Genomic DNA, 177,666 nt, shown 5'->3' with positions numbered 1-177,666 from the left:
GCGGTACGCAGCTGTTCCTGGGCCGCTTTAGGGCCAATGGTGACCGCAACGACTTCGGTGGCCACGCCCTTCTCTTTCAGGCGCACGGCTTCTTCCACGGCGATTTCGCAGAAGGGGTTCATGGCCATTTTGACGTTGGTCAGGTCAACGTCGGAGTGATCCGCCTTGACGCGAATCTTGACGTTGTAATCGATGACGCGTTTAACCGCGACGAGTACTTTCATACGAGTATCTCCTGCTGGTGGTTGTTAAGTGCTGATTCCATCTCATCGAACTGACGCGCGACAGAAGCCAGCGGGGCCGCCGTGCTCAATGAGGCACCCACTATCGCGACAAGCGAGAACACGAAGCCAGGAACAATTTCATACAGATCGAATAGCCCGCCCGATAGCCGAGACCAGACAATAACGGTGATACCACCTACCACAATACCGGCAAGCGCGCCCCACTGGTTCATGCGCTTCCAGAACAGACTTAAAATGAGTGTGGGGCCAAAGCAGGCACCAAACCCCGCCCAAGCATAAGAGACCAGCCCGAGCACTTCAGAACCCGGTGCCAGCGCGAGCAATAGCGCGATAAGAGAAACGCCCAGCACGGCCAACCGGCCCACCCTCAACAGCTCTTTTTGCGTTGCGTTCTTACGAAAGACCGACTTGTAGATATCATCGGCAATAGTGGATGAGCATATAAGCAGCTGTGAATCCGCGGTCGACATGACGGCTGCCAGAATAGCGGTGAGCAGTACTCCGGATACAATTGGGTTAAACAATACATCGACCATAAACATGAAGATGCGCTCCTGATCATCAAGTCCAGCCGGGAAGAAACCATGACCAAGCACGCCGATTAGCAAGGCGCAGACCAGTCCGATAGCAGTCCAGGAAACCGCCACGCGCCGCGCAAAGGGAATATTGCGGTGGTCGTTAATCCCGGCAAAGCGTGCCAAAGAGTGTGGCTGGCCGAAGTAGCCCAGACCCCAGGCAAGCGAGCTTGCTATGGCGATCCAGGTCAGGCTTTCGCCGCTGGCCGCATCGGTCAGCCACTGCAGGACCTGGGGCGAGGCCTCCTGTACGGAGGCCATAGAGGCGTTGATACCACCAAGTTCCGTGACTGCGGCCACTGGAACGGCAATCAGAGCGAAAATCATCATGATGCCCTGTAAAACGTCGGTCCAGGAGACGGCCAGATAGCCGCCAAAGAAGGTGTAAGAAATGATTGCCAGTACGCCCAATAAAACCGCCAGCTCGTAGCTCATGCCAAAGACAGTGTTTAGCAGCTTACCGCCCGCCACCAGCCCCGAGCTGGTATAAAATAGGTAAAATACGATAATGAACAGCGAGGCTACCAGCCGTAGGCCATTGGTATGCAGCTGGAAACGTTCGGAGAGAAAGTCTGGAATGGTCAGGGCGTTGTTGGCGACAAAGCTGTAGACCCGAAGCCGTTGGGCCACGATCAGCCAGTTTAAGATAGTTCCTACTAGCAAGCCGCCAGCCACCCAGAATGACGATAGCCCTGACAAGTAAGCAGCACCTGGCATCGCCACCATTAGCCAGCCCGACATCTCCGAGGCACCGGATGAAATCGCCGTTGCAAACGGCCCTAGTGTGCGTCCGCCCAGAGCGTAGTCCGAAAAATCTGACGAGCGTTTCCAAGCGACAACACCAATGACAAACATTACGACAAAATAAAGGGCAAACGTCGTAATCACGACTGCGTTATTGTTATCCAGCATGGAACTGTCTCCTTTTAAACATCAAGCAGGTCCGGCAGCACGCGATAGCGCTGCGGTTTATTATTCATAAGGGGGGCGTTATCCAGTCAGAGTCTTTATTAACCCCATCGTCGTCTAGCCAACTGCTCCGAAGGAGCCCCCACTGCTTGGTGTTTATTGTTGCCAAGGTTCATACCCTCTCCTTTTTTATAATGTGTTGAATGCGTTGTATGGCTGGGCGTTTGCCAAAGCGTTTATTGTTGTAAGCGTCATTCGGTCAGGTCTTGACGGCACCGTAGGCGGCCTCAATCCCCTGCTGTACCGCCTCCCGAAAACCATGCTGCAGCATGGCATTTAAGCCTTCGGTGGTGGTTCCGCCGTAATCCAGAAAGCGGGTAACCATCTCCATTGGGGTCGCGTTTTCTTCCAACATCAGTTGGCTAGCGCCTGACAACGTGTGCAGTACGCCGCGCTGGGCCACCGCCGGAGAAATTCCTTGTGTTATTGCATGATGAATTAGCGCATCAGCCAACAGCGCAGGAAACGCAGGGCCACTGCCCGTTAGCGCAGTCAGATAATCGATTTGCGATTCGTTTTCTACTTCATCGCTTACACCACAGGCTGAAAACAGGCGCTGAACGAAGTCGCGATCATCCGCGCTCAAACGTGGCGTTGCACACCAAGGGGTATAGGAGCGCCCTACCGCTGCAGCTGCGTTTGGCATGGCACGTACGATTCGATCACTCCTCGTTGCCGAGGCCAGCGCTACCATTGGCACCTTGGCCATTAACGAAATCACCAGCCGGTTTTCAAGCGAAAGCGTTAGTTGGGCAAACTGCTCAGGCCGAACAGACAACACAATGATCTCAGCAACCTCCAGCAGTGCATCAGAACTCTCGACACAAGTTACGCCTGGCCAATCCTGATAGCGGTTATGCTTTCGACTGGCCGTTACCACCAGCTGGTTTGGCGCGATAAGCCCACTAGCCAACACGCAACGACCCAGCGCACTACCCAGCCAGCCATTACCCCCGATAATGCCGAGCGTTAATGTCGGTTTCATCTGTCATCTCCTGTTGAGCCGCCATCTCTTCGGGCGTAAACCGCGCTCTATGCCGCGCAGCAAACCGCTCAAGATCAGCATGGGTGCACATCTGCCCAGTAAAAATATTGATGTACTGAGCCACTCGGGCGATCCGCGTATCTTGGGTCTCTTGGGTATGCATTGAGATGTAGCCGATCTGAATCAAATACACCGTGCGTGCACGGGTATCAGCTTCCAGCACGTCATAGCCATAGCGAATAAACATGTCTTGCAGCGCTTGTAGCCGCACGCTATCGGCTTGGCTAACGCGCTCAGCAACCGCTTGATCTTGCAGGCTCCAGCTTCTAACGGCGTACTCGAATTCAGAATCAAATACCGCCGGGTCAAACCAACAATCAAAGATATTGAGCGTGGCTTCCACGATGGAAGATGCATATTTCTCCGATTGTTCAATTAAGGCCTGGGTATTTTGTCGCTCCCACCGCTCCAGCAGTGCAGTAAGCACCTCTTCACGATCTTTAAATAGCCAGTAAAAACTGGTGCGTGATGTTTTTAACTTCTTTGCTAACGGTACGATCTTGACGGCACTGACTCCCGAGGCAATTAGTAGCTCGTAAGCAGCATCAATCCAAGCAGTTTGGTTAATCGTGGCGCGTCCGTTTTTCACGTATTTCTCTCTTTGCCATGGCGATGCAATCGATCATACAGGAAGGCTGTCATCTTCGTGTACATAACTGTCATCCATATTGACAAGTATGTACAGTGAAGGCTAGCTTGTGTCAACCATCAAAACAACAAGGGAAGATGACCGTGAAAAACGACCCTTTGCTACAGCCGTTACAATTAAAACATTTAACTCTGAAAAATCGGGTAATGCTGACTTCTCACGAACCGGCTTACCCCGAAGATGGCATGCCTAAAGAGCTATACCGGGCTTATCATGTTGAACGTGCCAAGGCAGGTATTGCCCTGACCATGACTGCCGGGTCGGCGGCGGTTTCTCGAGACAGCCCGCCGGTGTTTAACAATATTCTGGCTTATAAAGATGAAGTGGTGCCGTGGATGCGCGACCTTACCGAGGCGTGCCACGAACACGGTACGGCAGTAATGATTCAGCTAACACACTTAGGTCGCCGCACCCGGTGGGACAAAGGCGATTGGCTGCCTGCGGTATCAGCCTCCAATCATCGCGAAGCATCCCACCGTGCCTATCCGAAAAAAGCCGAGCTTTGGGATATTGAGCGATTAATCAAGGATTACACCGACGCCGCCGAACGCATGTACGCAGCAGGCCTGGACGGCATGGAAATCCAGGCGTACGGCCACTTGATGGATCAGTTCTGGTCACCGTTGACCAACGAGCTTGATGCGCCGTATGGAGGCAGCCTGGACAACCGGCTACGGTTCACCTTTGAAGTGCTTCAGAGCATCCGTGAGCGTGTGGGTGAGAAATTCTTACTAGGCGTGCGCTATACCGGAGACGAGTGCTTACCCGGCGGGTTCGATGCTCGGGATGGCATGGCCATTTCCCACCGATTGAAAGACAGCGGTTTGGTAGACTTCCTCAATGTCGTCAAAGGGCACATTGATACCGACCCAGGCCTGACGGACGTGATTCCTATCCAAGGCATGCCTAGCGCGCCACACCTGGATTTTGCGGGCGATATTAAGCGCGAGGTCGACTTCCCTACCTTCCATGGAGCCAAAATTCAGGATGTTGCGACGGCTCGCCATGCGATTGCATCCGGCAAGGTCGATATGATCGGCATGACCCGTGCCCATATGGCCGACCCGCATCTGATGAAGAAAGTCATCGAAGGCCGTGAAGAAGAGATCCGTCCCTGCGTGGGCGCCAACTACTGCCTGGACCGCATTTACCAAGGCGGCGCTGCGTACTGTATTCACAACGCCGCGACCGGCCGCGAAACCACCATGCCCCATACCATTTCCCCCGCCGATACCAAACGCAAGGTGGTGGTCGTTGGCACAGGCCCTGGCGGGCTGGAAGCCGCCCGCGTGGCTGCCGAACGCGGACACGAAGTCGTCGTATTTGAAGCAGCAGATGCCCCCGGCGGGCAAATTCGTTTAACGGCGCAGAGCGAGCGTCGTCGAGAAATGATGGGCATTATCGACTGGCGCTTTGATCGCTGCCAAGCCATGGGCGTAACGTTCCACTTCAATGTCTTTGCCGAACAGGATGAAGTGCTCGCCGAATCGCCGGACGTGGTCATTGTGGCAACGGGCGGACAGCCTAACGAAGAGGCGCTTCAAGAGGGCAACGAGCTGGCCATCACCGGCTGGGATTTGCTCTCTGGCCATGTGACGCCAGGCAGAAACGTGCTGGTGTATGACGATGCAGGCGACCATACCGCCCTACAAGCAGCTGAGATTATTGCCAAAGCGGGCGGTAAAGTCGAATACATGACAGCCGACCGCGCCTTGGCGCCGGAAGTCATGGCTATGAACTTGGTGCCCTACATGCGCACGTTACAAATGCTAGATACCACGTTCACTCCGACGTTCCGCCTGACCGGCATTAAGCGTGACGGCAGTGAACTTGTCGCTTCGATCAGCAGCGATTACACCAATGTCGTTAAGGAGCGGTGCGTGGACCAAGTCGTTGTTAACTTTGGCACTTTACCCATGGCCGACCTTTACGAAGAGCTAAAGCTGCTGTCGAGCAACCAAGGAGCCATCAACTATGACAATCTGATTGTAGGCACACCACAGCCTGCCGCAACCGAAGGAAAATTCCAGCTGTTCAGAATTGGGGACGCCATTTCGCACCGCAATACCCATGCTGCGATTTACGATGCCCTACGCATCGTTAAAGACCTGTAGGGTTCTGTCATTTGAGTGAGCCGACCTAAAACCGGCTCACTTTTAGGGGAACGCAGCAGCCAGTCACAAAGGATCATGGCCCAGCCAGAAGATTTTGAGTTAATTCTTATATAGAAATCGAGAGGCGATAGGATGCTTTCTGGCACCAGCCTTACCAGTTTTTCACTCTTCACTAATTGGCGGTTAAACTCTCCCAGCCTAAAATAGCGCCCATTCCATCCTGCGGGGCCTGTAGCACAATCTCATAATTATTAACGCTAACTCCCTGTGGACGGGGTTGGGAAAGCGCCTGGGTATCGCTCCGCTCTTTCCAGCCCGCCCAGCCTGTTTCTTCCGTCTCAAGGTAGAGTAACGGAACACTCAGAAGGCCTTCAGCACCATAAATCTGACACTTTTCCTTAAACTCAGAGCTGCCCAAGACCACAAGTCGATCTTGGAACAGTGCGCGGCATTCCATACTCTCTTCAGTGATATCGTCATACTTGGTGCTTAAGCCCACTGTGATTCAGGAACATCTCTGTCGCTAACAATCTAGGCAATTAATTTGATAGGTCTTGAAGCGCCTGATTAAGTCGCTAAAAAAGCGGAAGCGAGTTTGACAGGGTGGATATTCTCGTCAATAACACAGGGATTATGTTTGAGCAGTCACAAGGGCCAATTTGGATCGATAGCACCTTATACACGAGCATTCCTGTTTCGGCCAGAAAAAGACATCAATTCCCGAACGTGTAGGCCCGAGATAAAGCCACTCAGCGTGAAGTCGGTTATCATCTAGCCAATAGTTTTCAAGATTTGTATGATACCGACAGACGCTTATCTCCGTTATTGTGGCTGGCGGCCCTCTGCCCCGCTTCCACGATTCGCAGCAGGATGGTTGTTTTTTCCCTCTATCCACTGCTGCAGTTCAGCGAAGGGCATCGGACGAGCAAACAGATAGCCCTGGCCTGCTTCAACATCGAGGCTAACCAGGCATTGGCACTGTTCTTCCGTCTCGATGCCTTCGGCGACCAGATTAAGATGAAAATTTTTGGCCAGCGATACGATGGTCTGAGTAACCGCTGCGTCCGAGGTATCGGTAACGATATTGTCTATGAAGCACTTGTCGATTTTGAGTGTGGTAATGGGCAATTTGTGAATGTAGCTTAACGAGCAGTAGCCGGTACCGAAATCGTCAAGCGCAATGCTCACGCCCATGTTTCGCAATGCTCGAAGTTTATCGAGATTCTTTTGGCCCAGGTCCGCCAGAGCGGTTTCGGTAAGCTCCAATTCAAGGGCTGTAGGTGAGATGCCGAAGCGTAATAGGGCTTGTTCGACGGTCGTAACGAATTCATCCTGTGCCAAGTGCTGAGCAGAAATATTGACCGCCACCTGGGCCGGGCCGCCATGAGCCTGCCAAATCCGCATGGACTCGCAGGCTTTCGCGAGTACCCATTGGTCAATCTGTATAATCATACCGTTGCGCTCGGCAACCGAAATAAAGTTATTTGGCGGTACCAAGCCACCGCTTGGCAGGCGCCACCGAATCAGCGCCTCAACGCCGCTCAGCGAACGGTCCTTCAAACTCACCTTTGGTTGGTACCAGAGTTCAAATTGGTCAAGCGCGAGGGCTTCGTGTAGCCCTGCCTCGGTTCGTATCTGTGCCAGTGCTTGGCGCTGCACGTTAGTCGAATAAAACGTAGGATGTTGCACCCGTTCAGTACGAGCCAAGGCCGCTCCCGCGCAATCCAGAAGAGAGGGGGCATTTGATGCATCATCAGGGTAGACGGCAATGCCCACGGTGGGGGAGATATGGACGCGCTCTCCCCTAACATCGAGGGGGATAGATGAAAGTTGTTGAACGCTGCGAAACACCTCAAGCGCATTGTTCGTGGAGGCACCGGCACGCAGCATCAGGGCCCACTCTTCTGTAGACAGCCGTGCTAGCGAGTACTTATCGCCCAGCAGTGCCTTTAAACGCTCGCAGCAAACGAGGCCGGCCTTTTCCAATGCCCGGTTACCTAAAGATTTTAAAATCGGCGCCAGTGAAATGTGAATGGCCATGACGTAAACCTGACGACCCAGAACCGTTCCATCTTGGATGGCTTGGCTCAAACGATCCAAGAATAGTGTCTTGTTGGGCAGTCCCGATCCCTGATCATGGCTAGTGAGGTAGGCAAGTCGAGTACTCTGGGTGAGTGCCTGGCGTCTCGCACGTAGCAGCATGGCGATACGCTGTGTCAGCTCACTTGGATCAATCGGGGTGAGCAGGAATTCATCGATGAGCGAATCACAGGCATGCAATGCTCGGGGAAGATCTTTCCTTGAGGCAATCAACATGGCTGGCAGAAAAACAGGCTGTGCATGTCTTCTCGCCTCAGATAGTACTTTTCGCCAGCGTATCGCGCCCGCGAGATCGACAATGGCGAGGTCGAACGAAGCTCTCATTGGACTGTTCGACCTTATGTCTTCGACGGAGCCAGACTTGTCAGGTATAAGAACGTCGTAGCGCGGCCTCAGATGTTCTATCAACTGTTTGCAGTTTCCACTGGCACCCACCAGCATCAAAATCCGCTCCCGTTGGGAGACAGACGGGATCGAGCTGCTGTCTTCCCCTGCGATGCCTCGCCAGAAGACATCCTGATTGCTATTGTCTTTTTTCATGCGTCCGTTCCAGACTGACTGCATCGCTGTGGATCCCCGGCCAGGTCCGAAAGCAGCCCGAGGAGTATAGGCTTCTTCACTGGCTTCTGTAGAAAACTGGCCGCACCGTAGAGTAACGCCTGTCCTCCTCGGCGGATTTCATGCGCGGCGCAGAGCACGATAAAGCGCACCTTATGACTTTGCAGTGTCTGGCACATCCGCCAATCAGCCGGGCCAAAGTCCGAGATATCCACGAGCGCGATGATGCAGTCGCTAGACTGCATCATCGCCGCAGTGAGAGCCTCATGATCGGAAGCGCTGATCGCAGTGTGACCTGTCGCCTCCAGTACGTCTGCCATCACGCGCGCATTGCCCGGTCGTTTCATCACCAGTAGGACGGTTGCCATCGTTCCCGCTCCGGTCAACCAATCTCTTGGGATGGCATGCCCGACATCACACTGTGCAATCCTTCAATCGGGTCGTGTACGAGTAGCCCTCCTTCGCCGATATCGTAGGTGTGCAGGTTAGTGTCGAAGCCGCTTAACCGCTTTTTGAGCACCCCCAGGGCTTTTTTTAACTCCCCGTCGGTTTCCATATAGCGTAGAAAGAGCAGGTTATCGGAAAGGTAACTGAAGCCCTTCTCAGTCGCCTGAAACTCCGGACCAGTGACGGCCTGGGTTTCATTGATCAAGATCACGGTCACGCCCATTCTCGCCAGCGTCTTGGCGAACGTATGCAGGCGTTCTTCAATTTCTTCACCGCCCAGCGTCAGTCCAAAACCAGCAACACTATCGAGAATAACTAGTTCAACGCCTCTGCTAGAGACCTGCTGGAGAACTTCAGAGGTAAATTCGTCTGCCAGATAGCGCATGGGCTCGACCGGCTCAATGGCCACGGCCCCCTCGCGAACCGCCTGGAGCAGCCCCAGCCCTAGGCTCTGAGTGCGGCGAAGGAAAATAGTGGCGTCTTCCTCAAACAGGAACAAGGCGCTGGCCGCTCCTTTGCGCGCAGCGGCGGCCGCAAACTGAGCGGCCAATGTCGACTTACCTACGCCGGCCGGCCCGGTAATCATCGAAATGGTTCCTGCTTCGAATCCCCCATGCAGAATGGCGTCGATCCTCGAAGAACCGCTGCTCCAGAGTTTGGTTTCATCATTGGGGCTTCTGGTCAGAGGAGGAACCAACCTGGGGAAGACTTGTACCCCCGTCGCCCCTAGGCGCATATGGTGCCGGCCATGGATAAACCCCGACCCCCGAAGCTTCGTCACTCGGACGCTGGAGCCAGTCTGGCCAGCTTCGAAATTAAGTACGCCATCGGCCATGAACTGTAGATCATCGTCGGGCATGTTGGGGCTGCTCTCGGACGAGAAAAGTACGGTAGCACCGCGTTGAGTTAGAAAGCGCAGAAAGGACATGACTTGCTTGCGGTACTGGTAGGCGTCCGCAGAAAGATAGCGCAGTTGGGTCAAGGAATCGACAAATACCCGTTTGGGGGCAAGCTCATTTATCGCTTGAACAACGGCGTCCACCAGCGGTTCCTGCTCGACATCCGCCGAGGAAAAAATGTCATAGCCCTGCTGATCAGTGAAGAAGTGCTCATCGGGGGTCAGGCTCAGGAATTTGACTTGAGCGACATTCAGGCCCACTGCCATGGCATTCGCTTCGATCTGTGCTTCGGGCTCCTGAAAACCAATAAACAGCACCGGCTCGTCTTTATTTGCGGCGGTCAGGAAATGCAAGCCGAGCGTCGTTTTACCTGCCCCCGGGCCGCCGCGAACCAGATAGCTCCGGTTTTTGATAAGACCTCCTCCAAGAATGTTATCGACGCCCCGGACGCCGGTCGATAACCGCTGATCAAGACTAGGTTGTGCCATGCCTACTCACTCTTCGTATGAATCTTAAGTACTTTTCTTAGCATTAGTCATACCATGTTTTCCAATTATCCGATACGGCTGAGTATGTCTAGCAGAGGAGCTGAAAAACATGCTCTATGTTACGAGCCAGTAGCGAAGACTGCCTCATAATTCACGCTTTCATCAGATTTTGCGCGAGATACCCCGCACTTTTAGTGCGGGGTATCTCGCGCAAAATCTGATGAAAAGGCCAGGTTTGAACCAGTCTGACCTAGCAACACCATTGAGCCTTGAGGCTAAAGAAATATAAGGAGCAGCCGATAGTGAAAATTCAAGGCAGATTGGCTTCATGCGAGAAGGTCTTGTCTAGACCACTTATATACAGAAGGCCGGACATGAGAAACATCACATTAAAAACTTTGCTAATGACACTTCTGTTGGCCATGGCCAGTATGACAGCCATCATCGGCGCTGTATCTATTCTCGGCGAACAAAAAGCTGAAAGCAATATCAATGAATTAGCTGAGATAAGTGTCGATCAAGCCAACACCGCAAACCGCATAGAGTCAAATCTTCTGGAGATGCGGTTGCGCATGGCGCGTTATGAGGATTTTTCTCGGCGCGGCGACGAGGAGATGGCCGCCACCGCACTCAATCAGGCGCAAGAGAGCCTGGAGCGTAGCCGGGCCAGGTTCGGAGATTTTCGTAATGTCGACATTGATGACTCCCAGCGTCGTTTCCCCTACTTCGAGGCCGTGATTGAGGCCTTCGAAGGGCTGGTCACTCCCGAGCTAATCGAGGCCATCGAAGCTGGTGATGTCGCAGCAATACGACAAGAGAGGCAACGACTCAATACTCTCGGTCCAGGATTCTCGGACAGCGTGCGTGCGTTCGCAGGTTACGCTGAGGAGCGTGCCGACGAAATTCGGGCAGATGCCAATCGCAGCGTACAGAAAACCATAATCCTAACTGCAGTGGTCTTGCTGATAGCGGCTCTGCTGACCTTCGGCGCTTATGTCAGCATACAAAAACTTCTAGTGGCGCCACTCCAGCGCGCTGGCAAAATCTGCGCCCAGATCGCCAAAGGGGATCTCACCAACCATATCAAGGTGAGTGGCCGAAACGAGATCAGCACTCTGAACCAGGCGCTTCAAGAGATGCAAACTCGCCTCATCGATATCATCGGCATGCTGCGTCAAAGCGGCGATCAGGTAGCGTACAGCTCTCGTGAAATAGCGGCTGGTAGTGAGGACCTGGCAAACCGCACCGAAGAGCAGGCCTCGGCGTTGCAGGAAACAGCCACCAGCATGGAGGAGATGAACTCCACGGTGCGCCAGACCAGTGAATCCGCCACCTCGGCCAGTCAGCTCAGCGAGGAGGCGGTCGATAAGGCGAAGGAGTCCCGCGAATCCGTTATCCGCACCTCGCAGCTGATGGAAACCATGGAAGCCAGCTCACGTCGTGTGCAGGATATCATCGGTGCCATTGAGGATATTGCCTTCCAGACCAACATCCTGGCTCTAAATGCATCTGTTGAAGCAGCCCGAGCCGGCGAGCATGGCCGTGGCTTCGCGGTTGTTGCGGACGAAGTACGCAAGCTGGCGGCCAATTCTGCCGAGTCCTCCAAAGAGATACGCATCATCATCAAGGAAATCACCCAGAACATTGCCGCCGGTGCCGAGCAGTCTGTCCAGACACAAGATGAAATGGAAGCCACCATGAAGGCAATCCAACAGGCTTCAGCTATGATGCAGGAGATCCTGAACGCCGTGCAGGAGCAGGAGAGCGGTATTAGCCAGGTGGCGACGGCCGTCAATCAGATGGACAGTGCGACCCAGCAGAACGTCTCCTTGGTGGAGCAGACCAGTACGGCTGCAGCCTCACTGCAAGATGAGTCTGCCCGTCTGGCAGAGCTAGTGGCTACCTTCCAGCTCCGTGAGGATCCCGCATCACCGATGATGCGTCGCCCTCCCTCAGGCAAAGTGAAAGAGAGTCCTGCCGGAGATGGGTATACTCCCCTTAACACAATACCGCAGCCATGCCGCACCCCTGTCAGTACCAGCGCCAATAAGGCGCCGCAGAAGGACGAAAGATCTCAAAACCAGGTTGAGGCGTGGGAGTCCTTCTGAACCTACCAGCACCTATGCTCGGGGGTGCCATTCTGGCGTCCCCGAGCATAAGGTATCTGAAGAGCTTTGCCAGCCATCGAGTAATACCGCTTTTATCTCCGATCGTTACCGCCTGGCTGACCTGATGCTTCGCAAACAAACCTAGGTTTCCTGTACGTAGAAAGGTTTATGAGATTTCTTTACGGAAAACCAGCGAAAAACGCCATCCTGGGCGACAGGGCGGCGCATGCAAAGAAAACGACCGAATTGTATTCCTGAGATAACGGCCAAGAGCGGACTTTAATACGACTCTGATATAAAGTTATTTTTCAGCCGACACACTGTCTTCGGGCGTGATCGGCTGCAACGGTTTGTTGGGCAATGGCTCTTCGCGAGCAGGGGCGGATGAAGCCCCACGGTTCGACGTATTATCTTGAGCAATAGATGACTTCTCAACTGCCGCCCTAAGTTGATCCTGTTCGCTCTGTAACTCGATCAACTGACCACGAAGATTCTCAAGCTGGCTGGCACTGTCCGCCGGTTTCTTCAGGGCGAACACTGAAACAGCGATGGCAGCAATCGAAATACCTATTGGAGCCCATAACCGGAAGTTATCGAGAAACTCACTCCGGGATCGATTTCGAAGGTACTTTGCAAAGCCACCTTTTCTGCTTATATCGATCGCATCGTGTCCCAGCCGGAAATAGTGAATATTGTCCTTTCCGAACCCACAGTCTTCCAATAGGCCTTTGTCCGTTTTCGCTATCCAAACAAACATTCTTTTGACCGAATCATCATCTGTGGGAACGCCATCGCGTCCGCAAATATTTCCCGTATAGAAATATGGGTCATGATGCTTAGTGTATTCGATACACGCTTTGAGTAAGTTGTCGAGATCCTCGGTCGGGAAAGGAGATTTCATGCAATTTTCCTTATAGTCAGCACCTGAAAGCCCAACGCCACTCAGCACGCGCGGTTATGGAATAGAATCGAAGCTGCAACGATAAAATTTTCGCCCTGTTTGGCCTTCTCAGCCCCTCAAACCCCGAAAAAAACGAACCTACTAAGCCACTCAGTACGGCCTTTAAGCAGGTTTAATTAACACTGTGAATCATCACCGCTGGCCTGGTAAAAGTATTTACAACCGTTTTCGAGTATTACTTGTCTTTGTAGTCTAGCCCGTCGTTCTGATAATTCTCTTTGTGCTTTAGGAATATAAACGATTCACTTTTTGCTAAACCAATCGCTTTTTTCAGCTATCTGAAATTCTACAACTAACTCACATTTGAAAATTTTCCTTTCTATTCCTCTCGGGAACAATTTGATAGAGCTAATCAAGTAGCTCTGATTCGCCACCAGCATCTAAAATATTTCGCTGATAGCTATTGGGTTTGAAATGCTTAGGTTGGATGATCGAGCCAGCATGATTCCCGCTTTGGGTCCTGGCCGTGTGAAAACAGGAAATATGCCCTGACCCACGACATCCCCCTCCTTTATCGCAGTGGGGCCCTACTGATCCGCTGTTTCAATAATTGATTCTGAAGAAACCTCCTTGCGTTATGAAGCCAGTATAATGTGCCTACTTGGCTTTTAAGGCTTCTTAAAATGCAGGAAAAAGGGCCCGTTACGCCCTTGCAGCCCTTATTAAACCATCCACACCCAAGATCGTTATGACTCGCTTCAAGTTGTAGGCCAACACATGAAGGCTCATTTCCGTACTCACATTTTCAAGTCGTTTGGTCATGAAATGTGTCGCCCCCATCCAAGCTTTCAACGTGCCAAATGGATGCTCCACCGTTTGGCGCCTTAACCGCATCATTGCAGGGTTCCAATCCAGTCGGGATTGCGCGGCTTCAAGTACATCTTCGTGTTCCCAACGCTTTATCCGCCTCTGCTTTCCCGTCGTGCATTTCTCCCTTATGGAGCAACTTGCACATGACGAACTCTAATAAGCATGCAGCTTTTGTCCTTTCTCTTCAGATTCAAACCGCCAAGTAAGCCGTTGCCCTGCTGGGCAAGAATATTCATTGCGCTCGGGTAGATAACGAAATGCCGACCTGGGGAAAAGCCCCTTTGCCTGACTTGGCGATGTCAGTGGCTTAGGGAGATAAGTCGTAATACCTTCCTTGTGACAGGCCAGGATCTCTTCGCCTTTGAAGTAGCCTCTATCAGCCACAACCTTAAGCTTTTTATTACCGGTGGCTTCCCGAGCGTGCTTAGCCATTTTGAACAGCTGGCCTCGGTCATGGCCGACGTTGGTAATTTCATGAGCGACAATCAGATGGTGCTGGCTATCGACCGCTGTTTGCACGTTGTATCCCACCGTTCCGGTACCTCTGCCACTCGTGGCCATAGCTCTGGCGTCCGGATCCGTTAAGGAGACCTGTTGGTCGGGTGACTGTAAGCGCTTCTCTTCAACCGCTTGTAATCTTGACGTCTTTTCTCTCAGCTTCCTGATTTTATCCTTTAGGTGAGCGGTCTTTGCCTCTGCCAATGCAGGCTCTTCGCGATCAGCCGCGTCAAGTTGGCCCAAGTACCGCTCAAAGCTTTCTTCAATTTGCTCAAGGCGACGCTTCATCTTGGTCGCCGTGAAATTACGATTACGGTTATTGACGGCTTTAAACTTGCTGCCATCGATCGCCACAATAGCTTTTGAGAACAGGTTTAAGCGTCGACAAAGCACGATGAACTCTCGACAGACACGGCGAATGGCCTCGCCATTATTCTTTCGGAAATCGGCAATCGTCTTGAAATCGGGTGTTAAACGCTCAGTCAGCCACATTAGCTCGACATTACGCTGGGTCTCGCGCTCTAACCGGCGGCTTGACTGAATACGATTGAGATAACCATAGATGTAGAGCTTCAGAAGAACAGCCGGATGATAAGCCGGTCTCCCGGTAGCGTGCGGATCAACACCTTTGAAGCCCATATCTTTAAGGTCAAGCCCCTCAACAAATGCCTCAATGGCACGAACGGGGTTATCTTCGGCGATGAAGTCGTCCAAAAGCGTAGGAAAGAGCGTGCTTTGATCTCGGGCCTCGCCTCCCACGAATCGCTTCATCACCATTTCCTCTGGGGACCTTGGCAAAGTATAGCGGCCACTTCGTTTTCACACAGCCTCGGTCGTGAGCTGCCCTAAGAAACCTACTCCACGCCTTTGGTCATGAAGCGAGTACCTATCGCGCATTGCCATTTTTATCACGAAAATAATCGTCTCTGGCCACTAGCCCCAAGCGGTCGTTAGCATTCAATGCATCAGCACAACCATCCTCACTGAATAAGTTTTGCACTCGCCTCTCTTGTTTGAAGTAAGCCAACGTGCCGAAAAAGCAGCTTCCGCACAGGTGCACTTCATAGCGTTCGCCATCGTGTTGAGCGCCGTACCCCCAGTTCGCTTGAAGTGTAGCGAACTCAAGCCCTTCACCTGCTACGCAGGTTGAAGTTAAGCATACATCGCATATCACATCCGTGACCGTATCGACTTTCACTTTTTTAGTAATCTTCATCCTTATATCCCTCACCAGACAATTGTTTTCGCACGCTTAGATGGTATGAGCAATGTGCTTCTAGGTAGGCTTTGCTTGGTCATTATCTCTATGGGTGTCCGGAGTAGGTTCTTCCAGCAGCATGGTATCCCAGTCGTCAGCACCGGCTGGTTCAAGTGGCAACTCATATTTGCCGCCAGAGACCATGAGCCGCTGCATAGGGTTGACGCTTGCTTTACATCATCAGGGGGGTGGATTTTGCCGTCTATGTGTCTCCCGCAATGCGTGCGAACTCATGTACCTAATTTATCATTAGAATCATCAACCTTAATCCACTCCCAGCACTTTGACCACTGCGTCGATCGGTTCGACATAAAAACTGGTCTGGAACTTGGTGAAGAGCTCACCAGGGATGGTAGGTACATCATGGCGTGAACCTAAAAAGGTTACCGCGTGTGCCAATGATGTCGAAGGCAACCTACCGGCACTCTACAAGGCTTCGAATGGGTTTTAGGCTTACTGCCCAAGCGCATATCGCTCAGCAACGCTATTATGATGCGTTCTTAAAAGGTTATCCTGCCAGTAACTCATTCACCGCTTGCTCGCCAATAGCCAACCCAAACGCCATTGTTGCTGCTCTATCTCAGCCCATACCAAGCTGGGTCTGCTATCTTTTCTGTTATCACATTAATAAGGAAATTCCCATGGTATCGGCAACCGACTGTAGACGTGATCTTGAGAAAAAAGCAGCTGCGCTTCTCGGTGCGAGTGACAACATCAGCTTAGATTTACTGATCCGTCGGGGTATCCCTCTGTCTGCTATCGACAGAGTCGATGCCTATGGCGTGAATGCTGTAGAGCTTAGCATCATCAGTAAAAAGGCTCTCAAACATAGATTGAATCAGGGAAAACCCCTCAACCCCTGCGAGGGTGACAAACTTTATCGGGCTATTCTGGCGACACTCTTTGCGACATCAATTTTTGGTAACAAACAAAAAACAGATACTTGGCTACATAAGCCGCGAAAAGCGTTCGGCGGGCAAAATGCTTTGCAGGCTAGTGCCACCACGCCAGGTTACAACTGCGTGGTGACGCTACTTGAGCGACTTCGTCATGGATTTGCTGCTTGAATACAGGTTTACAAAAAATCGCTATGTCATCAGAGAAATATTAACAGTACATGGCGGTCCCTTAGCAAATTGGGCTTTTATTTCGCATTTGCTTTTATTCAATCGCCCACATTAACGATGTGGTGAGTGACATAGCGGCTAGCTCAAAACTGCATCAACGAGGCTGGGGTTGAACACAAGCCACCGCTCTTATATTAGCGAGGGTCTTCTTTTGGGTAGCTAGCGAGGACGGCGTTAGCGTAACGCTCAGCATCAGCCTGCGCCCGATGCGGTATCGGTTGGCTTTTTAGAGCGTGTTGGAGCGACAACATGTGCTGCTTGCTGAGCAATTTGTGCACTTGATGGAAATCAGCCAATTCGAACGAAGGCGCGACGCTTGCCGCCTCGTAGAGCCTATTTAGCCAGAATTGATCTGAATCCAGCCCATCACAAAAGACGACTTCACACCCAAGCATATCGTTGAGCCGCTCGGCCGCTTCATCGACGGGTAAACCCTTTTCGAATAGCTCCTTTCGCTTGATACCGTGTATTGACTCTGCAGTTGGACTCCAATGCGTCCAATCTTCAAGGGGACAAATGAGAAACCCATCGCTATTACCTAGCGTATCAGCCCAGCCAACTTCTATTGGATAGCTATCAGGCTGATCAAGCCCAGACGCCTCAATATCAATGAAAGTTATCAGAGGAAAATCACTTGTGGCTAAAATATCCACTGGGTTGCTACACTCCGCTTTCTGTTACGGGATGTTTTTCGGACGTTCTTAGCGACACAATCACAGCAACCTCTCCCTGTGCGATAAGGCACTTAGCGCTTTAACCTGCTCTGAAAAGCATATTCAATCAAGCACTTCGTGCAAATAATTATTAAAATAATATTTAGCTCAAAATACTCATTAATTCACTGTCTGAGTCAGACTGCAGGCTTTATCGAAGCCCAAGCCTAAAATTAACCTACACCAGTGAATAGGAAGATTTAAGCTTCTTTATTCATAATAAATCAATTTATCTAATCTTGGCTGTATTGCTATTACCTAAACACATTACATCAGTTATTTTTTTCATTTTTTCGACACCGAAGAACATACTCCGCTGCAATTAGCGTCCCGAACATAATGATCAAAATGGGTGAGACGCCAATTAAAAACCGTGACAATTCGCTCATACTCACCCACCTCTCCGAGATAATTATATAAAATTAATTAGCATACAACATCCTACTGACTATAAAAATTATAACAATCATCTAAACTCACTAAGATCCGCTCAAAAAACTACTAATAAAGCCCAAATATTCACCAGCAAAGAATACCACTTGGAAAAAAGTTTGAGGGCTCATACTTTGGTCACTGTGAATCGCCCCATCGACGTATTACCACCACGAGGCACTTGAGGCTGATCCTAAACCGCGAGCAGACTGATATCGGCAGGATACGTTTGTTACGGCTGCAATTCATCGGGTATAGGAGGAGAACTTCTGCGTCTACGGCGCGCGTAAGGTCTGGCGGCAACTCCGCCATGAAGGCGTTAATGTTGCTCATTCCAATGTAGAACAGTTCATGCGCCGCCTGGAAGTTCGCGGCGTGGTGCAAGGTCAACGCCCTTTCACGACCTTCATTGATCCAGCCTAGGAACGAGCACCTGATTTATTGAAGCGTGACTTTTACGTCCATGCGTGCTAAGCAGTTTCGGATGGCCGATTTTACCTATGTCGCTACCTGATCTTGTCTTGTCTACGTACCGTTCCTTATCGATATTTATGCACACTGTATCGTGGGTTGGCGTGTAGCAACGTCGATGAAAACAGCACTGTTACTGGATGCTCTGGAGCAAGCTCTATGGGCACGAAAGCACAGACAAGGATTGATCCACAATAGTGACCGGGGAAGCCAATATCTCTCGATCCGATACACAGAACGTATGGCTGACGTCGGGGTATCAATGCCTCAGTCGGCACCACTGGCGACTCCTACGACAACACGTTAACAGAGACATAATCGCCTTGTTCAAAACGGAGGAGATTACCATCAAGGTTCATAGAGAGGGCTGGATGCTGTTGGGTATGCCAGTCCGGAATAGGTTGACTGATTCAACAATCGCCGACTACTGAAACCCATTAGAAACGTTCAACCAGCAGAACGAGAAAGGACGAATAATCGTCCACTGAAGGAGTCGGGTGAAATAAACCGATCTCAGGAATAACCGGGGCGGTTCATGGATTTTGGAAGTAGCAAACCAGCCAATCGACCTTTTAGTCTGCCATTGGATTCCCATCGTTCACCCAACCTCCCCCACTAACGATTTTGCATGCTCGCCAGCTCTTGAGTAATCCTCTCGAAAATTTCCTCAATATCTAAATTATCTTTGAGCGAATAGCACTCTGTTAGCAAGGTTAAAGGGTGGATACCCATTGTCGTAGCTAGCTCTTGGATCTTTTCGAGCGTCGGATTTTTAAGCCCTCGCTCCAACTCGCTTAGATACGTTCTGCTACTCACGCTTGAAAATGCTTCCTGAGATAATTTTTTTTCTCTTCTCTGATGCCTGAGAGCTTTCGCGAATGCCATATGCAGCTCCATGACGCCTCCTTAAGTCAAAGGCGCATGACACAGGATTGCATGCTATAGCACTACAAACTATAGTGTTCATTTTTGAGGTTAAACTATGTTCATGACTCATAGTAAGGCTGAGCAGCTTTTTGGGCGTCCATTCAGTCAGGAGCAGTTTTGGAGCCATGTCGAACTTTCTACAGATGATCTTTGGTACTACGTATGTACCGCCCATACGCGTGCTGAAGGCCCAGGTCGGCGATATTTTCTGCTTACAAAAATTGCAGATCTTATGGCACTTATGGAAGAAGACAACGATTTTTTCTGGATTGAGCACGTAATGGTGATGACGCCACCCCACATTAACGGCACTGATTGCTGGAATATGCATCGATTAAATGAACTGATTGCTATCGCCGATAGCAAAAATCTTACATCTGTGAAATATATGTACCTCTTGGATGACAGTTTGCTTTATGAAACAGGGGCTATTTCAGAGTCTAACGATCAAACAGAGCCGCAAATTCTATTTTCTGAAGAACGTGACACTTATCAAGTTAGTAAAAATTAGTAACTAGGCTTGATATATGGATAATGAGGTGGCTCAGCAGAGGCACGTATCGAACAAGTTATAACTATTTTTTTATATATTGAAGATGAAAATTACTATCACTATTGATGATGTCTTGTATGCCGAAGCGTTAAGAATTGCTGAGCTAGATGAACCCTCAAAACTATTTGAGGAAGCATTAAAGACCTATCTGCGAGTACAGGCAGCTCGGCGTCTCGCTGTCATGGGCGGCACGGCTCCTGACATGCCAGACATATCCCGCTGTCGGGATGCCTCAAGAAAGGATAAGCCTTGAATTACCTTAGGTTTAGTAGAGACCTAGGACGGTTTACTTTGCCAATAGTTTGAGGGCTCAAACTCTAGCAGTCGGTTTTTGCTCAGCATACATCGATAACAGGAAACTGCTTTAACAAATGTTTTATATTTGCAACGCAAATATTCACACGAGCTATAGCAAGACCAATATAGCTGGCAGCGAGAAGCTAAAAATCAGAAATGGAGTGAAGCCAGCCGTATCGAATCTTGCGACGCCACCCAGATGCTACCAGTTTAAGCGCCTTTCCTTAATTCTAACCGCACTCACAACCTGTCTAGTGACCCAAAAGGTTATAGGGCTTGCTAAATATGTAGCTATTATTCCTTAGTTCCAGCATAAAGTTCCAAGTAACGGTTTTTGGAAGGTAGCAAATGCTGACGACATAGGTCAGTCAGGCGTTCGCGGTCTTCGTCGCGAATGGCTTCAATCATCAACTGGTGTTCATTCCTGGCTTGAGCTAGAGCATCGCGATCCGTAATCGCGATGAAGCGGATACCATGCGCCTTCTGAGCGAGGTCATTAATAGTAGCGTACAGATACTCATTTCCGCAGGCCCTAAATAAGGTGCGGTGAAAAGCAATATTCATATGAAATACTTGCCTCAGGTCATGAGCGTTCACGGCTTCGCTGTGACGCTGATGAACTTCTTCAAGCTCAGTAAGCCATTCCTGTGGAGCCGGCAGCGTTAGCCTGCTCACTGCCGCTAATTCGAGAATCTCACGCATAGCGTAAATATCCTCGACCTCTTCCGGCGGATAGCTCCTGACGAAAGCACCTCTGTTTTTGATGCGCTCAGTTAAACCGATGCTATCAAGTTGGAAGAGAGCCTGGCGAACAACGTGTCGCTTGCAATCGAAGCGCTCCATCATGGTCTCTTCGACCAGCCGCTCACGCGGGTGCAGACGACCGAGAACGATGTCCTCTTCTATAGCGGCCACAATGTCATCGACACCGTATGTGGAACTAGAGGTTAGAGTCTCGGTGCCGCTCGTAGAGAGCGGCTGGGCGGTTCGGTTCATGATCGCTTTCTCAGCAGCATTCATTGCAGCGCATAGGGATAATAAGTGTATCAAACTCGCTTTCAAGCTTCATGCTGTCTCGGTATCCGGCATGTAGGCTCAGGTCGACAGGCGCGAAAATCGCAGCCCTCCTCTGCTTGAAGAATTTGCTCCATAAACAGGCGCCGATAACCCAATAGCGGTTCCGCGTCCTCCTCTCCCTTAAAGGCTTGCCGCCGAGCATCTAGCTCAGCCTCGTCCACTTCTAGGTTCAACTGATTATTAGCAACATCCAGCGATATGAAATCACCATCGCGGACCAGCCCAAGCGGGCCGCCCTCAGCGGATTCAGGAGAGACGTGAAGCACGATAGTGCCTGCCGCGGTGCCACTCATGCGTCCATCGGATATGCGAACCATATCTTTGATACCTTGAGCGGCGAGCTTTTTGGGAATAGGGATGTATCCAGCTTCGGGCATACCCGGTGCGCCCTTAGGTCCAATATTCTGCAGTACTAGCACGTCGTCAGCTTGTACATCCAGATCCGGATCATCGATACGGTTAGCCAAGTCCTCTAGCCCCGTGAACACCACAGCGCGACCTCGGTGTGTCATAAGTTCGGAAGAAGCGGCCGACTGCTTGATAATGGCGCCGGACGGTGCCAAGTTGCCACGCAATACGGCTATGCCACCCTGAGCATAGACCGGGCTGTTCATTGAACGCACGACCTTTTGGTCGATGAGATGGACGGCGGCATCGATGTTTTCACCCAGGGTATGACCATTGATGGTCATGGCGTTCAAGTGTAACAAGGGTTTTAACTCACGTAGCAAGGTGGGCAGGCCGCCTGCCCGATGCAAATCTTCCATGTACCCTTCTCCTGATGGCTTGAGATCCATCAGTACAGGGGTTTCCTGGCTCATTCGGTCAAATGCCTCAAGATCAATGTCGATGCCCAAGCGCCCTGCGATAGCGGTCAGATGAATCAAGGCATTAGTGGAGCCGCCTAAGGAGAGCAGTACGCGCAGGGCATTTTCGAAAGCTTCAGGAGTAAGAATTTGATCTGGCGTAACGCCAGAGTGGGCAAGTGCAACGGCCTGCGCGCCTGACTGTTCGGCGATGCGTTGCCGATCAGCATAGACAGCCGGCGCGGTAGCGCTATTGGGTAGCATTATGCCCAGTGTTTCGGCGAGACAGGCCATGGTGCTGGCGGTGCCCATTACCGAACAAGTGCCCACAGTGGGAACCAGCTTGTCGTTAACTTCGTTAATTTCCGCTTCGTCGATGTCCTTACCGCGGTAGGAAGCCCAGTAACGTCGGCAGTCGGTGCATGCACCAACGCGCGTACCGCGATGTGAGCCAGCGAGCATGGGGCCGGTGACGACTTGAACTGTCGGAACACCGGCACTTGCGGCAGCCATTAACTGTGCGGGGACAGTCTTATCACAACCGCCGATCAGTACCACGGCATCCATCGGCTGGGCACGAATCATCTCCTCCGTATCCAATGCCATCAGGTTACGCAGGTACATGCTGGTGGGGTTAGCAAAAGATTCATGAAGAGTAATGGTGGGAAAGTCTACCGGTAAGCCGCCAGCGAGCATGACGCCACGCTTAACGCTTTCAACCAATCCAGGCACATTGCCATGACAGGCATTGTAGCCACTGTAAGTATTGGCGATCCCAATGACCGGACGCGAGAGCGCATCATCCGTATAACCCATGCCCTTGATGAAGGCCTTGCGCAGAAAAAGCGAAAATTTCGCATCGCCATAGTTGGTTAGTCGATTGGACATGCCCAAGGTGGGGGCTTCAGATGTCGATTCATGACGACCATTGCCGTTGCTATTGTTTTTAAAGTTCTGGCTCATTGCGGTTTCCTCTATTTTGTTCGCGGCTTCTCGGTGGGGTCCGTAAACACGTCCTTGATCATCAGGCTAGGCGGTATAAATGTAGCTGGCAAGATTATTAATAATATTATTGACAATATTATTGATGTGCAACTACGTTGGATATTGCAAGCACGCCTTGCGCAACCATGTGCATCACAACGACAAACAGCACTTGAGGAAATAACAATGCAAATCCGTAGCATTTACACAGCGTCCCTACTATCCGCCCTGATGCTTTCAGGAGCCGCTCAGGCGGAGTATTCAGCAGCCGATGAAATCAAGGTGCTTCAAGGATTCAAGGCAGGTGGAGGTAGCGATACCTTGGCTCAATTGACTCAACCCTTCTTGCGGGAGTTGCTGGGCGTAGAATTCATTAATGAATATATTCCCGGCGCTACAGGTGCGATTGCCTGGACCCGGCTAACCCAACAATCACCTAATGATGGTAGCGTCGTCAGCATTACTAATACTCCTATGTTGATGACCAACTACATCATGAATGACGCCATTAACTATTCGATAGATGAACTGACGCCGATCGCTAACGTAGTCACTGATCCGGGCATCATCGTTGTGCCGGAAGACAGTCCCTATCAAACAGTGGAAGATTTGCTGGCTGCTGCAGAGGAACGCCCCGGCCAGATTACGGTGGCAAACTCAGGGGTCGGTGGAGATGACTTTTTCTCAACCATCATGATTGAGAAAGCGACTGGTCTATCCTTTCAAAAAGTGCCTTTCCAAGGAGATGGTCCCTCCGCTACAGCCGCCCTGGGTAGTAAGGTCGATGCCAGTTTCAATAACCTCGGCAATGTCTTTGGTCATATCCAATCAGGTAGCTTGCGCCCGCTAGCAGTATTTACCCGTGAACGTCTGGATATTCTGCCTGATGTTCCCACCATGCTGGAAAAAGATATCGATGTGGTGGCTGGCTCTTCACGCGGCTATAGCGCACCAGCAGATATTCCCGATGAAGCTCGCGATGAGCTGATTGCTGCCTTTGAAGCCCTCAAAGAAAATGACGAGTTTCAGAAGACAGCTGAAGAACGCGCCATGGTTCTCGACATTCAGACAGGTGACGACTACGGCCAAATGATGCAGGAAATGGAAGGCCAATTCGAAGAAATCTGGGCAGATGTCAAGGATGAAGTCAACGAGTAGTAAGGCGCTGCATCCGCAGAGGAATATGGCGGATCGACAAGGGGGTGTGAGATGAACATAAGTCGTCTGGTCTTGGGATTTTTTGCCATTGGCATAGCAGCGACCTTTTATATCACTGCGATGGGCTATCCCGCTAAGGCGGCGAACATGCCCCTTATCTATTCGGCTGTCGTAGCCTTATTAGGAGCGGCGATGGTAGGCCAGGAGGTATTTAGTATCCAGCGGCGTCGCCAGCTGTCAGCCGCTGGAGCAGCAAGCTCCACCAATGATGCCGCCCCAGAGGAAGAAACCATCAGTGGTCAGGCTAGGAATCGTAAGCCATGGAAGGCCATGCTGGCTTTCCTAATGGCCGCGGTCTACCTCTACAGTATTTCGATACTGGGCTACTTAATCGCCACTGTTGGTTTCATGGTAGTGGCGTTAGCGATGATCGGGCATGTCTCGTGGCGCTTTGCCGCCATAGGCATCGTGCTGCTGGTAGCGGTGGTATGTGCGGTTTTCATCGGCTTTCTGGGCCTGCCTGTCCCCCTACTGCCGCCCCAGTTTTCCTCATAACGACAATAAGCGCATCTCGTATTCCCGGCTCGCATTGCTTAGCAAGACATTGCAGCGATCTGGGGATGGGTGCCTGACGCAGGCTTCTGGAGTCTAGTCATATGGATAATCTTGTTCTGGTGGGCCTGACCAACGTCATGTCGTTCACCAACATTGCCCTGATCCTGGGCGGTACCCTGCTGGGGCTGTTTGTGGGTGCCATGCCAGGGCTCTCAGCGACCATGGCGCTGGCGCTGCTATTACCCCTCACCTTTGGCATGGACCCCGCGTCGGGTCTTAGCATGTTGGCCTCACTCTATGTGGGGGCCTCCTACGGTGGCTCAATCGCCGCCATTTTGTTGAAGACGCCCGGCACCCCCTCGGCCGCAGCGACAGTTCTCGATGGATTCCCGCTATCGCAACAGGGCCAGGCCGGGAGAGCGTTAGGTGTATCGCTCTTCGCTTCTTTTATCGGTGGCCTGCTGAGCGGCATCGCATTGCTCACTGCAGCACCGTTGCTTGGTGTATTGGTGCTCAAGTTTGGCCCTATCGAGCTGTTTGCGATCGCCGTATTGGGCATCACCATCATTGGATCTTTATCACAAGGTTCGGTAATCAGTGGTCTGCTCTCGGGCACCTTGGGTCTACTGTTGAGCACGGTAGGCATGGATCTGATCACCGGCACGCCACGGATGACTTTCGATGTCATTAACTTGTTCTCGGGTATCGAGTTTACCGTAGCGCTTATCGGTCTGTTCTCGATCCCACAGGCGTTGATATTGATCGAGAATGCCCATGGTGCCCAGAAGGTGGCAAGCAAAATCACCGATAGGTTGATTCCGCCTCTCACTGAGATTCGCCGCTTGTTACCCAATATCTTCCGTTCCAGTGGCATCGGCATCATCACCGGCCTAATTCCGGGTACCGGCGGTGATACAGCCAGTTGGTTCGCTTACAACGAAGCCAAACGCTTTGCCAAAGATAAGAGCCGCTTTGGCAAGGGGGACATTGCTGGGGTGGCAGCACCTGAAGCGGCTAATAATGCGGTGGTGGGCGGTGCATTGATTCCCACTATTGCTCTGGGTATCCCTGGCAGTTCCTCTACCGCCATCCTGCTTGGCGCGCTAATGGTACAGGGCATTCTGCCCGGACCTAACCTGCTTACGGACTATGGGGATGTTACCTATACCCTGATTTGGGCAGTGATTTTTGCCAATATTGGACTACTGCTAGTGGGGCTGCTGTTTACTCGCCTCTGCGTAAGTGTGACACGTGTACCAGACAGCTTTGTGGCTTGCTCGATCATTACGCTGTGCGTGATTGGCGCCTTTGCTATCAACAACAGCTTGTTTGAGGTTGGGTTGATGTTGGGCTTCGGTCTGTTTGGCTATTGGATGAATAAAGCAGGTGTGTCACCGGCACCGATGGTAATCGGTTTGATTCTCGGCCCAGTCATGGAGACCAGCTATCAGCAATCGATGCTAATCGGGCAAGGCAACTTGAGCATCTTTTTGACCAGCCCTATCGCTGTCGTGCTTCTATGCATTGCCGCCCTCTCAGTACTCCAAGCGACACCCTTCTTCCGCTGGGTGCGGGCTGCAATGCGCCCACGTACTCAGACAGAATAATCCTACTCTTAATTCGAGGCTTCATCATGACAACGATAACCGAAGTGCGTGCTCGAACGGTCAATGTACCGCTGGATAATCCCACTAGCTTTTCCAATCGTCAGGTACTCAAGCGCGATTACGTGCTCGTCGAAGTAGTGGGCGATGATGGCCATATAGGTATTGGATTTTGCTACGGCGGCAATAATGCTGGCTCGCTTGTGGCCAATGCGGTAAGGGAATTGCTGTCGCCAGTGCTGTTGGGGGCTGACGCTCATGCAACTGAAGCACTGTGGCAGGCAATGTACCAGGAATCGCTGCTGCATGGTCGCAGCGGTTCGGTAATGCGCGCCATCAGTATTTTGGATACCGCGCTGTGGGATCGTAACGCACGTGCCGCAAAGCTTCCGCTCTATAAATATTTGGGCGCTAGTGACTCACACAGCGTGCCGGCTTACGCCAGTGGCGGCTACTACCTGGACGGCAAGACTCCTGCGATGCTTGGTGAAGAAATGGCCAGCTACGTAGCAAAGGGCTTCACCGCAGTGAAGATGAAAGTGGGCCGAGAAGATTTGGCCGGAGAGGAGGCACGACTAGCGGCAGTGCGCGAAGCGGTGGGCCCACATGTTCAAGTAATGCTTGATGCCAACAATGCCTGGCGGGACCTGCCGTCGGCGCTAGCTTTTATGCGCATGGCAGAACCTTATAATCCGTTCTGGATTGAGGAGCCTTTCAGTCCTGATGACATCGACAATCATCGCCGATTGGCGGAGCGCACCCCAGTTCCGGTGGCCACCGGCGAAATTGAAGCAGGTCGCTGGCGCTTTAAGGAACTGTTAGAGAAGGAAGCCGCCATGATTTTGCAGACCGATGCAGCCGTTTGTGGAGGCATCACCGAGTTTCGGCGCATCGCCGCAACGGCTGCCAGCTATGGGGTGGATATTTATCCGCACTGGTTCCACGACTTGCATATCCACTTGGTGGCATCAGCGCCAAACGTGAAGATGGTCGAGTTCTTTGCCGACGATCAGGTGCTTAACTTCAGGAAGCTTGTGGATACACAGTTGGAGTTTGCCGACGGACAACTATTGCTACCTACCGCTCCCGGCCTTGGGTTCGGATTTGATCAGGCTGCTCTTGAGCGCTACGCCATTGAGCCCTGGCACTAATGACCTTACAACAACAAGGAGAATGTCATGTCCCAAACAAGTGGAGACGTCTGGTCACCGGTAATTACTCCCTTCGGCGCAGATCTAGCGCCGGATAGGCAGCGTTTTGTGGCGCATTGCCAATGGCTAACTTCAAATGGCGTTGGCTTGGCCGTGTTCGGCACCAATTCCGAGGCCAACTCGATGACAGTGGCTGAAAAGCAGACGCTGCTAAAAGCGCTGGTGGATGGCGGTGTCGACCCCACTAGGATTATGCCCGGCACCGGGAGCTGTACAATTGATGATTGCGTGGCGCTGACACGCGAGGCAGTGGACGCTGGCTGTGCCGGCGTGCTGATGCTACCGCCCTTCTACTATAAAGGTGTTAGCGACGAAGGCTTGTTTCGCTATTACAGTGAGGTGATCAATCGCGTCGCAAATTCGCGCCTACGGATCTACCTCTACCATATCCCGCCGGTCACTCATGTCCCGCTCTCGTTTGAACTGATCGAGCGTTTACGTGACGCCTTCCCGGGCATTATTGCTGGCATCAAGGACAGCGGCGGAGACTGGGCACACACCAAAGGGTTAACCGAACGCTTTGCTGGGCAGGATTTTGCCGTATATGCGGGCAGCGAGCGGTTCTTGCTGGATACCCTGCGGGCAGGCGGCGCTGGCTGTATCAGTGCCACGGCCAACGTCAATCCAGCGGCCATCGTTGAGTTGGCCCGGCATTGGCAGGCGAACGATGCTGATGATCGTCAGCAGAACCTCAATGTTGTACGCGACCTGTTTGAAAAGTACCCACTGATCCCTGCCATGAAGGCGGCAACAGCTTACTTCTCAGGAAAAGACGCTTGGCGGCGTGTGCGACCGCCCTTAGTAGAGCTGGAGGAGCAGCATGTGTCTGAACTCGTGTCTTCGCTTAAAACGACAGGATTCCAGATGGAAGGCGTAGGCGAGGCGAGCCATGGCTGAGCAAACAAAAAAATGGCGTATCGTTGCCGTACGGCGGCTCAGTGAGGCTCAGCTTGAGGCGCTTTCAGAGGTTGCCGAGGTCGATTACTTCGAAGACGTGGACGAATCAAATCATGCTGATTTCATGACAGCGCTTTCCAAGGCCCATGGACTGATCGGCGGCAAGCTGGAGCTCAACGAGGCAATGTTGGCCGAAGCACCAGCGCTACAAGTGGTTTCCACTATTTCAGTGGGTTATGACCACCTGCCTCTTGGGGCACTTAACCGGCGCGGCATTCTTCTCTGCAATACGCCCGATGTGCTGACTGAAACCACAGCCGATACGGCATTTGCGTTAATTATGGCGACCCAGCGTCGGCTAGTCGAACTAGCCAACATGGTTCGTGAGGGTGGCTGGCGTGCACATATCGGTGCCGAGCACTTTGGAGTGGACGTACATAGCAAAACCCTGGGCATTGTGGGTGCAGGTCGTATTGGTGCAGCGATTGCCCGGCGTGGGGCATTGGGTTTCGGCATGCCCATCCTCTACACAGCATCTTCCTCTAAGCCTGCGCTTGAACAGCACTTAGGGGCGCAAAGGCGTGAGCTGAATGACTTGTTAGACGAAGCGGATATCGTCTGCATTAGCGTGCCCTACAACGATGATACACATCACTTAATTGACGCTCATGCTCTAGCACGGATGAAACCGACGGCAGCACTCATCAATATTGCGAGAGGTAAGGTGGTCGATGAACCAGCGCTGATCGAGGCACTCCGCTCCGGCGGGATTCGTGCAGCTGGGCTTGACGTTTTCGTAGAGGAACCGCTTCCATCCAATTCGCCACTGACAGCCATGGATAATGTAGTGACGACGCCACACATCGGCTCAGCGACCCATGAAACACGTGAGGCCATGGCTCAGTTGGCAGTCGATAACCTACTGGGTGCGCTAATCGGTTGCGAACCGATCAACGCCGTCAATGTGAATGTCTGGCGACGGTCTGCTTCTGACGATAAGGAGACATGATGCCCCGTCATCTAGAACGTATTTTATGCCTAGATGATTTTGAGCGGGAAGCACGGCGGCGTTTACCACGACCGCTATTCGGATACGTGGCTAGCGTGGCTGAAGATGGCATTACCGCCCGGTCTAGCCATGAAGCCTTCGATAACTACGCATTTCTTCCACGGGCGTTGATCAATGTCTCTAGTGTATCGACTGAAACCGAACTCTTTGGTCGCCGCTATGCCTACCCTTTCGGTATTGCCCCCATGGGCATCAGTGCGCTCACAGCCTATCGGGGAGACCAAGTGCTGGCGCAAGCAGCATCAGACAGCGGCATCCCCATGATTGTCAGCGGTACATCGTTGATACCCATGGAAGAGCTTTCAGGAGCAAAAGGCTCGGATTGGTTCCAGGCTTATCTTCCCGGAACCCCGGAGGAAATCGACGCCTTGCTGGCGCGTGTTGAGCAAGCAGGATTTAACAATCTGGTGGTCACCGTGGACTACGCCGTGCCGCCCAATCCCGAAAATCATCGTCGCGCTGGCTTCTCTTCGCCGCTGCGCCCTAGTCTACGGCTAGCTTGGGATGGGGTGGTACGGCCGCGATGGCTATTCGGACTTTTCTGAAGACATTGTGGCATCACGGTATTCCGCATTTCGAAAATAATGCGGCGACCCGCGGCGTGCCAGTACTGGCTAAGAACGTCAACCGTGATTTTTCGGGCCGTCGGCATCTTGATTGGTCGACGCTCGCTCAGGTTCGGACAAGGTGGAAAGGAAATCTAGTGGTCAAAGGTATTCTGCACCCAGACGATGCACGGCGTGCTGTTAGCGCGGGTGCCGATGGTTTAATAGTTTCCAATCATGGCGGCCGACAGCTCGATTGCACCGTAGCCCCGCTGACTATGCTGCCGGAAGTGCTGGAGGCGGTTGCTGGGGCAGTGCCCGTCATGATCGACGGTAGCTTTCGACGCGGCAGCCAGGTACTCAAAGCTCTGTCGTTGGGGGCAAGCTTCGTGTTCCTCGGGCGCCCTTTTAACTATGCGGCAAGCGTCGCTGGCGAAGCTGGTGTGAAAAAAACTGTCATGCTGCTGGGTAGCGAAATAGATCGCAATATGGCGCTGCTTGGTGTAACAAGCGTGGAGGAACTGACCCCCGATTTGTTACGGCGACATTGACATAGCCTACCAAGGAAATATTAGTAAAAGATGCTCAGACGCAGGTCAGTTCCAGGTAACATCGAAACAAGTATCTAGATGAATCAGTCTTACCACGCTAGTTGGCAAAGCTTGTTTTAACAACTGCTTTTGGTAGCCTTTAGAAGGCTACCAATTGGATTCCAAAACCTCATCAAACACTGAGTGGAGGACTGCCTTGGAGTACAGTACGGCTAAGACTGCTTGCCGAATCTTAAACAGCCTCGTTATAATTAAACTTAGTAAGTGGCAGTATAGCAGTTACACGAACCACATATTAGCTTACTCAACCCTTAAGTATGCACTACTCTCTTTGACTTTTGTTGCAGAAAATTCATGAAAAATAATACATTAAATTAATCATATTATTGGGATATTATTTTTCATTTTTCGGCACAGGCAAACCGTTAACAAAAGACTGAAAGTCTTCACTGTATTCGCGAGCATTATTCTCCCACCATCCATATAAGTAAGTTTTTTCACGGTAGGCTTGAATAAGATTACACCAGTCAGCCCAGGCATCGTTTTCCACTAATTTGTATTTTTTATGGTGTCGAAACGCGAGTTCGAATATATTAAAAACCATAAACAAAATAGTCGAAAGAACTTCCTGAGAAGTTCCTTGTAACTCAGTATCATAAGATGTCTCTAATTCTTTCCAAATACCAGGGTGTGCGATCCACAGTTTATTAATTTCATCAAACTTTGAGAGAAGCGCCAAGTCATTGGCTGCACGAACATGGCGTGTTTGCACGGACATCTGCCAGATTGCAACCAGCAGAGTGACGATGATGCCCAGACTTTGGATAATATCCACTAGTTTAATGGAAGTTGTCACAGTGCACTCTCCGAATAGTGAATATGATTTCACTTTTGAGCATACCGTCAGTTAATCCTTTGATGATCTAGTGCGAATCCCGACCTAAAAACTACTGTTATCATATTACGCTAGAGAACTAGGAGCTATTTTGGCATTTCTAGCTTAAGACGTTTTGAAAACGATTCCTGTTTTCCTCGTAAGAACGCGGTCATGTAGACCCAGGGCAGCTGTATCAAAGTGTATATACAATTTAAAATATCGCACATGGTTAATTATGTATATTACATAAATACCCTTACATGACCTGACTGAACATCAGATGCAACCATTTGATTGTAAACACACGTGATTCATCTGTTTTGTTTCGGCAACTGGCGACGCTCAGCAGTGAATGGTTTCGGAGGACAGCCCTGTTTCTCAGCAAGTTTCCAGAGCTGCTTAAGCGCGTAGTAGTGCGCTTCTCGGGTGCGATCACTGAGTTCTGCCATAGGCTCACTACGATAGTATCGGATCACATGTTTACCTCCCACCTGCCCCAGCGAATGAGCCCCTTGCGCAATACAAAACTCACCGAAAGCTAACATCCGCCTTTGCTGTTGTGCGCGGTTATCTTTACCACCCTTTCTTGCATAGCCATTGGTAATCCTATGTATTTCAAGTAATAACGGTTTCATAAAAGCCCCCAATATAACTTGACACAACACTGATACGATTATGTCCAAGTTCCCGCGAGATCACTTCTCTTGAAAGCGATCCTGTTCCTTATTAACAATTTTTCCGCAGATAACCGGCGCTGGATAACCTGTTAGCTCTTGGTAGCGACGACAAGCGTAGGCTGCGCGTAGATCGTGAAACTTGATAATGCCACCGCTTTTTAGTGTTTTACGTGCTCTGTACAGCTCAGACTGTCGGAAAGATCGCCAATCGATTTCCGCGGGAATTACTGAGCTGCCCTGGCTTTGTACCTTCGATGCAGCTTCTAACGCATCGAACTGATGAGAATGATAAAGTTTGATAACACGTTTACGCCCACCCTTTGTACCAAGTGTGACCGCGATAAAGCCCTTTTTAAGTGCCTGAACTAATGCTTTATTAGCGTTCAGAAGCGCCGCTTCTTTTAAGCGCAAACCAAAACTCCAACAAAGCATCACCACTGCAGCTGCAACGACCAGGCTGGAAGTCGTTAGGTTCTGAACTACCTGCTGGATCTCCGTAGCGTCTATTCCAGTAGGTGCATGCTTTCGTACAGCGACTCGTCGGGCAACGCCGCAATCACTCACAGCTTTGACACTCCGCCACTCTGGTTTCGCCAGTCGCATCACGGTGTTGACGGCGCTGATCAAACGCTGAGCATAGCCTGCGGTATATATTTTCTCTTCTACTTGTTTGGCCAGTTCCTTACCGTATTGAACTAGGAGTTCGAACGTCACATGTTCGAGTCTGCGTACCCCTAAATTTCGGGCATAGTCCGCAAATTTAGACCATGCTTTGTCAACTGAGTCGACTGACAGGTAAGACAGATTTTTTCGTAACACTTCTCCGTTTAGCAGGATTCGCCCTGCTGATGCCATATTCCTGGTCCCCACCCCGACGTTGCGACACATATTGTTACTCTCAAATGTAAAAATATAATGGGGATGCCTCCGTACAGTTTATAGCCGATCTGAATGGCACCCCCGTTTTCGCTCATAGCCAAAAAACTGCACGGTAAGTTCTAGTTGCACTCGTAACGTAAGAGGCAAACGTGAGCGAGCGACGTTTGGTGAAGGTGTCGCTGACCTTTTATTTATGATTGCCATTTTTCTTTCTCCTAGTAGGTGCTGGCCGGGCTGCGCTGCATCCCCGTACTGGGATGAGCAACCTACTCCGCGGATTAACATTTATTGGGCGTTTAAAAGAGGCTTATCACGCGTTTTCACGCGCCAAGCGATTATTGAAAGTCCCGAATGACGTGGCCTTCATGGTATTTATTCAATCCGTTACTTTTAGAACATGATTTTTTAACGGACAGTGCCTAACACACAGCCACTTGGTTACGATCGCAGGATCGGGGAGTGTGTGTTGGCTGGAAGGGGAGTAACAAAGTTAATTTTAATCAATCGCTGGTCAGTGCCAGCTTTAGAAAGTGAGACATGGTCTCGTTTGTGAGTATTTGCGTTCGTACTGGCATGACCAGTTTTAAAAGCTGATTTTTTCTATTGCCCAGCTAGCAAATTGACCGGCCTAGCTTAACCAGTGATATCCATATCAGCATCAGGTCTAAATCATTGTTTTCTGTAATTAGACCAAGCACTGGAGTGAGGGCTGAAAAATCATTTATTTGTCACAATGCTTAAAAGTACTCTCAGTGTACTTTTAACGACCTTTTTAAGCTTTTTTTCACAAGCCGTAAGGAAAAAAGAAATGGCGAGTACGCTGTGTGTACCTACAAAGCATTGAAAAGTACACTGAGCGTACTTTTAAAGCCCTTTTTCAAGTTTTTATCACAAGTCGTAATAAAACAAAAAATGGCGAGTACGCTGAAGGCATCTACAAAACGAAATTGAAGAATAGGCTAGAAGTGTCCTGAGAACACAGGGCAGTCCACGCGAAGACCACACCATCACAGCACAGCCCGACCTCTCGATCCAAACGCATATCTGGTTGAAAGCAGGTGGCCATAATCATCTACGCATTACGCGTATGATCCGTTCGTTAGCGTTGTGCCATGCGCCAGAGCTTGCTCGGGCTTTTCAGCAGGCCGTAATAGATATTGGCACTCAGCACGGCGTAGTCTCCGAAGCGTCGCTGCAGTTTTGGCGGAATGCGTGGTAAAGCAATTTGGCATATTTGCCATATCAAATGATTTATAGCTGCGGGCACTGAAGCGATAGGTTCGACCACAGCTCGAAACAGATAGACCTTTCTCAAGCGTGAATCAAAATAGAAACCGTATATTTTATTTTAAATCAATAAGTTATAACCATTTTGATAGCTATAACTAAGCCAATTCGTATCTAAAACACTTAACATCCATCGTCCGCCAGCGTTAGAGATAACGCTTAAAATGACTAAAAAATATTTTAATAAAATAAAATCATATATTTACGTGTAATTTAAAAAATAATCGAAAGCTATTCATACACTGGATCTGCGTGATTTAAGATAGAAAATCATTAAATCCAGCAGTGATACGCTCAATCCACCAAGCTCACTTATGGCCAGTAAAGGGCCAATCCACTTTTCATCTACGAAGCCACGCCGTAAGCGACATGCTGAACTATAGGCACGCTCTGCCAAGCGCTCTCACCAGCTAGCTCATAAAAAGCAACGAAAAAAGCAGGGCTGGTCTTGTTAGAAAAGGTACGGAGAAGAAGACAGGGTGGAAAGCCTCAGAAGCATCAAAAGGTTTTCACCATACTTTCATGAGTAGCTTACCTGAAGCCTTCATGTCGAAAATAATTCGAATTTTCGACATGAAGTAAAACTAGTCAAGTCAAATCATAAAGAAACGATTAATCCCTTATTCACTACTGAGATTAAGCGAAGCTTCCAGGCTTTGTTTCGCCATGAAAGCTTCTGCTGTTGAGCGCTGCGGATCTACTTTAGACAGCCAAGCTAAAACATCAGAGAGTCGGTACCTGACATTACGTCCACGACGCACGAACCGTGGACCGGGCTCTCCTAACAGCAATCCAGTCACCCTACTTTTACGTGCAGTCGAAGGGGCCGCAGGAATCAAGGAGGGAAAGACGGCGCTTTCAGGCAACTCAATCAGCTCCGGACTGTAGCCTTGATGGTAAAGGCGAAATGCGTTATCCAATATGTCTTCACTTTTCTTTTTGGTCATGACGGGAGCTCCTAGTAATTTACCCTTGTCATGTTGCCCAATCGAACTCTCAGCTTGTTTGGTGTAATCTACCCTTTTTCGAAATTGAACAGCTGTACTTTTCGTACTGTTTCAGGGGCATTTCAGAACTCGATAGAAAAGACCTCCGCTAACGATTTCGGACACGTGTCAACTATATGTCACCTTTTGACCAGCAATAACCATCTGCTAATGCTGCATTCCTTGCTTCTGAAAGTCGTCTGGGTGGTTACGTCGCATTTCGAAATCCTCTGGATCAGCCCCGTTATAAATAAGCTAAGCCTCTTCACAGGTTAAAATATCAACAAAGCACCAAATGGATAGCGTCATATTTTATTTATCTCAAAAAAGTTGGCTAACTGCGTTGCCTGAATTTCGGGTGACTACCTTTAATCCATCAAGATGGATGGAGGTAACGCATAGCAGAACCATCTGAACCGAAGTTTCCTTATTTTATATGGAGTGGTTTTTTGGTTCTGGTGAGAGATACGGTGTGGTGAGAAAGATGAATCATTGTTGCCAGCTGCGCCTTCTTGTTTCCGACGCGTGCTACCTATTTGCTACCTAAAATCTAACAAAACAAAAACGGCCACTGTAGCAATTAGCTAAGTGACCGTTTTATATGTCTTTTTTGGTCGGAGTGACAGGATTCGAACCTGCGACCTTTGCAACCCCATTGCAACGCGCTACCAAGCTGCGCCACACTCCGATATCTTGTAGGGCTTTTGCCTCAAGACGGTGCGTATACTAGCGTTTTATTGATCAAATGAAAAGCCCTTTTTGCGCTTTCTTTTCAAGTATTTGCCATAATACGCCTATCCTCTAGCAATAGCAGGCTTCTAGCCCTAGTGGGCATTCAATAATAGCTTTCTCATCGCTTCATAAACGCCTGGAGCCGTAACCAGTAATTCTTTAGGATAAAGATCGGCTGGCACGCCTTCGGGCACGGCCGTCAAGTGCCCCACTTTAGCTCCAGCCTCACGTGCAATTACCCAGCCGGCCACAAAATCCCAAGGGGAAACAGTTTCGTAATAAGCACCGAGTCGACCGCATGCTACATCACAAAGATCAAGCGCTGCAGCACCGTTGCGTCGTACGTCTCGACACTTGGCCAAGACTGCTCCTAAACGGAGCATTAGTTGCTGGCGTGCTTCCTTTTGATAGGGGAAACCTGTACCTACCAGAGTTTCACCTAGTATGGCGACATTACTGGCAGCGATCCTCTCTTGATTGCAATAAGCCCCCAACCCTTCGGCCGCACTAAATGTTTCTTGCAAAAAAGGCGCATGCACCACGCCTACCTTGGCAATACCGCCTTCCATCCAACCGATGGATACAGCAACGTGCCGTAAGCCTTGTGCAAAGTTAACCGTTCCATCGATAGGATCTACCACCCATAGATGAGATGTATCAGGATTCAGAGCTAGTTCAGGCGAAAGCTCTTCGCTCAAGTGCGCCTCGCCGGGGAAATGGGAATTTAACCGTTGACGTATTAATTCATCGACGGCCACGTCCACATCAGTCACCAGCTCATCATCTACTTTCAACCGCTGAGAGAATGACTGATCCGCACGTGCCTGACGAATCAACTCACCTGCCTCTTCTGCGATGAAGATAGCCAGGGACAGACGCTCTTGCAATGTAGGCATGCTAATTTCCTTCTCATACTGCGCTTAAACCAGCAAGCATAATCCCATATTATGACTTTTTAAGTCACGAGCAGCCGCCCAGCCAGAATTTGTCAGCAACCTAACGTCGCAGAGCATTTACAAGGATATCGACAACTACGCGTGTTGCTGCTTCAACCAGTACGACATCGGCACCGACACGCTCCCACTCATAACCAGGGTAGCGAGGCAGTTGAGAAGTCAATGAGTCATCAAAGCGTTTTGCAATTCCTGGGGGCAAAGGTTTACCGCGTTCGATTTGCCTCTGAATACCGGGTGGCAATGGCTCGGCGGCTGGCGCATTATATTGGCGCAGGATTTGCAGGAGTTCTCGCTCATTCAACCGCGGTAGATCTACTTGTTGTTGGTCACGCTCATCTCGTGAATAGCGCGAGCCTCCATGATGATGCTTATCATGACCATGATGCCCCCGTGCTCCATGAGCAGGCGCATGTGCTGGCTGGGCAGAAGCGGTATTGATCGCTAGGACCGCTCCCAAGATCCCGACCAGAACCAACGTATTTATCTGTTTCACTGTCTACTCCCCTCTCTGATACTAAGCTTTCAGTCTAGCGAGCAAATACGGAGGGAGTGTGGAAATAAAATGGTTATCAGGCAATACGACTGGCTACCGCAATGCATCATAAAGAGTCCGCTGGCATTATGCTGCCCGCCACAATCTTGATACTACCAGCGTTAGTGCGTTTCGTACTGATAGCGTCAACATCGCCACTGTCATAAAACGCCTGGGCTAGCTCTAACTGGCGATCTCCATCATCAAGTTCACATGCCTGGAAATTAAAACCCTTAGGAACAGAGATAGCTGATGACTGTGTTAATGAGTTGCTCGTTAATACCATGCTTCGATAGGAGGCTAACTCCCCCTCGCAAGCTCTTACAGAGGCCTTATCCAGATAGTTTCCATACTGGGGCACAGCCACTGCCATCAAGACACCGATTATAGCAATCACTACCATTAACTCAATGAGTGTAAAACCCTCTTGTAGGTTATTGATTTTAATGCTTTTCATACTGTATCTCATAATCATTCTCTTCATTTCAAAGAAATGGCAAACTCAGCAACACTGGTTCAGTTTTTAGACGCTGTAGGTGCTTCTCTTACTAATACATATTTAATTTTACTTAATCAACTACTTTATTTAGAATCTGATGCATATTTGTCTTTATAAAACATAAGGGCATCATCCAAAAATGAATAATATAACTATGAATAAATTAAAATTAGCATCTTATAACACCGCCTTTAATTCAAGAAAGCGAACCGGGCAATGAACACCCAAGGGCTGGCTACTCGTTTTGTTAAGCTAGATCTGTTAACCCCGGAACAGGTAAGTGACGCACAGGCCGCGGCTAAAAATTTAAATATATCGCTATTGCATTACGTGGTTGAACATCAATGGGTAAGCACTATATCGGCGGCTTCTGCTGCCGCGAAAGAATATGGTTTGCCTCTGATTGACCTGGAAGCCATTGCACTGGACGCATTGCCTCCCGCTTCCCAGTTTCCAGCTAGGCTTCTCAAGTCATTAAATGTACTGCCATTGTCATATAACGGCCAGCACCTAACGGTCGCTATTACCTGCCCATCCCTATTGGCTCAGTTTCAAGAGTTAAAGTTTGCGGTCGATGCCACGCGGATTGAAGGCGTACTGGCCCCAATGGATCAACTCACCACAACGCTAAACAGTTACCTTGCTCATGGCAAATATGCTTCTCTCGATCATATTCAAGATATAACCGTTAGCGCTACAGCCATTGATAGTGACGATTTGCCGCTTGAGGAGAACATGCAAAATGTCGAGGACGGCCCTGTTGTTGAGTTTGTAAATAAAGTTTTAATGGATGCTATTGATCGCAGCGCTTCAGACATCCACTTCGAGCCCTATGAGCATCAATATAGGATTCGCTTTCGAATTGATGGCGTTCTTATTGAAATTGCGCAGCCTCCTCTATCGATGCGCAATCAGATTGCCGCACGATTAAAAATAATGGCGCGGCTGGATATATCTGAGCGTCGCGTCCCTCAGGATGGTGCCATCAAGCTTAAACTGTCCCACGATCGTTCGCTGGATATACGCATAAACTCACTCCCTACGGTTTATGGTGAAAAAATAGTGCTTCGCCTACTTGATCCTGCCGCCATTCAGTTAAGTATTGATCAGCTAGGCCTCACAAATACTCAGCAAGCACTCTACGAACAAGCCCTTAAACAGCCACAAGGTATGATCCTGGTAACAGGACCAACCGGTAGCGGCAAAACTGTTTCACTGTATACGGGCATTACATTACTCAATAAGGTAGAGCGAAATATCTGTACTGCAGAGGATCCTGTTGAGATCAAGGTTTCGGGTATTAACCAGGTAAATGTACTGCCTAAAATTGGACTGGATTTTGCCAATGCCCTGCGCGCCTTTCTGCGCCAGGATCCGGATGTCATCATGGTGGGTGAAATACGGGATTTAGAAACGGCAGAAATTGCGGTAAAAGCCGCCCAGACCGGCCATCTTGTACTGTCTACCGTACATACCAACTCAGCGGCTCAAACTTTGACTCGCCTTTCCAACATAGGCGTATCCCCTTTTAATATTGCAAGCTCAGTAAGTCTGATTATCGCACAGCGCCTTGCCCGTAAATTATGCAATTACTGTAAGACAACAGCTGACATCCCTTTTGAAGCATTGCTCAACGAAGGCTTCTCAGAGCATGAAATTGAGCAGGCCACTTTGTATCGTCCCGTTGGCTGTAGAAAGTGCACACATGGCTATCAAGGTCGTGTCGGCATCTATGAAGTTGTGCCCATTTCTGAGGCGATGCGACAGCGTATTATGCATAACGAATCAGCTATCGAGATCGAACAGCAAGCGAGAAATGAGGACCACCACAGCCTTCGACGAAGCGGTTTGCATTACGTGTTGCAAGGCGCGACCAGCCTGGAGGAAATTAATCGGGTCATTAAGGAGTAACCCATGGCTCGGCAGACGAATAAGTCCAAGGTTCGCCCACGTCATTTGTACCGCTGGAAGTGGATAGGCATAGGACCTCAAGCACGATCAATAACCGGTGAAAGCATTGGCCATAGCAAGTCAGATATTATTGTTGAGCTAAGCAAACAAAATATTCATGTACGCCGTATTCATAGAAAAGGCGGCACATACTCTTCGGGCGGCATAAAACCAGCTGATATCATGATCTTCTCTCGTCAAATGGCCACCATGGTCAAAGCAGGAATTCCTCTTTTACAAGCGCTTAACGTTGTAGCAGAAAGCTTTAATAAGCCCTCCATGGTAGCCCTTATCAAGCGGCTAGCCGACGAGGTGGCATCAGGTACGAGTTTTACTGATGCACTGGGGAATCATCCTCAACATTTTGATCAGCTATTTATTCACTTAGTAGAGGCTGGTGAGCAAGCGGGAACCCTTTCAGCCATGCTAGATCGCAACGCTATTTATAAAGAAAAAGTAGAATCACTCAAGGCGCGCGTAAAAAAGGCGCTTTGGTACCCTGCTACCGTATTGATCACAGGGTGGGGAATCACGCTGCTTTTACTGGTTAAAGTGGTACCTCAATTTGAAGGAATGTTTCAAAGTTTTGGTGCGGAACTGCCTGCCCTTACGCAGCTAACCGTTAATCTATCGGCATTGGCGCAACAGCTATGGCTGCCTCTGCTAGGCATTTTAATGATGACGGTGTTGGTATTTAAACGGCTAGCACGGGGCTCATCCGCATTTGCTTACCGACAGGATCAAGCCCTGTTACGGCTTCCGGTTATTGGCAGTATTGTTAATAAAGCGGCGGTTGCACGCTTTGCCCGTACGCTGGCCACAACATCTGCATCAGGTGTTCCATTAGTGGACGGCCTAGACACAGCAGCCGGGTCAACCGGTAATAAAGTTTATGAGCAGGCGGTACGCCAAGCTCGGCAAGACGTGGCGACAGGTCAGCAGCTCCACTTCTCAATGCGGATGACCAACTGCTTTCCCGCCTTGACCGTGCAAATGATAAGCATTGGTGAAGAGGCAGGCGCCCTTGTCCCCATGTTACACCGCATTGCTGAGTACTATGAGGAAGAAGTTGATAATGCCGTTGACGCACTCACCTCTTTGATGGAGCCTCTGATCATCATCATATTAGGTATCCTAGTGGGTGGCATCGTTGTCTCCATGTATCTTCCAATTTTTGATCTAGGCACCGTTATCTAGGTGTATCAAGGAGTGTTATGAAGTTGCCACCATGGGACATGCTTATCATCGTCTTTATTTTCGGTAGTTGTCTCGGCAGTTTTTTAAACGTTGTCATTACCCGTCTGCCGGTAATACTGATGAATCAATGGCGCCTGGAAGCGCGTACCGCATTGGAACTTCCTGTTGAGTCAACGCCTCGATTCAATCTGGCGGTGCCGAGTTCGCTATGCCCTCGTTGTGAAAGCTCCATTGCCTGGCATGACAACCTACCCCTTATCGGGTGGTTTAAACGCTGTGGCCGCTGCGCTGTCTGCAAAGGCATCATAAGTCTGCAATACCCGCTTATTGAACTAAGCGGTGGCATACTTGCTTTAGCCATTACATTTCTCCATGGCATCAGTCCAGCCAGCCTCTTTATCTATGCGGCCTGTTTAACGCTTCTCGCTTTGGCTGTTATCGATTTTCGAACCTATCTTTTGCCTGACATTCTCACCCTTCCCTTATTATGGGCTGGCCTTCTCTACCAGCTATTATTTCAACCCTACATGCTTTCAAGTGCCGTTATCGGCGCGATGGGCGGCTACCTACTGCTTTGGAGCGTTTTTTGGCTGTTTAAATTACTGACAGGTAAAGAAGGAATGGGCTATGGAGACTTCAAGCTTCTAGCCGCCTTGGGTGCCTGGCTTGGCTGGAGCTTTCTGCCCTTGCTTTTACTAATATCAGCGGGCCTGGGTGCCATAATCGGCATTCTTGCGCAGGTGTTGTTGCCTCGCTTGCGTGGAGCCCCCCTCCCTTTTGGGCCATTTCTATCAATCGCGGGCTGGGTATGCCTGCTCATCGGCAATGAGCTTGTGGCTTTCTACCTTTCACTCGTGTGATATGTGACTGAAGCGTACTAATTAAACGCATTTACTTAACCTTTATAAAGCAGGAAAAGGACCGACTTTTGAATTAAAAGCGCGTAAAATGACGTACTAAAGCAAGTAATGAAGGGCTACTATGATCATTGGCTTAACAGGTGGTATTGGCTCAGGCAAATCAACCGTTGCGCATGCTTTTGAAACGTTAGGGGCCAGCTGGGTAGATGCTGATATTGTTGCCCGTGAGATAGTTGAGCCTGGCGAGCCTGCGTTAAAGGCTATTACCGATTACTTTGGCGATGGCGTTACGAAAACTGACGGCACGCTTGATAGAGCAGCACTTCGTGCACTTGTTTTTGCAGACCCGGCGAAACGTCTATGGCTTGAATCCGTTACTCACCCGAAAATTAGAGAGCGGATAATAGAGCAGCTAGCGCACCTATCGCAGTGTTCACCTTATGTTTTACTCGTTTCCCCGCTTCTTTTTGAATCAGGACAGGATGCTCTGGTCGACAGATCTCTAGTGGTCGATGTACCAACCCATATTCAGCTATCCCGAACACTTGCCCGTGACAATGTGAGTACCGAACAGGTACACGCTATCCTGGCTGCCCAACTCTCACGTGAGCAGCGTTTGGCTAAAGCCGACGATGTGATTGATAACAGTGGCGATCATGCCTATATGCTGCGTCAGGTTGAGTGCCTGAATAGCTATTATCGAACATGTTGAGCTTTCTTATTTTACCTAGGAATTTTTTATGTCTCGCTCTGCCAACGATGCACCACTCGAAGTCAACTGCCCTCAGTGCGGCAATACGGTTATCTGGGGACCTGAAAGTACGTACCGGCCATTTTGCAGTAAGCGCTGCCAATTAATTGATTTTGGCGCTTGGGCAGAAGAGTCACACCGTATTGCTGGCGAATCGGCCATGGATGAAGCTGATCTAGAAACACTGCTGGCACAAGCTGATAAAGATGCGCCACTCTCATAAAATGAGGGATAAACGATAATTATGTCTGACACCGACGTAACTGCTTACCGCTTGCTACACGAGCTTGATGATCGTTTTGATCATCTGATTAATACTATCGAAGCTGCGCTTACTCTTTACGAGCAACAAGTGCCACCCACATGGGTTTTCCATCAGCCGATTGTTGACACGGGCTGGTTAAGAAAAGCGCTGCTCGATATGTGGCATCAAGAAGGGCAAGATGGACGAGAAACGCGCAATTACGTAGGAATTATCGCAACCGATGAAGCGCTGATTGAATCGATTGACACTATCAACCAGGCGAAAACGCGCATTAGTGAGCTAATTCAAAAAATAAAGAATCTATCGCCTAAAGCGCTTGGCGATATCAAGCAACGCCTTCCCAAACGTCATCCTTATGTGGATAACGTATTGCGCCAAAGCGGATTTGCAAGGCTTCATTTAAAGCAGTGCTGGCGACACATACCCATTGCCGAGGCTCCTGTGTCACGTATACGGCTCGCCTGGTACAGCAGTGGCCGCTCCATCAAGCGGCTTAGTGTCCAAGAAGCAGAACACAAACTGATGCAGCTTAATACGGAGGCCCCGCATGTACGTATCCAGCTACGTAAACTTGCGGGCCTACCTAGCAGTGAAACTCTGGCGCAAGTACAGGCGCAAGCCCCGTTAATGCGCGCCAATCTGTTTTTTACCGAACCATTAGAGGGTGGCCATACCCGGCGCGCGCTTAATATTGCCATGCCGCTATTTGTTCCTGCACCCGAGCAGCGACTTCCGCATGTTAACCTGCCGCCGTTACATCCTCCTACAGAACGAACGCGAGCAAGAAGGCGCGATGAAAAGCTTGAGCAAGACCCATTCCTACCCAGCCTGCGTATTTACCGTTACAAAGACAAATAGAGGGATTTAGGACACAGTTATAGAGGGCGGCTCATCTTCCGGCCATAGATCATAGGATAATAGCGTTGCAATCAGCTCACGCACTGCCTGACCCGATTGGCCATATTCACGCATCAGTTCTTTCAACTGGGTTTCGAACAAACGCTCTCTGGCCTGCAAACGCTCTGTGGCATCTTCTTCTTCTAACGCGGCTAATGAACGTACAGGCGGCCCTGTGGGAATATCAAAATCGCTATTAGGGTCTTCCAACTGGCGTAATGCTTGTGCAAACGCATCATCTAGTTCACGAAACTTACGCAGTTTTTCACGCTCATCCAACTGTTTTGGAGCTTTGTGATATTTCATCGATGTTTCATTTACACCTTACTTGAAATGGTCGAAGCACCTGAGAACATCAGGTATTTTTTCCACAAACTGTATCCAAACGCGTAAAACGCACTAACCAATTTTTCATAGGTATATTACCACTAACAAACATGCTGTCTCAGCGACCACATAAGAGACCAAACACTATAAAAAAGAAATACCTATTCCGCCTATAGGGTATTTTTAATACAACTTTCAATATTGCCAACCTGACCAGTCGCTCGAAATACTCAACGTTATAAGCACAGAGTGCCGCAGACTGCCTTACTACGTGAGAAAGAGACATATTGCTTCTAGGCGCTTCACGGCGAATGGTAGCTCAGCTATCAGGTTGGAGTATGCATATCTACTCATAGCGTAGCATACAAATCTGATATGCCTTATTTTCTATGAAAAAAGCCGCTCAGTGCAAGCAGTGGAGCTTCTACCAAAGCGAACCCAAAAGAACTGCATTTAGCCTCAAAGCGCTCTACAACAAACTACACCCACCGTGCAGTAAGCCGTAAAAGCCTCTCTACTAAAAAAATTCACTCTCTGGCCACATATTGATGGTAATTTTCAATCCAGCGATTACTGCGAAGAAACATTTACGAGTAGTTTCAATTCGACATTAGCTATTTGATCTTGTCCATGAAAACTATGGTTTTTCAAAGCCTAGAAAACTATCACTACCTGAAATGATTCTCAAACATATCGCTTGCGACGTCTAATAGAGCAAGCAATTTGGATAAATTAAATTATATTAAAGAAATCGGCATTTCAAAATGAAATGCCGATGGACACTACTTAATCTTCCATGCTTTCCAACCATGACTCAACAGCTTCATCACCGTGTTCGTCTTTCCAGCTGCGCAAGCCTTTATGATTTCCACCGCGGGTTTCAATGACTTCGCCTGTATGCGGGTTTTTGTAAATCTTGAGCCGCCGCTTACGGCGATTAGCATTACTGCTAACAGTTGGTTTAATGCTGCGCTGATCGTTAGCGGGATCCAGCAGTGCAATAACGTCTGCAGCACGCTTTCCGAATTCATTCATCAAGGCTTCAAGTTTCGCCTTGAACTCTAACTCGCTTTTTAAACGCTGATCGCCTTCAAGTCGCTGCAGATCTTCTTGCAACTGCTTAAGTTGCTGCTCTTTTTGAATATATTCATTTAGAAGTGACATAGAGGAGTCCTTATACTTCAAATTTACCTACTAGATACTGCATTGACAAGCACAATACCCATTAGTTCAGGATGCGTGGCTATTATTACTTTAAAAGCACTCATTGACAATAGTCTAGTGAACTTTCATTTAATTACTAATATTTTTTTAACTGTTTAACCAGTATTTAAAATTTCAATTCGGGGTTAACATAAGATTTATATCGCTCCCATAATAAGACCATCTAATTTAAAAGCAAAAAAAACGCCGCCCCTAAGGGCGGCGTTTTATAGAACCTGCGACTAAAAAATTAGTCTTGGCCCATCTGCTGTTTAATCAAGTCACCGATAGTGGTCGGACCACCACTTGCTGCTTCAGGCTCTTGATCGCGCAGTTTCTTCAGATTCTGACGAGTATCGTCTTGCTCTTTCGCTTTAATGGAAAGGCTAATCTGACGGCTCTTACGGTCAACGCTTACAATACGCGCTTCAACGCTATCGCCTTCGTTCAGTACGTTACGTGCGTCTTCAACACGGTCAGCACTGATTTCTGACGCTTTAAGAATAGCGATAACGTCAGTTGCCAGTTCGACTTGAGCTTCTTTTGCGTCAACTTCAACAACACGACCTGTAACGATACTACCCTTGTCATTTACAGACAGGTATTCAGCAACCGGGTCGGAATCCATCTGCTTGATGCCCAGTGAGATACGCTCACGCTCGGGATCAATAGAGAGGATAACCGCTTCCGCTTCGTCGCCTTTCTTGAAGTTACGAACGGCTTCTTCACCGGTTTCTGTCCAGGAAATATCGGACAGGTGAACCAGACCATCAATGCCACCTTCAAGGCCGATAAAGATACCGAAGTCAGTGATTGACTTGATGGTACCTGATACGCGATCGCCCTTATTGTACTCAGCGTTGAATGTTTCCCACGGGTTAGCAGTACACTGCTTGATACCCAGAGAAATACGACGACGCTCTTCGTCGATATCCAGCACCATGACGTCGACATCGTCGCCCACTTGGACAACTTTAGACGGGTGGATATTTTTGTTGGTCCAGTCCATTTCAGAAACGTGAACCAGGCCTTCAACGCCTTCCTCCAGCTCAGCAAAGCAGCCGTAGTCAGTCAGATTAGTGACGACTGCGTGTACTTTCATGCCTTCCGGGTAACGCTCTTTGATGTTGACCCACGGATCTTCGCCCAGCTGCTTGAGACCCAGTGATACGCGATTGCGCTCACGGTCGAACTTCAGCACCTTGACGTTGATTTCGTCGCCAACAGCAACGATTTCAGAGGGGTGTTTGATGCGCTTCCACGCCATGTCAGTGATGTGAAGCAGGCCGTCAACACCGCCCAGGTCTACGAAAGCGCCGTAGTCTGTCAGGTTCTTAACGATACCTTTGATCTGCTGGCCTTCTTGCAGAGTAGCCAGCAGCGCTTCGCGCTCGGCACTGTTCTCTGCTTCCAGAACCGCACGACGTGAAACAACCACGTTGTTGCGCTTCGGATCAAGCTTGATGACTTTAAAGTCCAGCTCTTTGTTTTCTAGGTGCGCGGTATCGCGAACTGGACGAACGTCAACCAAAGAACCTGGCAAGAAGGCACGGATAGAGTCAACTTCGACTGTGAAGCCGCCTTTAACCTTACCGTTGATAACACCCTTGATGATTTCGTCTTTCTCGAAGGCTGCTTCCAGAATCTTCCAAGCTTCAGCACGCTTGGCTTTTTCACGGGACAGACGAGTTTCACCGAAACCATCCTCAACCGCTTCAAGCGCAACGTGAACATCATCGCCAATGGCAATGTTAAGTTCGCCGTTCTCGTCACGGAATTGAGAGGCTGGAATTTGACCTTCAGATTTCAGGCCAGCATTAACGGTAACCCAGTCACCGTCAATATCGACAACTTGAGCCGCAACAATAGCGCCCGGCTCCATGTTGATGTCGTTAAGGGACTGTTCAAACAGCTCAGCAAAGCTTTCGCTCATGGTGTTCCTACGTAATTACGTTGTTGAGGCATAAATGCCTTCTCCGCACCACCAGCAAGTGCGGGCCTAATGTAACTCTGCCTTTGAGGGCGTTAGCGCTGGTTTAACCTGACCGGGCTCACTGATGTGAGAAAATGCCCTGCCACGTTGTGACGCCGCATCAAAAGCGCCGCAAGGGAGAATCAGGTATCAGAAGTAAGCCCTTTCTGGGCAAGCAGTTCCGACAGCCGTTCAACCACTTCCGGTATGCTCAGGCGCGTGGTATCAAGCGTAATAGCATCATTTGCTGGCTTGAGAGGAGCCACACTGCGCTGCGTGTCGCGTGCATCGCGTGCCTGAATCTCCTTTAAAAGACTCGAAAGACTAGCATTCATACCCGCTTCCTGCAACTGAAGATGGCGACGACGCGCACGCTCTTCGGCACTCGCAGTCAAAAACACCTTCAGCGGGGCATCGGTAAACACGACGGTGCCCATATCGCGCCCATCAGCAACCAACCCGGGTGCATGACGGAAGTCACGCTGGCGTTGGAGCAAGGCGGTACGTACTGCAGGCAGCGCAGCTATCTGGGAAGCCTGCTCACCCATCTGCTCGGTCCGAATCAACCGGCTGACCTCTTCACCCTCAAGGAGGGTACGTGTCTTACCGTCTTCAACGGGAAAGGCTACATCCAATGATCCAGCAAGTGCGGCCACAGCAGACTCGTCATTCAAAGCAACGCCATGCTTGATGGCCGCAGCGGCCGTTAACCGATAAAGAGCACCACTGTCGAGCAAATGCCAGCCCAAGCGCCCGGCCAGTAAGCCGCTAATCGTACCCTTCCCAGCGCCGCCAGGCCCATCAATCGTCAAGACAGGGATGCGGTCAGTCATGCCTGCTCTCCACTCTTATGTGCATACCGATTTTATTAGCAAGATCGACAAAGCTTGGGAACGAAGTAGCTACGTTGGCACAGTCGTCAATGACGATATCGTCACTGGCGCGCAGCGAAGCAATGGTAAACGCCATGGCAATCCGGTGATCACCCAGACTATCAACGCGCCCACCGCCGTAGCTAGGCGCATCAGCATTACCGTTACCCACAATGTCGACACCATCTTCAACCACAGTATGCTCAACGCCCAGTACGGCAAGCCCATCAGCCATGGCCTGAATGCGATCAGACTCTTTTACACGCAGTTCTTCGGCACCACGCAGACGCGTTGTGCCTGACGCATTAGCAGCAGCAATAAATAGCGCGGGAAATTCATCAATTGCCAGGGGCACCTGATCAACAGGGATATCGATTCCTTTAAGCGGCGCATAACGGATACGGATATCAGCAACCGGTTCGCCGCCTACTTCACGCTCGTTTTCAAGTATCAGATCAGCACCCATCAGTGTCAGAATATTGATGACTCCAATGCGGGTTGGATTAATACCCACGTGCTCCAGCATAATATCGGCGCCTGGTGTGATGGCAGCAGCCACCAGGAAAAAGGTTGCCGAGGAGATATCTGAAGGCACATCGATAGGGCCAGCCGTCAACTTGCCACCGCCCTGCAGCCAGCAAGTATCACCTTCACGCGAAACCGTATAGCCAAACCCATTGAGCATGCGTTCGGTATGATCTCGGGTCGGCGCCGGTTCACGCACACGTGTCTCGCCCTGCGCGTAGAGGCCTGCCAGCAGCAGGCAGGACTTGACTTGGGCGCTGGCCATGGGCATATCGTAAAAAATGCCCTTAAGCGCGGCGCCACCCTTGATTTTCAAAGGCGGGCGCCCGCCTTCCGCGGTCTCAATCGTTGCCCCCATCAGGCGAAGCGGGTCTGCCACTCGCGCCATGGGGCGCTTGGTCAGCGACTCATCACCAGTGAGCTCGCTATCAAATGCCTGCCCGGCCAGTAGTCCTGCAAAAAGACGCATGGCGGTGCCGGAGTTACCCACATAGAGCGGCCCTGCCGGCGCCTTCAAACCCTGCATTCCTACCCCATGGATAGTGACACGGCCTTGATGCGGCCCCTCAATGGCAACACCCATTTCACGGAACGCTTGCAACGTAGCCAGACTGTCTTCACCTTCCAGGAAGCCCTTTACCTCAGTGACACCTTCGGCAAGCGCGCCCAGCATGATAGAGCGGTGCGACATGGATTTATCGCCCGGCACACGTATGCGTCCTTTCGCTTGGCCGCCTGAATGTACTCGATAGGTCACCTTACCCTGTGGTTGCATATTGTATTCCGCTTGGTAGCTGGTTTTATTCAATAACGTATCAAAGTAATGCCGCGCATGGCTTGCACGGTCAAAGGTGGCAATAAGCGTATCGCTGTCACCACTTTCAACAGCTTGCCGTAACCGGGCAAGCCCTGCCTCAAAGTCATCTAGCGACGCCAAAACAGCATGGCGATTGGCAATAAAGATATCTCGCCACATCACCGGATCACTGCCTGCGATGCGTGTAAAATCACGAAACCCACCTGCAGCATAACGGAAAATCTCAAGACGCTCGTCCTGGCGGGCTAACGTATCCACTAGCGAAAAGGCCAGTAGATGAGGCAAATGGCTGGTACGCGCAAGCACTTGGTCATGGCGTTCAACGTCCATTTCGAGTACGTCAGCGCCACAGACTTGCCACAATGCGCGTACGCGCGCCAGAGCGTCAGGGTTGACATTCGGCTCGGGCGTCAAAATAACGCGATGATGGACATAAAGTTCGGGATTAGCGGCTGCAACGCCACTTTTTTCCGACCCGGCAATTGGATGTCCCAGCACCATATTGGGCGGTACTTCCCCAAACACACGTACCGCGCATGAACGAATAGTGGCTTTAGTACTGCCTACATCGGTTAGGACGACATGACTCGCCGCACGCGGAAGCGCCTCTGCCAGCGCCGCCATTACGGGCTCCATGGCCAGCACGGGTACCGCGAGCACTACCATGGAGGCATCTACCAATTGAGTAGCAATGTCCTTGCCGCCTTCATCAATCAGGCCCATTTCAATGCCGCGGTTGATTTCATCCTGATCAAGATCACAGGCAGCAATGACGCCCTTGAACCCCGATGCGCGCAGCGCTGCCGCTAACGAGCCACCGATCAAGCCCAACCCGATAATTACCAGCCGCTGCTCAGCACATGAAAAAGATCTACCTGCCGATAAATGCATAGCCTTCACAGCACGCCTTGCGGGTAAGAACCCAAGACGCGTAGCTCGGATGCCCGTAATCTGACTTCATCAAGTACAGCAGCTACCCGCGGCTCATCCACATGCCCTTTAAAATCAATAAAGAACACATAGTTCCATACACCAGTACGCGATGGCCGCGTTTCAATACGAGTCAGATCAATCTTGTGGCGATGAAAGGGCTCTAATAAATCGTGCAGAGCGCCTGGCTGGTTGCGCATGGCCACGACGATAGAGGTCTTATCCTCACCGGCCATAGGCACCTGATGACTCCCGATGATCAAAAATCGGGTCGAATTATCCGGCCGGTCCTCAATCTTGTCAGCTACACGTTCAAGACCATAAAGCTTGGCCGCCATATCGCCCGCGATGGCAGCACTGTGCCACTCAGTTTTAACCAGCTTGGCAGCTTCGGCATTCGACGATACGGGTACCCGCTCAGCGTGAGGATAATGAGCATCCAACCATTTGCGGCACTGCCCAAAAGATTGGGGGTGCGAATAGATACGGGATATCTTGTCACGCCGCGTCGTATCACTAATCAGCAAATGGTGATGAATGCGCAAAACGACTTCACCGCAGATATGGATAGACGAGTCCATAAAGGTGTCGAGGGTGTGATTGACAACGCCCTCCGTTGAGTTCTCAACCGGCACCACACCATAGTTGACGGCACCAGCCTCTACTTCACGGAAGACCTCGTCAATAGCCGCCATCGGCAGGCTGATGGCGCTTTCACCAAAGTGCTTCAATGCGGCCTGCTGGGTAAAGGTACCTTCTGGCCCCAGGTAAGCCACTTTGATCGGCTGCTCAAGTGCCAGGCAGGCTGACATGATTTCACGGAAAAGCCGTGCCATCTCTTCAGAGTCCAGCGGCCCCTCATTTAATGACATGATACGCCGCAACACCTGCGCTTCACGCTCAGGCCGGTAAAATACCGCATCCTTATCGTGGGCAAGTTTTACGTGAGCCACTTTCTGCGCGCAGGCGGCACGTTCACTAATCAGGCGAAGAATATCACCATCGAGTTGATCGATACGCTGGCGCAGCTCGTCCAGATTGATTGACGAGTCGGACATGAGAGTTAGCCTCTTCGTTGTTCAAAATCTGCCATGAAAGCTACCAAGGCTTCTACCGCCTCTTCGGGCACGGCGTTGTACAAACTGGCACGCATGCCGCCAACACTTCGGTGCCCTTTCAAGTTTAGAAGACCCGCCTGCTCGGCTTCCTGCAAAAACGCTTTATCAAGCGCCGAATCAGCCAACACAAAAGGCACGTTCATGCGCGAACGGTTAGCCATCGCGATAGGATTGCTGTAGAAATCGCTTGCATCAATTGCGCGATAAAGTATTTCCGCCTTACGCTGATTGATAGCATCCATCGCCGTCAGGCCGCCGATATCATCGCGCAGCCACTGAAAAACAAGTCCTGCCAGGTACCAGGCATAGGTTGGCGGCGTGTTGACCATGGAACCGGCCTCGGCCAGCAGCTGATAATCAAACAGCGAGGGAATATTCGGCTTGCCATGCCCTAGCAGGTCATCGCGCACTACCACCAGTGTCAAACCTGCAGGTCCAATATTCTTCTGCGCGCCCGCATAAATAATGCCAAAATCGGCAACATCGATAGGCTTGGAGAGAATATTGGAGGACATGTCGCACACCAAGGGTACACTCACACCGTCTGAGCGCTCCTTATGCGGCGTATAGTCAAACTCCAGACCGCCAATCGTCTCGTTCGAGGTGTAGTGCAAATAAGCGGCGTCGCTACTGATCTCTAACGAATCCTGCCCGGGTACGGCTGTATGCCCATTGGGCTCGCTGCTACCGGCCACATGGCATGCATAACCGAGCCGCTTGGCTTCGCTCAAGGCTTTTTTGCCCCAAATACCCGTTTGGATAAAGTTGGCACTACCACCCTGGCCAAGCAGGTTCATGGGCAGCATGGCAAACTGCATGCTGGCCCCGCCTTGCAAAAACAGTACTCGATAGTTGTCAGGAACGCCCAGCAGCTTGCGAAAATCCGCTTCAGCCTGCTCGGCAATCGCCACAAACTCATCGCTTCTGTGGCTCATCTCCATGACAGATAAGCCACGCCCCTGATAATCCACCAGCTCGTTGCGGGCCCTTTCGAGCACCGCAACGGGCAGGGCCGCAGGCCCTGCACAAAAGTTATAGTGACGCGTCATCAGCCCCAGTATCCTGTGCATTATCGCTTGTGTTACCGGCCTCGCCCGGCTCATCCAGTGCATCCAACTCACTGTCGGCAGGCTCGTCCACACGAACAGTTTTAACCAGTTTTTCTTCTTTACCCAGACGGATCAGCATGACGCCCTGGGTATTACGGGAAGTTGTTGATACTTCCTCAACGCGTGTACGTACCAACGTGCCCCGATCGGTAATCAGCATCATTTCATCGCTGTCGTAGACCTGCATGGCAGCTACTAGCGAACCATTACGCTCGCTGGTTTGCATGGCAATAACACCCTGACCACCCCGCCCACGCAGCGGGAACTCTTCCAGGCGCGTACGCTTGCCATACCCATTTTCGCTAGCGGTAAGAATGTAAATCTGCCCTTCGGACTGGGTACTTTCGGCGATATTTTCTTCGACGCCTTCAACATCTACATCGGCTTCAGCATCAATCTGCTGGCTCTTGGGAATGATCAGGCTGATGACTTCACAGTCGTCCGCCAGACGCATACCCCGCACACCACGGGCAGTTCGGCCCATGGCCCGTACATTGGCCTCTTCAAAGCGGATCGCCTTGCCATTTGAAGAAAGCAGCATGGCATGATCAGACCCGGAGGTAATCGCCGCGCCCACCAGGCGGTCGCCCTCTTCCAGGTCGATAGCGATAAGACCCACGCTACGCGGCCGCGAGAACTGCTCAAGGCTGGTACGCTTCACCGTACCGTTAGCAGTGGCAAAGAAGATGTAATGCTCGGGATCGTAATCGCGCACCGGCAAGATGGCGTTAACCGACTCGCCCTCTTCAAGCGGCAACATATTCACAAGCGGCTTGCCACGTGAACCACGGCTAGCCGCCGGCATCTCATAAACCTTCAGCCAATACACTTTGCCGCGGTTGGAGAACAGCAACACGGTGTCATGGGTTGAAGCCACCAGCAAATGCTCAATCACATCTTCATCTTTCATGGACGTAGCTGACTTGCCACGACCACCACGTCGCTGAGCCTGGTAATCAGAGAGCGGCTGGGTTTTCGCATAGCCAGAGCGCGATACGGTAACCACCATATCCTCTTCGGCGATCAGATCTTCAATGGAAAGATCCAGATGGCTTGCCTGAATTTCCGTGCGACGATCATTACCAAACTGATCACGTACCGCGTGCAGTTCTTCGCGGATTACTTCCATCAGCCGGTCAGCCGAGGCAAGAATTTCGGTCAGCTCAGCGATTTTTTCAAGAATCGCCAGGTATTCGTTAAGCAGCTTTTCCGTTTCAAGGCCGGTCAGGCGATGCAGGCGAAGCTCAAGAATCGCCTGGGCTTGAGCAGGCGACAGGCGATATTCGGTGGCAGAAGGATTCAGGCCGAAGTGCTCATCAAGCTCTTCTGGCTTGCAGGATGTCGCGCCCGCTCTTTCGAGCATGGCAGTTACCTGACCAGGCTGCCATGTTTTCGCCAGCAACTTTTCTTTGGCTTCCGCGGCGCTCGGTGAGGCCTTGATCAACTCAATGATGTCATCAATATTCGAGATAGCGACCGCCAAGCCTTCTAGAAGGTGGCCACGCTCACGGGCTTTCTTGAGCTCGAACAGCGTCCGCCGCGTCACCACCTCACGGCGGTGACGAATGAAGGCCTCAAGCATCTCCTTGAGATTCAACGTGCGTGGCTGGCCATTTTCCAGCGCCACCATGTTGATACCAAACACGTTTTGCAGCTGCGTCTGGGCAAACAGGTTATTAACGACTACCTCACCCGACTCGCCACGCTTAATCTCGATCACGATACGCAAGCCGTCTTTATCGGATTCGTCGCGCAGCTCGGCGATGCCTTCGATTTTCTTCTCTTTGACCAGCTCAGCAATTTTCTCAATCAGGCGCGCCTTGTTCACCTGATAAGGCAGCTCAGTAATGATGATATGGTCACGACCGGTCTTGTCATGATGCTCAATGGTATGCCTGGCGCGCACATAGATGCGTCCACGCCCAGTGCGGTAAGCATCTAAAATGCCCGCACGGCCATTAATGATGCCGGCGGTAGGAAAATCAGGCCCGGGGATGTAATGCATCAAATCATCCACCGTCAGCGTGTAGTCATCGATCAGCGCTAAACAGCCGTCGATAACTTCGCGCATATTGTGCGGCGGAATGTTGGTTGCCATACCCACAGCAATACCCGACGAGCCATTGATCAGCAGGTTGGGCACTTTAGTCGGCAATACGGCAGGGATGCGTTCGGTGCCGTCGTAGTTATCGACCCAATCCACGGTATCCTTTTCAAGATCCGCGAGCAGCTCATGCGCCAGGCGCGACATGCGCACCTCGGTGTAACGCATGGCGGCAGCATTATCGCCGTCGATAGAACCAAAGTTCCCCTGGCCGTCGACCAGAACGTGGCGCATCGAGAAATGCTGCGCCATCCGTACGATAGTGTCATAAACCGCGCTATCACCATGCGGGTGATATTTACCGATGACATCGCCGACAACACGCGCCGATTTCTTGTACGGTTTATTCCAGTCATTACCCAGTTCATGCATGGCAAACAGCACACGCCGGTGAACAGGTTTCAAACCGTCACGCACATCGGGTAGCGCGCGGCCGATAATGACACTCATCGCATAGTCGAGGTACGACTGCTTAAGCTCGTCTTCAATATTGACGGGCAAGATTTCTCTGGCGATGTCACCCATGAAAGTCAGATCCTTTGCACTGCATTGGCACTGCGAGAGTTGAAAGCGCTTAAAATACCGCCTTTTAGTAGAACCACAAGGCGGTGCGCAGATACTGCTACATCATACCACTGCATCAGCAGCAAGGGCAGCCAGGTACACCACCATTGATCATTAAGCCGCAAATTGCTCTCTGGTAACGACCAGACGGCCAAGCGTCTCTTTAAGCTCCCCTTCGATCGCCATGGCCTTGTTGGCCTTCATATCAAGTAGCACAAAGGTAAGATCTGCCTGCGCAATCAATACGCCATCGCTTCGATATATTCTGTGGTGGCAAAGTGCGCTGCGCTCACCAACGTCTACCATGCCGGTGAGTACGTAAAGATCATCGCCGTGCCCGGCGGCGGCGCAGTAGTCGATATTGAGGTTGACGACCACAAACGCGCGACCTGCCTGATGAAGCTCATTCATTAACCTAGGGTGATCATCAAAAAATGCCCAGCGCCCCTCCTCCATAAACTCAAGGTAGCGAGCGTTATTGACGTGGCGGTAGCCATCCAAATGATAACCACGAACGCGTAATTCAACACGGGAAAGCGATGCTGACATATCATCTCCTTTTAAATAGAAAAGCCTGACTGACGATAGCGGACCAGCCTGCCTCACACCAAATCAAACACAAGTTTAAAACACATGCAATAAACTCATACCCGGTAAGGAGCTGGCAGGAATGCCACGCTTTCGACATAATGTGCCACCTTTTTAATAGGACTGGTGACATGTGGTTTAAGCACCTGCATTTATATCGCCTTCATGGCGCCCCCGAGCTTGACAGCACAATGCTCGCCGATGCCCTCGAGACACATGCAGCCAAACCGCTGGGCACGGCGGATGCTCGTCGCTTGGGCTGGACCGCCCCCGCTGGTCGTCTGGGCGGCGGCCAACTGCTGCATGAGATTCAAGGCCACCGGCTTCTTTCGGTGCTGCGCCAGGAGCGCCTGCTGCCAGCCTCGGTCGTCAAAGAAGAGGTTGATGAACAGGTTGCCGATATCGAGGCCCGCGAAGGCCGCAAGGTAACGCGCAAAGAGAAAACCGCGTTAAAAGAGCAGATAACCGAAGAGCTGCTTCCTCGCGCGTTTGTTCGCAGTCAGAAAATCGATCTCTGGTGGGACACGCGGCGTCATCTGATTGGTATTAACGCAAGCTCGCGCACTCGCGCTGAAGACGTGTTGGATCTATTGCGCGAAACCCTGGGCAGCCTGAAAGCCACGCCCTTGTCATCACAGACACTACCCATTCGTGCCATGACGACCTGGCTTGGCGACCCTGCCAGCCGCCCTGCCGATCTACAGCTGGGCGACCAGGTAGAGCTCAAGGCCAAGGGCGACGATGGCGTACTTCGCGCCCGCCAGGTGGATCTTGATAGCGATGAAATCCAACAGTTGCTGGAAAGCGGACGCCAGGCGAGCAAACTCGCCATGAGTCTTGAAGGACGGCTAAGCTTTGTACTGCATGACGATCTCGCGCTCAAATCGCTGCGTTTTGGCGATGCCCTGATTGAAGAGGCGGACCATGCCGATGATGGTGATGACGCACTGGCTCGGCTTGAAACCGACTTTATTTTAATGGCTCAAGCGCTATCTGATGATATTGTCCGCCTGATAGAGTGGCTGGACGGTGAAAACACGCAAGCGCCTGCGGAAACGTAAGGCAACCGACATTTTGATCTCGCTGCTATGAATCGCTTTTTACTTATCATCCAACGGATCGCATGACTCATCACAACGAAGCACCCAACGCTCTCAATACCACTGACCCATGGGCGGACATCCGCCCTTATATGGATAGCGAAGTGGCTGATGTTCTTGCACATCTTGCTCGCGATAGCGAGCTACTGGATGCGCTTACCCGTTTTCGCCTGCCCCGCATGGCCCGCTGGGCGCCATCGCTTGCCCGCAAACTGGCAAGTCATGCCGTACAGCGCGAAGTAAAAGGGGTTACCTCGGTGCGCGATTTCCAAATGCGTATCGCCACTTACATGGAGCGCATGATTCGCACTACGACAGATGCGTTTGAGGTGTCGGGACTTGATAAGCTCGACCCTAACAGCGCCTACCTGTTTATTGGCAACCATCGGGATATATCCCTTGATCCGGCATTTGTGAACTACGCGCTTTATCAGGCTGGGCGCGATACGGTCCGTATTGCCATCGGTGATAACCTACTTAAAAAGCCCTACGTTACTGACCTGATGCGGCTAAATAAAAGCTTTATTGTACCAAGAAGCGCGCGTGGCAAGCGTGCCATGCTGGCCGCCTATCAGCAGCTTTCTTCCTATATTCGTCACTCGATTACTGAAGATAAGCACTCTATCTGGATGGCTCAGCGCGAAGGTCGCGCCAAAAACGGTATCGACCGTACTGATCCTGCCATTATCAAGATGCTGACTATGGCCAAGCGTAACGCCGAGCGCGATATGGTGTTTGGCGACGCAGTGGCTGAGCTTCAACTCGTGCCAGTATCCGTTAGCTATGAATACGACCCCTGCGACGTGCAAAAAGCCCAGGAGCTACACGATCTGGCGACACAAGGCAGCTACGCTAAAAGTGAGTTTGAAGATATTCGCTCGATTGTAGCAGGCATTACCGGCGACAAGGGCCGTGTTCAACTGCGTTTTGGTGCCCCCGTTGGCGCGGACATGGCAACCCCTGATGAAGTGGCTGGCGAAATCGACCGACAGGTCATTGGCGGTTACCGCTTGTATCCAAGCCACTACTTAGCATTAGAAGCGCTAGGTGAGGCACCTGAGCTGGTAGCGCGTAAAACTATTACCCGCCAGGATCGAGAGCGCTTTCAGGCACGCCTTGCGAACGTACCCGAAGCTTTGCGGCCTTACTGGCTATTGCAATATGCCAACCCCGTTAAGCACAAGGCGGGCCGGTTAACGCTTAAATGATATCAACTACCCATATTGGTTGTACGAGCACTCGGTGAGCGAAGATCAAGCAAGGCAAGAATCGGCGAAAAGCGGAGCTTACGGATTCTAAGCGAATGTTTTTAGCCGATTTTTAACACAGCATGGCCGGGCGTAAGCAGTTTTCGTGCAAAATCTAGCGATGCATGCTGGCATTAGACGAGCCATGCCCGCCGCACGAAAAAATGCTATGGTCAATACATTGCCAGGCTACGCTTGCGCCTGTCCGCTTGCGTGGCGTTAAGGAGAATTTTATGTCCGCATCAGAAATTCAAAAATCTCGCGTTATTAATGAACTGCGAGGCTTTATACGCAAGCTGCTCCAAGACCCCAATATTCTTGAGCAGTCGCTGGTTATCGCCCGTCAGCAGTTGAGTGAAGGCAGCAGCCCTGCAGCCATGGCTCGAATAGCCAACGAGATATCAGACACTACCAGCGTGCATATCCCTGAAGACCCTGCCGAGCATTCAGAAGCTGACAAGCTGTTTCTGGAGCTTTTAAAAGAAGTCGTTCAGGAAGAACAAGCGCTCTATTAGTCACGGCTGAAAATCTAGCGAATGCAACGCCGACGCCCCGCTCTTGCGCTCGTTACTGATTATATCATCCCTAACTATATCATCGGCCAGAGGCCGGATAACTTCGCCATTTAACTGTTATCGATCAATTGGAATTAGCATTCACCATGTCCAACTCTGCCACGCGCAAAATTCTTGTGACCAGCGCGCTCCCTTACGCCAATGGAGCTATTCACCTCGGTCACTTGCTTGAATATATCCAAACCGATATCTGGGTACGTTTTCAGAAAAGCCGTGGCCAACAGTGCTACTACGTGTGTGCCGATGACGCCCATGGCACGGCAATCATGCTACGTGCCGAACAGGAAGGTATTACACCAGAAGCCTTGATTGATCGAGTATCGCATGACCATCAGCAGGATTTCGCCCATTTTGGCGTGGGATTTGATAACTATCACTCCACCCATTCAGAAGAAAACCGTCATCTTAGCGAGCTGATTTACAAGCGCCTGCGCGATAAAGGGCATATTGCCACCCGCGACATTGAACAAATGTACGACCCGCAAAAGGGTCTTTTCCTGGCAGACCGTTTCATCAAGGGCACTTGTCCAAAGTGTGGTACCGGCGACCAGTACGGTGATAACTGCGAGAAATGCGGCGCTACCTATACGCCTGCTGATCTTATCAATCCGGTTTCGGCCATTTCCGGTGCAACACCGGAAGTCCGCAGCTCGACCCACTACTTCTTCAAATTGCCTGACTTTGCCGAATTTCTACAGGCATGGATCAACGACGGTCACGTTCAGCCCCAAATCCGCAATAAGCTGATGGAGTGGTTTGAATCCGGTTTCAACGAGTGGGACATTTCCCGGGATGCGCCCTACTTCGGGTTTGAAATCCCCGATGCGCCGGGCAAGTATTTCTACGTCTGGCTGGATGCTCCTATCGGCTACCTGGCCAGCTTCAAGAATTTGTGTGACCGTGAAGGTATTGATTTCGATAGCTACTGGCGCAAGGATTCAAGTGCTGAGGTCTATCACTTCATTGGTAAGGACATTGTTTATTTCCACGCACTTTTCTGGCCAGCCATGCTGCATGGTGCCGATTTGCGCACACCCACTGCGGTTAACTGCCACGGGTTTCTGACCGTGGACGGCGCTAAGATGTCGAAGTCCCGCGGCACCTTTATCAAGGCCGCTACCTATGCCGATTACCTTAACCCTGAATACCTGCGTTATTACTTTGCCGCCAAGCTCACCTCGAAGGTGGATGACCTGGACCTCAATCTGGACGACTTTGCCGCACGGGTTAATTCAGACTTGGTCGGTAAAGTGGTCAATATTGCCAGCCGCTGTGCCGGGTTTGTTAAAAAACTAGGTGGCGGCACGCTTTCCGCCCACTGCGCCGAACCTCAAATGGTTGCTCGGTTTATCGCCGCTGGTGATGATATTGCCGAGGACTTCGAAGCCCGTGAGTTTAGCCGGGCCATGCGTAAGATCATGGAGTTGGCTGACGAAGCGAACACCTATATCGCTGATAAAGAACCCTGGGCGCTTGCCAAGCTTGATGGGCACGACGAAGAGGTACTAGAGATCTGCTCGGTGGGTATTAACCTTTTCCGCCAGCTAATGGTCTATTTGGCGCCTGTGGTTCCTGCCATGGCAGAACAGGCACGAATCTTCCTGAACCTCGACTCGCTTGATTGGGAAAGTCGCCACAACGTGCTGTTCAATCACGAAGTTGAAAAATTCAAACCGCTGATGACCCGTGTCGAGCGCGACAAGATCGATGCCATGATCGAAGCGTCAAAGGAAGACCTAGTGGAAGAGCAGAAGCTTAAAGAAGTGCCTAAAGGCCCATTGGTGGAAGAACCCATTGCCGATGAAATCAGCTTTGATGATTTTGCCAAAGTAGACCTGCGTATTGCTCGCATTACCAAGGCACAGTACGTGGAAGGCGCCGACAAGCTGCTCCAGCTGACGCTGGATATCGGCGGTGAAACCCGTAACGTTTTCTCCGGCATTCGCAGCTCTTACGCACCTGAGGCACTGGAAGGACGTCTTACGGTCATGGTCGCTAACCTAGCACCGCGTAAAATGCGCTTTGGTCTCTCAGAAGGCATGGTACTTGCCTCGGCCAATAAGGACGGCATTTACCTGCTTTCATCCGATGCTGGTGCCGAACCTGGTCAACGTGTAATGTAGCCAGCGCTTTCAGCACGGCCAGGGGGTAGAGTTGGTTAGACTCTGCCCCCTTTTTCTATGCTTTTCCAAGCAAAACGCCCCTCTAAAGATTACCCGTTCAGGCTCGCTTATGCTCCGGCACTTAACTCGATCACTGCGTTTTCAATTTCTAGTAGCGTTAAGTGGCGTACTATTCCTCGCCCTATGTTCCTTGGGTGCTATGAGCAAATGGTTTATTTTCCCCGCGCTGCATAAAGAGGAGCGGGGTATTATCAACCAGGAACTGCAGCGTATCGAACGCAGCATTTCTCTGGCGCAGCAAGAGCTGCTGGCTCAGGCACGAGACTGGGCAAACTGGGACGATACCTATGCGTTCGTTCAGGATCGTTACCCACGCTATGCCGAGGCCAATTTTAGCCCGGAAATGATGAAAGAAATGCGCTACCAGCTCATTGCCTTTTTCGATGCCAGCGGTGATGTCTACTTCCTTTCAGGCCTTGCGCCCGATAGCGGCGCTTACGCCACTTGCACGCGCGCGGTGGATGACTGCGCCTGGATGGTCCCTTATGTTGATAGTATTCAAGTTCCCATAAAAAGCACTGATCAACATCAGAGCTTTCTCATGCCCAGTGTCAGCGCGCCCGCCATGGTAGTAATAACGCCTATCGTGCGCACCGACGGCAGCGGCCCAAGCGTAGGCTGGCTTGCCAAGGTTCGTTTAATGGATACAAAGTGGATGGCCCAAATGGAGGAAGTGACCGGCCTTCCGATCACCATTGACCGGCAGTTTACTGCTCAAGCCACACCGTCAACCACTATCAAAGGCGACACCATTTATGCTCAGCACATACTGCCTACAAATGTCCCCGCTATCAGCATTACCGTAGGTACACAGCTTAACCGCACCCATTACCTAGCAAGCCTTAATACCATTCGCTATGTATTGATCTGGACCGCCTGCCTTATGCTGTTTGTGATTGGCTTTGTACTCTGGCTGATGGAACGGATTATCTTGAAACCGCTTAAAGCGCTATCCATTTTTGCAAAGCATGCCTCGGAAGAAGATACTCGCCTCGATTCAGCACTGCTTTGTCAGCGTAATGATGAGATCGGCATGTTGGCACGCAGCTTTGAACAGCAGCTAACTCGCCAGCGGAAACTTAATGCTGAACTTCTAAACCTCTCTACGCATGATTCATTGACCGGCCTGCCCAACCGGCGACTATTCGACCAACGCCTACAAGCAGCTATTCATGAAATGGAGGCGTCTTCTCAGCCGTTAGCTGTAATGATGCTGGATATCGATCATTTCAAACTGTTTAATGATCATTACGGGCATCAAAAAGGCGATGAGTGCTTACGACAGGTCGCCCAGGCGTTACAAAGCGTTGCTACCGCGCATGATTTTTTAATTGCCCGAACCGGTGGTGAAGAATTCAGTGCATTGCTTCCCGATACCTCCGCACAACATGCAAAACATATTGGTCAATTGCTGCATGAAACAGTGTATGCCTTAGCATTTCCTCACTTGGCCTCCCCGGTCGCGCCCTATGTTACAATTAGCGTAGGTATCGGTTCGCTTGATGAAGGCATTGATATTTCGCCTTCGACTTTGATGAGCACTGCCGACCAGGCTCTGTACAGCGCCAAGGCGGCGGGGCGTCATCAGGTAATTGCCTTTACACCCTCCATTGCCAACACTTCAGTTCACACGCACGATACACCGCTATGAGCGAATTATTTATCATTTTGATCAGCACAGCGCTGGTCAATAATTTTGTATTAGTACAGTTTTTAGGTCTGTGCCCTTTTATGGGGGTATCCAATAAGCTGGAATCGGCGATGGGCATGTCACTAGCGACTACCTTCGTTCTTACCCTCGCGTCAGCAGCAAGCTACGTGGTGTATTACGGCCTGCTGGTTCCGCTGGACGTCACCTACTTGCGTACCATCAGCTTTATTGTCGTGATTGCAGCGGTCGTCCAGTTTACAGAAATCATGGTGCGCCATTTAAGCCCGCTTTTGCATCAGGTACTGGGTATTTTCCTGCCCTTGATTACCACTAACTGTGCAGTGCTTGGAGTAGCGCTACTTTCACTCAACCGTGAGCTGAGTTTTTTTCATACCACGCTTTATGGCCTAGGAGCCGCCTTGGGGTTTTCACTGATTCTGATCCTCTTTGCCGCTATGCGTGAGCGCCTGGCCGGTGCAAATGTGCCTAAACCCTTTAAGGGTGCCGCCATAGCCATGGTAACGGCCAGTTTGATGTCGCTCGCTTTTCTCGGTTTTTCCGGCTTAACCCAGGGGTGATTCAATACCATGAGTGATGCTGTTTCCCTCTGGGGCATTGCCAGTGCCGTTGGTATTCTTACCGGTTTGGGCGTTGGTTTTGGTGCCTTGTTAGGCGCGGTGAGTGAACGTTTCAAAAGTGATGAGCATCCTCTGGTTGAACAGATTGATGCGCTGCTTCCGCAAACCCAATGCGGCCAATGCGGCTACCCCGGCTGCCGCCCTTATGCCGAGGCAATTAACGAAGGTGGTGCACTCAACAAGTGCCCGCCCGGCGGTGAAGCAACCATACAGGCACTGGCCGATTTGCTGGGCCGCGAACCTGCGCCTCTCGATGGCAAAGCGCCAGAGGCACTCCAGGTGGCCTTTATTCGCGAGGCTGAGTGCATTGGCTGTACCAAATGCATTCAGGCGTGCCCGGTTGATGCGATTATCGGCGCCGCCAAGCAGATGCATACCGTTATTGAGGATGAATGCACGGGCTGTGATCTATGCATTGAGCCCTGCCCGGTGGACTGTATTGATATGTTACCCAGAAGCACTCCGCTTACCCACTGGCAGCCGGTGATATCGCCTGCGGCCAGCGTGTTTGCCAGCGATCGCACCCCGGCTAATCAGGGGGCTGAATGACACTCTCTTTTGATTTTCCGGGCGGTATCTATCCTCCAGAGAGAAAAGTACGCTCAAGCCAAGCGTCTTTACAACGAGCGCCATTACCAGAGCGGGTAAGCCTGCCTTTACGTCAGCATAGCGGGCGCCCGGCCGTTGCTTGTGTAAGCCCAGGCGACAGCGTTCAGGTGGGTAGCTTGATTGCCAAGCGTAATGGACTTATATCCGCTCACGTCCACGCCAGCATCAGCGGCACCGTTACGCATATAAGCGGCAATGATATCCAGATTGAAAGCGACAGACAGGACACCTGGCACACGCTTGCCCCGCTTAACTGGCGCGATACGGACGCGGGCACCTTGCTGGCGCGCCTGGATGAAAGCGGCGTTGTCGGTCTTGGCGGGGCTGGCTTTCCCACGCCGGTGAAAGCACGCGTTATCGCGCGCCACGCTATTGATACTCTTATCGTCAATGCCGCCGAATGCGAGCCCTATATCACCGCTGATGATATCACTCTACAACGCTACCCAGATGACGTCCTCGAAGGCGCTCAGCTAATTGCCTCTTTGTGCGGCGCCGAACAGATCATCATTGGCATCGAGGACAACAAACCCGAAGCCATTGCGGCGCTTACGCAGGCGGTTGGCAGAAGCCAGCCGGTTAGCGTAACGCTTACCGTCATCCCTACCCGATACCCAAGCGGCAGCGAGAAACTGCTGATTAAAACGCTTCTAAACCGGACAGTGCCGAGCCAAGGACTGCCGGCGGATGTGGGGGCGCTGTGTCATAACCCTGGTACGCTATTGGCAGCATTGAATGCCGTGCGGGCCGGCCAGCCGCTGGTTGAGCGGATAGTGACGTTAACAGGCGACGCCATTGCGCGCCCAGGCAACTACTGGGTGCGACTGGGAACATCTATTGAAACGCTTCTAACGCATGCTGGCCTTGATACCGACAGACTAAGCAGTGTTATTCAAGGTGGCCCAATGATGGGCGAGACGCTGGATACGCTCAAAAGGCCGGTTGTTAAAACCACAAACTGCCTGATTGCCGCGACTCACGCAGAGCTTCCGTCTGGGCCACAAGAGGCGCCCTGCATTCGCTGCGGTGCATGTGAAAGCGTATGCCCTGTGCAGTTACTCCCACAGCAGTTGCACTGGTATGCCCGCGCTCAGGAAGATGACAAGTTGGAGCGTTATCATCTTTTTGATTGTATTGAGTGCGGTGCCTGCAGCTACGTTTGTCCAAGCCATATTCCTTTGGTCGAGGATTACCGTGAAGCCAAAAGCCGTCTGCGCTACCAGCAAATAGAGACGGCCAAGGCAGAACATGCCAAACACCGTTTTGAGTTTCGTCAGGCGCGCCTGGCCAGAGAAGAGGCGGAAAAGCAGGCGCGTCGTCATGCCAGACTCGCCCAGACAAAACCGTCCATATCCAATAACCGGGCGGACGCGGCGGCTCACCCAGCACCAAGTACCATGCCATCAGCCAATCCCCAGGCCGATCTGCGTAGCCTGCGCATTGCGCAATCGGCGGCCAAGGCAGCGGTTAGAAAAGCGGAAAAAGTGCTCGCCCGCGAGGCGCAGCAGGCACCCCATGAGTCTCATGAAGATCTGGAAACGCAGCTGGCGACCGCCCGGGAAAACCTTAAAGTGGCCGATTTACAGCTTGCGCAGGCGCGTGAAAATGCACAGATATCGACCGAGGACTCTCCATGAGCATGCTGCACGCCTCACATGTCAACGACGCCCCTTCGGCTGGCACTACTGCGCCACCCACCGCTTCGTTAATGCGCTGGGTAATAGTAGCCACGCTGCCCGGCATAATCGCAATGACCTACTGCTTTGGCCTGGGCGTGCTGAGCAATATTGTCCTGGCAGCCGCGTTTGGAGTGTTGCTTGAAAGCGGCGTGCTTTACCTTCGAAAGCATCCCATTGTGCCTGCCTTGAATGACTCAAGCGCCCTGCTCACCGGCGTGCTATTGGGCGCCTCGTTGCCGCCAGCGAGCCCCTGGTGGCTCATCGGCGTGGGAATGATTGCCGCCGTAGTGATTGCCAAGCAGCTTTATGGCGGCCTTGGGCATAATCCCTTTAATCCCGCCATGGTGGGCTATGCCCTTTTACTCGTCTCGTTTCCCACCTACATGACACTTTGGGCACCGCCCCAACCTTTGATAAGCGATACGCTCTGGCCGCAAATCATGGGCGCCTTGCCTATAGCAGATATCGATACACTAAGCGGGGCAACGCCGCTGGATGCCTTTAAACAAAAAGCGCAGGGCTTATCTGCCTATCAGTTCTGGGCAAGCGGCACGCTTGCTGATGGCACGCTGGAAGCCTGGCGTTTTATCAGCCTTGCCTGGCTGGCCGGGGGCGTTCTGCTTCTGTTTAAACGTATCATTAGTTGGCATATCCCTGCGGCGCTGCTGGGTAGCCTGCTGATAATGGCCACGCTGTTTTACATGGCTGACGCCGATGAGTTTGCATCGCCCGTTTTTCATCTATTAACCGGCGCTACGCTGTTTGGGGCTTTCTTCATTGCGACCGACCCCGTGTCCGCCGCAACCAGTCGGCGAGGCAAACTGCTTTATGGAGTAGGCATTGGCGTATTGATTATCGTGATCCGCAACCTGGGTGGGTACCCGGATGCCGTAGCCTTTGCTGTACTGTTGATGAATCTGTGCGTACCGCTGATTGATTTGTATACGGTGCCCCGCCCGGTCGGCCATTCCAAAGGCACGGCTGGAGCACCACGATGACAGCCATGAGCGCCATGCGGCGCGGAGCGCTAACGTTAGGGGTCTTTGCATTGATAACGGCGGGCAGTGTTGCGCTGACCCGCGCGTTTACGGCAGAGCGTATCAATGAGCACCGCGAAGCTTACCAGCACCGTCAGCTACAGGCGGTGCTGCCGCCCGCATTAGCTAACATCCCCATTTCCCAACTGCTGGATAGCACCTTTGAGCTACCGGAGCCTACAGCCCTCGGCCACCGTGGAAACGCCATCGGCTGGCGCATTAGCAGCGACAAGCATCGCGCCGTCATCCTGCCGGTCATTACCCACCAGGGCTACAGCGGTGAGATAGATTTACTCGTCGGCATTGATGAGCAGCAGCGCATTAGCGGCGTACGCGTTACTTATCACCAGGAGACCCCTGGGCTTGGTGACAAGATTGAAGCCCGGCGCAGCGACTGGATTACCCGCTTTAATGGACTACGCCTAGAGGAGCTGCCACCCGGCGCCTGGGGCGTCAAGAAAGATGGCGGCCAGTTTGACGGTTTTACCGGCGCCACGATTACCCCGCGCGCGGTTATTAATGCCATTCATGACGCCTTGGAGTACGCCGCGCAGACTCCGCTTCTTTTCAACGCAGAGGAGCCATCCCCATGAGCCAGTGGCATACGCTAACCCGACAAGGCCTATGGAGTAACAACCCAGCGCTAGTGCAGCTGCTGGGCCTGTGCCCTCTGCTCGCGGTGAGCACCACCGTAGTGAACTCCCTGGGCCTTGCCATTGCCACGTTGTTTGTCATGGTTGGCTCAAGCACCGCCGTATCGCTGGTACGTCATCAGGTTTCCAGCGCCGTACGGCTCCCTGCCTTTGTCATGATCATCGCTGCCTTTGTAACCTGTGCCGAGCTATTGATGGCCGCCTATGCTTACCCTCTTTATCAACTCCTGGGCATTTTTATTCCGCTAATTGTGACCAACTGCGCCATTCTAGGCCGCGCCGATGCGTTTGCCTCTCGTCAACCGGTAGGGCTTGCCGCGCTCGATGGCCTGATGATGGGTATTGGCTTTGGTAGCGTGCTGGTCGTTCTTGGCGGGATACGTGAGCTACTTGGACAAGGCACGCTGTTCAGCGATATGGCGCTGCTGTTTGGCCCTATTGCGGCCAATTGGCAGCTTACCCTGGTAGAGAATTATCAGTTTCTGTTTTTTGTTCTTCCACCCGGGGCCTTTTTCGTTGCCGGTATGCTGATTGCACTAAAAAACGTGATGGATCAGCGCAGCGCCACGCGCACCCTGCCTGCGGCGGCTGCACCGCGTACAGATCGTCGCGTCCGGGTCACCGGTATTATCAAGTAACCGTAGAGACACGCTATGAATGCCCAAAAGCGCCATGAAATTTTTGCTCGCCTGCAGGCAGCGGATCCTCACCCTACCACTGAACTCAACTGGAGCACGCCTTTCGAGCTGCTGGCAGCGGTTTTACTCTCCGCACAAGCAACCGACGTGGGTGTCAACAAGGCTACCGCGCGGCTCTATCCCGTTGCCAATACGCCCCAGGCAATTATCGATCTGGGTATAGATGGTCTTAAAGCGCATATCAAAACGATCGGCCTCTATAATACCAAGGCTGAAAATCTGATGAAGACCTGCCATATTCTGGTTAATCAGCATGCAGGCGAGGTTCCGAAAACGCGTAGCGCGTTAGAAGCCCTACCCGGTGTTGGGCGTAAAACCGCCAACGTGATTCTTAATACGGCGTTCGGTCAGCCGACTATTGCGGTAGACACGCATATCTTTCGCGTTTCAAACCGTACTGGCATTGCCAAGGGTAAGAATGTCGTCGAGGTAGAGCAAAAGCTGATACGCCATGTACCCAAGGGCTTCAGGCAGGACGCCCATCACTGGTTGATACTTCACGGCCGGTATACGTGTATCGCGCGCAAGCCCCGTTGCGGAAGCTGTATAATCGAAGACCTGTGTGAGTTCCCCGATAAAACCGAACTTGCGTAGTCTGCTTTTCAATTAGGATGCCCCCATGCCGATGCCTGCTACTCTGCTGCACAACCAGCCCATTGAGCAGCGCATTGATGCATTGTTAGCGCTATCACGTCAGCATGCCGAACACTTTTGCAGTCCCGGCGCCTGGCTTTCGCGTCAGCGTTACCTGGCGCAGCACCCAACGTCCATTGTGGTCATGAAGTGCATGGATGGGCGTATCCATATCCCCTATGCTACCCGCACACCTTTGGGCATTATCACGCCGTTTCGTAATTTGGGCGGAATTTTCGATTTGGGCTGGCCGTATCTGGGAGAGCTGTTAACTGACACGGTGATGAGCGCCACGAATGCCGGGCGGGGCACGTTACTGCTGATTACCTATCACTTCTCCCAAGGCAACCCGGCGCGGGGGTGTGCCGGCTTCGCCTGTGATACCCAGGCTGCCAAGGCGCATGCCCATGCCATTGCCCTGCAGGCCGGTGAGCTATTTGGCGAAGACCATCAGCAGGTATATCCGCTGGTTTGCGGGTTTGAAACAGACAGCGATGCACTGATACTTCATGGCCAGAACGACGCGTTATTGGATATACGCCAATGGGTGGGAAAGCCCTCGGACTCGCTGAGCGCGCAATTACAAACCGTCTGCTCCGACATGCCCGCAGATATGCGCCGCGACTTGCTTCCCTTGCTGGAAGGCAACCTGGCGCACGTGAGTGAATTGCAAGGCGTCAAACGAACACTGGATATCGAGCATCGCGAGTGGGCAATCTGTATTGGCCGCGGATTCGACTTCCTTCACGTACCTAATACTGCACTGATTATCGGCCCCTACGGCCCTGATCTAGCCGAGCCTATCGGGACCGCTGCAGCAATTATCGAGGCTAATATGCAGGCCGGGCGCATACCTGATGATGGCTTTATGCTACTTGCCTCCACGCCTTACCATCACAGCGGCGTTGACCGGGCTCGAGCAGTGCTGAAATCGCGCTTCTTATCTGAGTTTGCCGAAGGCGTCATACGCCGTGAGCACCCGGCCCTTTCACAAAAAATGCGTTGCCACACGGCCGTGGTGCACTGGCCTACTCGGCGTCTGGACGCTATTTCCACACGCTGAGTAAACTCACCACGGGTCAGCCGTGAGTGAAAAGGCCTTGATAGGCTGTCCGCCAAGCGGGCCACTCCCAATCGGCCGTATCCAGCCGGCTTGGGCGTGATTCAGGGGCATTCAGCCATGCATATAAGCGTTGATAAAGTCCTTCCGGGGTACCGTTAAAGCGGTATTCAGCGGGATAAAGCTCCGGAAAGCAGAGCCTGTCCGGCACCAATGGCAAGGCGCCCCGTTGGGCGGCTTCCATAATCGCCAAGCCCTGAAACTCGTGCCAAGTGGTCGATACCACGATACCGGCAGTGGCCAGCAGTTCACGATACTCAGTTTCTGGCTGTGGGCCCCAGGCCACGATGTGCGCGGCCAGCTTCTCCTGGGCTATCTCAAAAATGGCCGGTACCTTGCGAAAACGCTGCCCGAGCACGGCCAGCTCAAACTCCACGCCCTGCTCACTCAGATCGATCAAAACGTTAAAAAAGTCTTCTGGGTTTTTGTCATACTCCCATCGGTGGTTCCATACAATACGCCGCGGATTGGGCCGGCTAACAAACGCACGATTTAAAGGGCCAAGCGGTACCGGCAATACGTGAGCACGCTCGCGCAGCACTTCAAGCGGTTTTGCCACCGGCAGGTTCTCCGGCATCTTTTTCAGGAATGTCCGTACCCCGTCAAAAAACGAATCGCGATTATAGGCAGTATTGAAGACCAGGGTATCGGCGGCAAGCGCTGCGTATATATTGACCATCTTGGCCTCTACTTGAGGCATCTGGTCGCTTGATTCCGGATAGGCAAACTGGTTTTCGTGAAAATAGACGATCTTTTTTGCTCGGCCCAAATGAGGGAAAAGCCCGATCAAGGTCGCTAAATCCACCATAGAGGTTGCCAGCAACACATCATAGGACTGGCTGAGCGTCTCATGTTCTTTTAGCCACCAGCTAAGCGGGTTACCGCGAATTCGCCAGGCAAAATGGCGTGGCGGCAGGCTTAACGCCTGCCAGCTTACCCCTTGCATATTGGTCATCAGGCTATCTGCCCAGTAACGGTGGCTAACCGCTTCATACGCTGAAAGTAATAAAACGTGCATTAAAACCCTTGTATTAAAAACCCTGGTGTTCCAGCTTATCAGCCAGCGATTCTAGCACGTCGATCCCTTGCACATCGGTCGCCAGCCAAGGCAACGTGGGCCGGGGAAGGTGTTTGAACAGCGTATCAATACGTTCAAGATAGGTGGCCTCCTGCGCGCGTCGTGCCTGCATGAAGGCACCATCCGCTTCCTTGGGTATCACCCGGTTAATCAGCACTCCCGCCACGTTAATATTGACGTCTTCCAAGGCGCTGACGGCCCGCTGTGTCTCGAGTATGGGCAGCCGCTCTGGAGTCATGACAAATAAAAAGCTGCACGCCTTGGCATCCTCTATACGACGCCGAGCCTGATGAAATAGCCGCCGACGGTTGATGAGTGTTTCGGCTATCTCGCGGGTACGCTCATCCAGACCGGAAAGCGCATCTTCCGTGGGGTTATCAAAGGGAGTGGCGACATCCTGCCCTCGCGATGGAGTGAGATGCTTAAGCACACCGCTTAATTCAGCCGATTTTCGGTTGTGTGCCAGCAGGCCATCAGTCCAGGCCGCCATGGCTTCGGGTAGGGTTAGAAGACGCAACGTATGCCCGGTGGGTGCCGTATCGATAATCACCAGGTCATACGGTGCATCGTCATCCAGAATCAGCCGAGCCAGCCTCTCAAGCAGCGCTGCCTCCTGAGTGCCGGGGGATTGACGCGTCAGACGCATTTGCCGCTCTAGCTCCTGCATCATTTCAGGCGCGGCGAAGCGGCGCATTTGCTGGGTCACCCGGCTTAAATGGGTTTCGACCTCCTCATCGGGATCAATTTCCATGGCATCCAGGTTCGGCAGCAAGCGGCGCGGCGTATCCCCCAGCGTACGGTCAAACACATCGCCCAAGCTGTGTGCGGGGTCGGTTGAAACGACCAGTACGCGCATATTTCTCTTGGCCGCGAGAATCGCTAAAGAGGCCGCGACAGTTGTTTTACCCACGCCGCCCTTGCCGCCTACCCATAGTAGGCGGCGGTTGAGAACTGATTGCATAGGCTACCTATGAGCTTATTTATCTTGGAGTTTATAGGCCTGGAAATGACACATTAGCAGCAACGGAAATGGTCCAGTGGCGAATGTTCCATGCCCATTCGCGTATGCCAATCGTGAAAACGCTCAAGCAGCAGTGGCTGAAGCTCCAGCGTATAATAGGCTGCGGGGTTAGGTATCCCCATCATTTCTGAAAAGACCAACAGCATGAACAAGTCATCTTCATCACGGCGCGCCCGTGCAATGGCCCCACGGTAACGCGCGCTGTAGACCTCTTCAGTGAAAAAACGGGCCTGCCTCAGCCAGGCCCGTAACGGATCGCGCTTGGATGACGGCGCTTTAGTCGAGTCATCGCGCATTCTGATGCCCTCTTGTTTAGTCGCCCTGGGCCGCCATTTCGGCGCGCGAACGCTTAAGTGCTGCGGCACATTCCATTGCGACCAAAATGGCCGCCATCAGCACCACGATATCCAGCACTAACAAGAACATATTGCCCTGATTCCAGAAGGTGCGCAGCTGGATAAGAAGCGCCAGGATGGTCATGACCAATAAGAAGCACAGAGGCGCCAAGGTGTACCACATGGGACGCCGCAGGCGTACCAGCATAACGGTAATGACCAAGAGCGTTAATCCGGCAAGCAGCTGGTTGGTGGTGCCAAACAGCGGCCAGATAATCAAGCCACCGGAGCCATTCGCACCACCTGCCCCAAACGCCAGTAAAAGGCAGGTACCGACCGCCAGTGCGGTTGCAAGTGATGGCTTTTTCATCCATTGCTGGTTATAGATATCCCCCCATTCCTGGAAGATATAGCGCTGCAAACGAAGCCCGGTATCCATGGTAGTACCCGCAAACAGCGCGGCCATTACGGTTAGGAGCGTCGCTGCAGTGGCTTCGGGTAGACCAAGGCCGTTATGAATAATAAACGCCCCGCCTTCCACAAACGCGTTAACCCCACCCTGGCCAAAGGCGCTGTACATGGTCTGCCAATCGCCAAATGTTGCAAACCCTGCCGTCGCGGCCAAAATAGCCGCTAGCGCCAGCATGCCTTCGCCTACCGCGCCAAAGTAGCCCACAAACCGCGCGTCGGTTTCTTTATTAAGCTGTTTGGAAGTGGTGCCTGAAGATACCAGCCCGTGGAAGCCTGATATTGCCCCGCAGGCAATGGTTACAAAAAGCAGTGGAATCATGGAGGGCGTGCCGGCAGGAACGTTGCTGTTAAAGGCAGGCGCGACCAGCGTTGGGTTAAGCAGTACCAACGCCCCATAGAGAATGAGCAGGCCGATAAATAGCTGTAAACCATTTATGTAGTCTCGCGGCTGTAGCAGCATCCATACCGGTAAAAGTGAAGCAATAGCCGCATAGCCAAAGAGAATCAGGATCCAGATAGCGTTACCGGACATCCCGGCAACTTCGGCAGGCATTTGAATGGGCACCATGGGACCAATGCCAATCAATGCATAGAGGGCGATAACGCCCAGGACAGATACCATCGGCAAGCTAAGCACTCGCCGATAAATCATCTGGCCAATGATGAGCGCCACAAAAATTGCTCCCCAAACAGGCACCACCGCACTGGGGAAATTCATCATCAACCCGGCAATCACCACGGCAAATACGGCATTGACCATGAGCAGCACAAGGAAGATCACGATCATAAAGATACTGCGTGCTCGCTTGCCCACCACATCGCCCGTTAAGGCGCCTACCGATTTGGCCTTATTGCGTACGCTGGCCCAAATAGCGCCAAAATCGTGTACCCCGGCAAAAAAAATGGTGCCGAATACAACCCATAAAAATGCAGGCGCCCAGCCCCATATCACAGCAATGGCCGGCCCTACTATGGGTGCTGCCCCGGCAACCGAGGTGAAGTGATGCCCCCATAGCACAAAGCGGTTGGTAGGCACATAATCGATACCGTCTTCAAATTCATGAGCAGGGGTTTTGAAATCAGGGTCCAACTGATAGATCTTTTGAGCAATAAATTTCGAATACAAAAAGTATCCTAAAGCCATTGCCCCAAGTCCGATTAATAGCAGGATAACAGCACTCATATGCGCGGCTCCTTTGGTAATGATTGTTGTTGTTTATTAAAACCAAGGCACGTATAGGCGTTTCTGTGTATATGTTGGTACGGCTTCGCCCTTACGTCTATGTCTAAATCTCTTTAAACCCTGCCCTTCACCCAAAAGTCGTAAGCTGGCATCTCCACCCGTTTTCTATTCGGCCAAGGTCGTCTTGGCCCGTCCGGCTTGGCTATCTACACTCCTAGATATGTAGGCTTTTTAAATAACAACCCATTAGGTGGGCTCGATGGCAAACGTGCTGGTAGTCGATGATGAACCGAATATTGTGCTATCGATTGAGTTTCTGATGGAGCAGGCGGGCTTTAGCGTCACTAGCGCTGCCAATGGCGAACAGGCACTTGAGAGTGTGGCGGCCCATGCGCCTGATATCCTATTACTGGATATCAGCCTGCCCGGCATAAGCGGATTTGACGTGTTGGAGGCCCTGCGCAACCGACCTTCGACCGCGCATTTGCCCGTCATTATGCTGACCGCCCATGGCCGAGAGGTTGAGCGCGAAAAAGGCGCAGCCCTCGGCGCGGATGCCTATATTACCAAGCCTTTTTCCACCCAGGCACTTGTCGATCAAGTGCATGCCCTTTTGGGTGAGAAAGCCTCATGAGCCCTAAAGGGTTGCCCAAGCGACAGCGCCTGATCGGTGCCTGGCTGCTGTTGAGCGGCATAAGCCTCTTAGGCGGGGCCCTGTTTGCTGTATGGCTTGAGAGTCAGCTTGCCATAGCCGGCAGCTACCGGGCGCTGCTTTGGCTGGGTTGCTTTTCGGGTGGCGTTACCCTGTTTTGCATGGGCCTGCTGTTTGAGCGCATGCTGTTCACCCCCCTGCGCCAGCTACAGGCGCAGCTTGCCAGGCTGGTGGCTAACCCCGAAGCGGAAAACACCTCTCCCCCGCAAGGTTGGCTCAAGGGCTTGGGCCCGGATTTGCGCCGTGTTGAAGATAGTTGGCGAACTGATCGTCGTCGTTTACAGAAGGCTCATGCCGACGGCGCCAGAAGTGCAACACGGATTCGTCGAGAGCTTGAAGCACTGCTTCAGGTGCTTGAAGTACCGCTGCTGCTCTACGATAAACATCGCCGTTTAATGCTCTTTAATCAGGCAGCTGAGCAGTTTTTTTCGGGCACGCCGAGCTTGGGCCTGGGTAAGCGGCTGGAAGCGCTATTTCCGCTTGCGAGCTTGCAGCAACCCCTTAGCAAGCTACCCGCTGATGGCACCCATCGTGAGCTGTTGATACCTTGTGATAATCGTTGGTTAAAAGTCATCATCCGCCGTGTGCCTGAAAGCCATGACGAAACGCTGATTACCTGTAGCGATGCAACAGCTGCCTGGTCAAACGAAAGAGGAGTTCGCGCAGAGCTTGCTCAAATGCTCACCCCGCTGCGCCAGCATACGGCAAGCCTGGTAACCGCTACGGATGCATTGGGAAAGTTGCGCCAACACGATTACGAAAGTGGCTCGCTGGGCCACCGTTTGGAACAGGTAGCCCGTGAAGAAAGTATCGCGCTGAGCGAGGCAGTGGCCCGGATTGGCGAACTGATTGAAACGGTACAGCAGCAAGGTGAGCGACTTACTTCTATCTGGTCCAATGACTTTTGGCATACGCTGGACGATCACCTAGACCCGGCCCATCGTCTGATTACCCCCATTGGAATGCCTGTCTGGTTCAAGGGCGATGCCCCGGCGCTCATGGCCCTGTTCAGTTCGCTGGTTAAACACCTGAGCCACTATATGGCAGGCAGTCTATTTGAGGGCGAAGCCTCCCTTGGCCATAAGCATGTCTATCTTGATCTGATCTGGAAAGGCAAGCCGATACCCGAGCGCGAGCTTGCCGTCTGGCGTCATCAGCCGCTGACCACATTGCCACTAAGCCCAATCGTTGCAGACGTGTTACGCCAGCATGCCAGTGACGTTTGGAGCATTCAGGACGCTGATGATCAGCACGCTCGCCTGCGCTTGCCCCTGCCTTTTGCTGAGCAGTTTGATGCGCCCCGAACAGTCACCCCACGGCCTGAATTCCATGATTTTGGCATAGCAGATCTGCCCTCACCGGACACGGCCTTGGCTAACTGCCCTTTACGTAGCCTTGAGCTGGTGATTTTTGATACGGAAACGACTGGCCTGGAGCTACGTAAAGGCGATAGCGTCATCAGCATTGGCGCATGTCGCATCGTCAATGCCCGTCTATTGGCAAGCGATGTCTTCGATGAGTACGTCAATCCGCATAAGCCCATATCCCCCGCCAGTACGGCTATTCATGGGATTACTGATAAGGATGTTGCTGACGCCCCTGCCCTGAAACCTGTCCTGAAGAGCTTTCGTGAGTATATTGGAGATGCCGTTTTACTCGCTCATAATGCCGCCTTTGATATGCTCGCGATCAGCCAGAAAGGCGTTACATTCGACATGCCCATTCTGGATACCCTGCTGATTTCCAGGGCGCTTGACGAAGCACTCGATGGTCACGATCTTGATAGCCTGGTGAAGCGCTACTGCCTGAACCTCCCCTCCGGAATGCGACATACCGCCCTGGGAGACGCTCGCGTTACCGCTGAGCTGTGGCTGGCACTACTGCCACGTCTTGAAGCGCGGGGCATTACCAGCCTTGAGCAGCTATTGAGCTTTCAAGCCAACGCTTTTGACCGTGAGGATGCCAGCGCCTCATGACGCCTTTAAACCCGCGCTATCGTGAAAGACTACTGGCGCTGGTGATTCTAGCACTGGTGCTTTTCTGCCCGCCGGTGCTGTTGATCATTGATCGCTTGCCTTCTTCCAATATTGGCTGGCTGCCAGGCTATCTTTTTGGCGCATGGACCGTGATCATCGGCCTGACAGCCTGGCTAATGGAACACCCTAAAAGGCGATGACCATGCGAACCGATGTATTGCTACTCGGTGCCGTGTTTGGCTACCTGGGCCTGCTATTTCTGGTTGCCGCCTGGGGAGACCGACGGGCCGAACAAGGCCGTTCCATTATTGGCTCACCAACAGTTTACGCGCTGTCCATTGCCGTTTACTGCACGGCCTGGACCTTTTATGGCAGTGTGGGCCGAGCAGCTCAGTTTGGCCCCAGCTTCCTGCTTATCTACCTGGGACCAACAGTTGCGATGCTGCTGTCGCCGTTTATTATTCGCAAGATGGTGCGTATCGCCGCACGCCAGCGCATCACTTCCATCGCCGATTTTATAAGTGCCCGCTATGGTAAAAGCACCGGCCTTGGTGCGTTGGTCGCGTTGATTTCACTGATTACCATTACCCCGTATATTGCACTGCAATTAAAAGCCATTACCGTAAGCCACGCGGTACTTATCAGCTATCCACAAAGCGCTGAGTCGATCTTATATAACGAACGTTTCTGGATGGACCGATCACTTTGGGTCGCACTGGTACTGGCTGTATTTATCATTCTATTCGGCACGCGCTACCTGGATGCCAGCGAACGCCATGAAGGAATGGTTGCAGCCATTGCCCTTGAATCATTGGTCAAACTGGTGGCGTTCCTGGCCGTGGGTATCTTTGTCGTTTTTAGTCTGTTTGAGGGCCCAGGCGCGCTGTTTGCCCAGGTCGCTGAAACGCCAGCTTTAAGTAAACTAATGCATCTGGAGAGCGTGCCGGGCGGCGTTACTGGCTGGGTAGGAATGTTCATTCTTGCCTTTTTGGCTTTTTTAACCCTACCCCGCCAATTTCAGGTACTTGTGGTAGAGAACGTGGATGAACAGCATTTGGCCCGTGCCAGCTGGCTGTTCCCGCTTTACCTGCTGTTAATCAACTTGTTTGTCATTCCCATTGCGCTGGCAGGTTTACTACTGGATGCAGGCGACCCCGATAGCTTTGTGCTTATCCTACCGCTTTCTGCAGGGCTTGAAGGCCTGCCTTTACTGGTTTTTATCGGCGGGCTCTCGGCTGCCACCGGTATGGTGATTGTCGAAACCATCGCGCTTTCCACCATGGTCAGTAATCAGCTGGTCATGCCACTTTTGTTGCGCTTCAAAAAACTTCATGTGGGAAGCACTGGTGAGCTTGCCCACTGGCTGTTGAGAATACGCCGCGTGGCGATCGTGCTCATTCTGCTGCTGGGCTATCTCTACCATGCCCTTATTGGTGACACCTACAGTCTGGTGACTATCGGATTGGTATCGTTTGTAGGCGCTGCCCAGTTTGCGCCTGCCCTGCTTATTGGCCTTTACTGGCGGGGTGCCACACAACGCGGTGCCATGGTCGGTTTGATCGCCGGGTTTCTTACTTGGGGCTATACCCTACTACTGCCTGGCTTTGCTCAATCCGGTTGGCTGGATACGGCTCTACTGACAGATGGCCCCTGGGGAGTTAGCTGGCTTACGCCCTACGCGCTGCTTGGACTTGATGGCTGGGATATCTATAGCCACTCGCTGCTTTGGAGCATGCTCATCAATGCAAGCCTGCTTGTGGGTATTTCTCTGTTTACGCGCCCTACGCCCCTCGAGCAGACTCAGGCTGCTCTATTTACTGAAGCGCTGCACCCCAATTTGCCGACTACGGCACTTCAACGTGGGCAAACTACCCAAGGCGCCCTGCACGAGTTGCTGGTTCGCTATCTGGGCCTTAATGCAGCCCAGAGGGTTTTTAAAAAGCATTCGAATCATTTTGAGTTAGACCAACAGGATCGACCAGCGTCTGATGATTTGATCATGCGCGCTGAACAGGCCCTGGCGGGTTCCTTAGGCAATGCATCGGCTCGCGTACTCATCAACTCGGTGGTTCGAGGAGAAGCACTGGATATCGAATCCTTATTGAGCATGCTGGATACCACTACCCAAACTCTGGAGTACAACCGAAGGTTAAAACAGAAATCCGATGAGCTGGCGCGCATTGGAAATGACTTGCAAAGTGCCAACAATCGACTGCGCGAACTTGATCGTTTAAAGGACGAATTTGTGGCCATGGTGAGTCATGAGCTGCGTACGCCTCTAACGTCAATCCGCGCGTTCGCAGAAATTCTGGCAAGCCAACCCGGCATTGCCGAGCCAAAGCGACAGCATTTCCTAAGTGTTATGGTGCTTGAAAGCCAGCGCCTTTCAAGACTGATTGACGAAATACTGGATCTTGCCCAGCTGGAAAGTGGTCGTATGTCACTGCATGCGATGCCTCTGGATCTAGCGGCACTGGCGGATCATAGCGTGGAGACAGTGGCCAGACTTCATGAGGATCGCAATATTCGTCTTGACGTTTCCATCGACGAACGCCCGGCCCAGGTAGTAGGCGACGCCGACCGCCTGGAGCAAATCATTCTCAATTTGCTGGATAACGCCAGTAAGTTTGCTAACCCCACAGACCCGCGAATTCTTCTGCGGCTTTATAAAAAGGAGCAGCATGTCTACCTGTGCGTTGAAGATAATGGAGTAGGTATAGCAGAGAATGCACGCGAACTGGTTTTCGAGAAATTTCACCAGTTGCAAGCGAATGATCAATTAACCAGCCAACGCCCTAAAGGTAGCGGGTTGGGGCTACCCATCAGCCGGGCAATTGCCACTCACCTTGGCGGCAAGCTCTGGGTGGAAGACCCGCAAGTACTCAAGGGGGCCTGTTTTATTCTTGAGCTTCCTGAAGCCTCAATCGACTAAAAAAGCTTGATTGGCGAGCGTTATGTTAATGTCTAGCGCTATTGGATGCCTTTTACTGGCGTCGGATCCCCACCTGCTTGACGAGGGTCGGGTTCAAACATTGCCTCGCCCACTTCATCAATATAGCGCTGCGCTTTGGTAACCATCATCGCATCACAAGCCTCACGGCTTGGCAGCATATCCGAGCGCTCAAATCGATGTTCGCGGGGTTCACCGCTCATATTTGCCTGGCTGATGTAGCCGCTGACACGGTATTGGCCGCTCTGCTGATCAGGCTTTGACACGATTGAATAACCTTTATATTCAACCGGCTCAGCGGCTTTCACGTTGGCCTTGGGAGTTTTTTCACGCTCCCCGCCAAAAAGTCCTGATAACAGCTTTTTTAACATACCGGCTCCTACCGTGTTAAAAAGCGGCAGAGAAGCCCTGCCGCTTTTATTGGGATCAGCTCTGTTGGCGACCTTTACCTGCCGCAATGCGCAAACGCAGCGCGTTCAGCTTGATAAAGCCTTCCGCGTCTTTCTGGTTGTAAGCACCCGCGTCGTCTTCAAACGTGGCAATAGACTCATCGAAGAGTGATTGCTCGGACTTGCGCCCTACGACGGTGGCATTGCCCTTATAGAGTTTCATGCGCACAACGCCCGAAACGTTCTTCTGGGTTTCATCAATGGCCGCTTGCAGCATACGGCGCTCAGGACTCCACCAATAACCGTTGTAGATCACTTCTGCGTATTTTGGCATTAGCTGATCTTTCAGGTGAGCCTCTTCGCGGTCAAGCGTCAGTGACTCGATTGCCCGGTGAGCGCGCAGCATGATGGTGCCCCCCGGGGTTTCGTAGCAACCGCGCGACTTCATGCCCACGTAGCGGTTCTCGACAATATCCAGACGGCCGATGCCGTTGTCACCGCCCACCTTGTTAAGCTTTTCAAGCACTTCGTGAGCCTTGAGAGCTTCGCCGTCGATCGCCACGATATCGCCTTTCTCAAACGTCAGCTCGACGTAGGTAGGCTGATCGGGTGCCGCTTCTGGAGAAACGCTCCAGCGCCACATATCGTCTTCAGCTTCGGCCCACGGGTCTTCCAGAATGCCGCCTTCATAAGAGATATGCAGCAGGTTGGCATCCATTGAATAGGGAGATTTTTTCTTTTTGTTGGAAAAATCGACCGGGATATTGTGCTCTTCGCAATAAGCCATCAGCTTTTCACGCGAGGTCAGATCCCATTCACGCCATGGTGCAATGACTTTAACGCCGGGCTTGAGCGCGTAGCCGCCCAGTTCAAAGCGCACCTGGTCGTTACCTTTACCGGTGGCACCGTGGGAAATGGCGTCCGCGCCGGTTTCATTGGCGATTTCGATCAAGCGCTTGGCGATCAGCGGACGAGCAATCGAGGTACCCAGCAGGTACTCACCTTCGTAGATCGTGTTGGCACGGAACATCGGGTAGACGTAGTCGCGAACAAACTCTTCACGCAGGTCTTCAATATAAATCTCTTTAACACCCAGCGCCTGTGCCTTCGCGCGTGCCGGCTCGACTTCTTCGCCTTGACCGATGTCGGCAGTAAAGGTCACCACCTCGCAGTTGTAAGTTTCTTGCAACCACTTAACGATTACAGATGTGTCCAGGCCGCCTGAATATGCCAGCACAACCTTTTTGACATCGGACATTCTTTGCTCCTTTTTATAAAAGCAATTTCACCAGAAAATGCAGCGCCAGCCATCGCACCGCATGTCGATATAAACTCCGAGTATAGCGTTCTCTATGCTCAGCGAATACCGTCAACGACGCCTTAAGGAGAAAGCTGCTAGAATCACACCATCGAAGAGGTGGCTTGCCGCCCATTTTTGACCGATTACTCGCTTTACTAAGGAGAGCTGCATGAGCGAGGCAATTGCCCGCGAATTAATGGCCCAACGTTTTCGCAGTTATCTTCCGGTTGTCATTGATTTAGAAACGGGTGGCTTTAATGCCCAAAGTGATGCCGTGCTTGAGATTGCAGCCGTCACGCTCACCATGGACCCGGAAGGAAATCTGCTGCCTGATGCGACCTATGCCTACCATATTCAGCCTTTTGAAGGCGCCAATGTTGAGCAGTCCGCGCTTGATTTTACCGGCATCAATCTTGATGACCCGCTGCGTCGCCAGGTAGCGCTTAGCGAATCTGAGGCGTTGGGTGAAATCTTTCGTCCAATACGCAAATCGATAAAAGCCCATGGCTGTTCAAGGGCCATTCTGGTTGGCCACAACGCCGCCTTTGATCAGGGCTTTCTCAACGCAGCCGCCAACCGCTGTAACGTTAAACGCAACCCGTTCCATCCCTTTTCCAGTTTTGACACCGCAACCCTTGCCGGCCTGGTTTACGGTCAGACGGTGCTGGCCCGGGCCTGCCGCGCGGCGGGCATCGAGTTTGATAATAAAGCGGCCCATTCCGCGCGTTACGATACAGAGCGCACCGCCGAGCTTTTTTGTGCCATGGTTAACCGTTACAAGGACCTAGGCGGCTGGCGTTTAGCCCAACGCGAACAGGATTTGGACGAGAGAGAATAAGCCGTTAGTTGGATGCAGCTATTATCGCTTTACGCTAAACTTCGCCACTTTGAGGCACCGGTAGTGAACGTGTTTAACACTTTCTGCGTGCTCCACTTTTTCGCTTTCAAGAGATGAGACGTTTCAATGGCTCAGCATAATGCTTTTTACGCCCAGTCAGGCGGCGTTACCGCCGTTATTAACGCCAGCGCCTGTGGCGTTATCGAAGCTTGCCGTCAGGCGCCCGAGCAGATTGGCAAGGTATATGCCGGTCACAACGGTATTATTGGCGCGTTGACTGAAGATCTTATCGATGTAAGCCAGGAAAGCGATGAAGCTATTGCCGCATTACGCCATACGCCCGGCGGTGCGTTTGGCTCTTGTCGCTATAAGTTAAAAGATATAGATACACATCGTGCCCAGTACGAACGCCTGATTGAAGTATTCAAAGCTCACGATATCCGTTACTTCTTCTATAACGGTGGCGGCGACAGCGCTGACACCTGCCTTAAGATTTCTCAGCTTTCTGAAAAACTCGGCTATCCGCTGACCGCTATCCATGTTCCTAAAACCGTGGATAACGACCTGCCTATTACGGATAACAGTCCGGGCTTCGGTAGCGTCGCCAAATATATTGCCACCTCTACTCGCGAGGCATCGCTGGATATCGCCTCGATGTGCGCTACGTCCACCAAGGTATTTGTGCTTGAAGTCATGGGGCGTCATGCAGGCTGGATTGCTGCAGCAGGCGGCCTCGCCGGAGAAGGTGAAGGCGAGCCGCCCCATTTGATTATTTTCCCTGAAGTTGCCTTTAATCGAAAAGCGGTTATGGCACGTGTTGAGGAAAGCGTTAAACAGTACGGCTACTGCGTAATTGTTGTATCCGAAGGGGCACGCTATGAAGATGGCACATTCCTGGCCGACGCGGGCAATACCGATGCCTTTGGCCATCGCCAGCTAGGCGGTGTCGCGCCAACGCTTGCGGGCATGATCAAGCAGGACCTGGGCTATAAGTACCACTGGGCGGTGGCCGACTACCTGCAGCGGGCAGCCCGTCATTTGGCTTCCAAAACCGACGTTGAACAGGCTTACGCCGTCGGCCGTGAAGCCGTGGCGCTGGCGCTGGCAGGTAAAAACTCGATGATGCCAGCGATTCGGCGTGTTTCTCAGTCGCCCTATCAGTGGGACGTGATTTCCGCGCCATTAGCGCAAATTGCCAACCAGGAAAAGTTTATGCCGCGGGACTTTATCAGCGAAAGCGGCTTTGCGATTACCCAAGCCTGCCGCGAGTATCTCTCGCCGCTGATTCAAGGCGAAGACTTCCCTCCGTTTGAGAATGGTTTGCCAAAAGTGGCAAAGCTCAAACTTGCCAAGGTTGAGCAAAAACTTCCCACGTTCACGCTGTAATATCACACTGGCCATTTAGGCCAAGTGTAGCGGTAATTAAAACGGGCGATGAGTTATCTCATGCCCGTTTTGTATTATCGGCATTTTCCATGCGCCTCAACGCAGTAGCCAAGAAAGCACCAACAAAAGCAATAAAACGCCCGCTACGCCCTGCCAGAAATGACGTCTAGGCTCCTGGAGGCTGGCTTCACGTTGGCCTGAGCGGCCCAGCGGCCGCCGCAAGGCATGAAGAAACTCTGACAAACGCCTAAAACGCAGTGCTCGCTGCGGATCCAGCGCGCGGCGCAAGGCATCATCCAGCTCAGGAGGTATTTCCGGATTATGATTGCGCGAGCTTCGATAGTTAAGTTCTTCAAGGTCCGTATGGCTGCGCAGCTTATTCGGGGTCAGTTGGTAAGGCAGTGCTCCCGTTAACAGCCAATACACGGTCGAAGCCAGGGAGTACTGATCGCTGCGGCGCCCGGTACTGTCACCTAAGGCGTACTCAGGGGCGGTGTGCTCATTAAAACCAATTTGTCGCAGCAGCTCGCCCGAGTGTCGGTGGCCATCCACCTCGCGCATATGACAGGCGCTAAAGTCGTTCAGTATCAGCTGGCCGTGGGTATCGATCAAAATATTATCCGGGGTAATCTGCTGATGAATAATATCCCGGTGGTGGAGCGCCTGCACGGCTTTGCCTAGCTGGTTAGCAATATCCAGCCGCTGGACCAGACTGGCCTGTGGGTGCCGCTCGGCCCATTGGCGAAGCGTCTCGCCTTCCACATGCTGCATCAGGTAGTAAAGATAGCGGCGCGGCCTTGACGGCTTCACCACTTTCACAACGAAGGGCGAATTGACCCTCTCTACCACCCACTGCTGAAGTAAAAAGTGCTCCAGGTAGGCGTTACGCAGTGAAAGCTCGGGGCTTGGCGCCTTCATGACCATCTCGCGTTCGGTATACACGTCCCGCACGCGATACACCCGAGACTGAGCATTGCGCGACAACACATCAATGATTTCCAAACCATCCAGGCGCTCGCCGGGCGCCAACTCCGGCGGAATCGGCAGGTCACCGTAAATCAAGCCGGGGTCGTCCGGAGACTCTTCGGGAAGCTCATCAATACGCACCAGTTGAAAACAGAACTGGTCGCCACCGTACCCACGCTCCTGAGCGCGCTGCTTGGCCTCACTGGCTAGGCGTTCGCAGGCGGCATCCAGGTCGCTGACATCCTGGCGAATCAGGCGCACATAATCCGAGGGTAAAAGCGTGCCGCGTACAGCTCGTGTGGTGAACAGGAAGATATCGCCCTGCTTGAGTCCCAGGTGGGTGTAGTCAATGTCCACACTGCCATCCATCCCCAGCGCCCGGGAAGGATAGTGGTAACCGCCTATATCCGTTGTGTGATCACGGGTCAGCTGCTCGAATTCAGCCCCGCGCAGGCGAAACACCAGCGTATCGCCCATATGAAACAAATGGGCTTCGCGCTTGCGAAACACGATGACCGACATCGAGGAAACAAACCCACCCTCTTTGACATGCTGGCTCTGGCTGTAGCACCAGCTGTTGAGGGCACGCAATACCCGCGTTGCCGATGTCTTGGTATCCCAATGGTCGGGCGTGGAAAAGTAGTCTGCCAAAAAGCCGCGCACGCTCAAGTCGCCGGCCTGCTTGGCCAGCGTATTGCGTGAAACGGAGTCGCTGATAACCGCACACCCTCCTTTTACTTTCAACAGCGGTGCATCAGGAAATCGCACCGACATGGAGCTGCGATGCAAACGCCTGTCGGGAGCAACAAACGCCTGACCATAACTGATTAGCAACTGGGCATGCCCCACTCATCCTCCTTGGCTAATCGCTCTAAAGACTTTCAAAGCCGTTATGATACACGCAACGGCGCACTTAGGATGCCCACCAAACGTCGCTATCCCTGCTATAAAAGCAAATTACCGCTACTCTTAATCAGCAACGCGCCCCTGCACCTATATTGCATTGGTAATCTGTTGCATTGGTAATCGTACAGCCATCTTCGTATAATTCCTGAATATTCGTGCAACGCATCAATTGCTTAGCCACTGCAACACCCAAGGACCCTTAAGGACTCAACGATGAACTTCGATAACATCCCTGCTGGAAAGGATTTGCCGAACGATATTTATGTGGCGATCGAGATTCCTGCGAACCATGCTCCTATCAAGTACGAAATTGATAAAGACATGGGCGCCCTGCTGGTTGACCGTTTCATGGCAACCCCGATGTTCTATCCCGCCAACTATGGATTTATTCCTCATACGCTGGCCGATGATGGCGATGCGTTAGATGCACTGGTCGTCACTCCGCATCCGGTAGCGCCAGGTAGCATTATCCGTGCGCGTCCCATCGGCATTCTGAACATGACTGATGAAGCCGGTGAGGATGCCAAGCTGGTATGCGTGCCGCACCCTAAACTCAGCACGTTGTATGACGACGTCCAAGAAGTTACCGACCTGCCTGAGCTGCTGCGTCAGCAAATTGCGCACTTCTTCGAGAACTACAAGGATCTTGAGAAAGGCAAGTGGGTCAAGGTTGAGTCTTGGGAAGGCGTTGAAGCCGCTCGCAAGGCTATCGAGAAAGCAGCTGCGGCGTACCAAAAAGCGTAAGTGAACTAAACGCCGCTGTTTGTCTCTTAAGAAGGCCGCCTTTTAGGTGGCCTTCTTATATATGCGGCAGAGGTTGCGCGGCTTAGTTATTTGACCGCCCTTGAAGCGGGGCGATTTAAATACCCGCCTTCTCATACGCCACCTTATTATGGTCACTCTTCAGTTACATCGCCGTTAAGGATATTTCGTGTTATCCATGAAACGCCTCGGTTTATTTCTGCTGCTTTGCTGGTTACCGCTACTGGCCCACGCGCAATGGTTTACATCTAGCCAAAATGACCAATTCCTGCCGGTCATGGAGGCCTTTCAGCCTACTGCCTGGCACGACGGCAAAACGCTTTATATTGGTGTGGATAGTGCCGAAGGCTACTACCTTTATCGACACCAGTTTGCGATTGAAAGCCAAACACCTCCCGTAAGCCTGGGCGAACCGGTTCTTCCAGAAGGCACGTTTACTACAGATGAATTTCTGGGTGATGTATATATCTTTCGTGATCAATTGGTGTTTGAGACACCGCTTGTTGATGTCTACTCAGGCCCAATTGATGTGGAACTCACCTTCCAAGGCTGTGCCGATGCCGGCCTTTGCTACCCTCCCGAACGCGTAACCCTGCAAGCCGCTGAATCAGAGCCGCCGGCTGAGTACGCCGCATGGCTGGATGCAAATGCAGAGACCAATATTGACAAGGCGCCTGATAATAATCCTTCAGCGCGCCCATCATTAAACACACCACAAAGCGCCGATAGCCGTTTTAGCACCTTATTGAGCGAAGCAAGCTTGCCCTTGGCACTAGGGCTCTTTTTCATTGCTGGGCTAGGGCTTACGTTTACGCCCTGCGTTTTGCCCATGCTGCCAATTTTGTCCTCGGTTATCGTCGGCCAGAATCCTACTCGGCCGCGCGCCTTCGTGCTCTCGGCCAGTTATGTGCTGGGCATGGCAGTTACCTATGCGCTGGTTGGCGTATTAATGGGGCTATTTGGAGCTGGCCTCAATTTGCAGGCCCGCCTTCAGTCAGCGCCGGTGTTGATTACGTTTGCTCTTTTATTCACGCTGTTTGCACTGGCCATGTTTGGCGCCTTCGAATTGCGCTTTTCGCCGCGGCTCACTAACCGTATTGATGCCTGGCAGGCGCGTGCTCAAAAAAGCGGCCCTGGCGGGCTAGCTCTGGCAGGCGCGCTTTCCGTATTAGTGGTCTCGCCCTGCGTAACCGCCCCTTTGGCGGGTGCCCTGGTATTTATTTCTTCAACAGGTGATGCACTCATCGGGGGCGCCGTACTGTTTGCATTAGGCCTGGGCATGGGCCTACCGTTACTGCTGGTTGGCACTCTAGGCGTCACGCTACTGCCCCGCACCGGTGCGTGGATGAACGGGGTCAAGATCGCATTTGGGCTATTGTTATTGGGCGTTGCTATCTGGATGATTGAGCGCTTAGTGGCCGGCCCAGTCAGCCTGCTGCTTTGGGCCGGCCTGACTATTGGCAGTGCACTTGCTCTAGGCGCTCTGAATTTCAACTATCCGTTGGGTTGGTCACGCGCCCGACAAACGCTGGGGTTAATACTGCTGGCCTGGGGGTTCGCACTAGTTCTGGGTGCCGCTCAGGGAAACAGCAACCCCCTGCGCCCCTTAAGCTTTTCAGGCAATGTCCAGCAAGCGCCAAACACCGCGCCTGAGTTTGTCAGCGTAGATAGCCTGGACAAACTTTCTGCAGCGCTTGACCAAGCCAAAAGCATTAATCAGCCCGCTTTTGTGCATATCACAGCTGACTGGTGCATTTCATGCAAGATCATGGAACGCGATGTCTACCCGGACCCACGCGTAGTAGCGGCGCTAAAGGGCTTTACGCTTATTTCAGTTGATGTGACCGACACCACTGAAGAAAGCCGAACACTGCTTAGCCAGTTTCAGCTCTTCGGCCCCCCCAGCCTGCTTTTTTTTGATCAGGGCCAAGAAATTCGCGAGGCACGCATCCAAGGAGAGGCTACGGCCAATGAGCTTGCTGAGCATCTAACATCGCTAAAACAGTGGCTATCAAGCTAGCAACATGCTGGTCGCGCCGCAGGAACGATTAAAGCGCTATAACTTGCAAACTTTGCGAACCTCGCGCTTAGCATTAGTTGTGTACGCGTCACAGGCTGGACATGGTCCTACTTTTTCGGCAAACTCCGCTTCCATCTTAGTTAAATCCGCAATTTTGAGCTGTAAGAGAGGTAACGTTCGCTAACATGCAGCGTTCTCTTCTTTTTTTAAAATGGTTTACTGCACACTCAACCATTGCTTTTTCGGTACACGTCACGCGTACTAGGCAACAACATTCACACATTAATGGGGCGACACCATGGATATTCGCAAAGTTAAAAAACTGATTGAGCTGCTCGAAGAATCGAATATTAGCGAGATTGAAATTCAGGAAGGCGAAGAATCAGTACGTATTAGCCGCCATCCAAATGGCGCTACCTGGCAGCCCCAGCCGATGCCCCAATACGCGCAGCCCTATGCAGCGCCTGCACCTGCCGCCGCCACACCGGCACCAGGTGTTGATGTAGAGCCAGCAGGTGCAAGCTTCCGTGGCGAGGCCGTTAATTCACCTATGGTAGGTACGTTCTATCGCAGCCCGGCGCCCGGTGCGAAATCCTTTGTGGAAGTAGGTGATACCGTTAAACAGGGTGACACCGTGTGCATCGTGGAAGCGATGAAAATGATGAACCAGATTGAAGCCGACCGTGACGGCGTGGTTGAAGCCATCCTGGTGGAAGATGGTGAGCCGGTGGAATTCGATCAGCCCATGATCGTCATCGCTTAATCTTTCTTATCAACACGGGTGGACGCTCTCATGCTGGAAAAGGTACTTATCGCGAACCGCGGCGAGATAGCCCTACGTATTCTACGGGCCTGTAAAGAACTGGGCATCAAGACCGTGGCGGTTCACTCCAAGGCTGACCGCGAACTGATGCATGTTCGTCTGGCGGATGAAGCAGTTTGTATTGGCCCGGCCTCCTCGGCCCAATCCTACTTGAATATCCCCGCGCTGATCAGCGCCGCTGAAGTCACCGACTCAAGCGCCATTCACCCAGGCTATGGCTTTTTATCTGAGAACGCCAACTTTGCCGAACAGGTTGAACGCTCGGGTTTTGCTTTCATTGGCCCACGCGCCGAAACCATTCGTTTAATGGGCGATAAAGTCAGTGCCATTGAGGCCATGAAGAAAGCCGGCGTGCCAACCGTTCCAGGCTCCGATGGGCCGCTGGGTGATGATGACGCCGCTACCCTGGCAACCGGTAAGCGCATTGGCTACCCGGTAATCATCAAAGCCGCCGCTGGCGGTGGTGGCCGGGGCATGCGGGTTGTGCATTCAGAAGCTCACTTGCTGTCTTCGATCAGCGTTACACGCACCGAAGCCCAAGCCGCGTTTGGCGATGGCACGGTTTACATGGAAAAATTCCTTGAGAAACCGCGTCACGTGGAAGTACAAGTACTGGCTGACGGCCAGGGCAACGCCATTCACCTATATGATCGCGACTGCTCACTGCAGCGCCGCCATCAGAAAGTACTGGAAGAAGCCCCGGCGCCCGGTATCGATCCCAAGGCACGAGCTGACGTACTAGAAGCCTGCCGCCAGGCCTGTCTGGAAATCAACTACCGCGGCGCCGGTACGTTTGAGTTTTTGTACGAAGATGGCAAGTTCTTCTTTATCGAGATGAACACCCGCGTACAGGTCGAGCATCCAGTTACCGAAATGGTTACTGGCGTCGATATCGTTAAAGAGCAGCTGCGCATCGCTTCTGGCCTGCCGTTGTCGATACGCCAGGAAGACGTCAAACTTAACGGCCACGCTTTCGAATGCCGGATCAATGCTGAAGACTCCCGCACGTTCATGCCATCACCGGGTAAAGTGACGTTGTTCCACGCACCGGGCGGTTTAGGCGTGCGTATGGACTCTCACCTGTATACAGGCTATACCGTTCCACCCCACTATGATTCGCTGATCGGAAAACTGATTACCTGGGGTGCGGATCGTGAAACCGCGTTAACGCGTATGCGCAATGCGCTGGATGAGCTGCTAGTTGAAGGCATCAAGACCAATATCGATCTGCAAAAAGATCTGGTACGCGATAGCAACTTCCGCCAGGGTGGTGTCAACATTCACTACCTGGAAAAGAAACTTGCCAACTAAGCTTATATTACATAAAGCAAGCGTCTGACAGTGTTGCAAAGTGATACCCAACGGGGTGGCTAAGCCCACCCCGTTATCGTTTTATGCCTACCGCGGAGACTCCCCATGCCCTGGCTTCAACTTAAAGCCCACGTAGCGCCTGAGCAGGCTGAACTTCTGGAAGAGCTGCTGCTTGAAGAGGGAGCTACCGCTATTGGGCTTCAGGATGCCCACGATGATCCGGTGTTCGAGCCTGAGCGCGGCACCACACCGCTTTGGCAGGATACCATTTTAACCGGCCTCTACGATGACCTTGAAGGCGTGGAGAGTATGCTGGCGCGCATTGAAGGCGCTTGGGCCGAACAGATGCCGGGTGAACCGTGCCCCACTATCGAATACGAGCTGTTAGCCGACCGGGACTGGGAGCGCGAGTGGATGGACGACTTTACGCCACTGCAAATGGGCCAACGGCTATGGATCGTTCCTAGCTGGCTTACGCCGCCTGAAGCGGGCGCGGTCAACCTGATTCTGGATCCCGGCCTTGCCTTTGGTACCGGCACTCATCCTACCACCGCACTTTGCCTTGAATGGCTTGATCAGCTAGCCGTTGACGGCAAGCTGGATGGTAAGCACGTACTAGATATAGGCTGCGGCTCGGGTATTCTGGCCATTGCAGCACTCAAGCTTGGTGCGCAGCATGCCGATGGTACCGATATCGACCCCCAGGCGCTTCAGGCCAGCCGTGATAATGCAGAGCGCAACCAGATCCCCGAGCAGGATTTTGCGCTTTACTACCCCGAGCAACTCGCGGGCGGCCCCTACCCCATTGTAACGGCCAATATTCTGGCGGGTCCGCTAGTTGAGTTGGCCCCGACCATTGCCAGCCATGTGGCACCTAGTGGGCTTCTTGCCCTGTCAGGCATTCTTGCCAACCAAGCAGATGATGTTCTCAAGGCCTATGAAGCAGAAGGCTTGGTAATGGATGAACCAGTACTTCGCGAAGGCTGGGTACGCCTTACTGGCCATCGCCCAGGTTAATCGGGCATACGGCCTTCACCCCGCCGTCGAGTAGGCGTATCATACGCCCCCTTGAAACGACCTACTCGTTTGGCTAACTGCGCATTACTATGACCCTGATCACTCAATCAACTACTGCCATCGGCCCGTATACCCTGCCCAACCAGGTCATACTGGCACCTATGGCAGGCGTTACCGACCGCCCGTTTCGCCAGCTATGCCGCAGGCTGGGCGCTGGCTGGGTGGTAGGTGAAATGGTCACTGCAGACCCTAGCCTTTGGCATACGCGCAAGTCGCAACTGCGTATGGACCACCAGGGCGAGCCCGACCCGCGGGTTGTTCAAATTGCCGGTGGTGATGCCGAAATGCTCGCTCAGGCGGCACGGCTCAATGTCGAACTTGGCGCCCAGATCATCGATATCAACATGGGCTGCCCGGCTAAAAAAGTCTGCAACAAGGCAGCAGGTTCGGCGCTTTTGCGCGATGAAGCGTTGGTTGCCGATATTCTGGAAACTGTGGTCAAGGCGGTGGAGGTGCCGGTTACGCTGAAAATTCGTACCGGCTGGTGCGCTGAATCGAACAACGGCGTAAGAATAGCCAGGCTCGCGGAAGATGCTGGTATCCAGGCATTAGCCGTTCATGGCCGACATCGCGAACAGCGCTATACTGGTTATGCGGAATACGACACGATTGCGGATATCAAATCGCGTCTGTCCATCCCTGTGATTGCCAATGGTGATATTACAAGTCCCGAAAAAGCAGCTGAAGTCCTACGTTATACCGGCGCGAATGCGGTAATGATTGGACGTGGCGCCCAGGGCAATCCTTGGATTTTCAAACAAATAACCCATTACCTGCAGTACGGCGAGCGATTGGCTCTGCCAAGCCTTGATGAGCGTCGTTACGTGCTGATTGAGCATGTAGCGGCACTGCATGCCTTTTATGGTGAGACGATGGGTGTACGCATTGCGCGTAAGCATATTGGCTGGTATCTCGAAAGTGATCAGCGATTTTGCGATGCAAAGCGCCGCAAGCTGAAACAGCAGTTTAATGCGTTGGCATCACCTGAAACACAATTTGATTGGATTAATGACGCAATGGCGTTTGACGCTGACCAGCGTCTATTACCCAAAGGAAGCCATGCTGCATGAACGAACGCAATCTTCTGTCTAGCGAGCTATCCTCGCGACTGGCGGGCACGCTCGCCGACCCGGCCGCAAGCACTCCACCGCAGCCGTTAAGAGAGGCCGTGGAATCTGCCATGCGCCGCTACTTCGAGCATCTCGATGGCAGCCAGGCCACCGACCTGTACGCCATGGTGATGGCCGAAGTAGAAGCGCCGCTGCTTGCCTGCGTGCTGGAACATACCGATGGCAACCAGACGCGAGCCGCTGATGTACTGGGATTGAATCGCGGTACGCTGCGCAAGAAACTCAAGATTTACGGTCTTATCGAAGGTGACGCCCCATAACAATGGGGCGTTGTTGTTTTTATTTTCCAACTCTGCATACGAGCTTATCCATGGTTGATAGTACTGCCACCCCTGTTCGCCGCGCGCTGTTAAGCGTTTCTGATAAAACCGGCATCGTCGAGTTCGCCCGCAGCCTTTCCGAGCGCGGCATCGAGCTACTGTCCACGGGCGGTACTTTCCGCTTGCTTCAGGAAAATGCCATTCCGGTTACCGAAGTTTCCGAGCATACGGGCTTTCCAGAAATCATGGATGGCCGGGTAAAAACGCTGCATCCTAAGATTCACGGCGGTATTCTCGCCCGCCGTGGTCAGGATGACGCCGTTATGGCTGAAAACGACATTACCCCGATTGATATGGTTATCGTCAATCTCTACCCGTTTGCAGCCACCGTTGCCAAACCTGATTGCACCCTGGAAGACGCTATCGAAAATATCGATATCGGCGGCCCCACCATGGTACGCGCCTGCGCCAAAAACCATGCGTTCACCACGATTGTGGTTAATGCCGAGGACTATAACCGGGTACTTGAGGAGCTTGCGGCTAACGATGGACAAGTAAGCACCGCTACGCGCTTTGACTTGGCCGTAAAGGCGTTTGAGCACACTGCAGGCTACGATGGTGCCATTGCCGACTACCTGGGCCGCAAGGTCAAGGAGAGCGATGCTACCTTCGCGCGTACCTTCAACCTGCAATTGCATAAAAAACAGGACATGCGCTACGGCGAAAACCCCCATCAACAGGCGGCGTTTTATGTTGACCCTTATGCCTCTGAGCCTAGCGTTGCCACGGCAACGATGCTTCAAGGCAAGCCACTTTCCTTCAATAATGTTGCTGATACCGATGCTGCTTTTGAGTGCGTGAAAGCATTTGATGAAACGGCCTGCGTGATCGTTAAGCACGCCAATCCATGTGGTGTTGCCGTGGGTGAAACTGCGCTGGATGCCTACGATAAGGCGTTTGCCACCGACCCTACCAGCGCGTTTGGTGGCATCATTGCTTTTAACACGCCGCTTGAGGCCGATACTGCGCGAGCGATTATTGACCGTCAGTTCGTTGAAGTAATTATCGCCCCTGGCGTCAGCGAAGAGGCTGCGGCAATTGTTGCTGAAAAGCAGAATGTTCGCTTGCTGGATGTCAGCGCCCAGTGGCCAGGCGAAACACAACCTGCCTTTGATTTCAAACGGGTAAACGGCGGTCTGCTGGTACAAGAGCGTGACCAAGGTATGGTAACTCGTGAAGAGCTTACCGTGGTAAGCAAACGCGCACCGACTGAACAGGAACTTAATGATTTAGCCTTTGCCTGGCGGGTCGCCAAGTTCGTTAAATCAAACGCTATCGTTTACGCCAAAGCGGGTCAGACCATTGGCGTGGGCGCAGGCCAAATGAGCCGTGTGTATTCGGCCAAGATTGCGGGCATTAAAGCAGCCGATGAGAACCTTTCCGTTCCCGGTTCGGTAATGGCGTCTGACGCCTTTTTCCCGTTCCGTGATGGCATCGATGCTGCGGCCGCTGCAGGCATCACCGCCGTTATCCAGCCCGGCGGTTCAATGCGCGATCAGGAAGTGATCGACGCTGCCAACGAAGCAGGCATTGCCATGGTCTTTACCGGCATGCGCCATTTCCGCCACTAACGCTTTTGCGTATACATAAACGCCTCACAAGCGCTGCTTGCGAGGCGTTTTTTATTCACGGTTTATAAGGCACCTTGTTACTAGCCAAGATCTATGCACAGATACTTGGTTTCCAGATACTCCTCCAGCCCCTGGTGTCCGCCCTCACGCCCCAAACCGGAGGCTTTTACGCCGCCAAACGGCGCAGTGGCATTGGAAATAGCACCGGTATTGATTCCCACCATGCCATACTCAAGCGCTTCAGCAACGCGCCACACGCGGGCAAGGTCCCGCGAATAGAAGTAGGATGCCAGCCCATACTGGGTATCGTTGGCCATTTCAATCGCGGTTTCTTCGTCATCGAAGGGAAATACGGCCGCCAATGGGCCAAACGTCTCCTCCTGAGCCACTTTCATGTCTTCCGTGGCAAAGCTGATCAGCGTAGGCGTAAAGAAGTTGCCGCCTAAAGGATGCGGATGGCCCCCCAACAGCAGCTCGGCTCCTTTATCGATTGCATCCTGAACGTGCTCGCTCACCTTTTTAACCCCATTCTCATCAATCAGTGGGCCAATATTGTTGTTTGGCTGTGTACCATCACCCACGTGAAGCTCGCTGTGCATGGCAACCGCGAGTTTTTCACAGAAAGCATTGATCACACTGGACTGAACAAGAAAACGATTAGTGCAAATACAGGTCTGGCCGGCATTGCGGAACTTGGCCGCCATGGCACCTTCAACAGCGGCGTCCAGATCGGCATCTTCAAAGACGATAAACGGCGCATTACCGCCCAGCTCCAAGGATATTTTCTGAACATGCTCAGAGGCTTTCGCCATCAGTGTACGCCCCACTTCCGTGGAACCCGTAAAGGTAATCTTGCGCACCTTGGGCGACTGGGTTAAGGCTTCGGCAATATCGGAGGCGCTGCCCGGCACCACGTTAAACACACCCCGCGGTATACCCGCACGTTCGGCCAGAAACGCCAATGCTGTGGCCGAAAAAGGCGTTTGACTGGCAGGCTTGACAACGATAGTGCAACCCGCAGCCAGGGCAGCACCTGCCTTACGGGTAATCATTGCCGCTGGAAAATTCCAGGGCGTAATCGCCCCTACAACACCTACCGGCTGTTTAGTTACCAAAATGCGCTGGTTTGCCTTGGCCGCAGGTATGGTTTCACCATATATGCGCCGAGCCTCTTCGGCAAACCAACGTAAAAAGCTTGCCGCATAGGCAATTTCGCCCTCGGCTTCCTTAACCGGCTTGCCCTGCTCATAAGTCATCAGGAGGGCTAGATCATGCTGATGCTCGAGCATCAGGTCGTGCCACTTGAGCAGCAGATCGGCGCGCTCTTGTGCGGTAAGTGAGCGCCAGGCGGGCAAGGCGGCATCTGCGGCGTCAATGGCACGCTCGGTTTCAGCCTTGCCTAACCGGGGCATATCCCCCACCGGCTTGCCGGTGGCGGGATTAATAACGTTAATCTGCTCTCCACTGTCAGCTGCCACCCAACTGCCGTCAATATAGGCAAAGGGGCAATACAGCTGTGTCTCTTTCAGCGCTTCCATGACAGACTCCTGGCCAAATGATGGCCCTGTGGGCTCATATTTACGCTTTCATGCTAAGACGAAACGACGCATTTAACCAAGTGTTTGACCAACATCCTTGCCATGAAGGCAGAGCAGCGCGCTTAATTGATCAGCGTTAAAAACTCCTGGCGCGTTGCCGGATTTTCGCGGAAACCACCCAGCATGACGGATGATGTCATGCTTGAGTTCTGCTTCTCCACGCCACGCATCATCATGCACAGGTGGCGCGCCTCGATCACGACCGCTACCCCCTTGGCTCCGGTTACCTGTTGAACGGCATCGGCGATTTCACGCGTGAGGTTTTCCTGAATTTGCATTCGGCGAGCATACATATCAACAATACGCGCGAATTTTGAAAGCCCAAGCACCTTGCCATCAGGCAAGTAAGCGATATGGCACTTACCGATAAAAGGCAGCAGGTGATGCTCACACATGGAGTAAAGCTCAATGTTTTTTACCAGCACCATCTCATCGGTTTGCGACTCAAAAATCGCGCCATTAACAATTTCTTCAAGCGACTGCTGATAGCCTGCGTTTAAAAACTGCATGGCCTTGGCGGCACGTTTGGGCGTATCCCGCAGCCCCTCACGGTCCGGGTTTTCGCCAAGAGCAGTAATAATCTGGCGATAGTGCTGGGCGATGTCGTCGGTCATAGTAAGCCTCATTAAAACGGTGACAACGTGAACACAGGCTATTGGCTTTTTACAGCAACCCGGACGTACAAGTTGAACAACCTTATAAACAGTGCCTAAGCCTTTATTTCACAGATGGCATAACCAGCCAATAAAAGACTTATATAACGTTATGGAATTCTTTAAAACAATGGTTAAGAACATTTTAACGCACCTAAAGGCTTCGTGGCAGCGTTACTAACCCTTTTCAAACATTGAGTATCACGCCAGCCAAATAGGCCGCTCCAACTGTAAACACTGCTGCTCCAACTGGCGAATATGCTGGTCCCAATAACCGCTCTCTGCCATCCAAGGAAAAGCCCGAGGAAAGGCTGGGTCGTCCCAGCGAGAAACCAGCCAAGCGCTATGGCGAATCAGCCGATAGGCGCGTAACGGCTCAATCAAGGACATCTGTTCATGAGGAAACGCGAGCGACTCCTCATACCCTTCGCTGATTTCACTTAGCTGCGCCCTCCACCCATTCGGTTCATCGGTCGGCAGCAGCATCCAGACATCCTGAATGGCTGGCGCCATCAGGCAGTCATCAAAGTCAACCAGCGAAAACTGCTCATCGCGCCCCAGCACGTTACCCAGATGACAATCGCCGTGGCAACGAATTAGCGATGCTTTATCCAGCGTTTTAGAGGCCAGCAGGCACTGCAGCTTCTGAATCACTGATGCATAGGCGCGGCGCTGGAATTTATCCAACCACTGGCTTTCCAGCACACGCTGCTCGGCGTTTTCAATGCCGCTGGCAAGCTCCAGGCTCGCACGATGCGCAAACGTCTTACGGTGGGAAACCTTATGCAGCCGCCCCAGCACTTCGCCAAGCGCATACAGGTGTGCCGGATTATCCAGCTCCGGCGCCTGGCCTACATACTGAGGAAACAGCGCAAACCGAAACGCCTGATAATGATGCAGCGACTGGCCTTCTCCATTGCGCCAAGGCGACACCACCGGCACGCCCGCCTGCTCAAGCTCATGTAAAAAATCATGTTCTTCCTGAATGGCGGCATCCGTCCAACGCTCTGGGCGGTAGAACTTGATCACCCAGCGGCGCGAATCGTCATCACGAAACATCAGCACGCGATTTTCATAACTGTTAAGGGCAAAAGGCTCACCAGCCGGCCAGATATCAACTGACTCGGCAGCCGACATGACCATATCGGGTGAAAGTGCACTGAAAAGATGTGCCATTAACCACTCCTTAATAACCAAACGCCCATCTTATCAATTATTTCCCAGAGGCGTTCTCGCCACAGCCCACATATCAACACGCTCGGCACCCGATTGTCGGGCAACAGCTGCCAGCGCATTGCCGGTTGCTCCTGTCGTGACGACATCATCGATGAGGGTTATATGCGCCGGTAGCGGGCCAGTCAGGCTAAAAGCGCCGTGTAAATTGGCGACACGTTCGCGCCGATTCAAGGTACGTTGCGAGGCGGCCAACTTTTGGCATTTGGCACGTATAAGTGGCAGACCGGTGCGCCGGGATAATTGTTCTGCCAACCATTGGGCCTGATTAAATCCCCGTTCACGCGCTCTTTGCGGGTGCATGGGAACCGCCAATAATGCAGTGCCTAGCTGAGAAGGCATCTTGGTTAACATTAGCTCAGCCAGCAGCATGCCAGCCCGGGACGACGCATTGAATTTAAAGTCGTGCACCAGCTCTTTAATGGGTGACTGATAAAGCAAATTAGCTTGGGTGCATGTTAGTGCGGGTTCTTCGTTTAAGCAGCGCCCGCATAAACGCTGGGCTTTCTGGCTTACCGGCTCAGCACACTGTTCGCAACATTGGATATTCCAGGGTAATTCGGTGAAACAGGTACTGCACCAACCCTGCCCAAGCTGCGCGGGCGCTAAACAGAATGCGCAATACCCTGGCAGCGACTTGCGCAAGCGATGATGGGCTTGTTGCCATCCAGGCAATTCCCACATACGTCTCCCCCATGAGCGGATTTTACTGGCATGTTGCACAAAGCCATTGACATTTACCACTAAGTTGATAATATACGACTCGTCTTCTGCGGATGTGGTGGAATTGGTAGACACGCTAGATTTAGGTTCTAGTGCCGTAAGGTGTGGGAGTTCGAGTCTCCCCATCCGCACCAATTTTAGGCTTTATCTTTAAATTATTTACCTTCATATCAATCGGTCGGCATCTGCTTACCGATTTTTTTATGCCCGCAATTCATCAGCTGTTTCAAATAGCTGACTTTTCTCAATCTTTAAGCTACGTTAGCTACTTATCAATTGCCACTTTTCCTTGAGAAGGATCTCAACGATGGAATGGCTCAACGAGAACGCGCAAGCAATTTCTGCCATTGGCAGTATCCTTACCCTCTTTGTATGGATGTTCTACGCACAACTGCTTTATAACGGTTACGCACGCCAGCGGCGGCCACGAATTATCATCAATCGAGGCAAAGGTGTCGGCCTGGACGCACTTTGCCTGGTCAGCAACATGAGCAACGAAGCCATTTACATTCAGCACCTTGTCGCCGTACTTCACACCCCAGAGCGAAGCTATGAGCTCGATATTGTGGAATATCAACAGCAAGGCGATGAAGAAGACGAGGTTGCTTATCGCACGCATCAAGGACCGCTTGGCTCAGGTAATTACATCCATATTCAATCTTTTGCATCGATTCTGAAACGACTAACGGAGCATTGGGATATTAAGGATGACGTGATCAAACAACCTGACCTTCAGCTGGAAATACGCGTGATAGCTATTTATGGCTCAGAAGATATGCCTACCGGCGCTACGCGCAGTTTTTATATGAATTATCAGGCCGACCCCGTACGCCAACTAAGCCCCATTCACGCAGATACCCACCGCATGAACAGCCGACGTGATCGTAAGCGCGTGTTAAAGTGGGCAAAAGATATTGAAATACATAAAGCTCCTTAACCTAGCTTCGCATAATTTTAATAATTTATATTGGGATAACGATATGAGACAGCTCTTTGCGCTGGCCTGCCTGGGAACACTGACATTACTTGCGGTGCAAGCTAACGCCGAAGAAGAAGATAGTGACCTACCCGATTGGGCTGAAGAGCAAGTTGAGCCATTTCGTGCAAATGTTGGCAACTGGGTAGACAACACCTCACGCAATATTGACTCATTCTTTGGTGGAGAGCATTACGACAATTCTGTGAATAATGAGTCTTACCTACGCCTGGGGCAGGAAATCGACTGGATGGAAGGTGACGGTGTGGGAGGCGACGTTAGCGTCCGTTACCGAATTGATCTACCTACGACCGAGGAACGCTTGCGTTTAGTCATTGAAAGTGACCCCGAGGAGACCCAGGGAACATTGGCCGATCAAGGCTCTGGCCGCCTGTATAACGATCAGCGCAACCGCCGTAACTCTACCTTCGGTCTAGACTGGCTTGAAAGTCGTGACAAGCGTGAAAACTGGAGCAACCGCATCGGCGCTGGTGTTCGTCTACGCCTGCCGCTTGACCCTTATGTGCGCTTTACCAGCGAACGTTTGTGGGATATTGGCGATGGTCCATGGCAGCTTGAATCATTCAACCGGCTCTCCTGGTTCAACAATGAAGGTTACTCAGCGCGCACCGAATGGGACATTGGCCGCCCGCTTTCTGAAAACCGGCACCTGCGCTTTATCAGTACCGTTCAATGGCGGGAAGAGGAGGATACGCTTGAGTACAGCGAAATTGCTGAACTTAACCAACGTCTCAATAAGCGTAGCGCGCTGCGTTATTCAGTCATCGCTCTTGGCGAAAGCGTATCCAACCCGCGCATGACGAACTACTATCTCCAGACACGCTACCGTCGTGATATTCACAAAGGCATTTTATTTGCTGATGTCATTCCTGAACTTCACTTTCAACGCGAGGTTAGCTACGACCCACGCTGGGCAATGACGCTACGTCTTGAGATGTATTTCCAACGTGAAATTAATCGTGATTACTTCGGTTTTTAAAGACGGCTTCGGTTTTTAAAAAACAGCCAACGCGAGCTAGCGTTTTAACCTGGCTCGCCATATTAAACGCCCTGCTATCTCCTCTAGAGCCGCAAACCGCCATCGCATTCGATAATACGCGCACTGAAATAATCGTTATCGAAAATAAATGCGACGCTCTTGGCAATATCCCCAGGCTCCCCCAATCGCTCTAACGGTACGCTTTCTGCAATTCGCTCCAGCATATCCGGACGCATGGAGGCCGTCATGTCGGTAGTCACAAAACCGGGCGCTACCGTAACTGCATCGCCATCTCCTCTTGTGCTAGGTCTCGGTCACTTTTTTACAGGCCACTTGTGTTCTCTATTAACGGCCATATTGAATATCGCCTCCCATACAAACACGCGAACTCAAACTACTGATCTGCCGTTAAATTTATGAGCCGATACCAGCAGCCGCTTGTTTTTTTCATGTTTGTCACAATAATTAGCCATTACGCCTGTTATGGAGCCCGTCATGCCTATTCTGATATTTATTTCTATATTTACCCTGCTCGACTTCATACTGCTTTTTTCAATAGGGAGTCAAATAGGCTTACTCACTACGCTACTACTTGTACTGGCTACCGGCGTGATTGGTCTACACCTTATTCGCAAAGAAGGTGTCTCCACTTTCGCCCGTGCCCGCCAGCGCATGAAGGCAGGTGAAATCCCCTCTCAGGAACTGCTAACCGGTGCGGCACTTATCTTTGGCGGCGCCTTGCTGATGGCGCCCGGGTTTCTATCCGACCTGTTAGGCATTGCCTGTCTGTTGCCCAGTGCACGACAACTTCTCTACAAAGCGTTGATTTGGCTTGGCCTGAAAACCGGTGCCAATGCCCAGCCAGGTACTCATGGAAGCACCCGCTACCGGCAAGGGGCTCACTATCAACAAAGCAATCAGGCCAAGCCGGGCACTAATACTGATGATGAAGCCATTGAAGGTGATTTCATCAGTCGGGATGACACACCAAGGCGTCATTGATGCTGGCTAGTCTTTAAAATCGAACAAAAAAAACATTTTTTCACGCCCACCCCCTTGAAAGGGTTTATAAAGCCCCCACTTTTTGAACCAGCATACAGGCTCGGTGGCAGCTGTTAGGTTGCCACCATTAACAACGAAGGTAATAACCTTCATTTCTCGCGGCAATGCCCTCGAGAACCTTGTTTTAGCTATCAGCCCATTTTTGGGCCTTGACGATACTCAGGAGAACGTGAGCATGAAAATCCGTCCTTTGCACGATCGCGTCGTAATCCGCCGCGTGGAAGAAGAACAGAAAACAGCCGGTGGCATCGTGCTTCCAGGCAATGCACAAGAAAAGCCCACGCGCGGCGAAGTTCTTGCAGTAGGTAACGGTCGCATTCTCGATAACGGTGAAGTTCGTCCGTTAGACGTTAAAGTGGGCGACAACGTGATTTTCAAAGATGGATTCGGCGTTGAGAAGCAAAAAATCGACGGCGAAGAAGTATTGATCATGAGCGAATCCGACATTCTGGCGGTCGTTGAAGGCTAATTAGCGCCTCAATCATTTACTTTCACCTTTTATAATTCGATTTTAGGAAGTAACGAACATGTCAGCTAAACAAGTTAAGTTTTCCGATGATGCCCGTAAACGCATGGCGCGTGGCGTTGACGTTCTGGCCAACGCGGTAAAAGTTACGCTGGGTCCGAAAGGCCGCAACGTTGTGCTCGACAAATCATTTGGCGCTCCAACCGTAACCAAAGACGGTGTATCGGTTGCCAAAGAGATCGAACTGAAAGACAAGTTCGAGAACATGGGCGCCCAAATGGTGAAAGAAGTTGCTTCTAAAACTTCTGACGCCGCAGGTGACGGTACCACTACCGCTACCGTACTGGCTCAAGCCATTGTTGCAGAAGGCCTGAAAGGCGTAACTGCTGGCATGAACCCGATGGATCTTAAGCGCGGCATCGACCAAGCGGTTACCGCAGCGGTTAAAGAAATCCAGGCAATGTCTGTGCCCTGCACCGACACCAAGTCTATCGCCCAGGTAGGTACTATTTCTGCCAACGGCGACAAGCGCATTGGTGAAATCATCGCAGAAGCGATGGAGAAAGTCGGTAAAGAAGGCGTTATCACTGTCGATGAAGGCCGTGGCTTTGAAGACGAGCTGGAAGTGGTTGAAGGTATGCAGTTCGACCGCGGCTACCTCTCGCCCTACTTCGTAACCAACCAGGATACCATGACGGTTGAACTGGAAGATCCTTACATCCTGCTCGTGGACAAGAAGATCTCCAACATCCGTGAACTGTTGCCGGTACTGGAAGCTGTTGCCAAACAGGGCAAACCGCTTGCCATCATCGCTGAAGATATCGAAGGCGAAGCGCTGGCGACTCTGGTCGTCAACAACATGCGCGGTATCGTGAAAGTAGCCGCCGCCAAGGCGCCAGGTTTCGGCGACCGTCGTAAAGCGATGTTGCAGGATATCGCCATCCTGACCAACGGTACCGTTATCTCCGAAGAAGTTGGCCTGACGCTTGAGCAAGCGAACCTGGATCACCTGGGTAACGCCAAGCGCATGACCATGTCGAAAGAAAACACCACCATCATCGATGGCGCCGGTGTAGAAAACGACATCGAAGCACGCGTTAACCAGATCCGCGCGCAAATCGAAGAAACCTCTTCTGATTACGACAAAGAGAAGCTGCAAGAGCGGGTTGCCAAACTGGCAGGCGGTGTTGCCGTTATCCGCGTCGGTGCAGCTACCGAAGTAGAGATGAAAGAGAAGAAAGCACGCGTTGAAGACGCGCTGCACTCTACTCGCGCAGCAGTTGAAGAAGGCGTTGTACCTGGCGGCGGTACCGCCCTGGTTCGCGTAATGGCCAAAGTACAAGGCCTGACTGGCGATAACGAAGATCAGAACCACGGTATCAACATGGCGTTGCGCGCTATGCAGTCACCGCTGCGTCAGATCGTTACCAACGCCGGTGAAGAAGCAGCCGTGGTTATCAACCGTGTTAAAGACGGCGAAGGTAACTTCGGCTACAACGCCCAGACGGGTGAGTACGGCGACCTGTTCGAAATGGGTGTTCTGGACCCGGCAAAAGTAACCCGCACTGCTCTGCAGTCTGCTGGTTCCGTTGCTGGCCTGATGATCACCACCGAGTGCATGATCGCTGACGATCCGGAAGAGAAAGAAGCCGCACCGGATATGGGTGGCATGGGCGGAATGGGTGGCATGGGCGGCATGATGTAAAGCTCCCTGAGCCTATCGCTCTGACGTTTAACGTCTTCAAAGACCCCGCCTTGTGCGGGGTCTTTGTCGTTTAAGGACTGAATGCGGATAGCGTGTCACCCACGCCTTTAGTTGTGAAGCGTGCTACCATTCACGCCCTGAATAAGCCGCTTTTAGGTCGTCATTACCGTGCTTTCCAATATTCGTATCGTGCTCGTGCAAACCTTTCACCCTGGCAATATTGGTGCGGCTGCACGTGCCATGAAAACCATGGGGCTAACTAACCTGGTACTGGTTAACCCTCGCTGCTTTCCCGACGAAGAGGCCACCCGATTAGCAGCCGGAGCCACCGATGTTTTAGAAAACGCACGAGTGGTTACCTCGCTTGAAGACGCCGTTCAGGACTGCGTACAGGTGGTCGGCGCAAGCGCCAGATTGCGTAGCCTGCCACTGCCCCATTTTGATGAGCCGGATGAAATGGTCCAGCAGGTCATCTTGAATGCGACAGACGCACCGGTTGCGCTTGTCTTTGGCCGTGAGCGCTCAGGCCTGACTAATGATGAAATTCGCTGCTGCACGCATCAGGTGAGTATTCCAGCCAATCCTGAATACGGCATTCTGAATCTTTCCCAAGCGGTTCAGATTCTGGCTTACGAGACCCATCGGGCCTGGCGTCAACACGATGAAAATGACTTTACCTACCAGCGCCCTCTGGAAGCCACCCCACCCACTCGCGAGCAGTTCATACACTTTCAGGATCATTTAAGCCGCCTGATGCAGCAAAGTGGCTTTCTAACCCAGCCACACGCGCGTACCGAAGAGCAGCTCCAGGCACTTTTCGCCCGTGCCCAGCCAAGCCGTAAAGAACTCTCTTTACTGCGTGGGCTGCTCAGTGCCTTCGAGGCTCACTTACCCAGGCAATGATTTCAAACAAAAAAGGCAGCCAACGGCTGCCTTTTGAGTACCTACGCCTCATCAGAGCGTCATTGCCGCTAACCAACCAAAGGCAATCAAGGGAAGGTTATAGTGCAGGAATGTGGGCACAACGCTGTCCCAGATATGATCGTGCTGCCCATCCACGTTAAGGCCAGCAGTTGGGCCAAGTGTCGAGTCAGACGCTGGCGACCCCGCATCTCCTAAAGCCGCCGCCGTACCTACCAGCACAACGGTCGCCATGGGCGAGAACCCGAATTGAACCGCCAGCGGAACGAAGATGGCGGCAATAATTGGAATAGTTGAAAACGAAGAACCAATACCCAGGGTAATAAACAGCCCCACCAACAGCATGACTAGCGCAGCAACACCGCGGTTATCGCCGAATATCTCAAAGGCACCCGTTACCAGCGCATCAATATCGCCCGTGGCTTTCATGACTTCTGCAAATCCTGCTGCTGAAATCATGATAAAGCCGATCAGCGCCATCATACGCATGCCGCTGGTAAACAGATCATCGGCTTCACGCCATTTAAAGATACCGCCCATCGAGAGCAAACCAATCCCGACCAGACCACCCAGAATCATCGAACCACTGTAGAGCTGCAACCCCAATGCTGCCACAATCGCCACGCCGGACATGACAAGTCCGAGCATATGCGGCTTGGCAGGCGTATGCGTATGCTGGGCGTGGCTTGTGACCAGATCCTTGCTGGCATACTCGCGCCGCCCGCGATAGCTGAATAGCAGCGCCACGACAAGACCGACCGCCATGCCACCCACCGGAATGGCCATGGCCATGGGCACCATGTTACGCGTAATCTCCAGGCCCAGCGGCTGGCCTGCGCTATTCAAATTAGCTAACAGGATATCGTTAAGGAAAATCGCCCCAAAGCCTACGGGTAATAGCATATAGGGTGCAGTCAAACCGAAGGTTAGCGCGCAGGCTACCGCCCGACGATCCAGCTGTAGTCGGTTCATTACGATCAATAGCGGGGGAATTAATACGGGAATAAACGCAATATGCACGGGAATGGCGTTTTGCGAGGAAATAGCCACCAGCAATACAGCGCCAAGCAGCAACATTTTAACCCGCGCCTGATGCATCTGAGTGGCCTCTTGTCCCAGCAGAGTAATCAGACGATTTGCCAGCATATCTGGCAATCCAGAGCGAGAAATTGCCACGGCGAAAGCACCCAGAGTGGCATAAGCCAGTGCGACTTGAGCGCCCCCGCCTACACCGTTATTGAACGCTTCCAACGTCTGATCCAGAGACAACCCGCCGACCAGCCCCCCTACCAACGCACCTACGACCAGCGCAAATACAACCGATACGCGTAAAAGTGACAGCACTACCATGACGAGCACTGCAAGAATGACTGCATTCATGAACATTTCCAGAGCGGTTAAAGGTAATTAGCGTTTGTAGGAAAAGCAGCCGAATTTCATGCCGCGTATAAAACGCCTGCTTTTTCATACAAGCCCTAAAAAGCGAAGGGGGCAAATTTTAGCAGATAGCGCCTATAAAAAGCGCCTACCCAGTCATTTATGCGCTTAAGTGCTTCTGCATGCGAAGCTGCTACTTTAGTCACACCGCTATTGCTGCTCTGCAGCATACTGCCTAGTATCAAAAACGGCCTATTTCTAATAAGGCTAATTTATTCGCTACCTGGGAGCTGGTATGGGCACATTAGCGATTATTATTTCCCTGATGTTACTGATGTTTTTGGCTTACCGGGGTATTTCGGTACTTTTACTTGCCCCTCTGATGGCCTCACTTGCCGTACTGCTATCCGGCGACGGGGCGTTTTTACTGCCCATTTACACCGACACATTCATGCAAGCGCTGGGAAACTACATTATCCAATTTTTCCCACTATTCTTACTCGGCGCCTTGTTTGGTCAGCTTATGGCGGACTCCGGTGCGGCGCAGTCCATTGCCAACGGTATCGTTGACAAATTGGGTACCCACCATGTGGTACTAACCGTGGTGCTCGCCTGTGCGGTACTGACCTATGGCGGCGTATCGCTATTCGTGGTGGCCTTTGCGATCTACCCCATAAGCCGCGAGCTATTTCACCGCGCCAATGTGCCCAAGCGACTAATACCAGCCAGCATCGCTCTGGGCTCGTTTACCTTTACCATGACCGCCTTGCCCGGCACACCCGCCATTCAGAACGCCATTCCTATCCCCTTTTTTGAAACCAACAGCTTCGCCGCTCCGGGCCTTGGCATCATCGCAGGGATGATTATGCTAGTGCTGGGTACGCTGTATATACAGTCTCGCGTTCGAAAAGCGGCGGCCCAGAACGAAGGCTACGGTCGTCATACGCAAAATGAAGTAGGGAACGAGAAACCCGAGACTAATACTGCCAACAGCAGCATGCCGCTGCTGTTGGCACTGATTCCTTTGTTACTCGTTATCGGCCTAAACGCCCTGTTTACCTACGGTATCTTTCCAGCGCTGGATCTGGGGTTTATTGATGAGGCTTTTGAAAATGTATCGCCCGATGGCCAAACCGGTCTTTGGGCGATTCTGATTGCGCTTTTAAGCGCATCGGCATGGTTAATGATTACGCGCTGGAGGCAGTGGCAGGATTTAAAAGACACCGTTAACAAAGGGGTATTGGGTTCACTGCTGCCGATTTTTAATACCGCATCAGAGGTAGGTTACGGCGCCGTGATCGCAAGCCTTGCCGGGTTTACCATTATCCGTGACGCGGTACTCAACGTTTCACCCAACAATCCTTTGATTTCTGAAGCGCTCGCCATGAGCGTCCTGGCGGGTATTACCGGATCATCCTCAGGCGGGCTTTCTATCGCCCTGCAAACCTTGGGCAGCGAGTATCTAGCCATGGCTCAAGAAGTAGGCATTGACCCTGAGCTTATGCACCGGGTAGCGTCACTTGCTGCAGGCGGGATGGATACCCTCCCCCACTCCGGCGCGGTTATTACTCTATTGGCCATTTGTGGCCTTACTCATCGTCAGTCTTACGCAAACGTGGCTATGGTGACGATTGTGCTGCCCATTGGCGCGCTGATCAGCGTAATTACCCTAGGCACCCTGTTTGGCAGTTTCTGAAGACAATTAAAAAATTCCTGCACGAGATCAAGCTTCACATGGTGCATAAGGAGTACGCTTAATCTCCCCCTTGCTTGCAGGGCGTTACTTTGGGCGAACGACGCATGGAAATAGCCTTATCACTTGTACGCCAAATGCGGGATAGCCTGCGCGACCTTACCCCGGTGGTACTGGTTATGGCGTTCTTCCAACTGGCCGTGATTCGCCAGCCGCTTCCGCCAACGCTTGACGTGATAGATATGGTGATCGGTCTTGTAGGTGTCGTCGTTGGGCTTGCTCTGTTTATCAAAGGGCTCGCGCTGGGCCTGTTTCCCGTGGGAGAAAATCTGGCCCGCGCCTTTGTTATTAAAGGCTCGCCTGTCTGGTTACTGCTATTTGCCTTTGCGCTGGGTTTTGGCTCAACCGTTGCAGAACCCGCACTTATTGCAGTCGCCGGCCGGGCCGCCAGCGTGGCTGTTGAAGGCGGCCTTATTCGTCATACCGATACCGCTCAGCTGGCGTTTGCCTTTACCTTGCGCATGGTAGTCGCCGTATCGGTGGGTAGTGCGGTCGTGGTAGGCGTACTGCGTATCCTCAAAGGCTGGCCGTTGCATCTGATGATTATCATCGGCTATGTCATTGTGTTGCTTCTCACCTTGATAACACCGGCAGCAATGGTCGGCATCGCCTATGACTCAGGAGGTGTAACCACCTCGACTATTACCGTGCCGCTGGTAACCGCGCTGGGTGTGGGACTCGCCTCTGCCATTAAAGGCCGCAACCCGATGCTCGATGGTTTTGGCCTGATCGCGTTTGCCTCTGTCATGCCCATCATCTTTGTGCTGCTGTTCGGCAGCATCGGCTTACCACTGTTATCAGCGGTAGCCTTATGAATTATCTAGCGACCTTCTGGCGCACTCTGCTAGATATACTACCCATTGTGACGATTATTTTTGGCTTTCAGTATCTGGTAATACGCAAACCCGTTAAACGCCTAGCACAAGTCCTGATAGGCTTTTTAATGGTCTGGGTGGGTTTATCACTGTTTCTGGTCGGCCTTGAACAAGCACTTTTCCCTATGGGTGAATTGATGGCCTCTCAATTGACTGCCTCTCAATTTCTGCCTGAACTTGCCGAAGGCACGCAACGCCACTGGCGTGATTATTACTGGGTTTATCTATTTGCCTTTACCATGGGAGCCAGCACCACGCTTGCAGAACCCTCCTTGGTTGCGGTATCGATCAAAGCAGGCGAAATATCCGGCGGAACCATCAACCCGCTCATGCTGCGTATTGCTGTCGCCTTGGGCATGGCACTGGGTATCACGCTAGGCACCTGGCGAATCGTGATGGGCTGGCCGCTGCATTGGTTTATCTTTACCGCCTATTTGCTGGTCATTGTTCAGACACTGCGCTCACCACGTAGCATCGTGCCGTTAGCGTTTGATTCCGGCGGCGTTACCACCTCAACCATTACCGTACCCATTATTGTGGCACTAGGCTTGGGCCTGGCCTCCGCTATTCCAGGACGAAGCCCTTTAATGGACGGATTTGGCATGATTGCCCTGGCCTGCCTATTTCCGATCATTAGCGTAATGGGCTATGCCCAGATAGCTCAGTGGCTTGGCACCCGCTACTCTTTAGCCAACAAACATAAACAGCGCTAGCAAGCATCCATGGGAGGTCGTCATGCGCTTTAAATTAATAGTGGCACTGGTTGAAAATGAAAGAACGGATACGCTTCTGGAAGCTGCCCGCCAGGCAGGAGCGACGGGGTCGACGGTGATAAATAATGCCCGCGGCGAGGGGTTGGAAAAAGCCCGCGGCATCTTTGGCATGGAGATCACGGCCCAGCGGGACATGTTACTTTTTCTGGCTGAAGAACATATCAGCCGCCACATCCTGGAAGCGCTGGCCCGCGTGGGCGAATTTGATGAAACGCCAGGCACGGGAATCGCCTTTCAGCTGGATGTCGAGGACGCCGTGGGCGTCAAGCACCAGATAGAATCGCTGATAAGCACTCCCCGGGCTGACTAGCCCTCATCCCATTTTCCTGCGACGCCACTGCTGCAGTATCAGTCCCTGCCTGGGCGAAAAAAGCAGTGCCATGATAAAGAAACCAAAAGCGACCAGCACAATGGCGCCACCTGAGGCCACGTTAAACACCACCGATAGCCACAGGCCGATGACTGCCGAACATACGCCAACCGAGACCGAAATAAAAAGCATAACCTTGAACCGATCTGTCAGCAGATGAGCCGTTGCCCCTGGCGTAATCAGCATCGCTACTACCAGGATAATACCGACGGTTTCCAGGCTGGCCACAATAGTCAGGGTAAGCAGAAGAATAAGGCCGTAATGAATAATCTGGGTATTGAAACCTAGTGCCTGCGCCTGCTGCGGATCAAAGGCGTATAACAGTAGCGGTCGATAAGCGAGCCACACCGCTAAAATGGCAATGATGCTGGCAACGAAAGTAAGCATCAGCGCAGAGTGCTTAACGCCTAACACGTTGCCAAACAGAATATGCATCAGGTGCGTGCTTGAAGCCAGCTTACTGATAATGACTACGCCAAGGGCAAAGGAGGCGGTAAACATCAGCCCCATGGCGGCATCAGATTTAATACGCGTATTTCTTTCGATCGCCCCGATACCTACCGATGTCAGCGCCCCGGTAATAAATGCGCCCACAAAAAACGGCCAGCCCAGCAGATAGGCAATCGCCACACCGGGCAATACAGCGTGGGAAATGGCATCACCCAACAGTGACCAGCGTTTCAACACCACATAGCAGGAAAGCATGCCACAGATAGCACCAACCAACACCGAGGTAAGCAGTGCACGCTGCATGAAAGCGTACTGAAAGGCATCTGAAACGCTGCTCGGCAGCAGGTTAACCACGGTCATCAACGCTGCAATCAATCCGCTTACCAATGCATCGCTGAATGATTCAATTATCAACATACTATCAACCACGTTGGTTATCCCTGCTCAGGGCTAAAGGAAGCCGCCGGCACTGTTTGGCGATCTGTTGTCGTCTGTTCAATCGAACTGACGGCAAGCTCGGCCAGCTTTGTTTCGCTCAACATGTCCTCCGGCGTGCCGGTACCGCGGACAAAGCGGTTAATCAATACCACGTGATCAACGTAGCGGCGCGCGCCCGGCATGTCGTGAGTAACCATAATGACGGTTTTACCCGCCTCACGCTCGCGGCGAAGCACCGCCAGAATAAGCTTTTCACTAGGCGGATCCACTCCCGCTAACGGCTCATCAAGTAACAGGATGCTGGCTTGTTGGGCGAGCGCCCGCGCAAGCAGCACGCGCTTTTTCTGCCCTCCGGAAAGCGCGCCGATAGGCCGCTCTGCATGGGCGAGCATATCCACCGCTATCAACGCTTTCTCTACGGCTTCAGTATGACGGACGTGGTGCCAGCGAGCAGGTAATAATCGGCGCCACAACACATCATCACGCATATGCCCGTAGCGCCCCCCCATGACGGTATCCCACACCGATACGGGAAAATCCCATTCGATGGCTTCGCGCTGGGCCATATAGGCAATCTGCCCTGCCCGCCGGAGCTTGACGATAGGCTCGCCAAACGCGCTTATACTGCCTCTGAGCGCCTTCATGCTGCCGGTTAACACGTGAAATAGTGTCGACTTTCCGGCACCGTTCGGGCCCACAATAGCCGTCCATTTTCCTGCGGGAAATGTCAGGTGAATATTTTCCAGCACAGTTTGGCGCTGGTAGGCAGCGTAAAGCCCCTGCACTTCAATAGCCGCCACTTGATGGGACATGTCTGTGTTCATGATGACTACTCGGCTGCCAAGGAGCGGCGCAGCAGCTCAGCGTTATGCCTTTGCATCGCAAAATAGTCGCCCGCTTCGCCGTCAGGCTCGCTTAGAGAATCGACATACAACGGTCCCGCCACTGGGATACCTGTATCTTCGGCAAGGCTTGTGACATAACGGTCTGAGATTGTGCTTTCCCAGAAAAGAGCCGCCGGCTGGCGCTCATTGATCATATCGATAACACGCATCAACTGACGCGGCGAGCCCTCGGTTTCAGCGTTGTTTCCCCAGATACCGTCATGTTCAAAATCATAGGCATCTGAAAAATAGAGAAATGCCGCCTCGCTGGAAAGCAGCACACGGCGCTCCTTGGGAATATCGCCAAGGGTTTCCTGTAGCTCTACGTGAAGCGCCTCAAGCTCCGCTTCAACACTGTCAGCTCTGGCTTGGATGTTGCCCGCCTGTTCTGGCAACAGTATCTCAAGCTCATTGGCAATCACTTGTACGTAGGCAATGGCCGCTCGCGGGTCTGTCCATAGATGCGGATCAACATCGCCCTGCAGCTCACCAATGCCAATATGCTGAGTAGGATATTTAGAAGCTTCTGCAACGGGCACTAGAGACACGTTGTCTTGGGTAGTCGCTTCTACTTGGCGCATCCACTGCTCTAACTGGTAGCCGTTATAAAACACGATGTCGGCATTTTCGAGATCAGCGAAATTCTCAGGCGTCAGTTCCCACTCATGAACCTCTGCATTCACCGGAGTCAGAACAGAAACGCGGGCATCATCACCCGCCACGCGCTCCACCAGATCGCCCAATACGGAAAAGGTAGCCACCACATTAATCGGTGGCGACAAAGGTTCAGCATGTGCGGCAGTCACACTGCCCATGGCAGCAATCAGTAAGCCTTTTTTCAACCATGCCTTTCGATGGCTCATGACCGTACTCCATAAAGGGTCGCTTTATACATAACTCTAGCTCAACAAAAAAGCATTGTGCAAATAGTTTAGCCTTGGCTAACAATTATGCCGGAAAATGCGCTACCATCCCAATTAGGGTTTCCATGCACCTTGATATAGTTTGCTAATGAGTAATCGCGACCAGTCCCTACCCCATACCGTTAGTGGTACTAGCAATAGCGGCGATGCGTTACCACCGATTGGTGAGCATGTCCGCCAATACGAAACCGTGCGTAATGCTCACGAAACCGAGCTGATTGAAGACTATGTTGAGCTGATTGGTGACTTGATCCAGCACCGAGGGGAGGCGCGAGCGGCCGATATCGCCAGCCGTATGGGCGTAAGTCAGGCAACGGTTTCCAAGATGATTCGCCGTTTAAACGAATTGGGGCTAGTTACCAGCAAGCCCTACCGCTCTCTGTTCTTGACTGAAGAGGGGCAAAAAATGGCGGAAGTTTCACGGGCTCGCCACGATATCGTACTGCACTTTTTACGTGCGCTGGGTGTAAATGATCACACAGCACGCATTGATGCCGAAGGTATGGAACACCATGTCAGCAATGAAACCCTCTCCATCATGCAGCGCTTTATCGACCAGCAAACCCAGCGTTAACGGCCAGTCTTCTGTGCCTGTATTTAGCTACATGCGCTAAGCCGGTTGACCTGGGTCACCCTACCGTTCCAGATCATTTCCAGATGAGTTGTCTGGACCACATCCTGCACTTGCTTGGGAGTCATTAGCGCCCAGCACGTGGCCTGGGGTTCACGTACAGAATGATAGCGCAGCCCGGTTGAACGCGCTTTTCTGACCGACCATCCAAGCGCTCTACCGTGGCGGTAATCGTCAGGCGCATAGATAGGATGTGAACGCTTGAGTACCTTGGCATCCCGACAGCTACGCTCGTCAAATACGCACTTTAAGCCTCGAAAAACGAAGCGCTCAAAATGTAGGCCCGGCACGTTCTGCCAATATGCCTGCTGGTGGTACTTTACTTCAGCAATAGCTGTCGTCATGGCATCCGCTACGTACAGCACGCCAAAGCTACCATCACTGAAGCGTGACCCATCCGGATTGATATGGGTAAATGGCGCTACCGCGTATGAACAGCCGCGAATGCCAAAGGGAATTTCCCCGACTGGCAATAGGGCTAGGTTGCCTATCTCATTTTGCAGGCGAGGGTTGGTTAATGCTTGCAGCGCATGTAATGCGGTAAATTCATCCTCATCGGCCACATCATCAAACAGATCAATCGGTGGAAACTTGCTATTAATCAGCCGATAGCCTGTGACGGAGCAAGCCGAAAGTTCCGGTAGTGTTTCTAGTTCTACCATTGGGCGCCCCGCAAGCTATCAATGCGCTTAAACGTTTCATAAAGCGCGGCGAAATCACCGCTACTCATGACTTCAAGCGGAGTGCGGCCATTAAAATAGGGGTTATAATTTTCCATCGAGACAAACCCATAAAGGTTGTCCGGGTTTTCAAACAGCATGCGCAGCGCTGCGTGAATATTCAGCAGGTAGCTGATGCGTGCCAGCTGGTCGCTATCCAGCTTTATCTCGCCAATATCCCCACGACGCGCCCGTGCATACGTGCTATGTGATACCCGTAATATGGCCTCACCCTGCTCGCCGCTGGCCTGCCATTTATCCAGAATACGCACGGCAGCTTTTAAGCCAATAGCGGCGGCGGCCTTGTTCTGCGTAATCATGTTTGCTGTTTGCATAACAACTCCAACGGCTATATCTACAAATACTAGATTACTAAAAAAGTATCTGCAAATACATATTAAGCAGCAGGCCGTTATCGCTCAATTTAGGGCGCTTTAACCACAGCGTCCTACTTAACCCATAGCCCCTATTCACTGTATAAAAAAAAGCCCCATCCCCGCTATAAGCAGGCATGAGGCGTTGGCAATAGTTAAAACTAAAACGCTTTGGGGAACATCATTTGAGGTAAGTACAAGAACACATCAGGGAGGAGAATAAGCGCCAGGATCACCAGCATAATCAACCCTACCAGCGGCAACACAGCCATAAATGCTCGGGGCATGGAGACTTCGCCAATCTGCGTGGCAATCAAAAGACATATGCCGTAAGGCGGGGTAATCAAACCAAGCGTCAGCGACAGGATAACTACCAGTGCCATATGGATCTGGTTGATATCGGCGGCATTACAAATACCCTGAATAATGGGCAGGAAAATAATAACCGCCGTGACAGGACTAAGTACCGTACCAATCACCAGCATGAAGAACATCACCATCAGCATGATGCCTACCCGGTGGTCGGTGACCGACAGGATAAAGTTAGCTACATCCTGAGCGATGCCCAGATAAGAAATCAGCCACCCCATAATACCTGCCGAAGCAACCGCAAACATGGGCAATGAAAAAGAGACAACTGATTCCGCCAAAATGGAGGGCAGCTTGCGAAACCGAATTGCTCGATAAAAAACAAAGGCAAGTAACAGGCCCACCAGCACTGCCACCGAAGCCGCTTCTGTCGCAGTAAACACGCCTGTGGTAATACCGCCAAGCACGACCAAGGGCAATGCCATGGGCGGCGCTGCCGTTACTGCCGTACGCCCCATCTGCTTGAAGGAAAACTTGCCCGTCGCTTTAATATTTTCCCGCTTAGCAATGTAGTACACGTAGACCATTTGCATAAGCCCAACTAGCACGCCGGGCAATACGCCGCCCAAAAACAGCGCACCCACGGAAACATTACCAAAAGCCCCGTAAATCACCATCAGGATAGAAGGTGGAATAATGCCTCCCAAAACCGATGAGGCGGCCGTCAGAGCAACCGCAAAAGGCGCAGGATACCCGGACTTTTTCATCGCTGGGATCAAAACGGCGCCCACGCTTGCGGTGTCGGCGGCGGCAGAGCCTGAGAGGCTGGCGAACATCATCGAGACCATTACGTTGATATGCCCCAGCCCGCCGCGAATATGGCCCACCGTACTATCGGCAAACTTCAACAGCCGATCGGTAATCCCGCCATCATTCATCAGCCGCCCCAACAGAAGGAAAAACGGGACGGCCAAAAGCGGGAATGAATTAATGCTGGCAAACATCTGGTTGGCAACCGATGTCAGCGACAGTCCCATTTCAAGAATAGTAATAATCGATGCCAGGCCAATTGCGAAGGCAATAGGCACACTCAATGCGATAAGCAGTAAAAAGCTGCCAATCAGAATAATCAGTGGGCTCATGAACCTTTTGCCTCTTTGGTTGGCTTGACCTTGTTGCTTTTAAATAGCACTGCAATATCATCGAGGATGGTTTCAATGGAAAACAGCACCATCGCGACCCCAGCCACAGGTAAAGCGGCAAAGATATAGGCCATGGGTGTTCCTAATGCGACTGAGCGGCGGTTCCAGCCCATATCCACCAGTACGTTGCCATGCACCACCAGTACATAGATCAAAGGTAGACAGGCGACACTGCCAAACAGACGCAAGATACGCTGGGTGACGACAAACTGGGGAGGAAAAATATCGATCACATAATGCTTACGCTTACGTAAGGCAACCGCCGCACCTATAAATACTGCCCAGATAAAACAGGCCATTGCCACTTCATCTGTCCAAGAGACAGAAATTTTCAGGTAATTGCGCGCTACCACTTGATAAAGAACGGTCAGAATAAAGGCAGCAAACAGGGAACCTGCCAACACCAGCAGGATTTTTTCAATTACATCATTAATTTTCCGCATGCATCTGTCCTTTCATGGGCATGCGCCGCGTCTTGTATACAAGACGCGGCGCATCACCAACGCCTTTATAGGCTGCGGATAGTTTCAAGCAGGTCAGTCAAACCGCGCTCTTCAGCAAATTTCTCATGCAGCGGAACTACCTGATCGATAAACGCCTGTTTATCGACTTCGGTCACGGTGACACCCAGGTCTTCAAACTGCTGAATGAACTCAGCGTCGTACTCGACCCCTTTTTCGGTGCCATGTTCGCCCGCATGGCGTGCGGCTTCCTGAATGATGGCCTGGTCTTCTTCAGAGAACCGGTTGAAACGGTTTTCGCTGATCGAAATATGGCTCATCATGATCTGGTGTTCAGTTTTGGCATGGAAAGGCGCAACTTCATACAAACGACTGGAAAGATAGCCGCTGATAGTACTTTCAAAGGCGCCTACAACGCCGGTTTGCAGGCCGGTATAGATTTCGGTCCAGGGAAGCGACGTGGTTAAAGCTCCGGCCGTTTGCCACATTTCGGCATCCAGGCGCGAGCCTGTCACGCGCATCTTGACACCTTTCAGATCCGAAGGCTTATCCACCGGGCCTGTGTTAGTGCTCAGGTTGCGCGTACCACCACCGGTCAAGCTCAGAAGCTTAAGCCCAACTCCGGCCTCGGTCATGGCGTTATCAAAGTAGCTATATACCGCTGAATCGACCGCTGTCGCTGCCCGGAACTCATCCATATCTTCAAACAGGTAGTTCAGGCTGAAAATTTCAAAATCGGGCACATAGGGAGAGATATTCATCACTCCACCAATAATCATATCGGTCGTGCCGATCCGGATTTCATCGACCATGGTCTGGTCATTGCCCAGCTGGCCACCCGGAAAAATCTGCACAGTAATACGATTATCGGTCGCTTCCTCCACTTCTGCCTTAAACGCTTCTGCAGCGTCAAGCCATGGATGGGGGGCACTAACCACGGTACCCAGACGCAGAGTTTCTGCCATGGCAGGGGATGCCATCAACATGGAAACAGCACTTACCAGCGCAAGACGGGGGAATAGGGTTTTAGTCATGAGGAGTCCTATAAAATGTGCCAATGTTTTTTTTAGTTTTCAGCTAGGTATTAGAAACCGGTTCGCCCAAGGTATGCATCAGCCGGTTTGCCCATCCAAACAAGGTGGTTGAAAGCGTTAAATCAAGAATTTCCTGATCATCAAGCCCTACCTCACGCAAGCTTTGGATATCACTTTGTGCCACATTAGGCGGACACTCGGACAAGCGCATCGCAAACTTCAAAATAGCCCGTATGCGAGGTGCCAGGTCCGCTTCCTTGCCGCGCAGGAAGATATCCTGCATGACCTTTTCATCACCCACGATTTGGTTATAACGCTGGGCATGGACGGCCGCGCAGTATATACACCGGTTCACCACTGAGGCGGCTACCGCCCCCAACTCACGCTCATCCCGGGAAAGCCCTCCCTTGTCGTACATGATGCCGTTAAACAGCGAGGTACGGATACGCAACGACTCAGGGTCGTGGGCCAATACCAGCACGTAATCAGAAATTTTGGTATTGGATGGCGTCTCTTTTAACGCTTCGCGCTGAGCCGGTGTCGCATTATCAAAATCGATCGGAGTGATATGCGGGCGCCAAGTAGGCACGCGTGTGGTGAATTTATGAATAACCCGACTCATTTGGCGTCTCCCATTACGCTAAGTACGGCGGCCACGCGCAGCTGATAGTTCACAAAGGCAACCAACCCTGCCAGACGCACAATATCGTCTTCTTTAATACCTGCTTCACTCAGTGCATGAATGTCCGCTTTCGTGGCATCGCGAGGGCTTTGAGTCACCAGGTCAACATACTCCACCATAGCGTAAAGGCGCTTTTCGGACGCGGGCGGCTTGTTACCAGGCTCAGCAAGCTGATACGGGTCGGCCTCACAGCCATAACCTGCCAACAATTCAGCGTAGTGCTGAGTCAGGCCTGCCTGCTGGCAAATACGCGCCATGCGGCATGCCAGCGCGGCACGCACATTGGCAGGTACCTGACCTTCATCACTGGGTAGCAACGCAGCTTCGTAAGAAGCCTGGGTCAAGTCCATCAACTTGCTGCGCACAGCTAGGGCCTCTGCCAGCGGGCCAGTGCTGGGCACATTGGCGGCTTTTTCTATTATGTTCGTCATCATGATTCCTTGCTTTTCAATACGCCATATCAGACGTTGCCAGCGTGCTCAGGTAGCGGCGTAGCTTCCCACTCATCGCCTAACAATTCAGGCGAGTCATACTGCTCAAGCCGCTGCCAATGAAGCTCTGCATCTTCGCGGTAAAGATTGGCGGCGATGGCACCGGCAAGCCAGCTTGCGCCCTCGCTGATACCCGGAATATCACCGCTGACCTTGCCCAAACTCACGGTTGCGCCGTAGTTGAAGCAGTGAATATTACGAAGCCATGGCGCCTCCCCCGGCTCGCGCTCCTGAAATGCAAAATCACGTTCTACGTAGGGAAAATTTCCCAGCTCGTCATTTGCAAGCTCAGCCGGTGGCTGGTAGCGGTCACGCCATAAAAGAATGCGGTCGGCGTAGCCTGCTAGTTCGGTGCGCGCCAGTGGGTCGATTTCAAAGCCGGTCCCCAGAATCAGGTAGTCACAGCGCACCACTCCCTGTTGGGTTTCAATCACGATTTCATCGTCTTCCATTCGCATGGTGTTTATGCCACAGCCGAAGTGGAAATGCGCATTGGCATGGCGGCTAACGCGCAAGGTAGATCCCCGAGGCGGTGGCGTCTGCGTAGCAAACGAATAATGCATGATGCGCCAGCGCCACTCATCAGGCAGCGACGCATAGCCGTGGGTAAAGCCAAAGGAGCCAATGCCCATCATTTTATTGATCAGAGGCATTTGCTTGCGACGAATCAGAAAACGCACCTCTTGAGCACCATGTTCAAGTGCTTCTGCCGCGTTATCTACGGCTGAAGCACCCACGCCAATGACCGCCACCCGCTTGTCTTTTAAACGCGCAAAGTCGATCTCATCGGCAGAGTGCGCCCAAGCATGGGCTGGCAGGCTATCAACAAAGGTAGGAATCTTGGGTGCTCCGGTGCCCTCACGCCCCGTGGCCATGACAAGCTTGCGTGTCAGCACCGTTTCACTGGGAGCACCTGGCCCTGAAAGCTCAAGTCTTAACAGGTCACCTTCTGGCGTAACGTGCTCTACCTTTACGTTATTCTCAACAGGCAGCTTTAATACTTCGCGGTACCAGCTTAAATAAGCCATCCAGGTAGGACGTGGAATTTTATCCAGCGCCTCCCACGCTTGGGTGCCAAACTGCGCTTCATACCACGCCCGAAAGGTCAGCGATGCAAAGCCGTAGCTGGGCCCAGGCAGGGTTTTGGGAGAGCGCAGGGTTTCCATACGCGCGTAGTTCAGCCAAGGGCCTTCCAGACCAACCGGATTGCGGTCAAAGATACGGATATTGCTGATGCCACCCGACAGCAGCGCAAATGCCGCAACCAGCCCACACTGCCCGCCGCCAATGATGACCACATCGTGTACGGCCTGGCCGTTATCCAATGTTTGCTGGGGCACCCAGTTGGCTGGAGGTATATTCAAACACGCCAGATCGTATTGAACGCGGGCGTTAAGCGCATCAAGGCCGGCGCCCGCCAGTGAGGGAGTCATGGTCATTGCGTAGTCTCGATTTGTGCCTGAAGGGCCTGCTCCGCTTCATGCGGCCACCAGAACCAACGAACGGGTACATCAGGAGAGCGGGTAGTAACAGCCAACGGTAACGCTCTAGCCTGTTCAACCAATTGCTCAGCTCTGGCAAAGTAGTCCTCAGCATCGGTCAGTAAGGCTTGCTCATGGCCAGCACCTTGCGACAAGAGCGTATCCAAAAGGTTGGCAGGCCGTGTGGGCACGCGCTGAGAACAGGCGTGCCAAACACCACTATGTTCATCCACTGAGTACAGTTTCATTAATATCGGGGCATAACGAGCAAGAAATTCGACCGCCGATATTACATAGTTAGTGGCTTCATTGCTAAAAAAGAAATTAAAACCGACTCTTACCCAACCTGGACGATATAAGCTTCTTCCCATTTGGACTAAATCTTCGTGTTCAGCCGCCGTTTTTTCATCGATTGAAAGAAGCTCATGGCCATAAGGGCCAGCACAGGAACAGCCACCTCGTGCCTGAATACCAAACAGATCATTGAGCATGGCAACGATCAGGTTATGGTGAATATCCCGCCCTCCGGCGCTTATGTTAAATGAGAAAATAGCTAATCGAGAAGCCGTCAACGAGCCTAGCAAATGAATATTGCTGACGGCCTGCCAGCGCGTCATCGCCATTTTTACCAGCTCACGCTCGCGGGCCTCAATATGTTCAGCGCCCACCAGGTCTTTGATGCGAAATGCAAACCCCGCGCGAATATCCCCCAAAATACCCGGCGTGCCCGCCTCTTCCCGGCGCTGGATGTTTGTTACATATCGGTGGTGGTTAGCGGTCACATAAGACACCGTGCCTCCCCCCGCAATTGAGGGCTTTGCATTTCGACAAAGCGCCTTGCGAATAACTAAAACACCGGAACTGCCTGGGCCACCGACAAACTTGTGCGGTGAAAGAAAAATGGCGTCCAGATGATCGCCCTCACCCCTTCCTGCTACGTTGATGCTGACATAAGGGCCGCTGGCCGCGTAGTCGAGCAGGACGATTCCTTTATGTTGGTGCACTAGCCGCGCGAGTGCCGCAACATCTGTCTTGATACCCGTGACGTTAGAGGCCGCCGAGAAGGCAGCAACTTTCATCTCATGGTCAGCGTATTCATCAAGCCGTCTGGCCAGCGTGTCCAGACAGGGAACACCGCTATCGGCGAGCGGAATGCGAACCAGGTCAACGTCGCACTCGCGCCAGATAAGATCATTAGAGTGATGCTCAAAGGGGCCGATAAAGACCACGGGCCTGGCCTGTGGCGAAGATTCGACACCTGGATTGAGGCCCAAAATCTGACTGCAGCGATTGATAGCGGCTGTCGCACCAGCGCCTGCAAAAATTATCGCGTAGTCATCATTGGCTCCCACTGAATCACCTACTGCTTGGCGCGCGGCTTCACGGAGCTGGGTGGTGGCTCTACCGGTATAGGATGTTTCAGTATGGGTATTGGCGTAGAACGGCAGCACCTGATAGCGCATGGTTTCTTCAATGACTCCCAAGGCCCGCCCCGATGCGGTGTAGTCAGCATAGAGCAGCGGACGCTCTCCAAAGGGTCCGGGAATCGCCGCCCCTTCACCAATGACTTCGTCACGAATGTAGTTGATCCAATCAGATGACGTCCCCGAGTGGCAGTTCGGTGGTTTTTTTGACTTGTTCCATTGAGAAGCAGGATGTGACATTACTCAGCTCTATTTTAGCGATAAGCCTTTTATAAAAGGCGTCATAAGATTGGTTATCGCGCGTAATAACCTTGAGCAGGTAATCGTATTCCCCCGCCAACCTGTTCACCTCCATGACTTCGGGGAAAGACTGAACGGCTTCTTTGAAGGCATCCAGCCAGACCTGATTATGCTTATCGGTTTTAATCATCACGAAAACAGTCAGACCAAGATTAAGCTTTTCAGGGTTTAAAACGGCGATTCTCTTTTCGATGATCCCCTCTTTTTCAAGACGCTGAATACGACGCCAGCAAGGGGTTACCGAAAGCCCTACGCCTTCTGCAAGCTGGGCTATAGAAAGGTTATCATTACGCTGAAGCTGTTCAATAATTTTCAAATCAAAGCGGTCAATAAGCAATTTATTTCCCCATTAAAATAAATTCAGGAATATATTTCCACATGTAGGATAAATTCACCAGTTTCAAGAATATTTTTTCACCTACTGAGATGTTTTCTTGAATATTTAAAAACATGACTTCTAGGCAAAAAAAAGTGCAAGCGGAATCAGCTTGCACTTTTCTGTAAATAACGATTATATACTAATAACAAATTTTAATGGGTATACTGACTTTGACCTGTTTTCCATGTCAATTAACAACCTATTAACTAAAATCTTTTAACACGCAATAAATGTATGAAGCCAAGCCAATGCGTTAATGATAATAAAGTGCTCGTTAGGTATTATCCAAAGGCGTGCCTAGATAACATGGTGAAGACGCGGGTTCCTGATCAAGGCGGTCCTCTTCATCGAGTGCGCACAGCAAAGCTTCACGTAACAACGGCAGATGCGATTGCTCTAACTGACGGGCCGCAGTCAGTAGCGTCAGCTTGCCTTTTCGGGCATAGCGCATCAGCGGCAGCAAGACCTGTTTGGATTCTTTAAGCTCTAGCCGGTAGCGAGTTTGAAAGGAAGCTTCGCTGATCTTCTGTTGATGATAGTCGCGCCGCAGTGACGATGAGGGTGCAGCATCCCGATACCACTCTGTTAATGAAAGCGATGCGCGCTCTTTTCCACGTGGCCATAAACGGTCAACTAAAATACGCGAACCATCGGCTTCTTCAAACGCGGAATAGACCCGCTTAAGGGCTATTTCATAGCTCATACGACCTCCCTGAGACAGCGTTCCCATACAACGAATAGGCACGAAAAACTTATCACCTTTGGCGCATCCTAACTTCTTGGCCAGGCAATTAAATTGCTATAGGTTAATAATCCTTAAAAGTCCATAGGGTATCCAGGCCATTACACGGCAGTACTGAGCTAGGAAGAGCGTAGATGATTCCCCAGACCTTTTAAACGCCGTACAATGCGTTTTTGACCTACATTCGGCAACTCATGCACTTAACCCGCTTTACCGATTACTCTATCCGCGTTTTGCTTTACCTGGCGACCAAGGGTGAAGAACGTACCACCATCACGGAAATTGCCGAGACATTCTCGATCTCGCGCAATCACCTGATGAAAATTGTCCAGGAATTACATCAAAAAGAGTACCTTAAAGCAATTCGAGGCAAACACGGCGGACTTTGGCTCAACAGAGCGCCTGAACATATCCGGTTAGGTGCCTTAGTTAGGGACACTGAACAGGAAATGGCTCTGGTGGAGTGTTTTCGTGAGGACAATAGCTGCATCGTTACTCCTTCGTGCCGTTTGAAGCCGATTCTTAACGACGCCTTGAATGCTTTCCTGAGCGTTCTGGATAATTACACTTTGGCAGATTTACTAGCGGGTCGGCACAACCGCCTTGCAGCATTGATGAGAATTCCTACCGATAATAGCTAATGTTCGACCTTCCAAACCTACAGGTTATCCAGTATTCCAGGTCGAGCATTGTACTCATAAGCCTTTCTTGAAAGTCGGCACGTCCTCTATTGCACTGCGATAAGCTACACTTTAGGGTAACGCTTGGCTATGTTCATACCTGTGAAGCAGATATAGGTATAGGCCACCTCCCAAGGCCACTAGCAGACGAGCAGAAAGTGCTGCACACGGCTTCACTGTCACCAGCCATGGGCCCAGACATGATGACACCCTCCGAATCCCACACCCCCCAAGAAATGATGATTCGTAAGCTGGAAAGTATCTTTGCACTGACAAGTGAAGAGGAGCAGGCACTTATAAGCTTGCCCATCCAGATAAAATTTCTTGAGACCAATCGCAATATCGTAACGGTGGGCGACCAGCCGAGCCACTGCTGCTTAATCGTTGAAGGATTTACGTGTGTACACAAGCTTTCCGTCGAGGGTAAGCGTCAGATAATAGCCTTCCATGTTCCCGGCGATATTCCTGACCTGCAGAGCCTGCACTTGCAGGTACTGGATATTAATATTAGCTCGATTACACGCTGTAAGCTCGGCTTCATAAAGCACACGGATTTACACCAGTTGTGTGAGCAACACCCTCGCCTTACCCCTGCTTTATGGCGTGAAACGCTTGTGCATGCCTCTATCTTTCGAGAGTGGCTTTTAAATAATGGTCAGCGTAGCGCTTACTCACGGGTCGCTCATCTTATCTGTGAATTTATGCTGCGTCTGAAAGCAGTAGGGCTAGTGGATGATACAACATTTACTATGCCTGTCACTCAGGCAGAGCTGGCAGATGCAACCGGTATCACCCCAGTTCACGCCAACAGAGTTTTACAAGCGCTTCGTAGCGATGGCCTGATAAGTACCAGTAGGCAACAAATCACTATACCCGACTGGCATGAAATCCAGCTGGCAGGCGAATTTGATCCACTCTATCTGCATCTTAAGGAAGAAGCGATTACTTGATATTGTGGAGCTAACCCCGTTCGCTACGGCCATTTAATGAAAAAAAGCATTGGTCGCTACCAACGCCTTTTCTGAAACCCTGTATCAGCAGAGCTTTAGGTTCTGTCTGAAAAGTTGGCGAGCGCAGCCGCTTAACCTAACAAAAGCGCCTCATTGATAGGTATAAACTCGCTGGCTTCGTTTATTAGCGAGGCTGCTGTTAGCGCCGGCACGCCATACACTTCTACCTGGCAACCATGGACTGCACGAACCTTGCTGACCAGAAGGTCAAAATCGCCGTCGCCGGATACTAATACAATTACATCCGCCTTTTGCGCATACTCGATGGCATCTAGCGTGATGCCCACATCCCAATCACCCTTTGCTGACCCATCTGATCGCTGGATAAAGGGCTTTAGCTTTACCTCAAAACCGATTGCCCGGAGTATATGTTGAAACTCCTTCTGCTTTTGATCACCTCGGTCTATTGCATAGGCAAACGCTTTCACCACCTGCCTATTGGCAGTTGCCCGCGACCAGAACCTGTTGTAATCAAAATTCTTGCCATACGCTTGCCGCACCGTGTAATACACGTTTTGCACATCAACAAACAGCGCTACTTTTTCCATAATCGGATCATTTTCACAAGAAACATTAAGCTGATTACTTTAGCACCCAGGCCCTATACTGAGGCTTTTACTTAACCCCAAATAATCAAAGCGAGAGATGTACTATACGATCAACATTAGTGAAACAACCAGAGCGCCAAATTTGTAACTGGCATATCATTACCGGTAGATGGTGGCTATTCATCACACTAAAGCCGAACATCGAACAAGAAGGAGCACACATTATGGATCTTGGGATCACCGGGCGCTGGGCAGTGGTATGCGCAGCGAGTAAGGGCTTAGGCCGGGGTTGCGCTGAAGCGCTGGCCAAAGAAGGCGTCAATCTAGCTATCAATTCGCGTAACGCTGAGGTTCTTGAGAAAACAGCCATGGCATTACGAGTGCTCAACCCTGCGATTGAAGTTCACCCGGTACCCGGCGATATTGGACGTGAAGAGGTCCGCGAGGCTTTGCTCGCTGCCTGCCCGCAGATCGATATCCTGATCAATAACAACGGCGGACCGCCACCAGGGGATTTTCGCGACTGGGATCGCGAAGACTGGTTTCAGGCTGTGGACGCCAATATGATCACGCCTATTGAGTTAATTAAAGCAACGGTGGACCGTATGGCCGCCAACGGCTTCGGTCGCGTGGTCAACATCACCTCAGGGGCGGTGAAAGCTCCTATCGATATCCTTGGGCTCTCTAATGGCGCGCGTAGCGGACTGACTGGTTTCGTCGCTGGGCTCGCCCGCCAACCAGAACTCGCTTCATGTAACGTCACGATCAACAACCTATTACCCGGCTCCTTCGACACAGACCGGCTGCGCGGCAACTTAAAAAACATTGCAGAGAAAACCCAACAAGACATCGAACAAGTACGCGAGCAGCGTACTCAAGGAGTGCCTGCCCGGCGATTCGGAACAGCTGAAGAGTTCGGCGCCTTCTGTGCATTTATGTGCAGCGAACACGCAGGCTACCTCACCGGGCAAAACATTTTACTCGACGGCGGCGCCTACCCAGGAACGTTCTAGCAGAATATATACGCGTGATTGATACTGATAAAGTTCGCTCGGTATATATTTCTAAGACTGACAATTCTGCGGAGGTTTTTGATACGGAGATGATGCAGCGTAGGGTGGCGCATAGCATCATCCCTTTCGTAGAATGACTACAAAAGCAGACTATGTCATATCAAAGCGCAATTTATGTCGATTTCAGATAGAACAGACAGATGTCATTCTCAACAAAACTTGACATAAGCGCAACGAAAAAACAGGAACTTATAACCTGAATCTCAAGCAGCTTGGCATAATTTCTCAACTTAACCATGGCATAAATTCAAACGAGCGTGTGTCAGCGTTTCTAAATGACGTAGCTTTACAACAAATTTAGTTGCTCGTTGAGTATGCTCAACGAGATGAATAATACATAGTATAGCTAGCAGGTGCCTCGAACCCACATGAACGGCGGATGAATAAAGAGATTTCAACATTCTCAAGTTCAAAAATTCATTAAATGATGATTGATATCACTAAGTGAGCTAGCTTTCAGGCTCAAGCCATGACACGAATGATATACGGCCTACTAGTATTAAGCCTGACCTTTTTTAAGCAACGGTGTCCAGGCGCAAATGGATCCCGCCCCAGCTAACCCAGACTTGCTTCCCGTGCTGGAAGAATTTGGCGGTGAGCCAGGCTTGGCTAGCTTGATGGACGATTTAATGGAAATCATGTTGAAAAATCCGCCACTGCGGCCTTTTTTCATTGACACTAAACTGGATCGCGTCAAACGCCAACTGGTTGAATAATTCTGTGTCACTCTCGGGGGCAACTGTACTTATATGGGCCGAAATATGCACGACTCACATCCTCATTTGGGAATTGATCGCGCCGATTTCAATGCGCTCGTCGAAGATTTGCAAATAGCGATGAACCGCCAGGGGATCCCGTTCCGCTCGCGAAATAAAGCTATCGGCCGAGTTAGCCCCTCTGCGCCGCGAAATTATCACCCAATAAAACAAAACTGAAAAAATTTCCTCTATAAGCGGGGGTAATTATGGGTTCAGCGGATATTGTTACGAACGGACCAGATCTTGAGACATTGGAATAGGTGTGACCTTAAACTCATAATTCAATACTAGTGTATGTCCTAAGTACCGGGCATAGCTTTTTCAGCATGTCAGCCTGAACATGAAACGCGGTCAGTGCTTTTATGGTTTTTATGCACCGTGTTGAATCACGCGAATTAGTTAGACACTCTTCAGCCTCTTAAAGTTAAGCCCTTCGTGATCAACTTAGTGAAGCCAAATACTATACTCAAACCAAAACCACTTGCCCTTCCCCTTAACCATCGATTTAGTTGTAAAAACAGTTCAAAGGCTCGTTGTACCGTCTCAGCATTCATCCAATGCCTGGGTAGGACACACAGACCATCAAATATCCCCTCCTTTAAAATTTCTAGTTCAGTTACTGTTTTGTTAGCTTATCTAAATTGTAATGTCGAAAGGCGGAATTGATTTCCTTTCGTAACTCTTCATCATCCCAAGGTTTAGTCAAGAACTTATAAATTTCTCCTTGGTTAACAGCTTCTGTTACTGTTTTTAAATCTGTATATCCGGAAAGAACTATTCGTACAGTATCAGGATAAAGATCCTTCACCCGGTTAAAGAATACAGTTCCATTCATCTCTGGCATACGCTGGTCAGAAATGATTACCTGCACGTTATGCTTGGCTAATAACTCGAAAGCATCTTGAGCACGGCTAGCGGTTAGTATCCGGTAGCCTTCACGCCGGAGTAACCGCGTAAGGGCACGCAGAATATTATCTTCATCGTCTAGTAGAAGCAGCGTCTGGGCATCTTCTTCCGTACCGCGAACTTTCTTTTCATCAGGCGAAGCTTGTTTCTGATGAAGATAGGCTTTGAGTCCTTCAGAGGACATGGGCCTGCCGAAATAATAGCCTTGGAAAGCGTCGCAATGGTTTTTCCTAAGAAAAGCAAACTGTGGCTCTGTTTCAACGCCTTCTGCAATGACCGGTAGACCGAGGTGATGAGCCATGGAAATTATTCCTTGCGTAATAGCGGCGTCGTGTTGGTCACTAATAATTTCCTTGATAAAGGAACGGTCAATTTTTATTTTATCAACAGGTAACCGCTTCAGGTAACTCAAGCTGGAGTAGCCGGTTCCGAAGTCGTCGATAGCGATCCTTAACCCAAGCTTCTTTAACTTATACATTGTAAGGATGGCGTTTTCTGCATCCTCCATAAGAGCGTTTTCTGTCACTTCAAGCTCAAGGAAACTGGCATCAAGCTGGGTCCTCTCCAGAACATTGCATACACTCTCAATGAAATTGGGGCGCAAGAATTGCATAGGGGATATGTTCACAGCAACGGAGGGGCAAGTTAAACCTTGGTCGTTAAGGCGTTTGATATATCGACAGGCGGTTTCCATAACCCATAAGTTAATTGAGAATATCTGTCCTGTATTTTCCGCAACAGGAAGAAACGCCGCAGGTGATATAGTCCCTTTCTCCGGATGGTTCCATCGTATCAGCGCTTCAACCCCAATGACGGTTTTACCCTGTTTATCCACCTGAGGTTGGTAAACAACCTCGAACTCTTCCCTCTCTAATGCTTTTTGTATGTCACTTCTCAAAGTTAACCGCTCGTTAACCTTCTCATTAAGCTCCTGGGTATACCATTGATAACTGTTGCGGCCGTGCTGCTTGGCCTTATACATCGCCAAATCAGCCCGTTGTAACAACTCACTTGGTTTCTCTTCTATGCCATCACTTATAGCGATGCCAGCGCTCACGGTAACGCGCAGCTCCACCCTATTCACATGAAAAGGAAGCGCGATCCCTTCAATGACCTGCTCAGCCACCAGCAGAACATCTTCTTCATGCGCAATATCTGGCAATAAAAGTACAAACTCATCACCGCCCAGGCGGGCAACAGTATCGCCAGGCCTGATCTGCTGGATCAAGCGCTTGGCAACTTCGATGAGTACCTGATCGCCAGCGACATGGCCCATGGAATTATTGATCGGCTTGAAATCATCAAGATCGATAAATATAACTGCCAATTTACGCTCAGAGCGTTTGGCTAGTTGACAGGCCTGTACCAGGCGATCCTCAAGCAGCGAGCGATTCGGCAGACCGGTAAGCACGTCATGGCTGGCATTATAAGCCAGTTCTGATTCAAAGCGTTTCTGCTCGGATATATCGCTCTGAACACTAATATAATGGGACACTAAGCCATTACTATCCCGTACGGGTGCGATATAAAGCTCATTCCAGAAGGGCGAACCATCCTTGTTAAAATTTCGCAGGACGGTATGGACTTCACGCTTCTCCTGTAGTGCTAATCGAATTTCCTCAACTCCAGACTGCCCGCTATCCGCTCCCTGCAGGAAGCGACAATTTTTACCCAGCACTTCTTGGGATGAATAGCCTGTGATGCGTTCGAAGGACGAATTGACATAAATGATCGGCATGTCAGGCGCCTGAGCATCCGCAATGGCAATCCCGTTATAGCTCGCCTCGATACTGCGTTGAAGAAGATGCAGTTGTTTATCTGCTTCCTTACGCTGACTAATATCCCGCAGTGACAACAACTGCATGGTCTCGCCGTCCCACTCAGTAGCTGAGCACTGTACTTCAACAATAACATTGCTACCGTCACCCGCGAGAGCAGACCATTCGAAGAGGCTGTCGTTGTGAGGTACTTTAAATTGCCTATTGACTAGCGCATCGTAGCCACAACGAAACAGCAAACCTGCGGAAGAGTTGGCATAGCGCACCTGGCCCGCTGCATCCAATAGCAGTACGGCATCCCTGTTATCTTCCAGTAGTTGGCGAAAGGCTTGCTCCTTCCGCGCTATCTCGGCTTTGACTTCAATAGTTTCGGTGACGTCTCTAATCATCACTAGACGTGCCAGATTATCATTGAAGTCAATATTATGGGCGTTGACGTCTGCATGAATAAGCCTGTGATAGCTAGTCTGCAACACCCATAAACCGACTCTATGAGGTATATCAGGCGCATCAATTTCTTCATAGTGCTTATCGAAGCGCTGATGCTCTTTACCAGCAAGTAAATCGGGAATAGTCTTTTCACGAAACACCTGCTGGGAGTAACCGAACAGGTCACATGCCGCCTCATTGGCCGCCAAGATAGCTAACGTTTCCCGATGATGGATATACATCGGCTCAGGGTTGGCTTCGAACAATAAGCGGTAACGCCTTTCACTCTCAGCCAGTATGTCGACTGAGCGGGCACGCTCCAGGGCGTAGCGAATGCTGCGAGCCAATAATGCGCTGGTAATTTCCCCCTTTACCAAGTAGTCAGTTGCCCCAAGCTCGATTGCTTTGGCCTCGAGGTCTGCATCGTGGTGCCCAGTGAGTAGAATCATTGGAAGCTGAATACCCAACTCATTCGCTTGGCGAATGAATTCAGTCCCAGGCACGGCGCCTAACTGGTAGTCGATAAGAACGAGATCATGACTCTTACCATGAAGCGCATCGAAGCCTTCTTCATAACTAGCGGCCCAATCAATCTCGAAGGAAAGATTTTCGGACTGTCGAAGCAGGTCACGGGTGATCAGAAAATCGTCTTCATCATCTTCAACAAGAAGTATATGTAAAAGGCCATCTCTAATCATGTCTGGCTGCCCCTAGTGGTAGCTCGACTATCTGCAGCCAGTAACGCTCCAATGTTTGAACGATATCAACCAAGCCATTAAAACTCACCGGTTTGGTAATAAAAGAGCTCACACCGGTATCGTAGCTACGAATGATGTCTTCTTCAGCGGAGGAAGTCGTCATTATAACCACAGGAATATAGCGCAGCGCCTCATCCGCTTTTATCTTTTCCAAGGCTTCTCGGCCATCCATTAAAGGCATATTGAGGTCAAGCAGAATCAGACCCGGCGTGGGGTAGCACTGAGCGTCCGAATAAGGCGGCTGATGCTTCAGGTAAGCGAGCAACTCTTCACCATCATGGACAAAGTGCAAAGAGTTACCTATGCGACTCTCGCTGAAAGCCTCCTTCATCAGCAGGCAATCGTCCAGGTCATCATCCGCCACAAGGATATGGATGGGCTGTTTAGTCTGCATATTGGCTGCCCCATTTATCGCTTAAAAGTAACTCGAAACGTAGTACCTTGCCCTAACTGGCTAGTGGCGGTTATCTTCGCCCCATGACGCTCTGCAATTTTTTTTACTATGGCAAGCCCAATTCCTGTTCCGGCATAGGCCTGCCTCGCATGTAGCCGCTGAAAAGGGTTAAAAATACGGTCAAGGTACTTTTCGTCGAACCCAATGCCCTTATCGGCTACGCAGAGAGTCCACTGGTCATCGGCAACAGTGTCTGCATAGACTTGAACTTGGGGCAGCTGGTCCTTTTGATGGAATTTGATCGCATTACTCATCAGATTCTGAAGCAGTTGGCGCATTTGTGTCATGTCCCCCTGGATCGACGGTAATACGCCTACATCTATCTTAGCTTGACTCGCTGCCAAGGATATATCCATGTCCTGAAGCACATCTTCAAGTATCCGGTTCAAGTCGAGAGTGCTATAAGGATTGGACTGTGTACCGATTCTGGAATAGGCTAACAGGTCCTTTATTAGGCCTTGCATACGACTTGCAGCCGAGTTCATTCGGCCCAGGTAATCCCGTCCTTCTTCGTCCAGGCCAGCGGCCTTGAGACGCAAGCGCTCGGAAAAAGCTTGGATCTTGCGTAAAGGCTCTTGCAGATCGTGTGAGGCGACAAAGGCAAAGTCTTGAAGGTCCCGATTGCTGCGTTCCAGGTCACGAAGTGTAGTGTGCAAGGCTTTCTCGGCCGCCTTATGTTCTGTGATATCCTTGCCAACCCCGAATACGCCAACCACTTGGCCATCGACAATGACAGGTAAGCTGACCATATCCATTTCCTTGACGTCTCCGCGTTTAGTCTGAATCTTCACTTCGTAGCGCTGAGGCTCACCAGCCAAGACGGCTTGGTAATACGTCTGAACTCGCCCTAGGTCTTCCTTCACGACAAACTCGGAGAAGTGTTTACCCACGTTTTCATTATGCGTAAAGCCCGAAAGATCATAGCCAGACTGATTGCTGCTAAGGATGTTGCCCTCTACGTCAAACGAAAAGACCGGATTAGGGTTGTGGTCAAACAATGAACGATAGCGCTGCTCACTTTCTTCGAGACTTAGGCGATCCCGATCTCTTTCAATAGCGATCGAGGCAAGATGGCCGTAGGTGTTGATAAACTCTAATTGCTCTTTGGGAGGCGGCTGTGGTTCGCTCTGATAAATAGCAAACGTCCCAAGCACCGTGCCACTACTGTCTTTTATGGGCTGAGAGCTACACGCCCGCAGCCCATGATTCAAGGCCAGTGTGCAGTAAGCCTCCCAGTGAGGATCATTGGCAATATCTTCTGTCACAATCAGGCTCTGGTGAAACGCTGCCGTACCGCAAGTGCCCATTCCCGGTCCGATGAGCATACCGTGGATCTTCTGGATAAAGTCTGTCGGCAGGCTAGGCGAGGCCCCATGCACCAACCGTTTTCCTGACTTGTCAACGAGCAGTACGGAATAACGTGTCCCAGGAAAACGCGTTTCACCAACCTCACAGATGGCATTAAGCGTCTCTGCCAAGGGTATGCTTGTCGAGACCATTTCAAGAATGTGGCGCTGCCCTTCGATGAAGGCTTCACTTTGGGCAAGACGAGTCACGTCCTGCGCGATCGCGAAGACTGATTGCTCTTTTTCAGACCAAACGGCCGACCAGGCAATATGCACCGTATTACCGTTCTTGTGGCGATAGCGATTACGAAAAAGGGGGGCCTCCCCTCCTCCCAGTTTCAGGTTTTTTGTAAAAATCGCCAAAGTGCGTTCACGGTCTTCAGGAAGAATTAGCTCACTGAAGTGTTGGCCTAATATTTCTTCGGGTCGATAACCAAAAACGCTTTCACATGAAGGGCTGAGTTGGATAAAACGACCGTTTTCATCAAACGTGCAAAGCACATCCATTGAGTAGCGTGTAATGCGTTGATTCCAAGCCTCCAGGTTAGCTCGCTGATGCTGGCTGCTTACCAGCGCCTCATTGAGATATTTCAGATGCTTGGATCGCTCGTTGGCAAAATGTGCCAAGCGCTGACTCAGCGCCAGGAAAAAGCTGAAGCAAAGACCGAACAGGATAACTAGCGTTGGCAGCGCCGCCGGAAAGTGCATAACGCGAGAATTCTGATAGGCTATCAAGTGCCAATAAATATCATGATGTAGTGATAGTGTCTTTTCACCGAGTACGATCGGTAATCTATCGCCTTCTGCGCCGCCAGAATCATAAATCAGCTGCTCATTCTGATAGACCTTAACGGCGAAGTGGCTCTGCTCTTCGCGAAGTGCTTCACTCAAGATACCTTTGATATTCAAGTTAGCAACAATGATTCCTTTTGAATCAGTTAAACGAAACGGAGCTGCGAGCAGGACACTAATGCTGGTTTCATTGAATGGTATTGCATGGCTGAAATGAGGTTCATTTGTATCCATCAGGATATGGCTTATCCAGTCACGCTGCGCAGTGACCACTTGAAGGCGCTGAAACCGCTCACTCGGCTCTGCTGCACGCTCCTCAAGCCACCGAATTTGCAGCGATTCATCCAAAACAGTGATCAGCTCTATATTGGGAAAATCCTGAAGATAACTGAAGGCTTCCTGTCGCCAAAGCTGCTGGGTAGGCAGCTGGTCGACAGCACCCCAACGCGCGGCCATGCGCTGTATAGAAGCCAACTGCGCCGAAAGAGCCTGCTCGGTCGATACCTGAACCCTGGATAAAAATTGCTCGCCCCGCTGAGCGGTGGAATTGACGACTTGCTGACTGAGCAGGTATCCCACCAGACAGGTCAGGAAAGTGCCTCCCAAACTGATAAACACCGAGCGCCTATCAAGCGACTGCTTACGACCTACCAGGCTAGGAAGCAAGCCAATACCACCCCCTGCCATTACGACGAGTAGGTCAATGATAATAGGAGACTCAAGCCCAGTACTCAGACGAGCGCTATCCGGGGCATACCCGCCAAAGGAGAGCTGTGAGAGCACACCAACAAGGATAATTGCCAGCCCTAACGTGCGACCCAGCCACTTTCGTGACGGTGCCCATAAGTTAGCGAAGTGGGCAACTGCGACAAATAATGCAACAAGCGCTAGCGCATTCTGTATCTGGAAGTGATTTTGGCCAACAGCACTTGGCAGTAGTAAACGACTCTCAACGCTCGCTACCAGTTGGAAGAGAGCCATAACAAGTAGCAAACTTACTGATAGTAAGCACATGACCCGCCAATGATGCAAAGCATTCAATGTGGCGAGTCCGCCCAGCACTAAGAACAAAGCACTTCCCGGGGCGATGACATTGGCATGCAATCCCAATGGGAGAGCATCACTGATCAGCGCAATTCCTCCCATGGCCAGCAGCGAAAAGGTTAAAACATAAAGATAGACGCGATAAACATCGTAACGGATGAGCATGGTTAACCTTTAAGGCCCTGAGGGCTGAGCAAACGTAGTATCTCATCAGGGGAGACCAGCCCTTGTCGCAGCTTTTCACACGCATCATCGAGCAGTGTGGATACACCTTGTTCCCTTGCAAGTGCCTCTAGCCGCCAGGGGCTTGTCCCCTGGGCAATAGCCTCTCGCAAGGTATCATTGATGAGCAGCACTTCATGAAGGCCAACTCGCCCTTTGTAACCCTGCTGGCAATAGCGGCAACCGCGTCCTCGGAAAAAGCGCAACTGTGGATCAAGAAATTCTTTTCCAAGGCGCTCTGCCTGCTCAGGAGAAAGCGGGACCTCCTCCCGGCAGTGTGGGCAGACCTTCCTAGCCAAACGCTGGATGACAATGGCCTGTAAGGCAGAAGCCATCGCCAAAGACCTCGCTCCCAGCTCTGCCAGCCGAGCCATAACAGCGGCGATAGAATGCCCCCGTAGCGTCGAGAGCACCAAATGACCGGAAAGCGCCGCCTCAAAAGCAGCTGCGGAGACTTCCTTGGTTCGGAGCTCCCCGAGCAAAATGACGTCGGGGCCCTGCTGTAGTGCGGCTTGGAAAAGACTGGCAAAATCCGGCCCGGATCGCTTGTTTACGGTGACTTGTCCAGCCTGGTCGGCATAGTATTTCACCGGATTATCCAAAGTAATGGTGTGCTTCTCTGCAGAGGATATGTGATTCAACAACGCATAAAGCATGGATAGCTTGCCACTGTCAGCCAGCCCTGCAGCCAAAATGATCCCTTGGGGTTGATTGATCGCGTGTAGCATAGCTATGGTATTACATGACGACAGGCCCAATTCATCGAGCGAGCGCGCAGCGGCCTGACGCTCAAGGATCTGAATAGCTACTTTTTCGCCATGGATAGTCGGTAGCAAAGTAATGTCGAGGTCGACGATGCGCATCGGCATTTTGACCGTAATACGTCCATTTTGAGGGTGCCGACGCTGGGTGATATCGAGTTCGGCCATGATTTTTATTCGTGATACAACAGATATCATCAGGGCCAGAGGGATCTGTATCTTGTCGTGTAATACCCCGTCGATACGATAGCTCACCGCGACATGGTGGGCACGCGGATGAATATGAATAGCACTAGCCCCGAGACGTAGGGCTTCAAGAATAATGGCATTGACTAAGCGAATAGCAGGAGGGTCTGCCGAACTGCCTAGTAGCTGTTCAAGGCTCTCTGGACTCTCTTCCTCATCGAAAACAAGCTCTATTCCATCATAAGGGTCATCTTCACTACCGTTAGCCATTGCCTGCCCGGCAGCGTGTAGCTCTGTTTTATCAAGTGTTTCAGCGAGTTTATCTTGTACCTGCCCTATATCGCACAGCAGAGGCCGAATATCGTAACCCGTCATCCGACCCAGAACATCAATCAGGCCAGTGTCCATAGGATCAACCATGGCTAGGTCAAGCCGCCGCCCCACTGTGCGAAGCGGTAGAATCCATTGCTGAATGCATAGCGCGTAAGGGATTATGGCCCATAGTGACGGGTCGACTCGAATTTCACGCAGGTCCACATCGTCACATAAGCACTCATCGCGCAGCAGGATATGCACTGTCTGAAGATCGACCCAGTCATGCTGGAGTAGGTGGCTTAAAGCAGGTGCTCTGTCAGCCTGCATTACCTTATGAAGATGCTGTATCTGCCGAGCGTTCAACAGGCCTTTTCTATGTAGTAGCATTACCAGCCGATTACGCTTGCTGGCATCCAGGTTATTTAGCAGTTCAAGGTTAATGGCGTGCTTAGCGCTCTCCTGCGCCAGGATACGACTTTGGCGTCGCAGTTCGTACTGCTCCAGAGCTAAAGCCACGGTAAGGCGGAGATCGTCGTCATCCCAGGGTTTAAGGTTGAAACGATAGACCGCGCCTTCCTTCATCGAGCCCATCACCACTTCGGTATTGGCATAGCCAGTTAACATGATACGCAGCGTTTCAGGCCACAGTTCACGTACATGACCCAGTAGTTCGCCGCCATTCATGCCGGGCATCTTGAAGTCGCTAACGACTAATTCGACAGGAGAATTTTCCAGCAGTGATAATGCTTCCTTGGCGCTCTGAGCAAACAACAGCTCGTAATTCTCGCGCTGAAAAACGCGCCGCAGCGCCGCCAGAATGCCAGGGTCATCGTCTACCAACAACAGCCGATACGGCCTTTTCCGAGATGGAAGCAATGGGCTTTTATCCTCGTCAGCGGTATCGACAAATAGGGCGGTGTAACGCTTTTCCATGGCAGTTCCTCAGTTCACCGGTATACGCAGAGCTACGCAAGTACCTTCACCTAGCCGGCTCTTAATTCGGATTTCACCCCGGTGCGCCACGACGATATCTCTTGCTACACTCAGGCCCAGCCCGCTACCTGCACCAACATCTCGCGTGGTAAAAAACGGCTCGAAGACTCGTGCTAGTACGTCTTCAGACATACCACACCCTTCATCTTCTATAAGCACTTCCAGAATATTGTCCTTCACCCGGCTCACCACACGGATATGCCCTTCTGTATCAAGAGATTTGGTAGCGTTATCGAGCACGTTGTAAAGCGACTGGGACAGTTTGGCCGGGTAGCCAGGAATTTCTGGCAACTCTCCCAAGTCCAGGTTGATGGGCAACACCTGATGATGCTCTGCCTGAACAAGGCGGCAGGCAGTCGTGATTAGCGCATTGATATTACAGGCCGCAAAGTCGGCCTGATCGATGTTGGAGAAAGTCTTGAGGTCCGATACGATGCGGGCGATGCGCTTCGTGCCACTCGACGATTCGTCAAGAAGAGCATGAAAATCTTCAAACAACATGACTGCCTCATGGTTATGCGGCAGACTCGCTTCAAGTTCATCAAGATAATCATTGGCTACACGAAGATTGCTGCTAATAAAGCCGATTGGCGTATTGATCTCGTGGGCGATTCCCGCAGCCAACTGCCCGACCGCGCGCAGGCGGGCACTTTCGTAAAGTTCTTGCTGAGCCTTCTTTATAACCCGAACCTGCTCTTCGACTTGCTGTGTCAACCGCTGGGCTAGCTGCCTATATTTTTCCTCTGAAGCCTGCACTGCGGCATGTTTCTGTTGTAACTCAAGATAGCTGGCTTCAGTGGTATCGTGATGCAGATTGGCTGCCAAACGGTACTTGCCCGCATAGAAAAGCACCAGCTCGTAAAGCCGCACAGCTGCCTGATGCTGCTCCGTCGGAAGTTCTGCCTGCAACCAGCCAAGGGTATCAAGGCTGAATTCTATCGGCTCTGATGTTCCATCATTATTCTCACTTAGCAAAAAGGGGGCTCCGCTCAGCTTGCCTAGCAATTCCAGCAGGCGTGCCTGATGCGCGGGCGACAGTAAATCATCCAACGTGTAATCGTCGTCATAGTTACGCATTTGAGAGGCCGCCAACAGCGCTCAGATTCCGCATGAATGTTTGAGAATCGATGGCATAATCACGTGCCAAAGAGAACTCGGCATCTACAGCCGGGTATAGGCGGCCCAGCAACTGGCGGAAGCTTTCCACGACCCCTTGCCCGTTGAGAGCACTTGCCAGAGTCAGCGGCGCCCACGGAGTCGATGACCACCGTACCTGTAGGTTGTGCTCCTCTATTGCATCCAGCCGGTCTCGTTTATTGAACTGCACTGTTAGAGGCAATCGCTCAATGTCCATCCCCAGTTTCTGAAGGTTGCTCGCTAGGTTATCAAAGGCAAAGGCGTTATTGTCTTGTTGACTAAGCTGTGAATCGGCAACAAAGATAACGCCATCGGCGCGCGATAATACGGCCTTGCGTGTGCTATCGTGCTGCACTTGGCCAGGAACGGTATAAATCTTCAGACGTAAATCCAGCCCACCTTCACTGTGCAGGCCAATCGGCAGCATATCGAAGAACAGAGTACGATCATTTCTTGTCTCCAGCACCATCACTTCACCCTTGCGTTGCGGCTTGAGCAGAGTATGAAGTTGCAATAGATTCGTCGTTTTTCCACTTAACGCTGGGCCGTAATAGACGATTTTCAGGGTTAGCTTATTTGTGCTTTCGGAATATGTCGCCATACCTGTTAGCCCCGGCCTACTAGGTAAGCGAGCACAGAAAATCTATTCCACGCTTGTCTCCAGCTACAATGAGAAGGCTTTATCTGCTTGGTCACCTGAGCCATCGAAATCATCTCTCTTGAAGCGTCTAGGTTTGAGGTATACGTACGTAAAGGTTGTAGCTTGCCCCCTCAGTCGCTTCAAACTTGATCAATTTACCAATAAGCCATGCATCTAACTCTTTGCCCTCGTTTAACATTAACGTGCCATTTTCTGCATAGAGGGGCTGCGCCATGATCATCCCTGGCACTAGACCAAGCGTACCCACCATTAGTACCGTATCATCGGCGAGCACAGCATCTAAATTCTGCTCAATACACAGGTTGACGAATTGCTCACAAAGCTCCGGATCATAGAATCGGCCAGCGAACTTCAGGAGCAGTTGCAGAGCCTCTTCACGCTCCAGCTTCCTCGCCAATATCATCCCCTGCTGAAGTTCAACCAAATCTACCGCCAATCTCAATAAACGGGCGCCGAACGGTATATCCATCTCGCGCAAATGATCCGGGAAGCCACTGCCATTCCAGCGTTCCTGGTGGTGGCGTATCAACGTGGCCGCTTCGTGTAGAGGCTCAAGGGCCATCAGCAAGTTCTCGCCAAGCTCGGGGTAGCGGCGGTACTGTTCAAGGTCTTCCTTGTAGAGCCGATCCGAAGGGAGTGTGAACAGGCTGTCTTTCCAGGTTAGCTTACCGAGATTGTAGAGCGCAGCGGCCATGGCCAGATTTCGGCTCGTACCATCATCCAGTTCATAATGCTGCGCAAACGCTTTGACCAGTGCCACGACTCGGCCATTGGTCTGAAAGTCGCGAGGTAGCCGCTGATTAATCAGTGATGAGAATACTTCAGTGGCTGTGACATAACTGCGCTTAAGCTCGTCATAAGCAAGATCAAGCATATCGGCAACTTGTTGCAATTCCGCCGTTCTTGCTCTGACCCGATCCTCAAGGTCTGCATTCAGCTCTTGTAACTGTTGGTTCTGGGACAGAGTAAGCCGCTCCAGCCGTTGGCGTTCCTGCTCTGCAAACTGGTAAGCAAGTGCCTGCCGAATAATCAGGCGAAGCTCATCATCGTCCCAAGGCTTACTTATATAGCGGTATATTTGCCCTTCGTTGATTGCCCGGATCGTCGTACTGACATCGGCATAACCGGTGAGCAGAATACGCAAACAATCCGGCCAACGCTGCTGTACCTCGGCGAGCAGCGTGGCGCCATCCATGCCTGGCATGCGAGCGTCACTAATCACTAGATCGATATGCTGTGTTTCCATCAGGCTTAGAGCCTGATCACCGCTGCTTGCTGTTAGCAATGTATAGGGTTCGCCTCTGAGCACCCGTCGCAGGCTCCTCAGAATGTTTTCTTCATCATCTACTAGCAGCAATGTCGTGCTGACTTCAGCCGGGTCTTGCTTAATCATCCGCTTATCTCTTAACTGGCATCTAGTGCGTCCGGTTGCCGAACCGGCAACCAAACCCGAAAGCGCGTTCCGTTACCGACTTCGCTAAACACCTCGATTCGCCCATGGTGCTTTTGAACGATACTGAAGGAGAGCGCTAATCCCAGCCCTGTGCCCTTGCCTACTGGCTTAGTAGTAAAGAAAGGCTCATAAATACGATTAAGGGCTTCTGGCGCTATGCCTTTACCCGTGTCTTCTACTTCGAACCAGGCCCACTCATTTTCGCAACCCGTACGCAAGGTGATACAGCCGAAGTCCTCAATGGCATGCGCTGCATTGACCAATAGGTTCATAATTATCTGATTGAGCTGTGAGGCAATGCACTCTATTTGAGGAAGCTGCCCATACTCCTTGATCACTTCGGCTTTATATTTAAGCTCGCTCTTAACTAAATTGAGCGTAGTATCGAAGCCATGGTGAATATCCGCCAAGCGGAATTCTTCTTCTTCAATATGCGAAAAGTCTTTGAGCGCAGTGATAATCTTTATGACTCGTCCGAGTCCATCTTCTGACTCGGCTATCAAACTCTCCACATCACTGCGGATATACTCGTATTCGAGGCCCTGCTTGAGTTGCTTCAATTCTGCAGTATTCTTCGCTTCATCTATGGCATCGATGATCAGCAGCATATCCTTTACATAGCCAGCCAATGCCTTGAGGTTAGAGGAAACGTAGCCGATCGGATTATTAATCTCGTGAGCAACTCCGGCAGCAAGCTGCCCGATGCCAGCCAGCTTTTCGGATTGCAGAAGCTGACTATTGGCTTGCTCCAGTTTCTCGGCGAGCTTTCTTTGTTCGATCTCTCGCGCTGCTAAAGAACAGCTCCCTATTTCATACTGCTTATCAGCCTCGACTCGGTCAGCACCATTGAGAAGCATAAGCGCGAAATACGGTGTATTTTCAGCGCCGAAGAAAGGAAACAGCAGCCAGTTCTGCTCTTGCGTCTCCTGATCATTAAACAGGTTGAAAGGCACCTGGATTGCTCTTTGGCTACCATCTCTTGTTACGTTGGGATGCCTACCCTGGCCGAGAGTCTGCTCAATCAGCCGATGGAGACATTTAGTATCCGCTTCAGGAAAAGTATCGGTCACAGGACGGCCCAGGGCCTGCTCCATCGATTTGTCACTACATCGGCTGATGAAGTCGTTCCAGTATTGCACGCATTTATTTTGGTCTAATACAATCAACCCTAGGCTGATGTGTTCGGCCATAGCGTCTATCAACGATGTTTGTAGGCCATCCAAGGCGCTCTTCCAAGGGGGTGCTGCTAATTTTGAGGATGGTAACTGTTGCGTGCACACGATTGATTTACCTGAAAACGAATAGTTGAGTGAGCGACTGTAATAAGGCTTTAATGTCAACAGAACCTCTCAGGGGAAGGGCTTCAGTTAACAGTCACTGGGGCCATCCTTCTTTTGTCGGTCGTTAAACTTCACTAATCTTATCGGCAGCCAAAGCCTGATCTTGAGTAAAGGGACGTACTTTCGTTGTCCTCATGATATGGCATATCGGTGACTGACCCTTCCTCAAAACTAACACAATGAATTCGATGAGATTTCCAGCTAGCCTTTGCTGATGGAGATCTCTCTATGAAAAAGACACGCTACACCCAAGAGCAGATCGTTGGCGCCATCTAGGAATAGGAGGCAGGCGCCAAGGTGGAAAAACTGTGCTGTAAGCCAGGCATTTCCAGCGGCACTTCTACAACTGGCGTAGTAAGTACGCTGGCCTTAAAGTGAATAAAACGAAACGCTTGTGGAAGGGAAAACAATAAGCTGAAAAAGCTTCTGACAAGCTCTTGGAAGCCGAGGCCATGAAGGGTGTACTGTCAACGCCTGCACCCCGAACAGCGAGCGTTCCACCTGTCAACTTGTAGGCATTTCTCGCACGGAGTATCGGCATCAAGCGCTGGATAAACAAGACGGTGCCTTGAGAGCGTACCTCAAAGAGCTTACCACCTAGCAATTTGCCTATGGCTATTTGCTATTACATGCGCTGTTAAAAGTGGAAGGCTTGGTTATTAACCGAAAGCGAACGTACCGGATTCATACTGAAGAAGACTTACAGGTATACACCAAATGGCGCAAAAGCTCATAGGCGGCGACAGCCCCTTAACGCACCAACAAAGGCCAATGGACATTGGTCGATGGACTTCCTTTTTAATTAGATAGCGAATGGCCGACGCTTCCGAATGCTGAATGTGGTAGACGGTTTTTCACGGGGGATGCTAGGTCAGTTATTATCCATAAAGATTGGACGCGCCAGGCGGCTCGGTTTCTGGAGCAGCTTTGCGAAGCAAGAAGTATGTCTTATGGAGTTATTTGCGACAATGGTACCGAGTTTACAAACAAACCGATGCCCTTCTGAAATAAAGAATCGTCAATATCACTCACTGGGCTTTATCCAGCCGGGCAAGCCTACTCAAAATGCATTTTGAAGAGCTTAAACGGTAAGTTCCGAAACCAATACCTGAACCGTCACTGGTTTAAAAACAATAGATGAGGCGAAAGCGGAAATTGATACTTGGCGGGACCATTATAATCACGCTCGCCCGCACAGCCCATAGAAATGGAGGCAGCCCCAAAAGCCACATCCCGGCACACGCATCCACCACTACCGTTGCTCCCTTCCGGGCCTGGCGGGGTTCGCAGTTTAACGTTGCGGGAGGACCTAAGGGGCCACCATAGCAATACACATGAACTAAACGTGTACTGCGGAGCTGATTTTGGTGGCTACGCCCTGATTTGAACAGGGGACCCCATCATTATGAGTGATGTGCTCTAACCAGCTGAGCTACGTAGCCTTTCCGACATCAGCGGGTGCAGAGTATGCCTATTTCAAAAGCAAAAGGCAAGCCGCAAACGGGCTTGCCTTTCAAACTACTAGCCAATCGCTTAAAGCGCAGCCTGAACAGCGGGCAGCCCCGGCTCGCCCTCTTTTGTGGTGACGCCTTCAAGCCATGAGGCCAGCACATCATCATTAGCTTTTAAATAGGCATTGGCTGCATCGCGCGGATCTAGGCCATCATCCATAATTGCACTCATCAGCTGATTTTCCATTTCCAGCGTAAAGGTCATGTTACGCAGTAAAGCCCCTACATTGGGGCACTCTTCAACAAAACCTGAGCGCGTATTGGTGTGCACAGTGGCGCCGCCCAATTCAGGCCCAAAGTAGTCATCCGCATCGGATAAGTAGGCCATATCGAAGTTGGTATTCATGGGATGCGGCTCCCAACCCAAAAAGACCATCCACTCTTCATTAGGGATACGTGTCGTAAGCTCAGCAAGCATGCCCGCTTCACTGGAGTCCACTATCTGCCAGTCACCCAGGCCGTAGGCGTTATCGTCAATCATTTGCTGAATAAGCTCATTACCGTCGTTGCCCGCTTCAATACCGTGGACTCGGTGCTCGAATTGGTCAGCATAGTCAGCTAAATCATTGACGGACGTAACACCCGCCTCATACACATAGCGAGGCACTGCCAGCGTGTATTTTGCCCCTTCAAGATTGGCAGTCAGCCGTTCAACATCGCCGCGCTCAATGTAGGGGTCGCTTATAGATGCCATGGACGGCATCCAGTTACCTAAAAAGACATCGAAATCGTTGTTGCGCATGCCCGCGTAAGCAATTGGCACCGATACGGTATCCACCCTAGGATCATAGCCCAGCGCCTCTAGCACCTCGCTGGCCAGGGCAGTGGTTGCGGTAATATCGGTCCAGCCAACTTCTGCAAAGCGGATGCTTGAGCACTCATCCGCATGAACCAATGTTGGTAATAGAGCACTCGTCATCAGCACAGTTAAACTGCCAACGTAGATACACTTCATTGCTACCTCCCCTATTTTTAAAAGACTACTTATTTATAGCCGCGTCCTGGCCTGAGGTACCAGCTTCAGCAGAGGCGTATCTTTATTAATTGAACGTTCAATAAAAAAATGACAGCATATACAGGTAAGCATGCCTCACCCTGCGTTTCAAGGCAGGCATTCAACGTCACGGGAGATAAGTTGTGCCGAAGGTGGGAATGGAACCAGTACGCCGTCAGCAATTGATTGATGCCACGATGGCGGCCATTGATGAAGTGGGCCTTGCCGATGCCACGATAATGCTCATTGCGCGCCATGCGGGCGTATCGACGGGCATAATCAGCCACTACTTTGGCGGCAAGGATGGCTTGCTAGAGGCCACCATGCGCCAGATCCTGACGGATCTTTCTGAGGCGGTCGCAGCGCGCCGTTCAGCGTTAAAGGACAACTCACCGCGAGCTCATATCGGCGCCATTATCGAAGGAAACTTTGACCGCAGCCAGGTGACAGGCCCTGCAGCCAAGACCTGGCTGGCCTTTTGGGCGAGCAGCATGCATAAACCATCGCTGCAGCGTTTGCAGTACGTCAATGATCGGCGCCTTTACGCCAATTTATGCTATCAGTTTCGGCGCATTTTACCCCGCACTGAAGCGCGCAACGCCGCGCGCGGGCTGGCCGCCATGATTGATGGGCTATGGCTTCGTGGTGCGCTGGCACCCGAGGCGCTGGATGCCGATGAAGCGCGCCATCTGGCGCACCATTACCTCGATCAGCTGCTTGCCCATCACGAACACATCCTTCCCGTTACTCATCATTGATTAGGAGGTCAGCATGGCCGCTCAAGATATTCAGCCTCTTTATATTAACGGTCGCCTGATAGAGGCCACTTCAGGCGATACCTTTACCGTCACCAATCCGTATGATGGCAGCCTGCTGGCCACCATTGGCCAGGCAAGTCAGGCGGATGTCGACGCCGCCGTGGAGGCGGCAAAGCGCGGCCAGCGCCTATGGGCCGCCATGCCAGCCATGGAGCGCTCACGTATCATGCTGCGTGCGGTTGCCCTGCTTCGCGAGCGCAATGACGAGCTGGCTGAGCTTGAAACCCGCAACACAGGCAAACCGATTAGCGAAACCGCCAGTGTTGATATCGTCACCGGCGCGGATGCCCTTGAGTATTTCGCGGGTCTGGCGCCCGCTATTGAAGGCCGTCAGATTCCGCTACGTGAAAGCTCCTTTGTGTATACCCGCCGTGAGCCACTAGGCGTCATTGGTGCTATTGGTGCCTGGAACTATCCGATTCAAATCGCCTGCTGGAAAGCTGCGCCTGCCTTGGCGGCGGGCAATGCCGTTGTATTCAAACCCAGCGAAGTCACGCCGCTGAGCGCGATCAAGCTCGCCGAGATATTTACCGAAGCGGGCCTGCCCGACGGCGTTTTTAACGTGGTGCAGGGCGATGGCCGGGTAGGTGCCATGCTGACTGAGCATAAAGGTATTGCCAAGGTCTCCTTTACGGGCGAAGCGGGTACCGGCAAAAAAGTAATGGCCGCTGCTGCAAGTTCCACACTTAAAGATGTCACGATGGAATTGGGTGGCAAATCCCCTTTAATCGTCTTTGCCGACGCTGATCTGGATCGCGCCGCCGATGCGGCCATGATGGCCAACTTCTACTCCAGCGGGCAGATTTGTACCAACGGTACCCGCGTATTTATCGAACGCAGCGTGCAGGACGTCTTTGAAGCCAAGCTGGTCGAGCGCGTCAAGCGTATCAAAGCGGGCGATCCTATGGATCCCAGCGTTAATTTTGGCCCGCTGGTGAGCTTCGAGCATCAAGAGAAAGTGCTCTCCTACATTGCGCTGGGTAAAGAGCAAGGCGCGCGTGTGCTGGTCGGCGGTGAAGACTGGAAGAGTGGCAACTGGGCCAACGGCGCCTGGGCAGCCCCTACCGTCTTTACCGACTGCACGGACGATATGCGTATTGTAAAGGAAGAAATTTTCGGCCCGGTAATGTCAGTACTCGCCTTCGAGGATGAAGCAGACGTTATTCGTCGCGCCAATGACACAAACTACGGTCTCGCCGCCGGAGTATTCAGTGAAAGCTTGAGCCGTGCTCACCGTGTGATTCATCAGTTGGAAGCAGGTATTTGCTGGATCAATACGTGGGGTGAATCGCCTTCAGAAATGCCGGTGGGCGGCTATAAAGCTTCAGGCATCGGCCGAGAGAACGGCATCGAGACGCTTAACCACTATACCCAGACCAAGTCCATACAGATCGAGATGGGCCCCTTTGAGTCGGTGTTTTAAGTCGAAGTAATGGAACTTTGCAGGCAGGCATAACGAAGAAGACGCGTCTTTTTTATATGCCTCCAGGCTCGCTCATTACTCATTATTCGTCACTGCCTAGGTGAAAACCATGTCTCGACTACGCGAATTTGATTACATTATTATCGGCGCAGGCTCGGCGGGCAATGTGCTGGCTACTCGCCTGACCGAAGACAGCGATGTCAGCGTCTTGTTATTAGAAGCCGGTGGCCCGGACTATCGATTCGATTTTCGCACCCAAATGCCCGCAGCACTTGCCTTTCCACTCCAAGGCAAGCGCTATAACTGGGCGTTTGAAACCGACCCTGAGCCCTATATGGATGGTCGCCGTATGGAATGTGGCCGAGGCAAAGGGCTGGGTGGCTCTTCGCTGATCAATGGCATGTGCTACATCCGCGGCAACGCCCTGGATTACGATAACTGGGCTAAACATCCCGGCCTGGAGGATTGGGATTATTTAAGCTGCCTACCCTACTTTAAAAAGTCGGAAACCCGCGATATTGGCCCAAACGACTACCACGGTGGCGACGGCCCGGTAAGCGTCACCACACCCAAAGAGAGTAACAATCCGCTTTATCGCACATTTATTGAAGCGGGCAAACAGGCGGGCTACCCGGAAACTCAGGACGTTAACGGCTACCAGCAAGAAGGCTTTGGCCCCATGGACCGGTTCGTTACGCCTAAGGGCCGTCGCGCGTCAACCGCACGTGGCTACCTGGGCGCAGCCAGGCAGCGTGATAACCTGACCATTGAAACCCACGCGGTTACCGATATCATTGAGTTTGTAGGTAAACGCGCGGTGGGCGTGCGTTATGAGCGTAAAGGGCAAACGCAGAGAGCCCATGCCCGGCGGGAAGTGCTCCTCTGCGGGGGTGCCATTGCTTCTCCACAAATTCTGCAGCGCTCAGGTGTAGGTAATCCTGAATTGCTTGACTCGCTAGGTATCAAGACGGTTCATGCGTTGCCCGGCGTAGGTGAAAATCTGCAGGACCATCTGGAAATGTACATTCAATATGAGTGTAAGGAACCCATATCGCTCTACCCTGCGCTCAAGTGGTACAACCAGCCCAGAATTGGTGCCGAGTGGCTGCTCAAGGGCACCGGTATAGGCGCCAGCAACCAGTTTGAATCCTGCGCCTTTATTCGCAGCCGCGATGAAGAAGCGTGGCCCAATCTGCAGTATCACTTCTTGCCTATTGCCATCAGCTATAACGGCAAAAGCGCGGTGCAGGCCCACGGTTTTCAGGCCCATGTTGGTTCCATGCGTTCAGAAAGCCGAGGTCGCATTCAACTGACTTCCAAAGACCCGCACGCAGCCCCCAGCATCTTGTTCAACTATATGTCCAAGGAAAAGGACTGGCAGGAGTTTCGTGACGCTATCCGTCTGACCCGCGAGATCATCGCCCAGCCAGCGTTTGATAAATACCGCGGCCGCGAAATAGCACCGGGCCCCGATGTGCAATCTGATGCCGAACTTGACGCTTTCGTTAAACAGCATGCTGAAACCGCCTACCACCCCTGCGGCAGTTGTCGCATGGGCAGTGATGAACTGGCCGTAACGGATGGCCAAGGCCGCGTACACGGTCTTGAAGGATTGCGCGTGGTGGATGCCTCATTGTTTCCCTTGATTCCTACCGGCAACCTTAATGCACCCACCATCATGCTGGCCGAAAAGATTGCCGACCGCATTCGTGGCGCCGAGCCGCTACCTCGTGCCCAAGTCGACTATTACGTGGCTCATAACACCCCTGCCAAGCGCATAGCAACGCGAGCCGCCTAGGCAGCAACACGCCAAACGACAACTTCATTGCTCTTCTTCGACGCCATGGCCTCGCGCCGTGGCGCTTTATATCTGGTACAACATATAAAATATTATGGCGCTTGCGCTGAATAGCGCTGGTCTGCCACTATTCAAACGTATGTTCGAACGCCCTGATAATGTGGCGCCTCGCTGGCAAAATCGTCAATCGGCGAATGCCGTTACCGCTCCCAGTCGTTAACACGGTGAATGCGTTACGCGTCAGAGCCAGCGTTTTTTACGCTAGACTGAACGCAGAAAGTTATCGGACAGCGCCTAATAATACATGGAGACGTTCTATGCTCACCCTACTACTGATTGTTATTGCCGTGGTCGGCCTGCTGATTATCATGCGCCGCGAAGCCGGTGCAGCATCCGCTTTAGCCTTGCTGGGCGTATTAGGCTTGGTTGGCCTTCTTTTTGATGCCAATTTTATCGGCTTTGTACTGCTGCTTGGCGCTATTGCCGTTGCGGTAACCGGCCTACCTGCTTTTCGTCGCCAGTGGCTGACGCCACGTATTTTCAACATCTTCAAAAAAGTGGCGCCCAAGGTTTCTGCGACAGAGCGCACCGCGCTTGAAGCCGGTAGCGTCTCCTGGGATGGCGAGCTATTTTCCGGCAAACCTCAGTGGGGCAAACTTCTCAACTATAAAGATGAAGGGCTAACGGAAGACGAACAGGCTTTTCTGGACAACCAGTGTGCCAAGGCCGCTGGCATGTGTAACGCCTGGGATATCGCCCAGGAGCGTGCAGACCTGCCCCAACAGTTGTGGGACCATCTGAAAAAAGAGGGTTTCTTTGGGATGATCATTCCCAAGGAGTACGGTGGCCTTGGTTTTTCCGCAAAAGCGCAGTCCATGGTACTGCAAAAGCTTTCGGCCAATGAAACCCTGATGGTAACCGTTGGCGTACCCAACTCGCTTGGGCCAGGCGAGCTGCTGTTAAAATACGGCACCCAAGAGCAAAAGGATCACTACCTGCCCCGTTTGGCGGATGGCCGTGAAATTCCCTGTTTTGGTCTAACCGGCCCGCGTGCGGGTTCTGATGCTACCTCCCTGCCTGATACCGGCGTGGTATGCAAACAGACCATCGACGGTGAAGAAGTTCTTGGCGTGCGCCTTAACTTCGAGAAGCGCTGGATCACCCTGGCACCGATTGCCACCGTTGTCGGTCTTGCCTTCCGCCTGTTTGACCCTGAAAAGCTGCTCAGCAGCGAAGAGGACCGTGGTATAACGCTGGCACTTATCCCGCGGGATACCCAAGGCATGGACATTGGCCGCCGCCACCACCCGATCGGCAGCCCGTTCATGAATGGTCCTATTAAGGGGGTCAATGTATTTGTACCGCTGGACACGATTATTGGCGGGCAGGATATGATTGGTCAGGGCTGGCGAATGCTGGTGGAGTGCCTTTCCATCGGACGTTGTATTACCCTGCCCTCAGGCGCTACCGGCACAGCACGCTATGCGCTGGGCTGGAGCGGTGGTTTTACCCGCGTACGTCGCCAGTTCAATGTACCGGTTGCGGAAATGGAAGGCGTTCAAGAGCCACTCGCTCGCATGGCCTCCTTGGCGTATATCTCCCAGGCGACAGTCTATCAAACGGCCAATCTGATTGATCATGGCGAAAAGCCTGCCGTGCCTTCTGCTATCCTGAAAAGCCAGCTGACTGAATTCCAGCGTGTACTGCTAGGCGATGCCATGGATGTTCATGGCGGCAAGGCTGTGACACTTGGCCCACGTAACTATCTAGGCATTGGATATAGTGCCAACCCGGTGGCAATTACCGTGGAAGGTGCCAATATCATGACTCGTAACCTGATGATCTTTGGTCAGGGCGCCATTCGCTGCCACCCTTATGTGCTTGATGAATTGGCCGCCAAAGATGCCAACGATATTGAAGCGTTTGATAAGGCTTTCTTCAGCCATGCCGGGCTTATTTTTGGCAACGCGGCACGTGCCTTCACTATGGGCCTTGGCTTTGGCAAGGAAAGTGTTCCGTTTGACGCTCCCGCTGCCGCCTACGCGCAGGATATTACGAGGCTTTCCGCAGCGTTTGGCCTGTGCGCGGATGCTGCCATGGCGAGCCTTGGCTCTGCGCTGAAAAAACGCGAAATGCTTTCCGCCCGCCTAGGTGATGTGCTCTCCAACCTTTACCTGGCCTCCATGGTGATCAAACAGTGGCAGACGAATGAAAAAGTGGAAGGCGAAGATGCCCTGCTTCACTACAGCTGCCGCTTCCTGCTGCACCGTGCTGAACAGGCATTTGTGGAAATCTTCGACAACCTGCCGAACCGGGCACTGGGCAAAGTGCTAAACGCGGTTGTGATGCCCACGGGTCGCCGCTGGGATAAACCTCACGACGATCTGGCACGGGATATCGCCAAGCGGGTATCTACCCATAGTGCGCTGCGCACCAAGCTGCTCTACAACACCTGGGATACCGACGATGGTGAGCAACCCAACCCGCTTGCCCGCTATAACGCGCTCTTGGTGGATTATGACCGCGCAGAGGTTATTTATCGCACGGTTAACAAAGCCTATGCGAAGGGTGAATTACCACAAACTGCTCTTCATCCAGAAGCACGGGTAGAAGCCGCTTTTGAGAAAGGGTTAATCAGCGAAGAAGAAACCGTATTTATGCGCGAATTCGAAAAACGCGTGCTTGAAATGTTAACGGTGGATGACTTCGCCTACGACGCCTTCGCTACCAATAAAGATACTCTTATCGACCACAATGCAAGAACGGCAGCGCCTATTCATCAGCCGATAGAGCGCGTTGAATAACACTTGACTGTCAACTGAATGAAATTAACCGGCTCTATCATGGAGCCGGTTTTTTTGATTTCAATATTTTCGTTTTCGACCTTGAAAGATAAAAAACGATCACATATTCTTTCATAAATGAAAATACCGCTGCTTGCCCGGTTGATTACTTCCTTTCCTGTTCATCTTAAGGGGCCATCATGACGCTGCGCGAACAAAACGTTAGCCAATTAAAGAGCACCACCTTTGACGCGCTAGTGATTGGTGGTGGTATCAATGGGGCCGTTAGTGCTGCCTCTTTGGCTGGCAAGGGCGCCAAGGTTGCTCTGATTGACCGGGGAGATTTTGCAGGAAGCACCAGCATGCACTCCTCCAATCTGGTATGGGGAGGCATTAAATACATGGAAAGCAATGACTTTGGTTTAGTGCGCAAACTCTGCAAAAGCCGCAACCACCTTATTAAAAGCTACCCTTCTACGGTTCAGGAAATTCGCTTTCTTACCACAATTACCAAAGGGTTTCGTCACTCTCCCCGTTACCTGTGGGCAGGCACCTGGCTCTATTGGCTGATGGGTAACGGATTTACCAAGCGCCCCCGTCTGCTTTCGCCAAAAAACATCAAACGCGAAGAGTCGATCATCAATATCGATGAATCCGTGGGCGGCTTTGAGTACTCGGATGCCTACCTGCACGATAACGATGCGCGATTTGTTTTCAACTTCATTCGCCATGCGCTGGATTATGGAGCCACGGCTGCCAATTATATTGAATCGTTGGGGGCTAAACGCCAGAACGACATATGGGTCATTAAAGCGCGTAATATCATGGATGACAGCACCTTTGAAATACGCGCCAAGGTACTGATCAATGCAGCAGGGCCATGGGTGGATCATCACAATGCGCTGACGGGCGAGCAAACCTCACATCAGCACCTCTACTCCAAGGGCATCCACCTGATTGTGCCGCAGCTCACCGACTCTAAGCGCGTGCTTGCGTTTTTTGCCGATGATGGACGCCTATTTTTTGTCATTCCCATGGGCAATCGGACCTGCATTGGTACAACCGACACTCATATGGAGCATCCTGACGCGGTAGTCACCGATGAGGATATCCGCTTTGTTCTGGACAATATCAACACACGCCTGACGCTTGAAAAACCGCTGACAGCAGAAGACATCATTTCAACACGCTGCGGCGTTCGCCCTCTTGCCGTGCAGTCAAACCAAGGCAGCGAGCGTGACTTTCTTCAGCTGTCACGTAAACACGTAGTGGACACCAATACCGATACAGCGCATATCAGTATTTTTGGCGGCAAACTTACCGACTGTATCAATGTGGGTAACGAAATTGCCGAGGCATTGACTCAACTGGGCGTCACCCTGCCCAACGCTGATTTCCAATGGTATGGCGAACCTGCAGAGCAGATTAAACAGCAGTTCATGACACAGGCCCGGCGTATAGGGCTGGATGCCATGACCCCTGCAACATCGTCAGAACCACTTTCAACACGCCTATGGCGACGCTATGCAAACAAGGCGTTTGCCATGCTGGAGCAGATCGAAGCCAACCCGCGCCAGGCCGAGCTTCTGATTGAAGGGACCGAATATATCCGTGTTGAGCTGGAGCACGCCCGCGACCATGAAATGATTACCGAGCTTGAGGACTTTCTGCGGCGTCGGGCGAAAATCTCACTTGTAGTGCATCACGAGCAGTTGCGTCACTCCAAAGGATTAAAAGAGGCGTGTCGCGTTCTGTTTGGCGACCAGGCTGAGGCAAGACTTGCCGCTTATTTTGATCGAAACGCGAATACGCTACTCTCTGGAACCGCCGCCGAGGTCTGATTTACCCGCTGATAAAAAAGTCCCCTCAGGTAAGTGAGGGGACTTATTGTTTTACTCTTCGCTGATGATTTGCAGCTGCGAATCACCGGCCAGGACTTCATCCCAGGCCTCTTCCAGCGTGCACCCTGAGCGGCTGCCGAGGGTATCAATGACTTCTACAGCGTGTTGGAGCGACTCACGGTTATTTTTAAAGGCTAATACCAGCTTGGCCAGGTCTTGCTTGCTGAACGTACTAGCAATCTGGTCAGCCTGCTGGCTGAGTTCAATGCAGTTCATGGTCAGTACCTCATGGTATGGTCATCCGTTGCCGGCTATTACCGGCAGACATATCGTGGTGACATTGCTACTCATGCTGGGCCGGATAAGTGCCCAGTTCGGTAACTGCGAAACGGTCACTAACGTAAGACCTTCGCCCTTTAGCGCCGGGTAATACAAAAGCGCTGCGGTTGTGTAGCAGGGCCTGGAGTGGCGCGTCGGGATAACAACGTTTCAATCCAAGCCATGCCCTGACTATGGTTCACACAAGGCAAGCCAACAATGCATCATTGGCCGCACGGCAGGTTGTAGCATGACTACATTACCTACCCTTTGCCGCCAAATGTGTTAAAGGCCTACAACAGCAGAGTATGAAAAATGAGAGACGTATAAGCGGGTTGTGCCTTGATGAATGGCGAATAGATAGCTGAATACAGGATTTTGCATTATTAAAGAAAGCTGTATAAAACCATGACCACACTCAAGCCTTAAAACAAGCTTAGGTTTTGGCTGACAATCAAGCGATATACAACGCTACACTATGCTGCAAGAGTAGCTGCTGAATAGGCTCAGGCGGCTTACGGTCGGTAAACAGTGCGTCAAGCTGGGCAAGATTGCCCTGACGGACCACCGGGTTGCGATGGAATTTGGAGTAATCCGCGGCCAGATAGACCCGCCGGGAATTGGCAATAATGGCTTGCGCCACGCGCACTTCCTGATAGTCGAACTCCAGCAGCGAGCCATCTTCATCGATTCCGCTAATACCAATAATGCCGTAGTCGACCTTGAACTGGTTAATGAAATCGATGGTTGCCTCACCGATGATACCGCCATCCCGGGAGCGTACCTGGCCGCCAGCAATAATTACGTTAAAATCCTCTTTGTGCTGCAAAATGGCGGCGACGTTCAGGTTGTTGGTGATGATTTCCAACCCTTGATGCTCAAGTAGCGCCTGGGCGATGACTTCGTTGCTGGTACCAATATTGATAAACAGCGAGGAGTGGTTGGGAATGTGCTGCGCCAGACAGTGAGCAATGCGCTCCTTTTCTTCCAAGTGCAGCGTTTTACGCGTGCTGTAGGCGGTATTGACTGTGCTCGACTCAATCCCTACACCGCCATGCACTCGCCGTACGCGGCCACTATCTGCCAGGGTATTCAAATCACGCCGAATGGTTTGCGGCGTTACTGCAAAATGTTCAGTCAGTTGCTCGATGCTCATATAGCCGTGCTGGCGTACCAGCTCGACAATCGCGTCCTGACGGTATTGTTGATTCATAGGCCCGGCCTGTTCACTTTTGTTTGTCGCTAAGCGTAACAGGGTATCAAGATTTTCGAAATGTGATAGTTTCGAGCCTATGCTTCACGCTCATTAAAGCTGCTTATAGCGGCCATACCCAAAAAATAACCGGCAAGGCGACTACCAGAACCACAATCGAAAGTGGCAAGCCCAGTTTCCAATAGTCACCAAAACTGTAACCACCAGGGCCCAGTACCAGCGTATTCGACTGATGACCGATAGGGGTTAAAAAAGCACACGATGCGCTGACCGCTACAATCATCAGGAAAGGATCCAACGACACTTTAAACCCTTGAGCCAAACTGGCTGCAATAGGTGCCATTAACAGGGCGGCAGCAGCGTTGTTCACGACATTGGATAGCAGCATGGTGAGAATGAACAGGCCGATCAAAGAAATAAAGATCGGCCATTCCGCTCCCAAGGAGAGCAGCGCATTGGCAATGATGTCCGCACCGCCGCTGGTTTCCAGTGCCTCTCCCACGGGAAGCATGGCAGCCAGCAGAACGATGACAGGACCGTCAATGGCCTGGTAGCCGTCGCGCAGCGGAAGTACGCCAATCAATAGCGACACCAGCGCTGCCGTGCTCATTGCAACCGCCGCTGGCAGTAAATCAAACATCATTGCCATAATGGCCAGGGCAAAAATCCCTATAGATATGGCCAGTTTACGAGGCTTCCCTAGTTGCAGTTCGCGATTGGCCAGGGGCAGGCAGCCCAATGTTGAGAGGCTGTCACTTATCTCTTTCTCACTCCCCTGCAGAAGTAGAACATCACCGGTTTGAAAGCGAATATCACGCAAGCGCTGCTTAAGGCGGCTACCATCCCGGGCTACTGCTACCAGGTGCAGGCCAAACTGCTGGTTTAAACGCAGCTGTTTAACGCTGCGATTGTTCATCATTGAATCATTGCGCACGACAGCTTCAATTAACTGTAGCCCCTCTGTATCTACGGGCAGGCGCTCATCCGGCTTTTCTTCGGCCGGGAGGTTATCCGCTGTGTCGGATTCTTGCGTTTCCTGTTCAGACTCGGGTTCGGCAATCGCGCTTAACCCTACCTTATCTTCCAAGAGCTTTAGTTCATCCGGCCCGGCTTCGAGCAGCAGAATATCGCCTTCTTGCAGAATGCCGTGAAACGAATAGCCTGCTCGGCGGTTATCATCGCGGACCACCGCCAGCACGGGAATGGCTTCCTCAAGCTCATCACGCAACTGGGGCAGCGTCAGGCCGTTGGCTTTGGAATCTTCGGTTACCTTGAGTTCTACCAGATAGTTGGCAGTATCAAACATTTCAGCCGTGGAAGCCTGACCACTGCGTTTTGGGGTCAGGCGCCAACCAATCAGCACAATGAAGGCAAGCCCCGCCGCTGCAACGGCAATCCCTACCGGCGAGAAACTGAACATGCCAAAATTTTCACCGGTGATGCTGCCCCGGTAACTGGAAATAATGATATTGGGCGGCGTGCCAATCAGTGTGGTCAAGCCACCCAGTAATGACCCAAACGCCAAGGGCATCAATAGCAAGGAAGGGGCGGTATTATGCTCACGAGCCAGACGCATGGCCACCGGCAGTAGCAGCGCGAGTGCCCCTACATTATTCATGATCCCCGACAGCACCACTACCGTGCCAACCAGCACAAGAAGCTGTAACAGCAAGCGCTCGCCTACCTTGAGCACCTGATTGGCAATGACATCCACCACGCCCGAACGCTCAAACCCGCGGCTTAACACAAGCACGGCCGCAACGGTAATGACGGCCGGGTGGCCAAATCCGGCAAATGCAGCTTCCGCCGGCACCAGGCCAAGCATTACCGACACCAAAAGCGCCGTTACCGCTACCAGGTCGTAACGAAAGCGCCCCCAGATAAACCCCATTAACGTTAAACCCAGCACGATAAATACCAACGTACTGGCAGCCAAGCCGATAGATTCTATCGCCATACCAAAATATCTCCTTGAGCCTTCAGGAATTGCAAACTGATGACTATTGCCCTATCGACCTGTTGAATTTCACCGCCATATAAGCCAACAACGCTTTGAATCTCTTACATTAGACGATATCTATACAGCCGTATAGGGTATGCAAATGTTACTTAATGAGATTAATTTATGGTGCACATGTGCGTTAAGACAGTTTATTACCCAGGGAAGAGGCACCCTCATTAACGTTAGTTCCGTTACGAGTGAAGTACCGGCAGCACTGCAAAATACTTACGCTGCTACTAAGGAAGGCCGTAACGTTGATGGCGGTATTCGCGAAAGGAAAAAGCAGGAAGATAGCTGAAGGCAGCTATTGGCTGATATATTCGATTGACTTAAAAAACGCTATATATGCAGGATCGGAACCCGCTTAAAAACCATGAAGCCCTAAACTATTCCGATCCTTAATTTCGCTAGCTCTTAAGGCAGCAATACGGTCGAACCCGTTGTTTTACGGTTCTGTAGAGCGTCCTGTGCTTTGCCAGCATCGGCCAGCGGGTAACGGTTGGCGACATCAACCTTGATCTTGCCGCTTTCGATCATCCCAAAGAAGTCTTCGCACATCATTTCCAGGCGCTCACGAGTATCAGCGTAGCCATTGAGGCTTGGGCGGGTGACAAACAGCGAGCCCTTCTGGTTAAGAATGCCGATGTTCACGCCATCCACCGGGCCTGAGGCGTTGCCAAAGCTTACCATCAGCGCGCGGGGTTTAAGGCAGTTCAACGACACCTCCCAGGTATCCTTGCCCACGGAATCGTACACTACATCGCACATTTCGCCGTTGGTCAATTCACGCACTCGCTCGACGACATCTTCCTGAGTGTAGTTGATCGTCGCCCAGGCACCGTTTTGCATCGCAAGGTCCGCTTTTTCCTGCGAGCTGACCGTGCCAATCAGCTTCACACCCAGCGCTTTTGCCCACTGACAGGCAATAGACCCCACGCCCCCGGCGGCTGCGTGAAACAGAATGGTTTCGCCGCCTTTGAGCGCATAGGTCTGACGTAAAAGGTACTGTACGGTCAAACCTTTGAGCATGCTGGCGGCGGCCGTTTCAAAATCAATAAAGTCGGGCAGCTTGACCACTTTGGCAGCAGGCAGGACGTGATGCTCTGCGTAAGCACCCAAGGGCCCTTGGGCGTAAGCTACCCGGTCACCCACGTTCAGGTGAGTGACATTTTCGCCCACAGCGTCGACAACGCCTGCACCCTCTGTGCCCAAACCAGACGGCAAGGCAGGTGCTGGATAAAGCCCAGTGCGAAAATAGATATCAATAAAATTAAGGCCAACGGCTTTATTGGCAATACGCACTTCCTCTGGCCCCGGTTCAGCCTGCGTCGTGTTTACCAACTCAAGTACCTCTGAACCACCGGTTTGGGCAAACTGGATACGCTGGGACATACACCCTCCTTGTACTTTATTGGTTGAGACTCACGCGTGCTATCCAACCGCGTCAAAGCAAAGAAATCAAGCTACTCGTTTTGCATGGCGACCTCCATGATACGCCGGTGTCATATACCCATGCTAAACTCAGGGAAATTTCAATAGTGAAAGCTTTCCGGACTGACCATGAGCCACCCTGCCATTGCGCTGCCTACCCTGATTGCCCACCGCGGTTACTCTGCCGCTGCTCCTGAAAACACCCTGGCCGCTGTTCGCGCAGCCCACGAAGCCGGAGCCCAGTGGGTTGAGCTGGATGTTCAGCTACTCGGCGACGGTACGCCGGTGATTTGGCACGATGCGGATGTAGCACGCTGCTCAGACGGTCGCGGCGGGCTTAACAAGCTCACCTGGACACAGGCGCAATCATTGGATGTAGGCAGTTGGTTTAGCGATAATTTTGCAGGCGAAAGAATGGCCAGCCTTGAAGCCATGCTTGCGCTACTTAACGAGCTGGAAATGGGCGTCAATCTTGAAATCAAGGTCAATAAGGGACGCGACCCCATCGCGCTGGTTGACCGCGTGATGCCTGAGGTACTGGATGCTCTGCCGGCTGAGCGGTTGATTATCTCCTCCTTCGATCCAGCCGCCCTTCATCGCTGCCGAACGTTTGCTCCCCAGGAAAGCCTGGCATTGGGAGTACTGTTTGGCAGTACACCAAAAGACTGGCGCGCCCAATGCGAGGCTGTAGACGCCTTCAGTATCCATCCCCACTGGCCGCGCCTGAAACGCCCACAGGCCGATGCCATGCATGAAGCCGGGTATCAGTTGCTCTGTTACACCGCCAACGACCCAGGCGCTTTTAACAGCCGCTGGGCATGGGGTATCGCTAGCGCCATTACCGATGAGCCTGCTATTTTTCAACGCTTCCTGGATAATCAGCGTTTGGCCACCCATTAAAGGATTGAAATGAAGTATGTAGGAGCACACGTCAGTGCTGCTGGCGGTGCGGATCAAGCCGTCCAGCGAGCGGTTGATATTGGTGCGGATGCGTTTGCACTATTTACCAAGAATCAGCGTCAGTGGCAGGGCAAGCCCCTGACTGACAAAGCGATTGAAGATTTTAAAGCGGCCTGCCGGAAGCATGGCTTCAAGCCAGAACAGATCCTTCCTCACGATAGCTACCTGATCAACCTGGGGCATCCTGAAACGGAGGGACTTACGAAATCCCGCGCTGCCTTTTTAGACGAAATGCAGCGTTGCGAGCAGCTGGGCCTGACCCTGCTCAACTTTCACCCTGGCAGCCATCTCAATAAAATAAGTGAAGGCGATTGCTTAAAGCATATCGCCGAATCAGTTAACGAAACCCTTATCCATACTAAAGGCGTGACGGCGGTAATTGAAAACACTGCTGGCCAAGGCACCAATCTTGGCTGGCGCTTTGAACATCTGGCGGAAATTATTCGCCATGTTGACGATAAATCGCGAGTAGGCGTATGTATTGATACCTGCCACGCCTTCGCTGCGGGTTATGATTTGCGCACAACCGAGACAACGCAGGCAACCCTTGATGAGCTGGGCAGCGTGGTGGGGTTTGAGTATCTTCGCGGCATGCATATAAACGACGCCAAAAGCGCCTTTGCCAGCCGGGTTGATCGCCATCACAGCTTGGGCCAGGGCAATATTGGGCTGCCCGCCTTTACCGCCATCATGCAGGACGCGCGTATCAGCGGGATTCCGCTAATTCTGGAAACCATAGAGCCTGAGATCTGGCGTGATGAGATCAGCTGGTTGCGCGCTCAAGCGTCAGAGGCTGCTCCCGGCAGGTAGTGAATCACATCGTGAAAGCGTAAGCGCGTCGTCGCGCTATTGCGCATGGCGTGGGGCCGGTCTGCAAAAAAGCGCAGCCCCTCGCCAGCGCGCAGCGTCTGCCAGCGCTCGTCGATGCGCAGCTCCATTTCTCCCTCCACTACCACAATATGTTCCACCACCCCCTCGGCATGGGGCGATGATTCACTGATCGCCCCGGGCGCGAGCTCAATCATGAACATTTCAAAGCCCAGCAGCGGATCATAGGGAAATAGCAGCCGGGCCTGCATGCCTGCGCTGTCATCGCCCCACACCGACTCCCAACTGTCACGCTTAAGCTCGCCAAGCGTGGGCATCTGACTATCGAACAGAGTGGAAAACGACACTCGAAAACCGCTGGCGATCTTCCAGAGTGTGGACACCGTGGGGCTTGATTCACCGCGCTCGATCTGACCCAGCATCGCCTTGCTTACCCCAGTTTCAGCCGCCGTCTGGTCTAGGCTCCAGCCTCGCCCCTTGCGCAAGTGTTTGACGGTACTGGCAACGTGCTTGGCAATGGCAGGCGGCTCACGTGTCATGTCTCTCTCCTGTTAATTGGCCAGTGCGCCAATGGGATAAAGGCTCCATTTGGCTGCAGGCCAAGCGTCTCTACCTAACCTGAAAAAGCGGCACAAATGAAGCCATTATGGCTGATTTGTGCCGCTTTTAGATCAAGAACACCAAGGCATTTTAATGGCGATGCAGTTTCGGCGTTATTTGGCGGGAAAATTGGCGAAATGACGCTTTAATGATCCCCAATGCATCCGGGTCGCCATGTAATAGCGCCGACATATAGGCCTTCGCCTGCTCACGCTTGATATGCGGCGGTATCGGTGGCACATCCGGGTCAGTGAGCACCTCAAGCACAACGGGGCGGTCAGCACTCAATGCCTGCTCCCAGGCAATCGCAAGCGCTTCAGGGTCGCTGACCTTGATGCCTTTAAGCCCTATAAGCTCGGCATACTCAGCATAAGGGAAATCAGGAAGGTTCTGTGAGGCTTCGTATTTTGGATCGCCCTCCATAACACGCATTTCCCACGTGACCTGGTTAAGATCCCGGTTATTAAGCACCATGACGATCAAGCGCGGGTCAGCCCACTGCTGCCAATACTTGACGATGGTCATCAGCTCCGAGTTACCGTTCATCTGCATGGCGCCGTCGCCAACCAGCGCAATGGCTACGCGTTCTGGGTAAGCAAACTTGGCAGCAATCGCGTAAGGCACGCCATTGCCCATGGTGGCTAGCCCCCCGGAAAGCGATGCCATCATACCGCGCCGCAACTTGAGATCACGCGCGTACCAGTTAGCTGCAGAACCCGAATCACTAGTCAGAATGCAATTATCGGGCAAACGTGGCGACAATTCCCAGAAAACACGCTGCGGATTGATCGGCTCAGCGGCCGCCATTGCGCGTTCTTCAAGCACTTCCCACCATTGAGCCACGCTTTTCTCAATGCCCTCGCGCCAACCACAGTCATTCTTGTATTCCAGATATGGTAATAGCGCCTGTAAGGTGGCTGCGCTATCACCTATCAGGTTTACCTCCATGGGGTAGCGCATACTCACCTGCCGGCCATCAATATCAATCTGCACACCCCGGGCCTGCCCTTCCTCCGGTAAAAATTCTGAATAGGGAAAGCTTGAACCAATCATTAACAGCGTGTCGCAATTGGCCATCAGCTCCCAGCTGGGATTAGTGCCCAGCAAGCCGATAGAGCCGGTCACAAACGGCAAATCATCAGGAAGCACTGCACGCCCCAGCAGCGCTTTAGCAACACCCGCTCCCAATGTTTCAGCAACCTGAATGATCTCATCGGTCGCATTCAACGCCCCGGCACCCACTAAAATCGCTACTCTCTTCCCTTCGTTTAGCACCTGTGCCGCTTGGCGAAGATCATTATCGTGTGGGACCGTACGCGGGCGGGAATACCCCACACCGGAGTGAACCGTTCCGTGAGCATGCGCAGGCTTTTCAACGGCCGGCTGGGATTGAAGATCATTGGGAATAATGATTACCGTTACCGTACGCTCGGCTAAGGCAATACGTATGGCCCGGTCAATGAGATGACGAATCTGGGATGGGCTGGTCGCCATATGCACATATTCATGGGCAACATCTTTGAAAAGCGATACCAGGTCAACCTCCTGCTGGTATTCGCCGCCTAACGCGGCACGCGCCTGTTGGCCGACAATCGCAACCACCGGCTGGTGGTCCTTTTTGGCATCGTAAAGCCCATTCAGTAAATGAATGGCTCCTGGCCCCGATGTAGCGGTACAAACACCTACTTCCCCGGTGAACTTAGCATGGGCACACGCCATGAACGCTGCCATTTCCTCATGCCGGGCCTGCACGAATTCAAACTGATTACCGGCTCGGTTCAACGCACCCATAATGCCATTACTGCCATCCCCAGAGTAACCAAATATGCGTTTGACGCCCCATTCGCCTAGCCGCTGAATTAGGAAATCTCCAACCAGTTGCTTACTCATATAAGCCTCCATGGCAAAATCACTACCGTCGAAAATCTTAAAAAGAGAATCCAAAATAGTTATAGATGTTGCTCCCAGTAAAAACCAATTTCGCTAACATGTTATTGTATTTTTTACATATATATAACAATAAGTAATTTAAAATATAAATTTACACTGCTTACGAACTTTCTTAAATAAAGACAGCTAGTCATTAACCACCATTTGGTTAAAACGATAAAAATCAGTTACTAACGCTAAGCAATCATATAAAATATTTTTTAACACCCCTGTTATTTAGGATTACAACTACTAAAATTAGAAAAATAGGCCTATTTCTCAAGGACTTTCCTCTTGCTTAAAAACTTCATTAAAAAACTAGAAAACTTTCAATCCTTTACCGCTGAGGAAATCAATATTCTTGAGAGTTATCTAACGCCTGTGCGATTCTTAAATAAATCCGAAGACCTGATACAAGAAGCAGATAAACCTTATGAAGTTAATATCTTGCTGGAGGGTTGGGCGACTCGCTACAAGATCACCGAAGCAGGCAAATTCCAAACGCTTGCCTTTCTTATCCCTGGCGACGCCTGCGATGTACATATCACCTTAATAGAGCGGATGGATCACTCCATATGCGCCATCATACCCTCAAAATTTACGTCTATTCCCCAACACAGGATTGAAGAAATGTATGTAGATCACCCAAGGCTTGCCCGGGCGCTTTTCTGGTCAATGCTGGTAGACGAATCTACATTACGCGAGTGGATATTAAATATTGCAGGTAGGCAAGCTGATCAACGCATGGCGCATCTATTCTGCGAACTGCTTATCCGCTCGCGCGCAGCAGGCTTAACGAGCAGCCATGGTTTTATCCTTCCGCTTACCCAACAACAGGTAGGAGAAGCCATGGGTATTACGCCGGTGCATACAAGTCGGGTGCTCACCAGATTACGCACTGAAGGCTTGATCTCGTGGGAAAGTAAATTTCTACAAATACATGATTGGAAAAGGGTGAAGGATTTTTGCGGTTTTGATGCTACTTACTTGCATCTTGATAGAGCCCATCCAAGTTTGGCCCAAGACCTCTAGTCGCTAAAACCAGTATAGAGCAGCTCATCTAAGCAAGAAGCCCGACCAAGTGGTCGGGCTTTAACGCTACATCCTTGTAAGCTTTGCAAGCTTCCTGCCTACCCATCCCTAGGGAGCCTTCCTGACTCACCATTCCTTACTGGAGATCCTTATCCAGTAAAGCTAGAGTGCCATTATAAAATTGTACTGTAAGTAACATAGTATAAGTAATATAAACCAAATACGTTTAAACGGTTGTTTAAAATGTAGCCGAGGCATCACTTGCATACTTTAAAATTAGTTAAAAATAGTATTTTAATTACTTTGAAAATATTAGTTTTTTAATGCTCTCTATTCACGTCTTTAAAAAATTACAGAATAGTAACAATAGCGTATTAAATTCTTCCAAATAATTAAAAAATATAATCAATACGCTAACGAGTGCTTTTCCAAATCTGGTGGCCCGTTAGTTACCGTTTTAACTTCAACGGAAGAGATACTTACTCACGTTTCGTTTAGCCACTTAGCAGTGAAACTTTTTAATAAAAAATCAGCTGAACGCCATTTGTAACATGCTCAGCTTAGGCTATCTCATTGTGCGTTATAACGTACAATGCTAACATTAATTTGTGCGCTATAACATACAAATTCAGTATTCAAATTTAGGGGAGCGGTATGGCGGCAAACAATCTTGAGGAACAGGCATCGCCGCCTATCAGACAGGCGAGCTTCTGGAAAGATACCACCCTTTCCACCATTACCGCCGGTTTTGTGGCAGTTACCATTGGCTACACAAGTTCGGCGGCTATCATTTTTCAGGCGGCGGCAGCCAGCGGTGCTTCAGCAGCGCAAATCAGCTCCTGGCTCTGGGCGCTGGGGATCGGCATGGGGGTAACCTCGTTCGGGCTTTCGTTGCGCTACCGCATGCCGCTGCTTACCGCATGGTCAACGCCTGGCGCTGCCTTTCTCGCTACCAGCCTGCCGGGCATTCCACTAGAAGAAGCTATTGGTGCGTTTCTCTTTTCAGCTTTTTTAATCACCTTATGCGGCATTACTGGGCTTTTTGAGCGTCTCATGCGCTACATTCCCAGCGCCATAGCCGCCGCGATGCTGGCCGGTATTCTGCTGCGTTTTGGGCTGGAACTGTTTGAAGTGATGGAAAGCCAGTGGCTGGTGCCGCTTGTAATGCTGGCCGCCTGGGTAGCAGGCCGACGCCTATGGCCAACGCTTGCCGTGCCCGGCGTACTGTTAACCGGGTTGGGCTTGGCGCTATTTCAGGGACAAATCAATCTACAAGGTATCCCGCTTGCGCCCACTACACCGGTGCTTATGGCACCGGCGTTTTCATTATCTACACTAATTGGTATAGGTATCCCGCTGTTTGTGATTACCATGGCGACCCAGAACTTGCCTGGCGTAGCGGTTCTGCGCGCCGCAGGCTATCAGCCCAACAGTTCGCCACTAATTGGCTGGACCGGTGGCGCCACGCTGCTGCTTGCGCCGTTCGGTGGCTTTGCCCTCAACATGGCCGCAATCAGCGCAGCCGTTTGCATGGGGGCAGATGCCCACGCCGACCCGCGCCGCCGCTATACCGCCGGCATGGCCGCTGGTATCTTCTACATCATCATGGGGATTTTTGGTGCCACGGTAACCGGCGTATTTAATGCGCTGCCTGGCACATTGGTGATTTCACTGGCTGGGATCGCCTTGTTCAGTACACTTGCAGGTGGTTTGGCGAGTGCCTTTACGGAAAGCCAGCACCGCGATGCCGCCATTGTTACCTTTCTGTTGACTGGTTCGGGAATTACGCTGCTGGGTATCGGCGGGCCTTTCTGGGGGTTAGTGGCAGGCTTGATGACACTTAAGCTGACGGCTTCCAAACAAGGCGCCTAGCTTATTTAAAGATACATATTCAAAACAACAGACTTTCTAAACTACATCTTCCAAAACGATATGACCCCAGGCAGGTTCGCACTGTCTAGGGTCATGCTCCATCTGGCTAGTCCTAACAGTTACATAGTAGCCAGACGCTCCTCATCCAGCACGCCCGACATGCGCACCATGGCCAACGCCTCTTCAAGGTTAGCCATCTCTTCAATTTTTACCAGTTCGCTTTCAAGGCTGACCAGCTGGCCCGCCTTATCAGACAGCAGCTTTTCAAGTGACGCCACATCCAGCGCACCGCCCAGATGAAGCACATCAATGGAAGCGCTATTATTACTTGGCAAGTAGATAGTGCCATTTGAAAAGTCGACCGCGTAGGCAATCACGCCCGGCACGATAAAAAACAGAAGCCCTACCCCATTGGCAATGGCGACCACCGGGTCAACCTGGCCGCTAAGCTGCCCTTTTCGCTCTGGATGAAACATGGTACCGCAACCGCTCAACGCAACGATGGAGGCGCCGACCACGGCCCCCGTTAGCCAACGGCGTACAGTTTGCTGCATGAAAGTTCCCTCAAAAACATGGAAAACGGTAGCGGACAATGGTGTTCTGTTAGTAATGTCAGCGTTGCTACCGCTCGCAAAAACCCGCACATACTAGCACAAATGGCGATGCGCAAAGCCGTTTGGTGACAGCATGATTTTGCCGCGTTACCCGCTAAGTCGTACAATGCCCACATTCAACGTTAAGCCAGCGACTTTTTTACCATCAAGGAATATTTTCGCCCATGCGCGCCAGCCAATTATTAATTGCCACATTAAAAGAAACCCCGGCCGATGCCGAAGTCATCAGCCACCAGTTAATGTTGCGTGCAGGGATGATCCGGCGCCTGACGTCTGGCCTATACACCTGGCTCCCCCTTGGCTTACGTACGCTTCGCAAGGTGGAAGCCATTGTACGTGAAGAGATGAACCGCGCAGGCGCCCAGGAAGTGCTGATGCCGGCAGTACAACCCGCCGAGCTTTGGCAGGAGTCCGGCCGCTGGGAACAGTATGGCCCCGAGCTTCTGCGCGTGAAGGACCGCCATGAGCGCGACTACTGCGTTGGCCCTACCCATGAAGAAGTCATCACCGACCTTGTGCGTAAAGAGATCGCCAGCTACAAGCAGCTGCCGGTCAACTTCTACCAGATCCAGACCAAGTTCCGTGACGAAATTCGCCCGCGTTTTGGGGTGATGCGCTCGCGCGAATTTATCATGAAGGATGCCTACTCCTTCCACCTGGACGAAGAGTCGCTGAAAGAGACCTACCAGCGCATGTACGATGCCTACACCCGCATCTTTACTCGCCTGGGCCTGGACTTCCGCCCGGTGATTGCCGACAACGGTTCCATTGGAGGCACCGGCTCCCATGAGTTCCACGTGCTGGCGAGTTCGGGCGAAGACGACATCGTATTCTCCAATGGCTCCGACTACGCCGCGAACATGGAAAAAGCCGAAGCTCTGCCCGCCCCGCTGGGTAGTGACGTGCAGCGTGCAACGCCCACCGAAGAGATGCACCTGGTCGATACGCCTAATGCCAAGACTATCGCCGCGTTGGTTGAACAGTTTGATCTGCCTATCGAGAAAACAGTCAAGACGCTGATCGTACGCGGTGCTGAAGGCGGCTTGGTGGCTCTTCTGGTGCGAGGCGATCATGAGCTGAACGAGGTAAAAGCGGAAAACCTACCCCTAGTGGCAGCACCGCTTACCATGGGTAGCGAAGAGGAAATTCGTGCGGCAGCCGGTGCAGGCTTTGGCTCGCTTGGCCCGGTGAATCTTGACATGCCCATCATTGCCGACCATAGCGTCGCCCTGATGAGCGATTTTGGCGCAGGTGCCAATATCGAAGGGAAACACTACTTCGGCATCAACTGGGAACGCGATGTGGCGCTGCCCCAAGTGGCCGACTTGCGTAAGGTGGTCGAAGGCGACCCATCGCCGGACGGTAAAGGCACTCTTTCCATCAAGCGTGGTATTGAGGTGGGCCACGTGTTCCAGCTTGGCCAGAAGTACTCCGAGGCCATGAACGCGAGCGTCCTGGGCGATAACGGCAAAACCAGCCACCCTTGGATGGGCTGTTACGGCATCGGTATTACCCGTGTGGTGGCGGCGGCTATTGAGCAGAACCATGACGACGCCGGCATCATCTGGCCCAACGCGATTGCACCGTTCCAGGTAGCGCTGGTGCCCATGAATGCGCATAAGTCCCAGCGCGTACGTGAAGAATCCGAGCGCTTGTATCAAGCCCTGGCCGCCGCGGGCCTGGACGTACTGCTGGATGACCGTGATACACGCCCTGGCGTCAAGTTTGCCGACCTGGAATTGATGGGCGTTCCTCATCGTCTGGTGATTGGTGATCGTAGCCTGGATAACGGCGAGCTTGAGTACAAAGGCCGTCGTGATAGCGAAGCCACCATGGTACCTGCCGAGCAGATTGTTGATTTTCTGCTTGAAAAAGCCAGCCTAAGCCACACGCCGCAGTAAGCCTTAGCCCACCACCGTGCTGTAACTGGTCAGGCACGGTGGTGGATTTAGGAAATCACCTCATGACAAGGCTACTGGACTTCAAAGCCCATGCCGTCGCATCAAGTGTTGTCCTGGCTGGAAAACTTCACGTTACCACGTTAGAAGCTCACCACCTTGGGGGCCATATACAAAAAAACCGGCCCAGTGGGCCGGCAATAAGTAAGGAAGCTTACTGGCTTAGAGCAAGCCCCCTCCCCTGACATCAAAGCCAGCAGGCGATAAACCAACCTACTCACATTAACGCGATCATCACGAAGACTCCCTGTAAAAACAAACCGCTCATCCTGAGTGTTTCTCTGCCCTCGTGATATGCAAACATCCTAACGTGAACATGGCAGGCAGGAGCTGACCTGGATCAATGTTTGTCTATCCAGTGGCTCAATTAGCCGTCGCTCTGTTTTTAAGAGGCAATTGCAAGTGTTACAGCACTTTACGATCTTCCACCTTGCTGTGCTCGGTACCCGGCGGTAGTGGATGCCCTTTGGCAAGCTCGGCGCGGGTGGCCTCGCGCACATCCAGAATACGCACCTGATAACTTAGCGTACGCCCAGCAAGTGGATGATTGGTATCCACGGTAACACGATCCCCCGCCACATCGACCACGGTGACAATCTGCGGGCCAGCTTCGCCCTCGGTTTGAAAGCGGCTGCCGGGTGTAAGCTCGGCATTACCAAACGAGCCGCGGCCAACCTCTTGCACTAGCGCCTCATTGCGTAGGCCATAGGCTTCCTCCGGCGCAAGGGTCACTGTCAGCTCGTCGCCAGCGGCTAAGCCGGCTAACGCCTGTTCCAGGCCCGGCACAATATTGTCGTGGCCGTGCAGATACTCAAGCGGCTTGTTACGCGCCTGCGAGTCATCCAGGGTCTGTTCGCTTCCATCATTTAAAATATCGCTCAACACATAGTGCAGCGTGACGACCTGATGCGCCGTGATCGACATGGAAAACTCCTCTCCGTAAGCTATCTGCTTTATCCTAACCGTTTAATGCAGTTTACCACTTGGCCAAAGCCAACGTCTTTTGGAGTTGAACGACATGCCCACCCCTTTGCCCCAGCGCAGCTGGCTTGGCGCGTTGGCGATTTATTTTCGCGCGCCCGTTATTACCATGCTGTTTTTGGGGTTTTCCGCTGGCTTACCCTTTTTACTGGTGTTCTCTACACTTTCTGCCTGGCTACGCAGTGATGGCGTCGAGGTTGCCGCTATCGGCTTTTTTTCCTGGATTGGCATCCTGTATTCGATCAAGTTTTTCTGGGCGCCTGTGGTAGATCGCCTCGCCCTGCCGATTCTTACGCGTGTCTTTGGCCAACGCCGAGGCTGGATGCTATTGGCTCAGGCAATGATTGCGGCTGGTTTGGTGGGGCTGGCCGGTGCTGACCCGCTCGGCAACTTGGGGTTAGTTGCCGCTTTTGCCCTGTTGGTGGCGTTTGGTGCCGCAACACAGGATATTGCCATCGATGCTTACCGTATTGAATCGGCAGAAGATGATGTTCAGGCGGCGATGGCATCTACCTATATCATTGGCTATCGCGGTGGTTTGCTGGCCGCCGGGGCAGGTGCTTTGTACATCGCCGCAGCGGCTTCCTGGGATATGGCCTACCTGACCATGGCGGCCCTTGTAGGCGTGGGTGTTATCACCGTTCTTCTCCGTCCTGAGCCCAAGCGCGCCTCGCTGAGCGTTCAATTAATTCACGAGCCCAAAGTGCGGACGTTTATTCGTGCCAGTCGAGGCAAACCCAAAGCGCTACGCCGGTTTGGCGCCTGGGCGATTGGCGCGATCGTTTGCCCGTTTACCGATTTTTTCAGCCGCTATGGCGTTAAAGCGTTAGGCATACTGGTATTTATTGCTGTTTTCCGGATTAGCGATCTCACCATGGCGTCCATGGCTAACCCGCTTTATATCGATGTGGGTTTTTCCTTGGCTACCATCGCCAGCGTTACCAATATTTTCGGTATCGCCATGAGTATCGTGGGCGGGCTTCTAGGTGGGCTTTTAGTGGCGCGCTATGGCATAGGCCCGCTGCTGGTGTTTGGCGCAGGTTTTGTGATGCTAACCAATCTGCTGTTTGCCCTGCTGGCGCTGGTTGGCAATCAGGTGCCCGTGCTGGTAATCACCATCATTGGCGACAATCTCGCCAATGGACTGGCAAGTGCTGTGTTTATCGCCTTTTTATCCAGTCTGACGTCACGAGCCTATACCGCGACCCAATACGCGCTGTTTTCTTCGCTAATGACGTTACCGGGGAAATTCTTGAGCGGCTTCGGGGGGCTGATCGTCGCGGCACAGGGCTATGCCACATTTTTCGTTATTGCGACGCTACTGGGTCTTCCGGCCATACTATTGGCTATCTGGATCAGCCGGGACAAGCAGCTGGTGCCTACCCCTCAGCCGCGCTAGGCGGCTGAGGGCTTATATAGTCAACACGCAGTAAATTACTAACGGTGTTGATTCAACCATTCAAGCGCACCCGGCGTGGTGCGCCACTGATCACGCATTAACGTACGGTATTGCCACGCTTCGGCCCGCGAGCCAGGGTCTACCTGGCCATCGGCATGGGGCATGGCCGGGCGCGGGTTTTCGGCACAAATCATTTCCAGCGCATAGCGGCTATGGGCCATCACCTCGGCCAGTGCTTTCTCGGCGTCTTCCTGCTGGCCCAAACGATAAAGCGCCAGCGTGCGCCCCATCAACAGGCCCAAAACCAACGAGCCATCGTCATTGTTCTGATCCGCAAGCGCCAGCGCCTCCTGGTTGCGGTCATCACGCAATAGCTGGTCAAGCACCAGCTCTTTAAGGCCCAGGCTGTCTTCCTGATCAATCGCCAATAGCTCTTCGGCAAGTTCACGCGAGTGCTGGCGAGCACCGCGCTCCATGCCAACGACCAGTGCAAGGCCGGTACGCAGCAGCATGGCGTTATTGGCATCATCCCAGCACAGGCTACCCTCACCTTCGGCCCGGGCCTGCTCCAACCAGCGCGAGAGGCGCAGCGCCAAGGGTTCCAGCAGGCTGGGCGCCATCCACGGCAGGCTGCCAAAGCGATTGGTCAGCGCCAAGGTTAAATCCTGAACCACCTGGGGTGCATCCAACCATTCAGGGTTTGCGCATAGCGCGGACATCCACTCAACCGCATTGCCCCAGGGGTCATCGCGAAACCCAAGCGCCACGTCTTCATCGACCATAACCTGAAACTGCTCGTGCCAGGCCGCAAACAGCGTTTCTTCGCGGGCAGTGGTGGCATAGAGCAGATGGCCACTTTCAGGATCAACGCTGATATTGAGCTTTGGCGCGGTAGGCAATGCAGCAAGCAAGGCCTGCAAGGCTACCAGCGGCGTCGCCAGATCCTCTTCCGCACTCAATAGCTGATCGGCCAGGGTCGCGCCAGGGTTATCGGCAAGGGCTGCCAGAAAATCGAGCTGTTCTTGATCCAAGTCGCCCTGGCGAACCAGACGCCGATACCAGAAGTTGGCGCGCTCCTTGGCTTCTTCTTCGTGGCCTTCATGGAGCAGCAGCATGGCTTCAATGTAGGCGAGCGTCGGCGAATCAGGCAGCGCCTGCTGGGCTTTTACAAACGCGGCCCGGGCGCTGTCCAGGTCATCGTTATCCAGGTGCATCAGACAAAGGCGCTCAAGGGCAACGCCGCGTAAAAACAGCGGCCCGCGCTCCATCACGTCATCCAGCAGATCGGCCCGTTTGCGGGTAAAGCCGCGCTCCTGGTAGATATCCAGCAGGATCTCAAACGCAGGCTCGGCCTGCTCCGGCAGGCGCGACCAGTCGCTACCGTCAAATAGTGATTCCAGAATCTGCATGGCGCGCCCGGTCTGCCCGCTTTCCGCGGCAATCAGACCCGCTTCCAGCAGCGCCTGAGGCGGCGCCTGACGGCTTTCCAGCGCGGCTTTTAGCGTGGCGCCCTTCCATTCGCGCAGCGACAGCATCCACATCATCTGTTCAGGAATATCTGTCGGGAAATCAACCCGGTAACAGCACTGCTTGTATTTGCGGCCAGAATCGCACCAGCAGGGCTCGTTCCGCCCAGGTGTTGCCAGCGGCTCGCTGGCAAAGTCTAGGCGCGCTAACGGCGTTTGTGACCATAAAATGGGGGCCAGCGCCTGGGCGGTGGCTACATTACCGTTAAACGACTTGGCGCCTTCAGCGCGCACCCATGTCATGAAATCGGGATAGTGTTCTTGCTGCCTGATTGCCGAGAGTGCCCCGGAGGCAAATCCCAGCAGCTGATCGACCCATACCGCTAGCATTGCCGTCTCCACTGTCTTTGAAAGGCGCATTTTAAAAAGCGCGTTTTGAAAAGCGCCATAGTTTAGCATGACCGCCGGGGAACACGCAGGAGGATTGGCGAGGTGGCCCACGGCTGCTAGTGTTCAGCGTTTACCCAGTGGAAGAGACGCGATGAACGAACTGACACTTACGACCTGCCAAGGCCAGGCCATTGCGCCCCACCTGAGAGCCCTAGCACAGCTACGTATCCAGGTTTTTCACGACTTTCCCTATTTATACGATGGCAATCTGACCTACGAAGCCGATTACCTGGGTCGCTATGCAGCAAACCCGGCAAGCCTGTTTGTCCTCGCCTTCGATGGTGATCACCTCGTCGGCGCCTCTACAGGCCAGCCGCTAAGTGATGAAGTAGACGAGTTCAAACGCCCTTTTGAAGCCGCCGGTACCGCGCTTGATAGCGTGTTCTATTACGGCGAATCGGTGTTACTTCACGACTACCGGGGCCAAGGCATAGGTAAAGCCTTTATGGCCGCGCGCGAAGCCCACGCCGCTCGTGAAGGGTATGCAACTGCCGCTTTCTGCGCCGTTGAGCGCCCTGATGAGCATCCGCTTCGGCCCGAAAACTACCGGCCGCTTCATGGTTTTTGGAAAAGCCAGGGTTATCAACGCCGCACTGAGTTGACCACCACTTTTTCCTGGAAGGACATCGGCGAACAGCAGGAAAGTGACAAGACCCTGGTGTTCTGGCTAAAGACGCTGCGCTAACCGGTGGCACATCGGCCTAGCCTGGTTTGCTAGTGAGAGTTCGAGCGCGCCCAAGCCAGCAGTGGCTGAATACGCTCATGCATATTCAGCCGTGCTTTCAGGCGCATCAGGTTCCAGTAGTGGCCATTCAGCGCCCGGGAAAGCAGTAGCGTATCGGCCGGTGGCTGCAGGCGATCCATCGCCGCCCATACCTTAGGCGAAAGCTCACGCAGGCGGCGGTGCACGCGCACATCGCTTAAATCCTGCTCACCCGGCTCAAACAGCGGGGCAATACATTCAGCCGCCTCACAATACAGTGAAAGCGGCGCGCCCTGCCCCTGGCGTCCGCCCATATTGGCCATCGCCTCATCCATGGCCATGGGATCGTGGGCCAAGGTGGCATCGAGTAGCTGCATCATGGCGTTCAGGCGGCCTTCCGGCACCGGAATCACCGCACCAAAATCGTAGATAATCAAACGCCCCTGCTCATCGGCGGCAAAGTTGCCCGCGTGCGGGTCGGCGTGTAGCTCCCCAAAGGTGAAGAGTTCCTGAGTGATCCAGTCGGCAAGCGTCGCGGCTACCCGTTGGCGTAGTGCATCTTCAGCATTTTCCAGCTCACGTAGCGGGGTACCGGATACATAAGACATGGCCAGAACATGCTGGCCCGAAAGCGCAAACAGCGGCTCGGGTATTACGAGCCGCGGATCACTCTGGTAGCGCTCTCGATAACGTGCCAGGGCGTTTGCCTCGGCCTGATAATCCAGCTCATCACGAAGTCCCGCTGCCAGTTCCTCGAACAGTGCATCCAGGCGCGCCTGGGGCACTTTAAACCAGCGGCCTAGGCTCATAATGCGCCGTAACTGTTTTAGGTCATTTTCCAGCACATCGGCTAGGCCCGGATACTGAACTTTCAGCACCACTGCTTCGCCTTCATGGGTCATCGCTTTATGTACTTGCCCCATGGAGGCGCTGGCAAATGGCGTTTCTTCAACCTCAGTAAAGTACGTATGGATATCACCGTACTGCAGCTCCAGCGCTTCATGAATGCGTGGCCAGGGCATGGGGTCGGCCTGGCGTTGCAGGCGAGCAAGTTCATCGGCTAAATCCGGCGGCAGCAGGTCGTCCCACTGGGACATCATCTGCGCCATCTTCATGGCCGGGCCTTTCAGCTCGGAAAGTCCTTCAAACAGCGCCTCGCCCAGCGCGCGCCAATCGGCCTGGCCGCCCAGGCGTGTTTTAAGCATCGCACCGCCCGTACGCGCGCTCAAGCCCATTAACCGCCGTGTTCTACCGCGTTCACGCATATGGCCGTCTCTCTAAGAACGCAGAATGTATTTTGGGAAGCCGAGTTCTCCGACTGCCTAACCACCTCTGTTACCATAGGCGCATTTCGAACAGACGTTAAGGCCACGCTTCGCATGCGCTTGATCATTGCCGAAAAACCCAGCCTTGCCCGGGCCATTGCCGAAGCGCTGCCGGGTAGCCCCAAACGCCAGGAAGGCGCCATCATTTGCGGTGATACCACCGTGACCTGGTGTTTAGGCCACCTGCTTGAGCAGTCGCCTCCTGAAGCCTACGATCCCGCCGATAAACAGTGGCGGCTGGATCGCCTGCCCATTGTTCCCGGTATCTGGAAGCTGGCCCCGCGTGCCAAGGCGCGGGGCCAGTTAGCGGTAATTCGCAAGCTGATCAAGCAGGCTACAGAAGTCGTACATGCCGGCGACCCGGATCGTGAAGGCCAGTTGCTGGTGCAGGAAGTGATTGAGCACTTAAAGTACCGAGGCCCGGTCACACGCCTGTTAATCAGCGACCTTAACCGCCCCGCGGTAAGCCGCGCACTTGCCAAACTGCGCTCCAATCAGGAATTCCAGCCACTTTTTCAGGCAGCCCAGGCGCGTTCACGCGCCGACTGGCTGTATGGAATCAACTTGACTCGCGCCTGGACGCTAACCGGCCGTCAGGCAGGCCACGATGGCGTGCTTTCGGTTGGTCGCGTGCAAACCCCGGTACTCGGGCTGATTGTTCGCCGCGATAACGCCATACGAGATTTCAAACCCCACCCGTTCTACCCACTATGGGTGGACCTCAAGGTCGCCAACGGTCAGCTGCGCGCCTGGTGGGCGCCTAAGGAAAACCAGCCATTAGACGATCAAGGCCGTTTGATTGACCGCAAACCCGCCGATGCGCTAGCGGCCAAGCTGCCGGGCGCTACCGGCCAGCTCACCAAGCTTGATCAACAGGAAAAACGCCAGGCACCGCCGCTGCCCTACTCGCTTTCAGCTTTACAGGTAGATGCGGCCCGCCGTCATGGGCTTTCCGCGCAAATGGTGCTGGATATCTGTCAGCGGCTTTACGAGCAGCACAAATTGATTACCTACCCACGCTCCGACTGCCGCTACTTGCCTGAAGAGCATTTGCCGCTTGCCCAGCGCAGCTTGAGCGGCGCCTGTCAGAATGACGCCACACTCAGGCAATGGCTGAACGGCGCCGACTTCACCCTGCGCTCCAAGGCGTGGAACGACAAGCAGGTAGGCGCTCACCACGCGCTTGCTCCCACCGGAAAACCGGCGGATTTCAGCCAGCTCTCGGTCACCGAAGGCCACGTGTTTCGGCTGGTGGTGCGCAACATGATGGCGCAGTTCTACCGCCCCTTGCGTACCTTTGAAGTCAAAGCCGAATTCACCTTGTTAAATGAAGCGTTTCGCGCCCGTGGCCAAAGCATCCTCGACCCTGGCTGGAAACCTCTCTTCACTACCAAAGAAGAAGCGCCGCCCCTGCCGACGCTTACTCAGGGTGAAGCCTGCCAAGCCCTGAACGCCGGTGTGGAAGAGAAAGAGACCCGCCCGCCGGAGCCATTTACCGATGCAAGCCTAATCAAGGCGATGATGAACATCGGCCGCTATGTGGAAGACCCTGCCGTTCGCCGCACCCTGCGAGACACCGACGGCCTGGGCACCGAGGCCACCCGCGCCGGTATCATTGAAACCCTGGTACAGCGCGGGTATCTCGTGCGTCAGCAAAAGGCCCTGCGCGCTACCAAGCTCGGCTGCGCGTTGATCGCCGCCCTACCCAGCGCCGTCAGCACGCCAGAGCGTACCGCGCTATGGGAGCAGCGCCTGCGCGCCATTTCCGAACAGCAAGATGACCCAGGCGCCTTTCAACAGGCGTTATTGGACGACTTGCGCGGGCTGCTCACCCACAGCGACGCTGCCAAACTAAGGCAGAGCCTGCAAACGGCCCAGGGCGAAGCCGGTAGCCCAGCCAAGCGCACGAGCAAGCCAAGGAAGAGCTATACAAAAAGGAAAAGTACCGGAGGGAGGAAGAAGTAGGATAACGGTGACGGGATAGATACCTCTTTACGCATGTGCTTGCACCAAGCGTCACTACTGTCTATACAGAAGGTAGGATACGGTTCTGTGGCCAATACATGAAGGTCAGCATGGAGCGATTGGTTGAGCATGCTATAGCCAACCACTGGGCGATAATCGACGCGACTGAACGAGGCCTACTGAGTTTCTTTTGTCTGATCTCTCCCGCCCGCCCATTCGAGGAGTTCAAGCATGATACGACGAACACTTCCCCTCATTATTGCCCTGCTAGGCGCTGGCTCCATGATCACGCTCCAGGCTGCCGAGCCGGCAGCCCCTCAGGATGAAAGCAGTGCACTGGCTCCTCACGCAATGCCCGATAAGCCGAATATAGATACCGGCACGGCCGGTACCACGAGCGGCATTACAGGTGCGGATATGGATCAGGAGGATGAAACCACCGGTGGTGGTCAATCGCGGGGCGATGCCATGTTCCAGACCCCTGCCTCCCAGTCCGATGCTGGGCCCGTCTACGAAACCGAGTCACCGGAGCACGAAGAGGCGCGGCTGCCGGATGAACCGCTGGGTGCCGATGATAGTGGGCGCCAGGAAGATGGTGAACCACAGGCCAGCACCTCTGACTCGCCCGAATAAGCCGTTGGCAGTAAGCCCTGAAGACAAGCTTGCCATTGGCAAAATGACACCGCGACGCATCGCCAAACAAAAACAGACTGCTATGCTTAACAGATAAACCTGTTTTGTCAGAAGCTTATAATATTCATAACAAATCGACAGGAGGCCGTCATGACTCTGAAGGTTACGCGAAGACAGTTCTTCAAACTCGGTGCAGTCGGCATGGCCACATCCAGCATGGCGATGATGGGCTTTGCTCCTGAGCCTGCGGTCGCATCGATCCGCCACTTTAAGCTTACCGGTGCCAAGATAACCCGCAGCAACTGTACCTACTGCTCGGTGGGCTGCGGCGTGCTGCTCTATAGCCGCGGCGATGGAGCGATCAACAGTATTGATAACATCTACCATGTCGAGGGCGACCCAGACCATCCGGTCAGTCGCGGCTCGCTGTGTCCCAAGGGGGCGGGACTACTCGACTACATTCAGAGCGAATCGCGCCTGAAGTATCCCCAGGTACGCGAACCCGGCACCCATGAGTGGAAACGCATCAGCTGGGACGAGGCGCTGACACGCATCGCCCGACACATGAAGGATGATCGCGATGCCAACTTTGTCGACCAGGACGCTGAAGGCAATACGATCAACCAGTGGACCACGACCGGAATGCTGGCGGCATCCGCCTCGACCAACGAGACGGCTTACCTGAGCCAGAAGATAGCCCGTAGCCTTGGCATGGTGGTACTCGACAACCAGGCACGCGTCTGACACGGACCGACGGTGGCAGGTCTTGCCCCAACATTCGGTCGCGGTGCCATGACCAACCATTGGGTTGACATTCGCAACGCTGATCTCATTCTCGTCATGGGTGGCAATGCCGCCGAGGCGCACCCTGTCGGTTTTCGCTGGGTAATGGAAGCCAAGGAGCATAATGATGCCCGCCTAGTGGTGGTCGACCCCCGCTTCAACCGCACGGCAGCGGTGGCGGACTACTACGCGGAAATTCGTACCGGCACTGATATCGCTTTTCTGGGTGGTCTGATCAGCTATTTGATCGAAACCGACCAGATCCATCATGAGTATGTGCGCGCCTATACCGACGCGAGTCTCATCGTGCGCGAGGAGTTCGGCTTCGAGGATGGCCTGTTCACCGGCTACGATGCCGAGAATGGTGAATACGACAAAGAGACCTGGCAGTACGAGTACTCCGACGAAGGCCACGCCCTGCGTGACGATACGCTTCAGCATCCCCGTTGCGTGTTCCAAT

Annotated in this window: 155 protein-coding genes, 3 tRNA genes, 1 other RNA gene and 5 pseudogenes (1 of these 164 cut by a window edge); 82 read left to right on the top strand and 82 right to left on the bottom strand. The window is 52.2% G+C overall.

Features of this window, described 5'->3' with window-relative positions:
- The 4 genes from ELY38_RS10310 to ELY38_RS10295 all read right to left on the bottom strand — a co-directional run.
- On the bottom strand, nt 1-224 hold a 224-nt coding region (locus tag ELY38_RS10310; protein WP_422822327.1), incomplete at its 3' end, for an electron transfer flavoprotein subunit beta/FixA family protein.
- Nucleotides 221-1,732: a sodium/proline symporter PutP gene (gene putP / locus ELY38_RS10305; protein ID WP_127061943.1), complete on the bottom strand. Its 1,512-nt coding sequence runs from the start codon at nt 1,730-1,732 to the stop codon at nt 221-223. The genes putP and ELY38_RS10310, both read right to left, overlap by 4 nt.
- Before the next feature lie 256 nt (nt 1,733-1,988).
- Nucleotides 1,989-2,774 (bottom strand): pyrroline-5-carboxylate reductase family protein, encoded by a 786-nt coding sequence (locus ELY38_RS10300; RefSeq protein WP_127061941.1) that lies wholly within the window; start codon nt 2,772-2,774, stop codon nt 1,989-1,991.
- Nucleotides 2,737-3,423, bottom strand: coding sequence for a TetR/AcrR family transcriptional regulator (locus tag ELY38_RS10295; RefSeq protein ID WP_127061939.1), 687 nt, complete (start codon nt 3,421-3,423; stop codon nt 2,737-2,739). Before ELY38_RS10295 ends, ELY38_RS10300 begins: the two co-directional genes overlap by 38 nt.
- Before the next feature lie 143 nt (nt 3,424-3,566).
- Between ELY38_RS10295 and ELY38_RS10290 the strand changes: the two genes are divergently transcribed.
- On the top strand, nt 3,567-5,597 hold the full coding sequence (locus tag ELY38_RS10290) for an NADH:flavin oxidoreductase (protein ID WP_127061937.1): 2,031 nt from the start codon (nt 3,567-3,569) through the stop codon (nt 5,595-5,597).
- A 172-nt stretch (nt 5,598-5,769) separates the two neighbouring features.
- Here ELY38_RS10290 and ELY38_RS10285 read toward each other — a convergent pair whose 3' ends face one another.
- The 4 genes from ELY38_RS10285 to ELY38_RS10270 form a co-directional block, all read right to left on the bottom strand.
- On the bottom strand, nt 5,770-6,096 hold the full coding sequence (locus ELY38_RS10285; RefSeq protein WP_127061935.1) for a type 2 periplasmic-binding domain-containing protein: 327 nt from the start codon (nt 6,094-6,096) through the stop codon (nt 5,770-5,772).
- Between the two features lie 323 nt (nt 6,097-6,419).
- A complete protein-coding gene (locus tag ELY38_RS10280; RefSeq protein WP_127061983.1) occupies nt 6,420-8,237 on the bottom strand; it encodes a putative bifunctional diguanylate cyclase/phosphodiesterase in 1,818 nt (605 codons plus the stop codon).
- Nucleotides 8,234-8,623 carry a response regulator gene (locus tag ELY38_RS10275; protein WP_246009120.1) on the bottom strand — a complete coding sequence of 130 codons (390 nt, stop codon included), beginning with the start codon at nt 8,621-8,623 and terminating at the stop codon, nt 8,234-8,236. Before ELY38_RS10275 ends, ELY38_RS10280 begins: the two co-directional genes overlap by 4 nt.
- A 14-nt stretch (nt 8,624-8,637) precedes the next feature.
- Complete coding sequence (locus tag ELY38_RS10270; RefSeq protein ID WP_127061933.1) at nt 8,638-10,089, bottom strand: ATPase domain-containing protein; 1,452 nt, start codon at nt 10,087-10,089, stop codon at nt 8,638-8,640.
- 374 nt (nt 10,090-10,463) lie between these two features.
- On the opposite strand from ELY38_RS10270, the gene ELY38_RS10265 reads away from it, so the two are divergent.
- Nucleotides 10,464-12,197, top strand: a complete 1,734-nt coding sequence (locus ELY38_RS10265) for a methyl-accepting chemotaxis protein (protein ID WP_127061931.1) — start codon at nt 10,464-10,466, stop codon at nt 12,195-12,197.
- Between the two features lie 301 nt (nt 12,198-12,498).
- Here the strand turns inward: ELY38_RS10265 and ELY38_RS10260 are convergent, their stop codons facing one another.
- From ELY38_RS10260 to ELY38_RS19075, 4 genes and pseudogenes are all read right to left on the bottom strand, one after another.
- On the bottom strand, nt 12,499-13,098 hold the full coding sequence (locus ELY38_RS10260; RefSeq protein WP_127061929.1) for a hypothetical protein: 600 nt from the start codon (nt 13,096-13,098) through the stop codon (nt 12,499-12,501).
- 702 nt (nt 13,099-13,800) lie between these two features.
- Nucleotides 13,801-15,237, bottom strand: a pseudogene (locus tag ELY38_RS10255) (IS1182 family transposase).
- A gap of 115 nt (nt 15,238-15,352) precedes the next feature.
- Nucleotides 15,353-15,682 (bottom strand): hypothetical protein, encoded by a 330-nt coding sequence (locus tag ELY38_RS10250; protein ID WP_127061927.1) that lies wholly within the window; start codon nt 15,680-15,682, stop codon nt 15,353-15,355.
- Between the two features lie 60 nt (nt 15,683-15,742).
- Entirely contained in the window at nt 15,743-15,880 is a 138-nt protein-coding gene (locus ELY38_RS19075; RefSeq protein ID WP_185858960.1) for a hypothetical protein, read from the bottom strand.
- A 245-nt stretch (nt 15,881-16,125) separates the two neighbouring features.
- On the opposite strand from ELY38_RS19075, the gene ELY38_RS10240 reads away from it, so the two are divergent.
- Nucleotides 16,126-16,791 carry an antitoxin Xre/MbcA/ParS toxin-binding domain-containing protein gene (locus tag ELY38_RS10240; protein WP_222845143.1) on the top strand — a complete coding sequence of 222 codons (666 nt, stop codon included), beginning with the start codon at nt 16,126-16,128 and terminating at the stop codon, nt 16,789-16,791.
- Nucleotides 16,792-16,985: 194 nt separating this feature from the next.
- Here ELY38_RS10240 and ELY38_RS10235 read toward each other — a convergent pair whose 3' ends face one another.
- On the bottom strand, nt 16,986-17,504 hold the full coding sequence (locus tag ELY38_RS10235) for an exonuclease domain-containing protein (RefSeq protein WP_127061924.1): 519 nt from the start codon (nt 17,502-17,504) through the stop codon (nt 16,986-16,988).
- Nucleotides 17,505-18,269: 765 nt separating this feature from the next.
- On the opposite strand from ELY38_RS10235, the pseudogene ELY38_RS19695 reads away from it, so the two are divergent.
- Nucleotides 18,270-18,419, top strand: a pseudogene (locus ELY38_RS19695) (IS3 family transposase); the annotation flags it as partial.
- Between the two features lie 112 nt (nt 18,420-18,531).
- A pseudogene (locus tag ELY38_RS19690) lies at nt 18,532-18,774 on the top strand (DDE-type integrase/transposase/recombinase); the annotation flags it as partial.
- A 308-nt stretch (nt 18,775-19,082) separates the two neighbouring features.
- On the opposite strand, the gene ELY38_RS10220 reads toward ELY38_RS19690, so the two are convergent.
- Complete coding sequence (locus ELY38_RS10220; protein WP_126982097.1) at nt 19,083-19,364, bottom strand: helix-turn-helix domain-containing protein; 282 nt, start codon at nt 19,362-19,364, stop codon at nt 19,083-19,085.
- An 85-nt stretch (nt 19,365-19,449) separates the two neighbouring features.
- Between ELY38_RS10220 and ELY38_RS10215 the strand changes: the two genes are divergently transcribed.
- Entirely contained in the window at nt 19,450-19,905 is a 456-nt protein-coding gene (locus ELY38_RS10215; protein WP_127061922.1) for a hypothetical protein, read from the top strand.
- Nucleotides 19,906-19,990: 85 nt separating this feature from the next.
- The gene (locus tag ELY38_RS10210) at nt 19,991-20,200 is read left to right on the top strand and encodes a type II toxin-antitoxin system VapB family antitoxin (RefSeq protein WP_127061920.1); all 210 of its coding nucleotides are present in this window, start codon (nt 19,991-19,993) and stop codon (nt 20,198-20,200) included.
- A gap of 338 nt (nt 20,201-20,538) precedes the next feature.
- Here the strand turns inward: ELY38_RS10210 and ELY38_RS10205 are convergent, their stop codons facing one another.
- Nucleotides 20,539-21,264 carry a GntR family transcriptional regulator gene (locus ELY38_RS10205; protein ID WP_246009119.1) on the bottom strand — a complete coding sequence of 242 codons (726 nt, stop codon included), beginning with the start codon at nt 21,262-21,264 and terminating at the stop codon, nt 20,539-20,541.
- A gap of 38 nt (nt 21,265-21,302) precedes the next feature.
- Nucleotides 21,303-23,090, bottom strand: a complete 1,788-nt coding sequence (locus ELY38_RS10200) for an IlvD/Edd family dehydratase (RefSeq protein ID WP_127061918.1) — start codon at nt 23,088-23,090, stop codon at nt 21,303-21,305.
- Between ELY38_RS10200 and ELY38_RS10195 the strand changes: the two genes are divergently transcribed.
- The 8 genes from ELY38_RS10195 to ELY38_RS19540 all read left to right on the top strand — a co-directional run bounded on the left by ELY38_RS10195 (nt 23,046) and on the right by ELY38_RS19540 (nt 30,701).
- Nucleotides 23,046-24,269 carry a tripartite tricarboxylate transporter substrate binding protein gene (locus ELY38_RS10195; protein WP_246009118.1) on the top strand — a complete coding sequence of 408 codons (1,224 nt, stop codon included), beginning with the start codon at nt 23,046-23,048 and terminating at the stop codon, nt 24,267-24,269. The two genes, ELY38_RS10200 and ELY38_RS10195, sit on opposite strands and share 45 nt — an antisense overlap.
- Before the next feature lie 51 nt (nt 24,270-24,320).
- Nucleotides 24,321-24,824, top strand: coding sequence for a tripartite tricarboxylate transporter TctB family protein (locus tag ELY38_RS10190; RefSeq protein ID WP_127061916.1), 504 nt, complete (start codon nt 24,321-24,323; stop codon nt 24,822-24,824).
- A gap of 101 nt (nt 24,825-24,925) precedes the next feature.
- Nucleotides 24,926-26,431, top strand: a complete 1,506-nt coding sequence (locus ELY38_RS10185) for a tripartite tricarboxylate transporter permease (RefSeq protein ID WP_127061914.1) — start codon at nt 24,926-24,928, stop codon at nt 26,429-26,431.
- 26 nt (nt 26,432-26,457) lie between these two features.
- A complete protein-coding gene (locus tag ELY38_RS10180) occupies nt 26,458-27,579 on the top strand; it encodes a mandelate racemase/muconate lactonizing enzyme family protein (protein ID WP_127061912.1) in 1,122 nt (373 codons plus the stop codon).
- A 27-nt stretch (nt 27,580-27,606) separates the two neighbouring features.
- Entirely contained in the window at nt 27,607-28,536 is a 930-nt protein-coding gene (locus ELY38_RS10175) for a dihydrodipicolinate synthase family protein (RefSeq protein ID WP_127061910.1), read from the top strand.
- Complete coding sequence (locus ELY38_RS10170; RefSeq protein ID WP_127061908.1) at nt 28,529-29,545, top strand: 2-hydroxyacid dehydrogenase; 1,017 nt, start codon at nt 28,529-28,531, stop codon at nt 29,543-29,545. The genes ELY38_RS10175 and ELY38_RS10170 overlap by 8 nt, the downstream gene beginning before the upstream one ends.
- A complete protein-coding gene (locus tag ELY38_RS19545) occupies nt 29,545-30,150 on the top strand; it encodes an alpha-hydroxy acid oxidase (RefSeq protein WP_281274332.1) in 606 nt (201 codons plus the stop codon). Before ELY38_RS10170 ends, ELY38_RS19545 begins: the two co-directional genes overlap by 1 nt.
- Complete coding sequence (locus ELY38_RS19540) at nt 30,129-30,701, top strand: alpha-hydroxy acid oxidase (RefSeq protein ID WP_281274331.1); 573 nt, start codon at nt 30,129-30,131, stop codon at nt 30,699-30,701. The genes ELY38_RS19545 and ELY38_RS19540 overlap by 22 nt, the downstream gene beginning before the upstream one ends.
- A gap of 394 nt (nt 30,702-31,095) precedes the next feature.
- Here the strand turns inward: ELY38_RS19540 and ELY38_RS10160 are convergent, their stop codons facing one another.
- The 8 genes from ELY38_RS10160 to ELY38_RS19535 all read right to left on the bottom strand — a co-directional run bounded on the left by ELY38_RS10160 (nt 31,096) and on the right by ELY38_RS19535 (nt 38,084).
- On the bottom strand, nt 31,096-31,557 hold the full coding sequence (locus tag ELY38_RS10160; protein WP_127061906.1) for a hypothetical protein: 462 nt from the start codon (nt 31,555-31,557) through the stop codon (nt 31,096-31,098).
- A gap of 332 nt (nt 31,558-31,889) precedes the next feature.
- Entirely contained in the window at nt 31,890-32,213 is a 324-nt protein-coding gene (locus ELY38_RS10155) for a hypothetical protein (protein ID WP_127061904.1), read from the bottom strand.
- A gap of 60 nt (nt 32,214-32,273) precedes the next feature.
- Entirely contained in the window at nt 32,274-33,110 is an 837-nt protein-coding gene (locus ELY38_RS10150; protein ID WP_185858959.1) for an integrase domain-containing protein, read from the bottom strand.
- Nucleotides 33,111-35,041: 1,931 nt separating this feature from the next.
- Complete coding sequence (locus ELY38_RS10140; protein WP_127061900.1) at nt 35,042-35,368, bottom strand: hypothetical protein; 327 nt, start codon at nt 35,366-35,368, stop codon at nt 35,042-35,044.
- 650 nt (nt 35,369-36,018) lie between these two features.
- Nucleotides 36,019-36,095: transfer RNA gene (locus tag ELY38_RS10135), tRNA-Pro, on the bottom strand.
- A gap of 136 nt (nt 36,096-36,231) precedes the next feature.
- Nucleotides 36,232-37,035 carry an inositol monophosphatase family protein gene (locus ELY38_RS10130; protein ID WP_422822326.1) on the bottom strand — a complete coding sequence of 268 codons (804 nt, stop codon included), beginning with the start codon at nt 37,033-37,035 and terminating at the stop codon, nt 36,232-36,234.
- A 100-nt stretch (nt 37,036-37,135) separates the two neighbouring features.
- The gene (locus ELY38_RS10125; protein ID WP_127061896.1) at nt 37,136-37,588 is read right to left on the bottom strand and encodes an anti-virulence regulator CigR family protein; all 453 of its coding nucleotides are present in this window, start codon (nt 37,586-37,588) and stop codon (nt 37,136-37,138) included.
- A gap of 106 nt (nt 37,589-37,694) precedes the next feature.
- Complete coding sequence (locus tag ELY38_RS19535) at nt 37,695-38,084, bottom strand: pilin (RefSeq protein WP_222845142.1); 390 nt, start codon at nt 38,082-38,084, stop codon at nt 37,695-37,697.
- Nucleotides 38,085-38,342: 258 nt separating this feature from the next.
- On the opposite strand from ELY38_RS19535, the gene pilB reads away from it, so the two are divergent.
- The 6 genes from pilB to ELY38_RS10090 all read left to right on the top strand — a co-directional run bounded on the left by pilB (nt 38,343) and on the right by ELY38_RS10090 (nt 44,007).
- A complete protein-coding gene (gene pilB / locus ELY38_RS10115; protein WP_127061894.1) occupies nt 38,343-40,037 on the top strand; it encodes a type IV-A pilus assembly ATPase PilB in 1,695 nt (564 codons plus the stop codon).
- Between the two features lie 3 nt (nt 40,038-40,040).
- Complete coding sequence (locus ELY38_RS10110; RefSeq protein ID WP_127061892.1) at nt 40,041-41,273, top strand: type II secretion system F family protein; 1,233 nt, start codon at nt 40,041-40,043, stop codon at nt 41,271-41,273.
- Between the two features lie 17 nt (nt 41,274-41,290).
- Nucleotides 41,291-42,133, top strand: a complete 843-nt coding sequence (locus tag ELY38_RS10105; RefSeq protein WP_127061890.1) for a prepilin peptidase — start codon at nt 41,291-41,293, stop codon at nt 42,131-42,133.
- A gap of 121 nt (nt 42,134-42,254) precedes the next feature.
- Entirely contained in the window at nt 42,255-42,845 is a 591-nt protein-coding gene (gene coaE / locus ELY38_RS10100) for a dephospho-CoA kinase (protein WP_127061889.1), read from the top strand.
- Between the two features lie 28 nt (nt 42,846-42,873).
- Entirely contained in the window at nt 42,874-43,107 is a 234-nt protein-coding gene (gene yacG, locus ELY38_RS10095; protein ID WP_127061887.1) for a DNA gyrase inhibitor YacG, read from the top strand.
- 21 nt (nt 43,108-43,128) lie between these two features.
- Nucleotides 43,129-44,007 (top strand): DNA replication terminus site-binding protein, encoded by an 879-nt coding sequence (locus tag ELY38_RS10090; RefSeq protein ID WP_127061885.1) that lies wholly within the window; start codon nt 43,129-43,131, stop codon nt 44,005-44,007.
- A gap of 6 nt (nt 44,008-44,013) precedes the next feature.
- Here the strand turns inward: ELY38_RS10090 and ELY38_RS10085 are convergent, their stop codons facing one another.
- From ELY38_RS10085 to ELY38_RS10045, 9 genes are all read right to left on the bottom strand, one after another.
- The gene (locus ELY38_RS10085) at nt 44,014-44,352 is read right to left on the bottom strand and encodes a hypothetical protein (protein ID WP_127061883.1); all 339 of its coding nucleotides are present in this window, start codon (nt 44,350-44,352) and stop codon (nt 44,014-44,016) included.
- 807 nt (nt 44,353-45,159) lie between these two features.
- The gene (locus tag ELY38_RS10080) at nt 45,160-45,537 is read right to left on the bottom strand and encodes a histone-like nucleoid-structuring protein, MvaT/MvaU family (protein WP_127061881.1); all 378 of its coding nucleotides are present in this window, start codon (nt 45,535-45,537) and stop codon (nt 45,160-45,162) included.
- Between the two features lie 289 nt (nt 45,538-45,826).
- Nucleotides 45,827-47,509, bottom strand: a complete 1,683-nt coding sequence (gene rpsA / locus ELY38_RS10075) for a 30S ribosomal protein S1 (protein WP_127061879.1) — start codon at nt 47,507-47,509, stop codon at nt 45,827-45,829.
- A gap of 182 nt (nt 47,510-47,691) precedes the next feature.
- Nucleotides 47,692-48,381: a (d)CMP kinase gene (cmk, locus tag ELY38_RS10070; protein ID WP_127061877.1), complete on the bottom strand. Its 690-nt coding sequence runs from the start codon at nt 48,379-48,381 to the stop codon at nt 47,692-47,694.
- Nucleotides 48,374-50,653: a bifunctional prephenate dehydrogenase/3-phosphoshikimate 1-carboxyvinyltransferase gene (locus ELY38_RS10065; RefSeq protein WP_127061974.1), complete on the bottom strand. Its 2,280-nt coding sequence runs from the start codon at nt 50,651-50,653 to the stop codon at nt 48,374-48,376. The genes cmk and ELY38_RS10065 overlap by 8 nt, the downstream gene beginning before the upstream one ends.
- A 5-nt stretch (nt 50,654-50,658) precedes the next feature.
- Nucleotides 50,659-51,750 carry a prephenate dehydratase gene (gene pheA / locus ELY38_RS10060; RefSeq protein ID WP_127061875.1) on the bottom strand — a complete coding sequence of 364 codons (1,092 nt, stop codon included), beginning with the start codon at nt 51,748-51,750 and terminating at the stop codon, nt 50,659-50,661.
- 5 nt (nt 51,751-51,755) lie between these two features.
- Entirely contained in the window at nt 51,756-52,859 is a 1,104-nt protein-coding gene (gene serC, locus ELY38_RS10055) for a 3-phosphoserine/phosphohydroxythreonine transaminase (protein ID WP_127061873.1), read from the bottom strand.
- Nucleotides 52,843-55,548 carry a DNA gyrase subunit A gene (gene gyrA / locus ELY38_RS10050; protein ID WP_127061871.1) on the bottom strand — a complete coding sequence of 902 codons (2,706 nt, stop codon included), beginning with the start codon at nt 55,546-55,548 and terminating at the stop codon, nt 52,843-52,845. Before gyrA ends, serC begins: the two co-directional genes overlap by 17 nt.
- 153 nt (nt 55,549-55,701) lie before the next feature.
- On the bottom strand, nt 55,702-56,136 hold the full coding sequence (locus ELY38_RS10045; protein ID WP_127061869.1) for an acyl-CoA thioesterase: 435 nt from the start codon (nt 56,134-56,136) through the stop codon (nt 55,702-55,704).
- 170 nt (nt 56,137-56,306) lie between these two features.
- Between ELY38_RS10045 and ELY38_RS10040 the strand changes: the two genes are divergently transcribed.
- The 13 genes from ELY38_RS10040 (at nt 56,307) to ELY38_RS09980 (ending at nt 69,941) form a co-directional block, all read left to right on the top strand.
- The gene (locus ELY38_RS10040; RefSeq protein ID WP_127061867.1) at nt 56,307-57,236 is read left to right on the top strand and encodes a recombination-associated protein RdgC; all 930 of its coding nucleotides are present in this window, start codon (nt 56,307-56,309) and stop codon (nt 57,234-57,236) included.
- A 62-nt stretch (nt 57,237-57,298) separates the two neighbouring features.
- Entirely contained in the window at nt 57,299-58,483 is a 1,185-nt protein-coding gene (locus ELY38_RS10035; protein WP_127061865.1) for a 1-acyl-sn-glycerol-3-phosphate acyltransferase, read from the top strand.
- Nucleotides 58,484-58,755: 272 nt separating this feature from the next.
- Nucleotides 58,756-59,037 carry a hypothetical protein gene (locus tag ELY38_RS10030; RefSeq protein ID WP_127061863.1) on the top strand — a complete coding sequence of 94 codons (282 nt, stop codon included), beginning with the start codon at nt 58,756-58,758 and terminating at the stop codon, nt 59,035-59,037.
- Between the two features lie 146 nt (nt 59,038-59,183).
- Entirely contained in the window at nt 59,184-61,220 is a 2,037-nt protein-coding gene (gene metG, locus ELY38_RS10025; protein ID WP_127061861.1) for a methionine--tRNA ligase, read from the top strand.
- 199 nt (nt 61,221-61,419) lie between these two features.
- Nucleotides 61,420-62,931 (top strand): sensor domain-containing diguanylate cyclase, encoded by a 1,512-nt coding sequence (locus ELY38_RS10020; RefSeq protein ID WP_127061859.1) that lies wholly within the window; start codon nt 61,420-61,422, stop codon nt 62,929-62,931.
- Nucleotides 62,928-63,509, top strand: coding sequence for an electron transport complex subunit RsxA (gene rsxA, locus ELY38_RS10015; protein ID WP_127061857.1), 582 nt, complete (start codon nt 62,928-62,930; stop codon nt 63,507-63,509). Before ELY38_RS10020 ends, rsxA begins: the two co-directional genes overlap by 4 nt.
- Nucleotides 63,510-63,518: 9 nt before the next feature.
- A complete protein-coding gene (gene rsxB, locus ELY38_RS10010; protein ID WP_127061855.1) occupies nt 63,519-64,118 on the top strand; it encodes an electron transport complex subunit RsxB in 600 nt (199 codons plus the stop codon).
- Nucleotides 64,115-65,815, top strand: a complete 1,701-nt coding sequence (rsxC, locus tag ELY38_RS10005; RefSeq protein ID WP_127061853.1) for an electron transport complex subunit RsxC — start codon at nt 64,115-64,117, stop codon at nt 65,813-65,815. Before rsxB ends, rsxC begins: the two co-directional genes overlap by 4 nt.
- On the top strand, nt 65,812-66,855 hold the full coding sequence (locus ELY38_RS10000; RefSeq protein ID WP_127061851.1) for an RnfABCDGE type electron transport complex subunit D: 1,044 nt from the start codon (nt 65,812-65,814) through the stop codon (nt 66,853-66,855). Before rsxC ends, ELY38_RS10000 begins: the two co-directional genes overlap by 4 nt.
- On the top strand, nt 66,852-67,487 hold the full coding sequence (gene rsxG / locus ELY38_RS09995; protein WP_127061849.1) for an electron transport complex subunit RsxG: 636 nt from the start codon (nt 66,852-66,854) through the stop codon (nt 67,485-67,487). Before ELY38_RS10000 ends, rsxG begins: the two co-directional genes overlap by 4 nt.
- On the top strand, nt 67,484-68,185 hold the full coding sequence (locus tag ELY38_RS09990; protein WP_127061847.1) for an electron transport complex subunit E: 702 nt from the start codon (nt 67,484-67,486) through the stop codon (nt 68,183-68,185). Before rsxG ends, ELY38_RS09990 begins: the two co-directional genes overlap by 4 nt.
- 15 nt (nt 68,186-68,200) lie before the next feature.
- Nucleotides 68,201-68,839, top strand: a complete 639-nt coding sequence (gene nth, locus ELY38_RS09985; RefSeq protein ID WP_127061845.1) for an endonuclease III — start codon at nt 68,201-68,203, stop codon at nt 68,837-68,839.
- A gap of 25 nt (nt 68,840-68,864) precedes the next feature.
- The gene (locus ELY38_RS09980; protein ID WP_127061843.1) at nt 68,865-69,941 is read left to right on the top strand and encodes a carboxysome shell carbonic anhydrase domain-containg protein; all 1,077 of its coding nucleotides are present in this window, start codon (nt 68,865-68,867) and stop codon (nt 69,939-69,941) included.
- Nucleotides 69,942-69,957: 16 nt separating this feature from the next.
- Here the strand turns inward: ELY38_RS09980 and ELY38_RS09975 are convergent, their stop codons facing one another.
- Genes ELY38_RS09975 through ELY38_RS09960 form a run of 4 tightly spaced genes read right to left on the bottom strand, consistent with a single transcriptional unit; the run spans nt 69,958 to nt 74,086 of the window.
- Complete coding sequence (locus ELY38_RS09975; RefSeq protein ID WP_127061841.1) at nt 69,958-71,016, bottom strand: tRNA-queuosine alpha-mannosyltransferase domain-containing protein; 1,059 nt, start codon at nt 71,014-71,016, stop codon at nt 69,958-69,960.
- Nucleotides 71,017-71,029: 13 nt separating this feature from the next.
- On the bottom strand, nt 71,030-72,037 hold the full coding sequence (locus tag ELY38_RS09970; RefSeq protein WP_127061839.1) for an ArsA family ATPase: 1,008 nt from the start codon (nt 72,035-72,037) through the stop codon (nt 71,030-71,032).
- A gap of 53 nt (nt 72,038-72,090) precedes the next feature.
- The gene (locus ELY38_RS09965) at nt 72,091-72,393 is read right to left on the bottom strand and encodes a cory-CC-star protein (protein WP_127061837.1); all 303 of its coding nucleotides are present in this window, start codon (nt 72,391-72,393) and stop codon (nt 72,091-72,093) included.
- 16 nt (nt 72,394-72,409) lie between these two features.
- Nucleotides 72,410-74,086: a carbon starvation CstA family protein gene (locus ELY38_RS09960; RefSeq protein ID WP_127061835.1), complete on the bottom strand. Its 1,677-nt coding sequence runs from the start codon at nt 74,084-74,086 to the stop codon at nt 72,410-72,412.
- A 259-nt stretch (nt 74,087-74,345) separates the two neighbouring features.
- Between ELY38_RS09960 and ELY38_RS09955 the strand changes: the two genes are divergently transcribed.
- From ELY38_RS09955 to ELY38_RS09940, 4 genes are read left to right on the top strand one after another with little or no spacing between them, the layout of a single operon-like run.
- Nucleotides 74,346-74,720, top strand: a complete 375-nt coding sequence (locus tag ELY38_RS09955; RefSeq protein ID WP_127061833.1) for a response regulator transcription factor — start codon at nt 74,346-74,348, stop codon at nt 74,718-74,720.
- Nucleotides 74,717-76,774: a 3'-5' exonuclease gene (locus tag ELY38_RS09950; RefSeq protein WP_127061831.1), complete on the top strand. Its 2,058-nt coding sequence runs from the start codon at nt 74,717-74,719 to the stop codon at nt 76,772-76,774. Before ELY38_RS09955 ends, ELY38_RS09950 begins: the two co-directional genes overlap by 4 nt.
- Nucleotides 76,771-76,974 carry a hypothetical protein gene (locus ELY38_RS09945; protein WP_127061829.1) on the top strand — a complete coding sequence of 68 codons (204 nt, stop codon included), beginning with the start codon at nt 76,771-76,773 and terminating at the stop codon, nt 76,972-76,974. Before ELY38_RS09950 ends, ELY38_RS09945 begins: the two co-directional genes overlap by 4 nt.
- A gap of 2 nt (nt 76,975-76,976) precedes the next feature.
- Nucleotides 76,977-79,706, top strand: coding sequence for a sensor histidine kinase (locus tag ELY38_RS09940; protein WP_127061827.1), 2,730 nt, complete (start codon nt 76,977-76,979; stop codon nt 79,704-79,706).
- 38 nt (nt 79,707-79,744) lie between these two features.
- Here ELY38_RS09940 and ELY38_RS09935 read toward each other — a convergent pair whose 3' ends face one another.
- Nucleotides 79,745-80,095, bottom strand: a complete 351-nt coding sequence (locus ELY38_RS09935; protein WP_127061825.1) for an HlyU family transcriptional regulator — start codon at nt 80,093-80,095, stop codon at nt 79,745-79,747.
- 55 nt (nt 80,096-80,150) lie between these two features.
- Nucleotides 80,151-81,371, bottom strand: coding sequence for an argininosuccinate synthase (locus ELY38_RS09930; RefSeq protein WP_127061823.1), 1,221 nt, complete (start codon nt 81,369-81,371; stop codon nt 80,151-80,153).
- Between the two features lie 211 nt (nt 81,372-81,582).
- Between ELY38_RS09930 and rnt the strand changes: the two genes are divergently transcribed.
- Together rnt and ELY38_RS09920 are read left to right on the top strand one after the other, a co-directional pair.
- The gene (rnt, locus tag ELY38_RS09925) at nt 81,583-82,251 is read left to right on the top strand and encodes a ribonuclease T (RefSeq protein WP_127061821.1); all 669 of its coding nucleotides are present in this window, start codon (nt 81,583-81,585) and stop codon (nt 82,249-82,251) included.
- Nucleotides 82,252-82,377: 126 nt separating this feature from the next.
- Nucleotides 82,378-83,637, top strand: coding sequence for a 6-phosphofructokinase (locus tag ELY38_RS09920; protein WP_127061819.1), 1,260 nt, complete (start codon nt 82,378-82,380; stop codon nt 83,635-83,637).
- 96 nt (nt 83,638-83,733) lie between these two features.
- Here ELY38_RS09920 and ELY38_RS09915 read toward each other — a convergent pair whose 3' ends face one another.
- The gene (locus tag ELY38_RS09915; RefSeq protein ID WP_127061817.1) at nt 83,734-85,452 is read right to left on the bottom strand and encodes a bifunctional protein-serine/threonine kinase/phosphatase; all 1,719 of its coding nucleotides are present in this window, start codon (nt 85,450-85,452) and stop codon (nt 83,734-83,736) included.
- Between the two features lie 270 nt (nt 85,453-85,722).
- Here ELY38_RS09915 and ppa point away from each other — a divergent pair, with 270 nt between their 5' ends.
- The 8 genes from ppa (at nt 85,723) to purH (ending at nt 94,523) form a co-directional block, all read left to right on the top strand.
- Nucleotides 85,723-86,253, top strand: a complete 531-nt coding sequence (gene ppa, locus ELY38_RS09910) for an inorganic diphosphatase (protein ID WP_127061816.1) — start codon at nt 85,723-85,725, stop codon at nt 86,251-86,253.
- Nucleotides 86,254-86,449: 196 nt separating this feature from the next.
- The gene (gene dsbD, locus ELY38_RS09905; protein WP_422822328.1) at nt 86,450-88,291 is read left to right on the top strand and encodes a protein-disulfide reductase DsbD; all 1,842 of its coding nucleotides are present in this window, start codon (nt 86,450-86,452) and stop codon (nt 88,289-88,291) included.
- A 298-nt stretch (nt 88,292-88,589) separates the two neighbouring features.
- Nucleotides 88,590-89,054 (top strand): acetyl-CoA carboxylase biotin carboxyl carrier protein, encoded by a 465-nt coding sequence (gene accB / locus ELY38_RS09900; RefSeq protein WP_127061812.1) that lies wholly within the window; start codon nt 88,590-88,592, stop codon nt 89,052-89,054.
- 30 nt (nt 89,055-89,084) lie between these two features.
- Complete coding sequence (gene accC / locus ELY38_RS09895) at nt 89,085-90,425, top strand: acetyl-CoA carboxylase biotin carboxylase subunit (RefSeq protein ID WP_127061810.1); 1,341 nt, start codon at nt 89,085-89,087, stop codon at nt 90,423-90,425.
- Between the two features lie 105 nt (nt 90,426-90,530).
- A complete protein-coding gene (gene prmA, locus ELY38_RS09890; RefSeq protein ID WP_127061808.1) occupies nt 90,531-91,442 on the top strand; it encodes a 50S ribosomal protein L11 methyltransferase in 912 nt (303 codons plus the stop codon).
- Between the two features lie 89 nt (nt 91,443-91,531).
- Nucleotides 91,532-92,572, top strand: a complete 1,041-nt coding sequence (gene dusB, locus ELY38_RS09885; RefSeq protein WP_127061806.1) for a tRNA dihydrouridine synthase DusB — start codon at nt 91,532-91,534, stop codon at nt 92,570-92,572.
- Entirely contained in the window at nt 92,569-92,892 is a 324-nt protein-coding gene (gene fis / locus ELY38_RS09880) for a DNA-binding transcriptional regulator Fis (RefSeq protein WP_127061804.1), read from the top strand. Before dusB ends, fis begins: the two co-directional genes overlap by 4 nt.
- 50 nt (nt 92,893-92,942) lie before the next feature.
- Nucleotides 92,943-94,523, top strand: coding sequence for a bifunctional phosphoribosylaminoimidazolecarboxamide formyltransferase/IMP cyclohydrolase (gene purH, locus ELY38_RS09875; protein WP_127061802.1), 1,581 nt, complete (start codon nt 92,943-92,945; stop codon nt 94,521-94,523).
- Between the two features lie 80 nt (nt 94,524-94,603).
- Here purH and ELY38_RS09870 read toward each other — a convergent pair whose 3' ends face one another.
- The 4 genes from ELY38_RS09870 to ELY38_RS09855 form a co-directional block, all read right to left on the bottom strand.
- Nucleotides 94,604-96,061, bottom strand: a complete 1,458-nt coding sequence (locus ELY38_RS09870; RefSeq protein ID WP_127061795.1) for an NAD-dependent succinate-semialdehyde dehydrogenase — start codon at nt 96,059-96,061, stop codon at nt 94,604-94,606.
- 122 nt (nt 96,062-96,183) lie between these two features.
- Entirely contained in the window at nt 96,184-96,735 is a 552-nt protein-coding gene (gene folE / locus ELY38_RS09865; protein ID WP_127061793.1) for a GTP cyclohydrolase I FolE, read from the bottom strand.
- A gap of 240 nt (nt 96,736-96,975) precedes the next feature.
- Entirely contained in the window at nt 96,976-97,950 is a 975-nt protein-coding gene (locus tag ELY38_RS09860; protein ID WP_127061791.1) for a serine/threonine protein kinase, read from the bottom strand.
- A 33-nt stretch (nt 97,951-97,983) separates the two neighbouring features.
- Complete coding sequence (locus tag ELY38_RS09855; RefSeq protein WP_222845141.1) at nt 97,984-98,691, bottom strand: ComF family protein; 708 nt, start codon at nt 98,689-98,691, stop codon at nt 97,984-97,986.
- An 88-nt stretch (nt 98,692-98,779) separates the two neighbouring features.
- Here ELY38_RS09855 and ELY38_RS09850 point away from each other — a divergent pair.
- From ELY38_RS09850 to ELY38_RS09840, 3 genes are all read left to right on the top strand, one after another.
- Nucleotides 98,780-98,864 (top strand) — tRNA-Leu (locus ELY38_RS09850).
- A 173-nt stretch (nt 98,865-99,037) separates the two neighbouring features.
- Nucleotides 99,038-99,667, top strand: a complete 630-nt coding sequence (locus ELY38_RS09845) for a hypothetical protein (protein ID WP_127061789.1) — start codon at nt 99,038-99,040, stop codon at nt 99,665-99,667.
- Between the two features lie 43 nt (nt 99,668-99,710).
- A complete protein-coding gene (locus tag ELY38_RS09840; RefSeq protein ID WP_127061787.1) occupies nt 99,711-100,706 on the top strand; it encodes a hypothetical protein in 996 nt (331 codons plus the stop codon).
- 83 nt (nt 100,707-100,789) lie between these two features.
- Here ELY38_RS09840 and ELY38_RS09835 read toward each other — a convergent pair.
- Nucleotides 100,790-100,984: pseudogene (locus tag ELY38_RS09835) on the bottom strand (SDR family oxidoreductase); the annotation flags it as partial.
- Nucleotides 100,985-101,201: 217 nt separating this feature from the next.
- Here ELY38_RS09835 and ELY38_RS09830 point away from each other — a divergent pair.
- The 4 genes from ELY38_RS09830 (at nt 101,202) to ELY38_RS09815 (ending at nt 104,842) form a co-directional block, all read left to right on the top strand.
- The gene (locus tag ELY38_RS09830; protein ID WP_127061785.1) at nt 101,202-101,708 is read left to right on the top strand and encodes an FxsA family protein; all 507 of its coding nucleotides are present in this window, start codon (nt 101,202-101,204) and stop codon (nt 101,706-101,708) included.
- A 235-nt stretch (nt 101,709-101,943) separates the two neighbouring features.
- Nucleotides 101,944-102,237, top strand: coding sequence for a co-chaperone GroES (locus ELY38_RS09825; RefSeq protein WP_127061783.1), 294 nt, complete (start codon nt 101,944-101,946; stop codon nt 102,235-102,237).
- A gap of 58 nt (nt 102,238-102,295) precedes the next feature.
- Nucleotides 102,296-103,939 (top strand): chaperonin GroEL, encoded by a 1,644-nt coding sequence (gene groL / locus ELY38_RS09820; protein WP_127061781.1) that lies wholly within the window; start codon nt 102,296-102,298, stop codon nt 103,937-103,939.
- A gap of 168 nt (nt 103,940-104,107) precedes the next feature.
- Nucleotides 104,108-104,842: an RNA methyltransferase gene (locus tag ELY38_RS09815; RefSeq protein WP_127061779.1), complete on the top strand. Its 735-nt coding sequence runs from the start codon at nt 104,108-104,110 to the stop codon at nt 104,840-104,842.
- Between the two features lie 51 nt (nt 104,843-104,893).
- On the opposite strand, the gene ELY38_RS09810 is transcribed toward ELY38_RS09815, so the two are convergent.
- Nucleotides 104,894-106,240 (bottom strand): Na+/H+ antiporter family protein, encoded by a 1,347-nt coding sequence (locus ELY38_RS09810; RefSeq protein WP_127061777.1) that lies wholly within the window; start codon nt 106,238-106,240, stop codon nt 104,894-104,896.
- Between the two features lie 292 nt (nt 106,241-106,532).
- Between ELY38_RS09810 and ELY38_RS09805 the strand changes: the two genes are divergently transcribed.
- The 4 genes from ELY38_RS09805 (at nt 106,533) to ELY38_RS09790 (ending at nt 109,948) form a co-directional block, all read left to right on the top strand.
- Nucleotides 106,533-107,933 (top strand): GntP family permease, encoded by a 1,401-nt coding sequence (locus tag ELY38_RS09805; protein WP_127061775.1) that lies wholly within the window; start codon nt 106,533-106,535, stop codon nt 107,931-107,933.
- A gap of 104 nt (nt 107,934-108,037) precedes the next feature.
- Nucleotides 108,038-108,805: a DUF1538 domain-containing protein gene (locus ELY38_RS09800; protein WP_127061773.1), complete on the top strand. Its 768-nt coding sequence runs from the start codon at nt 108,038-108,040 to the stop codon at nt 108,803-108,805.
- On the top strand, nt 108,802-109,578 hold the full coding sequence (locus ELY38_RS09795) for a DUF1538 domain-containing protein (RefSeq protein WP_127061771.1): 777 nt from the start codon (nt 108,802-108,804) through the stop codon (nt 109,576-109,578). Before ELY38_RS09800 ends, ELY38_RS09795 begins: the two co-directional genes overlap by 4 nt.
- A gap of 22 nt (nt 109,579-109,600) precedes the next feature.
- Entirely contained in the window at nt 109,601-109,948 is a 348-nt protein-coding gene (locus tag ELY38_RS09790; protein ID WP_127061769.1) for a P-II family nitrogen regulator, read from the top strand.
- 3 nt (nt 109,949-109,951) lie between these two features.
- Here ELY38_RS09790 and ELY38_RS09785 read toward each other — a convergent pair whose 3' ends face one another.
- Genes ELY38_RS09785 through ELY38_RS09775 form a run of 3 tightly spaced genes read right to left on the bottom strand, consistent with a single transcriptional unit; the run spans nt 109,952 to nt 112,643 of the window.
- Nucleotides 109,952-110,875, bottom strand: coding sequence for a metal ABC transporter permease (locus tag ELY38_RS09785; RefSeq protein WP_127061970.1), 924 nt, complete (start codon nt 110,873-110,875; stop codon nt 109,952-109,954).
- A 17-nt stretch (nt 110,876-110,892) separates the two neighbouring features.
- Complete coding sequence (locus ELY38_RS09780; protein ID WP_246009117.1) at nt 110,893-111,708, bottom strand: metal ABC transporter ATP-binding protein; 816 nt, start codon at nt 111,706-111,708, stop codon at nt 110,893-110,895.
- Between the two features lie 17 nt (nt 111,709-111,725).
- Nucleotides 111,726-112,643, bottom strand: a complete 918-nt coding sequence (locus ELY38_RS09775) for a metal ABC transporter substrate-binding protein (RefSeq protein ID WP_127061765.1) — start codon at nt 112,641-112,643, stop codon at nt 111,726-111,728.
- Nucleotides 112,644-112,791: 148 nt separating this feature from the next.
- On the opposite strand from ELY38_RS09775, the gene mntR reads away from it, so the two are divergent.
- Entirely contained in the window at nt 112,792-113,277 is a 486-nt protein-coding gene (mntR, locus tag ELY38_RS09770) for a manganese-binding transcriptional regulator MntR (protein ID WP_127061763.1), read from the top strand.
- Between the two features lie 23 nt (nt 113,278-113,300).
- Here mntR and ELY38_RS09765 read toward each other — a convergent pair whose 3' ends face one another.
- The 11 genes from ELY38_RS09765 to ELY38_RS09715 form a co-directional block, all read right to left on the bottom strand.
- Nucleotides 113,301-113,996 carry an RES family NAD+ phosphorylase gene (locus ELY38_RS09765; RefSeq protein ID WP_127061761.1) on the bottom strand — a complete coding sequence of 232 codons (696 nt, stop codon included), beginning with the start codon at nt 113,994-113,996 and terminating at the stop codon, nt 113,301-113,303.
- Nucleotides 113,990-114,388, bottom strand: a complete 399-nt coding sequence (locus ELY38_RS09760) for an antitoxin Xre-like helix-turn-helix domain-containing protein (protein ID WP_127061759.1) — start codon at nt 114,386-114,388, stop codon at nt 113,990-113,992. Before ELY38_RS09760 ends, ELY38_RS09765 begins: the two co-directional genes overlap by 7 nt.
- Nucleotides 114,389-114,588: 200 nt before the next feature.
- Nucleotides 114,589-115,878, bottom strand: coding sequence for a TRAP transporter large permease (locus ELY38_RS09755; RefSeq protein WP_127061757.1), 1,290 nt, complete (start codon nt 115,876-115,878; stop codon nt 114,589-114,591).
- Nucleotides 115,875-116,381: a TRAP transporter small permease gene (locus ELY38_RS09750; protein WP_127061755.1), complete on the bottom strand. Its 507-nt coding sequence runs from the start codon at nt 116,379-116,381 to the stop codon at nt 115,875-115,877. The genes ELY38_RS09755 and ELY38_RS09750 overlap by 4 nt, the downstream gene beginning before the upstream one ends.
- Nucleotides 116,382-116,446: 65 nt before the next feature.
- Nucleotides 116,447-117,433: a TRAP transporter substrate-binding protein gene (locus ELY38_RS09745; RefSeq protein ID WP_127061753.1), complete on the bottom strand. Its 987-nt coding sequence runs from the start codon at nt 117,431-117,433 to the stop codon at nt 116,447-116,449.
- 43 nt (nt 117,434-117,476) lie between these two features.
- Nucleotides 117,477-118,055 (bottom strand): peroxidase-related enzyme, encoded by a 579-nt coding sequence (locus ELY38_RS09740; protein ID WP_127061751.1) that lies wholly within the window; start codon nt 118,053-118,055, stop codon nt 117,477-117,479.
- Nucleotides 118,052-118,546, bottom strand: coding sequence for a CMD domain-containing protein (locus tag ELY38_RS09735; RefSeq protein ID WP_127061749.1), 495 nt, complete (start codon nt 118,544-118,546; stop codon nt 118,052-118,054). Before ELY38_RS09735 ends, ELY38_RS09740 begins: the two co-directional genes overlap by 4 nt.
- Nucleotides 118,547-118,575: 29 nt before the next feature.
- A complete protein-coding gene (locus ELY38_RS09730) occupies nt 118,576-120,045 on the bottom strand; it encodes an NAD(P)-binding domain-containing protein (RefSeq protein ID WP_127061747.1) in 1,470 nt (489 codons plus the stop codon).
- Complete coding sequence (locus ELY38_RS09725; RefSeq protein WP_127061745.1) at nt 120,042-121,751, bottom strand: aminotransferase class V-fold PLP-dependent enzyme; 1,710 nt, start codon at nt 121,749-121,751, stop codon at nt 120,042-120,044. Before ELY38_RS09725 ends, ELY38_RS09730 begins: the two co-directional genes overlap by 4 nt.
- Complete coding sequence (locus tag ELY38_RS09720; RefSeq protein ID WP_222845140.1) at nt 121,681-122,148, bottom strand: Lrp/AsnC family transcriptional regulator; 468 nt, start codon at nt 122,146-122,148, stop codon at nt 121,681-121,683. The genes ELY38_RS09725 and ELY38_RS09720 overlap by 71 nt, the downstream gene beginning before the upstream one ends.
- A 316-nt stretch (nt 122,149-122,464) precedes the next feature.
- Nucleotides 122,465-122,893, bottom strand: a complete 429-nt coding sequence (locus ELY38_RS09715) for a DUF488 domain-containing protein (RefSeq protein ID WP_127061743.1) — start codon at nt 122,891-122,893, stop codon at nt 122,465-122,467.
- Between the two features lie 233 nt (nt 122,894-123,126).
- On the opposite strand from ELY38_RS09715, the gene ELY38_RS09710 reads away from it, so the two are divergent.
- Entirely contained in the window at nt 123,127-123,573 is a 447-nt protein-coding gene (locus tag ELY38_RS09710; RefSeq protein ID WP_127061741.1) for an RrF2 family transcriptional regulator, read from the top strand.
- Nucleotides 123,574-123,812: 239 nt separating this feature from the next.
- Nucleotides 123,813-124,562: a Crp/Fnr family transcriptional regulator gene (locus tag ELY38_RS09705; protein WP_422822325.1), complete on the top strand. Its 750-nt coding sequence runs from the start codon at nt 123,813-123,815 to the stop codon at nt 124,560-124,562.
- A gap of 131 nt (nt 124,563-124,693) precedes the next feature.
- Here ELY38_RS09705 and ELY38_RS09700 read toward each other — a convergent pair whose 3' ends face one another.
- Entirely contained in the window at nt 124,694-125,170 is a 477-nt protein-coding gene (locus tag ELY38_RS09700) for a LabA-like NYN domain-containing protein (protein WP_127061739.1), read from the bottom strand.
- A 224-nt stretch (nt 125,171-125,394) separates the two neighbouring features.
- Between ELY38_RS09700 and ELY38_RS09695 the strand changes: the two genes are divergently transcribed.
- A complete protein-coding gene (locus tag ELY38_RS09695; protein ID WP_127061737.1) occupies nt 125,395-126,183 on the top strand; it encodes an SDR family oxidoreductase in 789 nt (262 codons plus the stop codon).
- 599 nt (nt 126,184-126,782) lie between these two features.
- Complete coding sequence (locus tag ELY38_RS19070) at nt 126,783-126,959, top strand: globin family protein (protein WP_185858958.1); 177 nt, start codon at nt 126,783-126,785, stop codon at nt 126,957-126,959.
- A gap of 658 nt (nt 126,960-127,617) precedes the next feature.
- On the opposite strand, the gene ELY38_RS09690 is transcribed toward ELY38_RS19070, so the two are convergent.
- The 8 genes from ELY38_RS09690 to ELY38_RS09655 form a co-directional block, all read right to left on the bottom strand.
- Entirely contained in the window at nt 127,618-130,812 is a 3,195-nt protein-coding gene (locus ELY38_RS09690) for an EAL domain-containing protein (RefSeq protein WP_127061735.1), read from the bottom strand.
- Nucleotides 130,805-131,266, bottom strand: a complete 462-nt coding sequence (locus ELY38_RS09685; RefSeq protein WP_127061733.1) for a response regulator — start codon at nt 131,264-131,266, stop codon at nt 130,805-130,807. The genes ELY38_RS09690 and ELY38_RS09685 overlap by 8 nt, the downstream gene beginning before the upstream one ends.
- Nucleotides 131,267-131,280: 14 nt before the next feature.
- On the bottom strand, nt 131,281-134,673 hold the full coding sequence (locus ELY38_RS19210) for a GAF domain-containing sensor histidine kinase (protein WP_222845139.1): 3,393 nt from the start codon (nt 134,671-134,673) through the stop codon (nt 131,281-131,283).
- Between the two features lie 2 nt (nt 134,674-134,675).
- Nucleotides 134,676-136,925 (bottom strand): ATPase, T2SS/T4P/T4SS family, encoded by a 2,250-nt coding sequence (locus ELY38_RS09675; protein ID WP_127061731.1) that lies wholly within the window; start codon nt 136,923-136,925, stop codon nt 134,676-134,678.
- Between the two features lie 9 nt (nt 136,926-136,934).
- Nucleotides 136,935-138,062 carry a sensor histidine kinase gene (locus tag ELY38_RS09670; protein WP_127061729.1) on the bottom strand — a complete coding sequence of 376 codons (1,128 nt, stop codon included), beginning with the start codon at nt 138,060-138,062 and terminating at the stop codon, nt 136,935-136,937.
- Nucleotides 138,055-138,723: a GTP-binding protein gene (locus ELY38_RS09665; RefSeq protein ID WP_127061727.1), complete on the bottom strand. Its 669-nt coding sequence runs from the start codon at nt 138,721-138,723 to the stop codon at nt 138,055-138,057. The genes ELY38_RS09670 and ELY38_RS09665 overlap by 8 nt, the downstream gene beginning before the upstream one ends.
- 127 nt (nt 138,724-138,850) lie before the next feature.
- Nucleotides 138,851-140,176 carry a response regulator c-di-GMP phosphodiesterase, NosR family gene (gene nosR / locus ELY38_RS09660; RefSeq protein ID WP_127061725.1) on the bottom strand — a complete coding sequence of 442 codons (1,326 nt, stop codon included), beginning with the start codon at nt 140,174-140,176 and terminating at the stop codon, nt 138,851-138,853.
- Nucleotides 140,177-140,187: 11 nt separating this feature from the next.
- Nucleotides 140,188-141,426, bottom strand: coding sequence for an ATP-binding protein (locus tag ELY38_RS09655; RefSeq protein ID WP_127061723.1), 1,239 nt, complete (start codon nt 141,424-141,426; stop codon nt 140,188-140,190).
- A 378-nt stretch (nt 141,427-141,804) separates the two neighbouring features.
- On the opposite strand from ELY38_RS09655, the pseudogene ELY38_RS09650 reads away from it, so the two are divergent.
- A pseudogene (locus ELY38_RS09650) lies at nt 141,805-142,781 on the top strand (IS3 family transposase).
- A 12-nt stretch (nt 142,782-142,793) separates the two neighbouring features.
- On the opposite strand, the gene ffs reads toward ELY38_RS09650, so the two are convergent.
- From ffs to ELY38_RS09635, 3 genes are all read right to left on the bottom strand, one after another.
- Nucleotides 142,794-142,890, bottom strand: an RNA gene (gene ffs / locus ELY38_RS09645) — signal recognition particle sRNA small type.
- A gap of 51 nt (nt 142,891-142,941) precedes the next feature.
- Nucleotides 142,942-143,018, bottom strand: a tRNA-Met gene (locus ELY38_RS09640).
- A gap of 91 nt (nt 143,019-143,109) precedes the next feature.
- A complete protein-coding gene (locus tag ELY38_RS09635; protein WP_246009122.1) occupies nt 143,110-144,006 on the bottom strand; it encodes a choline ABC transporter substrate-binding protein in 897 nt (298 codons plus the stop codon).
- A 218-nt stretch (nt 144,007-144,224) separates the two neighbouring features.
- On the opposite strand from ELY38_RS09635, the gene betI reads away from it, so the two are divergent.
- From betI to ELY38_RS09610, 5 genes are all read left to right on the top strand, one after another.
- Entirely contained in the window at nt 144,225-144,839 is a 615-nt protein-coding gene (betI, locus tag ELY38_RS09630; protein ID WP_185858957.1) for a transcriptional regulator BetI, read from the top strand.
- 13 nt (nt 144,840-144,852) lie between these two features.
- Nucleotides 144,853-146,322 (top strand): betaine-aldehyde dehydrogenase, encoded by a 1,470-nt coding sequence (gene betB, locus ELY38_RS09625; protein ID WP_127061719.1) that lies wholly within the window; start codon nt 144,853-144,855, stop codon nt 146,320-146,322.
- Between the two features lie 109 nt (nt 146,323-146,431).
- A complete protein-coding gene (gene betA / locus ELY38_RS09620) occupies nt 146,432-148,120 on the top strand; it encodes a choline dehydrogenase (RefSeq protein WP_127061717.1) in 1,689 nt (562 codons plus the stop codon).
- A 317-nt stretch (nt 148,121-148,437) separates the two neighbouring features.
- Nucleotides 148,438-150,924 (top strand): acyl-CoA dehydrogenase, encoded by a 2,487-nt coding sequence (locus ELY38_RS09615; protein WP_127061715.1) that lies wholly within the window; start codon nt 148,438-148,440, stop codon nt 150,922-150,924.
- Between the two features lie 179 nt (nt 150,925-151,103).
- Entirely contained in the window at nt 151,104-152,744 is a 1,641-nt protein-coding gene (locus ELY38_RS09610) for a glycerol-3-phosphate dehydrogenase/oxidase (RefSeq protein WP_127061713.1), read from the top strand.
- A gap of 51 nt (nt 152,745-152,795) precedes the next feature.
- Here ELY38_RS09610 and ELY38_RS09605 read toward each other — a convergent pair whose 3' ends face one another.
- The 3 genes from ELY38_RS09605 to ELY38_RS09595 form a co-directional block, all read right to left on the bottom strand.
- Nucleotides 152,796-153,020: a hypothetical protein gene (locus ELY38_RS09605; RefSeq protein WP_127061711.1), complete on the bottom strand. Its 225-nt coding sequence runs from the start codon at nt 153,018-153,020 to the stop codon at nt 152,796-152,798.
- Nucleotides 153,021-153,516: 496 nt separating this feature from the next.
- A complete protein-coding gene (locus tag ELY38_RS09600) occupies nt 153,517-154,275 on the bottom strand; it encodes a DeoR/GlpR family transcriptional regulator (RefSeq protein WP_127061709.1) in 759 nt (252 codons plus the stop codon).
- 103 nt (nt 154,276-154,378) lie between these two features.
- The gene (locus tag ELY38_RS09595; protein ID WP_127061707.1) at nt 154,379-156,232 is read right to left on the bottom strand and encodes an SLC13 family permease; all 1,854 of its coding nucleotides are present in this window, start codon (nt 156,230-156,232) and stop codon (nt 154,379-154,381) included.
- A gap of 139 nt (nt 156,233-156,371) precedes the next feature.
- On the opposite strand from ELY38_RS09595, the gene ELY38_RS19685 reads away from it, so the two are divergent.
- A complete protein-coding gene (locus ELY38_RS19685; RefSeq protein ID WP_127061705.1) occupies nt 156,372-156,575 on the top strand; it encodes an SDR family NAD(P)-dependent oxidoreductase in 204 nt (67 codons plus the stop codon).
- A 116-nt stretch (nt 156,576-156,691) separates the two neighbouring features.
- Here ELY38_RS19685 and ELY38_RS09585 read toward each other — a convergent pair whose 3' ends face one another.
- Entirely contained in the window at nt 156,692-157,669 is a 978-nt protein-coding gene (locus tag ELY38_RS09585) for an NADPH:quinone reductase (RefSeq protein WP_127061703.1), read from the bottom strand.
- 168 nt (nt 157,670-157,837) lie between these two features.
- On the opposite strand from ELY38_RS09585, the gene ELY38_RS09580 reads away from it, so the two are divergent.
- Together ELY38_RS09580 and nfo are read left to right on the top strand one after the other, a co-directional pair.
- Nucleotides 157,838-158,608, top strand: coding sequence for a glycerophosphodiester phosphodiesterase family protein (locus tag ELY38_RS09580; RefSeq protein ID WP_127061701.1), 771 nt, complete (start codon nt 157,838-157,840; stop codon nt 158,606-158,608).
- 9 nt (nt 158,609-158,617) lie between these two features.
- Nucleotides 158,618-159,478 (top strand): deoxyribonuclease IV, encoded by an 861-nt coding sequence (gene nfo, locus ELY38_RS09575; protein WP_127061699.1) that lies wholly within the window; start codon nt 158,618-158,620, stop codon nt 159,476-159,478.
- On the opposite strand, the gene ELY38_RS09570 is transcribed toward nfo, so the two are convergent.
- Together ELY38_RS09570 and ELY38_RS09565 are read right to left on the bottom strand one after the other, a co-directional pair.
- Nucleotides 159,448-160,035, bottom strand: a complete 588-nt coding sequence (locus tag ELY38_RS09570) for a helix-turn-helix domain-containing protein (RefSeq protein ID WP_127061697.1) — start codon at nt 160,033-160,035, stop codon at nt 159,448-159,450. The two genes, nfo and ELY38_RS09570, sit on opposite strands and share 31 nt — an antisense overlap.
- Before the next feature lie 151 nt (nt 160,036-160,186).
- Nucleotides 160,187-161,986 (bottom strand): thiamine pyrophosphate-requiring protein, encoded by a 1,800-nt coding sequence (locus ELY38_RS09565; protein ID WP_127061695.1) that lies wholly within the window; start codon nt 161,984-161,986, stop codon nt 160,187-160,189.
- Between the two features lie 333 nt (nt 161,987-162,319).
- On the opposite strand from ELY38_RS09565, the gene ELY38_RS19400 reads away from it, so the two are divergent.
- Both ELY38_RS19400 and ELY38_RS09555 read left to right on the top strand, forming a co-directional pair.
- A complete protein-coding gene (locus ELY38_RS19400; protein WP_246009116.1) occupies nt 162,320-163,057 on the top strand; it encodes a Crp/Fnr family transcriptional regulator in 738 nt (245 codons plus the stop codon).
- A 654-nt stretch (nt 163,058-163,711) separates the two neighbouring features.
- Entirely contained in the window at nt 163,712-164,929 is a 1,218-nt protein-coding gene (locus ELY38_RS09555) for a benzoate/H(+) symporter BenE family transporter (protein ID WP_127061694.1), read from the top strand.
- 119 nt (nt 164,930-165,048) lie between these two features.
- Here ELY38_RS09555 and ELY38_RS09550 read toward each other — a convergent pair whose 3' ends face one another.
- Nucleotides 165,049-165,483: a hypothetical protein gene (locus ELY38_RS09550; RefSeq protein ID WP_127061692.1), complete on the bottom strand. Its 435-nt coding sequence runs from the start codon at nt 165,481-165,483 to the stop codon at nt 165,049-165,051.
- Between the two features lie 224 nt (nt 165,484-165,707).
- On the opposite strand from ELY38_RS09550, the gene ELY38_RS09545 reads away from it, so the two are divergent.
- Nucleotides 165,708-167,444: a proline--tRNA ligase gene (locus ELY38_RS09545; protein ID WP_127061690.1), complete on the top strand. Its 1,737-nt coding sequence runs from the start codon at nt 165,708-165,710 to the stop codon at nt 167,442-167,444.
- A 462-nt stretch (nt 167,445-167,906) separates the two neighbouring features.
- On the opposite strand, the gene ELY38_RS09540 is transcribed toward ELY38_RS09545, so the two are convergent.
- Nucleotides 167,907-168,425 carry an FKBP-type peptidyl-prolyl cis-trans isomerase gene (locus ELY38_RS09540; RefSeq protein ID WP_127061688.1) on the bottom strand — a complete coding sequence of 173 codons (519 nt, stop codon included), beginning with the start codon at nt 168,423-168,425 and terminating at the stop codon, nt 167,907-167,909.
- Between the two features lie 94 nt (nt 168,426-168,519).
- Between ELY38_RS09540 and ELY38_RS09535 the strand changes: the two genes are divergently transcribed.
- Nucleotides 168,520-169,881, top strand: coding sequence for an AmpG family muropeptide MFS transporter (locus tag ELY38_RS09535; protein ID WP_127061686.1), 1,362 nt, complete (start codon nt 168,520-168,522; stop codon nt 169,879-169,881).
- 38 nt (nt 169,882-169,919) lie between these two features.
- Here the strand turns inward: ELY38_RS09535 and ELY38_RS09530 are convergent, their stop codons facing one another.
- Nucleotides 169,920-171,737, bottom strand: coding sequence for an SEC-C domain-containing protein (locus ELY38_RS09530; RefSeq protein WP_127061684.1), 1,818 nt, complete (start codon nt 171,735-171,737; stop codon nt 169,920-169,922).
- 151 nt (nt 171,738-171,888) lie between these two features.
- Between ELY38_RS09530 and ELY38_RS09525 the strand changes: the two genes are divergently transcribed.
- Nucleotides 171,889-172,482, top strand: a complete 594-nt coding sequence (locus tag ELY38_RS09525) for a GNAT family N-acetyltransferase (RefSeq protein WP_127061682.1) — start codon at nt 171,889-171,891, stop codon at nt 172,480-172,482.
- Nucleotides 172,483-172,511: 29 nt separating this feature from the next.
- Here ELY38_RS09525 and ELY38_RS09520 read toward each other — a convergent pair whose 3' ends face one another.
- Entirely contained in the window at nt 172,512-173,765 is a 1,254-nt protein-coding gene (locus tag ELY38_RS09520) for an ABC1 kinase family protein (RefSeq protein ID WP_127061680.1), read from the bottom strand.
- A 114-nt stretch (nt 173,766-173,879) separates the two neighbouring features.
- Here ELY38_RS09520 and ELY38_RS09515 point away from each other — a divergent pair, with 114 nt between their 5' ends.
- From ELY38_RS09515 to fdnG, 4 genes are all read left to right on the top strand, one after another.
- On the top strand, nt 173,880-175,790 hold the full coding sequence (locus ELY38_RS09515; RefSeq protein WP_127061678.1) for a DNA topoisomerase III: 1,911 nt from the start codon (nt 173,880-173,882) through the stop codon (nt 175,788-175,790).
- Nucleotides 175,791-176,021: 231 nt separating this feature from the next.
- On the top strand, nt 176,022-176,423 hold the full coding sequence (locus ELY38_RS09510) for a hypothetical protein (protein ID WP_246009115.1): 402 nt from the start codon (nt 176,022-176,024) through the stop codon (nt 176,421-176,423).
- A 150-nt stretch (nt 176,424-176,573) separates the two neighbouring features.
- Nucleotides 176,574-177,167, top strand: a complete 594-nt coding sequence (locus ELY38_RS19735) for a molybdopterin-dependent oxidoreductase (protein ID WP_127061676.1) — start codon at nt 176,574-176,576, stop codon at nt 177,165-177,167.
- A gap of 12 nt (nt 177,168-177,179) precedes the next feature.
- On the top strand, nt 177,180-177,666 hold the 5' end (the start) of the coding sequence (fdnG, locus tag ELY38_RS09500) for a formate dehydrogenase-N subunit alpha (RefSeq protein WP_222845137.1). It continues 1,976 nt past the right edge of the window; the window shows 487 of its 2,463 coding nt (coding positions 1-487); it begins with the start codon at nt 177,180-177,182; the stop codon falls past the right edge of the window.

The organism is Vreelandella nanhaiensis (genome assembly GCF_003990185.1).
GTDB lineage: Bacteria > Pseudomonadota > Gammaproteobacteria > Pseudomonadales > Halomonadaceae > Vreelandella > Vreelandella nanhaiensis.
Note: the sequence above shows the minus strand (reverse complement) of the source record. Positions and strands in the feature narration are given on the sequence as shown.

Bases quoted from the DNA above. Each gene is read 5' to 3' on its own strand.
- betB (WP_127061719.1), top strand. From the start codon at position 144,853: ATGGCCGCTCAAGATATTCAGCCTCTTTATATTAACGGTCGCCTGATA.
- ELY38_RS09695 (WP_127061737.1), top strand. From the start codon at position 125,395: ATGGATCTTGGGATCACCGGGCGCTGGGCAGTGGTATGCGCAGCGAGT.
- ELY38_RS09940 (WP_127061827.1), top strand. From the start codon at position 76,977: ATGCGAACCGATGTATTGCTACTCGGTGCCGTGTTTGGCTACCTGGGC.
- ELY38_RS09830 (WP_127061785.1), top strand. From the start codon at position 101,202: ATGCCTATTCTGATATTTATTTCTATATTTACCCTGCTCGACTTCATA.
- ELY38_RS09845 (WP_127061789.1), top strand. From the start codon at position 99,038: ATGGAATGGCTCAACGAGAACGCGCAAGCAATTTCTGCCATTGGCAGT.
- ELY38_RS19545 (WP_281274332.1), top strand. From the start codon at position 29,545: ATGCCCCGTCATCTAGAACGTATTTTATGCCTAGATGATTTTGAGCGG.
- groL (WP_127061781.1), top strand. From the start codon at position 102,296: ATGTCAGCTAAACAAGTTAAGTTTTCCGATGATGCCCGTAAACGCATG.
- ELY38_RS10250 (WP_127061927.1), bottom strand. From the start codon at position 15,682: ATGAAGATTACTAAAAAAGTGAAAGTCGATACGGTCACGGATGTGATA.
- pilB (WP_127061894.1), top strand. From the start codon at position 38,343: ATGAACACCCAAGGGCTGGCTACTCGTTTTGTTAAGCTAGATCTGTTA.
- ppa (WP_127061816.1), top strand. From the start codon at position 85,723: ATGAACTTCGATAACATCCCTGCTGGAAAGGATTTGCCGAACGATATT.
- ELY38_RS10270 (WP_127061933.1), bottom strand. From the start codon at position 10,089: ATGGCACAACCTAGTCTTGATCAGCGGTTATCGACCGGCGTCCGGGGC.
- ELY38_RS10215 (WP_127061922.1), top strand. From the start codon at position 19,450: ATGTTCATGACTCATAGTAAGGCTGAGCAGCTTTTTGGGCGTCCATTC.
- ELY38_RS09715 (WP_127061743.1), bottom strand. From the start codon at position 122,893: ATGAGCTATGAAATAGCCCTTAAGCGGGTCTATTCCGCGTTTGAAGAA.
- ELY38_RS09735 (WP_127061749.1), bottom strand. From the start codon at position 118,546: ATGACGAACATAATAGAAAAAGCCGCCAATGTGCCCAGCACTGGCCCG.
- betA (WP_127061717.1), top strand. From the start codon at position 146,432: ATGTCTCGACTACGCGAATTTGATTACATTATTATCGGCGCAGGCTCG.
- ELY38_RS09520 (WP_127061680.1), bottom strand. From the start codon at position 173,765: ATGCGTGAACGCGGTAGAACACGGCGGTTAATGGGCTTGAGCGCGCGT.
- ELY38_RS09655 (WP_127061723.1), bottom strand. From the start codon at position 141,426: ATGGCCGAACACATCAGCCTAGGGTTGATTGTATTAGACCAAAATAAA.
- ELY38_RS09670 (WP_127061729.1), bottom strand. From the start codon at position 138,062: ATGCGTAACTATGACGACGATTACACGTTGGATGATTTACTGTCGCCC.
- ELY38_RS10105 (WP_127061890.1), top strand. From the start codon at position 41,291: ATGAAGTTGCCACCATGGGACATGCTTATCATCGTCTTTATTTTCGGT.
- ELY38_RS09595 (WP_127061707.1), bottom strand. From the start codon at position 156,232: ATGGCGATAGAATCTATCGGCTTGGCTGCCAGTACGTTGGTATTTATC.
- ELY38_RS09800 (WP_127061773.1), top strand. From the start codon at position 108,038: ATGGAAATAGCCTTATCACTTGTACGCCAAATGCGGGATAGCCTGCGC.
- ELY38_RS09970 (WP_127061839.1), bottom strand. From the start codon at position 72,037: ATGCAATCAGTTCTCAACCGCCGCCTACTATGGGTAGGCGGCAAGGGC.
- dusB (WP_127061806.1), top strand. From the start codon at position 91,532: ATGACCCTGATCACTCAATCAACTACTGCCATCGGCCCGTATACCCTG.
- rsxG (WP_127061849.1), top strand. From the start codon at position 66,852: ATGACAGCCATGAGCGCCATGCGGCGCGGAGCGCTAACGTTAGGGGTC.
- ELY38_RS09565 (WP_127061695.1), bottom strand. From the start codon at position 161,986: ATGAGTAAGCAACTGGTTGGAGATTTCCTAATTCAGCGGCTAGGCGAA.
- ELY38_RS09990 (WP_127061847.1), top strand. From the start codon at position 67,484: ATGAGCCAGTGGCATACGCTAACCCGACAAGGCCTATGGAGTAACAAC.
- ELY38_RS09710 (WP_127061741.1), top strand. From the start codon at position 123,127: ATGCACTTAACCCGCTTTACCGATTACTCTATCCGCGTTTTGCTTTAC.
- pheA (WP_127061875.1), bottom strand. From the start codon at position 51,750: ATGTCCGACTCGTCAATCAATCTGGACGAGCTGCGCCAGCGTATCGAT.
- rnt (WP_127061821.1), top strand. From the start codon at position 81,583: ATGAGCGAGGCAATTGCCCGCGAATTAATGGCCCAACGTTTTCGCAGT.
- serC (WP_127061873.1), bottom strand. From the start codon at position 52,859: ATGACGCGTCACTATAACTTTTGTGCAGGGCCTGCGGCCCTGCCCGTT.
- ELY38_RS19075 (WP_185858960.1), bottom strand. From the start codon at position 15,880: ATGCAGCGGCTCATGGTCTCTGGCGGCAAATATGAGTTGCCACTTGAA.
- rsxA (WP_127061857.1), top strand. From the start codon at position 62,928: ATGAGCGAATTATTTATCATTTTGATCAGCACAGCGCTGGTCAATAAT.
- ELY38_RS10035 (WP_127061865.1), top strand. From the start codon at position 57,299: ATGACTCATCACAACGAAGCACCCAACGCTCTCAATACCACTGACCCA.
- ELY38_RS10000 (WP_127061851.1), top strand. From the start codon at position 65,812: ATGAGCATGCTGCACGCCTCACATGTCAACGACGCCCCTTCGGCTGGC.
- ELY38_RS10210 (WP_127061920.1), top strand. From the start codon at position 19,991: ATGAAAATTACTATCACTATTGATGATGTCTTGTATGCCGAAGCGTTA.
- ELY38_RS10150 (WP_185858959.1), bottom strand. From the start codon at position 33,110: ATGGCATCAGCAGGGCGAATCCTGCTAAACGGAGAAGTGTTACGAAAA.
- ELY38_RS10260 (WP_127061929.1), bottom strand. From the start codon at position 13,098: ATGAAATCTCCTTTCCCGACCGAGGATCTCGACAACTTACTCAAAGCG.
- ELY38_RS09920 (WP_127061819.1), top strand. From the start codon at position 82,378: ATGGCTCAGCATAATGCTTTTTACGCCCAGTCAGGCGGCGTTACCGCC.
- ELY38_RS09600 (WP_127061709.1), bottom strand. From the start codon at position 154,275: ATGAATCAACAATACCGTCAGGACGCGATTGTCGAGCTGGTACGCCAG.
- ELY38_RS09515 (WP_127061678.1), top strand. From the start codon at position 173,880: ATGCGCTTGATCATTGCCGAAAAACCCAGCCTTGCCCGGGCCATTGCC.
- ELY38_RS19685 (WP_127061705.1), top strand. From the start codon at position 156,372: ATGCAAATGTTACTTAATGAGATTAATTTATGGTGCACATGTGCGTTA.
- ELY38_RS09930 (WP_127061823.1), bottom strand. From the start codon at position 81,371: ATGTCCGATGTCAAAAAGGTTGTGCTGGCATATTCAGGCGGCCTGGAC.
- ELY38_RS19070 (WP_185858958.1), top strand. From the start codon at position 126,783: ATGGATCCCGCCCCAGCTAACCCAGACTTGCTTCCCGTGCTGGAAGAA.
- ELY38_RS09775 (WP_127061765.1), bottom strand. From the start codon at position 112,643: ATGAGCCATCGAAAGGCATGGTTGAAAAAAGGCTTACTGATTGCTGCC.
- purH (WP_127061802.1), top strand. From the start codon at position 92,943: ATGGTTGATAGTACTGCCACCCCTGTTCGCCGCGCGCTGTTAAGCGTT.
- ELY38_RS09790 (WP_127061769.1), top strand. From the start codon at position 109,601: ATGCGCTTTAAATTAATAGTGGCACTGGTTGAAAATGAAAGAACGGAT.
- ELY38_RS09855 (WP_222845141.1), bottom strand. From the start codon at position 98,691: ATGTGGGAATTGCCTGGATGGCAACAAGCCCATCATCGCTTGCGCAAG.
- ELY38_RS09805 (WP_127061775.1), top strand. From the start codon at position 106,533: ATGGGCACATTAGCGATTATTATTTCCCTGATGTTACTGATGTTTTTG.
- putP (WP_127061943.1), bottom strand. From the start codon at position 1,732: ATGCTGGATAACAATAACGCAGTCGTGATTACGACGTTTGCCCTTTAT.
- rsxB (WP_127061855.1), top strand. From the start codon at position 63,519: ATGAGTGATGCTGTTTCCCTCTGGGGCATTGCCAGTGCCGTTGGTATT.
- ELY38_RS09705 (WP_422822325.1), top strand. From the start codon at position 123,813: ATGATGACACCCTCCGAATCCCACACCCCCCAAGAAATGATGATTCGT.
- mntR (WP_127061763.1), top strand. From the start codon at position 112,792: ATGAGTAATCGCGACCAGTCCCTACCCCATACCGTTAGTGGTACTAGC.
- ELY38_RS19540 (WP_281274331.1), top strand. From the start codon at position 30,129: ATGGCTATTCGGACTTTTCTGAAGACATTGTGGCATCACGGTATTCCG.
- ELY38_RS10300 (WP_127061941.1), bottom strand. From the start codon at position 2,774: ATGAAACCGACATTAACGCTCGGCATTATCGGGGGTAATGGCTGGCTG.
- ELY38_RS10170 (WP_127061908.1), top strand. From the start codon at position 28,529: ATGGCTGAGCAAACAAAAAAATGGCGTATCGTTGCCGTACGGCGGCTC.
- ELY38_RS10040 (WP_127061867.1), top strand. From the start codon at position 56,307: ATGTGGTTTAAGCACCTGCATTTATATCGCCTTCATGGCGCCCCCGAG.
- ELY38_RS09690 (WP_127061735.1), bottom strand. From the start codon at position 130,812: ATGATTAGAGATGGCCTTTTACATATACTTCTTGTTGAAGATGATGAA.
- ELY38_RS10085 (WP_127061883.1), bottom strand. From the start codon at position 44,352: ATGAAATATCACAAAGCTCCAAAACAGTTGGATGAGCGTGAAAAACTG.
- ELY38_RS09535 (WP_127061686.1), top strand. From the start codon at position 168,520: ATGCCCACCCCTTTGCCCCAGCGCAGCTGGCTTGGCGCGTTGGCGATT.
- ELY38_RS10090 (WP_127061885.1), top strand. From the start codon at position 43,129: ATGTCTGACACCGACGTAACTGCTTACCGCTTGCTACACGAGCTTGAT.
- gyrA (WP_127061871.1), bottom strand. From the start codon at position 55,548: ATGGGTGACATCGCCAGAGAAATCTTGCCCGTCAATATTGAAGACGAG.
- ELY38_RS09550 (WP_127061692.1), bottom strand. From the start codon at position 165,483: ATGCAGCAAACTGTACGCCGTTGGCTAACGGGGGCCGTGGTCGGCGCC.
- ELY38_RS09685 (WP_127061733.1), bottom strand. From the start codon at position 131,266: ATGCAGACTAAACAGCCCATCCATATCCTTGTGGCGGATGATGACCTG.
- ELY38_RS09795 (WP_127061771.1), top strand. From the start codon at position 108,802: ATGAATTATCTAGCGACCTTCTGGCGCACTCTGCTAGATATACTACCC.
- ELY38_RS09570 (WP_127061697.1), bottom strand. From the start codon at position 160,035: ATGACACGTGAGCCGCCTGCCATTGCCAAGCACGTTGCCAGTACCGTC.
- ELY38_RS09745 (WP_127061753.1), bottom strand. From the start codon at position 117,433: ATGACTAAAACCCTATTCCCCCGTCTTGCGCTGGTAAGTGCTGTTTCC.
- ELY38_RS09975 (WP_127061841.1), bottom strand. From the start codon at position 71,016: ATGCACGTTTTATTACTTTCAGCGTATGAAGCGGTTAGCCACCGTTAC.
- ELY38_RS09605 (WP_127061711.1), bottom strand. From the start codon at position 153,020: ATGAACTGCATTGAACTCAGCCAGCAGGCTGACCAGATTGCTAGTACG.
- ELY38_RS09675 (WP_127061731.1), bottom strand. From the start codon at position 136,925: ATGGAAAAGCGTTACACCGCCCTATTTGTCGATACCGCTGACGAGGAT.
- ELY38_RS09960 (WP_127061835.1), bottom strand. From the start codon at position 74,086: ATGAGTGCTGTTATCCTGCTATTAATCGGACTTGGGGCAATGGCTTTA.
- ELY38_RS09780 (WP_246009117.1), bottom strand. From the start codon at position 111,708: ATGTCCCATCAAGTGGCGGCTATTGAAGTGCAGGGGCTTTACGCTGCC.
- coaE (WP_127061889.1), top strand. From the start codon at position 42,255: ATGATCATTGGCTTAACAGGTGGTATTGGCTCAGGCAAATCAACCGTT.
- ELY38_RS09840 (WP_127061787.1), top strand. From the start codon at position 99,711: ATGAGACAGCTCTTTGCGCTGGCCTGCCTGGGAACACTGACATTACTT.
- ELY38_RS09580 (WP_127061701.1), top strand. From the start codon at position 157,838: ATGAGCCACCCTGCCATTGCGCTGCCTACCCTGATTGCCCACCGCGGT.
- ELY38_RS09525 (WP_127061682.1), top strand. From the start codon at position 171,889: ATGAACGAACTGACACTTACGACCTGCCAAGGCCAGGCCATTGCGCCC.
- ELY38_RS09730 (WP_127061747.1), bottom strand. From the start codon at position 120,045: ATGACCATGACTCCCTCACTGGCGGGCGCCGGCCTTGATGCGCTTAAC.
- ELY38_RS09955 (WP_127061833.1), top strand. From the start codon at position 74,346: ATGGCAAACGTGCTGGTAGTCGATGATGAACCGAATATTGTGCTATCG.
- rpsA (WP_127061879.1), bottom strand. From the start codon at position 47,509: ATGAGCGAAAGCTTTGCTGAGCTGTTTGAACAGTCCCTTAACGACATC.
- ELY38_RS19210 (WP_222845139.1), bottom strand. From the start codon at position 134,673: ATGCTCATCCGTTACGATGTTTATCGCGTCTATCTTTATGTTTTAACC.
- ELY38_RS10110 (WP_127061892.1), top strand. From the start codon at position 40,041: ATGGCTCGGCAGACGAATAAGTCCAAGGTTCGCCCACGTCATTTGTAC.
- ELY38_RS10240 (WP_222845143.1), top strand. From the start codon at position 16,126: ATGTCGAAGGCAACCTACCGGCACTCTACAAGGCTTCGAATGGGTTTT.
- nosR (WP_127061725.1), bottom strand. From the start codon at position 140,176: ATGATTAAGCAAGACCCGGCTGAAGTCAGCACGACATTGCTGCTAGTA.
- ELY38_RS10190 (WP_127061916.1), top strand. From the start codon at position 24,321: ATGAACATAAGTCGTCTGGTCTTGGGATTTTTTGCCATTGGCATAGCA.
- rsxC (WP_127061853.1), top strand. From the start codon at position 64,115: ATGACACTCTCTTTTGATTTTCCGGGCGGTATCTATCCTCCAGAGAGA.
- ELY38_RS09825 (WP_127061783.1), top strand. From the start codon at position 101,944: ATGAAAATCCGTCCTTTGCACGATCGCGTCGTAATCCGCCGCGTGGAA.
- ELY38_RS09540 (WP_127061688.1), bottom strand. From the start codon at position 168,425: ATGTCGATCACGGCGCATCAGGTCGTCACGCTGCACTATGTGTTGAGC.
- ELY38_RS09725 (WP_127061745.1), bottom strand. From the start codon at position 121,751: ATGTCACATCCTGCTTCTCAATGGAACAAGTCAAAAAAACCACCGAAC.
- ELY38_RS10155 (WP_127061904.1), bottom strand. From the start codon at position 32,213: ATGAAACCGTTATTACTTGAAATACATAGGATTACCAATGGCTATGCA.
- nfo (WP_127061699.1), top strand. From the start codon at position 158,618: ATGAAGTATGTAGGAGCACACGTCAGTGCTGCTGGCGGTGCGGATCAA.
- ELY38_RS10180 (WP_127061912.1), top strand. From the start codon at position 26,458: ATGACAACGATAACCGAAGTGCGTGCTCGAACGGTCAATGTACCGCTG.
- ELY38_RS09585 (WP_127061703.1), bottom strand. From the start codon at position 157,669: ATGTCCCAGCGTATCCAGTTTGCCCAAACCGGTGGTTCAGAGGTACTT.
- ELY38_RS19535 (WP_222845142.1), bottom strand. From the start codon at position 38,084: ATGAAAAGCATTAAAATCAATAACCTACAAGAGGGTTTTACACTCATT.
- ELY38_RS10280 (WP_127061983.1), bottom strand. From the start codon at position 8,237: ATGAAAAAAGACAATAGCAATCAGGATGTCTTCTGGCGAGGCATCGCA.
- ELY38_RS09750 (WP_127061755.1), bottom strand. From the start codon at position 116,381: ATGCGGAAAATTAATGATGTAATTGAAAAAATCCTGCTGGTGTTGGCA.
- ELY38_RS09765 (WP_127061761.1), bottom strand. From the start codon at position 113,996: ATGGTAGAACTAGAAACACTACCGGAACTTTCGGCTTGCTCCGTCACA.
- ELY38_RS09945 (WP_127061829.1), top strand. From the start codon at position 76,771: ATGACGCCTTTAAACCCGCGCTATCGTGAAAGACTACTGGCGCTGGTG.
- ELY38_RS09950 (WP_127061831.1), top strand. From the start codon at position 74,717: ATGAGCCCTAAAGGGTTGCCCAAGCGACAGCGCCTGATCGGTGCCTGG.
- ELY38_RS19735 (WP_127061676.1), top strand. From the start codon at position 176,574: ATGACTCTGAAGGTTACGCGAAGACAGTTCTTCAAACTCGGTGCAGTC.
- ELY38_RS10200 (WP_127061918.1), bottom strand. From the start codon at position 23,090: ATGAGCCAGAACTTTAAAAACAATAGCAACGGCAATGGTCGTCATGAA.
- ELY38_RS10140 (WP_127061900.1), bottom strand. From the start codon at position 35,368: ATGACCAAAAAGAAAAGTGAAGACATATTGGATAACGCATTTCGCCTT.
- ELY38_RS10220 (WP_126982097.1), bottom strand. From the start codon at position 19,364: ATGGAGCTGCATATGGCATTCGCGAAAGCTCTCAGGCATCAGAGAAGA.
- ELY38_RS09870 (WP_127061795.1), bottom strand. From the start codon at position 96,061: ATGGAAGCGCTGAAAGAGACACAGCTGTATTGCCCCTTTGCCTATATT.
- ELY38_RS10020 (WP_127061859.1), top strand. From the start codon at position 61,420: ATGAGCAAATGGTTTATTTTCCCCGCGCTGCATAAAGAGGAGCGGGGT.
- ELY38_RS10065 (WP_127061974.1), bottom strand. From the start codon at position 50,653: ATGCATTTATCGGCAGGTAGATCTTTTTCATGTGCTGAGCAGCGGCTG.
- ELY38_RS10175 (WP_127061910.1), top strand. From the start codon at position 27,607: ATGTCCCAAACAAGTGGAGACGTCTGGTCACCGGTAATTACTCCCTTC.
- ELY38_RS09665 (WP_127061727.1), bottom strand. From the start codon at position 138,723: ATGGCGACATATTCCGAAAGCACAAATAAGCTAACCCTGAAAATCGTC.
- ELY38_RS10080 (WP_127061881.1), bottom strand. From the start codon at position 45,537: ATGTCACTTCTAAATGAATATATTCAAAAAGAGCAGCAACTTAAGCAG.
- ELY38_RS09980 (WP_127061843.1), top strand. From the start codon at position 68,865: ATGCCGATGCCTGCTACTCTGCTGCACAACCAGCCCATTGAGCAGCGC.
- ELY38_RS09615 (WP_127061715.1), top strand. From the start codon at position 148,438: ATGCTCACCCTACTACTGATTGTTATTGCCGTGGTCGGCCTGCTGATT.
- ELY38_RS10030 (WP_127061863.1), top strand. From the start codon at position 58,756: ATGTCCGCATCAGAAATTCAAAAATCTCGCGTTATTAATGAACTGCGA.
- ELY38_RS09785 (WP_127061970.1), bottom strand. From the start codon at position 110,875: ATGTTGATAATTGAATCATTCAGCGATGCATTGGTAAGCGGATTGATT.
- accB (WP_127061812.1), top strand. From the start codon at position 88,590: ATGGATATTCGCAAAGTTAAAAAACTGATTGAGCTGCTCGAAGAATCG.
- ELY38_RS10045 (WP_127061869.1), bottom strand. From the start codon at position 56,136: ATGTCAGCATCGCTTTCCCGTGTTGAATTACGCGTTCGTGGTTATCAT.
- ELY38_RS09760 (WP_127061759.1), bottom strand. From the start codon at position 114,388: ATGCAAACAGCAAACATGATTACGCAGAACAAGGCCGCCGCCGCTATT.
- ELY38_RS10130 (WP_422822326.1), bottom strand. From the start codon at position 37,035: ATGCCTACATTGCAAGAGCGTCTGTCCCTGGCTATCTTCATCGCAGAA.
- yacG (WP_127061887.1), top strand. From the start codon at position 42,874: ATGTCTCGCTCTGCCAACGATGCACCACTCGAAGTCAACTGCCCTCAG.
- ELY38_RS09635 (WP_246009122.1), bottom strand. From the start codon at position 144,006: ATGACGAGTGCTCTATTACCAACATTGGTTCATGCGGATGAGTGCTCA.
- ELY38_RS09700 (WP_127061739.1), bottom strand. From the start codon at position 125,170: ATGGAAAAAGTAGCGCTGTTTGTTGATGTGCAAAACGTGTATTACACG.
- ELY38_RS09610 (WP_127061713.1), top strand. From the start codon at position 151,104: ATGACGCTGCGCGAACAAAACGTTAGCCAATTAAAGAGCACCACCTTT.
- ELY38_RS09860 (WP_127061791.1), bottom strand. From the start codon at position 97,950: ATGGCACATCTTTTCAGTGCACTTTCACCCGATATGGTCATGTCGGCT.
- accC (WP_127061810.1), top strand. From the start codon at position 89,085: ATGCTGGAAAAGGTACTTATCGCGAACCGCGGCGAGATAGCCCTACGT.
- ELY38_RS09510 (WP_246009115.1), top strand. From the start codon at position 176,022: ATGATACGACGAACACTTCCCCTCATTATTGCCCTGCTAGGCGCTGGC.
- folE (WP_127061793.1), bottom strand. From the start codon at position 96,735: ATGACCGACGACATCGCCCAGCACTATCGCCAGATTATTACTGCTCTT.
- ELY38_RS10275 (WP_246009120.1), bottom strand. From the start codon at position 8,623: ATGGCAACCGTCCTACTGGTGATGAAACGACCGGGCAATGCGCGCGTG.
- ELY38_RS09530 (WP_127061684.1), bottom strand. From the start codon at position 171,737: ATGCTAGCGGTATGGGTCGATCAGCTGCTGGGATTTGCCTCCGGGGCA.
- ELY38_RS09965 (WP_127061837.1), bottom strand. From the start codon at position 72,393: ATGCGCGATGACTCGACTAAAGCGCCGTCATCCAAGCGCGATCCGTTA.
- ELY38_RS09755 (WP_127061757.1), bottom strand. From the start codon at position 115,878: ATGAGCCCACTGATTATTCTGATTGGCAGCTTTTTACTGCTTATCGCA.
- cmk (WP_127061877.1), bottom strand. From the start codon at position 48,381: ATGACTGACCGCATCCCTGTCTTGACGATTGATGGGCCTGGCGGCGCT.
- ELY38_RS09810 (WP_127061777.1), bottom strand. From the start codon at position 106,240: ATGAATGCAGTCATTCTTGCAGTGCTCGTCATGGTAGTGCTGTCACTT.
- dsbD (WP_422822328.1), top strand. From the start codon at position 86,450: ATGAAACGCCTCGGTTTATTTCTGCTGCTTTGCTGGTTACCGCTACTG.
- ELY38_RS10265 (WP_127061931.1), top strand. From the start codon at position 10,464: ATGAGAAACATCACATTAAAAACTTTGCTAATGACACTTCTGTTGGCC.
- ELY38_RS09935 (WP_127061825.1), bottom strand. From the start codon at position 80,095: ATGTTAAAAAAGCTGTTATCAGGACTTTTTGGCGGGGAGCGTGAAAAA.
- ELY38_RS09555 (WP_127061694.1), top strand. From the start codon at position 163,712: ATGGCGGCAAACAATCTTGAGGAACAGGCATCGCCGCCTATCAGACAG.
- metG (WP_127061861.1), top strand. From the start codon at position 59,184: ATGTCCAACTCTGCCACGCGCAAAATTCTTGTGACCAGCGCGCTCCCT.
- ELY38_RS10195 (WP_246009118.1), top strand. From the start codon at position 23,046: ATGACGACCATTGCCGTTGCTATTGTTTTTAAAGTTCTGGCTCATTGC.
- ELY38_RS10185 (WP_127061914.1), top strand. From the start codon at position 24,926: ATGGATAATCTTGTTCTGGTGGGCCTGACCAACGTCATGTCGTTCACC.
- prmA (WP_127061808.1), top strand. From the start codon at position 90,531: ATGCCCTGGCTTCAACTTAAAGCCCACGTAGCGCCTGAGCAGGCTGAA.
- ELY38_RS09545 (WP_127061690.1), top strand. From the start codon at position 165,708: ATGCGCGCCAGCCAATTATTAATTGCCACATTAAAAGAAACCCCGGCC.
- fis (WP_127061804.1), top strand. From the start codon at position 92,569: ATGAACGAACGCAATCTTCTGTCTAGCGAGCTATCCTCGCGACTGGCG.
- ELY38_RS09740 (WP_127061751.1), bottom strand. From the start codon at position 118,055: ATGAGTCGGGTTATTCATAAATTCACCACACGCGTGCCTACTTGGCGC.
- nth (WP_127061845.1), top strand. From the start codon at position 68,201: ATGAATGCCCAAAAGCGCCATGAAATTTTTGCTCGCCTGCAGGCAGCG.
- ELY38_RS10205 (WP_246009119.1), bottom strand. From the start codon at position 21,264: ATGAATGCTGCTGAGAAAGCGATCATGAACCGAACCGCCCAGCCGCTC.